General features: G+C 41.2%; 152 protein-coding genes, 1 tRNA gene and 1 pseudogene (2 of these 154 cut by a window edge). 39 read left to right on the top strand and 115 right to left on the bottom strand.

The window, feature by feature from the left end:
• From ftsY to tsaD, 6 genes are all read right to left on the bottom strand, one after another.
• Nucleotides 1–639, bottom strand: partial view of a signal recognition particle-docking protein FtsY gene (gene ftsY / locus BacF7301_RS18090; RefSeq protein WP_022138243.1) — the 5' portion only. Its footprint begins 321 nt before the window's first position; the window shows 639 of its 960 coding nt (coding positions 1–639); its start codon is at nt 637–639; its stop codon lies off the left edge, out of view.
• A 140-nt stretch (nt 640–779) separates the two neighbouring features.
• Nucleotides 780–938, bottom strand: a complete 159-nt coding sequence (locus BacF7301_RS18085; RefSeq protein ID WP_005777897.1) for a DUF4295 domain-containing protein — start codon at nt 936–938, stop codon at nt 780–782.
• Between the two features lie 16 nt (nt 939–954).
• Nucleotides 955–1143 carry a 50S ribosomal protein L33 gene (gene rpmG, locus BacF7301_RS18080; protein ID WP_002560155.1) on the bottom strand — a complete coding sequence of 63 codons (189 nt, stop codon included), beginning with the start codon at nt 1141–1143 and terminating at the stop codon, nt 955–957.
• A 21-nt stretch (nt 1144–1164) separates the two neighbouring features.
• The gene (rpmB, locus tag BacF7301_RS18075; RefSeq protein ID WP_167964990.1) at nt 1165–1425 is read right to left on the bottom strand and encodes a 50S ribosomal protein L28; all 261 of its coding nucleotides are present in this window, start codon (nt 1423–1425) and stop codon (nt 1165–1167) included.
• Nucleotides 1426–1547: 122 nt separating this feature from the next.
• Complete coding sequence (locus BacF7301_RS18070) at nt 1548–2780, bottom strand: competence/damage-inducible protein A (protein ID WP_167964988.1); 1233 nt, start codon at nt 2778–2780, stop codon at nt 1548–1550.
• Nucleotides 2781–2842: 62 nt separating this feature from the next.
• Nucleotides 2843–3862, bottom strand: coding sequence for a tRNA (adenosine(37)-N6)-threonylcarbamoyltransferase complex transferase subunit TsaD (gene tsaD / locus BacF7301_RS18065; RefSeq protein ID WP_167964986.1), 1020 nt, complete (start codon nt 3860–3862; stop codon nt 2843–2845).
• Between the two features lie 200 nt (nt 3863–4062).
• Between tsaD and BacF7301_RS18060 the strand changes: the two genes are divergently transcribed.
• Together BacF7301_RS18060 and BacF7301_RS18055 are read left to right on the top strand one after the other, a co-directional pair.
• Nucleotides 4063–8514, top strand: coding sequence for a translocation/assembly module TamB domain-containing protein (locus tag BacF7301_RS18060; protein WP_167964984.1), 4452 nt, complete (start codon nt 4063–4065; stop codon nt 8512–8514).
• A 105-nt stretch (nt 8515–8619) separates the two neighbouring features.
• Complete coding sequence (locus BacF7301_RS18055; protein WP_167964982.1) at nt 8620–9291, top strand: hypothetical protein; 672 nt, start codon at nt 8620–8622, stop codon at nt 9289–9291.
• 90 nt (nt 9292–9381) lie between these two features.
• Here BacF7301_RS18055 and BacF7301_RS18050 read toward each other — a convergent pair whose 3' ends face one another.
• Genes BacF7301_RS18050 through BacF7301_RS18035 form a run of 4 tightly spaced genes read right to left on the bottom strand, consistent with a single transcriptional unit; the run spans nt 9382 to nt 14019 of the window.
• Nucleotides 9382–11787, bottom strand: a complete 2406-nt coding sequence (locus BacF7301_RS18050) for a CHAT domain-containing protein (protein ID WP_167964980.1) — start codon at nt 11785–11787, stop codon at nt 9382–9384.
• The gene (locus BacF7301_RS18045) at nt 11778–12518 is read right to left on the bottom strand and encodes a hypothetical protein (protein ID WP_167964978.1); all 741 of its coding nucleotides are present in this window, start codon (nt 12516–12518) and stop codon (nt 11778–11780) included. Before BacF7301_RS18045 ends, BacF7301_RS18050 begins: the two co-directional genes overlap by 10 nt.
• Nucleotides 12519–12528: 10 nt before the next feature.
• Nucleotides 12529–13095: an RNA polymerase sigma factor gene (locus BacF7301_RS18040; protein ID WP_167964976.1), complete on the bottom strand. Its 567-nt coding sequence runs from the start codon at nt 13093–13095 to the stop codon at nt 12529–12531.
• Between the two features lie 15 nt (nt 13096–13110).
• Nucleotides 13111–14019 carry a caspase family protein gene (locus tag BacF7301_RS18035; RefSeq protein WP_167964974.1) on the bottom strand — a complete coding sequence of 303 codons (909 nt, stop codon included), beginning with the start codon at nt 14017–14019 and terminating at the stop codon, nt 13111–13113.
• A gap of 998 nt (nt 14020–15017) precedes the next feature.
• On the opposite strand from BacF7301_RS18035, the gene BacF7301_RS18030 reads away from it, so the two are divergent.
• The 5 genes from BacF7301_RS18030 to BacF7301_RS18010 all read left to right on the top strand — a co-directional run bounded on the left by BacF7301_RS18030 (nt 15018) and on the right by BacF7301_RS18010 (nt 17924).
• The gene (locus BacF7301_RS18030) at nt 15018–15617 is read left to right on the top strand and encodes a hypothetical protein (protein ID WP_167964972.1); all 600 of its coding nucleotides are present in this window, start codon (nt 15018–15020) and stop codon (nt 15615–15617) included.
• Nucleotides 15618–15683: 66 nt separating this feature from the next.
• Entirely contained in the window at nt 15684–16199 is a 516-nt protein-coding gene (locus BacF7301_RS18025; protein ID WP_167964970.1) for a hypothetical protein, read from the top strand.
• Between the two features lie 51 nt (nt 16200–16250).
• Nucleotides 16251–16652, top strand: a complete 402-nt coding sequence (locus tag BacF7301_RS18020) for a nuclear transport factor 2 family protein (RefSeq protein ID WP_167964969.1) — start codon at nt 16251–16253, stop codon at nt 16650–16652.
• Between the two features lie 11 nt (nt 16653–16663).
• Nucleotides 16664–17311: an SH3 domain-containing protein gene (locus tag BacF7301_RS18015; RefSeq protein ID WP_167964967.1), complete on the top strand. Its 648-nt coding sequence runs from the start codon at nt 16664–16666 to the stop codon at nt 17309–17311.
• 28 nt (nt 17312–17339) lie between these two features.
• Nucleotides 17340–17924 (top strand): hypothetical protein, encoded by a 585-nt coding sequence (locus BacF7301_RS18010; protein ID WP_167964965.1) that lies wholly within the window; start codon nt 17340–17342, stop codon nt 17922–17924.
• Between the two features lie 117 nt (nt 17925–18041).
• Here BacF7301_RS18010 and BacF7301_RS18005 read toward each other — a convergent pair whose 3' ends face one another.
• Nucleotides 18042–18905: a PepSY-like domain-containing protein gene (locus BacF7301_RS18005; RefSeq protein WP_167967244.1), complete on the bottom strand. Its 864-nt coding sequence runs from the start codon at nt 18903–18905 to the stop codon at nt 18042–18044.
• A 23-nt stretch (nt 18906–18928) separates the two neighbouring features.
• On the bottom strand, nt 18929–19366 hold the full coding sequence (locus BacF7301_RS18000) for a PepSY-like domain-containing protein (RefSeq protein WP_167964963.1): 438 nt from the start codon (nt 19364–19366) through the stop codon (nt 18929–18931).
• Between the two features lie 319 nt (nt 19367–19685).
• Here BacF7301_RS18000 and BacF7301_RS17995 point away from each other — a divergent pair, with 319 nt between their 5' ends.
• From BacF7301_RS17995 to BacF7301_RS17985, 3 genes are read left to right on the top strand one after another with little or no spacing between them, the layout of a single operon-like run.
• A complete protein-coding gene (locus tag BacF7301_RS17995; RefSeq protein WP_167964961.1) occupies nt 19686–20837 on the top strand; it encodes a COG1470 family protein in 1152 nt (383 codons plus the stop codon).
• Nucleotides 20838–20839: 2 nt separating this feature from the next.
• Nucleotides 20840–21583 (top strand): ABC transporter ATP-binding protein, encoded by a 744-nt coding sequence (locus BacF7301_RS17990; protein ID WP_167964959.1) that lies wholly within the window; start codon nt 20840–20842, stop codon nt 21581–21583.
• A complete protein-coding gene (locus BacF7301_RS17985) occupies nt 21576–22532 on the top strand; it encodes an ABC transporter permease (protein WP_167964957.1) in 957 nt (318 codons plus the stop codon). The genes BacF7301_RS17990 and BacF7301_RS17985 overlap by 8 nt, the downstream gene beginning before the upstream one ends.
• Before the next feature lie 100 nt (nt 22533–22632).
• Here the strand turns inward: BacF7301_RS17985 and BacF7301_RS17980 are convergent, their stop codons facing one another.
• The 4 genes from BacF7301_RS17980 to BacF7301_RS17965 form a co-directional block, all read right to left on the bottom strand.
• Nucleotides 22633–23904 (bottom strand): sensor histidine kinase, encoded by a 1272-nt coding sequence (locus BacF7301_RS17980; RefSeq protein WP_167964956.1) that lies wholly within the window; start codon nt 23902–23904, stop codon nt 22633–22635.
• A gap of 16 nt (nt 23905–23920) precedes the next feature.
• Entirely contained in the window at nt 23921–24598 is a 678-nt protein-coding gene (locus BacF7301_RS17975) for a response regulator transcription factor (protein WP_167964955.1), read from the bottom strand.
• 136 nt (nt 24599–24734) lie between these two features.
• The gene (gene proS, locus BacF7301_RS17970) at nt 24735–26228 is read right to left on the bottom strand and encodes a proline--tRNA ligase (RefSeq protein ID WP_167964954.1); all 1494 of its coding nucleotides are present in this window, start codon (nt 26226–26228) and stop codon (nt 24735–24737) included.
• Nucleotides 26229–26400: 172 nt separating this feature from the next.
• Nucleotides 26401–26473 (bottom strand) — tRNA-Gly (locus BacF7301_RS17965).
• Nucleotides 26474–26687: 214 nt separating this feature from the next.
• Here BacF7301_RS17965 and BacF7301_RS17960 point away from each other — a divergent pair.
• The 7 genes from BacF7301_RS17960 (at nt 26688) to BacF7301_RS17930 (ending at nt 41774) form a co-directional block, all read left to right on the top strand.
• Nucleotides 26688–28100 carry a TolC family protein gene (locus BacF7301_RS17960; RefSeq protein WP_167964953.1) on the top strand — a complete coding sequence of 471 codons (1413 nt, stop codon included), beginning with the start codon at nt 26688–26690 and terminating at the stop codon, nt 28098–28100.
• Nucleotides 28101–28106: 6 nt separating this feature from the next.
• Nucleotides 28107–29093, top strand: a complete 987-nt coding sequence (locus BacF7301_RS17955; RefSeq protein ID WP_167964952.1) for an HlyD family secretion protein — start codon at nt 28107–28109, stop codon at nt 29091–29093.
• A gap of 25 nt (nt 29094–29118) precedes the next feature.
• Nucleotides 29119–30303, top strand: coding sequence for an ABC transporter permease (locus BacF7301_RS17950; RefSeq protein WP_167964951.1), 1185 nt, complete (start codon nt 29119–29121; stop codon nt 30301–30303).
• Complete coding sequence (locus BacF7301_RS17945) at nt 30287–31468, top strand: ABC transporter permease (RefSeq protein WP_167964950.1); 1182 nt, start codon at nt 30287–30289, stop codon at nt 31466–31468. The genes BacF7301_RS17950 and BacF7301_RS17945 overlap by 17 nt, the downstream gene beginning before the upstream one ends.
• A gap of 219 nt (nt 31469–31687) precedes the next feature.
• Complete coding sequence (locus BacF7301_RS17940; protein ID WP_167964949.1) at nt 31688–35698, top strand: hybrid sensor histidine kinase/response regulator transcription factor; 4011 nt, start codon at nt 31688–31690, stop codon at nt 35696–35698.
• Nucleotides 35699–36494: 796 nt separating this feature from the next.
• The gene (locus tag BacF7301_RS17935) at nt 36495–39764 is read left to right on the top strand and encodes a SusC/RagA family TonB-linked outer membrane protein (RefSeq protein ID WP_167964948.1); all 3270 of its coding nucleotides are present in this window, start codon (nt 36495–36497) and stop codon (nt 39762–39764) included.
• 12 nt (nt 39765–39776) lie between these two features.
• Nucleotides 39777–41774 (top strand): RagB/SusD family nutrient uptake outer membrane protein, encoded by a 1998-nt coding sequence (locus BacF7301_RS17930; protein WP_167964946.1) that lies wholly within the window; start codon nt 39777–39779, stop codon nt 41772–41774.
• 114 nt (nt 41775–41888) lie between these two features.
• On the opposite strand, the gene BacF7301_RS17925 is transcribed toward BacF7301_RS17930, so the two are convergent.
• The 9 genes from BacF7301_RS17925 to BacF7301_RS17885 form a co-directional block, all read right to left on the bottom strand.
• Nucleotides 41889–42401, bottom strand: a complete 513-nt coding sequence (locus tag BacF7301_RS17925; RefSeq protein ID WP_167964944.1) for an ECF transporter S component — start codon at nt 42399–42401, stop codon at nt 41889–41891.
• 14 nt (nt 42402–42415) lie between these two features.
• A complete protein-coding gene (locus tag BacF7301_RS17920) occupies nt 42416–44305 on the bottom strand; it encodes a TonB-dependent receptor plug domain-containing protein (protein ID WP_167964942.1) in 1890 nt (629 codons plus the stop codon).
• A 29-nt stretch (nt 44306–44334) separates the two neighbouring features.
• Nucleotides 44335–44754 (bottom strand): DUF1893 domain-containing protein, encoded by a 420-nt coding sequence (locus BacF7301_RS17915; protein ID WP_167964940.1) that lies wholly within the window; start codon nt 44752–44754, stop codon nt 44335–44337.
• A complete protein-coding gene (locus tag BacF7301_RS17910) occupies nt 44754–46157 on the bottom strand; it encodes an aldo/keto reductase (protein ID WP_167964938.1) in 1404 nt (467 codons plus the stop codon). The genes BacF7301_RS17915 and BacF7301_RS17910 overlap by 1 nt, the downstream gene beginning before the upstream one ends.
• 22 nt (nt 46158–46179) lie before the next feature.
• Nucleotides 46180–47688, bottom strand: a complete 1509-nt coding sequence (locus BacF7301_RS17905) for a 4Fe-4S binding protein (protein ID WP_167967243.1) — start codon at nt 47686–47688, stop codon at nt 46180–46182.
• 189 nt (nt 47689–47877) lie between these two features.
• On the bottom strand, nt 47878–48978 hold the full coding sequence (locus BacF7301_RS17900) for an MBL fold metallo-hydrolase (RefSeq protein ID WP_167964936.1): 1101 nt from the start codon (nt 48976–48978) through the stop codon (nt 47878–47880).
• 144 nt (nt 48979–49122) lie between these two features.
• Nucleotides 49123–51747 (bottom strand): carboxypeptidase-like regulatory domain-containing protein, encoded by a 2625-nt coding sequence (locus BacF7301_RS17895; protein WP_167964934.1) that lies wholly within the window; start codon nt 51745–51747, stop codon nt 49123–49125.
• 122 nt (nt 51748–51869) lie between these two features.
• Entirely contained in the window at nt 51870–52841 is a 972-nt protein-coding gene (locus BacF7301_RS17890; RefSeq protein WP_167964933.1) for a FecR family protein, read from the bottom strand.
• Nucleotides 52842–52917: 76 nt separating this feature from the next.
• On the bottom strand, nt 52918–53469 hold the full coding sequence (locus tag BacF7301_RS17885) for an RNA polymerase sigma-70 factor (protein WP_167964932.1): 552 nt from the start codon (nt 53467–53469) through the stop codon (nt 52918–52920).
• Between the two features lie 203 nt (nt 53470–53672).
• Between BacF7301_RS17885 and BacF7301_RS17880 the strand changes: the two genes are divergently transcribed.
• Entirely contained in the window at nt 53673–54848 is a 1176-nt protein-coding gene (locus BacF7301_RS17880) for a sugar MFS transporter (protein WP_167964930.1), read from the top strand.
• Here the strand turns inward: BacF7301_RS17880 and BacF7301_RS17875 are convergent, their stop codons facing one another.
• From BacF7301_RS17875 to BacF7301_RS17865, 3 genes are all read right to left on the bottom strand, one after another.
• The gene (locus BacF7301_RS17875) at nt 54849–55097 is read right to left on the bottom strand and encodes a DUF3098 domain-containing protein (protein ID WP_167964929.1); all 249 of its coding nucleotides are present in this window, start codon (nt 55095–55097) and stop codon (nt 54849–54851) included.
• 14 nt (nt 55098–55111) lie between these two features.
• Complete coding sequence (locus BacF7301_RS17870) at nt 55112–58246, bottom strand: glycosyltransferase family 117 protein (protein WP_167964928.1); 3135 nt, start codon at nt 58244–58246, stop codon at nt 55112–55114.
• A gap of 142 nt (nt 58247–58388) precedes the next feature.
• Nucleotides 58389–59477: a tetratricopeptide repeat protein gene (locus BacF7301_RS17865; protein WP_167964926.1), complete on the bottom strand. Its 1089-nt coding sequence runs from the start codon at nt 59475–59477 to the stop codon at nt 58389–58391.
• A gap of 348 nt (nt 59478–59825) precedes the next feature.
• On the opposite strand from BacF7301_RS17865, the gene BacF7301_RS17860 reads away from it, so the two are divergent.
• Together BacF7301_RS17860 and kdsR are read left to right on the top strand one after the other, a co-directional pair.
• On the top strand, nt 59826–60446 hold the full coding sequence (locus BacF7301_RS17860; RefSeq protein WP_167964925.1) for an HAD family hydrolase: 621 nt from the start codon (nt 59826–59828) through the stop codon (nt 60444–60446).
• 36 nt (nt 60447–60482) lie between these two features.
• Nucleotides 60483–61292 carry a 3-ketodihydrosphingosine reductase gene (kdsR, locus tag BacF7301_RS17855; RefSeq protein ID WP_167964923.1) on the top strand — a complete coding sequence of 270 codons (810 nt, stop codon included), beginning with the start codon at nt 60483–60485 and terminating at the stop codon, nt 61290–61292.
• A 107-nt stretch (nt 61293–61399) separates the two neighbouring features.
• Here kdsR and BacF7301_RS17850 read toward each other — a convergent pair whose 3' ends face one another.
• The 23 genes and pseudogenes from BacF7301_RS17850 to BacF7301_RS17740 all read right to left on the bottom strand — a co-directional run bounded on the left by BacF7301_RS17850 (nt 61400) and on the right by BacF7301_RS17740 (nt 97804).
• The gene (locus tag BacF7301_RS17850; RefSeq protein WP_167964921.1) at nt 61400–62128 is read right to left on the bottom strand and encodes a DUF6064 family protein; all 729 of its coding nucleotides are present in this window, start codon (nt 62126–62128) and stop codon (nt 61400–61402) included.
• 13 nt (nt 62129–62141) lie between these two features.
• The gene (locus tag BacF7301_RS17845) at nt 62142–62627 is read right to left on the bottom strand and encodes a threonine/serine exporter family protein (protein WP_167964919.1); all 486 of its coding nucleotides are present in this window, start codon (nt 62625–62627) and stop codon (nt 62142–62144) included.
• Between the two features lies 1 nt (nt 62628).
• Nucleotides 62629–63396 carry a threonine/serine exporter family protein gene (locus BacF7301_RS17840; protein WP_167964917.1) on the bottom strand — a complete coding sequence of 256 codons (768 nt, stop codon included), beginning with the start codon at nt 63394–63396 and terminating at the stop codon, nt 62629–62631.
• Nucleotides 63397–63591: 195 nt separating this feature from the next.
• On the bottom strand, nt 63592–63843 hold the full coding sequence (locus BacF7301_RS17835) for a hypothetical protein (protein ID WP_167964916.1): 252 nt from the start codon (nt 63841–63843) through the stop codon (nt 63592–63594).
• An 82-nt stretch (nt 63844–63925) separates the two neighbouring features.
• A complete protein-coding gene (locus BacF7301_RS17830) occupies nt 63926–64477 on the bottom strand; it encodes an RNA polymerase sigma factor (RefSeq protein ID WP_167964914.1) in 552 nt (183 codons plus the stop codon).
• Nucleotides 64478–64653: 176 nt separating this feature from the next.
• The gene (locus tag BacF7301_RS17825) at nt 64654–67749 is read right to left on the bottom strand and encodes a DUF6298 domain-containing protein (RefSeq protein WP_167964913.1); all 3096 of its coding nucleotides are present in this window, start codon (nt 67747–67749) and stop codon (nt 64654–64656) included.
• Between the two features lie 30 nt (nt 67750–67779).
• Complete coding sequence (locus BacF7301_RS17820) at nt 67780–69462, bottom strand: polysaccharide lyase (RefSeq protein ID WP_167964911.1); 1683 nt, start codon at nt 69460–69462, stop codon at nt 67780–67782.
• 58 nt (nt 69463–69520) lie between these two features.
• The gene (locus BacF7301_RS17815) at nt 69521–73951 is read right to left on the bottom strand and encodes a hybrid sensor histidine kinase/response regulator transcription factor (RefSeq protein WP_369805515.1); all 4431 of its coding nucleotides are present in this window, start codon (nt 73949–73951) and stop codon (nt 69521–69523) included.
• Nucleotides 73952–74042: 91 nt separating this feature from the next.
• The gene (locus tag BacF7301_RS17810; protein ID WP_167964909.1) at nt 74043–76682 is read right to left on the bottom strand and encodes a glycoside hydrolase family 2 protein; all 2640 of its coding nucleotides are present in this window, start codon (nt 76680–76682) and stop codon (nt 74043–74045) included.
• Between the two features lie 115 nt (nt 76683–76797).
• The gene (locus tag BacF7301_RS17805) at nt 76798–79110 is read right to left on the bottom strand and encodes a DUF5703 domain-containing protein (RefSeq protein WP_167964907.1); all 2313 of its coding nucleotides are present in this window, start codon (nt 79108–79110) and stop codon (nt 76798–76800) included.
• Nucleotides 79111–79117: 7 nt separating this feature from the next.
• The gene (locus BacF7301_RS17800; protein WP_167964905.1) at nt 79118–80551 is read right to left on the bottom strand and encodes a sialate O-acetylesterase; all 1434 of its coding nucleotides are present in this window, start codon (nt 80549–80551) and stop codon (nt 79118–79120) included.
• Between the two features lie 62 nt (nt 80552–80613).
• Nucleotides 80614–83844 (bottom strand): annotated as a pseudogene (locus BacF7301_RS17795) (glycosyl hydrolase); the annotation flags it as partial.
• Between the two features lie 355 nt (nt 83845–84199).
• Nucleotides 84200–84676 carry an RloB family protein gene (locus tag BacF7301_RS17790; protein ID WP_245208264.1) on the bottom strand — a complete coding sequence of 159 codons (477 nt, stop codon included), beginning with the start codon at nt 84674–84676 and terminating at the stop codon, nt 84200–84202.
• A gap of 2 nt (nt 84677–84678) precedes the next feature.
• Complete coding sequence (locus tag BacF7301_RS17785) at nt 84679–85890, bottom strand: AAA family ATPase (protein WP_167964901.1); 1212 nt, start codon at nt 85888–85890, stop codon at nt 84679–84681.
• Between the two features lie 194 nt (nt 85891–86084).
• Entirely contained in the window at nt 86085–86981 is an 897-nt protein-coding gene (locus BacF7301_RS17780; protein ID WP_167964899.1) for an AraC family transcriptional regulator, read from the bottom strand.
• A 52-nt stretch (nt 86982–87033) separates the two neighbouring features.
• On the bottom strand, nt 87034–87417 hold the full coding sequence (locus BacF7301_RS17775; RefSeq protein WP_167964897.1) for a hypothetical protein: 384 nt from the start codon (nt 87415–87417) through the stop codon (nt 87034–87036).
• A 54-nt stretch (nt 87418–87471) separates the two neighbouring features.
• A complete protein-coding gene (locus tag BacF7301_RS17770) occupies nt 87472–88263 on the bottom strand; it encodes a DUF1566 domain-containing protein (protein ID WP_167964895.1) in 792 nt (263 codons plus the stop codon).
• Nucleotides 88264–88290: 27 nt separating this feature from the next.
• Nucleotides 88291–90561, bottom strand: coding sequence for a DUF4906 domain-containing protein (locus BacF7301_RS17765; RefSeq protein WP_167964893.1), 2271 nt, complete (start codon nt 90559–90561; stop codon nt 88291–88293).
• 43 nt (nt 90562–90604) lie between these two features.
• Nucleotides 90605–93058 (bottom strand): fimbrial protein, encoded by a 2454-nt coding sequence (locus BacF7301_RS17760; RefSeq protein WP_167964891.1) that lies wholly within the window; start codon nt 93056–93058, stop codon nt 90605–90607.
• A gap of 37 nt (nt 93059–93095) precedes the next feature.
• Complete coding sequence (locus BacF7301_RS17755) at nt 93096–94064, bottom strand: FimB/Mfa2 family fimbrial subunit (protein WP_167964889.1); 969 nt, start codon at nt 94062–94064, stop codon at nt 93096–93098.
• Nucleotides 94065–94067: 3 nt separating this feature from the next.
• A complete protein-coding gene (locus BacF7301_RS17750) occupies nt 94068–95606 on the bottom strand; it encodes an Mfa1 family fimbria major subunit (protein ID WP_167964887.1) in 1539 nt (512 codons plus the stop codon).
• A gap of 79 nt (nt 95607–95685) precedes the next feature.
• Entirely contained in the window at nt 95686–97209 is a 1524-nt protein-coding gene (locus tag BacF7301_RS17745) for a DUF3868 domain-containing protein (RefSeq protein ID WP_245208263.1), read from the bottom strand.
• Between the two features lie 7 nt (nt 97210–97216).
• The gene (locus BacF7301_RS17740; RefSeq protein ID WP_167964885.1) at nt 97217–97804 is read right to left on the bottom strand and encodes a DUF3575 domain-containing protein; all 588 of its coding nucleotides are present in this window, start codon (nt 97802–97804) and stop codon (nt 97217–97219) included.
• A 617-nt stretch (nt 97805–98421) separates the two neighbouring features.
• Between BacF7301_RS17740 and BacF7301_RS17735 the strand changes: the two genes are divergently transcribed.
• The 4 genes from BacF7301_RS17735 (at nt 98422) to BacF7301_RS17720 (ending at nt 100504) form a co-directional block, all read left to right on the top strand.
• The gene (locus BacF7301_RS17735; RefSeq protein ID WP_167964883.1) at nt 98422–98940 is read left to right on the top strand and encodes a hypothetical protein; all 519 of its coding nucleotides are present in this window, start codon (nt 98422–98424) and stop codon (nt 98938–98940) included.
• A gap of 130 nt (nt 98941–99070) precedes the next feature.
• Entirely contained in the window at nt 99071–99352 is a 282-nt protein-coding gene (locus tag BacF7301_RS17730; RefSeq protein ID WP_167964881.1) for a DUF3791 domain-containing protein, read from the top strand.
• Nucleotides 99346–100074, top strand: a complete 729-nt coding sequence (locus BacF7301_RS17725) for a DUF3990 domain-containing protein (RefSeq protein WP_167964879.1) — start codon at nt 99346–99348, stop codon at nt 100072–100074. Before BacF7301_RS17730 ends, BacF7301_RS17725 begins: the two co-directional genes overlap by 7 nt.
• 31 nt (nt 100075–100105) lie before the next feature.
• Nucleotides 100106–100504, top strand: coding sequence for an ACT domain-containing protein (locus tag BacF7301_RS17720; RefSeq protein WP_167964877.1), 399 nt, complete (start codon nt 100106–100108; stop codon nt 100502–100504).
• A gap of 152 nt (nt 100505–100656) precedes the next feature.
• On the opposite strand, the gene BacF7301_RS17715 is transcribed toward BacF7301_RS17720, so the two are convergent.
• Both BacF7301_RS17715 and BacF7301_RS17710 read right to left on the bottom strand, forming a co-directional pair.
• A complete protein-coding gene (locus BacF7301_RS17715; RefSeq protein WP_167964875.1) occupies nt 100657–103509 on the bottom strand; it encodes a glycoside hydrolase family 2 protein in 2853 nt (950 codons plus the stop codon).
• A gap of 35 nt (nt 103510–103544) precedes the next feature.
• On the bottom strand, nt 103545–106826 hold the full coding sequence (locus BacF7301_RS17710; RefSeq protein ID WP_167964873.1) for a glycoside hydrolase family 2 TIM barrel-domain containing protein: 3282 nt from the start codon (nt 106824–106826) through the stop codon (nt 103545–103547).
• Between the two features lie 149 nt (nt 106827–106975).
• Here BacF7301_RS17710 and BacF7301_RS17705 point away from each other — a divergent pair, with 149 nt between their 5' ends.
• Entirely contained in the window at nt 106976–108499 is a 1524-nt protein-coding gene (locus tag BacF7301_RS17705; RefSeq protein WP_167964871.1) for a TlpA disulfide reductase family protein, read from the top strand.
• 174 nt (nt 108500–108673) lie between these two features.
• On the top strand, nt 108674–110176 hold the full coding sequence (locus BacF7301_RS17700) for a sensor histidine kinase (protein ID WP_167964869.1): 1503 nt from the start codon (nt 108674–108676) through the stop codon (nt 110174–110176).
• Here the strand turns inward: BacF7301_RS17700 and BacF7301_RS17695 are convergent.
• The 3 genes from BacF7301_RS17695 to BacF7301_RS17685 form a co-directional block, all read right to left on the bottom strand.
• A complete protein-coding gene (locus BacF7301_RS17695; RefSeq protein ID WP_167964867.1) occupies nt 110173–111018 on the bottom strand; it encodes a helix-turn-helix domain-containing protein in 846 nt (281 codons plus the stop codon). The genes BacF7301_RS17700 and BacF7301_RS17695 overlap by 4 nt on opposite strands.
• Before the next feature lie 217 nt (nt 111019–111235).
• Complete coding sequence (locus BacF7301_RS17690) at nt 111236–115450, bottom strand: beta-d-glucuronidase/beta-L-arabinofuranosidase (protein WP_167964866.1); 4215 nt, start codon at nt 115448–115450, stop codon at nt 111236–111238.
• Nucleotides 115451–115547: 97 nt separating this feature from the next.
• Nucleotides 115548–118247 carry an alpha-d-galacturonidase gene (locus BacF7301_RS17685; protein WP_167964864.1) on the bottom strand — a complete coding sequence of 900 codons (2700 nt, stop codon included), beginning with the start codon at nt 118245–118247 and terminating at the stop codon, nt 115548–115550.
• A 220-nt stretch (nt 118248–118467) separates the two neighbouring features.
• Here BacF7301_RS17685 and BacF7301_RS17680 point away from each other — a divergent pair, with 220 nt between their 5' ends.
• Nucleotides 118468–120900 (top strand): sensor histidine kinase, encoded by a 2433-nt coding sequence (locus tag BacF7301_RS17680; protein ID WP_167964862.1) that lies wholly within the window; start codon nt 118468–118470, stop codon nt 120898–120900.
• 117 nt (nt 120901–121017) lie between these two features.
• Here BacF7301_RS17680 and BacF7301_RS17675 read toward each other — a convergent pair whose 3' ends face one another.
• Nucleotides 121018–121779, bottom strand: coding sequence for a CDGSH iron-sulfur domain-containing protein (locus tag BacF7301_RS17675; protein ID WP_167964860.1), 762 nt, complete (start codon nt 121777–121779; stop codon nt 121018–121020).
• Between the two features lie 136 nt (nt 121780–121915).
• On the opposite strand from BacF7301_RS17675, the gene BacF7301_RS17670 reads away from it, so the two are divergent.
• Entirely contained in the window at nt 121916–122449 is a 534-nt protein-coding gene (locus BacF7301_RS17670) for a GNAT family N-acetyltransferase (RefSeq protein ID WP_167964858.1), read from the top strand.
• A 239-nt stretch (nt 122450–122688) separates the two neighbouring features.
• On the opposite strand, the gene BacF7301_RS17665 is transcribed toward BacF7301_RS17670, so the two are convergent.
• From BacF7301_RS17665 to BacF7301_RS17535, 28 genes are all read right to left on the bottom strand, one after another.
• Nucleotides 122689–123924 (bottom strand): MFS transporter, encoded by a 1236-nt coding sequence (locus BacF7301_RS17665; protein ID WP_167964856.1) that lies wholly within the window; start codon nt 123922–123924, stop codon nt 122689–122691.
• A gap of 36 nt (nt 123925–123960) precedes the next feature.
• A complete protein-coding gene (locus BacF7301_RS17660; RefSeq protein ID WP_167964854.1) occupies nt 123961–124407 on the bottom strand; it encodes a NanQ anomerase/TabA/YiaL family protein in 447 nt (148 codons plus the stop codon).
• 1 nt (nt 124408) lies between these two features.
• Nucleotides 124409–125605: an AGE family epimerase/isomerase gene (locus tag BacF7301_RS17655; protein WP_167964852.1), complete on the bottom strand. Its 1197-nt coding sequence runs from the start codon at nt 125603–125605 to the stop codon at nt 124409–124411.
• Between the two features lie 12 nt (nt 125606–125617).
• Entirely contained in the window at nt 125618–126535 is a 918-nt protein-coding gene (locus BacF7301_RS17650; protein WP_167967241.1) for a dihydrodipicolinate synthase family protein, read from the bottom strand.
• Between the two features lie 58 nt (nt 126536–126593).
• Nucleotides 126594–128135 carry a hypothetical protein gene (locus BacF7301_RS17645; protein ID WP_167964850.1) on the bottom strand — a complete coding sequence of 514 codons (1542 nt, stop codon included), beginning with the start codon at nt 128133–128135 and terminating at the stop codon, nt 126594–126596.
• 22 nt (nt 128136–128157) lie between these two features.
• Nucleotides 128158–128613 (bottom strand): hypothetical protein, encoded by a 456-nt coding sequence (locus BacF7301_RS26160; protein ID WP_245208262.1) that lies wholly within the window; start codon nt 128611–128613, stop codon nt 128158–128160.
• Nucleotides 128519–129721 (bottom strand): PKD domain-containing protein, encoded by a 1203-nt coding sequence (locus BacF7301_RS17640; RefSeq protein ID WP_245208261.1) that lies wholly within the window; start codon nt 129719–129721, stop codon nt 128519–128521. The genes BacF7301_RS26160 and BacF7301_RS17640 overlap by 95 nt, the downstream gene beginning before the upstream one ends.
• 12 nt (nt 129722–129733) lie before the next feature.
• A complete protein-coding gene (locus BacF7301_RS17635; RefSeq protein ID WP_167964848.1) occupies nt 129734–131446 on the bottom strand; it encodes a glycoside hydrolase family protein in 1713 nt (570 codons plus the stop codon).
• A gap of 13 nt (nt 131447–131459) precedes the next feature.
• On the bottom strand, nt 131460–133142 hold the full coding sequence (locus tag BacF7301_RS17630; protein ID WP_167964846.1) for a hypothetical protein: 1683 nt from the start codon (nt 133140–133142) through the stop codon (nt 131460–131462).
• 16 nt (nt 133143–133158) lie between these two features.
• Entirely contained in the window at nt 133159–134907 is a 1749-nt protein-coding gene (locus BacF7301_RS17625; RefSeq protein WP_167964844.1) for a RagB/SusD family nutrient uptake outer membrane protein, read from the bottom strand.
• A gap of 20 nt (nt 134908–134927) precedes the next feature.
• Nucleotides 134928–138176, bottom strand: a complete 3249-nt coding sequence (locus tag BacF7301_RS17620; protein WP_167964842.1) for a TonB-dependent receptor — start codon at nt 138174–138176, stop codon at nt 134928–134930.
• A 374-nt stretch (nt 138177–138550) separates the two neighbouring features.
• Nucleotides 138551–139306, bottom strand: coding sequence for a creatininase family protein (locus tag BacF7301_RS17615; RefSeq protein ID WP_167964840.1), 756 nt, complete (start codon nt 139304–139306; stop codon nt 138551–138553).
• Between the two features lie 27 nt (nt 139307–139333).
• Nucleotides 139334–140326, bottom strand: coding sequence for a FecR family protein (locus BacF7301_RS17610; RefSeq protein ID WP_167964838.1), 993 nt, complete (start codon nt 140324–140326; stop codon nt 139334–139336).
• A gap of 5 nt (nt 140327–140331) precedes the next feature.
• Complete coding sequence (locus BacF7301_RS17605) at nt 140332–140952, bottom strand: RNA polymerase sigma factor (protein WP_167964836.1); 621 nt, start codon at nt 140950–140952, stop codon at nt 140332–140334.
• A 54-nt stretch (nt 140953–141006) separates the two neighbouring features.
• On the bottom strand, nt 141007–141309 hold the full coding sequence (locus BacF7301_RS17600; RefSeq protein ID WP_167964834.1) for a type II toxin-antitoxin system RelE/ParE family toxin: 303 nt from the start codon (nt 141307–141309) through the stop codon (nt 141007–141009).
• Nucleotides 141291–141614, bottom strand: coding sequence for a hypothetical protein (locus BacF7301_RS17595; protein WP_167964832.1), 324 nt, complete (start codon nt 141612–141614; stop codon nt 141291–141293). Before BacF7301_RS17595 ends, BacF7301_RS17600 begins: the two co-directional genes overlap by 19 nt.
• A 138-nt stretch (nt 141615–141752) precedes the next feature.
• Nucleotides 141753–143957, bottom strand: a complete 2205-nt coding sequence (locus BacF7301_RS17590) for an alpha-L-rhamnosidase-related protein (protein ID WP_167964830.1) — start codon at nt 143955–143957, stop codon at nt 141753–141755.
• Nucleotides 143958–143999: 42 nt separating this feature from the next.
• Nucleotides 144000–145871: a right-handed parallel beta-helix repeat-containing protein gene (locus BacF7301_RS17585; RefSeq protein WP_167964828.1), complete on the bottom strand. Its 1872-nt coding sequence runs from the start codon at nt 145869–145871 to the stop codon at nt 144000–144002.
• A 4-nt stretch (nt 145872–145875) separates the two neighbouring features.
• Complete coding sequence (locus BacF7301_RS17580; RefSeq protein ID WP_167964826.1) at nt 145876–147972, bottom strand: aceric acid hydrolase; 2097 nt, start codon at nt 147970–147972, stop codon at nt 145876–145878.
• A gap of 144 nt (nt 147973–148116) precedes the next feature.
• Complete coding sequence (locus tag BacF7301_RS17575; RefSeq protein ID WP_167967240.1) at nt 148117–148851, bottom strand: DUF5131 family protein; 735 nt, start codon at nt 148849–148851, stop codon at nt 148117–148119.
• A 151-nt stretch (nt 148852–149002) separates the two neighbouring features.
• Nucleotides 149003–149401, bottom strand: coding sequence for a hypothetical protein (locus tag BacF7301_RS17570; protein ID WP_167964824.1), 399 nt, complete (start codon nt 149399–149401; stop codon nt 149003–149005).
• Nucleotides 149402–149935: 534 nt separating this feature from the next.
• On the bottom strand, nt 149936–150712 hold the full coding sequence (locus tag BacF7301_RS17565; RefSeq protein WP_245208260.1) for a DUF5106 domain-containing protein: 777 nt from the start codon (nt 150710–150712) through the stop codon (nt 149936–149938).
• A 202-nt stretch (nt 150713–150914) separates the two neighbouring features.
• Nucleotides 150915–152546: a fimbrial protein gene (locus BacF7301_RS17560; RefSeq protein ID WP_209319458.1), complete on the bottom strand. Its 1632-nt coding sequence runs from the start codon at nt 152544–152546 to the stop codon at nt 150915–150917.
• 5 nt (nt 152547–152551) lie between these two features.
• Complete coding sequence (locus tag BacF7301_RS17555) at nt 152552–154537, bottom strand: hypothetical protein (RefSeq protein WP_167964819.1); 1986 nt, start codon at nt 154535–154537, stop codon at nt 152552–152554.
• Nucleotides 154538–154559: 22 nt separating this feature from the next.
• Entirely contained in the window at nt 154560–155528 is a 969-nt protein-coding gene (locus BacF7301_RS17550) for a FimB/Mfa2 family fimbrial subunit (RefSeq protein ID WP_209319537.1), read from the bottom strand.
• Between the two features lie 146 nt (nt 155529–155674).
• Nucleotides 155675–157432: an Mfa1 family fimbria major subunit gene (locus BacF7301_RS17545; protein ID WP_167964816.1), complete on the bottom strand. Its 1758-nt coding sequence runs from the start codon at nt 157430–157432 to the stop codon at nt 155675–155677.
• Between the two features lie 55 nt (nt 157433–157487).
• Nucleotides 157488–158651, bottom strand: coding sequence for a DUF3868 domain-containing protein (locus BacF7301_RS17540; protein ID WP_167964814.1), 1164 nt, complete (start codon nt 158649–158651; stop codon nt 157488–157490).
• An 8-nt stretch (nt 158652–158659) separates the two neighbouring features.
• The gene (locus BacF7301_RS17535) at nt 158660–159253 is read right to left on the bottom strand and encodes a DUF3575 domain-containing protein (RefSeq protein WP_167964813.1); all 594 of its coding nucleotides are present in this window, start codon (nt 159251–159253) and stop codon (nt 158660–158662) included.
• Nucleotides 159254–159512: 259 nt separating this feature from the next.
• On the opposite strand from BacF7301_RS17535, the gene BacF7301_RS17530 reads away from it, so the two are divergent.
• The gene (locus BacF7301_RS17530; RefSeq protein ID WP_369805509.1) at nt 159513–160406 is read left to right on the top strand and encodes a helix-turn-helix domain-containing protein; all 894 of its coding nucleotides are present in this window, start codon (nt 159513–159515) and stop codon (nt 160404–160406) included.
• A 205-nt stretch (nt 160407–160611) separates the two neighbouring features.
• Here BacF7301_RS17530 and BacF7301_RS17525 read toward each other — a convergent pair whose 3' ends face one another.
• From BacF7301_RS17525 to BacF7301_RS17515, 3 genes are all read right to left on the bottom strand, one after another.
• Nucleotides 160612–161832 carry a site-specific integrase gene (locus tag BacF7301_RS17525; RefSeq protein ID WP_167964809.1) on the bottom strand — a complete coding sequence of 407 codons (1221 nt, stop codon included), beginning with the start codon at nt 161830–161832 and terminating at the stop codon, nt 160612–160614.
• Nucleotides 161833–162268: 436 nt separating this feature from the next.
• Nucleotides 162269–164026, bottom strand: coding sequence for a helix-turn-helix domain-containing protein (locus BacF7301_RS17520; RefSeq protein ID WP_167964808.1), 1758 nt, complete (start codon nt 164024–164026; stop codon nt 162269–162271).
• A 389-nt stretch (nt 164027–164415) separates the two neighbouring features.
• Nucleotides 164416–165033, bottom strand: a complete 618-nt coding sequence (locus BacF7301_RS17515; RefSeq protein WP_167964806.1) for a DNA polymerase ligase N-terminal domain-containing protein — start codon at nt 165031–165033, stop codon at nt 164416–164418.
• A 195-nt stretch (nt 165034–165228) separates the two neighbouring features.
• On the opposite strand from BacF7301_RS17515, the gene BacF7301_RS17510 reads away from it, so the two are divergent.
• From BacF7301_RS17510 to BacF7301_RS17500, 3 genes are read left to right on the top strand one after another with little or no spacing between them, the layout of a single operon-like run.
• Nucleotides 165229–165837: a TetR/AcrR family transcriptional regulator gene (locus BacF7301_RS17510; protein WP_167964804.1), complete on the top strand. Its 609-nt coding sequence runs from the start codon at nt 165229–165231 to the stop codon at nt 165835–165837.
• Nucleotides 165834–166484 (top strand): hypothetical protein, encoded by a 651-nt coding sequence (locus tag BacF7301_RS17505; protein WP_245208259.1) that lies wholly within the window; start codon nt 165834–165836, stop codon nt 166482–166484. Before BacF7301_RS17510 ends, BacF7301_RS17505 begins: the two co-directional genes overlap by 4 nt.
• Nucleotides 166481–167296 carry an EFR1 family ferrodoxin gene (locus BacF7301_RS17500; protein WP_167964802.1) on the top strand — a complete coding sequence of 272 codons (816 nt, stop codon included), beginning with the start codon at nt 166481–166483 and terminating at the stop codon, nt 167294–167296. Before BacF7301_RS17505 ends, BacF7301_RS17500 begins: the two co-directional genes overlap by 4 nt.
• A gap of 134 nt (nt 167297–167430) precedes the next feature.
• On the opposite strand, the gene BacF7301_RS17495 is transcribed toward BacF7301_RS17500, so the two are convergent.
• The 3 genes from BacF7301_RS17495 to BacF7301_RS17485 all read right to left on the bottom strand — a co-directional run bounded on the left by BacF7301_RS17495 (nt 167431) and on the right by BacF7301_RS17485 (nt 170084).
• Entirely contained in the window at nt 167431–168222 is a 792-nt protein-coding gene (locus BacF7301_RS17495; protein WP_167964800.1) for a head GIN domain-containing protein, read from the bottom strand.
• Nucleotides 168223–168291: 69 nt separating this feature from the next.
• Nucleotides 168292–169080 (bottom strand): alpha/beta hydrolase, encoded by a 789-nt coding sequence (locus BacF7301_RS17490; protein ID WP_167964798.1) that lies wholly within the window; start codon nt 169078–169080, stop codon nt 168292–168294.
• Nucleotides 169077–170084 carry a quinone-dependent dihydroorotate dehydrogenase gene (locus BacF7301_RS17485; protein ID WP_167964796.1) on the bottom strand — a complete coding sequence of 336 codons (1008 nt, stop codon included), beginning with the start codon at nt 170082–170084 and terminating at the stop codon, nt 169077–169079. The genes BacF7301_RS17490 and BacF7301_RS17485 overlap by 4 nt, the downstream gene beginning before the upstream one ends.
• 224 nt (nt 170085–170308) lie before the next feature.
• Between BacF7301_RS17485 and BacF7301_RS17480 the strand changes: the two genes are divergently transcribed.
• The 5 genes from BacF7301_RS17480 (at nt 170309) to BacF7301_RS17460 (ending at nt 180526) form a co-directional block, all read left to right on the top strand.
• Nucleotides 170309–172777 carry a glycoside hydrolase family 95 protein gene (locus tag BacF7301_RS17480; RefSeq protein WP_167964794.1) on the top strand — a complete coding sequence of 823 codons (2469 nt, stop codon included), beginning with the start codon at nt 170309–170311 and terminating at the stop codon, nt 172775–172777.
• A 13-nt stretch (nt 172778–172790) separates the two neighbouring features.
• Nucleotides 172791–173996, top strand: coding sequence for a glycoside hydrolase family 88/105 protein (locus tag BacF7301_RS17475; protein WP_167964792.1), 1206 nt, complete (start codon nt 172791–172793; stop codon nt 173994–173996).
• 130 nt (nt 173997–174126) lie between these two features.
• On the top strand, nt 174127–175590 hold the full coding sequence (locus BacF7301_RS17470) for a glycoside hydrolase family 140 protein (RefSeq protein ID WP_167964790.1): 1464 nt from the start codon (nt 174127–174129) through the stop codon (nt 175588–175590).
• 64 nt (nt 175591–175654) lie between these two features.
• A complete protein-coding gene (locus BacF7301_RS17465; RefSeq protein ID WP_167964788.1) occupies nt 175655–179521 on the top strand; it encodes a family 78 glycoside hydrolase catalytic domain in 3867 nt (1288 codons plus the stop codon).
• 114 nt (nt 179522–179635) lie between these two features.
• Complete coding sequence (locus BacF7301_RS17460) at nt 179636–180526, top strand: SDR family NAD(P)-dependent oxidoreductase (RefSeq protein ID WP_167964786.1); 891 nt, start codon at nt 179636–179638, stop codon at nt 180524–180526.
• Here BacF7301_RS17460 and BacF7301_RS17455 read toward each other — a convergent pair.
• From BacF7301_RS17455 to BacF7301_RS17340, 24 genes are all read right to left on the bottom strand, one after another.
• Nucleotides 180501–181292 (bottom strand): patatin-like phospholipase family protein, encoded by a 792-nt coding sequence (locus BacF7301_RS17455; protein ID WP_167964784.1) that lies wholly within the window; start codon nt 181290–181292, stop codon nt 180501–180503. The genes BacF7301_RS17460 and BacF7301_RS17455 overlap by 26 nt on opposite strands.
• Before the next feature lie 217 nt (nt 181293–181509).
• Nucleotides 181510–183477, bottom strand: coding sequence for a 6-O-methylesterase (locus tag BacF7301_RS17450; RefSeq protein ID WP_167964782.1), 1968 nt, complete (start codon nt 183475–183477; stop codon nt 181510–181512).
• A gap of 23 nt (nt 183478–183500) precedes the next feature.
• On the bottom strand, nt 183501–184838 hold the full coding sequence (locus BacF7301_RS17445; protein ID WP_167964780.1) for a glycoside hydrolase family 28 protein: 1338 nt from the start codon (nt 184836–184838) through the stop codon (nt 183501–183503).
• Nucleotides 184839–185058: 220 nt separating this feature from the next.
• Nucleotides 185059–187923, bottom strand: a complete 2865-nt coding sequence (locus tag BacF7301_RS17440; protein WP_167964778.1) for a glycoside hydrolase family 78 protein — start codon at nt 187921–187923, stop codon at nt 185059–185061.
• Nucleotides 187924–187955: 32 nt separating this feature from the next.
• Entirely contained in the window at nt 187956–191273 is a 3318-nt protein-coding gene (locus BacF7301_RS17435) for an MGH1-like glycoside hydrolase domain-containing protein (RefSeq protein WP_167964776.1), read from the bottom strand.
• Between the two features lie 20 nt (nt 191274–191293).
• Nucleotides 191294–192223: a glycoside hydrolase family 43 protein gene (locus tag BacF7301_RS17430; RefSeq protein ID WP_167964774.1), complete on the bottom strand. Its 930-nt coding sequence runs from the start codon at nt 192221–192223 to the stop codon at nt 191294–191296.
• Between the two features lie 176 nt (nt 192224–192399).
• Nucleotides 192400–193068, bottom strand: a complete 669-nt coding sequence (locus BacF7301_RS17425; RefSeq protein ID WP_167964772.1) for a DUF3826 domain-containing protein — start codon at nt 193066–193068, stop codon at nt 192400–192402.
• Nucleotides 193069–193128: 60 nt separating this feature from the next.
• Nucleotides 193129–194868 carry a polysaccharide lyase gene (locus tag BacF7301_RS17420; RefSeq protein ID WP_167964770.1) on the bottom strand — a complete coding sequence of 580 codons (1740 nt, stop codon included), beginning with the start codon at nt 194866–194868 and terminating at the stop codon, nt 193129–193131.
• A gap of 145 nt (nt 194869–195013) precedes the next feature.
• Nucleotides 195014–195175 (bottom strand): hypothetical protein, encoded by a 162-nt coding sequence (locus tag BacF7301_RS17415; protein ID WP_167964768.1) that lies wholly within the window; start codon nt 195173–195175, stop codon nt 195014–195016.
• 103 nt (nt 195176–195278) lie between these two features.
• Nucleotides 195279–197285, bottom strand: a complete 2007-nt coding sequence (locus tag BacF7301_RS17410) for a RagB/SusD family nutrient uptake outer membrane protein (protein WP_167964766.1) — start codon at nt 197283–197285, stop codon at nt 195279–195281.
• A gap of 11 nt (nt 197286–197296) precedes the next feature.
• Nucleotides 197297–200749, bottom strand: a complete 3453-nt coding sequence (locus BacF7301_RS17405; protein WP_167964764.1) for a SusC/RagA family TonB-linked outer membrane protein — start codon at nt 200747–200749, stop codon at nt 197297–197299.
• Between the two features lie 908 nt (nt 200750–201657).
• Nucleotides 201658–203874, bottom strand: coding sequence for a RagB/SusD family nutrient uptake outer membrane protein (locus tag BacF7301_RS17400; RefSeq protein ID WP_167964762.1), 2217 nt, complete (start codon nt 203872–203874; stop codon nt 201658–201660).
• 14 nt (nt 203875–203888) lie between these two features.
• The gene (locus BacF7301_RS17395; RefSeq protein ID WP_167964760.1) at nt 203889–207197 is read right to left on the bottom strand and encodes a SusC/RagA family TonB-linked outer membrane protein; all 3309 of its coding nucleotides are present in this window, start codon (nt 207195–207197) and stop codon (nt 203889–203891) included.
• A 30-nt stretch (nt 207198–207227) separates the two neighbouring features.
• The gene (locus tag BacF7301_RS17390; protein ID WP_167964758.1) at nt 207228–208706 is read right to left on the bottom strand and encodes a DUF4992 family lipoprotein; all 1479 of its coding nucleotides are present in this window, start codon (nt 208704–208706) and stop codon (nt 207228–207230) included.
• Between the two features lie 333 nt (nt 208707–209039).
• Nucleotides 209040–209930 (bottom strand): sugar phosphate isomerase/epimerase family protein, encoded by an 891-nt coding sequence (locus BacF7301_RS17385; RefSeq protein ID WP_167964756.1) that lies wholly within the window; start codon nt 209928–209930, stop codon nt 209040–209042.
• Nucleotides 209931–210209: 279 nt separating this feature from the next.
• Nucleotides 210210–212474, bottom strand: coding sequence for a GH92 family glycosyl hydrolase (locus BacF7301_RS17380; protein WP_167964754.1), 2265 nt, complete (start codon nt 212472–212474; stop codon nt 210210–210212).
• Between the two features lie 7 nt (nt 212475–212481).
• Nucleotides 212482–213450 carry a 1,4-beta-mannosyl-N-acetylglucosamine phosphorylase gene (locus BacF7301_RS17375; protein ID WP_167964752.1) on the bottom strand — a complete coding sequence of 323 codons (969 nt, stop codon included), beginning with the start codon at nt 213448–213450 and terminating at the stop codon, nt 212482–212484.
• 21 nt (nt 213451–213471) lie between these two features.
• Nucleotides 213472–214797, bottom strand: coding sequence for an MFS transporter (locus tag BacF7301_RS17370; RefSeq protein WP_167964750.1), 1326 nt, complete (start codon nt 214795–214797; stop codon nt 213472–213474).
• Nucleotides 214798–214895: 98 nt separating this feature from the next.
• Nucleotides 214896–217049, bottom strand: a complete 2154-nt coding sequence (locus BacF7301_RS17365) for a glycoside hydrolase family 20 protein (RefSeq protein WP_369805658.1) — start codon at nt 217047–217049, stop codon at nt 214896–214898.
• A gap of 270 nt (nt 217050–217319) precedes the next feature.
• Nucleotides 217320–218705 carry a BT_3987 domain-containing protein gene (locus tag BacF7301_RS17360; protein WP_167964748.1) on the bottom strand — a complete coding sequence of 462 codons (1386 nt, stop codon included), beginning with the start codon at nt 218703–218705 and terminating at the stop codon, nt 217320–217322.
• 12 nt (nt 218706–218717) lie between these two features.
• Nucleotides 218718–219905, bottom strand: a complete 1188-nt coding sequence (locus BacF7301_RS17355) for a DUF1735 and LamG domain-containing protein (protein ID WP_245208258.1) — start codon at nt 219903–219905, stop codon at nt 218718–218720.
• Nucleotides 219906–219924: 19 nt separating this feature from the next.
• Complete coding sequence (locus BacF7301_RS17350; protein WP_167964746.1) at nt 219925–220947, bottom strand: glycoside hydrolase family 18; 1023 nt, start codon at nt 220945–220947, stop codon at nt 219925–219927.
• A 24-nt stretch (nt 220948–220971) separates the two neighbouring features.
• Nucleotides 220972–222540, bottom strand: coding sequence for a SusD/RagB family nutrient-binding outer membrane lipoprotein (locus BacF7301_RS17345; protein WP_245208257.1), 1569 nt, complete (start codon nt 222538–222540; stop codon nt 220972–220974).
• Between the two features lie 23 nt (nt 222541–222563).
• A complete protein-coding gene (locus BacF7301_RS17340) occupies nt 222564–225884 on the bottom strand; it encodes a SusC/RagA family TonB-linked outer membrane protein (protein WP_167964742.1) in 3321 nt (1106 codons plus the stop codon).
• A gap of 379 nt (nt 225885–226263) precedes the next feature.
• Here BacF7301_RS17340 and BacF7301_RS17335 point away from each other — a divergent pair, with 379 nt between their 5' ends.
• Nucleotides 226264–227499 carry a site-specific integrase gene (locus BacF7301_RS17335; RefSeq protein ID WP_167964740.1) on the top strand — a complete coding sequence of 412 codons (1236 nt, stop codon included), beginning with the start codon at nt 226264–226266 and terminating at the stop codon, nt 227497–227499.
• A 902-nt stretch (nt 227500–228401) separates the two neighbouring features.
• Nucleotides 228402–230686 carry the 5' portion of a SusC/RagA family TonB-linked outer membrane protein gene (locus BacF7301_RS17330; RefSeq protein ID WP_167964738.1) on the top strand. The gene runs 517 nt beyond the window's last position, so only the first 2285 of its 2802 coding nucleotides appear in the window; it begins with the start codon at nt 228402–228404; its stop codon lies beyond the right edge, outside the window.

Genomic DNA, 230686 nt, shown 5'->3' with positions numbered 1-230686 from the left:
AACTTTATTATGAAGACGCCCCGCTGTGTCAATAATAACGATATCAGCATTGTTGGCAACAGCAGAACTAAGAGTATCATATGCCACAGAAGCAGGATCAGCCCCCATTTTCTGTTTGATAACCGGCACACCTACCCGTTCTCCCCAAATCATAAGCTGCTCTACTGCAGCAGCACGGAATGTATCAGCAGCTCCTAAATAAACGGATTTACCCGCCTTTTTAAATTGATAAGCCAGTTTGCCGATCGTCGTGGTCTTACCCACTCCATTCACTCCCACCACCATAATCACATACGGCTTTCTTTCGATGGTTACGTCGAAATCGGCTACATCATCCGAATTGTTTTCGGTCAGCAAGGCGGCTATTTCGTCGCGTAATATATGATTCAGTTCCTGGGTATTCACATATTTATCAGCAGCGGCACGTTTTTCTATGCGCTTGATTATATTTAAAGTGGTTTCCACACCTACATCAGATGTAATAAGCACTTCTTCCAGATTATCCAATACTTCGTCATCTACCTTTGACTTTCCAGCCACGGCACGAGCTATTTTACTAAATACGCTCTCTTTGGTTTTAGATAATCCTTTATCTAAAGTTTCCTTCTTCTCCTTTGAAAAAAAACTAAAAAATCCCATATTTACGGTTGTTTGTATAATACATTATTCTACAAAGATATAACAAAGGATTGAAAAAGTAAAAAAAAGAAGCAATAAAAAATCCTCTCACTGATAAACAATGAGAGGATTTTGAATTTATAGCGTGTATGCTATTTCAATTATTTTTTGAAAAAGTCTTGTACTTTTTCATTAGGAACCATTTGCTCATCAAAAATGTAAGCTCCAGTTTTCGGAGATTTTACCATTTTGATAACCTTGGTATAAGCACGACCTTCTTTAGAACCTTCGTGCAAACTTGCTACTGTTTTCTTTGCCATGGGTTATACTACTTTATTATTTAATTTCCTTGTGTACTGTAACTCTCTTCAGAATCGGGTTGTATTTCTTCAACTCAAGTCTTTCTGTAGTATTCTTTCTATTTTTAGTTGTGATATAACGAGATGTTCCCGGCATTCCACTATCCTTGTGTTCTGTACATTCCAGAATCACCTGTACTCTGTTACCTTTTGCTTTCTTTGCCATTGTAAGTTTTCTCCTCTACGTTTAGCCGATTACTTTAATGCTTTTCCAATCACAAAAACCTTTAGCTACAGCATCAGTAAGCGCAGCATCCAGTCCCTTTTTGTTGATAATACGCAGCCCGTTAGCACAAATGCTAAGGCTGATCCAACAATTCTGTTCTACATAATAGAACTTTTTGTTAAACAAGTTCAAATCAAAGGTTCTTTTAGTTCTTCTCTTTGAGTGTGAAACATTGTTGCCAATCATGGCTTTCTTTCCGGTAATTTGACAAATCTTCGACATTTCTATCTTATTTTTATAGTTTTATATCTATACTTATTTCAAACAGGACGCAAAGTAAGCACTTTTATCCGTATAAAACAAGGATTTCTTAAAATAATTCACTTATAAGCAGCTATTTTTCTTTATTTGAGTAAATCCCGAAGCATTAGTAGCGCATTATTGCCTGCCCTTTCAATATTCATGGCTCTTCCGCGATTCGTTTCCTGCTTGTAAGTATGAATTTCGTTTTTATAACCAGCAGCTATCCAGACAGTCCCCACGGGTTTCTCCGGAGTGCCTCCACCCGGGCCGGCTATTCCCGATGTCGCGACAGCACAGTCAGTTTTCAATGCTTTCATCGCACCTTTTACCATTTCAATTACAGTCTGCTCACTTACAGCGCCATAGCACTCCAATGTCTTGGAAGACACGTTTAAAAGCCCCATTTTTACATCATTGGAATAAGCCACTACACTGCCATAAAAATACTCCGAGCTTCCTGCAACGGATGTTAGCCGTGCAGCAATACTTCCTCCTGTACAACTTTCTGCGGTGGAAACGGTTATTTTTTTCTTTTTCAAGAGTTCACCCACTATGACCTCTAACGGAGTATCTTCCTCACTAAAAATATCGTCGCCTAATATTTCCTCCAGTTTTACTTTTTCACAACTGAGAAGGGCTTTTACTTCTTCTTCTTTTTGTCCGCGTCCGGTTAATCTCAGACGAATAATCCCAAGTTTGGGCAGATATGCTAATTTGATACATTCCGGCAAAGCGCTTTCCCAAGGCTCTAGTTTTTCAGCCAATACCGACTCCGGATAATGCTGTACAAGGAAAGTTTGGTGGATGATTACATCCGTTTGAAACCTTTCGTGCAACTTAGGTAATACGCTTTCGGTCATCACGGCAGTCATTTCCTGTGGAACTCCGGGCATAGAAACGAGCACTTTCCCGTCCTTTTCAAACCAACTGACAGAAGCACTTCCTACAGGATTATTGATTACTGTGCAATCTCTAGGAACCATCGCCTGACTTTTATTCAGCGCATTCATTGGGATTTTCCCCGCTAACACCCGCTTTACATTCTCAAAGACTTCTTCACTGAATATCAGTTCCGTATGGAAGTATTTACAAAGAGTCTGTTTGGTTATATCATCCTTAGTAGGGCCAAGTCCTCCGGTCACTAAAACAATATTTACCCTTTTCATCGCATTATCAATCGCTTCGAGAATCTCTTCCTCCCGATCACGGACTGAAACAATACGAAGTACTTCAATACCTATTTTGTTTAACTCCTGCCCCATCCAGGCGGAGTTAGTATCGATAACCTGCCCTATCAGCAGTTCATCGCCAATGGTTATAATCTCGGCAAACATATTTCCCTGCTTTATATTAATTATATATATTCCCTTATATAATATAGGTACGCGAGAACAATTTATAATGTCACACGAGAATAGGCCGGAAGATCAATAGAGCAGAAATCCTTATCCAGATATTTAAAATACCCGGTAATGGCAATCATTGCTGCATTATCGGTCGTATAGCTAAATTTAGGAATAAATATATTCCAGCCATATTTTTCGGCATGTTCACGGAATGAATTACGCAATCCGTTATTTGCAGAAACACCACCTGCCACGGCTACTTCCTTTATTTTATATTCTTTCGTTGCTTTCCGCAGTTTATCCATTAGAATATCTACGACCGTTGCCTCCAGCGATGCAGCTAAATCTACCTTATGATGTTCGATAAAATCAGGATCATCCTTCATCCAATCACGCAATGAATACAAGAATGATGTTTTCAACCCGCTAAAGCTGTAATCCAAACCTGGAATATGCGGTTTACTGAAAGTAAATGCTTTCGGATTTCCCTGGCGTGCCAATTTGTCAATGATCGGGCCGCCCGGATAACCTAACCCCATTACTTTCGAACATTTATCTATTGCTTCACCTGCTGCATCATCAATCGTTTGCCCAAGAATTTCCATGTCATTATATGCTTTTACCAATATAATTTGGGAATTTCCCCCGGAAACCAATAGACAAAGGAATGGAAATTGAGGTTGCTTATTCTCTTCTCCTTCTGCTTTAATAAAATGTGCTAAAACATGTCCCGTCAAATGATTAACATCAATCAAAGGAATGTTTAAAGAACGGGCAAATCCTTTTGCGAAAGAAACACCGACAAGCAAAGAACCCATTAATCCCGGACCACGGGTGAAAGCCACCGCACTTAATTCTTCTTTGGTAATGCCGGCACGTTTTAATGCTTCGTGTACTACCGGTACGATGTTTTGTTGGTGTGCCCGTGAAGCCAGTTCGGGTACTACTCCACCGTATGCTTCATGTACGGCTTGACTTGATACCACATTTGACAGCAGATAACCATCTTTGATTACGGCTGCCGACGTATCATCACAAGAGGATTCAATTCCTAATATTATTGCACTCATAAGTATTTAAACTATTAAACGGTGCAAAAGTAATCATAAAACTACGATTCATAACGAACTATTTTATATTTTTGTTCGCAAAATAAAAGTAATCGCTTATCAGAACGCTGAAAAAGACTGTACGCTGGGTAGTCGGTATTGTACTGGGAGTATATATCGGGGCTATTATCTTGTTGAATATACCAAGTATTCAGCGAGCAATGAGTTCATTTGTAGCAAAAGAACTTTCTGAAGTTTTGGGAACAAAAGTCATGATCGGCAGAATTAATATCGGATTGCTGAACCGTATTATCATTGACGATGTATTGCTTGACGATCAAAGCGGTCAAGACATGCTCAAAGTCACCCGTCTGTCTGCCAAATTTGATATAATGCCTTTCTTTAAAGGAAAGATTTCCATCAGCAGTGTTCAGCTTTTCGGATTCAATATCAGTCTTCAGAAAGATACGCCGGATTCTCCGCCTAATTTTAAGTTTGTCCTGGATGCTTTTGCGTCTAAGGATACTGTGAAGAAAGAGAGCTCACTTGATTTGCGTATCAATTCGATTTTGATTCGTCGTGGCCGGATGACCTATCATGTGCTTTCGGAAGAGGAAACACCGGGAAAGTTTAATGCTAAACATGTCCAGCTCCAAAATATTATTGCTAATATTTCCTTGAAAGCATTGAGCAAGGACTCCGTGAATTTAGGAATCAAACGATTGAGCCTTGACGAGAAGGCATCGGGATTTTCTTTAAAGAAGTTGAGCCTGAAATTGGTTGCCAATAGTAGACAGACCAATATTGACAATTTTGCTATCGAACTGCCTGAGACTTCCTTAAAAATGGATACCATACATTTGGTATATGACAGCCTGCAAGCTTTCAATCACTTTGCGGAGCAGGTTCGTTTTTCTTTCCGCACACTACCGTCGCAAGTTACGTTAAAAGATATTTCGGCATTTGTACCCGTTTTGTCGCATTTTAAGGAACCGGTAACGTTGGATATGGAAGTAAAAGGTACGGTCGACCAGTTGACTTGCTCGCATTTGGAAATTACAGCAGACGACCGCCAGTTCCGCCTTAGGGGAGATGTGTCGCTTCAAGATTTGTCACACCCACAGGATGCATATGTATATGGCACTCTTTCCGAACTTTCAGCCAATACTCGTGGTGTCGGCTTTTTGGTACGTAATTTGAGCCATAATTATAATGGAGTTCCTCCTATTCTTGAACGTTTGGGTGATGTTAGCTTCCGGGGGGAAATCTCCGGGTATTTCACAGATCTGGTTACATATGGCCAATTGCGTACCAGCCTGGGAAATGTAAAGACCGACTTGAAGTTAAGTACAGATAAGAGTAAGGGACTATTTGCTTACTCCGGTGCAGTGAAAACAGAAGATTTCAAGCTTGGTGAACTATTGGCTAATGAGCAGTTGGGAGAAATCACATTCAATCTTGATGTGCATAGCCGGCACATTACAGACCAGCTTCCGGTTGTTGAATTAAAAGGATTGATTGCCTCTATAGATTATAGCAGATATAGATATGAGAATATAACGCTGGATGGCGAATATAAACGAGGCGGATTTAATGGTAAGATCGCATTGGATGACCCGAATGGTTCCATTTATTTGAATGGAGATGTTAATGTCACTTCCAAGATTCCGACTTTTAATTTTCTTGCAGTAGTTGACAAAGTACGGCCCAATGATTTGAATCTTACTACCAAGTATCCGGACGCAGAATTCTCCCTGAAGCTGAAAGCTAATTTTACAGGTGGATCTGTGGATGAAATGATCGGAGAAATCAATGTAGATAGTCTGAAGTTTACAGCACCGGAAAAAGAATATTTCATGAAAAACATGAATATTCGGGCAACAAAACAGAATAACGAGAATCAGTTAAGGCTGACTTCCGAGTTCCTGACAGCAAGCGTAGAAGGAAAATTCCAATATCACACATTGCCTGCCAGTATTTTGAATATTATGAGGAAATATGTTCCATCCTTGATATTGCCGCCTAAAAAGCCGATTGAAACACATAATAATTTCCTGTTTGATATACATATATATAATACGGATATCTTATCTACTATTTTTGATATTCCACTGACCGTATATACTCATTCTACTTTAAAGGGGTATTTTAATGATCCCATGCAACGTTTGCGTGTGGAAGGGTATTTCCCTCGTTTACAATATAAAAATAACTATATAGAGTCCGGTTTGATTTTATGTGAGAATCCGGCAGATCATATTCGTGCCCGGGTTCGCTTAACCAGTTTGAAGAAGAAAGGAGCAGTGAATCTTTCCTTGGATGCACAGGCGAAAAATGATAATGTCAGTACGACATTAAACTGGGGAAATAGCGCAGCGGTAACTTATAGCGGACAATTGGCTGCCGTGGCCAAGTTTTTACGTACCGAAGGGGAAAAGCCATTATTGAAGGCGATGGTAGATGTGAAGCCTACAGATATTATTTTGAATGATACTCTTTGGCAGATACATCCTTCGCAAGTGGTAGTAGATTCGGGAAAAGTAGATGTGAATAATTTCTATTTTAGCCATCAGGATCGTTATGTACGTATTAACGGACGTCTCTCTGATAATCCCAAAGACACGGTTAAAGTCGATTTGAAGGATATTAATATGGGATATGTATTTGATATTGCAAATATCTCTGATGATGTAAACTTTGAAGGTGATGCTACGGGGACAGCTTACGCAAGTGGTGTGCTGAAAAAGCCTGTGATGAATACCCGTTTATTTGTTAAGAATTTCTCGCTTAACGAAGGACGATTGGGTGACTTGGACATATATGGTGAGTGGGATAATGAAAACAGAGGTATCCGCTTGGATGCATCTATTCAAGACATAGCTTCTGCCCCATCTCGTGTTACAGGCATTATCCATCCATTAAAACCGGAAAGCGGACTTGACTTGAATATCGAAGCTCATGAATTGAATCTGAAGTTTCTTGAACATTACATGAAGTCTATTGCTACTGATATAAAAGGACGAGGAACAGGGAAGGTACATTTCTATGGAAAATTCAAAGGATTGAACCTGGATGGCGCGGTCATGACAGACGCTTCCATGAAGTTTGATATATTGAACACTCATTTTTCCGTTAAGGATACGATCCGCCTTGCCCCTACCGGATTGACATTTAATAATATGTATATTTCCGATATGGCGGGGCATACCGGAAGAATAAATGGATATTTGCATTTCCAGCATTTTAAGAACTTAAACTATCGCTTTGAGATACAAGCTAATAATATGCTTGTGATGAACACGAAGGAATCGACAGATATGCCTTTCTATGGAACGGTATATGGTACTGGCAATGTTTTACTTTCCGGAAATGCTACACAAGGATTGGAAGTTAATGCTGCTATGACCACCAACAGGAATACTGTCTTTACCTATATTAATGGAAGCGTAGCATCTGCCACCAGTAATCAGTTTATAAAGTTTGTGGACAAAACACCCCGTCGCACTATTCAAGACTCCATTCAAATCATCTCTTACTATGACCAAATACAGCAAAAACGTCAGGCAGAGACAGAGGAACAAAAGACGGATATTCGCTTGAACATTCTGGTGGATGCAACGCCTGACGCTACTATGAGAATTATTATGGATCCAGTTGCCGGAGACTATATTAGTGGAAAAGGTACAGGAAATATCCGAACGGAATTCTATAATAAAGGTGACGTGAAGATGTTCGGTAATTATCGAATTACGCAAGGTGTATATAAGTTTAGTTTGCAGGAAGTCATTCGTAAGGATTTTGTAATCAAAGATGGAAGTACAATTACTTTCAATGGTACACCTTTGGATGCTAATATGGATATACAAGCTTCTTATACAGTAAACTCTGCTTCATTGAATGATTTGATACCCGATGCTTCAGCTATTATACAACAGCCTAATGTGCGGGTAAATTGTATCATGAATTTGAGTGGGATGCTGGTACGTCCAACTATAAAATTGGGTATTGATCTTCCCAATGAAAGAGATGAGGTGCAGACATTGGTACGTAACTATATCAGTACGGAAGAACAGATGAATATGCAGATTCTTTATTTGTTAGGTATCGGTAAGTTCTATACAGAAGATGCCCGGAATAATAATCAGAATTCAAATGTAATGTCATCAGTACTTTCTTCTACCCTTTCCGGTCAGCTAAATAATGCACTATCACAAGTTTTTGAAACAAATAACTGGAACATTGGAACAAATTTGAGTACGGGTGATAAAGGTTGGACAGATATGGAAGTAGAAGGCATTTTGTCCGGTCAGCTATTGAATAACAGATTGTTGATTAATGGAAACTTCGGTTACCGGGACAATCCTATGGCGAATACGAACTTTGTAGGAGACTTTGAAGCGGAATGGCTGATTAACCGCTCGGGAGATATTCGTTTAAAAGCGTATAATGAAACGAATGACCGTTATTATACGAAAACGAACCTGACTACACAAGGTGTAGGTATTATGTATAAGAAAGATTTCAATAAATGGAGTGATTTGTTCTTTTGGAATAAGTGGAAGTTGCGCAATAAACGGAAACAGGAAGAAGTTGAAAAGGTGAAACAACAGCAGACAGATAGCATTCAGACAGATGAAACAGCCAAATCGACCATAAAAAGAAAACGGCAGTAGTTATAAACAAGGTTTATTTCTTTTGGGTGACAACCTTGTAGTAGATAAGTATAGATTCTTTTTTAATCTATATTTGTCGCATTATTTAATCCAAAAGATATAACAATGAAAATTATGTATTATTTAGTGGTATTTTATACCATGTTTTTTATGTATTCTTGTTCGAACGATGATACAGAGAGTATTACTCCTACTATTACTGTAACGGACATTGAACGATATAGTGTGGTGATAAATGGAGCAATAACAATGAATGACAATACGGAAGTTGATGAGTGCGGCATTTATTGGAGCCAAACTAATGAGAAGCCGACAGATATGGATAAAAGGGTAATTGCCGAGCAAACAAATGGAAAATTCCAAGTAAAACTAACAAACCTTCAAGGAGGTACTACCTATTACGTAAGGGCTTATGCAAAAAATCGTACTGTTATGGATATTGGAGAGACTATTCAGTTTACTACAACTAAAGGAGTGCCTGACATAAAGGCAACGTTATTGTCTCTCGGAACAGATTGTCGAGTGAAAATTGATATTGGCGGAGGGGATGTAAAAGAAGTCGGTTATTGCAGAATACTTGCAACAGATTACAATAAGAATGTAATTCCGAATATAAAGAACTGTGAAGACAAAATTATAATCGACCATTACAGCAGTTCATTTACTTTTTCCCTTAGCGGTACATATCCTAACAACTATTATGCATGCATTTATATGATAACTTCTGAAGGAATCGGATATAGTGAGAGGATTTATTATCACATACCTTTACGATAATCAATTTGATATAGATGAAAGTCCATAAGTGATTAAGAATAGCCCTTTTTGATATTATTATCTATAAAAGGGCTATTGAACAGATGATCCTTATTCAACTAATATAAAGCCAGCCCATTTTTGAGGCTCATACCTGTATTTACCAATCATTTCTCGTTGTATTTTCGTGAAAGCCTCTGATTTGCTCATCCCTTGCTGCCAATACCGATAAAATCCGGTCATAAACTCTACTGTTTCTTTATCCGGTATTTCCGACAGGCTAATAATCATAGAACGTACCCCTGCCAAGCGGAAAGCACGTTGCAACCCAAAATTCCCCTCGCCATCACGAATTTCTCCTTGTGCGGAATGGCAAGTAGAAAGAACAGCAAGATCAATACCTGGCAGATTCATAGATGAGATTTCCAGTGCTGTAAGTATTCCGTCATTTTCGTCATTTAAGGGAAGCTCTTCAATCCAGTTTTTATTAGCACCGGTTAAAATAAAGCCTGTGCGCATAAGAGGGTCTTTATATCCGCTTTCTCCATTATGATGTATGGCGGTACTTTGTATCGAATCATTGTATTCTAGATGGAAACCATGAGTTGCCACATGTAGAACAGCTCCTGACAAAGATTGATTGGAGAGTTGCTTGAATGAAGATTCATTGGCCTTTTCTCCAATATATTTGTGGATTCTCCATTGGTTGGAAAGGAGCTGGCTTATACTATTGATTTCTTCTACTGTACCTGGCAAATAGGCAAATCCTTGTCCACGCAATTTTTTCCGGTTATCATCTTCGGGCTGTATATTGAATTTTGCTCCACCAAAAAAGAAAATATCTCTGTGTTTATGCACCAGATTATCTCTCTGCGATTTTATGAAAGGAATATCTCCGGTGTATAATAAATGATGAAGAATATATTTTTCGGAGATATACTGTCGTCCATTATGTAAGTCGGCAAAGGGTATTTGACTTAAATCACCATCTAATGACAGATAAATATGTTCGCATCCTGATATTACTTTTTCAATCGGTTGCCATAATCGGGAATACAGTTTATTATGAACAAACAATTGGTGCAAACTTGATTTTGTGGTCAGAGGGATTAACTGAGGAAGTGTATCTTTGGCGGTAAATGCAATAGCTATATATATTCTATCAATAAAATTATAGGATACAGGTAAACTGACAATGTCGACTACCGCTTCTTTCGGTGAAAGTGAAGCTGCTATTTCTCTCCATTCGTGATGCCATGAGTATTTAGCCGGATATTTCTTTTTCAGATAATCAGTTAATACATATTCCATATTACGCACCGTGATTTCGTTTTCTAATTTCTGAATATAATTATTCTGCGAAGGATTTCTGAAAGCCTTTTCACTGAAACGTAATTTTTCTATCTGCTGTTGCAGTTGAAACGCATAACTATCTTGTACTGTGGATATCGTTTCTTGAAGCTTATAGGATACGGTTGTAAATAGTTCCTTTTTCAGTAGTTGGCTCTCATAAAGCAGTTCCGATATTTCTTCCCATGTCCCGCATATCATATTGTCGCACATAAAGAATTCCATTTCTTCGTAACAAGGTTTTAAAATATCCCACAAATTACTACGTTCAGCCGGTAGTAAATAGGGCAAATCCTTTTCTATATTCGATGTAAGCAATTCCAGTATTCGATGATAAACATCAGACGTTTTTTGGAGATTTCCTTCCATTTCATATTTGTGTGCAGAACTCCTGAACATCTTAAAATAATCCGGTAACCTTTGGTTATATAAAATTTCTGCAAGGGATATCGGGTGATACATTTGCTCGGCAATTTTCAGATACTGATCTCCTGTTGAAGAAGAATCTGCTAATAAAGTCAACGCTTTCAATCTGTTTTCAATCAATGTACGCTCTTTTTCGCTTCTTTTAGATTTCAGTGCCTGGGTTAGATAATAAATGGCTTCTTTGAAATTCCCGGTTTCCCAGCAGTAGAGACTTGCTCTATCCCAGTTGTCAGATATACTCGCGTACAAATCTTCAGCTTCTTTTAGTAAAGACTTGTTTCCGGTCTCAATTCCTTTTTGTGTTAATTCTAAGGCTCTTATGACTATTGATTGAGTATAGTTCACGGCTGAAACTGATTCAATCATTCCACTGGGAATCACGTCCCTCTTATGTCCTAGTTTGTTATTTCCTACAAATGTGTATATATTTATTAAATCTTTATATAAATGTATGTTTTCAGTTTCCTGTTGTGTTGTTGCTAATTTAGCTTCTAATATCTGAATAGATAATTGAGATAACTCTTCTCCTTGCTTATACATATTTCTACGTTGACAATATTGAGCAAGCGAGAACAACTCACGCGCATACAATAAGCTGTCATTGGATGTTTTTTCCAATCGTTGGATACGTTCCACCCCTTCTTTTATTAGAGGTTCGCTCCATATAGACTTTTGTGCAGTTGCATTGTAAGTAATTGCCAGGAAGCATAAGCTTCCGACAAAACGTTTGATTAAAACCATCTTTTCTTTTTCAAGTCAGTTTTTATTCGCCCGGCTGCATTGGCAAATATGCCTTTCTCTGTTTGTATTTTATTTGCAAGTTCCTCTGCTTCTTCTCGTTGATTGGTCTTCAAATAACAGCAAAGCAATAACCATTCCGTTTCTTCTCGATAATCGGTGCTTTTTATCTGCAAAAGAATAGTTGTTGCATCCCCTGCATTCTCTTGTTCCAACAAGGCGACAGCTATAAATAATGAGGTGTAATCGGGTAGCGCGTCAATAGTATTTTCTTGTCGGTTACGATTATACCAGTCGGCAATATCTTTATATTTGCCTTGTTCGTACCATTCGGTCAATTGTACATTCGTGACAGCGTTTTTTTCAGTCAACTCATTGCCGCCGCGTGCACGTTCGATCGCGGGTATAGAATGATAGATTAAGTAAAGCTCTTGCGGACTATGCATAGGCTGGTTACCAAACCATCCTCCCATTCCCAACAAAAGAATGATGCAAGCTGCTGCAATCCAACGAATCCTTTTTCTATTATTTGTGTGTACGATGTTTATAAGTGCCATTCGGGCTTTTTCTTCATTGTTTATTAATGTGCCTTCTAGCAATAAGTACCGGATGGCAACTTGTTCTTTCAATTCTTTGTCATTTCTCATGGAAAGGACGAATTGTTCCCGTTCGTCAGGTGTCATTTCATTCTGTACGAAACGGTCTATCTGTTGTTCTAATATTGTTCTGTCCATTACTTTTCTTTTAACGTTTCCAATTAATACCTTTTTCCGCCAATCTTCTTTTAAGTTCGAAAGCGAATCGACGCAAACAAGAGCTTTTCTTATTCTTGGCAACCTGTTCGTTTTTATAGTTCATTTGTTTGGCTATATCAACCATTTTCAGACGCTCCCAATAATAAAGTTTCAATACTTGTCCACAGTCATCTTCCGATTTTTCAATCAGTTGACTGACTACATCTTGTGCTTCTGCCCACTCTTCCATGTAATCATTTTGCTCGAACCATTCAGAAGATAGATTTTCGATAGGCATATATTCAATGTGGTGTTTATTCAGATATTTACATATCTGATGTTTTCCGATTTCAAATAGATAAGTTTTTAAAGAACTTCCTTTCTCTACATATTTTCCATCTTGAACATTTTGGCACATGCTCATGAAGCTTTCCTGATATATATCAGCAGCCGTTTCTTCTTCAATGGGATAATTCTTCAAAGCAAATGAGATGAAAGATGGCTTATATAAATTATATAGGTAATCTATTTCCTTGTTATGTTTGAATAGTCCGGTTAACCAATATATTTTTTTCATTTTTCGTCTTCTATTTTATCGGAATATTTGAAATGGGATGTTTTCGTCACTACACTCCATATATACAGTTTGTTTTCTGCTTTTACGGAATCCGGTCAGTTGATTCACCTTCTTTTGCAATGCTTCCAAAAATTCTGCAACAGAATTGAAGTTTTCGGGAGAGCGGAGTAACGTATAAAAAGCATATGTCAGCATACCGTAAAATTGCTTTTGTGTTTGGCTGTAATATTCGTAATTGATTTCATTTGCCAGACAAGCGCTAAAAACAAAAGCGGGAGAAAAATCCTTAATCGGTTTTAGTTTCAGGCTCAATTCCTGATGCATGCCGGGTTTAGGAGTATATCCTTCGGGGGCAAAAATAGCGGATGTTCCACGGATATAATCATTTACTCCGTTATCACGGTTCCCTGTTCCGCTGTGGCAGGCATCCAGTACCACTGTTACCTGTCCTTTGTCGCCTGCTTTTTTTCTTAGTTTGTTTATCCATATCCCCAATTCGTCGTCTCGCAGGTGATTCTCTCCTTCATATTTTCCCGGAATATACCAATAACCGGCATCATATAAAACGAGTGACTCATCTAATCCGTCTTCTTCATCTCCGTTATCATCCATCATTTGTTGTCCATGACAAGAAAAATGCAAATAAATAAAGTCGCCATAAACTGTCTGTTCCCAGCATTGCTGAAAAGCAGCGGTTACAGCTTTCTTGTTAGCTTGTGCGTTTGATAGTACTTTAATATTGGAGGATTGATATTGATTATTCAATAGCAGTTCAGTCACTAACCCCTTGTCATTGCCAGCATGTATTTTTTCCCAACCACTGATAATCGGATATGTTCCTATACTTATTATCAATGCTCTGTTTGTTTGTGCCAATACGAAGGCAGATATAGTCAAACAATATAAAAACAGTCTATATCTCATAGTTCTTTTTGTAATATCTATGCAAAAATAGATTATTTTTTTTAATTCCTGCCTGTTGCCTTTCCACTTTTTCCAGTATAAAGAGAAAAAAGTAAACTTAGTTTTTGCGAGATGCGTGATTAACAAGATAAAACCTATCGCTATTTACATAGCGAAAAAAAATATCTATCATATCTATCATCATTTCCGATAATTTGCTGTATTTCAAATTAATAAGTATGATAGATAAGTCATAAAAAAGGTATCTATCATCATTTTACCATCAAAAAATGGTATCTATCATGCTATAAATCCCTGAAATAAGGGCTGATTCACCATAAAAAGGCACACTTTTGTTGCAATGCAGCAGATAAATCCATCTATTCATGCCTGAATTATCCTGTTAGGATAACGGAATATCTTGAGCCCGCATACGTGGGCTCTATATCCCACGTATGCGGGATATGCAGCACACACATGTGGGCTATACAGCACACATGCGTGGGATATAAAAACATCTTCGCCCGAAATGGATTATTAAGGCACCAAATACTGATTGTCACGCAAATAAACTTGCATTCACATACCATTTAATGCTCGATATTCCTATAGGATATAGTAAAACAGCCCGATATAGGTATGATAGATACCATTTTTTGATGGTGAAATGATGATAGATACCTTTTTTAGAACTTATCTATCATATCTATTAATTTGAAATACAGTAAATTATCGGAAATGATGATAGATATGATAGATATTTTTTTCACTATGTAGAGGGCTGCTTTAGCAATTCAATATTATTACGTGTCTCAAGTTATTTTTTTAATTCTCCCCTGTTACCTTTTTCCTTTTTCTTGTATAAAGAGAAAAAAACAAACCTTGTTTTGACGAGGTGCGTAATTTATAGTTGTGATGATGTTCTAAAACAAGGTTAGTTGATTTTAATCAACAACCTTGTGCCGGATAGCGAACAACTGTTATTTAACTTATTTTTGTCCAACATAAGTACATAAAACATGAGTGATAAACTAAGTATATCTTATCATACAGCAAAAATAATTTTATTGGAGCTATTGGAAAACAATGATTTTTCAACAGATAAGGATATTCTGAAGATTCTAGGTTCGATAATACAAAAAGAGATTAATAATGAAACAAACAATGATAAGGAAGAAATGAGCCGGATTATCATAGACAAAGACGGGCGTATATTTCTGCCTGATTACTCTCCTAAGGAAGTAAAGATGCAATATCTGCCTAAAACTGTATTTCTTTTTTTCTTAATACATAAAGAAGGTATCGAATTTAAAAGTATGTACAACTATATGCACGAGTTGTATGAAATCTATCAGATAGTAACATTAGAGAAAAATATGGAAGCCGGTAAGCTAAGGGATAGTATTGAAAATCTGGTAGAACCTGTTAATAATAGAATCTACGAGACATGCTCCATTATTCGCCGAAGCCTTTCAATGGTCGTTCCTAAAGCATTAATGGAAATATATTGTATCACAGGAAAACGAGGGGAAAAGCGTCGAATTGGTATTGATTCCTCATTAATAGAGATAGAAAACACAAAACTAAAAGAGATGTTTGACCAAAGGCATAATCACTAAAACTTTATAAATAATGAATGTGTCGATTGTTGAGTTTGTTGAATCATTTTTTTAAATATTATACTTATGAGAAAATTAAAGAACATCAGTAAAAAAAGACATTCTACTATTCTTCCAATAGTGACTATATGTGGAATGTTATTGTTTGTTTCATGTAATGGCAGTAATGCTATTAACAAAGAAAAAGGTGACAATTCGGTAACGAAAACTCAGCCAAATGTTATTGCTCCCAAAGAGGAAGTAGCCAAATTCTCTGCAGCGGATATGGTAGGTATATGGGATTACTATGCAGAATCGTCTCCGAACGATAAGATTGAGATTATATTCAAAAAGGATGGAACATTGATTGATTATATTGATTTTCATTCAACAGGTACATACAAGGTGAATGAGGATGGTTCAATCATTACAATGCAATTCTTTTATAATGATGGATCTACTTCACAAGAATCCAAGCCATTTGAATACAAGGTTTTAGAATATTCAAAAGAACGTTTTAAAATTATTCATAACAGCCCTAATGGCAAAAATATTGTCTATGATAGAAAAGAAAAAAGTGACAATTATACGGGAGAGCTTTAAATCGAGAAATAATATCCATTATACAATTCGCAATTTTAATATTAAAAAGGTATGAAAACTAGTTATTTAACAATTTTGAGTTTGTGTCTATGTTTTATCATGGGCAGTTGTGGTAGTAGTGTAAAGAATGATCCTGTGGAGATAACAAAGGCTATTATCAAATGTTGGAAGAAAGGGGATTTCAAAGAAACAGAGAAATTCTTTATGAAGGATGCAAAGAAGATAAATTATAATAATTGGCAAGATACTTATAACAATCCTGCTGGTAAAAATCACGGAACAGTTGAAAGACTACAACGATTCGTAGAAGCTGAATATACGTTAGCAGAACAGTCTATTGAGGGCGATAGAGCTATAATAGAATATAGCCTAAAAACATCTAGTTTTAAATCGCCTTTCAAATTCTTTCTAAAAAAGGTAGATGGTAAGTGGTATCTTGAAACTCATTATTAAAAAATAACAATATGAAAAAACTAATTTCAGTAAGCTTGATTCTCCTTGCATGTATGTCTTTCACATGTAAGGCACAGTCTTTCCCTAAATTTTTGGTAGCGGTAACTAAGCCAAATGTAAATGTAAGACAAGCCCCCAATTCATCAGCAGCTGTAATAACAAAAGCACCTCTTGGAACTGTCTTTGAAATGGTATCCAAGCAAACTGGGTGGTATGAGGTGAAAGAGGCTTTGACAGGTAAAAAAGGATACATTTCGGCTAGTGTATCTAAGTTATGTCCAGACACCGATCCTTACTACCCTAGAACAACAGATGATATTGTTGATATAACAGAATTTGAAAATATATCTAAAAGACAGAATAGCGAAACCACAGTTACTTATGGTTTTCGTTCCAAAGACAAGATGAAAACTAATATAATCTATGCTTCTCTTTCCACTACTACAGCCGATACAAGTGGGAGAATGCGTAGTTACGAGAATTATTATAAAGGTAAACAGATGGGATGGTATATTGTTTTGGACGAAGAAACTGACTATGAAGGAATTGTGCAAAGTAAATTGGATAAGCCAATTTTAGTTTTTAGGGAATCAAGTGGAAAGGCCGGTATTTATATACAAGGGATATATTATAAAGATGCTAATAACCCTTTTGAATAAAATGTGTAACTTATAAAAATTATTAATTATGGAATTATATTTTTTGAACAAATTAGACACTGCTATTTTCAAACACCTTAATCCGACACATCAAGCGGTAACAGGTACAACAGCAGTACATGCATTTATTGGTGGAGCTATCATATCACTAATCGTTTTTGTCATGCAAATGTGCACAAATAATGACACATTGATTGAAGTAGTTGCAGGAATCGGGTTGCTTGTCTTAGCAGGTTGGGTAATTAATTATTCTCTTCTCACTTTAAAGGCATTTCCGGGATGGGGAGGACGTATAGCTTATGGAGCGTATGTACTGTTTCTTGCCTACCTTGCTTTTATGGTAGCCATGTGGACAATAATGATTGCTTTGCTAGGACTATTTATGTATGGTATCTTTAAGATATTTTTCAGTAGTGGCAGCAGCTCGAAAAGTTCACATAGACGAGGACAAGAACAAGAAGAACCCCATGAAGAAGAATGTGACGCGACAATTAAAGATGAAAATGGATATGAACGTAAATTGTGGAAAGATGGCTTTGGCACCTATAGAGATGACAAAGGGGATTATTGGAAAAATAATGGAGATGGAACTGTAACTCGTGATAACAGTTAGACTTTAAGTTATATTCCATAGTAATAAACGATGACACGATCCTTTTGGGAATCATGCCATCGTTTATTGTATACTGATATAATCGTCATTATATCAGTATATTGCCGTCATAAGTGATTAATCAAGTATCTGTCCGTCAGCCGATATCTTCACATCTATCTCACTATTTTCTATGTCAATTAAATAGTATGTGACACCTGTTGCTTCTTCAACATAATCAGCGTCGTCATCATCAACTTGCCCGGGATATGTAGTATTAATAGCATTTTTCACAGGCTCAGGCAATGTATTGAAACGTACTTCCCATGAAGTTAAAACCCACTCACCACTCTTATCGAATAGGACTTCTTTCCCAATACTCCCATGAGTAATATCCACTTCTGTGTATCCTGCATATTTTCCGTCATCCTCTACATCAATTTCGACTAATTTAAAGCCGGGATATTTAATATTGAGAAAGTCATTCATCTCTTTTGTCAATTTAGCATTTTGGTCAGGCAAATACTGATCGTCTCTATCATCATCTGTATCCACTACGCTTTTAACCAGTACTCCTTCTTGGGAATAATACAAGTCCATCTCCTGATTCTGATTTTCAACTTCAATCACATAAACAATCTCAAAGCCTTCCCGCTCTAATTTATCTACATCATCTATTTCCCATGACTTGTATTCACTTGCTTCAAAAGACGTTTTCACAGCTTGTGGCAATGCTGTATAAGGAATATCCGTTTCCGTCATCTGCCATGTTCCATCTTGCGTAAACCATGCGGATGCTTCGTATCCGTCATAGAAATCAGCCACGTAATATCCGGACTTACTCTCCCATTTTACATTTGCTACATTCGGATACTTAGCTGAAAAGGCATCCTGTAATTCAATAGGAACATTAATTGATTCATCATCATTATTATCACAACTATATAAACTCCATACAGTAGCACCTAGTGCCAACAGAAGAGTAAAAAACTTTAGTTTCATCATTGTTTTAATTCTTTAGAGGTTTAGTTATCAATATCAATCAAATTAAATTTCAAGTCGAACTTTAATTCTACGCGGTTGGAGAGTTTCACTTCATACTCCTTTTTATCGCGCTCTATTTTCAACACTTTTACATCAGGATAATTAGTTGTCACATATTTCTGAATGGCTGCGGGAATGATGGCTGCGGGTACAGAAGAAAATTTGCAATTCACCTCTTCCCAATTTCCCTTCTTGTCAAATTCCACTTTATTACCATTCGTGAAAATCACTTCATAACTTTTGTAGAGGAAGTCACTTTCCATCTTTGCCAAAGCTACTTTGCTGTCAGCGAAATGTTGTTTAATGAACTGTTGTGCCGGTTGTGGCATTTGAGTAACCTGAATTGGTTTGTCGTCATCTGCATACGCTACTGTCTGCAAAGTAAATAAGCACACTAATAAGAATACTAACTTTTTCATAATCGTTGTTTTTTTAATTGGTTTTACTATTATCATTCAATTTATACTGCAAAGATGAGGGGAGAATCTGAAAAGATTTGGGAATTTTGGAAATTTTCGAAAAAAAATCATGGAAAATTATAGTGACGCTATGACGACAATATAGCGTCACTATATCTATAGGATACCGTCACTATCATACAAGGATAGCGTCACTATTATTTTCTAATAGGAATTAGATTCTTTATAATTCTTTTAGCAGCAATTAATAAACACATCACTTATTTTTGCAACCACAAATTTGACAATATTCATATTAAATAACCATAAGAACTTTCGTATGACTATGAGAACAAATTATTTCTTATTATTAGCAATTTTATTGGGATTCATTCCTGTGAGCTACACACACGCAAATGATTCGATTTCTAAAAGCGTGGTATTGTACACACCTTACACAAAAATTTCCGTATCACCGGGAGCGTCAATTGATTACAGTATTGACCTTATCAACAACACTGATGAATTGACGAATGCAACACTTTCTGTCAGTGGGCTGAGCAGTAGTTGGAAACATGAAATGAAATCCGGTGGATGGAGTTTAAGTCAATTATCCGTGCTTCCTAAAGAAAAAAAGACTTTTAACTTAAAAGTTGAAGTTCCATTGAAAGTAAATAAGGGGAATTATCATTTCGTTGTGTATGCCGGAGAGACTAAACTTCCGTTGGATATTGTTGTTGCCCAGAAAGGAACTTATCAAACGGAGTTTACTACCGACCAGCCTAACATGCAGGGAAACTCCAAATCTACTTTTACTTTTAGTGCTACTCTGAAAAACCAAACGGCCGATCAGCAATTATATGCATTGATGGCTAATGCACCAAGAGGGTGGAATGTTATTTTTAAACCCAATTACAAACAAGCCACTTCAGCTCAGGTGGAAGCAAACAGCACTCAGAACGTAAGCATAGATGTAACACCGCCTGCCAATGTTGAAGCCGGCAGTTATAAAATTCCGGTACGTGCAGCCACGGGGACTACTTCGGCAGAATTAGAGTTGGAAGTTGTCGTTACCGGCTCTTATCAAATGGAATTGACTACTCCACGTGGATTGTTAAGTACAGACGTTACGGCCGGCGATGTGAAGAAAATAGAGTTGGAAGTCAAAAATACAGGATCTTCATTGCTAAAAGACATCCAATTGTCCGCCAATAAGCCGGCAGATTGGGAAGTAACCTTTGAACCGTCCAAGATTGATGCGTTAAAAGCCGGAGAAACATCAACTGTGACAGCTACATTGAAAGCTTCTAAAAAAGCACTTCCCGGCGACTATGTCACTACCATGATGGCCAAAACCCCTGAAGTAAATGCAGATGCACAATTCAGGATAGCTGTAAAGACTCCAATGATATGGGGCTGGGTAGGTGTACTTATTATTATTGCTACCATAGGTGTTGTCTACTATCTGTTCCGTAAATATGGAAGGAGGTAAATATGGGCGAACAAGTGATCGTACTTACCGATTTAACTAAACAATATGGTAACTTTACTGCTGTTAATCATATTCGCCTGAATATTCAGAAAGGAGAAATCTTCGGATTACTAGGTCCGAACGGTGCCGGAAAGTCAACGACTATCTTAATGATGCTGGGATTGACAGAGCCCACATCGGGAACAGTCGAAATTTGTGGAATAAATTCCACTACCCATCCTATTGAAGTGAAAAGGAAAATCGGATATCTTCCCGAGGATGTAGGATTCTATGATGATATGACAGGTCCGGAAAATCTGATCTATACAGCCCGGTTGAATGGTATTCCTGATAGGGAAGCAAAAGAAAAGGCTATGGAGTTGATGAAACGTGTAGGCCTTGAAGACCAGTTGAAGAAAAAGACCGGAAAATATTCCCGGGGAATGAGACAGCGTCTAGGGCTTGCGGATGTACTTATAAAGAATCCGGAAATTATCATTTTGGACGAACCGACTTCAGGTATTGATCCTGCGGGTGTTCAGGAGTTTATCGAATTGATTCATTGGCTAAGCAAGAAAGAGGGCTTGACTGTGTTGTTTTCGTCCCATCATTTGGATCAGGTTCAGAAAGTTTGTGACCGGGTGGGACTGTTCAGTAGCGGCAAATTGCTGGCTTTGATTGATATGGCAGAACTGAAAGAAAAGAAACAGGAATTGTCAGATATTTATAACCATTATTTTGAGGAAGGAGGAGAAAGACATGAATAAAGTCAATCATCCTTTTTGGGTTATTGTCAACAAAGAAATTGCCGATCATGTCAAGAGTTGGCGTTTCATTATCTTGATTGGCATTATAGCACTTACCTGTATGGGATCGCTATATACGGCACTCACCAATATAAGTGCGGCTATAAAGCCTAATGATCCGGACGGCTCATTCCTGTTCCTGAAGTTATTCACGGTATCAGATGGGACTCTCCCCTCTTTTGTGTTGTTTATAAACTTCCTGGGTCCATTGTTGGGAATCGCCTTAGGCTTTGATGCTGTTAATTCCGAGCAGAATAAGGGAACATTGAGCCGTATGCTCTCCCAGCCTATTCATCGTGATTGTATTATTAATGCCAAGTTCGTGGCTGCATTAATAGTCATTGGTATTATGCTGTTTGTACTGGGCTTTTTAGTAATGGGATTCGGATTGATTGCCATTGGTATTCCTCCTACGGCAGAAGAGTTTTGGAGAATTGTTTTCTTCATTATAACAAGCGTTTTTTATGTTGCCTTTTGGTTGAATCTGGCTATTTTATTTTCGCTTCGTTTCCGTCAGGCTGCTACTTCTGCACTGGCATCGGTAGCCGTATGGTTATTTTTTAGCATATTCTATACGATGATTGTGAATTTGGTGGCAAAAGGGCTGAGTCCGTCAGAAATGGCATCGCCTTATCAGATAATCAGTTATCAGAAGTTTATTCTTGGTTTGATGCGCTTGGCACCGAGCGAACTGTTTAATGAAGCTACTACGACATTGTTGATGCCTTCTGTCAGAAGTCTTGGCCCATTGACTATGGAACAGGTACAGGGAGCTATTCCAAGCCCTCTTCCTTTGGGACAAAGCCTTTTGGTAGTTTGGCCGCAACTGACTGGATTGATTGCAGCGACTGTTATATGTTTTGCAATTTCGTATAGTATGTTTATGAGAAGGGAAATCCGTTCCCGATAACTATCGTACAATTTAATTCTAATAAAATTCCCCTTATTTAAATCACATTGCAGATAAGCATGATTTAAACAAGGGGATTCTTTTATTGGAGAGTCAAGTTCTATTTAGAAATCTCAAAGCAATGTTCTCCTTGTTCATAATAATACCATAGACTCAGATGTTGCAAGCGGCAGATAGATTCGGCTATTGCCAATCCCAATCCAGTAGAACCTTCCTTCTTAGACCCTTGATAGAAACGTTCGAAGATGTGTTCCTTATCCAACGAATGCTCTATTCCTGTATTTCGGAAAGTAATATTGTTTTTAGTAACAACTATTCGGATATGTCCCCTGTCTACATTATGCACAAATGCATTCTTTAGGAGATTTGTCAGTAAAGCCACTGCCAAAGACTCATTCATCGTAACGTTGAAAATATCTTGTTCTTCGATGTTTGTATCTATATTGCGATAATCATACACTTCTTCATAATCTTGCAGATACTGTTTGAGAAGTATATTTAATTCCAATTGTTTGGTATCGGTAAACTGACCATTATCTATCTTAGTAAGCAATAGCAGGGATTTATTCAGTTTGGTAATGTACTCCAAGGTCTGATGCGTTTTCATCAGTTCTTCCAGTTGCTTTTCTGATAATGAATCATCTTCCATCAACATTTCCAAACGGTTACGGCAGATGGCAAGCGGAGTCTGTATCTCATGTGAAGCATTTCCTATAAACTGTTTTTGCTGTTCAAACATCTGTTCTGTACGTTCTGCATAACGGGTAGCGGCATCATTCAATTTTCTAAATTCTGTAATTTGAGTATTATTGCTCAACGGTTCATTCTTTTTCCCGGTTTGATAATTATCCAACCAGTGAAGAAGTACATATAGTGGACGCATATTCCGGTAGAACACCCATACCGAAATTATGATAATACAGAATAATAAAGCCACATATAGAAAGATAACCCATACTTGAATAGCATCCTTTAAATCATCTTTTTCGATACTGGGAGTAGATACTGTCAGTTCATGGTATCGTCCTTCATCATCCTGAAAGATTGTGGTAAGAATACGTGCCGGTTCTGTTTCTCCTTTTTCCTCAATATATACCATGGAGTCTTTGTACTGAATATCTTCCCGGTTTTCTGCATACTCCTTACTTACTTCCATCATGTAATACTGATTGTTGGAACCGTTAGTTTTAGAAGGTAGTTCCTCACCTGCCAATGCACGGATAATAATTGTTTCCGAGTAGTCTTCCAAGGCATCATCCACTTCATCATTCACTTCGTCAATCATCGTGACATAAAAGAAAATAGCCCAAACAGTCAAGATGAGAGTCAGAGCAAGAGTGATACGAAGAATGATGTAATATATTAATTTCATGGATAATAGCCTCTATTTATTCAATAATTAATTTATATCCGAATCCGTAAACAGCTTTTATTTCAAGGTTTGCGCCTGAATCTTTTAGCTTTTTGCGCAGATTCTTGATTTGGGCATATATGAAGTCGAAGTTATCTACCTGGTCAATATGATCTCCCCACACAGATTCAGCCAAAGTATTTTTATTAATTAATCTTCCGGGACGATTCATGAAATATAGCAGAATATCATATTCCTTTCTGTTCAGTTCCAACTCACGATTATCAACGAATACACGAAACTTATCCGGTTCTATCCGAACATTTCCCTGGCGAATATCAATCTCTCCATCCTGTTGGTGACGGCGGATCACACTTTTTATCCGGGCATTCAGTTCCACCAAATGAAATGGTTTCGGTAAGTAATCATCTGCTCCCAGTTCAAGCCCCAGGACTTTATCTTCTATAGAATCCTTTGCAGAAATGATAATCACGTTTTCCCGTTTATGGAGAGCTTTCAATCGTTCGAGAAGGTCTAGTCCGCTTCCATCCGGTAACATAATATCCAGCAAGATACAGTCATAGTCGTAATCTTCAATTTTACGTAACGCTGAATTGAAGTCACCCGCTGTTTCCACAATATAACGTTCTTTTTCAAGTGAACATTGGATAAGTTCCCTTAACGACGGCTCGTCTTCTACAATCAATATCTTCATTATTCTTTCTCCTTTCTTTATAAATGCATTACAAAGAAAGGGGATATTTCTGAAATAAAACTGAAATGGGCATAAAAAAGTCGGAAACCATTACTAGTTCCCGACTTTTGATTCTATCAAATTTATTTTTATAAGCTTAATAAGAACGTGCGAATACTACACGACATGCAGAAGGTTTACCTGTAACCATACATTTGCCAGGTTCCTTGTCGCCCGGAACAAATGAGTCGAACGGGATACAACGGATGGTAGCTTTTGTATCTTCTTTAATTTTTTCTTCAGTTTCGGTAGTTCCGTCCCAGTGAGCAAGTATAAAGCCGCCTTCTTCGATTTTTTCTTTGAATTCGTCATAGGTATCTACTGACGTAATCTTAGAGTTACGATAGTCTAATGCCTTCTTGTAGATATTTGCCTGTATTTCTTCAAGCAGGTTCTGAACATATGTCTCGATACCGTCACAAGTAACAGTTTCCTTTTCCAATGTATCACGACGCATCACTTCCATTGTATTGTTTTCAAGGTCACGACCACCCATTACCAAACGAACAGGAACACCTTTCAATTCATAATCCGCGAATTTGAAGCCCGGACGCTTGTTGTCTGCATTATCATATTTCACTGAGATACCCAGTGCTTTCAATTTAGCAACAATACCTTCCACCTTAGCGTCGATTTGTTTCAGTTGGTCGTCATTCTTATAGATAGGAACGATGACTACCTGAATCGGGGCCAAATGCGGCGGTAATACCAAACCGTTATCATCAGAATGAGTCATAATCAATGCGCCCATCAAACGAGTAGAAACACCCCATGAAGTAGCCCAAACATACTCCAACTTGTTTTCCTTATTAACAAACTGAACGTCGAATGCTTTTGCGAAGTTCTGTCCCAAGAAGTGAGAAGTACCACTTTGCAATGCTTTTCCATCCTGCATCATCGCTTCGATTGTGTAAGTGTCAAGTGCACCTGCAAAACGTTCGTTAGCTGATTTCACACCTTTTACTACCGGAACAGCCATGTATTTTTCAGCAAAGTCACCATACACATTCAACATTCTGATAGCTTCTTCTTCCGCTTCTTCACGGGTAGCATGAGCGGTATGTCCTTCCTGCCACAAGAATTCGGCAGTACGCAGGAACAAACGGGTACGCATCTCCCAACGGAAAACGTTAGCCCATTGATTGCAAAGGATAGGCAGGTCACGGTATGACTGAATCCAGTTCTTATAAGTATTCCAAATAATCGTTTCCGATGTCGGACGGATGATTAATTCTTCTTCCAATTTGGCAGCAGGGTCTACTACTACGCCCGAACCATCTTCCGCATTTTTCAGACGATAGTGTGTTACTACGGCACACTCTTTTGCGAAACCTTCCACATGCTCCGCTTCGCGGCTCAGGAATGATTTCGGGATTAATAACGGGAAATATGCATTTACGTGTCCTGTCTCTTTAAACATGTCATCCAATTGACGTTGCATTTTCTCCCAAATAGCGTATCCGTAAGGCTTAATCACCATACATCCGCGTACGGCAGACTGCTCTGCCAAATCAGCTTTTACCACCAAATCGTTATACCATTGTGAGTAGTTTTCACTACGTTTGGTAAGGTCTTTCAGTTCTTTTGCCATTATATTCTTCTATTTAAAATTTTTCGGGTGTTAAAACAGGGTGCAAAAATACGAAAAATGAACGAACTGCGCTCATTCTTCATACATTATTTTCTTGGTCATACTCATGCATATTAGAATAAACAAAAAAAAACAGGCAGTATGTAAATATTAACTGCCTGATTTTCAAACGAGCGGTAAACGAGGCTCGAACTCGCGACCCCCAGCTTGGGAAGCTAGTGCTCTACCAACTGAGCTATTACCGCATTGTTTTGTTTCTCTGCAAAAAGCCTTCTGAAACGGTGATGCAAAGGTAAACATAATTTTTATATCTCAAATAAAATCTTTGAATTTTTAATGCAAGAAAAAGTATCTTCCATACTTGTTTTGCCAATAGAATAATCTCTGTGTCTTGTAGAATGAACAAACCTGTCTTTTTATCTGTTAGAATAGCTCAAAAATAGATATAACCTAACCAGTATGAAAAAAAATAAGTTACTTTTTGTACTATTGACTTTGTGTTTTTCCATTACCCGGGTAGATGCACAGACACCATTAAGTTTCGAAGAATCATTGCATCTCCTTAATCGGGGAAATCAGAGCCTGAAGATTGCTGACAAAGGAATTGAGATAGCCAAAGCAGAACGTGACAAACTGAATGCTTTTTGGTATCCCAGTCTCCAGTCTACGGGAGCATTTGTACATATGTCCGAGAAGATTGAAGTAAAGCAACCGTTATCGCAGTTTACAGACCCGGCTAAGGACTTTGTACATTCCATCATTCCGGACGATCAGATTATTTCATCCATATTGGATAAAATTGGGGCGAATACCCTTGTATTTCCCTTAACTCCAAGAAATCTGACAACTGTGGATTTATCAGCAGAGTGGGTGTTGTTTTCCGGTGGCAAGCGTTTTCGTGCTACTAATATAGGTAGGACAATGGTAGACCTGGCTCGGGAGAACCGGGCACAAGTATCCGCCAGCCAACAAAATTTATTGGCTGAGAGTTATTATGGATTACGATTGGCACAACAAATCGTGACTGTTCGTGAAGAAACCTACAACGGACTGAAGAAACATTATGAGAATGCCTTGAAACTTGAAGCGGCCGGAATGATTGATAAAGCAGGACGGCTCTTTGCGCAAGTGAATATGGATGAAGCAAAGCGGGCATTGGAAGCCGCACGTAAGGAAGAAACCGTAGTGCAAAGCGCGCTCAAAGTATTATTAAATAAAAAGGATACCGATGAGAATATCATTCCCACCTCTCCCCTTTTTATGAATGATTCAATTCCGCCCAAAATGCTTTTTGACCTCTCTGTAAATAGTGGAAACTATGTGCTTAACCAATTGCAATTGCAGCAACATATTGCCAAACAAGAGGTACGGATTGCTCAAAGCGGCTACCTGCCCAATATAGCTCTTTTCGGAAAACAGACTTTATATTCACACGGAATACAAAGTAACTTGCTGCCACGTACCATGATAGGAATTGGTTTTACGTGGAATCTCTTTGACGGGCTAGACCGTGAGAAGAAAGTACGGCAGTCTAAACTGACAGAGCAAACATTAGCATTAGGGCAAATGAAAGCCCGTGATGATCTTGCCGTTGGCGTAGACAAGCTCTACACACAATTGCAAAAGGCGCAGGATAATGTAAAAGCATTGAATGCAACGATTGCTTTAAGTGAGGAACTGGTACGCATCCGAAAGAAATCTTTCACAGAAGGGATGGCAACCTCTACCGAAGTTATTGATGCTGAAACCATGCTTGCCAATGTTAAAGTGGCTCGCCTGGCGGCATATTATGAATATGATGTGGCACTAATGAATCTACTTTCACTTTGTGGCACACCGGAACAATTTGCAAACTATCAACCTAAACCGTAACAAACAATGAAACTAGCCAGTAGAACCCTTTCATGGGCTTTCGTCATTATTATGTTAGCTGTGGGCATCTTCACGGCTCTTGGAATAATATTGATGCATAAACAACCGATGGTGCTTCAAGGACAAGCAGAAGCAACGGAAATCCGTATCAGCGGAAAGCTTCCCGGACGTATAGATACTTTCTTTGTACAGGAAGGAGACTGGGTGCGCCAAGGCGATACCCTTGTCGTAATTAACAGTCCTGAAGTACATGCCAAGTATCAGCAAGTGAATGCATTGGAACAAGTCGCCGTGCAACAGAATAAAAAAATAGATGCAGGCACCCGCCGTCAGATTGTAGCTACCGCATTACAGCTATGGAATAAGACAAAGAGCGACCTTAGTCTTGCCAAGACGACCTATAACCGTATTCTTACCTTATATAAAGATAGTGTGGTCACCTCTCAGAGAAAAGACGAAGTGGAAGCAATGTACAAAGCGGCTGTCGCAGCCGAACGTGCCGCTTATGAACAATATCAAATGGCCGTAGACGGTGCGCAGCAGGAAGACAAAGCATCTGCTGCCAGTATGGTAGACGCTGCCCGGAGTACAGTGGACGAAGTTTCTGCCCTATTAGTCGATGCCCGGCTGACAGCGCCCGAAGATGGGCAAATAGCAACTATCTTCCCCAAACGTGGTGAATTAGTTGCGCCGGGAACTCCAATTATGAACCTGGTGGTAATGGATGATGTACACGTCGTTCTCAATGTACGCGAAGATCTGATGCCCCAATTCAAGATGGGGGAAACTTTTGTCGCAGATGTACCTGCCATCGGTAAAAAGAATATTGAATTTAAAATTTACTATATCAGTCCATTAGGCAGCTTTGCCACCTGGAAGTCAACCAAACAAACCGGAAGTTATGACTTACGTACATTTGAGATTCATGCCCGTCCTACCCAAAAGGTAGACGACTTGCGTCCCGGTATGTCCGTGTTATTGACACTTAATTAATTGATATAGTAAAATTAATCATAGAATGGATTCATCACAAACATATTCTCCTTTTCGTTCCGTACTGCTCAGGGAGTGGCGGCGAATGACTTCACGACGTCTTTACTTCGGCGTCTGTATCATTTTGCCGTTGTTTACCCTCTTCTTTATGGCTACAATCTTTGGTAACGGACAAATGGAGAATATCCCTATCGGCATTGTTGATCAGGACAATACAGCCACTTCCCGTGCTATTGTCCGGAATATTTCTGCTGTACCCACTTTTAAAGTGACGAAGCATTATGTGAATGAAGCGGCTGCCCGTGAAGCGGTGCAAAAAAAAGAGATATACGGCTATCTTTCCATTCCACCGAGATTTGAGCAGGATGCCATCACCGGAAAGAATGCCACCCTCTCCTATTATTATCATTACGCCCTGTTATCGGTAGGCGGTGAACTTATGGCGGCATTTGAAACTTCATTGGCTCCCGTGTCCCTTTCGCCTATTGTGATGGAAGCCGTATCTTTGGGAGTAGAACAACAGCAGATTACCACATTCCTATTGCCTGTACAAGCCAGTAATCATCCGATATATAATCCAAGCCTGGATTATTCGGTTTACTTGAGCCAGCCTTTTTTCTTTGTTCTGTTTCAAGTCTTGATTCTGCTGACTACCGTATATGCAGCCGGCATTGAAATCAAATTCCGCACGGCGACCGATTGGCTGGCTACTGCCAAAGGGAATATGGTAATTGCTATTTTAGGAAAACTACTCCCCTATACCATTATATATGTTCTGATAGGGTGGTTTGCCAATTATGTCATGTTCGGTATCCTGCACATTCCTTTTCAGGGGAGTTGGTGGTTTATGAATATGATAACTGCGCTCTTTGTTATCGCGACGCAGGCGCTCGGATTATTTTTATTTTCCTTGTTTCCGGCGGTATCACTGGTTATCAGCGTCGTTTCCATGGTCGGTTCTTTAGGGGCTACCTTGTCCGGAGTTACTTTTCCGGTTCCCAATATGTATCCGCTGGTGAGAGATGCTTCTTATCTTTTTCCTGTCCGTCATTTTACGGAAATAATGCAAACGATACTCTATGGGGGTGGCGGGTTCGTCCATCTTTGGCAGTCGGCAGTGATACTATGTATTTTCCCGCTGCTGGCCTTGTCGCTGCTTCCCCATTTAAAACGAGCTATAGAAAGTCATAAATATGAAAACATTAAATAGAATCCAACAACTATCGTTCATTATCCGCCGGGAGTTTCTCGCCATAAGCACCAGTTATGCCGTTCTGTTAGTGCTGATGGGTGGAATCTTCATGTATGGGTTGCTCTATAATTATATGTATGCCCCCAATATTGTAACAGATGTGCCTGTTGCCGTAGTGGATAATTCGCATAGTGAGCTAAGCCGTAATTTTATCCGTTGGCTGGATGCCACCCCACAGGCGCAAATATACAATCAGACAATAGATTATCACGAAGCTAAAGAATGGATGAAAGAAGGCAAGGTGCAAGGAATAGTCTATCTGCCCCATGATTTTGAAGAACGGGTATTTCGTGGGGACGAATCCGTGTTCTCCCTGTATGCGACGACCGACGCGTTTTTGTATTTTGAAGCATTGCAAGGAGCCTCTTCACGTGTCATGTTGGCAATTAATGACAAATACCGACCGGATGGAGCAGTGTTTCTTCCGCCTCAGGGATTACTGGCGGTAGCTATGGCAAAACCGGTGAACGTAGCAGGTACCGCACTCTATAATTACACGGAAGGATATGGCTCCTATCTGATTCCGGCAGTTATGATGATAATTATTTTCCAGACTTTGCTGATGGTTATCGGTATGGTGACCGGAGACGAACACACCAACCGGGGAATTCGTGCTTATACGCCTTTCGGACAGGGATGGGGAGTCGCTATTCGCATTGTTGCAGGAAAAACGTCCGTATATTGTACTCTTTATGCCGTTTTTTCTTTCTTTTTGCTAGGCTTGCTTCCCTACTTTTTCAGTATTCCTAATATCGGAAACGGATTGTATATTATATTATTGCTGATTCCTTATCTGATGGCAACTTCTTTCCTGGGACTGGCAGCTTCCCGATATTTTACAGATTCAGAAGCTCCGTTACTCATGATTGCCTTTTTTTCAGTCGGATTGATTTTCCTTTCCGGGGTTTCTTATCCGATGGAATTGATGCCTTGGTACTGGAAAGCCGCACATTATATTCTTCCCGCTGCACCGGGCACACTTGCCTTTGTAAAACTGAATTCTATGGGAGCCGATATGGCGGATATAAAACCGGAATACTTAACCCTGTGGATTCAGGTAATCGTTTATTTCATATTAAGTGTATGGGTATATAAAAAGAAATTGGGTATAAAGCCTGATTGATTAAATTAACCAAACAAACAAAATGCAAGTTATGTATATAATGGAAGAATATTTCTCAGATAAGTCAAGTTCTTAGAATAAATAATCAACTTTGGAAACAAAAAACTTTCCAAATGAAATTTTTTAGAAAGAATATCTCCTGTTTCTTTGTTTCTTTCATTGGTTTTGTATAATTTCGTTGACTGTTATCATTGGAAGTTGTATAAAACAAATACTGATATGAAATACATTATCTATATTCTTTTCTTTTTTCCTATTTGGGTCACTGCACAAACATACAAATATATAGGAACTGAAGATGGATTGAGCAACCGGAGAATATTCAGTATCCAAAAAGACGATCAGGGATATATGTGGTTTCTTACCGATGAAGGTATGGATCGTTATAACGGTAAGGACATAAAGCATTACAAACTAAATAAGGATGACAGTACGCTTGAAGCTCCCATCCATTTGGGGTGGATATATACCAGGCCTCATATAGGGACATGGGTCATTGGCAAACAGGGACGGATTTTCCAATATGAATTAAAATATGACGACTTTAAAATGGTGTATAAGTTGCCGAATAGCCTGGAAACGATTAGTTATGGTTATATGGACAACAATGATAATATATGGTTATGTCATAAGCATTCCATATTGCTTTATAATGCCGGAGACGCCCGGATAGTCCAATTCCCCAATATACTGCATAGCAATATAACAGCAATAACACAAGTGGACGAGCACCATTTCTTTATAGCGACAGAAACGGGAATCCGATATGCCAAGCTGGAAAACGGTGAATTGGAAATTATTCCTGTTGAAACGCTTGACTATTTTCATGCACAGGTAAACGAACTGTATTATCATCAAGCATTAAAAAGATTGTTTATCGGTTCATTTGAGAGGGGAATGTTCGTATATGATATGAATAGCCGGGAAATACTAAAACCCGAAGCCGATTTAAGTGATGTAAATATAACTTGTATCTTTCCATTGGACGAGTCGCAGCTATTAATATCAACAGAAGGAATGGGAGTATATAAGATCGACATAAATACTTGTAAACTGGAACATTACATTGTGGCAAACTATCATAGTTATAATGAAATGAATGGTAATAATATCAATGATATTTTTGTTGATGAAGATAAGCGGATATGGCTTGCCAATTACCCGACTGGCATTACGATAATAGATTACCGATATGAAAATTACCATTGGTTGAAGCATGCCATGGGAAATAAACAGTCATTAATCAACGATCAGGTACATGCCGTGATTGAAGACAGTGAGGGTGATTTATGGTTTGGCACCAGTAACGGCATTAGCCTTTATAATTCAACAACAGGGCAGTGGCACTCATTCCTGAGCTCTTTTGACGAACAATTGAAAGATAAGAATCATATCTTTATTACTTTGTGCGAAGTATCTCCCGGCATTATCTGGGCAGGTGGCTACACTTCGGGTATCTATAAAATAAACAAGCATACATTATCTGTCGAATACTTCTCCCCTTCCCTACTCACTTCTGTCAATATGCGTCCGGATAAATATATTCGTGATATGATAAAGGACTCGAAAGGTAAAATATGGTCGGGCGGATATTATAACTTGAAATGTATTGATTGGGAAACCAAAAAGGTGCGTTTGTATCCCGGAGTGAGTTCTATCACTTCTATTGTCGAGCATGACAAGGAACATATGTGGATTGGCACGGCTGCCGGATTGTATTTGTTGAATAGAGATTCCGGCCAATACCAATATATTGAAGCAGAGATGGGAGCGACTTATATCAATTCACTTTATCAGGCTGACAACGGCTTGTTATATATAGGCACAAATGGCGCGGGAGTGTTTGTGTACGATGTACAGAACCATACTTTTGATCACTACTATACGGATAATTCGGCATTAGTCTCCAACCGGATATTCACGATATTGCCGGAAGTGGACGGACGTATTATGATGAGTACGGAGAATGGGGTCACATGTTTCTTCACCAAAGAAAAGAACTTTCATAACTGGACCAGAGGAGAAGGATTACTACCCGCTTATTTTAATGCCGCTTCGGGTACACTACGCAAAAATAAAAGTTTTGTTTTCGGTAGTACGGACGGTGTTATCGAAATTCCTGAAAATGCCAAGTTCCCCCGTTATAAGTTTTCAAAGATGATATTCAGCGATTTTCATATTTCTTATCTACCTGTCTATCCGGGTAGCGAGGACTCCCCTTTGCAGGAATGTATAAACGACACAGAAGTGTTGAAGTTGAAATATAATCAAAATACTTTCTCCCTTAATGTTTCCACTGTCAATTACGATTCTCCGGGGAATGCGCTTTATTCCTGGAAATTAGAAGGATTCTATGAGAAATGGACACAACCGGGAGCAACAAATCTGATTCGTTTCACCAATCTGCCACCGGGAAAATATACGCTTCGCGTGCGTGCGGTATCCAGAGAGGAACATGATGTCGTCTTTGAGGAGCGTGCGATGAAGATCATTATTACGCAACCTTTCTGGTCTAGTTGGTGGGCAATCTTGTGTTATGTCTTGTTTATAATATGGGGAATCTCTTTCATTATACGTACGATGAACCTGAGAAAGCAAAAGAAAATATCAGATGAAAAAACGCAATTTTTTATCAATACAGCTCATGACATACGTACTCCGCTGACTTTGATAAAGGCGCCTTTGGAAGAATTGCTCGAAGAGGAGACTCTTACAGAGATTGGGGTAACCCGTACAAAGACTGCGTTGAGGAATGTAGATTCTCTTTTGAGACTGACTAGTAACCTTATTAATTTTGAACGTGCTGACGTATATTCTTCCGAGTTATATATATCCGAATATGAGTTGAATACTTATATGAAAGAAGTGTGTGCCGCATTTACCAATTATGCCAGTATCAAACATATAGATTTTACTTACGAAAGCACTTTCAATTATATGAATGTATGGTTCGATAAAGAAAAGATGGATTCTATTCTGAAAAATATAATATCGAACTCATTAAAATATACGCCGGAAAACGGGAAGGTCAGTGTCTTTGTCTCCGATACGAATGACTCGTGGAAAGTGGTGATAAGTGACACCGGCATCGGGATTCCTTCTGCTGAACAAAATAAGTTGTTCAAACTGCATTTTCGTGCCAGCAATGCCATTAACTCCAAAGTAACGGGTAGTGGCATAGGGTTGATGCTGGTGAATAGGTTGGTTCGTCTTCATAATGGAAAAATCAATATAGAAAGTACCGAATATCAGGGAACTACTGTCAAGATTGTTTTTCAGAAAGACAATAGGGCTCTTCAGAAGCCGAATCAGAAATCCGCCCCTGAACCTGCATTGGAAACACCGGAACTGACTGCTCCGGCTACGTTTAAAAGTATCGCCAATGCTGCTAATAATGGGGATTTACAGCGTATCCTTGTTGTAGAGGATAATGATGAGTTACGTTCCTACCTGGTTAATTTACTTTCTCCTTTGTATAATGTACAGACTTGTGTCAATGGTAAGGAAGCTCTGATTATCATAAAAGAATTTTGGCCGGAACTTGTCCTTACTGACGTGATGATGCCCGAAATGCGAGGTGATGAGCTATGTGTTGCTATAAAGAATGATATTGAGACTTCACATATTCCGGTATTGCTGCTTACGGCATTGGGAGAAGAAAAAGATATTCTTGAAGGACTGTCGATTGGGGCGGATGAATATATAATCAAGCCTTTCAATGTGACAATATTGAAAGAGAGCATCAAGAATCTATTGACCAACCGGGCATTGCTACGTAGCAGATACGCGAGCTTGGAAACAGATATGCAGTCAATGGTTCCATCAGCTAAAGGAACAAATTGTCTTGACTGGAAATTCATATCGGATGTAAAGAAACACATCGAAGATAATATTGATAATACAGCACTCAGTGTGGGTATGCTCTGTGAATTGCAAGGCATGGGACGTACAAGTTTTTATAACAAGCTGAAAACATTAACCGGATATACCCCAAATGGTTTTATTCAACTTACCCGTGTGAAACGCGCTGCAGTGCTTTTAAAAGAAGGACAGCATAATATTAGTGAAATTTCTGACATAACCGGATTCTCCGATAGCAAATATTTCCGGGAAGTATTTAAGAAGCACTATAAGATGAGTCCGAGCCAATATGCAAAATGCGGGGGAAGCATCTCTCCTGTCACTTTGGAAGAGGATGAAGACGAAACGGATGATGACGCAAACGAATAATATTTGTTTCAAATAGCCCCCTGAAAGTGGAATGAGTAACTTTCAAGGGGCTATCTATTTAACACACTACTATAAAAACAGGTTTTTGATTGTACCCCTGATTTTCTACCGGTTGAATATATCTTTTTTTATATTCATTTTTTATGCTTATGATACGACAATATCAGATATATGAATAATATAATGCTGTGAATGTCTAAAATCAACAAAGATGGGTGTAATGGTATTTGTTATTCTTAAAACAAAAAGCCTAAGTTCCTGATGAACTTAGGCAAATATCCTATTCTATAAAAACGACTTGCCATTCAAGCAATGTTAATAATAATAAATTCAACACTCATTATTGGAGTATTATGTGCACAAAAGTAGAATAAAATCTAATAAAACACAAGTATAAGGCATAAAATATAAAAAAAATATGTGCGAGAAACTTCATTCATATTAAAATTTGACCATAATAATGCTTGAAAAATAATTTGTTGGTAGCAAAATAGATCTTCTTTTAAATGTATTCTTACTTGAAAAGATGTAATTTATTATACGGTTTAATCTTTCTATTTTTTCTATCAGCTTCACTACCTTTTTCCCCTTCTCTTTTTAGTTATTTGCCTAAGTTCATCAGGAACTTATCTATATCAACTATAACTTCCGGCCGCCTTCAAGTTACAACTTAAATATAAACTTTAAAACGCCTATGGAAGATTGAACACGTATTTATCAAACATGATGTTAACTACCGCATCATGAAATTCTCAAAATTTAAATCTAACTAATGTCTAACTGAACAAATTAAAGTATGACAAGAAAAACTAACCCAAATCCGGCTTTTATAAAAGTGCGGAAAATGTATTGCTTGAAAATGGCAGTGGTTGCTACTGTATTGTTGTGTTGTGCACAACCAATGAATGCAGTGACCGATAATACTAATGAAATGCATAAGACTGCCATTACACAGCAGCAAAACGTAAAGACTACCGGCACTGTAGTTGATGAAAACGGAGAGCCGCTTATTGGAGTCTCTGTGAAAGTGCAAGGTACTACCACCGGCACTATAACTGACTTGAACGGACGATTCACGGTTGATTCCCCCAAAGGAGCTACACTTATACTTTCATTCATTGGTTATAAGACCATTCAGACGAAAGCAGAAGGAACACCCCTGACAATCACCATGAAAGAAGATTCGGAACAGCTCGACGAAGTGGTAGTAATAGGCTACGGAACACAGAAAAAAATCAATGTAACCGGTGCAGTAGGCATGGTCGATTCTAAAGTGTTGGCCGCACGGCCTGTGACTAATGTAGCTCAGGCTCTGCAAGGAACCGTGCCGGGTCTTAACTTCACAGTAGGAAGTGAAGGCGGTTCACTGGACGGCTCCATGAGTTTTAATATTCGTGGTGCGGGAACTATCGGTGACGGTTCGGGTTCTTCCCCATTGGTATTGATTGACGGAATTGAGGGGAATCTTAATTCCTTGAATCCTAATGATATCGAAACTGTTTCTGTTTTGAAAGACGCGGCTTCCGCTTCTATTTACGGTGCCCGTGCGGCATTCGGCGTTATTCTGATTCAGACGAAGAAAGGAAAGGCAGGTAAAGCCAGAGTCAGCTATAATGGCAATGTCCGTTTCAGTGATGCCGTTTCGGTTCCAGAAATGATGGACTCTTATACTTTTGCCCAATATTTCAACCGTGCAGCAGAAAATGCAGGACGTTCCGGAGAAGCTCCTTTCTCTGCGGAACAACTCCAGAAAATAAAGGATTATCAGGATGGAAAAATTTCGACCGTCACAACACTTAACCCGAATAATAATCGTTGGAACAATTATGGTGGAGCAAATGCTGATACTGACTGGTTTAAAGAGTTCTATAATGATTGGGTGCCATCTCAGGAACATAACCTGAGTATCTCCGGTGGAAACGAGAAAATACAATATTCGTTGAGCGGTAGTTTTTTAGACCAGAACGGTCTGTTGCGTCATGGCGAAGATAATTTGCAGCGCTATACCATGAACAGTAGTATTACGGCACAAGTCGCCGACTGGTTTAAAGTAACTTATTCCACTAAATGGACTCGCGAAGATTTTGACCGTCCTTCTTATCTGACGGGGTTGTTCTTCCATAACATCGCCCGCCGTTGGCCGACTTGTCCCGCTTATGATCCGAACGGCTATCCGATGTCGGGCGTGGAAATTACGGAACTGGAAGACGGTGGAAGACAAAAGAACCAGAAGGATTTGAATACCCAACAATTACAGTTGGTATTTGAGCCCATCAAGAACTGGACAATCAATGTCGAAGGTGCACTGAGGACAGAAAACAAGCACGAGCATTGGGAAGTACTGCCTATATACTCACATGACGGAGACGGAAATCCGTATTCGATCGCATGGGGTGGTTATGGTGCCGGAAGTTCGGTAGTCAACGAATATAATTACAAGGAGAACTATTACAGTACAAATATCTATTCGGACTATTTCAAGCAATATGAAAGCGGGCATTATTTTAAGGTGATGGCAGGTTTCAATGCCGAACTGTATAAAACCAGAAGTTTGTCCGGACAGAAAAATACATTGATTTCCAATTCCGTTCCTACATTGAATACGGCAACCGAAGCTCCGACTACTTCAGGAGGATACGCCCATAATGGTGTGGCAGGTTTCTTCGGACGTATCAACTACAATTATAAAGAACGTTATTTAATTGAGCTGAACGGCCGCTATGACGGTTCATCCCGTTTTATCGGCGATAAACGTTGGGGATTCTTTCCCTCTTTGTCTGTCGGCTGGAATATAGCGCGTGAAGATTTTTTCCGCAATATAGCAGACAAAGCGCATATTGATGTGCTGAAACTGAGAGGATCATGGGGACAACTGGGCAATACGGATACCAAAGACGCATGGTATCCTTTCTATCAGACAATGCCTCAAGGTACGGATTATAATTGGCTCGTTAACGGGAAAAGACCCAATTATGCCAATTTGCCGGGAATCATTTCGACATTAAAAACATGGGAAACCATCGAAACATGGGATATCGGTCTGGATTGGGGATTATTTAATAACCGCCTGACAGGTTCATTCGACTACTTTGTACGCTGGACGTACGATATGATCGGCCCGGCTCCCGAATTATCCGCCACATTGGGAGCTACTCCGCCGAAGATTAACAATGCTGATATGAAATCATACGGTTTTGAACTCGAACTGGGATGGAGGGATATGATTGGCGACTTTTCTTATGGAGCTAAATTTACATTGGCTGATGACCAGCAGAAAATCACCCGTTATCCTAATGATAACAATAAACTTTCCGAAGCCTATTATCCGGGTATGATGAAAGGTGAAATTTGGGGATATGAGACTGTCGGTATCGCACAGACACAAGAGGAAATGGATGCTCATCTGGCAAAGGTCGACCAGTCCTCTTTAGGCAGCAAGTGGGGAGCCGGAGATATTATGTATAAAGATGTGGATAATGACGGGGTTATTTCGACAGGTGACAATACCAAAGAGAAACCGGGTGATCGTGTGATTTTAGGTAATAATACACCCCGCTTCAAATATGGCATCACGCTTGACGCTGCATGGAAGGGCGTTGATTTCCGTATCTTCCTGCAAGGAGTGGCAAAACGCGATTATTATATGAGTGGTCCTTATTTTTGGGGAGCTAATGGAGTAGATGAATGGCAGGCTACCGGCTTCAAGGAGCATTGGGACTTTTGGCGTCCGGAGGGTGATCCGTTGGGAGCTAACACAGGAGCTTATTATCCGCGTGTCTTGAAAAGCGACTCTAGGAATATGGCTGTACAAAGCAGATATCTTCAGAATGCCGCTTATTGCCGCCTCAAAAACATCCAACTCGGCTATACATTACCCGACCGTTGGACGAAAAAAGCAGGTATGTCCTCAGTTCGTATATATGTATCCGGCGACAACTTATTGACGTTCTCTCATATGTCCAATATCTTTGATCCGGAAGCATTGGAAAGTACTTATGACGCAAACAACGGTAAACTCTACCCGTTGCAGCGTACCATATCTGTGGGTTTAAATGTTAACTTCTAATTTTTAAAGCTTATGAAACTGAAACATATTATATTACGGACAATTGTAGGAGCAGGTGGAATATTATCATTTGCGTCTTGCAATGATTTTCTTGACATGGCACCTCTGGATCAAGTTACCCCGCAGGAATACTTTAATACAACAGACCACTTGGCTGCTTACAGTATCTCGAAATACAACGATCTTTTTAAAACTCATAGCGGATGGGGAGCCGGTACGGTAAACAATGACCAGAATACTGATAACATGGTGGTCGGCGGATATTCTTCAACCTATTTTGAGAAAGACCAATGGCGTGTACCCAATACAGGAGGTGACTGGGATTTCGGTCAAATCCGTTATTGCAATTATTTCTTCGAAACAGTGCTTCCCAAATTTGATGCCGGAAAGATTGAAGGCAACCGGTCGCAGAATCTGCACTATATCGGTGAGATGTATTTTATACGTGCTTGGGTGTATTATAACAAATTGAAATTATTCGGGGACTTTCCGATTATAACTGAAGTATTGCCGGATGAACAGCCTGTACTAATAGAAAAATCAGTCCGGCAGCCACGCAATCTTGTCGCGCGTTTTATCATTAACCAATTGGATTCTGCCGCCAAATATATGTCAGATGATATTTCGGGTAACAAAACCCGGTTGACAAGGAATTGTGCCTTGTTGGTCAAATCACGTGTCGCTTTATATGAAGCTACATTCGAGAAGTATCACAAGGGGACGGGGCGTGTTCCGGGTGACGAGACTTGGCCGGGAAAGAGAGTACATCCTGATTTCTCCACCAATATGGACAATGAAGTCAATTATTTCTTGGAGCAGGCAATGGAAGCAGCCGAAGCAGTAGCTGATAATGTAACGTTGACCGGCAATACAGGCGTAACCAATCCGAAAAGCATAGCAGGAATTGCAGGTTGGAATCCATATTTTGAAATGTTTGCGGATGAAGATATGAGCGGTTATCCGGAAGTACTTTTCTGGAAGCAATACATGAATAGTGGTGGGGTGTCGATTACTCACGGTGCACCGGCTTATATCTTTAGCGGCGGTAATAATGGAATGTTGAAAAGTTTTGTTGATTGCTTTGTCATGGAAGACGGAAGTCCTTATTATAAATCGGACGAATATAAGGGAGACAAAACTATTATGGACGTGAAAGAGAAGCGTGATCTCCGTCTGCAACTATTTGTCTTAGGTGAAAAGGATATGCTTCCGTCCAGTTCTACAGAACCTGCCGCACTCAAAGAGTTCAAGCAGCCTAATGTCATATCACTGGAAGCGCAGACATCTGACAATACAGGCTATAGAATTCGTAAATGCCTGACGTATGACAATAAGCAGATAATTTCCGGTCAGTCGCAGTCCACTACGGGATGCATCGTTTTCCGTGGAGTTGAAGCATATCTTAATTATCTGGAAGCATATTATCTACGTTATAATAAAGTTGACGGCAAGGCGGAAAGTTATTGGAATGCCATACGCAATCGTGCGGGAATAACAGGTAGTTTCCGGACAACTATTGCCAAAACGGACATGAATCAAGAGACAGACCTGGCAGCTCATCCAGGTTCATATGAGGTGGACGCAACATTATATAATATCCGCCGTGAACGCCGTTGTGAGTTTATCGGGGAAGGAATGCGTTGGGATGACTTGGTACGTTGGAGAGCATGGGATGGTGTTCTTACCAGGAAGTTCATCCCGGAAGGATATAATTTTTGGGAAGAAGCATACAAGACTTATGAACTTCCGGAGGGTGTGACTATAAAGGATGATCCTGATGACGCGACTTCCAATGTTTCATCCAGGGAGTTTAAGTATATCCGTCCTTTCGGTAAAGTGAAGATTAACAATCAGGTGTATGACGGATATACCTGGGCTAAGGCCAACTATCTGAAACCTGTTGCAATCAATGAAATGAGACTGGCATCTCCCGATAATAGTACTGATAATTCCGTTATATACCAAAATCCGTACTGGCCGACGAAAGTGGGGGGTACTGCCCTCGAATAAATCAATAGGTAGCGATACTTTCAATAAGTAACTGATTGGAAGTGTATAAATTCAAAAAAGAGTCTGGTATCGGTTGATGCCAGACTCTTTTTTACTTAATCAGAAGTTATATTATTATTTGCGAATCAGGTATTTAATGAATAAATAACCGCCGAATACTTGCAGACACATCCCGGGAATACCGATACGGAAATCCTGAATGGCCTTATAGAAGTTGCCGATGTAAGCCCATTCCCCTAATGTTCCTATGACTTGGTATGTAAGTACTACACCTGCCAGAAGAGGGATGGAAATATGTCCTGAATGTCGTGCAGTCCATCCGGCAGTAACAGCCAGCAATACGGATTTCAATAAGATGGCAGGCAATGCAGACGGTATTGGCATTCCGAAGAGTACACAGTTTATAACGGGCGAAAGGATAGCAGTCAGCAGTCCTACTTTCCAACCATATTTATACGCACCAATTAGCGTAAAGAAATAGATTGGCAGCCAAGTTATTCCTCCTTGTGGAATGAGATGAAAGAGTTGGGGAAAAAGCATATTGCCAATGATAAATAGCGAGGCTGCCAAATAGGTATTTACATTGTTGTAGTTCAGCGAATAGAGTTTTACATTAGTTGATTCCATATTCATTTTATTATTTAAAAGTTCAAATTAATACCACCCATGAATGTAGCTTTCGGCATAGGATAGCCGGCATTTATCTCATAACGTTGCGCAAGCAGGTTCTCCCCTTTCACAAAGAGATTGGCGAAACGGCACACACGATAATTCCCCCGAAGATTCCATAAAACAAATTCTTCTTGTTGTTCACGCTCTTTGGTGACAGAGGTATAAAGCCCTTTCACATATTGCAGCCCCGTCGATACGCTCCAACGCCCCGAAGAATAATCGACTCCCGCATACAGTTTATGTTCGGGAGCGGCAAGAACCGGATTCTCCATATGCAGCCAACTATAATTGGTGTTGACATTCCAATGCGAATTAACGTGATAATTGATATTGGTTTCGATGCCCCAGTTCTCGATTTCCCCGGAATTGATATTCAATGGCGGAACCAGTCCGTTTGACATTATTATATTATCACCATTGATATAGTAAAGATTCACTCCATAAGATAATGCCCCGTCCAGTAAACGCTGCGAATAGGAAAGTTCATAACTCATCAGTTTTTCCGGTTGCAGTTCAGGGTTGGCAGGGGCGAACATATACATTTCACGAATCGTCGGGTTACGGTATCCTTTGCTTACCATTGCTTTGAGTTCCGCGCTTTTCGGCAGATGAAATGCTAATCCTCCTTGTGGTATCCATTCTGTGCCTACATGAGAATGGTGGTCTACACGGATACCAGCATCCAATGAAAACCAATTGTTTATGTCCTGACGGAAATCAACATATCCTGCAAATTCATCCAGTTGTTTGTCAACTCCCGGCTTACGTTCGCCCGTAGCTACCACTTTATTCCACGATTCACCACCGAAATGCTGATAATCAAACCCTGCCGTAATACGATTGCTGGCAAAGAAAGTCGCACTCTGATACCACGATACGCCCAGCATCTTGTCTTTAGAATTGAAATGCGCTGTCTGCGGTTCTTTTCCCGACTGATAACCATCGTTTATCTTGTGCCGTCCCCAGTTATAGAAAAAGCTCAATGCTCCCGATGTATTGTTATAATGATTTTCCAATGCGAATGAAGTCATTCCACGAGTGATACGCGAATCATTGTCGATAAGTGGAACCTGAATCGTTCCGGGGTTGGAAGCATTGAAATGAGTGACGTTGACATCACCCGCTAGTTTCCAAAAAGAGCTTATCTCATAACCCAGTTTTGCATATCCGCCGTATTGTTCAAATTCCATATCAGGACGATGCCCGTCCGTCCGGTTGTAAGAACCGGTTACGATGCTGCTGAAACGTCCCTTTTTCACACGGTTGGAAAACTCGGTCTGCAATGTATTATATGAACCATATCCTACTTGCATATTGGTATTTATCCCCTCTTCCTCTTGCTTGCGGGTGACGATATTGATAACTCCTCCCATAGCATTCGAACCGTAAAGCACGGATGCAGGGCCGCGTAAAACCTCTACCCTTTCCGTCATCATAGATTGGTAAGCATCTGCTATCGGATGCCCCATCAGTCCCATATACTGCGGGTGACCGTCTATTAAAACTAATAATCCTGCCGTAGGACTGCCGCCGACACCCCGCAGGCTCATGCCTCCCGCCGCTCCGGTGGAGACGCCATATCCCATGATACCGCGACTGGTAGTGAACAATCCCGGAACCTGTTCCGTCAGCAACGGTAAAAGAGAGGGTTCGTACCTTTTCTCAATCTGTTGCCGCCCTACTACGGAGATAGTCATCGGAAGATGACGTATATCCGTTTCATTCCGTGTTCCCGTGACTACTACCTCGTCAATGACGTAGTTTCTTCGGAACTGTGTACTGTCTTTTTTATTCTGTGCCACTCCCGGAACAGAAAGCAGACCGGCGAGCAGAAACAGACAAGTTGTATCTTTTCTCATATTTTATTCCGTGTATCTGATTCTTTCTTTTACTTTTTACTTCTGACTTTCTCAAGAAAGTCATGAATCATCGGTAAAATAGCTTCAATAGATTCTTCTTCACTACACATCGTTTCTACAGGACACCATCCCGTGTGGTCGCGGTTCCAGATAAAAGGTACTTCCTGCCCGAAACCGACTTTTACATCCAATGTTCGAAACAAGTCCATAGCTTTAGAACTGATAATATCCGTGTAGAGCTCTTTTATACCACCTGAAATCATCAGAGCGGCAGCCCCTTTTCCGACAACCTTATCGGCAATCACAGCTCCTTTCAGGAACTCTGGTTCCTGAGTCAGCAAATCATATAAGTCGGCCACCCCGCGTTGGGTAAAAGTACGTACCTTTCCTTTGTTGGCAATCACGCAGGAATATCCTCCGCTATGTAATAAGTTGATTAATTCTTCCATTATAAAGTTCCTTGTTTCAGTTGTTCGACAAATTGGTCTATCCTATGCAACTCTTTGGGTATATCTATGTTTTGCGGGCAATGTGCCACACACTGGTTGCATCCTATGCAATGGCTAGCCTGACGAAGTTTCGGCACGCTGCGGTCATAACCGACGAGAAATGCGCGACGGGCTTTGGCGTAGTTTTCATCCTGTCCGTTCTTAGGCACATTACCTTCGTTGACGCAACGGTTATAATGCAGGAGAACAGCCGGAATATCCAGTCCGTACGGGCAAGGCATACAATACTTGCAGTCATTGCAGGGAATGGTAGGATATTTCAGCATTAACTGTGCCGTCTCTTCGAGGAACTCCATTTCTTCATCCGTCAGCGGTTCCAAAGGAGAATAAGTACGAAGATTATCCTGCAGATGTTCCATATAAGTCATGCCGCTTAATACAGTCAGTATATCCGGGAATGAGCCGGCAAAACGGAACGCCCAGGAAGCGACACTGTTTTCGGGACGGCGTTGCTTGAGACGTGCCACCAAGTTGTCATTCAACTTAGACAAACGCCCACCCAGAAGCGGTTCCATAATGATAGACGGAATCCCTCTCTTGTGCAGTTCACCATACAGGTATTCGGCGTCGGTATTTCGGGCGTTAGTTGCTTTCGCATGCTTCCAGTCCACATAGTTGAGCTGTATCTGTACGAAGTCCCATTTAATTTCATCATGACGTGAAAGCAGGTAATCATATACTTCAATATCTCCATGATAAGAAAAGCCAAGATTACGGATACGCCCTGCTTCGCGTTCCTTTATCAGGAAATCGAGTATGCCGTTATCCAGATACCGTCCTTTGAGGGCATCCATACCACCCATGCCAATGCCATGAAGCAGCATATAGTCGATGTAGTCAACTTGAAGTTCGGCGAATGACTTATGATACATTTTAAGTGATGCTTCACGCGACCATGTGTCCGGGGAAAAGTTGGATAGCTTGGTAGCGATAAAATATTTATCACGGGGATGGCGGCTCAATGCAATACCCGTTGCTCTCTCTGAAAAGCCTTGTACGTAAGCTGGAGATGTATCGAAATAATTCACTCCATGGGCAATCGCATAATCGACTAATCCGTTAACGCCATCCTGATCAATGACTTCTCCCTTACCATCCGGAGCCGGCTTGAGCGGCCAGCGCATACAACCGTATCCTAAAAGTGAAACACGGTCGCTCGTAGTCGGAGATGTCCGGTAGGTCATTTTGTCAGTAGGTATCTCCCCTTCTCCCGTAGCACTGGTAGAAGCCGAGTTGTTTTTTGAAGAGCATCCGTATAGCAGGGCGGTAGACGTGGCTGCACTGATACCTACGATTTTGATAAAATCTCTTCTGTTTATGTCTTTTTTATTTTTCTCTTCCATAATCTTATACTGATTTATTAAATCAAATAACTCTGTGCATCTGATGTCCGGTCACGTAAATGGCGCTAAACGGACGGGACGGGCAAAGGTTCTCACAAGCTCCGCAACCAATACATTTCTCCACATTCACTATCGGAATCTTTGGAGACTCCGGTGCTTCAGGTTCGGAAGCCACCATTTGAATGGCTCCTGTCGGACAGTGGCGGGCACAGTTACCACACTCTACACCATCTGTCAGTGGTACGCAATTCTCCTTTATCCATACGGCATGACCGATTTGAGTAGCCGATTTATCAGCCGTAGTAATCGGATGAATGGCGCCAGCCGGACAAACTTCCGAGCATTTGGTACATTCAGGCCGACAATATCCGCGTTCATAGGACATCTCAGGCTGCATCAAAGTCATCAAATTATCTGAAGGACGCAACACTTGGTTCGGGCATGCGGAAACACACAACTGACAGGCAGTGCAATGCTGCGTAAAATTACGTACACTCAGCGCCCCCGGCGGATAAATCGGATTTTCCCGTTCAGGAATCTTTTTGTCCTCAATAGTGGCAAGTCCTCCGTCCACTTTCTTTTCCTGTGCTTTCAAGACAGAAGCCGTCGCAAAGATTGCTGATGCTGAAAGAAAACTACGGCGGGCATTGTCCACTTGTTCCGCAGTAACGGACTTCGTTTGCATATTTTCTGTTGTGACCGTTGCTTTTTCAAGAGTCCGCCGTGTATATCTGATAGCTCCATGCTTGCATTTTCCTATACAGTCCATACAAGCCACACAACGACTATAATCAATTTCATGAGCTTTCGGATTGATGCATGATGCTTTGCAGTTGCGGGCACACAAACCACAACTGTTACATTTGGAAGTATCGATTACCGGTTTGAAGATGGCATATCTGGATATAAACCCCAATACAGTGCCTACCGGACAAATTGTATTGCAATAGGTACGTCCATTGCGCCATGCCAAAATGCCGAGGACTATAAAAGTAACCACAGCAATAATTAGTATAGAAAAGCTTTTCATCCAAACATCTACCTCATAAAAGGCATAACTATCCATTCGCTCGGCAAAATATGCCAACAAGTTATTTCCCCATTGCCAAACCGGTGCAAAGAGACTGGAAGCTATCCGTCCGTATGCACTATAAGGCGCTATCAGAATTGCCAGAGAGTTCAATCCGGCAACCATCATAATAATAAACACTCCTAAAACACCATACCGCAACCATTTCATTGCGGGTGAATAACGGAAACGGTTCTTCTTTTGCTTGCCGGATACCCAGGAAACAATATCCTGAAATACTCCCAACGGACAAATGACTGAGCAATAGATACGCCCGAAAAGAAAAGTGAGCAGGACAAGAAACAATACGACACCTATGTTCAAGGCTAATAAAGCCGGCAAAAACTGTATTTTCGCCAACCATCCGAACCAAATGTGCAATGTACCCGTAAAGTCGAGAAACAGCAAGGTAATAAGCGTGAAGCACACAATGGCGGCTGTAAGTCTGATAGTACGCAGCATAAATTTATTATTTTTCAAATTATAGTAGTTTTAAATTGATTCCTTTACCGATGCAAATTTAGGTAGATAGATTCGGTTATTAACTATATATATTACCGAATGTTATACCAAAATTACAGATTCTTATCTTTTAACATAAAGCTGCCTGTCAATACAACTAATTGATGTTGACAGGCAGTTCTATAATAATTATTTTTCAGCGTTCAGCTTCATTACTTCTCCAATCTCCGGCATCAGTACATCCAGAGAATCTTTCTTTTTCATATCCTCCTCATTCTTCAACGGCTCATCCCAACGATGTTTTGCCAACGCATATTTAGAATGATGTACAGTTAAAACTCTTTTAGCCTTCAAATCCCTTACAGCCTGTGCCATATACTGCGGCATTAGATGAATATATTTCCATTCTTCATTGTACTGCCCGTTTTCGAGAATAGCCAGATCTATATCCGGGAAACGTTCGCCAATTTCCGCGAAATGAGTATCATACCCCCCGTCTCCGCCTATAAATATATTCTGTGCGGGAGTTATCAATAAGAAAGAAGCCCAAAGTGACTGGTTGGCAGAAAGTCCACGACCGGAGAAATGACGGGCAGGCAGACAATAGATATTAAAACCGTCAGCCAGGTTCGTATCTTCATTCCAATCGAGTTCGACAATACGCTCTTTATCGAATCCCCAGTACTCGAAATGCTCGCCGACACCTAACGGGCAAATCACTGTTCCAATCCGGTCTTTTAACTTCTTGACTGTGTTGTAATCCAAATGATCCCAATGGTCGTGGCTGATTATCAGATAATCAATATCCGGCATATCTTCCGGCTGGTAAATATCTGTTCCTTTGAATGGCTTATTGACGAAAGAGACAGGAGAAGCCATGCAAAATACGGGATCGACCAATACCCGCTTTCCGCTCGTCTGAATGAGATAAGAAGAATGCCCGAACCAAACTAATACTTCTTTATCACGGTCTATCTTCCGTAAGTCAGTCTTTATTGCCTTGACAGGCTGGTCGGGGCGCAGCCCGTCTATCTTTCTGAAAATAAATTCCCAAATACCTTCGAAACGTCCCCTGTCCGAAGTCATTAATTTCGTCTCATGCTGATTCTGAAATGCTCCGTTCCTGTAATTGGGAGATTTCAGTACTCTTTCCTGCCGTTCGCCACGGGGCGTCCGGCCAAAGCTGGGCTGGTTGATAAAAATAAAGACTGACACAGCCAACAACGCTATTATAACTAATATACATCCTATGATCATACGTGCTCTGAATTTCTTGAATATAATACGCATATAATTAAGTAGCTAAATTATTTCACGCAGCAAATATACAGGGATTTAGAAAAGTGGGTAGTATATATATTACAGATTATTATACCATAATTACTGAAACGCGTTGAATGTTAGTGCCAGCCTATTTGTACAAAGAATAGTTGTTTAGAAATAAATCTTGTAGCTGATGTTGGGAATCAGACCTGTTCCTTCTTTTTCTTCAATAATATTTGTTCTTTCATTATATTGATAGAAATGTATTCCGGTGCGCATACCGACATTCAGAATCTTCAAAGAGAACTCATGGGAAACCCTTTTCTTGTTAATACGGAAGCTGATAGAAACATCACCGTTTATAGCAGGATTGAATCTTTTACTATATGCTTTGCTTTCATCAAATACGATGTCATGTTCCTCCATAGATTTTTCTTCGTCAACGGGAGTGTAACGTTCTCCTCCCTGAAAAAATAAACGCCCATTAATACTTAATACATTCTGCTTCAGTCTACCAACCATCCATTCCTTTCCGGCAAGTAAATTCAACAGAAAACTTTTATCCAGCCGGGTATTGCGCCATATACCATCCCCGCCCTTATATTTTGATTTGAACAAAGAGCCTGTAACCATATAATAGAACCCATCTTTCATATACTGCTCCAATGTAATATCTATACCATAATTTCTGCCTGTTCCTTTGTTCGTCAGAATCTTATCCAAATAAAATTCTTCATGGTTAATGATTGAGAAGGAAGAATTATCCTCAACCGGTATATGGTACAGATATTGGTAATAAGGTTCTATCTTCAGATGCAGATTCTGGTTAATATTCCAATCATACGTAAGTCCGAAATGATGAGCCTTGGAGAAATCCAAGTATCTGTTGGATGCTGTCTTGCCATTTATCTCTTTCTCAACAAAATAGTAGTCCAGTTTTTCCCGGCGACTATGCAATCCGTATGCTACGGCGAAGGAATGATTAGGATTGGGACGCCATTTCAATGCTACACGTGGTTCTACAGACCAGTTGTCGTTTAAAGTGAAATATTGGGCGTTAACTCCCAGGCTAGTTGTCAATTGATTACTCAAATTAATAACGGAGCTACTGTAAGCTGAAAATACAGTACTTTCTCCGCTGCCTTTGGAAATCTGTTCCATTGGCTTGTCTAACCCGAAGTAAGGACTGACTTTATAATCAAGGTCATATCTAAGTCCGGTAACTGTGATACCCGTCCTGTTAGTATGTCTTGCACTGAATCTCTTATTTAAGAAGGAATTAAGCACAATATCCCATTTACTGTTTTGAATATCCCCTACCTTGACTATTAAATCGTCATCAGTTTGTTGTTCTACCATCGTATGGTCTTTGGAATACGTGGCAGACAGAGATGAACGGATATAAGTATTCTCATTTATACTATATTGATGTGTCAGTCCTCCTGCCGATTTATCCATTTTGTTCTCTCCCGACTGGCGATCTCCCATTATTTCCCATTCAGAACGTTCCAGCCTTTCAGACTTATTTCTATCTATCAATCCCAATCCCCAAATCGAGAAAGTTCCCGCTTTGCGCGTAGGGAAGTTAAGTTTAAAAGCTAAATCCTGATATTTAAGATTGATGTCATTACCCGTTGCCAGTGAGGTAGTAGAAAATCGGTAGTTAATAAGATAGGAACTTCCCCGTTTTTTATTGACAGGCCCTTCTGAAGCCAAATCTATTCCCATCAGTCCAACCTGAAAAGTGTGCTCATACTTTTGATTATTTCCATTGCGCAGATGCATATCGAAAACACCGGATAAAGCATTATTATATTCCGCTGGAAAAGCTCCATTATAAAAATCGGAGTTACCGATAACTTGTGTACTTAATGCGGAGAGAAATCCACCTCCTAAACCTGATATATCAGCAAAATGAGTAGGATTAGGAATTTCAACACCTTCCAGTCTCCATTGGGTGAACTGCGGGGAGTTTCCTCTGATAGCAACAGCATTTGTACCGACATCCCCCGCTACTCCCGCAAATGCAGAACTTAATCGTGCAGGGTCATCGAAACCATTGGCAAACCGGGAAGCTTCTTCTATACTAATCATGCGCCCTCCGGTGATTGCCATTGGATTCACCGTCCGGTCTTTCTTAATTTCCGGTTTCACAAGAACTTCTGCCAAGTCCTGTACACTTTCATCAACAGGTATTTCCACATATACTTCTTTGGATGAAGTAACGGACACTTCGCTGATAATCCTTGTCTGGTATCCCATAAAAGATGCCTGAATATTATAACGTCCTATCGGGACATTATGAATACGGAAATTTCCCCGGCTATCCGTGGAACTTCCCAATAAAGGCTCGTCTACTATGCAGACAGAAGCATATTCTATAGGCGTATTGGTTTTGGAATCTACAACGATTCCTCTTATGGTTTGAGTCAGTTTTTGTGTATTTTCGTTGACGGGTTTAGGTTTGTTGTCCGGCAGGGAGATGATAATATGGTATCCGGTTATTTTATATACATATCCGGTTCCTTTCAATAGTTGAGTCAGAGCTTTGTCGATAGTCGTATTTTTAATAGACAAGGATCGCTTCTTTTCTATATCCAAATTTGATTGTTCATAAGCAATGCTATATCCGGTCTGTGTTTCTATTTGTGCAAAAGCATCTTTTAATGAGATACTTTTATGATATATGGTAATTTTCTTTTCCTTATTCTGTGCAATGGCCGTGAGAAAGAGAAAAGTAAAAAATAAAAAAATGGCTAGTTTACCCAGCTGTTTATTTGTATTTATTCGATTCATTATTCTATATTTGTATGTTGATACTTCATTTTACGTCACTTGTTTAATGAGGATAGACATTTCAGAACCGGGGAGAGGGTCTCAAGCTGCTTCCCGGTTCTTTTTCTTCATAGGCTGTTTTATTATTTGGTTATTATTATCTTGTTTTCATTCTGTTGGTAAGTAAAGCCGATTATATCTGCCAGTATATTTAGCATTTCATTCAGATTTTCATCTTTCAGGAATTTGACGGTATATCTTCTGGTGGCAGGTATAGACAGCGTATTTTCAATAGTAGTGTTGTATCGTCTTTCCAAAGCCCGGAATATTTCTTCGGCAGTAGCGTTGGTAAAAACCAATCTTCCTTTTATCCAACTATCCGTATCTATGCTTTCTACTGTTGATATATCTATGTGTGACGTACCTTTATCATATATCAGCCGTTCATTCGGTTGAAGTATTCGCGGAAGCTGGGAGCGGACATTTACTTCTACTTTACCACTGGTTAAGGTAGTGCTGATTCGTTCATCGTCAGCATAGGCTCTTACATTGAATTTAGTGCCGAGCACTTTTATGGAAAGTTGGGAAGTTTCTACGATAAAAGGTTTCGTTGTATCTTTGCTGACTATAAAATAGGCTTCACCGTCAAGAGTTACCAGACGCTTGTCTTCTGCAAAAGTTTCGGGATATGTAATGGTACTTCCTGCATTAAGCCATATTTCAGAGTTATCCGACAGCAGCAGACGCTTTTGTTCTCCATAGGCAGCGGTAACTTCTATCAATTCATTTCCGGCAGAGAGGCTATACAGAAAGAATCCTACCAGCAAAAATAATGGAATAATAATGGCGGCAACACGAGTAAACTTTCGGTATGATACTATATTTTTAAGATGTTCCTTATTATATCCGATTCTTAGATTAACCCGTTCCAATGCGGTATAAGTATTTGAATCGGCTTTTATCTCCAGTTCATTCCAGTAGTCCAACGAGGCTTTTTCTTTAGCCTGTGTATCTTTCTCCTTAATAAGCCATTTCTGAACTTTTTCTTCCATTTCTGAAGGAAAACGGGAAGAAAGGAACTTTCTTATAATTCTTGCTATATTGTTATTCTCCATTTTTGCTGTACTTTACTATATATACAACTTGACAGCAAAAAGCTCAATAAGAAAATCTATATTTTTATCGAAAAAGTTAGATTAAGGACAACAGAAAACAGGAAATCACTTTTCGTATCTCTTTTAAGGCAAGGCTTAACTGGCTTTCTACATTTCTTTTGGTCGTATTCAGGCGTTCTGCAATCTCTGTGTTACTTAATCCTTCATTACGGCTTAATGTATAAATCTTTCTTCGCTGTTCCGGCATTTTCTTCACCACATCATCTATCAATACTCCCAATTCTTTGGCTATAAGGTCTTCTTCGGAAGTAGAGCTATACTCTATATCCTGCTTATCATTCAGATAGGCATCATGTACATACTTATGTTTTAAGAAGTTGATAGCTGCATTTCTGGCAATGGTATGCAGATAGGCATTAAATGATTTGGAAGCGTCGATAGAGCTGTGATTAATCCAAAGATTGACAAACAAGTCTTCAGTCAACTCTTCGGCATCCGTTTCTGATTTAATATATCCGTCGATGAAAGCCTTTGTTTTATTGTAATAAGCCACAAAAACAGTTTCAAAAGCCTTGTGGTTTCCGTTCTGAAAGGCTTCAAGTGTTTTTATGTCAATACTGTTATTCATATTATTTCGGGCTTTCATTTTTAATGAAGGCAAAAGAAGTAATTATTTAGTTTGTAAACACGCTCTTTTGGAAAAAATTAAGATGTAAAGTTACTTATTATTCTTTTTTGTAAAAGCAATATCCTGATATGAACATCTTATCGTCATTTTGCCTATCTTTGTGCCCCGGAAGCAAAGAACGCTCTTTTTTTAATAAACTCACTATGCAGAAATTAGTCAAGAAGGAATATCAGATTCCTTTTATTCTGGTCACTTCCCTTTTCTTTCTATGGGGATTTGCACATGCTATTTTAGATGTGTTGAACAAGCATTTCCAAGATGTAATGAATATAAGCCGTGCTCATTCGGCATGGGTACAGGTCATGTTTTATTTAGGATATTTCGTTATGGCTATCCCTGCCGGATTGTTCATCAATAAATATGGTTATCGTAAAGGAGTAGTATTCGGTTTGTTGCTCTATGGTGCCGGTTCGCTGCTTTTTATTCCTGGTGAATACTGGATGTCGTTTCAGTTCTTCCTTTTCTCCCTGTTTGTCATAGCCTGCGGTCTGGTATTTTTGGAGACAGCCGCCAATCCTTATATGACGGAATTGGGTGAACGGGAAACTGCCGCCAGCCGATTAAACTTGGCACAATCATTTAACGGATTAGGCTGTATCTGCGGGCCGCTTATAGGCGGTTTATTATTGTTCTCGGAAGAAGGGAATTCGAATATCTCATTACCATATACATTAATGGGAATTCTTGTCCTGGCAGTCGCTTTAGTTTTCTCTAAAGTCCGTTTGCCGGAGATTGTTCATGAAGAAGATGCTGATAATCAAGGACAAGCACGTGGGCTATGGTCGCATAAGCTTTTCATTTTCGGTATCGTGGCTTTATTCTGTTATGAAATTGCGGAAATCTCTATTAACAGTTTCTTTATTAATTACGTAGTAGATGACGGCTGGATGAATGCCCGTGACGCTTCCGTAGTCCTTTCATTTGGTGGTCTGGGATTGTTTATGTGCGGACGATTTGCCGGTAGCTGGGTGATGCGGAAGATACGGGCGGAGAAAGTGTTGTTCTTTTGTGCTGTCGGCACGGTCGTAACAAGTTCCTTGATAGTACTGAATCTGGGGATTATATCACTGATAGCTCTTTTCTTGGGTTATGCTTTCGAGGCAATCATGTTCCCTACTATCTTTGCACTTTCATTGCGGGGACTGGGTAATCATACCAAGCGTGCATCTTCCTATTTAATGATGTCGCCCATTGGCGGGGCTGTCGGCCCCTTGCTAATGGGATATGTAGCAGACCAGAGTTCAATGTCTTTCTCATTCATTGTTCCGTTACTTTCATTTATTGTGGTGATGATGTACGCATGGAAAACATTGAAATAATCAACTCCGCTTGGAGCGGTACAGGATACCGAATATATTCATCAAATATCCTGCCAGACATACTATGGGAGCTACCTTTATACGCAATCCGCTGAATATGTCAGGATTGTAAGCGGCAGGGGTACTCCCCTCGCCGCTCATGAGCAGATATCCTGCTATAATCACTACCGAACCGATTAACAGAATCATGTAATTTCTTCTGCTAAATACTATTTCTGTCTCTTTCTGTTTCATCATCTTTGATTTCATATTTTTCTTTCGCTTTAGTTTTTGTAATTCATGGTTGGAGCAAATAGCGCATATTTATCTTCAAGCCGTTGGTTGCTTTCTTTATATTTCTCTTCGTCTATCTTCTTCAAGAGTTCATTATATTTATTCCATTGCCAGAACTTGTATAGACAATCATTACGAACCATTTCTATGCGGTTTCCTCTTAATGAAAAAGCCCAGTTAATATAATCTTCCGCTTCGGTTATCAAATGTTCTGTCAGGGGTATCGCTTTCATTTTTTCACCTAATGCGGCATAGGCTGTTGCTATCTCATAAGAGCCGCTTCCATGTGTTTCGGGCACATTATATGCCGGAACAGCCTGTTCCGCATAGGCGAGTACTTTCTTTGCACGCACTTTGTCTCCTTGCGCTATTAGTTCTTTGGCAAGTTGCGCGAAAAGTCTGCGATGATACCAACATGTACGCAAGGTTGTTTCATCCAAATAAAGTCCGGGAGTATCCAGCCCACCATATTTATATCTGTTCATTACATTGTCATAAAGTCTCTCCACATCTACTGCATATGGCCTGTTCTCACCGGCATCTCCCCACTTCTTATAATCAAAAGGAGTAAAGCGGAACGCTAATCCTTCCTGTACAAAGTAATCGTCAAACTTCAGTTTGCTGATACTCCCTACGGAAATTGCCAGATAAAGCGGACGTTCCCAATTACAGTTGGCAAGCATTTCCAGCATGAGTAAATCGACTTTAGTCAGCATACGTACATCTTTTAAAGGGATACAAAGTTTATCCGGTATCGCCTTTTTCAATTCTTCTCCTTTCAGATGACGGATTGCTTTGGGAAGCATGATTCCCGAACGGAGTACCGCCTCTTTGTCAATACGGATATTAATCGTATCCGTAGGGATTACATGAAATTCCTCTTTCTCTGAGAATACCCAATATTTCAAGATGTTTTTCACTTCAAACGGGTCTTCTCCGAAACTGTCACGGGCTTCTTCCGGATGCTTCCGGTAAAGTTCCTCTATTTGTCTCTTCAACTCCGGGCGTACGGCTACATATTCGTTTTTACTTTCTTGATATTGGTTCTTCTTCCAACTTATAGGCAGTCCGGGAGCATCATATAACGGACATTGCTGCTGATAAATATACCAGTCGGTCTGCGCGTAACTCAGGTTGCAGACACGAGCATCCCTGCGTACTTCTTCCGTGTCCTGATTATACCATAGTGGGAAAGTATCATTATCTCCGTTGCAAAAGATAATCGGATTTCCTTTATCGGGAAGAGTCATCAGATAGTTAGCCCCAAAGTCACGGCAGGTAAAACGGGCGCTCCTGTCATGGTCGTCCCACGTCTGGCTTGCCATTTGTATCGGAACCAATAAACAAATCGTCATTAATACGCTGACTTGCACTGTCGAAGTTGTTTTCTGGCGGAGTGCGTCACATAATCCTGCCGCGCCTATCCCTATCCAAATAGCAAAAGCATAGAACGAACCGGCGTATGCATAGTCCCGTTCGCGCGGCTGACCGGGAGTTTGGTTCAGGTAAAGCACAATAGCCAACCCTGTCATAAAGAAAAGGAAGAACAGTACACTAAACTGCTGTTTACCTTTCTTGTTGCGGTTCCATTGCCAATAGATTCCGAATAGCCCTAATAATAAGGGAATTCCGTAGAATACGTTGTGTCCTTTGTTCTGGCGTAGAGATTCCGGCAACAAGTTTTGGTTTCCTAACCTTAAATTATCCAACCAGGAGATTCCCGTTATCCAGTTTCCATGTTCCGGTTCGCCACTCCCTTGCACATCGTTTTGCCGTCCTACGAAATTCCACAAGAAATAACGCCAATACATATAATTAAGCTGATAGGAAATGAAATAAGTCAGGTTTTCTTTTTGTGTAGGAGCAGTTTCGCTGCCTCCTGTCCAATTTTTGTAGGAAGAAGCCATGCGCTCATTCCACATTCGGGGAAATAGCATATTTTGAGTATAGCATACATCTTCTTTATACCGGATTATTTTATATTTGCCTTCTTCTTTATCCGGTCGATATACAGCACTCCCCTGGGTCGTTTTTACTTTGTAATAGTCACCTTCGGGCACATATTCCGGTTCGGAAGCGTAAGTTTTTCCATAAAGCAGCGGGGCGCTTTCATATTGCTCGCGATTCAGATAACTTTTGAGCGTAAAGATATTGTCCGGTGCATTCTCATTAAGCGGAGTATTGGCGTTGGCACGAATCAGTATCACCGCATAGGTGGTATAGCCTGCGGTAAGCATGAGTAAACACCATAAAGAGGTATGTACTACGCGCTTTCGGAAGCGATAGATAGCTCCTGTCAGCGCGAAGAATGTTAAAGCTAAAAAGATGAGTAATCCTGTGTGGAAAGGAAGTCCGAACACGTTGACAAAGAGCAGTTCGAACCAGCCTCCCATATCGGCCATGCCCGGGATATAAACAAAAAGGATGAATACGATAAGAAATCCCGATATGGCAATTGCGGCAATTACTCCTTTAAGTGATATTACCCGATATTTCTGATAATAGAAAACCAGGACAATAGCCGGAATACAGAGCAGATTAAGCAAATGCACTCCGATAGAAAGTCCGATAATATAAGCTATCAGGATAAGCCATCGGTCACCATATACCGAATCCGATTCATCCTGCCAGCGAAGAATCATCCAGAACACGAGTGCCGTAAGAAAAGAAGAGAAAGCATAGACCTCTCCTTCTACCGCACTGAACCAGAATGTGTCACTGAATGTATATGCCAAAGCTCCGACAAATCCCGAACCCAGGATGATGATGACATCTGTTGCCGATAAGTCCTGTTCATCATTTATAATCAAAGACCTTACTAATCGGGTGATACTCCAAAAAAGAAACAGGATGCAACCGGCGCTCAACAATGCATTCAAAAAATTGACCAGCCAAGACACCTGCGAAGCATCAGAAGCAAATTGGGTGAACAGGTTTCCGACAAGCATATAGAAAGGTGCACCCGGCGGATGCCCTACTTGTAACTTCTCCGCACACGAAATAAACTCAGGACAATCCCAAAAACTGGCAGTAGGCTCAATCGTCATTCCATATACAAAAGCTGCTATCAGAAAGACCGTCCATCCACCAAAATCGTTCCATTTCTTAAATAATAAGTTGCTCATTGTTCTATAACTTTTTTTGTTTGCAAAGTTATAGGACAGAGGCGTAAAAAAGTTTTTTTTTACCGGACGGATACGGACGACAGATATTTGTAATTTACTGATATTCAACGATTCATCATTGGTGATTACAGACAAATGCAGACTACAGTGATTTTACAATATCTTCCAACGATTCTTTGGAGTTTACTAGCATCAGTTTCTCTGTTTTTATTCTGGAAATTCTTCGGGTCAGAGTTTCAACAGTCAGTTTCATTAAATCCGCAAAACAGGCAGGCTGAACGCCTTCTCTTAAAAAGGCACATACCCTTAAATCTTCTTCCGTAAGTCTAGGACTTAACTCTTTCAATTTGGATACAAGCCCGTAAACACTTTCTTGAAGCCGCAATAATTCCGTCCAATCTTTTTCGGAGAAAGAAGGTACTCGCGAAGATAAGGCTGTTCGTTCCTTCAACTGACGGACTTTTGAAATAACCGGAGAATCTTCATAGATATGTTGTTGGAGAGACTGGTATTTCTCTTCGAGATAGTTGCATTGCAGTGCCAGCTTGTCTGATTCAACATCTTTTTTCTGCATTTCTTCTTTAAAGGTGTCCAACTGCGAATGTACAGACAAATGTTTCTTCCAAAGTAATCCGAGCAAGAGGGACATAACACCGAACAATCCTAAGGCGGATGACAGAATCACGGTAGAACGGTCATTACTGTCAATCAACATCAATTGGCTGGCATACGCTTTTCTTTCCATTTCCAGCGCTTCGTCAAAGTTTCCGTATTTCTGGTAATAAAGGCTGCATCTCTTGCAGATTTTAGTCATCTGCTCATATTCTTCTGTTTGTGCGGCAAGTTTTATTGCTTCTTTGAAATGAATCTCGGCGTCTTTTTCCTGATTCAAGTCACTTTCTACACATGCCAGATAATAATAAGCTCTCGATTTCTGATATTTATCTCCGTATTGTTCGTAATAAGATACGGCTTGGCGGATTTGGTTATCAGAAGAATGAGGTATATTTTTGTCTTCGTTGAATTGAGTGCACAGCAGATTATATTCTGCAAGCTGCGCTTCATTCATTTGGTTCATTTGAATAGTCTCAAGGATAATGGATGCCGTATCCGGGTCTTGCTCTATTAATTGAGCTGCTTTGTCTAATCCTTGTTTCACATTAGTCCCCTCAGGATGACAGGCAGCCAGAGAAAGGACAAATACATACAATAAAATTCGAAGATTACCCATAGTCTCAATTTTAAATCTCTGCATACAAATATGCGACAAATTTATAAGATTATTGTTAGAGTAGCGAATATTTCTTCCTTCTTTTAGCAAACTCTAATGCTGATATCATATAAAAGTAATCGTCTGACATCTGTTGTTCTTTCGTCTAACAACTGTCAGACGAAAGAACAACAGATGTCAGACGAAAAAGAAACAATTGTCAGACGATTACTTTATCGCATATTGAGAAATAAACTTATGTAATATATCAGTTTACTTTCTATACTTTTCTTGATAAATATCAAGGAACAACAAGCAGTCAATTAGGAAGATAAGCCGTATATTTGTAGCAAACATAAATTATATATCATGATTAAGAATATTGTATTTGATTTTGGTGGAGTTATTGTAGACATTGACCGTGATAAAGCTGTCCAGGCATTTATCGAACTGGGATTGGCGGATGCGGATACCCGTTTGGATAAATATCACCAAACCGGAATCTTTCAGGAATTAGAGGAAGGAAAACTTAGTGCGGATGAATTCAGAAAGCAGTTGGGAGATTTATGTGGACGTGAACTTACTATGGAAGAAACGAAGCAAGCATGGCTGGGCTTCTTCAATGAGGTGGATTTGCGCAAGCTTGATTATATTTTGGAATTACGGAAATCTTATCATGTATATATTCTTAGTAATACCAATCCTTTTGTCATGTCATGGGCATGCAGCCCGGATTTTTCTTCAAAGAAAATGCCGTTGAACGATTATTGTGACAACTTATATTTATCCTACCAACTGGGACATACAAAACCCGCACCGGAAATTTTCGATTTTATGATAAATGATTGTAATATCATTCCTTCCGAAACTCTATTTGTCGACGATGGCGCTTCTAATATCCAGATAGGCAAAAAACTCGGATTCGAGACTTTTCAACCGGAGAATGGCGCAGACTGGCGGGAAGAACTGACAACTATACTAAAGAAGTAATCATTACCGCTATATCACGTTCGCAAATAGAAAAATATGCAATCACAAGTCATACTTATCACCGGAGCGTCTTCCGGATTCGGAAAGTTCACAGCCCAAATGTTATCGGAACAAGGACACATCGTTTACGGGACAAGCCGGAAGGCTTCCGGGAATATGGATAACGTAAAAATGCTTGTTGTCGATGTCACCAGCCCTTTTTCCATCCGTCAAGCGGTAGAGCAGATAATTTCGGAACAGGGACGGATAGATGTATTGATAAATAATGCCGGCATAGGTATCGGCGGTGCGCTGGAACTTGCCACAGAAGATGAGGTGAACAAACAGATGAATACCAATTTCTTTGGTGTAGTGAATATGTGCAGGGAAGTATTGCCTGTCATGCGCAAGGCACGTAAAGGGAAAGTTATCAATATCAGTTCTATCGGTGGTGTGATGGGTATCCCCTATCAGGGCTTCTATTCGGCTTCGAAGTTTGCGGTGGAAGGTTATAGTGAGGCTTTAGCTTTGGAAGTGCATCCGTTTAATATCAAGGTATGTCTGGTAGAGCCGGGAGATTTTAATACCGGATTTACGGATAACCGGAATATTTCCGAACTGACAAGGTTGGATGCCGATTACGGAGAAAGTTTCTTGAAATCGCTGGAGATTATAGAAAAGGAAGAACGTAACGGATGCCACCCACGAAAGCTGGCTGCTGCAATTTGTAGAATAGTAGCTCGTAAGGATCCGCCTTTCCGAACCAAAGTAGGGCCGTTTGTACAAGTCCTGTTTGCAAAAAGCAAAAGATGGTTGCCCGATGCGGTAATGCTGTATGCCCTTCGGATATTTTACGCAATAAAATAATAAATTAGGCACGGATTACACGGATTTCACGGTAGTTAATTTTCGATGTGATTAACAAAAACCGTGAAATCCGCGTAATCCGTGCCTAAACTTTTTTCTACTTCTGACTAGTTCTTTGGAACTAATTCCAAAAACATCGTTGTAGTCAACAATATAGCCAGTCCGACACAGACCGTAATCAACAGCCAATTAATATATTTCGCTTTCGGCTTCGTATCGGCATGCAGATTATTCAGGAAATACTCCCGGAAGAAGAGATATAGTCCCGGAATCGTTGCACTAGCTAACAGAAAATCCTCGGGGATTTGGAAGAAATAAGTCTTGGACAATCCTATCAATGACCAATGGCAAAGGAAAAGTACCAGGAACATATTTACTTTGTGGGCAAACAGCAATAACAATCCGATAGTAAATACTACCACAGAGCAAGGCATTACCGGAGAAGTCATTTCCGGAAAAGAAAGTCCGCGTGCCAGTGATACCAATGGATATATGAAAGGCATTGCTAACAGAATATAGGACAATATATCGTATTTATGAGTACGTTCAAAAGTCGTGTATCCTGTAATCGCATCCCATATCCATATGATAGCCATTACTCCCCAAAACATTGCCATCACTCCATTATAACTGCGCTCTTCGCAATATATATAATAGTAAATGATAGAAATCCATGCATAAAGTCCTATCATATAAAACTTCATTGCCATCTTTACCCATGGACGCGGCTTGCCGATAAGTAATGCCGTCAATGCAATACCAATAAGAATAATTACTAACTGCAAAAGCCAGGTAGCTGAATTATAATATGCGATTGTTCTCCAAAAAATCTCCATAAAAGTTGTTTAATTAATGTCTTGTTAAAGAAAAAGCCCGATGTGGAAACAGGAACATTGGGAATGTGGCTCCTACTGCCAGCATAAATATAACAGTACTGGCTATCAGACTATTGGAGAAAAACATACCCATGAATTTATCCAGTTGCTCCGGGTCATTCATATTCTGTAAACACATAATCAATGAGAATACCATGTTATAGGCAAACTTGCCCGGAATCATAGGAAGCAATGCCGGAATATAAAGTACCGTCATCGGACAATATACCTTTTTCCCTAACCATAAACTACCGAAACCGATAACCAGTCCGGCAAACAAGGAAGCGGTAGCAATATCTACCCCCAAATAAGTCATCAGACAAAAACGGCAGGCGTGTCCTAATGCCGCCAATATGGCAATCATTTTGAACGCACGCAAAGGCGGGTCGGAAATCGCACCAAATCCTATACCTGCTACTGCTGCAAAAAATCCGTCAGTAAGAATGTCAAGTGCTATCATATTAAATTAAACTGTTTTTTACCATTAATAATGTGAAGGAAAGTCCGATAGCGATACTGACAATCAGTAAAGACGCTTCTGTCAGACGGGCAAATCCTGTCAGGACATATCCTTCTACTACATCAATCACGCCATTAATCAAGGGAACGCCGGGTACGAGATAAAGTACGCTGGTCGCCATCGCGATTTCAGAGGTCGTATCAAAAATCAGAGCTGTGGAAGCACATAGGGATGCGACGAAAGCCGAGACTATAAAAACAATATAGTGGTTCATTTTCTTTTTCTGCATCTGCTGCTTCAGGTAAAAACCTGTAATAGTCGCTGAAAAAACGATTCCCATAGAAATCAAGTCACCACCGAACAGTTTGCAGAAAGAGGCATTGGCAAAGCCCACTAATATCAACACAAAAAGAGGATGTATCATCGGAGCGGAAACAATCTTCCTGTACTTCTTTGTCAGTTCTTCCAACGAGAGATGGTTGTCTACCGCTTCCCAGCTTAACGCACTTAGCTCTGAATTATGCTCGAAACTGATAGGATGTGCAGGAATATCTATAACCTCATTACAGGCTTCGTTTGTTTCCTTGTCTATAATTGTTAGAATGATATTTTTATGAAATACACCTAATTTTACATCTAAACCAAAAGCTTCTCCGATACGTTTGGAGTTACGTACGACTCGTGACGTGTGCACTCCCGCGCCCATTAAATGGGCTGAATATTCTGCTATAAATTTACCTATGGATAATAAAGATTCGCTTGTCTTCATGAATGTGATATTTTTAATCGGGCGCAAAAGTACAAAAAAGAGTTATAGGAGCAAGCCTTATTCCTGAATATTTTCTCACAAAATATTCAGGAACAAAAAACGCAGTCTTTCATAGAGCTCCCCCAAGAGCTGCTATGAAAGACTGCGTCAATCTTTTAATGCCTTAACTAACCTAACTAACTTTATCTAACCTAACTACAAAATGTCCGAAAAATCTTTTATACTACTAACAATCCTATCTTTTAATATCTTATTCTCAGCTATCGAGAAATCACAGGCAACATCTGCCGGAGCCAGTAATACTGCTTTAGCTTCTTCTGCATCTGCCATCTCTTCCGGGTGTTCCCTGAAATAAGTTTCCCATTGGGAAGCTGATTGTGGAGTTACACCCAGCACATAGTTGATGAAATCATCATCCGTCAAAAAATCCTTTACCTTAGAGCACATATCGCATCCTTTTTAAGCGTTTACATAAATAGGACGGTGTTATCCTGTATATGTACTCAACAAAATATTCTTTTCACTAAAATTAACTAGCCAGTGTACGCAACTTAGACAATCCGCGATGCATCAAATTGCGTACAGACTGATAATTCATGTTCATAATCTCGCAAATATCTTCATATTTCTTTTCTTCTATATAATATAGCGTAAGCGCTTCACGCTGGCGGGGTGATAATTGGTCGAGTAAACGCCTCACCAATGAAAACTCATTCTTGCGTTGCTCATTTTCCATGTAATCGTCTTCCACATCTGTGAGAGTCGGCATATTCACCTCTTCTATAGAAGTATCAGACATATACATACGTTTGCGAAGCTCGTCGCAAAGCTTATTTTTTAATGAGATGAACAAATATGACCTAACATTATCAATAGTGCCTAATTCGGCTCTTTTAGTATAGAGTTTCACGAAAACATCATGGATGCAATCCTGAAGTAACTCTTTATCAATGGTCAGCTTTAATCCATAATTAAAAAGGATATTGATATGCAAATTGTACAGTTGAGAAAAAGCTGCCATATTTCCCGCTTGAAAAGAAGCGAATAAAGTTTCGGTTGAATTATTAGTCTGTTCCATCATAGCATTAATTCGATTGATTTGATGTTGCAAAACTAAGCAGTATTGACCGCAACCTTAGGTAAAATCTGGTTTGTGGATTGAAAAAATAAGTATCATGTTTTATAACACTCTTTTACTAGAAATTACTGATAAAAAAGAAAAATCCCGCTGAATTGTCTTCAACGGGATTTTTTGTTTTATAGCTTATGGAACCAATAAATACCTTCTTTCTTGTCTGGCACCTTCAATCTGTATAATCCATTTATTTTCAATGCTTTATTAAGAACTTCTATCTTTCCGGAGCTTGGATGAATGTACTTTAATGCATACTTTCCGGACGATAATTGAATAGGAATATCTGTTCCGGACTTGGAATAAATGATACTTCCAATATCAGATTTTACCAATTTCTTGTACTCATCGGTATTTGTTTCTTCCACTTCCATTATCGCAGCATCCCTTAGGAATACTTTGTCTGTGCACGGAATTACAGGACATGAACCACCCGCCATGAATATTGCCCATCCCATCGCCGGATAATTCTGTGCATAGAATGTCACTGCCTTCCGAGGAAATTTCTGACGATATTCATTTACCGCTTTATATGCTTCACTGAAAGTTACTTTCCCTACTTTCATCTTACGCATATGCTGGCGGGGAGCCATATTCTTTCCGCCTTCCGGTGCAAAGATTCCATCCGTCTTGTAGTGCCAATAGCGGATATCAATAATATCTACTACGGCAGCCCGTTTCGAGTCTGCAAGAATGGCATCCTGTACATCTTTTGTTGTACTCAGCGCTACTTTAGCCTTCTTGCCGGTTTCCGCTTCCCACTCGGCTATGACATCCAGCCAAAACTGCACGAAGTGCAACGGACCTGTGAATTCAGCGCTTGTCAGTTGGATGACGTTCGAATTATCAGCAAAGTTATTTAGGCATTGGCGAATATATTGTCTGTGCAGTTCGCGACGTACCGGATGGCTAATATCGTAGAACATGTCTGCCACAAAGATTCGTTTGTCTCCGGCAAACGGAACAGGTTCCGGGAATCCGGTCTGGTTGATATTGTTGCTACTTCTCCACGGACTATCCACCCAGTGTGCGCCAGCTTCAATGATATTATGCTGGAAGTAGTTTTCGTGGAATAAAAGCAGTCCGTCTTCACTCCCTTTTTCCGCAAATTCCTTCAATCGTGCCCAATACCATGCGTTAGGGCGGTTCAAGTCATACTTGCTTAATCCTTCCCAGGCAGTTCCCTGGCCGCTACGTCCGAAAGGCTGTTCGTAGAAAGGTCCCCATACATCTCCATCCCGACGACGAACACGTTCATGGTCATCCCGGCGACGGTCGTACCACAGTCCGTAATTTTGGTCAAAGACAAGAATGTTCTTCTGCTTCATAAAGTTAACGACAGAGTCGATACGGTCGGTCAATCCCAGCCCCTCACGTCCTGGAACAAAGCGAGTAATGGCAGGACTTGCCTTTTTCAAGAAACTGGTTTTGAGTCTTCCATTCCACCACGGAGTGGTATGACTGCCACCTACCAGTAAGGCGCCGTCCATTTGGATACGTCCGTTGGTAATAGTTACTTCCGGTTGTGCCGACAATTTGTTGAAGGTGTTCTTTTTCTCTTTTATATCATCAATTGATTTTACTGCGGCTGACGCTACCGAAGGAGAAAACTTATTTTCTTCAATCCAGTGTTCCAATGTCAAGCGAGGAATATAGGCTTCTTTTGCCAGTTTCATAGCCACTTCTACGGTAGGACTACTCGTTGCACTTGTATTTCTAGGCAGGATACGGGCACGTTCAGCACATTCTTTTTGCAATCGGTCTGCCAATTGGGCATAAAAGATACTGCGTGGCTGTACGTGATTATTGGACTGCGCCCATTCACCATCTCCTGAGAACTGCGCCCAGCAACCGTATGCACGGTTCTTTGTATCTTTTGCCGGAGCATAACATTCGATTTCTGCGGCGGTACACTGCCAGAACAAACTATTTGCCGTATTCCATCCGGCTCCGTTCTTATCTTGTCCCAAGTTCTTGAAAGTGAGATTATGTCCGTCAATATTGACCACATCAAACAGTAATCCGCATGCCCAGGCATCAATAGAACCACTGAATCCTAAAGATTCATACGAATCACATTGTACGAAAGCATTGGGCCCGGCTGCACAGTATCCGGCAGCAAAATCATGGATTCCTTGCTCTGAATAGCAACGCTGAAATAAAGTCTGCTGTCCCAACGTATGGAAAGTACAACGGCGCATTCCGCCAATTTCAGAAACAGGCTCTCTCGAAATACAGTCCTCAACGGTAATTTTGGAACCTGTACGCTGAACTATAACGGCACTTCCCGCAAAATGCTTGAAATTAACCTGTCTTACCCAGCAGTTTTCCGCATCTTCGATGGAGATACCTGTCCAACAATGGTCTTCGTCTTTGGGATAACGTCTATCATAGTCGGAAACCAATGTCATATTTTCTACTCCACAATGATTGATACGTCCGTTCCATTGGTAGGTCATAATCGTAGACATACCGTATTGGGCGTCCAAGGCCACGGTTAATGGGGCATCCAATGTGATTTGATTGCCATTCACTTCGGTAATAGTCCTGTCCCAAGTCAAATCCATGTCACCCTCTTTCCATCCCAGAGCACTGATTCCACCACCAAAGATATCACAGCCCAATGAAGCAATCCATTCTTTCCCGGAAGGGCGGGTTACCATTATCCGGTCACCTTTCTTCAGAGAAGTTCCTAAAGCTACTTCCAATGTTCTTGTATTTACCGGAACGTATTTGGAAAGCACCTGCAATGTATCCTGCATATTCAGGTCATCCGTCCCTTCTACATAGATAAGCGAGCCCCTGTCTACTCCTTTCTTCAACAGTACTGTTTTCTCTTTATCCATTCCCCGCAGTATGACTCCCGACGTAGCAATACGGATACTGCCGGATAAAGAAAATTCTCCCTTGTCCAGTAATACGGCTCCGCGAAAACCGGAAGCATCGGGAGTTAGTGACGCTACGTAGTCGATGGCACGTTGGATGCGTGCAGTGTTATCTCCTGCCTTCCAAGGCACAAACACCACATTCCTAAAGGAAGGAATATCCTGTTCGGATGCCTGATAACCGCAAGTGGAGAAATCAAGAATCCGGTTTCCCCTCTCATCGGTCAGATAAGTGATTTGCTCATCCTTTACCTGCAAAGCAAAGGTTTGCGCATGACTCTGCGCAAACCCAATACCCAATAATCCCAAAAGGATAGTTCTTATTTGTATGTTCATTACAATAAACTTTATAATCTATTCATCTGGCTAAAATAAACTTTTTCGCTTGGACAGTGTATCGTGATTGTTCTTCAAATCTGTCCAGTCCACTTTCTTCTTTGTATCTATACCATGAATGTATTTTTCAATGTTGGTATAACCGTCACCATTACAATCTTTCACAGCGTCAGTCGGGTCGTTCGGATTCAGTCCGTTAGCGGTTTCCCAGACATCCGGCATTCCGTCACCATCCGTATCGACATAGGGTTCTCCTTTATATTCGGGTAGTCCGCCTACCTGACGAATATCTGTAATGATTCCCAGTTTATAAGAATCGGCAGGTAAGCGTCTCTTCACATAAGGAGAGACAAACTCTGGCGCGTCTTTTGCATAGATAGCTTTTCCTGTCTGCACAGTCTTGATGACACGGGCATCTACGGCATCGCGTTTCGGGAAATTGGCTCCTACATTATCCAATACAAAATTATACGCTTTTTTGGTATCCATGACCGTCACGGGAGACATTTTGAACGGTTCGTCCACTTTTATTTGCGGCAGGAACTTTTCGGCATCCACTTCACTGGCGAGTTGCACGCCGCCGTCCCAGTTGTTCTTTGTCACTTTGGCATTGCCATGAACGATGTTCCCGTTCACATAAGCTTTTCCAAAAGACAAAGGTCGGCTTTTGTCTCGTCCGGCTTCCGGTTTGAGAATACGGTACGAAATTGGCTTATCCAACGGAGTGATAGGGCCCGGCTTGAAGTAATTATTAATCATGTTGTAGAAACTCTTGTTATCTCCCCCGTCTACGGAACGATTCCACCAGTTGAAAACAACATTGTTGACGAAGTTGAAGTCACCGTCCATACCTACCGAACTGTTACGGCTGATATTGGAAGCAAAGAGATTACGGCAGAACATACTGTTATGCCCACCGATAGTAGCACCGAACGCATGGTTGTAAGCATCCAATGCTTCGGAGAATACGGAATTCTGAATGGTGATATTCACAGTCGGAAGTTTCAAGCCATGCCCATCTGCTCCCCTGTTATATACATGGCGGTAGATAGACATATTCTCATCCAGTCCCCAACTTGCCGAGCAGTGGTCAATCATAATATTTCCCACTGCATTTCCGCCCACCGCATCATCACGGAAAGCGACATCTTGCGCGCCACGGCGGAAACGCATATGGCGGATAACAACATCATGCGTATCAATCAGAAAGGACTGACCTGTCACACAAATACCATCTCCGGGTGCTGTCTGACCGGCAATCGTCACATAAGGGGCACGCACGCTAATCGGGCTTTTCAAACGGATTACACCCGATACGTTGAAAACGATGATACGTGCGCCACCGGTTTCGCAGGCTTCCCGAAGTGTTCCGGCTCCCGAATCTTCGAGGGAAGTAACTACGATTACCTTTCCCCCACGACCGCCGGGAGTGTACATACCGCCACCTTCCGCACCGGGGAAAGCGGGAATATTACTCTTTATCAAATCTTCCGGTTTGGAAGCCCACGGCTTGTAGGGACGTCCTTTTTGTGCTTCTTGCAAAACTGTCGGCAAGGCTTTTTCCCATGCCGCATCTGACTTCTGTTCGAACTCCGCTTCTTGTTTTGCTCCTCGTGCCTTTACTGAGTCCGGAATCACAGGATACTGTGCTGCCGCAGGGAGTACACAGGCAACCAGCATCCACGCTGATAATACTTTCTTGATGTTATTCATTCTTTCGAATCTTAATAGGTTTTCTAAAAAGACGATTAAGAAAGCATTTTGTAATCGGTTATTTCTCTCCTTTCCGCCATTCATTCATATATTCACGAGGGGTCTGGTTATATTTCTTCCGGAAACACTTGCTATAATACCCCGAATCTTTGAATCCGACAGCAAATGCAACTTCGGAAACACTTAAATCCGTGTTCTTTATCAGTTCGATGGATTTGTTCAGACGGATCTCTTTTACCAGGTCTACGGGTGCCAGTCCGGTAAGGCTCTTCAACTTCTTGAAGAATGCCGAACGGCTCAAGCCGATGCCGGAAGCTATCGTGTCTATATTGAAGTCACTGTCATCCATGTTTTCCTCAATTACCTGATGAATCTTTTCGAGGAATTGCACGTCTTTCTTTACCAAGAACTGTTCGTAGCTGTCCTCTTGCGTCGTTGTCTGATTTTCCATTTGCTGGCGGATACGTTCACGGAATATTTTCCGTTCGGCGAGCAATTGGTCGATACGTGCCAACAGGTATTCCTTGCTGAATGGTTTTGTGATATAAGCGTTCGCTCCCAGTGTAATTGCTTTTGTCTTGGCGCCTTCATCATTCTTCGCGGTCAGGATAATCACCGGGATATGGCTGATTTGGAAGTCCTTACGGATAGCCTGCAACATTTCCAAACCATCCATTTCCGGCATCATCTGGTCGGTCACCACGATGTCGGGGTGATACAGATGTACTTTCTTCAATCCTTCCACCCCATTATTGGCAATATGAATATTGAATTTATCCTCTAATTGAAGTTTTATCAATTGGCAGAGGTCTTTATTATCTTCCACCAACAAAAGAGTGGGCAATGAAGCGTCAAATTCGGGTTCCTCTTCTGTTCCTTCCACGGAAGAAATATTTTCAGTTTCTTCATCGGAAGTTACCGGAGCTGCTTCCGTATCGCTGACATAGAAATCGACTTCCGACGGGCGGTAATGTTCCTTGTCCATCAAAAGTTCCACTATAAATACAGCGCCCTGTCCATCCGGGCTTTCCGCACGGATAAGTCCGTGATGCAGGTTGACTATCTCTTTGGAAAGAGCCAAACCGATACCTGTACCTTGATAATAGGGATTCTTCGTATTCTCCCCTTGCGAGAAGCGTTCGAATATTTCAGTCAGCTTGTTTTGCGGAATCCCTTCCCCGTTATCTTCTACCCGTACATAACAGCGTTTCCCGTCATCCGTCAATCCTGCAGTGACATGGATACTTCCACCGGCATGTGTAAACTTGAATGCGTTCGATATGATATTACGGACTACAATGCTCAATTTTTCCTTGTCTGCCCATACCATAATCGCTTCATCCGGCAATTGGAATGTGAAACTGATTTCATTTTCTTCCGATAGTACGCGGAATTCTTTTTGGAAAGAGGCTATCATTTCATTGAAATCAATCAAGGAAACATGCAATCGCATCTTACCATTCTGAATCTTCCTGAAATCGAGAATCTGATTGACTAACTGCAACATCTGATTGGTGTTCTTCTCCATCAATTCAACATATTGCAATCCTTTCGGAGATAATTTTTCACGTTCCTTCAATTCCTGTATCGGGCCTTTAATCAATGTCAGAGGAGTACGGAGTTCATGGGAGATATTGGTAAAGAACTTGATTTTCATTTCCGAAACCTTTTGTTCGATATAGATGTCGTTCTTCATTTTAAGCATGAAGAAAGCCAGGCGCAGACCGAAATAGAGAGCTGCTAACCCAAGAATTACATAGATAAGTGTAGCCCACCAACTCAACCACCAGGGTGGAAGGATAGTGACAGCCAAAGTACAGTCGGAAACAAGTTCCGGATTCGCTTCGTCAATTGTTTCTACGCGGAATGTATAGTCACCCGGTGGGACGTTGGTGTAAGAAGCGATACGGTTCTTACCGTTATAGTGCCATTCTTTTTCATATCCTTCGAGTATATAACGATAAGACACCCGGTTCTGATTGTAGAAATTCAAGGCGGCAAATTCTATCGTAAACATGGATTGATTGTAGTTCAGCCGAATCGCATCGGCGTATGTGATGGATTCTTTCAAAATCGGGCAATCCTGAAAACTACGCAAATCCCGGTTGGACACCTTAAAGTCTACGATGCGCGTATCATAGTTGGTATGTTGCGTTTCCAGTTTATCGGGCGAAAATGCCAGGATTCCCTGCCGGGTGCCAATCCATAAGTCGCCGTTCAATGTACGGAGCGCACTCCCCTCTTCCATTTCCACGTTCAGGAAACCGTCATATTTGTCGTAGTTGCGGAATTGTTCGGTAGCTTTATTGAAGCAGGACAAACCTATTTCTGTCGTGAACCACAGATTACCGTTCTTATCTTCTACGATTGATTTGACTACATCGTTGTTCATACCTTCACGTATGCCGTAAGATTTGAAAATCGGTTCATGCTTTTCCTTATCATATCGCACCAGCCTGTTCAGTCCGCCACCAAACACACTTACCCAGATTTGTGAATCAGTATCCTTATACAATACATAAATATCATTGTCCGCTACGTTGGAACGTTCGCTGACCTGACGATAGGTTTCAAACTGAATTTGTTCGGGTACGGTAAAATGCCCGTCAAAAGACATCAAGCCATCCATTGTTCCCACCCAAATACGTCCGTCTTCGTCTTCCGTCATTGTGCGCACTTCCATATAAAGACCGTAGGGTGGGTATTGTTTTAGCCCGTTGTATTTATGTATAAAGACAATCTCACCGTTTTCTTCGGAAAGAAGGTTTAGTCCGCCGCCCAATAGTCCTACCCAGATTCGTCCACGGCTATCCTGATAGGTGAAGTACACATCATTATTGCTGATAGAGTTCGGATCTTTAGGGTCATTCTTGTAACGGGTAAAACGCAAGCCATGAGGTGAATTCATATCCGGTTCGGCTTTGACAAGCCCGTTTCCTTTGGTAGAGAACCAGAGATTGCCGTCTTTATCTTCCATTATATGATAGACGGCTCCCAGTAGATAGTTCTTGTCCGAGAAAATCTGTTTCACTTGTCCGTTGCGATCCAGACGATATAAAGTCTGCCAACGGGTTCCCACCCAAATGTCACCATTCTGCGCCTGAAAAAGGGCACGTATTCCCTGGTTCCAGGAAGTCGGCCTTTCGGTTGTTACGGGTACGGGAGATACTTCGGTCAATAACTGGAACTGTTTTTTGGGGAAGTTCACCCTATATACTCCGCTGCTTGTAGATGCTAACCAGAGGATTCCATCCTTATCCAGAAGAAGATGGAAAAAAAGTTGGTCGGGAATATCATCAGAGAAAGGCTTCATCTGGTTGATACGTGTCATTTCCAGCTTATCCCTGTCGAACAGAAGTATCTCCCCGCCCGGAGTCAGGAAAAACATGCCTTGTTCGCCGGCATCCTGCATTTCGAAGTTCCCGATGGCGTTGCTCTGATTGGGAAATGTAAAACGTTGGTTGCTTCTGTTCAGAGGGTCATAGTAAGTCAAAGCATGATTTCCTTCCTGAAACCATATCTTGTCATATTTATCGTGGAATATGATTCCGCCATCTTTCTCGGGAATGGTAAACGGGAGTTTGGTTAGTTGCTTGTAGCCGATATTGTATTCGTAGGCTCCTTCATTCGTGGTGATATACATCAAGCCGGATTCTGTAACCAGTATATTAGAGACAGGCTGTTTGATTTCCGGTATTTCGTAACGGTTCACGACTCCGTTTTGCGGGTCAATGCTGTAAATATGACCGTTTTTGTCTCCCAGCCATAGAAATTTGGAATTATAAGAAGCGCAGGTGAACTGTTCGGGATTGGCAGAAATTTTTTTCTGTATGAAGTCGGCAGGCTTGTCTCTCAGGGCTTCTCCCTTTCTAAGAGACAAAATCTGATAATCCATGCCAATCCAGTTGATAAATTCAGTTGTTTCGCAGAATACGTTATGTTTCAAGCGCATATCATAGACGTTCACATTGGGGCGCGAGTCGTGCAACTGCTTCATCGTAATCTTGCCTTCCTTATCGGTGTAGGCACGCAGAAGGCTCTTGTCTTTGGTCAACAGCAGGACATCTCCGTCTTCTGTTGTCTGAATTTTAATTATCTGGATATTTTCGGAGTATTCTTTCACATCGTCATAAACAGCGTGAAAACTCTCATGCCGCTTGTCGAACAGATAAAGTTTGCGGTCGATGGTCTTAATCCACAGGAAACCGTTTTTATCTTCTACAATACGTTGAATCTTGCGAGGGGGGATATCGGCGGAATAAAAGCCGTCGCGGTTATCATATGAACGGAATTTTGTTCCGTCAAAACTGCATAATCCATACCAGGTGCCAAACCAGACAAAACCGTCTGTTCCCTTTAATGTACAGTTAACAATATTATTGGGCAAACCGCGTTCTGCTGTGTAGTGTTCTACAATCATATTCGGATAGGCAAAAGCACAGACGCCCATCATCGACAGTAATAGTATTAGAATATTCCGTTTTCTCATTTAGGGTACTAATTGGAATTAAATGCAGTCAAAGATAATCTTTTTTTTGAAGATAGTGACCTAAATCACTATCTTCTTATCTTTTCTTATTCTATTTTTCAGTTCCAAATTCGGTCTGCTGGCGTTCTACTTCATCCAATACCCGTTGACGTTCTTCTTCTGTCAACTTGATTTTTCCTTCGGATTTACTTTTCGATAAATCTGTTTTCATTGTTGATGAAATTGTAGTCTGCTCTTCGTAGCAGAAAGGAAGTTCTGCCGGGATACTTTCAAATTCCAGTTCGGCAGCCGTCGGAGCCTGTGTACCTTCAAACTGTACATGGGCTTTCACTTTTATCTTTCCGGCTTTCCGTGTAGAACGAATCAATACGGGAGCCGAGCCGAATTCAACGGCACGGGGATTGGCATTGATTGTGGCATCTCCGACAATCTCTCCCTCGCCCTCTACCGTGAATACGATATTTTCCTTTGCCAGACGACGCACGTTTCCGCTATCATCGGTCACTTCGGCAACTACTACAATAAAATCGGAACCGTCTGCTACCAGATTTACTTTCTGAGTGTCTACATACATACGTAGTTTGGTAGAACGGCGGGAAGGCATTTTCTTTTGTGTACATACCACTTTCCCGTTGATAATACCTTCGGCAACCATATTGACTTTCTGCCAGTTCTTTTGGGTATAACTGTATCCGCGTGCTTCCCAGAAATCCCAAACATCGTTGAAGATGACAGGTGCATTAGGCATATGCCCCTTTGCGTGAACCACAGGTTTCGTCCATGTTTTTGTTCCGTCATAGATGGAAAGGCGGACTGAGTCGCAATTGCTGAATACAACTACGTCCTTATCAGAGAATTGCGACATCTCATGAGCGATAAATACCATCGGACCGCATTCAGCCAAGGGATGTTCAAGGCTGGCAGGTGACTGGCTACGGAACATTTCATAAGCATATTTCTTCTGACGGAAAGCATCATAGATGCCGCCCCAATAAGGGTCGGGATGATAACCGCGCTGATGGTCGAACGGATGCCATTGCGCACCACCGATAAATAGTCCTGTGGTACGATACATTTCATCGTAACTTTTTGCCAAAGATAGTGCCTGCACGAGCAACGGGCGTTCTCCCCAACTGCGGCTTGCACGGTTATTGTTATTATGAGCGTACCAGTCATCCACATTTTCCCCAAATTCACGGGTAAAGATGCATTGTTCCGGTCTGTCTGCTTTTTCATCGTCTCCCGGCCAACCGTAAACTACGTCATAATGTTCTTTCACGCCTGCCGAATGTACATCGGCAGCAGCTACGGGACGTCCCGGATAAGGATATTCTTCTTTGGTTATTTCCAATGCCTTCAAGGCAAAATCGAGTGGATAGCGGGTTTCATTCAGAATCGGCTCCCACATCAGTACAGACGGATGATTACGGTCACGGCGAATCATCTCACGGGTATTCTGATGAACCAGTTCTCCAAATTTGGGGTCTTTATTCCAATATTGCCATCCCGGAGTGGCTACAATGACAAACATTCCCAGTTCGTCACAGGCATCCATAAAGGAAGGGTCTTGCGGGTAGTGAGCTACACGAATAATAGTGCATCCTGCATCACGCAGACGCTTCGCGTCACGCCACTGCTGGGAGTTGGGCAAAGCATTGCCTACATAGGCAAAATCCTGGTGGCGGTTGGCACCTACTAATTGTCCGAAAGGTTTTCCATTCAGCCAGAAACCGTCTTTTCCACGGAATTCGGCAAGACGGATACCGGCACGGGTAATTCCACCGTCGATGGACTGATTGCCTTTCTTTATCCGTGATTGTACTCTATATAAATAAGGTGTATCCGGTGACCATAATTTCGGGTTCTTCACTTCCATTTGTTGTTGGATAGACTTCTTTTCTCCGGGTTTCAGAGAGAGTTTGCCGGAAGTACGTTTGATTACTTTTCCGTCTGCATCGGTCAGGGTTGTTTCTACGGTTACAGATTCCTGACGTTGCGCATCATTTTGTAACTCTGTCTTTACGTAGACTTGTGCACTCTTTTCACTGATTTTATCGAAATGTACAAATACTCCGCCACCGGCAACGATCTGCGAATCGAGAGCATCCGTAATGGCTACCGGAGATTTGGCAATCATCCATACATCGCGGTAGATGCCGCCGTGATAAGCAAAGTCCAGGGTATATTGGCGTTTGCCGGGGGGATAAGATTTATCATCACTATTGTCCGTAAAGACAGCAAGCAGACAAGAGTCTCCTGCCTGCACGCCATTGGCGGTCAAGTCTAACGTGAATGGCAGATAGCCGCCAATATGCTCTTGGATACGTTTTCCGTTCAGATAGATAATCTGCTTGCCCATAGCTGCTTCAAAATGAATCGACACCCGTTGTCCCTTAGTATCGGCAGGAACTACAAAATGCTTGCGATACCATGCCGGACCTTGATAGTTACGGCATCCGCTGGCTTCGACAGGCATCAACTCCACTGTATGAGGGGTAGAAACTATTTCCCAGGAACGGTCGTCAAAGTTCACAGCTTCCGCACCACGGATATCTCCCTTGAAGAATCGCCATCCCGGATTGAAATTATACACTTGTCGCCCGCTACCGGGAAGCTGGATAAATCCGGCGACCGATGTTTCGGGACGGTAAGCTTCTGTTGCTTGTCCTTTCCCTGTTAATGAGAACAATAACAGAAAAGCTGATAAGATTAAAAACGGTCTTTTATTCATAACTCTTTTATTTTTATAGCTTCTTTTTTCGGCACGGATTACACGGATTACGCTGTTGCCATATGCAATCATAATTTTAGAACCGTGAAATCCGTGTAATCCGTGCCTAATTATTTTATTCTTTTATCATTATAATAATGTCTTTCTTTCTATTTTCCGGCAAGACTTTCAAGTCCTTCACTTCTCCGTTTTTCAGAGTAGCTTCTACCATAGTCTTACCCGGAGCATGCAGTTTAAAATGCACATTCCATTCTTTCGGCCATGCCGGAAAAAGTAATATTTGTTCGCCATTGGTCTGCAAGAGCATCTCTTGAAGCCCTATCATACCGCTACCACCCCAATTATGGTCGGGAGTCCAGTCATATCCCGGCCCCCAAAAGGCAGGAAAACGGTGGGGACCGTCGGAAAGCTTGGCAAGGGACAGCCTTTTAGCTTCTTCGGTCAGCCCCAGACAGGCTGCCCAGATATTGTCTTGTTTCCATCCGGTATGCGAACGGAACTTGATTGCGTTCGGGTCATGGAAATATGTATTACGGGCGAGTTCCAAGTTTTCCTTGCCTACTCCGTAGATACGCCACGGAAATACAGGATAAAGTTGCGGAGTTTCTATGTTGTTGATGCGCTCCCAACTTACGGCAGGAGAAATCGTCTGTTTCAATTCGGGGACAGATTCCGGATTCAGAGAATCTTTTACTTCTATGTATCGCAATGGAATCGGGGGAATTGTTTTCAGCATTTCCTCTTTCTTTCCATATGTTTTGAGCACGGTTCGTAAGGCTGCTATGGTGCTGCTGGCATTATTGGTCATCTTATAAGTTTCGCAGGCGGAACCGGGGAAAAGAACCAGATGCCCGTCGCCGTCCAGCGCTTTCCTGCCACGACGGGAAGCAAGCATGCGATAGTGCTCGTCGAAGAATGTGAGCGAGCTTTCTATCAGAGGAAGGTAAGGGGTGATGTCGGCATCCGCATAGTTCTTTGTTTCCAGTATCATTTGGCAGAATTCGAGAACTGTATCCCATTCGTATTCCAGCCAGGCATTATATTCCAATCCTTTGTCGAACCACTCCGGACGCTTGAAACCATATTCCGCAGGATTAGGCAAACCGAAGTTCTCTATCTGTTCACTGAAGCAGGCTCCATTGTGTTGCCAATATATGCGGCTGCGCAATTCTGCGTTTTTCAGCATCCGGTTATAAAAATCAAATTGGGCGGACATCATGTCGTAATCACCGCTTTTCAGCATCGGCCAATATACCAGCCGTTGGTTTTGTGCGGTCATCGTGCCACCGCCCCATTTCCGGTAGTCGGGGGTAAACGATTGTTTCTCGTCCACATGGCAGGGGTCGAAGGTAAATAATCCGCCGTTAAATTTCGTCGGTACGCTACCGTAGGCGTTGCATCCTAGCATGTAACGGAAAAGCGTATAGTTTCGGGTGATTTCCTGTGCCTCTCCTTCTGCTACGATAAAGCTACGTTGCCAAAAGGCATTCCACCATGAACGGGTTTGTTTCTTATCCTGCGTGATGGTCTTTGCGGAGTTTTTCCCTTTCGGGGCAATTCTTTGTAAAGCGGTTTGCAGACCTTGTTCCCATTGCGCTACGGTTTCTGTCTGGTCTGTATGCAATACGATACAGAACTGTTCCTTGCGGGAAGTTTTGGAAGTGCGGAAATTCCAAGAGCGGTAGTCCGTTCCGGTATATGTATCGTCCGTAATGCCTGTAAATTCTAGATTTTCACCGAAAAGAGTTCCGCCGAAAGTCAGGTTTTTCAGAGGATTCATCATTTGTGGCTTCACCTCGCCCATCCCTTGTTGGGCTACGACAACATCAAAAACGGTTAGTTCGGGGTTGCGATGATAAAATATAAGTTGGTTTTTCCTGCCAGATGCATTATCTTTCAAAGAAACGAAGTCCGCACTTGTTGCCGTTCCTTTCGGGGGAGCCCATTTGTAAGAACATTGTTGTCCCTCTCCTTTTCGAATGGGACGTTTCTGATAACGCCAGTTCTCATAGGACACTTCTGTCTGTACAGGCTGTGCGTTCGCTATCTCTACATGAATGACCGGATGAAAAACATCTACCCAGAATTGTATTTGCACGCCACCGGCTTCGACCTCTACATAACCGTCTTTCAATTTCAATTCCTGACGGAAATCAGTAGCATTTTTGAATGGATTAGGTGACAGCCGAAGACGGAAACGGCCTTGTTTCAGTTGGCAGTTGTTTTCGTCGAATGTACCGCTACGGCTTACATAAAACAAGATGTCGCCATCTTCCACCCATATATTCATACCAATATCCCCACCGCCACAAGGCATGGATTCGGAAGAGTTACGGCTGGGAGTATTCCAAACGACATTGGCATGTTGGCTCCAAAGTGCCGACACGCCAATAAATAATATTGTTATAATCAGATAAAATCTTTTCATATTCCAATCACCAGTTATCCGAACGGAAAGACCCTAAAGGTAGTCCGTCGCAATATACATCTCCTTCCACATAGTTCTTAAATCCATACCGGACAGCTACCGGATGCGGGACTTTCTCACTTTTTACGAGCATCTTGCTACGCTCAATCCAAGCTTTCGCAGGATAGAATATTTTGTCTTTACCTGCCACTTCAAAGTTTTTCGACTCGAAACAGTTCTTGCCGCTAATCCACATACCGGCACGTTCAAAGCTTACGACTACCGTGTCATTCTTTATTTCAACGCTTTTATAATAAGGACTTTCACCATTCACTCCATCTACTCCGTAAGTCTTAGTCAAAGCAAGAAGTGCCAGACGTTCTCCGGCAACTCGCTTCTTTGACGGATGGATTCCTTTCTCCATTCCGGCATCGAGCAATACCGCCATGCCGCTATTCGCTACACGATGCTCAACTTTCGATTGTGCTTCCCGAAGGTAGGCGGAATTTATGACTTCTTTGCCTTTTTCCGTGATGATTCCATAATCGTATGGGGCTATCTGACAATAGTAAAAAGGAAAATCTCCTTGTTTCCATTCGGCACGCCAACCGTTAATCAGTGTAGTAAACATATCTGCATACGTATGGGCACGATTCCAGTTATCTTCCCCTTGATACCATATCACTCCTTTCATTGTCATGCCGATAAGGGGATGCAACATTCCATTGTAAAGCACAGTCGGAGTACGGTTCTTTGATTTAATATCCGTTTCAGATTGAGGAATTTTAGCGTCGGGGAAGGCTTTCAGCCAGTCAGCGGTCATCCAGGCTTCGCACGCTGAACCGCCCCATGCTGCTACTATCAATCCTACCGGAACATCTATTATTTCATTCACCAGTCTGCCGAAATAATAGGCTGTTGCGCTGAAATCACGGACGCTGGTTGGGTTTGCCTCTTTCCATGAGCCGATAACGTCATTCTGTGGAGTGAACGTAGAAGTACGTTTCACCGTAAACAGACGGATTTGCGGATTCTTGCTGTGAAGAATGTCCATATTGGCATTTTCTACCGGCTGATTCTTGAATCCTTTCATTGGCATTTCCATATTACTTTGTCCGGAACAAAGCCAAAGTTCTCCTATCAGAATATTATTCAATGTCTTTTTAGCTCCATCGTCAAATGTCAGTGTATAGGGGCCGCCCGCTTCCGGAGTGGAGACAGCAAGTTTCCATGCACCGTTTTTATCCGATGCCACCACATATTGTTTATTGTTCCAACCGGTAGTGACAGTCACTTTCTTGTTCGGAGTTGCCGTACCCCAAAGATTGGCATTTGTTTGTTGCTGCATCACCATGCCATCAGAAAAAATAGCCGGTAGCTTTACTTCTGCGTGTGTCGATAGGCAGGCAGCAAGCAGAAAACCTGCCAACATTGTACCTGTTTTAATCATTGAACTTTTCATTATAGTATGTCTTTATCATTTAAGTACTTTATTATGATGAATTTAGGCACGGATTACGCGAATTACTCTATAACAGAGAAACTCAAAGGCCCGAGCAACCCTGCCGGAAGCAAAGTTTTCTCCGCCCTGCGGTATTTCGCGTTCGTCCAAATTTCATCAAACGGCGCTTTGCCTTCGTCAGCTCCTTTCAATGCATTCGCCCACGTATTCGTTACTTCTATTTCAAGTTCGTTCATCCCTTTTTTCAAAGCTGCCGTTATATCAGCCCGATAAGGAGCCGTCCAGATAGTACCACAATCTACGCCATTCAAACGAACCGTTGCTATATCGCATATCTTTCCCAAATTCAGATAAACTTGTTCGTCTTTCTTCAGTTTGTTTTTCCAGCGGAATGTTGTTTTATAAATGGCTGTTCCCGAATAATAACGAATCTGTTCATCCTCTTCTTTACTCCAGTCAAACAGTGTTTTCCGGGTTACCTCTTTTCCTGTATTAAGGAAGTTTATTTGGTACTCTTCCATGTCTAAAGGAATTTCCCGAACTTCTTTAGCAAGATTCTTTTTCTCTTTCCATAGCTTTTGCTTTTGTGAATCGTCCCCGCTATTTTTACTAATTCCTTCTGTAGAAAAAACAACGAATACGGACTCATTGGGAGCTAATGTTAGAGTCACTTCCGTGCGGTTATCTTTTAGCTCATAAAAGGGATTGGTATCAATTTCTCCTGTCACAGGATTCCAACATTCCGGTTTACTTCCGTTGATACGCATACTCGCAGTAAATGTACGTGTCTCTTCCCTTTGATTGGCTATAAAATAAATATCTCCCAAGTCACCACAACGATGTGTCCAGGCAATGTCTTCCGGCACAATCAAATCACGTTCCAGACCATATGCTGAAAAATCGTCTTCCTTATAAGGTATGGCAGGAATTAATACGCCTGCTTCTTTCAACTCATTTATCTTCTGCTTCACCTCCGGCGAAAGTTCCACCGGGTCGGGATTCATCGGACGGGCAAGCGGCAGTACCAGAACTTTATAACTGGCTCCACCTGGCAATATCATTCTGCCATTTTCTGCTTTTGCCAACCGTAATAGGACATCTTTATTAAAACTATCATAAGCATATCCCCGAAGCGGATTCACCCATTTTTCGGGGTCAGCCATATTAGCAGAATGTGTTACGCCAACAGGACGCACACGTAACGGCTGTCCTTCATTTGCCAATCGAATACGCTCACTTTCCACCCGTTCCGCACCAAAGATACCCGGCAAAGAGGGAATCAAACGTTCCGGCAATATAGAACGCCGGGGAATTTCTTCTCCTGTAAATACAGCGATATCCGTCACCGGATGCCCGTATTGCAGCAATGCCTGGCAACGAGTGGCATAATCGGAGAATGCTTTCGCACCCTTGTTCCACCAAGTCTGGTCGCGCTGGAAGAAAAGTCCGATGCCTTCCAAAGTCATTCCGGGTTTGCGGTTCAGCCACGGGTTGTGTACATATACGTGGTAGAAAAGACGATTGATACCCAAGGCATAATTACGGTCGAGCAATGTTTTCAACATTCCGGGATGCTCGTCCCACGTGCCGCGCACTTCTGTGAATCCTTCAGCCTGGATAATATTCTTTCCATATATATGTGCCCCGCTGATAGCGTCGAGCATGTCATTGGGTTTATCATGCGTCGGGCTATTCAACCAGAACTCTCCCATCGGCAGGTCTACTTTTTGATAATGTAGTAGTCCGTCACTGACCATAGTAGGCGCTACACATTCCGCAGAGAATTGGCAGTCATATTCTTTGGCACAATCTGCCAATACTTTGTAGAAAACATCGACAACCAATTCGGATATAGTCGTACGTACATCACGCAGAATCTTTTCGCTGCGTTCCGCACTTTCCATCGGGATACCTGCTAGTAGTGGTAAATAAGGCATCAGGTCGTATCCGTGACGTTTCTTGAATTCAATAGCAAAATTTGTACTCCAGTTCTGGCTGCCACATTCCCAACTATCAACATGCATATATTTCAGTACGCGACGTGCAACTTCCGGGTTTGTTTTCACAAATGCCTGTGCAAACCAATTGTCGAATTGCTTGCGGACAGTAACTGGATTAAACTTGTCACATTCCAGTCCCTTTCCGCCGCCGGCTGTTGCATTGGTATGTCCGGTAGCGGTGTGTCCCATGCGCAATAGTTTCCATTTGCCTTTGGGCAGGACAGCGGTTAATGTTTTCTCTTTAAAGTCGCCTGTTGAATTATTGTTGAATTGATTGCTCAGGTTGATAACTTGTGAAAGGGTGTAGCAGTCCTTTTTCCCTACTTCTGTCTCTTTGGTAGCGGAAGCCACACGCCATACGAGTCCGGCTTTTCCTTCCCACTGGTTCAGGCGGGCTTCACGATGCAAGCGCAATTGCTTTATTTTCAGATTCGGTTTCCATTTGGCAGCATCCATATCTTCACTTCCGGGTTCACTTCCTTCCGGTGTCCAGTAAAAACGGAAATAACGGGCTGTTGTTACAGGAATAGCATGAGTGGAATTTTCATCCGTATTCTGCCACCCTTGGCGGGCAGGAATCAATTGCTTCACAAAACGATAATTTATACCATCGTCGCTCGCCATCACTTTCAGCCGGTGTGCTTGATAATTATTGCCACTCAGAATAATCTCGATATTGCGACACGTGAAAGGTGTTTCATATTCATACTGGATATAGCAAGGATATGAGGAACGAATCACTCCTGAGGCATCCATATTCACTGTCTTTTGTGAATCAATATGATTTCCTGTGGCTGTATTGGCACAGGTAATCTTTGCCGGCATTTCATCCACCGCTCCATCTACGGGAAGAGCAAACAATGCGATGTCTTCATAATAATTGTCATAAGCTTCCGGCTGCGGTAAGCGTAATGCCTTGAGCTTACCACCGTCAACGATTGTATCACTCCAGACCACTTTTTGCATAGATTCTTCGGGAGTAATCCAGGGACCTCCCGCCAATGCGAAACCATCACAAATGTGCATTCCCAATTTCAGCCCCAGACGATCTGCTTCTTCCATGCTGAAACTCACCATCTCCCACCATTCGGGAGTTAGCTGCTGCGCTTTGCCATCGTATTGGGCGCCTTCATGAATACCTTTAATCGGCATCAGGTAAGTACCTCCCAATCCGGCATGTTTCATTGCCTCCAAATCGGCTGTAATCCCTTCTTTAGACACGGCACCATACATCCAATACCAAAAGGTCCAGGGTTTTGCTTCGTCTGACGGATTCTGAAATTGCTCCCTAAGTGAGCGTGTTTGTTGTGCATCGGCAGGGTATACGGCTGTCCATGCTAATAGAGAAAGTGCAAATATTCGTTGTTTCAGTCGGCTTTTCATTCCAGTCTATATTTTTACTTATAGATAAGACGAAAAACATTCTGTTTTGTACTCACTGTATTTTCCTGACTCAAATTAAATTAAGCTACTTAATTTGTCAGATAGAATTGAAACGATAGTTTATCTATCTCTTCTGTAATAGTTCTTCAAACACTTCAAATACCCTTGAATATGAAGTGTGCGGATTGTTTATATCAATGGAGATGCTACGTGCATGATCTATGGCAGATTCTAGTTTTTCTTTGAGTTGGAGATATAAGTTTTTCTAAGAAAAATACTCAATGCTTTTTTCGTACTTTTCAAGACGACCATTCTTTTTCAACTCTGTAATTACTTCGTCACAGTTACGAAACTGACGGTCGGTAAAGACAAAGTGTAATAATAGCCAAAATTCAAAGGCAGGATTACTCTCTATGAAATAAATCTCATTTTTGTATGCCTTGATGCATGATGACTTCTCCTTATCATAGGCTTGTTTACGTACATTATCAGCATTGATATAATCCATATCAATCAAGCAAAAAACTACATCAAACTCTTTCGCTAATAGCGATTGAGCTTTCGTTATGATATCACTGTAGTCAGGATGTTTGGGCTTATCAGGTTTTAGGGTAACATTGAACTTCTTCAATAGGTCCTTTTCAACATTACGAAATCCATCAAAATAGAAAAACTCTGTGATTCCTTCACCGATAATCGCATAAGATTTCCGAATTTCTTTTATTCTTTTTTCGCGTGCCATACTTATCGTTTTTTAGGAATAAAAATACCGCCCAGCGTTGGTTTGGCGCCAAATTTCCCTGCATTATATGCATTGAGAAACGAAACGCCATTGCGAATATTGAAGTCATCAAGTGAAAACAGGTCTGTTGAACCATCATCCTTTTTTTCTGTAAACCAGACTACATCTTTACGTAAATCCTCGGTGTCTAATGATTGGAGATTATGCGTACTGAAAATCAGCTGCGAATAAGTCGAATTAACCAAAAATAAGTTGATGAAATGGGCAAATAAATCCGGATGCAGCGAATTCTCAAGTTCATCAACAGGTATGATAGCATTTCTTTCAAGCAATATATTCAGAATAGTTCCCAAACCATAATAGCGTATTGTTCCTGCTGATTCAAGTATATCAGGCAGGTAATGAACAGAAGATGTTCCATTGGCTACAATCGTATGTTCAAATATCAAATCCGTATCTTTTTTATTTTTCTCGTTTTGTTGAACATCAAAACCGGATATATTAAAATCTGCACGGTGTAGCAAATCTAATAAAAAGGATTTGTTCTCCTTCTCTGCTTCCATTTCTCCTGTTGTCCATGTTTTCAAATCCGTTTGGGGCAAGAGTATAGGCAACCACTGCTTCAGGAAATAGTTATATACACGTTCTAATTCAGGAAACATAAAGTTAGCTGTAGCATAAGCTGAAACAACACTCATATTACTAAGTGTATTTACCTGCAACTTTTCCTGCTCGGCCACATTGAGTTTGACTTTGCTTCCTAATCGGATATGAGTGATTCCATTAATGGTCTCTCGGGAGAAAATTTCGGCAGGTTGCTTACCGGGATAATATTTAAGTGTTTCTTTTAGGACAGCACTATTATCTACTTCAAGATAATAGATATGCTTCATATTGTTTACAAAAAAAGTCAATTCAAATACTCCACATTCTTTCTTTGTCGTATCATCCAAGAGAAACGGAGTAAACCCGATAGGCTGCATCTTGTTTATCTTAGGCGAAATGGCTATTTTTCGTATGAAGTCAAGTGCTAGCAACACGTTAGTCTTTCCTGAAGCATTAGCTCCATAGAGGATACCGAGTTTTAATACTTTCGTATCGTTGATAGTGGTACAGTAATATTCTTCTGAAACCTTATCTGCAGAGGCTTCAAAACTTAATATCTGCCAATCCTTTGCTGATCTGAAATTTTTAAACTTAAACTCTAAAATCATACTCCAATATATTAAAAATGCGACTATTTCGCAAATATAGCATTTTAAACTATTTATTCCACATTTTAATCTATTCTTTTTTAGCTATAAAAAAGGTGCACCTCCTTTCCTACTCTCGGAAGAAGGTGCACCACACAAACAAAACAAACAATAGACGACCTTCACAGGCGGTATTTCGTATATAACTCAACTAATTATAAATCAATTTCATTTTTAACGTAAATTCTCTCCCTGTATTCAGACGGAGTCATACCGGTATGTTCACGAAAGAATCTTGTCATAACAGAGTTCGACTGGAAGTTCGTGCGTGAGGCCACTTCTTTTATTTCAAGGTTAGAATCCCGTAAAAGAGCCTTTATTTCAAGAAGGGAATATTCTATAATCCAGTCTTTTGCCGAACGACCGCTCATATCTGTAATTACCATTGTAAGATGCTTGGCGGACACACACATCTTTTTCGCATAAAACGCAACATCCCGACTTACGGTATGAAATTCGATCACCAGACAAAAAAAGTCGAATAAAAGTTTTTCCTTGCGGGTATATCTTACTAATTCGGTAGCTTTCGGATTTCTTTTATAAGCCACATATATATCCCAGTAGAAAACACGTAATAACTGCATGATAGACTCCCGTCTGAATAAGTTGCGAGGCAAGTTGATGCGATAAATCAAAATATTGCAAAAGTGAATGAAACGTTGGCACTCTTCATCGTATAGCGGAGTGCTGAAATTTGTCCGCATATAGAAAAAGAAATCAAGCGTAGGTATACATATCCCGCTTATTGTATCCATAAACAGGCTTTTGGGTACTTTTAGAAACATCATTGAAAAGTCACTGCTAATCTCCGTGACAGAAGCCAGCTGAAAAGGGAAAATGACTACCAGATCATTGGAAACAATCCGTCGTTTATTACCAAAAACATTGAATAACGCACTTCCTCCCGTGCATATCCCATTTATCCCTTCATCAAGATACATAGGATTTTCATCAAGAGGTAAATCGTCTATTTTAGTATAGACGTTAAACTCTTCTGTTTCCAATATATTATCGAATACTTTATCCTGCTTATATGGCTGGTTCTTTTTCATGGACTGCTATTTATCAATTATGTTGTTTGCCGTTATTTTTATCATACGGATGTCAGTCGTGCCATTTCGATTGAGCAAACTGTACCACCAAAGATATGGGAAAGATGTATAAAAAACTTTCTTTATCTTTCATCAAAATCATCAGTGCCAGGAAATATTCACCTTCATTAATATCAGGAACTGTCATATAAACCTTATCGTCCGAATATTTATGGATATCACCACATTCTATCAACATTCTGTCATTTACGGAAGAGACAAGGTATAGATTGGTACTTTCCCATGTCAGCATATCCAGATTGTGACCAATGATAACAATGGGAGCTTCCGGTGTAATGGTCCCATTACATCTTTCATTTGAAGGATCATATATTTTTTTGATGACAGGAAACGGCGCTCCTTCAATCATTAATATTTCTGCTTTTATCGTTTTCATTTGATTGATCGGTTATTTTGTATCTTTTGTAAATGAATGAGCAAACTTATATTTCTATTCTATATCCCGGATGCAACGGAGATAATAGGAGCTTGCCTTGGAGAGATCTCTGACAGACTTATATTTCACTCTTGTCGCATCAGGATAAATTGTCATTGACCATGCTTGAGAAGAAGTTGTATTTTCCGTCGCTAACCAATAGGTGGTTGATTCTTTGCCAGGTAAGGCGAATGCTTTACAATCGGTACCTTGGGTAGTTGTGGCCTCTAATTCCTTATAATAAATCATAATCAGGCTTCCTTCACGCAGTGTAGGTATCCGCCATGTTCCCGGAGCGTCCTGACCGTCTTTCCCCCGATACATTGCGCATCCCTTGGGAACAGCAATATTCTTCTCCGTACTATAACTATTACTGTTTGCCGTAGCAAGATAGCCATTTGCTGTAGCCCAATTCATTGTTGGCGTTCCACTGTCTTTTCCGTCGCTATCATTGCCATCGCTATATACGATATCCGGAGAGACTATAAAAAATGCAGATACAGTCTTATTGATTTTGCCTGCATCATACATGCTATCTATATGCCGGATAATCCTGTCCGCATAAACAGGGTTGCCATTAGTATCAATAATAGGATTCGTATCTTGACCAGTCGGGGTGTACTCGTATAATTGAATGTTGTTATAAAAGACAGCACTTTTATCTCTGATCCTTTGTTTCGGCAAATCTTTCGAATTAATAGCCGCATACCTGTTTCCCCTTGAATCTCCATAGACTTCTATTGTCTGGGAATATCCCTTTAGCAAGATAAAAAGGGACGCGAAGATTATGACAGTTATTCTTTTCATTTTATTCTTTATATTTTCAATTTATCATTAATAAGTAACGGAAGGGAGAGGAATGTCTCTTACACACCTTGCACCACCCTCAGTCTTATTGTAAGTGTTAAGCCCGTAATACCACCTTTTGGCATAAGTACTTCCATCTTCTGTAATTGTTTGCCCGCTGCTGGCATCTAATAGACTGCCGATATAGAGGCCAATCAGTTGATTGGATGCCGGTAAATACCATTTTAACTCCTCCCCTTCTATTCGTCCGTTTCCATCTTCATCTCGGTTCTTATCATAGCAAGCCCTTGCAGAAAATGTACTAGCGGGGTGTTGATATTGATATAGCAATATATGTCCGGAAGCATCTTTCTGCGGAACAGGTATATAACCACTCCAAGTAAGGTTCTTTATATTCTCGGCCAGGTTTACCGTCGCGTTTTTTCCATAATACACGTCATCCGTTCCGTATGAATAATCAGCTGTCACAATCCCATCGTAACCATATTCCACTTTACCCGATGATACGTCATACTGGTATACACTACGTTGCGGTCTGTCATGCACCAATCCCATTGTATAGTTTCCGTCAGTGTCTCTTTCTCCTCCAAAACACCCGGCATATACTGCCGGGCGCTGGTCTAGTCTAAATATATGGAAAGTTTGCAATGTTTCTCCTTCACCCTCTGGCATAGTAGTTACTTTAATGTATAAAGAACGCTTTCCTAATTTATCGGATTCACCCGGGTCAACCAGTTTGCCGTCATCATCATAAATGTATTCCTTATTATAGAGATAAAACTTCACCTGAGTGGGAAGTATGGAACTTGCCGTAACACGAGTATCCAATGGCTCTTTAACATTATTGAATGCATCCGTATAGTTGGAAGAGGAAGACAGGAGGAGCCAACTGCTTCCCTTATCGGCTCTCTGCGTACAACCTGCGTCAGTATATATTTCCACTTCCACTTTCCTTCCTTGAGTCTGTATAACTATCGGGCGGACACTATAAGCTGCATCCAGGTCATAAGTGACACCCGATTTGTTGTACTGGGTGTAGCTGAACCCCGCCCCGGAAGACTTTACGTTAGAACTGGAAAAAAATTCCACATACTGGCTGGTGGTATATGCCCTGATCCGTTCATCGTTCTTTGCCGAGTTTATCTCTGCGTTTATGGCAGTACGCAAATTATAAAAATGGTTGGGTTCCACATCGAAGTTATCGGTGTTATTATTCCCAACATACATCTGGTAGATCGCGTATTCGTTTGTTCCGGTAGTAGGGTATGCCCATGCCTCTATCTGCGTACCCAGTGGCGGCGCAGCACCTGAAGGAGTCTTATTGACCACTTTGTAGTAGCGCTGGCTTTCACTCAGAATAGTTGCAACTGTCCCTTGCCGATTCTGCGCCACATACCATGTTGCCGAGTAATATCCATTGGAATCGGGCTCACCCAACTGATCCATTTCAAATGTGGCGTATGTATCCGCATCGGTATTTTTATCAGGATTGGTGAGCCGGATGGTATTGTTTACATTCAGCAGTTTCAAACCTTGTAACCGGTAATTTTCCACCTCGAACTTGTAACGTAAGGTAACGCGTGCCATCAACCTCTCGATTTCGATGCCTCCTACAAACCCGGCCGGTTTGTTGTATTCTACCAGACCACGCTTACCACCGTCGATGTCCACCACAGTGACACCTGACACTTCTCCGGCCAGCGGTACCTCATCATCTGCGGTGATAAGCGATTGGGTATGCCCTTCTACATTAATAAGATAGTCAAAACTCCAATTCTTGAGTTCATCAAGAGTGCTCACTCCGCTCATATCATAGTTAAGTTTAGGGCCTAATACCAACAGGTACAAGGTTTGATTCTCTGATACTACGAGGGGGACATCTATCGTCATCAAATCATTTATGGCTGTTACTGCATCACTCAGTTTATGAGGATTTCCCTTAATGGAACCGTGCTCATCGAATTGGAAAAGCCAAAGGTTGTGTAACTTGGTCGTGCCGTCAGATACCCGGGTAGTTACCTCATGTGGTTCTTGTCCCTGTTCCAAAGCCACTGTAAACGGCAACCCGGAATCGTTCCTATCCCTGAAAAGCGACTTAGCGGCGGAATATCCGCTCGTTGACGCAGGCTCTACAGCGGGGGGAATACCGACTTTCAGGCTGACCATAACCACCTTACCGGTAGCGTCACCGGGACCGTACTCTACCAGTTTATCTTTTGCACAGCCCACGAACGCCAGTAACAGCAAGGTGGTGCAGACTGTCCGGAAATACCTTTCATATTTTGTTCTTAGGTTCATATCGTATATGTTTATTATCAAGTTTTCATCCAGGAAGAAGCCATCAGTAGCCGTTTTGCGTAATTGACGGACTGCCGAGAGGAACCGTCACTCCAGTATCTTTCGCTAGTAGAATATTAACAGTAAGATTGATAGAACTCGGGCTGCTGTTCTCAGGAATTGTTACCGAGACAGAATAACTATACGTATTCGGTTCAGTATCCGCTTTAGTACTGAGACACTTTTGGACGCCTCCATAAACAACCTGCAAAAACAGTTCTCCGGCAGGTATGGAGATATCCGTCGGGGTAAGCTGGATATTCACCGTATAAGTATCTCCCGTTTGAGGTATATTACCCAGACTACTTAATCCGGTAGTAGCACGTAAATCATATCCGCTTTGCGAGACGGTGAGCAATATGCTTCTTGTCTGTCCGTCCAAACCGACCCCTTCCACCTTCACTCTGAATGAACGCGGTGAAGCGCTTTCTTTACGTTTGACGTATACAGGGATATTTTCCGTATTGCTTCCGTGGGTCGTATGTACGATGGTGCCATCCGATACGAACGAGAAATCGTTCGGATCCGCTGTTCCCGCACCTTCTCCCGTGACAAGCGTTGCTGTCCAATAAGGCACATTAGACTTAATGCTGAAAAAAGCTTTTGTACCGTTTTCACTTCCCTGGTAAGTAGGACTGGAGCCATTACCTGACTCTATCTTGCTTTCCGGTATTTCATTGCGCACGCAGCGGATCATATAGGCGCTTTGCCTGTCCTTGCCGCTTTGGAAACCCGCCCCCGATGGATTATTACCGGAGAATTCGAATACTGAAGCGTCGTCGGTCCAATACCCTCCATTGGAACGGTCCCCCTGAGATACACCGCTCGCGTCTCTATACCGGTTATGCGGGGAAAGCAGCCAATGGAAAGAAGGATAACCGTATGAACTATTCTCGTTATCCGACGCCTCTATCAGGGCTTGGTTCTCATTCTGAGTAGCCATGTGCCACTGCCCGTTATCCACAATGTTTTGAGCCTTGATCTGGGTTTCGGAAAGTCCGGCCAGCTTGCAGGGATCTCCCACCCCGGCTTTAACTTGGTCTACGGTGTTATTTGCAGGAATTCCGTCTGTGTTTAGGTAAGGAATATCTGTCCACCCGCTGATGCTTAAGGGATCGTATGAACCGGGATACCAGAGTACATCGTTCAATGCATTGGCATTGGAAGGAGCTATAAACTCCTCACCCGCACCTGTGCCGCTGTGCACGGCTATCAGGCTGCCATATTTGAACAATACATCCTTATATCCCGTCTCTGAATGATATGCTTTCAGTATACCTGAATAAACGCTGACATCATTCCAGATATTTACATTTCTGGATGTATCGGCAACTGCGTCATAATCTGCCGCCTTGTCACTCACTATGACCAGTCCGTCAATAGGTTTCCAGTTGATGGTGATATCATGTTCCTCCATTGCCACTATTTCCGCATATAACCCCATTGCACCCATACCGGTAATGGTGGCATATATCTGATAATGGTTATTTCGCGTCAGGTTATAGTTTTTGGGAGGCTCTTGACCGATATTCAAGAGGTAAACGCAGTTCAGCACCTGCGCACTTCCGTTTTTAAGCACGCATTGCGCGTCGATTTTAAGATAGGTTGCGTGTGATGCATTTTGAGGGTCGGACAATATATGTTCGGGAATATAAGTAGCGGGAGTTGTTATAAAATCCACCCCGTCTTGTATGGTGTAGTTATCTCCATTTATTATATATGTACCATTATTATTGAGTTCGCCAGTTCCCGGGATAGTAAGGTCATCCGACCAAATATCTTCCGTATATGCCTGCCCTTCTCCTATAGGAGTGGCAACTGGCATACGACATACTTTAACATTCAGTTTGGTTACTTTAAAATCCTCATTCTCATTAGCGATATTTTTAATTGCTGTAAATTTGATGCGGGATACCATACGGTTTACCTTAACCGGCAGTTCCGTCATTGTAATATTATTGATTGTAACCGTGGCGTTTTTTCCGTCGCTGCGGGATTCCACATAGGCACGTGCCACATTTCCATACATGGGCGGAGGAGCAACGATACCTATGGCAGAGAATGTCACTTTTTCTATTTCATTTTCCAGGGTAATGGCAGCGAGCTTTTCGGTAAGCTCCGGTGTTTCATTGCAGATGATGTAAATGTTGTTATATCCCTGTGCCGCTCTTATAGAAGCGGTGTATATGCCATCGACATTTATGGAAGCGTCAGAAACGTCATTGTATACCAGTTCGTTCTTATCATTAAACACAATTGCACGTACGGATTTTATAACTTCATCTTCGTCGGTGATAGTATTGCGCGTCCCCATTTTAATACTCATCGGTATCTTTTCTCCTTCGTAAATACGTGCGCCTGCTACTTCGTTCTCTTTTGTACAAGAGTAAGTAAACAGGGCAAATATGGTCAAAAGCAAGACAACTGCCGAAAATTTTATATTTATAGTTATATTCATTCTTAATCGTGCCTAAATCCCGTTTCAAAGAAACGATTTACATATCTGTTGGTTGGAACCAATAGGTCCAATTATTGATGGTTATACTCAATGCAATGTAGCCATTCTCTTCCTTATCTCCGATTCGAATGTTGATATCCCATTCGTATCTGCGGTCGAGGTATTCTTGTTCGCTCATCATTTCCGGTTTGCTCATTAACAAATAGTCAATAAGGTTTATGGTTGTTTTTCCTCCGATATCTATCGCTTTTCCTGAGACTTTCTCTGTGATGGAAAAAGTCATATCACCATCCTCAACAAGCCTGAGCGTGTGAATCCGGGTTTGGAAAGATGCCCTGTCGTATTCCGCTTCAAGGCAAGGACAATAAGTTATGGTCTTGTTCTTATCTCCAAAATTATTTTTATAGTTATAAGAACTGTTTGTTGCAATTAGTTGTATATCATATTTCGAAATATCTACCAGGGTATTCCCCTGTGTAATACCTATCGTTATATCATTGGTATTTCGTATCAAGCTGACGGTTTCTGTATTGCTGATATTCTCCGATGAAAACATTTGTAAGGGTCCACTGTGCCATAACGCATCAAGGTGATTATTACTTATGTTATTTTCCGGCTCATATTTCAATATCAATTTATCTATCGGGTCGCCCGCAGTCATTATCGGCAATGAGTAAAAGCTATCTGTCTTTCCAGCCCATACTACAGCCGTAGAGCCTTTCAACCGATATGGTATCTGCATACGGTAGCCCGGACTTTTTAGTGGACTGCCATTTTCGGTGAATGTTTGTATATAACTCCCTTTTGCATCAAACACATAAACCTTTACTTCTTCCACTTGTTTGGCAAACCAATCTTCATTTGCCATATTATAGTCATAGCGGAATTCAAGAAAAAGGTCACACTGGCTGAAGTCATCATGAAGAACATCGCAACCGGTAATCCCTGCCGCCATAAAAGCGGCAAGGATTATTTTGTATTTCTCTATGTGTCTTTTTATTTCCATCTATTAATGTAAATCAACACCTTGTGTCCAAAAAGTCCATGGATTGATAGTGATTTGTACAGAGAGATAAGCATCTGCTTCATCATCGTCGGTATCCGGTGGTGTAGGATTGGTTGGATCAGGATCGGACGGGTCGGGAATCCACGGCGTACCGGGACCGCTCACACTCTGAAGTTCAAGGTGATACCAGTTGTTTCGTACTACACCGTATCTACCTAAAGCCATTTTGGTTGTTATAGCCTGGTCATGACGAATCAAGACATCATAATAGCAAACAGATGAGTGATAGTAACGTACGGCACAGAAACGTCCGATAATACCGGTTTTTTCATTAAAATTACTAGTAGTAAGCTCTTCAATGGCTTTATCTATGTCCGAAACACCCTCTTCCACGATACCTGCTTTTTTTAAGAATATAGGCAAATCCGTTTTCAGTCCACCGCCAGTAGTTTCTTTGTATGCCTTTTGAAGCCCTTCCAATGTATAATAATTGCCTTTCCAAGAGAAATAACTACTATTTTCAGTTAAGCCACTAGGGGTGTACTGGGCTTTTACTACCACCTTTGTGGTAAAACCTAATTGTTGTGCTTCAGCATCCATAGTATTTTCAAGACAGTAACGACTTGCTCCGTCTGTTTGTGCAACATCAGGAATAACACCATCTTGACTATCGATGTTTTTCAGATAATCGAATGCCGCATCCATAGCGCTTTCACCACCTGTAGGCTGTTCGCCAAGCAAATAGTTTTTATCCCGACGGTAAACAGCTCCTTCCGTAGCATTAGCATAAGTGATAAGGTCACTATATAGCTTTACGCTCTTGTTGGTAACACTTAATTCCCAACCACCGAAAGTAAAACTGGAACCCTCAGGTTTTGTAAAGTCCGGTGACTTAACCGCAACCTCTACTTTTGCACTCAGTCGATCTACGTTAATTATAGCAGGATTAGCTTTTGCTTGATCTTTTGCCGTAGCCTCATTCTCCGGAGTAACTTTAACCACATTCGACTTTACATCCGTTAATGCTCCAGCATCGGTGGTGCCTGCACTCGCCATCATAAAATTCTTATTGCCCGTAACATTGGCAATAGTCGCATCAATAGCAGCATTAATCGTGTTCCAAGGTTTACCCTTTACGGCATCTTTAGATAAATCCCACCCAGCACTATAAGGGTTGATAACCACAAATACTTTCTCAGTCTTTTCCGGCACTAGTTTAACATCACTGGCGGCAGCAGGTGGATTCCCTTCTCCTCCGCTGTTTCCAACTTCAGCATTATTAAAGTCAACCACATCAAGGCATACATCATCCTTGTCAAATAATAGAACAGTTACATTCCCCGCGTGACTTTCCCCTTCACTACCCGGTTTTGTTGCTGTTGCTGCTCTTGTAGTAGCTGAATGACTTTTTAGCGACAGCGACAGATACGCTTTGCCATTCAGGTCATCACCCGGAATGTTGTTTTCCCCTGCTTCCTCACTACTACAACCGGCAAGCATAAAAGCTGCCAACGTCGATAATAGAAAACTTCTTGTTTTCATCTTTTTAAATGTTTAAATGTTGTAAATGAAATGATAATTATAAATGATAGTAAATAAAAAAATCAATAGTTTTGTTTGCTTATTGTTTGGATATTACTCTCCTTTTTGCCAATTCCTCAAGATTGAGACGTGCTTGTCTTAATCCGGATTCGGCAGCTTTATTGAGATGTACCTCTGCTTGTTTATACTCCCCTTTCAATAAGTGTAACACTCCCACTGTGTTTTCATACTCAGGTACGGCTATCTTTGTCTTCTTAAGATATTCTTCTGCTAATACTGTATCTCCATGTGAAAGCGCAGCCGAAGCGGCATTTAAGTTAGCAACCTCATCGTCAGGAAAGATTCTGACGGCTGTTTCAAACAGTTCTATAAACTCCGGCGAACCATTCTCATAAGTAAGAGCTACTTGATAGATTTCATTCAGACTCAGATCTTGCGGTCGGCTATGAAGCTGTATTTTTGCCTGTTCTATATTAAAATTCTGAACATTATATTCTATCTTACATATCGCCTTTCGTAAATGTGGATAATACTCGTGTAGCATATACCGATAAGGCTCACCTTGCTTATATAGCATCAATGATTTTTTACGGCTAGTATTTGTATTATAATTTATAGAAGCCGGTATATTATCAATGATATGAAGAATGCCTTCTTTCTCCAGCATGTCAGATTCAGCTACCATTTTACGTAGTCCAGCCCAATTTTCACCACCATATTCCACCTTATATAATTCTTTTGAAAAAGAGAAACGGGGGAGCAGGTAATTTACAAGTGCTTTCGCACGTCCTTCGGAAAGTTGTCTGTTAAACAAGAAAGAGCCTTCCGGTGAAGCATAACCGATGACTGATATTCCACGAATTGATATAGTTGTATCACTTTTCATTTCTGCAAGCATGGAAGCTATCTTTTTCAACTCAGACGGATTGTTCATATAATCCGGCTTTATGTCAGTTTTAGAAACGACAAAATCCAAAAACACTTCACATGCCATCTCACGTTTTTTAATAGGTTCAACTTGGGGTTGGACGTAACTGATGTGCGGAATAACCTGATATGGAATTGAAAACTGCTCCAAAGCAATAGTGCTGAAAAGAGGGAATGTTGATAACAATTTGCCCGGTTTGCAGCAACCCATTACCTCTTTCTTTATATCCAGGCGCGCATCCTTCATCCATGATTCGAATGGTATTACCAACGAATACCGAACCTGTTCTTTTCCAGTTGCTCCGTATCCTTTTAATATATGGTATGGAGCTTCCGACTGGTATAAGTCACGTTCCAATGTACTCATCAAAGCAAGTTTGCGCTTCAAATTTTGGTAATTATTACGACCTTTGAGAGAAATCTCCGGTAATTCCATCTGATGGTTTCCGGCAATCAATACAGGTATCAATTCTATAGAATGATTGGAACTGACTTTTATCTTATCAAAGTCGTAAAGCATTTGAATGTGTAAAGAGTCTCCTACTTGTTGTAGTTCAAGAGCTTTTGGTTGTATGGTTCCCGTGTACCATTTATCTGGTAGGTTTTCTCCATATAATAAGGGTGAAGCCAGTAGTAATATGGTCAGTAACCATAAGGTTGATTTTACTTTTATCATGTTTCTATTATTTTATGAGAAATATAAGTGAGATTGCAGCTTTAGTCGGCCCAAAGTAGTTGCGGTTTTCCGTTCCGGTCTTTTCACCACAAGTCTCACATCGAAACTTATCGTAATGCAACCGGGCATATCCCATGCCTATATTCGCTTCGAGACTCCAACGATTACTTAGAAGAAAATGGTAGCCATACGATATACCTCCACCTATTCCCCATCCTTCATAACGATATTGACCGGAATCATCTCCGAATAGAAGTGGCAGATGATGACCTGCTATATTGTATTGGGAGCCTAATATATGTATTCCCCAAAAATGTCCGTTGAACCTTTCACATGTCCAATAACGATATTCTGCCGAACCGAGCCAATGTACCAGCTTCTTGTTTGCAGACGACTTGCCGGATGTAAACAAGTTAAAGCCGCCGCCCAGTTCTATCGTACTACGCGGTGAAAGTCCGAACTCGGCTTCTATATTAGGCGAACTTGAATATATACCGTAAAACAGGTTTGTTTTTACCGCTGCCTTCTGAGCTGAACATTGTAAGATGCTTCCCCAAAATATGAAAAGTAGAATTATTATGCCTTTTATCTTCATTAAATGTGTATATTGAGTGTTTCTTTGTTTATGCTCATTTAATTATTTAACACTGCAAATTTACAAAAGAAATATATATAAAAATAAAACGTTCTGAAATTGCACATTGATTCCGAAATTTCGTTCAAAATAATTTCATAATCACTCAATATGAGAGTTTGTTACTCCTCGAAAAAGGCTTATCTGGTAAACATTGTTAAATCATTATCTTATTTATTCGGTTAACTTTTGTGACATACAGAGTATATATACACGCGCAAAACAAACGATGTGATAAATCGGTTACGTATATTTACATATATCATTTAAAACGTCAACTATCCATTTTGAAAAAACAGAATATTACGACTAGTTTTGTTCCCGGATTTTAAGGAATCATCCGTTTCTTTAAAAGGGACAAGTCGTTCCTCGGTGAGCAACGGGGCGTTCCTTTAAAAGGAACGGCTCCTTGGTTTTAAACCAAAATCAGTATATGTAGAGTGTTGTATATCAACTTATTATAAAAAAGAATTCCGTCCCGACAACCATGGGAATATTCTCAATAAACAAAACGGAATTCGTAGTCCGAAAGGACTGCTCATATATACTTTTTTATTACAAACTTCAAGAAATTTCCCATGGTTACAGTTACAATTACTATCAAGCCATATTTGGCTAGATACATGTATGTCCGATACGGGCAGAGTTTAGAACCCGATTTAGAGAATCAGTCTCACTCCTCTTCTCCTTCGCAACGACTTATCCCTATCCATCTCCCCCATATTGCTCCCGTTTATCACTTCCTTCACCAACTATCTGTTCCTCACCCACCAAACGTTTCATGGAAAGAGACTGGAAATATTTGTTTTATATTGCCCCAACCACGTTATGGGAAGAATCCGGAAGTCTATAATTATATCGGACATGACAGCGCATCAATTATAGAAAAGGAAATAGAAACAGAAATGAAGGCGGAATTATACTCTTTTCTATTGGATAATAAGTTTAATAAAGGAGTGATGTTCAAAAAGTCGATGGAGCAATTCGTTGAACACTATGAAATAACGGAACTGGTACAAGAAGAAAGTTTAATAAGGGCATTTCAAAGGTGGAGAAAGTTGGTGAGAGAAGAGAAAGCAATAATGAATGCATATTGAGTTTGCTTTAATATTCACTAATGTATATGATATACTATACAGAAAAATTGGAAGAAAGAAGGAACTTTTTTATCTTTGCTAATATTAGTCTTTTTCGCTAATTGATTAAGAAAAGAAAGGAGAAAATAATATGACCCTTAAAGAAAAGCAGTTAGAGTTTATCATCTATTGTATAGAGAATACAGCCGAACGATTAGGACGTTATAGTTCGGATGTATATAACAAACTAAAGGAATTAGGTGCCATAGACGGCTATATAAATGCTTTTTATGATACTTTGCATACCCAAGGCAAAGCATACATAGTAGATTCTTTATTAGAATATATCTATCATCGTGATCCGCAATGGTTACCGGAAGATTATCGCCCTTTTCAAGTTTCGACACAACAAAAAGGAGATAAGTCATGTTAACTGTTTACCATGGCTCTACTTACCGTGTAGAACAACCGTTAGCCGGAGTATGCCGGCCGAATCTTGATTTCGGAATAGGCTTCTATCTTACAAATTTAAAGGAACAGGCAACTCGTTGGGCACTTCGCACAGCTGATATTCGTCATGAAAATAGCGTATGGCTCAATATTTATTCACTGGATATAGACGCTTGTCGTAACTCTCCTTATCATTATTTACACTTTACCACATATGATGCACATTGGTTGGATTTTGTTGTAGCGTGTAGACAAGGAAACGCTATATGGCAGGACTATGACATAATAGAAGGCGGTATAGCAGACGACCGCGTGATACGTACTATCGACCTCTATATGCGTGGTGACTATACTCGTGAAGAAGCATTATCACGTTTGAGTCATCAAGAACCTAACAATCAAATTTGTATTACGAACCAAAAAGTAATTGACGAACACTTACATTTTGTAGACGCTACACTTTTGCCTTTCCCGTCTTTCTCAAAAGAAATTCCCAATGCTGATATTGTAATGCAAGGCAAATATTATAGTATTGTAGAGTTGCTTGCTATCCGCCTACACATTTCCAGTTTGCAGGCACTTGATATATTCTATAATAGTGAAATCTATCAGCGTATTATCCATCGTCTTGGGGATTTATATTTGATGAGTGATGCGTATATTGTAGATGAATTAATAAGAGAATTACAAAAGAGACAAGGTTAGAATAAATATGAATCCTAACAATTCGAATATTATGGCAGGCATTAAAGATTTAAATATATTATTATCCAATATAGAACCGATATTGGATGAACGTGATTTTGTTTTCTGCTTTTTCCCTAGTTTAGATTGGGAGCAAATCAGCGAATTAACCCCAATCGGCATTTTCCATGAGAAAGAGGGCATTACCTTAATTATTGACCAGGAAGATGCTGTGAACAGAGATATAGGTTATCAATCCGTTTATAAGCTTATTACTCTGAATGTACATTCAAGTTTAGATGCGGTAGGGCTGACAGCAGCATTTTCAACTAAACTTGCAGAGAAAAATATAAGCGCAAATGTTGTGGCAGCATATTATCACGACCATATTTTTGTACCTAGGGAGAAAGCAGAACAAGCACTAAGTGCTATTCTTGAACTTCAGAAATAATTTCATTTTGAATAATCTATTAGGTGATGGCTATTCAATATAGAGTTGAGATTTCATAGTCACCAGTAGATAATATAAAAAGAGCTTTCTCATTGAATAAGAAAGCTCTTTTTGTAAGGAACGACAGAATTTTATCTTTCTGCTATTTTCATTTATTCCATAAACCGGAAAACGACTCGTCCCGTTTGCGGGCCATTCACCCACTTGGCTTGTGAAGAAGGACCGCACAAGTCCGTTGAGTTTACTTTGTTACGTACCGGCGGAATTACATTCAATACGGATATGCCACTTTCGGGAAGTGTATAAAGCAAACGGTCACGGCCGTCACGTGGTTGATATACTCCGATGTAAGCATCGGGCGTTTCGTTTGTCAGGCTGATAGTACCTTCTTTAGTACGGATATTCATCCAGGAAACATTGCTGAAATATCCTTTGAATTCGGGATAAGTAAAGGTTTCACCCGGGATAGGGTCATTGTAATCGTTTTCCCAAATGTCATATTGCGTACCATGAATACGGTTTTGCCATACACGATAAGGGCCTGCTCCTAACCAACGTTTACTGATAACCTGCTCTTCGGGATAATCAAAACAGATTCCCATTAAATCAACAACTCCAGAGAAATTGTAGGTATAATCAAGTGTCATTACTCCGCTCGGGTTGATTGTCCATTGTGCTTTGTCCAAATTACCTAATTTGTAGTTTGCGGTAACAATTAGGTTGCCACCGTCTTCTTTTACGTCCAGTTTCGTAAATACTGCCGCATCCGGGAATACGCTGTATGTGCGGTCTTTTTCTTTCGCCTTTTCATCATCGTGGTTATAGAACTGGTCTAACGAACGGTCGGCACGACGGGCACCGATAAAGCGCGGACCGTTGGCAAAACTAATCTTGCGATTGTTTACGGATACGCCTTTCAGTTGACCGTCTTTCTTTGAAAAGACAAAAGTACGGTTGTTTGCTTTTACTGTAAGGTCATTATCTGTTTCGGTGTAAGTTGCTTTGCTGGATAACGGAGAAAGTTCTTCTTTTGACTGGTTCAATTTGTCTACCGGGAATGTCCAACGCCAAAGTTCATGTCCCTGGTTGTCGATAGCTGTCACAAAGAGAGCGTCCGCATCGGGAAGAACAGTTGTTTTAATATCCAGGATGCCTGCCGAATGAGCAGCGATATTACTGCCTTGCACTTCACCTTGTTTTAGAACTTGAGTGCCGGCATTGGCAGCATCTGTTGCCGAAGGGAATTTTACTTGCTTCCAAAGGAAACGGCAGGTATTCAAGTTCAGATAATCATAACGGTTTTCCACAGAGATTTTACCGTTAAACTGTCTGTCGATAGAGGTATCCATTATTTGTATAGGGCTCCATAATTGCTTGATAGTGTAATAACTACCTTCTTTTTCATGATGTGGTCCTACAATACCGTCAGCACCAAAATTACCTTGATTATCAATGAAGCCATCCATATCCATACGTTTCACACCTTCGTCTGCCAATACCCATAAGAAGCCGCCGATACAACGGGGATGCTTGCGCATCATTTCCCAATAGTCATACAAACCGGCACCGTGACCGCCATCATACAAACCGTGAAGGAATTCTGTCGGCATAAAGATTTCCGGCAGACGCATATAGTTCTGACTTTCTCCATACGAGCGGTAGTGCATGGTTTCAAAACCGGAGAAATTACCTTGCGGATGGATGACCGGACGTTTTTGCGGGTCATATTTATGGAATTCTCCATCCAGTTCCGTATTCCATCCTTTTTCATTACCATTGCTCCACCAAATAATAGAAGGATGATTCACATCACGCTCTATCATGCCTTCAATCAGACGTACTCCAGTCGGAGTGTCATATTTGCCATGCCAGCCACCCAGTTCGTCCATTACATATAAACCGAGAGAATCACACGCTTCCAGGAATTCAGGGTCAGCAGGATAATGGCTCAAACGAACAGAGTTCATATTCATGCCCTTCATTAAAAGAACATCTTCGATATTCTTCGCTTTACTCAATGTACGGCCACTTTCCGGGCGGAAGCTATGACGGTTGACACCACGCACATTGATACGTACTCCATTGACATAAAGCCCGTCACTTTCTCGTACTTCGATGGTACGGAAGCCGAATGTTTCTGTTTCGTTGTGCAATATTTTGCCGTTCTTATCCAGCAAGGAGAACTGTGCCTTATAAAGATTCGGTGTTTCTGCTGTCCATAAAGCAGGATTAGAGACATTCAGTTGGATAGAAGTCCAGTCTCCACCGGCTTTTACCGGTACAGTCGTTTCAGTTAGCTTTTTACCTTTATTATCCTGGATTTGCGCACGGATACTCATTCCGTCATTGGAAATATTTGTATAACAATTCGCGCGGAAAGAACCGTCCATTTGTGCGTCAATAGCAATATGACGTAAATTGACAGCTGGTTTCACTTCCAGGAATACAGGACGGAAGATACCGCCGAAGTTCCAGTAATCGGCACGGCGTTCAGCAAGGTTTACGCTTGCATTCTCGCTCTCTTTAGCTACTGTCACTTCCAACAGGTTCTTCTTTCCGTATTTAAGGAAATCCGTGACATTGTATGAAAAGCGATAGAAAGCTCCCTGATGTTTCGAGCCGACTTTGCGTCCGTTCACTTTCACTTCCGTATCTGTCATGGAAGCTTCGAAGACAAGATTCACTTGTTGTCCGCGAAACTTCTCGGGAACTTCAAACTCATACTTATACATTCCTTTTTCGTCGGCGACTCCTTCGGGAAATGCTTTACCGTAAAAGGTGATTCCATACTGATAAGTGCCAAAGCCTTGCAATTCCCAACAGGACGGAACGCCAATCTTCGTCCACTTGCCGGAATTGCGTCCGTCGGTACAGAAGAAGTCCCATTCTACCATGTCGTCGCATCCGTGACCGGAAAGATATTGCCGTTCCGTCTGCGGAAGATTCTGAGCAGCCAGGGTAGTTGCCAACGCTAAGGTTGATAATAAAGTGGTTACTTTTTTCATTGTTACTTTTATTATTGTGTTAGTTATTTAATGATTCAATTTTTAGTTATACGTATATGTAAGGTATGTTCTTTCTTGTCAATGGCATATTTCTTTAATACACCTGGTCCGCAACTGCTGTTCCCTAATCCGAGTACGGCAGCATCCAAGCTAAGAATGACCTCGGAACGGGGTTTTAAATTACAATCATGTGTTTCCTTGTACAAGTCTTGTGCGGTGTAGTGCAAAGCGGATACAGAGAATACATCTTCCACTGCATCTATGCGAATGCCCTTATTCTGTTTGTCCGTCAGTGTCAGATAGTGTACATCTTCTTTATTCCCACTATCCTGCGGGCGAGGGTAATGCACATATTGTTCATCTACCGTACCTTTCCAAAGTCCTGTTGCAGCAGAAGTTTTACGGTCAGGATAATTGTCCTGCGGTCCTCTGCCATACCATGTAAATGTATTATAAGACGGGGAGAAACAGAAAGCAATTCCTAATCGGGGTAATTCCGGGAGTACTCCTTGCGGCAGGAAACTCGTTTTCAGGTCTATTGTTCCATCAGAAAAAATGGTATAGACAGAGGTTGTCGTTACCTTTCCTTCCTTATATATATTATTTGTCCGAACTTGAACGACCACAGCTCCATCTGCGCGTAGATGATGGTTGAAAGATTCCAGGCTAATCTGCGGATTATCCATCATATGCAATTTCCAATCTTTCGCCAACCAGTTACCGAAACTCTTATCATTGTCAGTCGGAGCGCGAAAAGCTTGCGTTACAGGTTGAACCGGAAAATCCTCGGAGTGTGCCAACATCTCTTTATTCTTATAAATAAGGGAAGTCATGCTTCCGGTCACTGTTTTTTCCCATTGAACGGAAAAGCCACGTCCGCTGACTTGCAGAGTTTTACTATCCTCTTTTATTTCTAATTGCCCCTTGTTGGCTAGTTCGGCAGATAACAAATCACCTTTCTGCAAACAGAATTGTTCCCAAGTAACTTCATGTCCGGCTTTTGCCCAAAGAGCATCTGATTTCAGAACGATGCTAACTTTAAGCTGGCAATCGGCAGCAAGCTTTGCAGCATTTTTTGCTGTGTTTTTTCTGTTGAAGGAGCCTTTATCTGATAATGAACGAAAATCAGGCAAAGTGATTGTTCCTGTTTTTCCCGGAGCTACTTTAGGTAATGCAAATTCTCCCCGTTCCTTCTCTTTACCATCCACTGATAATGTCCACAGACAACGATAAGAGGATAAATCAATATGATGATTCCGGTTGGTCACTTTCAATTCTCCGTTCTCAAGACCTAATTGTACCGGAGCATACACCTTCTTTACTTCCCAATATTTAGGAGTCGTTTCACGGTCGCTCATCAACAATCCGTTAAAGCAAAAGGCTTTCAAATTTGGCTTATCACCGAAATCTCCGCCATAAGCCACCATAGTACGCCCGTCGGGCAATGTCTTATAAATTCCCTGGTCTACCCAATCCCAAATAAATCCGCCCAGCATGCGGGGATTGCTGTATATTTCGTCCCAATATTCCTTGAAATTGCCTAATGCATTTCCCATGGAATGGGCATATTCACTTGTCATTACCGGACGATTGTCGTTGGTACGTTCGGCAATCTCTAACAGCCTCTCCCAACGTGCATTTTCCGCCCGTTCCTTATCCTCACCTTCCGCAATACCCGGATTCAAGTATTCCTGTTTCACCCGCGTATAAAAACGGCTGATTACATCAACTGTTTTTGGGTCAGGATTACCATCTACCCCCTGTGCTCCTTCGTAATGAACAGGACGCGTAGGGTCAAAATCATGCAACCATGCCGAGATAGCCGCAAAGTTAGGACCGTAACCACTTTCATTCCCCATGCTCCACATTACGATACTCGGATAGTTCTTATCACGTTCCGCCATGCGGACTGCACGGTCCATAAATGCGGCATGCCAATCGGGAGTACTGGCTAAAGTCCCCCGCAATCCGTGTTCTTCAATATCCGCTTCATCCATTACATAAAGCCCCATACTGTCACAAAGCTCATACCAACGGCTCACATTGGGATAATGGCTGGTACGCACCGCATTGATATTGGCCTGTTTCATTAAGAGAATATCCTGAATCATTCGTTCTTCACTCATTACCCGTGCTGTCCGAGGGTCGTGCTCATGGCGGTTCACTCCACGAAAACGAACCGGATTGCCATTTACCAATAGCTGTCCTTTCTTAATCTCCACAGAACGGAAACCCACCGACTGTTCTATTTGTTCCACAACTTTTCCTTCCGCATCCTGCAAAGTAATGAGTAATTTATAGAGATAAGGCGTTTCCGCAGTCCACCTTTCCGGTGATTTTATGATGGTGGATAATCGTCCCATCTTGCGAGGACCACGTTGCGGATACCACTCATTCATCCGGCTAGCCTTATGTTCCAAATCGAGTATATCCTCAACTTCTCCTTTTAATGTAACAATCTCTTTTCCGGTTGCATCCTTCAACACGCTTTGCACAGTATATCCTTTTCCGGTCATACTTCCATATACGCTGAACTGCGGGTCAATCTGCAAAATAAAATCCTCATAATTACTGGCAGATGCAGGAAGAGTGCGCACTGCATAATCGCGAATACGAACATCCGGTGTGTGCACTAAATGAATGCTCCGATGAATGCCCCCGAAACGCCAAAAGTCCTGGTCTTCCAGATAAGAACCGTCGCTATACCGATAGACTTCCAGTGCTATTTGATTCTCTCCAGGGTGCAGATACTTTGTGATATTGAACTCACTTGGTTCCATACTTCCCTGACTATACCCTACCCGCTCACCATTTATCCAAACATAGAAAGCACTCATTACGCCTTCAAATCGAAGGAATGTCTGTCCTTTCGCCGCCCAGTCAGCAGGCAGAACGAATGTACGTCGGTACTGCCCTACCGGATTCCTTTCTTTATAGGTCGTATAATCCGCTTTCGGCTCTCCCATTACCCGTGGCGGATCTATTTTGAACGGATAACCAGCCGATACGTAGATTGGAGTACCATATCCGTTTACTTCCCAATTAGCAGGAACCGGAAAATCAGTCCAATCTTTATCATTAAAATTCGTCTGATAAAAATCAACGATTCGCCGGTCTGGGACAGGAGTCCATCTGAATTTCCACATCCCGTCCAGACACATGGAACAATCTCCTTTCTGTGCGGAGAAAGGAATAAATGCAGCCCTCGCCGGTTCCCGGTTGATTTGAAGTACATGATGATTTTCCCAATCATGTATCGTTTGTGCGTGCATCGGACAAGCTATCAATGCCCCAAGCAGTAAAGTATATATTTTCATTCGTTCTTTTTTCTTCATATCAAGTAGACGGATGAAGTGCTGTTTTGTACCCCTTCCTTTCACGGAAATATTAAAGAATAATAAAAGAAAAACATTCTACAAAGAAAAGTCCTACCTTGCAGATTATTATTATCTTAAATGATTTTATTATGAGAAAACTACTATTTATCAGCTTCTTTTTACTAAGCTGTCTCACTTCACAGGCACAACATGAATATACGATTGAAGGGCATGTAGAAGGGGTAAAAGACGGAACTCTTGTCTCTCTGTTTTTACTTGATGGTAATGTGGGAAGTACTGTTGCCACAGACAGCATACGCAATGGAAACTTCTTCTTTAAGCGTAATGCCGGAGAAAGTGGTTTAGACAAATTATCTCTTATGTGTACCCGTAATGCAGATTTCCCCTCTATGTCACTGAGCATTTATGCTACTCCCAATGCAAAAATTAAAGTGACTGGTACAAACACATTAATCTACACCTGGAAAGTAGACAGTCCGGTAAAGGAACAACAGGAATATAACAAATTCATAAATGTATCACGTGATTTGTGGGATGAGTATCAGCGCCTATCCATCGAAGCAAGAAAAATGCGTTCTGCACCGGAAGCCGACCGGAAGGCAATACGTGAAAAGGAAGACAGTATATCTGTTATAATCAGCAGCCGTGAATTGAAACTAATGCAGGAACTCCCCGTCTCTTCTGTTTGGATAGAAAAATTACACAGGCTAAGTCTTTCTGCAAAATATAATCCGAAGTTCTCATATAAAGAGGAAACACTGGCTTTGTATAATAGATTAAACGAAGAACAAAAAGCGTCTAATCTAGGACAAGAAATTACAGTCAACCTCTTTCCACCTACAATTGTAAAAGAAGGAGACGATTTGGCTGATACCGACCTTTTCGACCTGGACGGGAATATTCATCATCTAGCTGATTTCAAAGGGAAATATATCCTGCTCGATTTTTGGAGTAGCGGTTGCGGACCTTGTGTTATGGCTTTGCCTGAGATGAAAGAGATTCAGGAACAATATAAAGAGCGTCTTACTATCGTCAGTCTTAGCTCGGACACCCAAAGTCGTTGGAAAGCCGCTTCGGCACAGCATGAAATGACGTGGCAGAACTTAAGCGACTTGAAACAAACAGCAGGACTATACGCAAAGTACGGTGTCCGTGGTATCCCTAATTATGTTCTTATTTCTCCCGAAGGTAAAATCATAAAGATGTGGTCGGGGTATGGAAAAGGCAGTCTGAAACTAAAAATGCGCAGGTATCTGGATGCGTCGAAACATGAGATGAGTATCATTCAACAAGGCAACACGAAATTAGTAAACTATCCGATTATAGAATCAACCAATACCGATATTCTTGAAATAAAGCAGGTAGAGCTGGCAGATACGGCAACAATCATCCACTTCCGTGCCTACTATATTCCTAAATATTGGATACAAGTGAGTCCTAATGCCAAGTTAATGGACGAGAAAGGAACAACATATACTTTAAAGAGCGCCGACGGCATTACACCCGGTGAACATTTCTTTCTGCCCGAAAGTGGAGAAGCTGAATTTTCACTGACATTCGAGCCATTGTCTCCCCAAGTGAAATCATTCAATTTCACAGAAGGGCCAGCCAAAAATGATTGGCAAATAAATGGAGTAAGAATTAATAAATGAATATCGAATATTAAAAAAAGAATATCGTATTAACATTCCATGTGTTGCAAATTAAAATAGCCGTATTTACGCCTACAAAAACGCCTGTCAAAGTAGTATTATCTTCAAGGAAATGATTTTCTTTGTTATGGATTTATATTTATTACATCATACTTTGCATTAAAACAACAACACATGGAAGTGAATGAACAAACACTCTACGATGATGAATTGCTGAATATTCTGCCTGACGGAGTTATCATATTGGATATAAATGGAGAAATCATACAACTGAATCAACAAGCCCTTACAGAGCTTCATGTTCATCCGTCGGTCAATGCGATGATGCCCCTCCCTACAAACCAAATATTCAAACTACTGAATAATAAGGAAGATATTCTTTCAACTATTTTAGAGAAGATTCGTCAAGGTGAACGGATATATACCCTTCCGGAACATACCTATATGCAGGAACAAGTCGACCATACACAGTTCCCTATAAGGGGAGAATTTACCACCATCAGAAATGAAGGCAGTTTGGAAACTATCTTGTTCTTTTTCCGTAATATTACAGTGGAACTTACGCAGGAATATATTCTGAACACTGCCCTGCAAAGAACCAAGATATATCCCTGGTATTACGATATAAACCGGAGTGAGTTTACCCTTGACAATCGATACTTCGACCATTTAGGTATTCCGGCAGGAGAAAATAATACCTTGACAATGGAAGAATATGTAAACATGATTCACCCGGACGACCGGCAGGCTATGGCGGATGCTTTTGTCATACAGTTAAGCGGTATTGAAACATTCGACAAAGCTGTCCCGTTCCGTTTACGTCGCGGTGACGGTACTTGGGAATGGTTTGAAGGACAATCCACTTATATTGCTAACATATCCGGACATCCCTATCGGTTAGTAGGAATCTGCATGAGTATCCAGGAATATAAGGATATAGAAAATACGCTGATTGAAGCCCGTAAGAAAGCAGAAGAAAGTGACCGGCTTAAAATGGCATTTTTGGCAAATATGAGCCATGAAATTCGGACACCGCTAAATGCGATAGTAGGTTTCTCCGATGTAATAGCTTCTACTTATAATGAATTAAGCGATGAAGAACGGACTGACTTTGTAAGGTTAATAAGTATCAACAGCGAACATTTGGTTCGATTGATTGATGACATACTTGATTTGTCAAAAATAGAATCAAACACGATTAAATTCACTTATTCCAGTTGTTCCCTAAAATCCATGATGAAGGATATAGAGAAAGAACAGGCAGTGAAACAGTTGCCGGAAATTGAAATAAAAGCGTTACTACCGGATGATGACATTTACATTAATACCGACGCAACACGCTTGAAACAAGTTATTTGCAATTTCATAAACAATGCTCGCAAATTTACGGAGAAAGGTCATATCCATTTCGGCTTCACGTCACATCCGGAGAAAGACCAATCGGTTTGCCTATTTGTGGAAGATACGGGAGAAGGGATTCCCAAAGAATGCCAAAAAGAGATATTCGACCGTTTCTATAAGGTTAATACTTTCAAACAAGGTACGGGACTGGGGCTTTCTATCTGCAAAACGATTGTAGAACACCTGCAAGGAAGTATTTCGGTTGAATCGAAAATCGGGAAAGGGAGCCGTTTTGTTGTGACATTGCCGTTTGAAAGGCAACCGGAAGAAGTTTAATGCCCCCTGTACTCCTGTGGAGTAACTCCTGTATGCTGCTTAAAGAACTTGTTGAAGAAAGAAATATTATTAAATCCCAAAGATAAGGCAATATTTTTCACAGGTTCATTAGTTGACTTTAACCGGGACTTGGCTTCCATTAAGATAACGGATGCAATCACTTCCAATGGGGTGTTTCCTGCGACCTTCTTTATTGTCGAACAGAAATGCGGCAAACTAAGTCCCAATTGATTGGCATAAAAGGAAGTCCCGTGGTGAACCGTATAATATTTCATGACCAACTGCAAAAACTCCTGATAAATCTCATACTTTCTTGATTGTGAAGACAGATACAGGTTGTTTTGCATCTTGTAAATCTCAGTGGATCCCTGGATAAACATGGTAAGGACAGCTTTTACTATCTCCTTATTTGCCAGTGTACGGGGTGAAGCATACGACAGTATTGACGATTCATAAAACATCTTGTAGCTGCAAGCTTGCAATGGAGATAATCTTATTATAGGGTTTTCCATGATTACAGGGAGAAGATGTTCAGTGGATTTCATTAGATTTATACCTTCTATAAATCCGGCTGAGAACCCGGCATAATAGATATGAATATCCGGCGAGAAATCAAGAATTTCCATAAAATAACCAGGCGGTAAGGTTATCAAATCATTTTCACCAATATTATGAAGATTCCCATTGATTGTTGTTTGCATTATCCCTTTTACGCAGAGAATAAAAAAACCGGACTTAACCCTACAAGGAAAATTCTTATACCTTTTCGATAAATCTATCTCATACCCTTCCCCTACAATATAATCAATCGGCAAATCAAATTCAGGTATATCGCTCTCCATTGTGTTATTTTGTTTTAGACTTCAAATATATAGATTATTTAAACCCTAGCTCTTAAATGATTAAAATCAGAATATCGAATCTTAAAAAAATAACATATATATTCTATTTATAAGAAAACGATTTGGAAATAAGAAGCGGGATACAGGAAGTTGTTCAATCTTCCTTGTATCCCGCTTCTATTATTACTTATGTCTAATGATTAATTCATTAGAAAAGCTATTGAATATCCAATGCGTCAAACGCCAGTCCTTCCATATTCTCTGCCGAAAGCAGCACCTTATAATGTCCCGCATTGATAAATGTTCCGGTCGTGGTGCTCATCATTTTCCACTTGTCCGGTGTTTCCGGGAAGGTCAGGGTATCTTCTTTCAATACTACTCCTTTCGCATCAATGAACTTCATTAATACAGGGATTGGCTTTCCGTTCGTATTCATGTATTTGAAGCGAAGTGCATAGACTTGCGCCAAGCCGGTAGAGACATTCCATTCGATACTGTTGCCTTTTCCTTTAGCAAAGAATACTCCCATTTGTTTGCGATGTTCTTTCTTCTTGAATTTACCTTTCAATATAGCAGTTTCCGCTTCATAAGCCACGCTGACACGTGCATTTTTATCTTCGGGCAGCAGTTCCTTCGGAGTTTTCTCCATAACTTCCTTATCGGCTTTTTCCCAACTCCAGTCGGATACCGGGAAGATTGCCGGTTTCAAATCCGAATTGGTAGAAGCAATGGCAATACCTGACAATAAAGCCTGTCCCGCTTTCACTTCCGGGAAATGTATTTTCAACGTTCCGCCTTTTACTGTGGCGTACACCACTTTCTTGCATATACCGTCATGGCCACTTTCCGCCCAAATATCCAAATCATCCAATACCAGCGAATCATTTACGGCAACATCGAAGATACGCAACCCTTCACAATCGGTAGAAGCGCTGCCACCTGTACCATGCCAAGGCTCTGTGAAATATAGCTCTATGCGGTAAGTTCCATCTGATACAGGGAAGCGATATTCCAGTTGATGACGTCCAAAACGGAAATGCTGGAACAGTTTCCAGTCACGGGTTCCCCGAATCGGGTCATTAGTGGTACGCTGGCTTGCAAGGTAAGGATTCAGTTCCTTAAAGTTTTCCGCCCATGAATGGGAATAATTCGTATTATCCTGCATCCACAGTTGACCGGAACTATCCGTATAATCATCTCCGCCACAGTTGATGCGGTAGATATAATTATATCCGTCCTCTCCTTTCAATATCGGTTTCGCATCCTGATACAGAGATTCAAAATTAGGTGCTTGTTCCAATCCGTTAAGCACAATTATGTCTTCTGCCATCGGCTTACCTTTGTAGTATCCTACGGCGCGGAGTACATTATAACGGATGTCCCGGTTCTCCCACATAAAATGAGTGCCTATGCCATTATTCTTTTTGCGTCCGAGAAAAGTAACTTTTTCATCGGTCACATCATTATAGAGCAGTACGGAATCACAATTGCTGTACGCTTCAATCGTAGCCCGGCGGCGTCCTTTTTCAAAACGGTTCGCCCATGTATGCGATACCAAATAAACCATCGGGTCTTTGGCGGCAGGGACATAGTTTGCACGATACATGTAATATACGTCCAACGGCTCTTCCCATGGAGTAACCAGTCCTTTATAGTTAAACGGCCCTACTTTGTCTATTTTCCGATAGGCTTCGTCCGGCTGGCGGCGTCCGGGATTGTCATGGCTGCTATATATCCACTGGAACTGTCCGCAGACACTGTCCTTAGCCTGTTCAGCCAAGCGAATTTTAGTTTCCATCAACTGGCACATACGGCTTTCGCTCCATACTCCATTGACTTCAAATGCTCCGGGCTCCGTATGCAAATCTATACTTCTCCATGCTCCGTATTCTCCATTCAACAATTGATTGGGTTGAGAGAGTTCACGACCATACTTGGTCACGTCTCCGCCATATGTACCACTCCAATTCTGAATTACATTCCAGTCTGTACCTTCGCCGCCATTACAAGTTGTGATAACACGCATTGTACGTGCAGTTGGGTCCATTTCACGAATAATCTCACTGCACTCCTGTGCAAATTCACGAGGCAAAGTACTTTCGTTTTGCAATCCCCACATCACTACCGATGGAGAATTACGACGTTCTTTTACCCATTGACGAAGTAATCTCTTGAAGTTCTCACGAAATTCAGGTGTATCATACCATACGTGAGCGGAAAACTGTGTCCAGAAGAGGACACCCTCTTTATCCCAATATTTCTGATAATCGAGGTGATGTGGTTGATGGGCGTCACGGAAAGCGTTGAAACCTGCCGCACGCATCTGTTTTACCCTGGCAGCCACCTGTTCCTTACTGAACGCATGGCTTTGCCCGAACTGATGTTCATATTCGCATACGCCATTAATAAAGACAGGCTTTCCATTCAGATAGAAACGTCCGTCTCCATCATTTCTCTTTACCGGCCAACTGATTGTACGGATACCAAACGGGGTGGATATTTCATCCGTCGTTTTTGTATTCCGTTTTATCATGCTTGCCAGTTTATAAAGATACGGATTCTCCGTTTCCCATAAAACAGGATTCTCTACGGGTGCTTGCTGACGAATCACTTTCATTTCTCCCGGCGCCAAAGTTACTTTCTCTACCAGGCGGAATACTTGTTTGCCGTCGGCATTACTCAATTTATTGACCAGTTCGATTGTAGCTGCAGTTTTACCGTAATTCTTGACCTCTGTCTCCACAAATACATTAGCTGCCTTATCGTCATTCCAGATATGTACGCCGAAAGGTTCGATACGAACTTCATCCGTTGCTTCCAATACGACAGGACGGAAAATGCCCAATGGCTGGGAACCCTCGCTGAATCCCCACTCCGACGAGCAACCGCCACATACCCAAGGCATATCGGCTATCATCTCCGGATGTTCAGCTTTTACTTCCAGTTCATTTGCCCCTTGTTTCAGCGCGTCGGTAACATCCAGCGTCAACGTAGTGCGACCGACAGGATGCCGTCCGAAATCCTTTCCGTTCAGTTTTATCGTTGCATACGTGCCGACTCCCTCAAAACGAAGAAAATACCGTTGGGGAAGTTGAGAGTTGAGAGTTGAGAATTGAGAGTTGTCGAGAGTGAAATTCTTTTTATAGAGAGCAGTTCCGTGAAGGTTGCCATGAGTCAATTGACGATACCCATAATAATCATCCCAGTTATGAGGTATATTCACAATCTTTTCACTCTCCACTCTTAACTCTCCATTCTCAACTCTCCAAGTTTTCCATCTATCATTTAGTTCAGTGATTATCCGGCGGTTCTTAATCTCCGGTTTCGGGAAACGGACAGCCGAGCGTCCCATCGGCTTGCTTGTAGCAATAGCAATGCCACGCTGTTCCGCATTGTTTACCGCACAGTAGAAATGATAAACTACCCCATCGTGTTTTACCACATAACTTTTATGGGCAAACAGTTCATCGTAGTTTTTGGAAGGAATAATCAAATCGGCTCCATGCCAATCCGTCCAGTTGACCAAATCATAGCTTGCGGCAAATGTATTAAACGCCTTATACTTGCGCGAAGGTTCAAAAGCGGAGAAGTAGAACATCACATAGACGTCTCCTATTTTCTGAATGTGCGCATCTCCTGTTATTGTTCCGTCCGCCTCATGTGCGAAGACCGGGTTTCCGGGATACCGCTTCCATGACTTCATATCTTTTGAAAGGGCGATGCCTACACGTTCTCCTTTCAAGTCCGTTTCGGGATGACGTCCGCCTGCGTTATAGAACATGACAAACGGAGCGCCCAGCGTCTTATCCTTATCCCAGTAGACAGTACTCTTATATTGGGTTAGCTTTTCCCACCATTGGGCGTCTTTATCATGGATGCTCAAAATCGGTTTATCCAAAGACTCCCATTCATGGGCAGTAGAAATATCACCTTTCGTCCATGCCAGTCCGACATAGAGCGGTGCTTTCACAGCTTCGTAACCGGTTCCCTCTCCACCGATATAAGTCATCCAGTGACGGCCTTTATAAGTCTGAAGTTCGTAGCTGCCGCCCCACTCCATGTCCGGCAATGCAGGAAAGCCGCCGCGCTGGTTACAGTCCCATTTACCATCCCGATAAGAAAGGATTCGCCCCAAAGTACGCCATTCGAGCAGATTGTCGCTTTCTGCTATCCAAGTCTCGTAGCCACGACCGTCCGTACCGCTCTTGCCGTTGTAAACGACGTAAGTCATCAGCCATTTGTCGCCCTGACGAAAAACGGTGGGGCAGTCAATCTTATGATAATTGTCTGCCGGAGCCACAGCAAGCCCGTATTTATAGGGTGTCTTCACTTCCTCATAAATCTGTTCCATCCGTTCTTGCGGAACTTCCCGTTGAGCAAAAACGAATGAAAATGATACAGCCAGAGTAAAAAATAGAATTTTCCTTTTCATTATATTCTTTCATTACTTACTATAAAAATTATACAGATTCACACAGGTAAAGATATTGACAATCTGTGTGAATCTGCATTTTATCATGGTGTGTATGTTAATAGAACAGCCAATCCATAGTTTCCTCATCTCCGGCAAGTCCGGCATTACGTGCTTTCGTATCCGCAGCCGTAAATCCCAGCACCTGCAAATAACCTTTTGGTAACATCAACGTATGTTTTCCTGCCGGGAAACTATATGCATGTACATTTGCCAAAGGCATTCCGTTGATACGAACCGCATTCGTCAATACCGGTTCCGCCTGTCCATAATCATTGGCGGAAGCATCTATTTCCAATTTCGGAGCTTTCGCGTATTTCTTCTGGTCGTCCTTGAAATAAGCCACCATTAATTTCACCGGAGCATCGGTTTCAAAAGTGATGCTTGTCCCCTTTTCGCGTTGCTCATTTCCGTTAAAGCGGAATGCTTTCATTCCTTTCAGTTCGGGAGCTATCGCTTCTATCTTGCCGGGAAGGTCGGCAAATAATGATGTTCCTTCATCCAGTTTCACGGTTGGATAGTTGGATATTAGTTTCACGTCAGCAGGAGTCCAGGCAGCAATTTCGACTGTTTCAGTAACCGTATTTCCGTTCTGTTTCTCTTTCAACATGGCGAGATTGGTCTTGAAATTCTCCAGTTCCTTTTCATAGTGTACCAACAATTCTTTCCAAGTCTTATTCTTTCCGTCATCCCCGCCGATAGGAATACGACGTTGTGCGGTCTGCATACTGTTTGCGTACAAATAGTGTTCATCGGTCAATTCCACCAACTTGCGATAATGTTCCAAACTTTGCTCCATGAGAGGAATAGCCTCTTCCAGGTTCTTAATGTCTTTTCCCCATTGATAATCCAATACCAACTTCGCGGCTTTCACTTTCAGGTTGAACGCATACGCAAATTCACGATAACAATGCATATCAGTCTGTAAACGTGCAAACTCATCTTTATTGGAAGATACGGAAGCGGCTGCCTTATCTATCGCCGCCACAGCCTTGTCGCCATGCTCTATCACTTGGGCAACAATATCCAAAGGCATTTCCCCTGTATGAGGTTGTTTTTTCCATTCTTTCTCTACATATTCAATCAACTTCTCGCCTTCCGGTCCGCAGCTTTCATAGAATCCAGGGTAAATAGTGTATTTATAAGGATTGACAAGCTGACTCATAAACATACCCAGCAACAATGTCTGACGATTTCCTTCCGTGATACCAAAACGGCGGAGCAGTTTCGGAGCAATCTCCCCGCTTTCTTCATAAGCCACGCGGATATTACCTGCATTCTCGTCAGATGTTCCGTAGAACTTGCCTAACTGTTGGTTCCAATAACCGACTTCATCCGTACGGTCACGATGGCAATTCCATGCATAGCGTCCCCATGTCTGATACCAAATCCAGTCACGGTCTAATTGGAACTCACGCTCGCCATTCGGCAGTTTGTCGGCAGTATAAGGCCAATCCCAGTAAGAAGCCTGCGGATAAAGATGCAGGGCATTGGCGCCATGTACATTGTGCATGGCCTGCACCGCTTTTTGGACGAAATCAGGAGAACCCCAACGGAACGGTTCCAAGTTTGCCAGGATATGTACATTGCTGATATGGATAGAGCCCAAAGAACTCAAATCTGTATGAATCTTCGACCAGGGACCGCGTGGCTCATACGTTGTCAGAGACTCGCCGTTGTACTTATGCATTGTATAAAGATTCTTATATATCGGCAGCGCAGCATCCATTACCAACTTACAATCCGTATCGTGCGCACGCAGCAAGAGAGGCGGTTCGTCCGTCCGTCCCAATGCCTGCAATCCATCCTTTACTCCCGGAATAATCGTTTTGGTAAACCATTCCACGTCATCCTCTACCGTACACATCGCTTCACCCAGGCAAACCAATAATCCTACATTCGGATATTTCTCGATAAAGGCGGCAATACTCTTACGGGTATAATCAGCAATCAGCGAAGTGATAGGACGGTTACGGTCTTGGGTTTTCAAGCCGTAATGTTCCGCAAACGGTTTAGAAAGAATAATATTATAGAACATCTGAATGACGAAAATACCACGCTTATCCGCTTCTTCCGTAAGGAAAGAGAACATCTCCTCATTTTTCTTGAATGTTTCCTCGTCCACTTCCAGTGCAAACGGATAATCTTCCAGTTTCACCAATGACGCAAACGGGTGTCCGTTCCAGAGATACAGGGAATTCATACGGTTGGCAACCAGCATATCCAAGTATTTAATCCATTGCTCCTTATCATAGAACCACGGGAAACTCTCGGGAGTATAGGGATATTCATAAACACCGTGTCCCGGCAGATAAGTCATTTTCTGCAAACCCACACAAGCGCCGCGAAGTACCATTTCCGGCCCGTCCTTCAACTCTTCAGGGAAGTCCAGTTTCCCTTCTGAATCGTTCACACGGTCTATCAGTTCACGGCATCCGTAGATTACACCGCTGCCGTCCCTGCCGGAGATTTTGGTAAGATTGCTGGCAGTCGTAATATGAAAACCCTCTTTTTTCAGAGTGGTATCATTTACTTCTGTCAGCAGAATTGTCTTTATTTCCGGGTCGGAGAATGTGGTGTCCCCCTGTTGCATCATTACCTGATAACCGGCTTTATCCAGGGTAGTCTGTAACTGTTCCGCACCGAACAGGACGCGGTTCGACGCATCCGGCGGAGTCATAATTTTCACAGTTTGCTTGCCACACGCCGTCAATAGTAGTGCGCATGCCGCAAACATGAATAATTTGGTATTCTTCATTCTTCTGATATATATTATTAATTATATAAATTCAGTTCTTCTCTAAGAGGAAGACGAAATAACCGCTTGTTTGTACTCATTCGCCCATTATTCCACTATTCAATACCATATTACCATTAATTAACTTGCGACAGTATGCAATTCCCTCATTATTTAAAAGTTATACTTATATTTGCCAGCTGATTTCTCTAATAATAAACAGTAAACAAGAGCAAACAATATGAAAGAACAATCAAATTATGACTATGAAAAATACCTTCAGATAGCGCAGATGGCCAAAATTGGATGGTGGGAGTCAGATTTGAAGAATAATGAATATATCTGCTCCGACTTTATTGTAGACTTGCTCGGTCTTGAAAGCAACCATATCAGTTTTACGGAATTTCATCAAAGGATACGTGAAGACCACCGCTTGCGCCTGAAAAACGAGTTCCTGTCCCTTTCGAATCTGGAAACCTACGAACAGATGTTCCCCATGCGGGCAAAAGACGGGGAAATATGGGTATATTCCAAAATCAGTTTTCAGAAACCGGATGAGGAAGGATATAGAAATATGGTCGGCTACCTGCAATGTATAGACAGGCCGATTGATAATTCAAAGGAGAATATAGACTTTCTTCAAGTAAACAGTCTGCTTTACCAGCAGAACAGCATTTCATATTCATTGCTCGCTTTCCTGCAATGTGATGATATACCACAAGTGATTAACCGGATACTGGGGGATATTCTCAAACAATTCAAGGGCGACCGTACGTATATCGTCGAAATAGACAGAAAGAAGCAGGTACAGAACTGTACGTACGAGGCAACAGCAGAAGGAGTGTCCGAAGAAAAGGACAATCTTCAAGATATTCTTTGGGACGATTCTTTTTGGTGGAATCATCAGATTACGGACAGGAAATCCATTATCCTGAATACACTGAACGACATGCCTGCGGAAGCCCAAGAATACCGCAGTCTGTTGGAAACCCAGAATATCAAATCATTAATGGCCGTCCCCCTTATCGCCAAGGATGAAGTATGGGGATATATGGGCATTGATATGGTAGGCACACACCGTAGTTGGAGTAATGTTGACCTTCAGTGGTTTTCTTCATTGGCAAATATTATCAGTATTTGCATAGAACTGCGTAAATCGGAAATTCAGGCGAAAGCAGACCGCCAGGCGTTGGACCATAGCGAGAAGATTCTGAGAAATATCTATAAGAACCTGCCCGTCGGTATCGAACTCTACGACAAAGACGGTTATCTGGTTGACATCAATGATAAGGAACGCGAGATGTTCGGTCTGACAGATGTCAATGAAGTGTTGGGAGTCAACCTGTTCAATAACCCCAATATCCCGGAAAAAGTAAAAGAGAAATTGAGGGCTAAGGAAGATGTGAATTTCTCTATTAATTATGATTTCTCGAAAATAAACACATATATAGAGAGTCACAGAAAAGGAATAATCAACCTTACAACCAAAGTGACGACTCTCTATGATTCTCAGAACCAGTTTATCAATTATCTGTTTATCAACATTGATACGACAGAAACGACCAACGCATATACCAAGATACAGGAATTCGAGAATCTGTTTCTTTTAATCGGTGATTATGCCAATGTGGGATTTGCGCATTTCAATGTGATGACAAGAGACGGATACGCCCAAGATACCTGGTACAGGAACTTAGGCGAAAAAGAAGGAATTCCTATGCCCGAAGTTATTGGAGTGTATAATCATGTAGTTCCCGAGGACCAAGCTGTTCTGAAGAACTTCGTGCGCGAAGTAAAAGAAGGCAAGACTACCAGCCTGCGTAAAGAAGTCCGCGTTTGTAGGGATAACGGTAAATATACCTGGACCAGTATCAATGTGATGGTCAGAGATTATCGCCCGGCAGATGGGGTTATCGAGATGTTGTGCATCAATTATGATATTACCGCACTGAAAGAAACTGAACAAAAATTAATCATAGCCCGTGACAAGGCAGAAGAACTGGACCGCTTGAAATCTGCTTTCCTGGCCAATATGAGCCATGAAATCCGTACTCCGCTCAATGCCATTGTCGGTTTCTCGAGCCTGATGGCGGAAACGGACAGCAGGGACGAACGGCAGGAGTATATAAAAATCGTACAGGAAAACAACGAACTGCTCCTGCAACTTATCTCTGATATTCTTGACCTTTCGAAAATAGAAGCGGGAACTTTCAACTTTGTATATACAAACGTAGATGTTAACGATACTTGCTCCGAAATCATCAAGTCGATGAGTATGAAAGTAAGTAATGACGTCGAACTGATTCTTGAACGACCGATACCGGAATGTTATATATACACGGATAAAACCAGGTTCATACAAGTGATTAGTAACTTTATAAATAATGCACTGAAGTTTACCCAGCATGGAAACATTGTTTTGGGATATGAACAAGTGTCGCATCAAAGAATAAAATTCTATGTACGCGACACTGGCGTAGGAATACCGGAAGACAAACAGAAAAGCGTATTTGAACGCTTTGTGAAGTTGAATACTTTTGTCCAGGGCACAGGTCTGGGACTTTCGATTTGCAAAAGTATCGTTTCTCAAATGGGTGGAGAGATTGGTGTCGAATCAACCGAAGGAGCCGGTTCCTGCTTTTGGTTTACGCATCCATATCATGCTGCCGATTGAACTGAATCCAATCTATATCTATATGAAGGGGCATATTCAATGAATGATGGTTAGTACTAATAATTGTAAATAAGCCCTGACAAAAATCGGCTGCATTTCTTGCAGCCGATTTTCTTTTTACCATTCCCCCTTTCCTTTTTCCAACGGGATGCCATCGCAGAAATGCATACTGGCATGCGTACCGTCACAGAAAGGTTTATTAGACGATTGCCCACAACGGCACAATGTCACCCTGTTTCTCACCTCATAACTCCTTCCATCGGCTCCTTCAATACGAATACCGCCTTTCACCCAAATAGGACCGCTCACTTTAATGCCCGGGTCTTCTATAATTCCGATAGACGGCTCGAAAGGCGGTTCAAAAACTTCTTCCGTATCTTTATCCCATACGACTAATCTTCCCGAAGGGCAGTGTCCGGCTTCCCGGCGAACGAGTTCGCGTTCTTCCTCTGTCTCTGCTTTTTCCACTAAATTCCAGATTCGCTCGCGTGCATCACAGAAACGCGCGAAGGCACAATATCTCTCATTATCGCCAAGCGTCATTGTCGGACCGTCTATTTCTTCTGCTTCTTCCAGTAAAGGACGATGCGGGGCTGTTTCTCTCGGATCCCAGTCGGCATGCTTATGCGAGCCATCGCAGAACGGTTTATGTTTGGAATGGCCGCAACGGCATAGATGAACGGGGTTTTCCGATGTTTCAAAATGTTTCCCCTTCTGATATACCCAGGAAGAACCTTCTGCATTCGGCATTATTATTTCCTGGTCAATAGGCGGATTGCCATAAACAAAATACGGTCCGTCGGGCATAATCTTAATGTAAAACTGTTCGGGGGCTTCTTTACTCCCCTCTTCGATTGGAAATTCGTCTTTCTTAGTCATAATGATACGCGTTATAGAGTGAATTAATTACGTTAACCTTTATTACTAACATATTGCCGTTCAAAAAAGTTTCTTCAATCCGGTGATTTATCAAAAAGAAAAGAATCGTATCTTTGCAAGTCATTATATCATCGTTATGCAAATATATATAGAAACACCCCGCTTGATTCTCCGTGACTGGAAAGAGGAAGATATTCCGGCATTCGCCCATATGAATGCCGACCCTCATGTAATGGAATTTTTTCTCAATCCGTTAACTGCGGAAGAGACGTTTGCTTTTTACCAACGTATTCAAAAGGAATTTCAAACCTGTGGTTTCGGATTATATGCCGTTGAGCGCAAAGAAGACCATGCGTTTATGGGATATACCGGTTTACACCAGATTACATTTGATGTTGATTTTGCGCCGGGAGTAGAAATCGGCTGGCGACTGGGACATGAATATTGGGGACATGGCTACGCATCTGAAGCTGCAAGCGCTTGCCTGGAATATACTCGTAAGCAATTGGATATTAAAGAATTATATTCGTTTACATCTTTACCAAACCTCCGTTCGGAACGTGTAATGCAGAAAATAGGCATGGAACGTATGAAAGAGTTCGACCACCCGCTTGTTCCTGCTGACCATCCACTGTGCAGACATGTAGTTTATCATATTAATTTAAGGTAAAAGGTGAGGGATGTGAGGGGTGTGAGGGAAGAATTACAACTTTCTATATTTACTATTTTTTCTTTCTTATTATCTAAAATAATAAATCACGAAAGTTAGAAATCCTCCCTCACACCCCTCACCTTTTTCTTTTTTCATCTGCAAAAAGACGATGGGAAATTTGAAAAACACAACCGTCTTTTTCAAATTTCCCACCGCCTTTTCCGAAAATGTCTACAATCAATTCAAACTATGAAGTGTTACTCCATATTATCCGTTTTCGGTCTTAAAAAGTATAATTGCAGCCCTAATGCAAGCGCAACTACAATACTGAGCATGGCAAATCCTTCGCCTAAACTTCCACCGTCTGTCCATTTCCCTAATAATTGAGTTACTGCCGCTCCTGCAAAAACTCCTGTCATATTCATTATTCCATATGCCGTCCCTCTATATTTGGCAGAAACGAACTGGCATAGAATAGGCATATTGTTGGCATCGAAAATACCAAAACCGATGCCGAATAACAATCCCGCACCTATTACGCTAATGAAACCATGACCGAAACCCAGTAATAACAGTGCGGGGATTGTCATCCCCAGTCCGATTGCTCCTGTATAGACACGTCCGCGGATATTCTTCAACACCCATCTATCTGATAGGAATCCACCCAATATCACTCCGACAAATGAAGACAGAGCAATGGTAATCGTGGATATAGGTCCCGCCTGAGACATCGGAATATCCAAATTCTCAGCAAATAAGGTTGGCAGCCAATTCTTTGTAGCCCAACCCGGCAAACTGGGAGCCGCAAAATAAAACAATATCACCCAGAAAGAAATATTAGAAAATAACAGTAATAGCCCTTTACCTATTGAATTCCCTTTATTAATGCCATTGGCGACAACCTTTTCTATTTTCATTCGGACAGGATTTTCATGCAGGCAAAAGATAAGAACCACAGAGTAAGCAATACCTACGATGCCGAACCAGTGAAAAGTACTCTGCCAGGAAAATGCAGCGGCTGCAGTAGCTCCAAACCCACCGATTGCCTGACCGACATACAATCCGGTCATGTGAACTCCAATTGCCAGTGAACGTGATTTGTCCTGATGCCAATCTGCTATCAGAGACAGAGCGGAAGGAATATACAATGCTTCACTAATCCCCATCACTGCACGCAAACCATATAACTGTTCAAATGTCGTGGCATACCCCATCAGGAATGTTACTGCCGACCAAACAAACAAGCTTCCGACAATCAGCCATTTCCGACTAAGTCTGTCCGCTATTATTCCAGCAACCGGGCTCATAAAGCCGTAAATCCAAAGAAAGACTGCCATCAAAGCACCGAAAGCTTCCGCTTTCGCTAGTTCTACAATATCTATTTTCATCGCTTCCTGCATTGTAGAAAGCATTTGTCTATCCATGTAGTTGAGCAACGCTACTACCCAAAGTAACGCAACTACTACCCATGGATAAATATTTTTATTTTTCATGGTAGTTGTATTTAAAAGATTTCTGAGACTGTTTATCTAAACTCTTACTTTAGCTATCAGCTTGCGTATCCAGCCTTTACCGATAGCCGGAGCATGGGGGTCTTCCGGATATACAATAACGAATTGTCCGGGCAAGAGATTGATGAGAGTAGTAGGAACGTCACCATATAGGGCACAATCACTCTTTTTATCATAGGCTTGCCTTTCCACCTCTAATTCTTCCAAGGCTTTCCAGCCAATGGTTTCTTTGCCTTCAAGCAATATGTGCACATCAATATAATCGTGGTGCAGTTCTAATAAACGCTTTCCTTCAGGAATACATTCGGGATAGATATTATTGATAAATAAATTATCACCATCCAGTCTGATAGTTCCCAGTTCCTCGTGCAGCAGGTTATGTGATTTCACATAATCGAAAAGCTGCTTGAACAACGGGTGAAGTTTCTCCACCCGTTGGCTATTTTGTAAATTGGATACAATCATCTTATTTCTTTTCTATTTCAGATATTATTTCCTCGCAAAGCATATATCCTTTTGTCATCATGCGGGGGATATGAAAAGGACCTTTAAACAAATTTCCTTTTGCCGGCTGGGCTACTGTTCCATCCCGATGCAAATAGCCATACCACTCTCCGTATTCCTTATCCGGGAAATGAGTATATGTCCACTCGCTGATTTGCTGATGCATCTTCAAGTATTTCCCTTCCTTCGTCATCAGATAGGCATACAGGGTAGCAATAATCGCTTCTGTTTGCGGCCACCAGAATTTCATATCTTGCGCATAGTCCTGCGAGGGAAGATTCTTGCAATCTTTGAAATTGATAATACCACCGGATTCTTTATCCCAGCCCCACTCCCATGACCAGTCTAAGATTTGTAATCCCAGCTTTTCTATCTCCTTGTCTCCACCTCGTAATTTAGCTTCTTCCAACAGAAACCAAGCTGTTTCGATGCAATGCCCCGGATTGATGGTACGTCCCATATTGGAATCTATAAATTCACCATTCGGGCCTACGGTTTCTAATAACGCCTTGAACTCCGGATGCAGGAAATCTTTTTCCAAACAGGCAATAGACTCGTCAATCTGCCGTGTCAGACATTCGTCTTGAATAGCTTCCCTGATTCGGGAAGCTACATTTATCAATATCATGGTGATGGAATGTCCTTTCATGGGGAGCGTATCCATATATTTGGGAGCCAATAATCCGGGAGTTCGCAGAAAATACTGCATACGTTTGAACAGTTCGAGTGCCTTCACCGCATACGTCTTATCCCCCGACGCTATCGAATATTCGGACATCGCTATGGCTGCAAATGACTCGGAGAAAATATAGCGCCGCTTGCGTAAAGGGCTTCCGTCTGCTGTCACTTCAAAGTACATACGCCCGTCCGAATCAAAGCAATACTTCTCTATAAAGTCTAGTGTGCTTTTTGCGGCTTGCAACCATGCCGGATTCTTTTCTATATGATTGTAGGCATAGGAACAGGTAAATGCAAAACGTCCCTGAAACCAAACGGATTTTGTGCTATCCATTAATGTGCCGTCCCGGTCTACACAAGTATATATACCACCGTTCACTGTATCCAGTCCATACCTTATCCAAAAGGGCATGATATTATTCAGCATATCATCCTTGTAGGTATTAGCCCATTTCTGTATATAGTCAGTTATATTCTTCATATTTTTCTCCTGTCAGAATTTATTGCAACGTTCGAAGAACCGGATTTCTTCCAGTTCCGCTTTCATCTGTTTTTCTTCGTCATCGGTCATGTTTTGGAAAGGAGTACGGTTGCCACCCAAATCCAGTCCGATAAGCTTCATGATACGTTTGCCGCCAACAATATTTCCACGGAAATGGCAGATTACGTTAATCACTTCCTGGGAGAAGTTTTGCAATTCACGGGCTTTCTCCAATTCACCGGCTTTCCAGGCATCAATGATACCTACCAGGTTTATACCGTTATAGTTGGTTGTTCCACCGATTCCGCCTTGCGCCCCTCCCATTGCGAGGCATGGAAGAATGGTTTCATCCTGCCCATGAAGCATATCGAACTTGCCGTCTTTATACAAACGACATTGATTGTATTCATACAAGCTTTCGAAGGTATATTTGATTCCCGCAAAATTGGGAATACGGTTTTCAACAGCTTTCAGAAAAGCAAGCATCGATAAGAATGCTCCATTGAATGCAGGAATGTGATAATAATAGAAGGGCAGCTTCGGTGCTCCGGCAGCAATCTCCTCACAGTACTTAACCAGTTCTTCTATTCGTCCGATTTTCGGGAAAGGCGGCGCCATTGCACCAATTCCCCAAGCTCCGATTTTCTGCGCATGTTCCGCCAATTTCCGGCTCGACTTTACGCAACAACTACCCACGTGTACAATTACCTTAAAGCCATCCGGTGCAACTTCCATCCAACGTTCCGCCAACTTCATCCGTTCTTCATCAGTCAACATATACCCTTCTCCTGAAGAGCCGTTGATAAAAACACCTTTCAAGCCATTTTTCACCAGCAGCCGAGCGTATGCTTCAATCGGCTCATAATTCACTTCACCATTTTCATAAAACGGAGTAAAAGGAGCATTGATTAATCCAATAATTCTTTCCATCATGTTATTTTCTTTTTAATGAGTTTATATACTAAAATTCTACCTACTGATATTACTTCTATTTACTTACGGGAATATCTGTACCATTGGCTGATAGTCCCGGTCCACCACCGCCTGTATATCCACCACTTTCGCCCGTTTGCCAAGGAGAAATCCAAAATGCATAGATATCCGCCTGATTGAGATAAAACTTCAACCGGACTGTTTTCCCAATCAGTGATGTTACGTCCGGATGTTTTTTCCATGAAATCATCTGTTTCGTCTTATCCGACTTCTTCATTAATATGCAGTCTCTTTTAGTGAATCCTTCTATGGGTTGCCCGTTATCACTCAGCACTTCTACTGCCAAAGTCCCTTTCACATCTGCATTTACAAACAAATAGTCCCCATTTGCCGGAATCTGGGTTTTAATTTCTACATATCCTTCCTTTTTCCCTGCCCGCATCGAGACAAAGCCGTCACGACGAAGCATCGCAAGTCCTGTGGCAAAGTTGGAATCGTGTTTCGGCTTGCTGTTATAGCGTCCGCTAACATAAAAATAAAGAGAGTCTCCGACTATCAGAGGATTTCCCGCAGTAGACTGTACATTACCTGCATTCCATGCATGAAAGTCCTCACTGACAGGAAGAAACGGTTTCTTGTTTTCCCGGTTCCAATGGAAACCGTCTTTGCTCCAACCTATCAGGACTTCATTCCTTTTTTGAATATTCAGGCTGTCGCAAACATTGTTTTCCGGTCCCTGCCAAACGGTGAAGTAGCCTAACATACAGCCTTCATACGGCATTGCCTCATGATTGTATATCTGTGGACGCAGTCCGGGAAATTGAGGATGGCGCGGGTCATCGTCGTCGGCATTAAACCAATAACGGATAAACTTATCGCTCTTGTTGTCATATATCCTATGTGCCAAGCTAACCAGCATTTCCGGGTCTTTATGTTCCAAATAATTGCGTGAACGCCTATACACTCCGTTTATGGTTTTCAAGGACAGGACGTATTTCTTGCGGAACGGGTCGTAATAAGCCGCACAACGGTCGTACAACTCTCCCGAAAGAGCTTTCGGCTCACTCCAATGGATTCCGTCAGAAGAATATTTGAGTTTCATGCTGACTGTGAAGCGATTATTAAATTCTACAACAAACATCTTATAACGCTTCGTCCGGTCTTTCTCAAATTTGTCAAGCAATACGGAAACGCAATCATGTTCTAATGTATCTACAATATTAGTACCCGGAACAACGTCCAGCTCCGGTTTTATCCAGACTTTTCCGTCGGACGACTCTGCATAGCAAGTAACGAGCCCTAATAACTTCCCGCCACCGGCAGAATACCACATTTTGAATTTTTGCTCTTCCTCATCATACCATACGCCACCGCTGAAAGGGGCAGCATAAGGGTCGCCATTTATATTCAACTCCCATTTTTTATCAGCCTTCAATACAGGATTGCCTGAATAATAGACGGGCGAATGATGTATTCGTTGCAGATTTGTTTTCTCAATGAGTGTTGTATCAACAAAAAGGATACGTCCTGTTTGCCCGCATACGGAAACATTGCAGATTAATAATAAGAGAGCTGTCAATAAAGAATATTTCTTCATAATTACCGGCCTTTTAAGATACTTACTTTTGCAAACCCGTCCGTTGCGGATTCTGTCCTTTCATCGGCCACGCTGAATCTGCATAAGATGCAGCTCCAGATGAAATACATACCATATCAGATGCACCTGCAACAGCTTCAATGCCGACGTATAAATATCCTCTTGAATCCATTACCGGACTGGAAGTACATTTAACTCCCAATTCAGCGGATGCAAGCAAACTACCGTCTTGTTTCACAATATAATAGACGGCTTTATCCGAAATAACGTGGATATATCCTCTGTTATCGACAATTGGCACGCAGTTGTTTATGTCATCCGTTGTAGCATAATGCCATTTTAAAGAACCGTCCGGATTCAAAGCGAAAACACCTGCCGAAGCTTCACCGGCAACAGCATTTCCACCGTTGGCATAAAGCGTTCCATCCGTACCAATCACAACACCACCGTTGACAATGGCTCCCGGAGTCTTGTACACCCATTTTTTCCGTTCCGTCAGGATTCAGAGCTATTATTGCGCCACCAGATGTCAGTTCAGCTACGGTATAAATAGTTCCATCTGCTCCTACCGTGTAAGAATTTCCTTTCAATGCTGTACCACCCAAATCTTTCTGATAAACAAACTTTTGAGTACCAGTAGCAAAATCATAACCGAAATATCCCGTATTCTTGGAAGAGCCGAAATAGATAGTTCCATCTTTCGACAGAGACATACCGGACAACACTTCTACATTTAAAGCTATTTCTTTGACTACATCACCGGTCGGACTTAAAACGATTAGTTTCTTTCCTCTATGTCCGAAGTAGATATTACCGGATGCATCAATAGCCGGAGTGACAGCATATAAATTAGAATCGACAGCTTTGTATGCCCATTTTCTGCTGCCGTTGCTTCCTACGGCAAACAAGAATAAAGCACGGGGGTGTTCAGTAGTAGCCGGCTTCAAATCGCGGACCACAATATATACATCTCCATTCGGTCCTACTGCCGGACTTGCATATACCATGCTTGCCCCACCACCCGGATTCAGTTCATTCATATTGGCGGTTACGTCAAATGCCCATTTCTGTGTCCCGTTTTCTGTATCATAAGCATAAAGTTTCACGTCGAATACTCCTGTGGAAGTCTGGTCGGTAATCATATAAACCGTTTTACCGTCAGCCGACAATGCGGGTGAGACTGTACTTTCAACAGGTCCGCCCATTTCTTTCTGCCACATTACATTGATTGCTTTAGCCGGGTCTAAGATGGTAAGGTCCTTCTTATCTGTGGCGCTCAAGCCGTTATCATCAGTCACCGTCAGTTTAATGGTAAATGTACCGTCCGACGGATAAACGAAAGTTGGATTCTGTTCCGTTGAGACGGATTTCTTTGCATCACCAAACTCCCATAGCCATGCTACTATCCGGCTTCCTTCATCGGGTATGGAAGCATCTTTAAAAACAGCGGTCTGTCCCAGTTCGTACATATTCTCACCAATGGTGAAATCTGCTTTTGCCGCAGTGTTATAATATACCTTATCCTCTTCGCAAGAAGAAAATGCAAGAATACAAATCAATGATAATAAATAAGCTAATCTGTTCATAGTATTCATTTTTTAATTGGTTTTATCTATTCCGGAAATATTCAGCCCGGGACCTCCACCAGCGGTGTATCCCATACTCTCTCCATTCGCAGAAGGAGAAATCCAAAAAGAAAATATTTCACCGTTATCAATATAGAATCTCACTTTCAGTTGTTTGTCCTTCAAAGCGGCTAATGAAGCGTTGCCTGTCCATTCTATCTTCGCTTTTACATTATCCCCTTTCAAGACTTTACATTCATCTTTTGAGAATCCTTCGATTACTTTATTATTGGAATCTAAAAGTTCCACTTTCATTTCTCCTGTGACATTGGCATTGACAAAGAAGTACGAACCGTTGAATTTCAGTAAGGGTGTTTGCAGTTCGCCTGTTCCTTTCATGGAAGCAAACCCGTCGCGACGAAGCGTAGCCAGTCCGGTAGTGGTAATCTCCTGCGTACCTCTCAAACGACGACCGCTCAGATAGAAATAGAGTTTGTCGCCGACAATTAACGGTGCTCCGGCTACGGATTGCAGGTTACCTTGATTCCACGCGTCCGAGGTGGTCGTATTTACGGCATGGAAAGGATTCATATCCTCACGGAACCAACTGTAACCGTCACGGCTATATCCTACCATGACTTGATTTCTCTTGATTACGTTGTCCGAAGCACAAACATCGTTTTCCGGCCCTTGCCAAACGGAGAAGAATCCCAGCATAATGCTTTCATAAGGCGTGGCATCCTGATTATATATCGCAGGTGCTATATTCGGATAGTCTGTATGGCGTTGCTCATTAGCCCACGGACCGAACCAGAATGCACTCAATAATGCTTCCGCTTTCTTTGTTCCGGCTTCCGGGTCGGCGTTTTCATTATAATCCCTCGCACGTACCAGCTTATTCGCATCTACCCGGACATTATGTCGCATACTATATACCCAAACGTTTCTGAATGGATTCTTATATACCGTAGAGCGGTCGGCAATCGGTTCCGATTGAGCTGCGGCGCGCCAGACTTTGCCGTCCGGGGAAGTCTTGTAATGGTATCTCCATTTCCCGGATTCACGGGTAACCAGAAACATCTTGTATCTTTTCGAAGCATTACTTTCCTGTTTATCCAGCCAAATAACAGACGCGTCACGTTCTGAGTTATAGTCAACGATATTTGTTCCGGCTACAATGGAAAGAGCGGGTTTTGTCCAGTGAATACCGTCCGTTGATTCCGCATAACAAGTTACACCTGCTCCACTAGTTGCATAAGAACCACCGCCTGCCATATACCACATTTTGTATTTTCCTTCTTTTTCGTCATACCATACCCCGTCGCTGAAAGGAGCGGCAAATGCCGCACCTTTTGTTCCGGTTTTCTCCCAATCCTGTTCCGGTGTCAGTATCGGATTGTCTGGATAATATTCAGGATAATAGAACATACGTTTCAGATTAGTGGATTCTATCAGGAAATTGTCTACAAACAACTGGCGTCCTACCGAAATATTGATAACAGAAGGTTTATCCGACAGATAAAAGGGTGACATTCCTTTTTCCAGTTCAGATGAAGATGAACGTACCGGCGGCCACTGTTCGGGTAAACGAATCCCATTATATAGTAACCGTGAATCTACCGGTTCTTCGTCAGGCGGAACCACTACCGGGGGATTATCATCTCCACCCGGAGTATCATCACTGCCACCGCAAGCTATCAGCATACAAGGCAGACAGAATAGTAATGTATAGAATAAACGTTTCATAGTCATTTATCTTTTATTTGTTTGCAGGAATATCTATGCCGCTGGCAGACAATCCCGGTCCGCCGCCGCTTGTATATCCGCGGCTTTCGCCCGTTTGCCACGGAGAAATCCAAAATGCATATATATCAGCGTTATTCAGATAGAATTTTAATCGGACAGGCTTCCCGATAAGTGATGCTATATCCTGGTGTTTCTTCCAAGTAACCAATTGTTTTGTCTTATCCGTTTTCTTCATCAGCACACAGTCCTTTCGGGCAAATCCTTCCAATGGTTTCCCATCTTCATCCAGAATTTCTACGGTCAAGCTGCCTTTCACATCTGCATTGATAAAAAGATGCTTGCCGTCAAAACGAATCTTCTCTGTCAACAGATAGCCGTCCTTGTCTCCATGCATGGAGACAAAACCATCTCTGCGCAAAGTAGCCAGTCCGGTAGATGTGTAGCTATCCCACATAATCTTGTTTCTTTGGCGTCCGCTGGAATAGAAATAGAGTGAATCTCCTACTACTAAAGGCACTCCGTTGATAGACTGCATATTTCCCCAGTTCCATGCTTCTTCCGTCTCATTTACTGCCATGAAAGGCTTGAAAGAAGGACGGTAGAAATGGAAGCCGTCACGGCTATACCCTAGAAAGATTTCATTCTTTTTCTGAATACCCAGTTTGGCGCAGACTCCATTCTCCGGTCCCTGCCATACACTGTAAAGTCCCAACATGATACTTTCATAAGCAATGGCATCAAAATTGTAAATACCGGGGTCGACTTCCGGAAATTCCGGGTGACGCGGCTCTTTATCGCTCGGGGTAAACCAGTAGACTATATTCTTGTCCGGCACTCCTTTTCGGATACGATGCGCGAAACTTACTGCCATTTCGGGGTCTTTATTTTCCAGATAGCTGCGTGAGCGGGAAGAGACTTTTGTCCCATAACGCATGCTTAATGCCCACACATCACGGAACGGATTGTAGAATACCGATGAACGGTCGTATAAATCACCGGACTGGGCGACTCCCTCCCCCCAATGAATCCCGTCTGACGAGTATTTCAAGATAAATTGCCATCTGCGGTCGGTGGGGCGGCGTTCGACATTGAACATCTTGTACCGTTTGGACGGGTCTTTCTCCTGTTTGTCCAGCCAAATAGTAGCTGCGTCACGATTGCAGGTATCTACAATATTGGTTTGGTTCCAAATATCCAGTACAGGTTTTGTCCAGTGCTTGCCGTCTTCCGATTCTGCGTATCCGGTATAAAAGGTCTGATTGTCTCCTTTGTGAAGGACACCTGCACCTGCCAAGTACCACATTTTGAACTTCCGGTCTTTTTCATCATACCATATCCCGTCACTGAAGGGGGCAGCGTAAAGCCCGCCTTCGGTTGTCTTTTCCCATTCCCTGTCAGGTCCGAGTACCGGATTTCCTTCGTAAAACCGGGGAGTATGAATCACTCTGTCCAAATTGGTTTCTGCAATCAGAAAGGAATCAACAAACAGTTGCCGCCCTACATTTACCGGGATTACTCCCGGCTTTTGTTTAAGATAGGGTATCGGCATATCTTGTGCTTTTTGCGGCTCCGCATAGCGGGGTGGCCATTGTTCGGGCAAGTGTATGCCATTGTAAAGTACTTCTGTTTGGGCAATAGTTATGCCCGGTACTACCAAACTGAACAGTAGTACCGCAATATTTTTCATATTTATCATATTAATTCTTTCTTAGTTAATATCCCGGATTATTTTCTGTGATATAAGGGTTGGAATTTACTTCATTGATAGGAATCGGCAACCATTCGTGCTTATTGGTGACGAATCCTTTAAAGTCATCTGCCGATATGAACTTCTTGAAGTTAGGGTCTGATTCCTGCAACTCGGTAAAACGGCTGGCTAGCTTGCCCCAACGAAGCAAATCAAAGAAACGATGCCCTTCCAAGGCAAATTCCAGAATTCTTTCATTCTGAATATCAGCCATGGTTACGGAAGGGAGTTCGCTCATGTTGGCACGTCCGCGTACTTTGTTTACTGCCTGTAAGGGTGTCATGTCCGATGCCTGTGTGCCACCGCTGACTACTGCTTCCGCATACATCATCAACACATCGGCATAACGGATATACCGCCAGTTCACTCCATGGGCACGGGGCTGATTATACACATACTCCTTGACACCTGCACCTACACCGACCAGTTTAGGAGTCCCGTCCGCTTCCGTTTGTGTAGGCATGGAACAGTCAATACCTTTCCTGATACCTGCTTTGAATGGGTGCGCCAAAGGATTGGATACGGTGGCGAATCCCTCTTTTCCATTCTTTGCGGGATAAAGTTCTTCCCATTTATATCCACCGGGACCTTTCAGACGTATCGGGTTGCCGCCTGCGTCGTTTCTCAAATGAATGTTCGCATCCAAATCATTGAATATCATTGTAGAGAACATCCGGATATCCGTATAACCGTCCTTGTCTACCGAATTCACAAATGCGTTATAAAGCCAGTTATGTACTACGCCTTCATAGCCTACTCCCGCCCCCGGCAACATCAATCCACGTGAATCGAACGCCAAACCGGAAGTGGCAAGCCCCGGATTGAATCCTGCATTATCGACATCGCCTAGGAATTGAAATTCAAGGATTGATTCTTCATTATTTTCATGAGCGACATCAAAATTATCTGCATAATTTTTAGTAAGGTCATAAGTTCCGTACTTTCCGTCTATAATATCGGCAAATTCTTTGGCGGCTTCACTGTAAAATGTAGTCTTGTCTTCGCCATAATATTGCTCGATTCCACTACGGTAGAGGTAAGCTTTTCCCAATAAGGCGGCTGCAGAAGCTTTTGTCACACGACCGGCATTCTTGCTGTCCCAATATCCCTTTACGGGCAACAGTTCTTTCGCATGTGCCAGGTCTTCCTGAATAAAGTTCCATACGGCGGCAGGCTTTTCTAAAGGACGGACATAGTCATCACCATTGCGTGGCATCTGTCTGATAGGAGATATGTTCCGGAAATTAATCAACAGGTAATAATGCGCAAATGCTCTCCAGAAATAGGCTTCACCCATGTATGCGTTCCGCAGTTCCTCATTACCGCTGAAATCAACAGACGGGGCGGTTTCAATGATGTAGGATGCTTGGGAAGCAGTGGTGTACATCAATGTATAAGGTTGCTCGATAGTGTAATAACTGGCATTCAAATCAGCACCAAACATGCCCGGTTTGCCATAATCCGAATTGGACGATGCTTCGTCAGAGCGGATTATCGTGGTCTTAGAGCCGGAAGCTCCCAGGCAGCGTTGCGTAGACATATATCCGTACATGGTCATCACTGCGTCATTTACAGCGGACGGACTGGTGAAATAAGCTCCCATACTCGGCTGGTTCGGATTAATTGCCAGGTCATCAAAGATACCATTGCATCCGTGTAATATCAAGCCGCCCGCCAAGATAAATGCGGCATATACTTTCTTATAGTTTTTCATATTAATCATATTTTTAGTTATCAGAATGAAGCGTTAAAACCAAAAGTGAATGTCCGGGCATTAGGATATGAACTGATGTCAATGCCACGTGAGAACAATACATTGGAACTGACTTCCGGGTCATAACCGGAGTATTTGGTCAATGTAAACAGATTTTGTACGCCTGCGTAAACACGCAATTTATTGAACCGGATTGCTTCCAGCCATTTTTTAGGCAGTGAATAGCCTAACTGAAGGTTCTTCAGACGTAAATAGGAACCGTCTTCAACATAAAATTCACTCGGCAGGGAGTTTCCGCCACTTGTGTTTTGGGTTTTCATGACAGGTATTCCTGTATTCTTATTTGTTTTCGTCCATCCATTCATAGCCTCTTTGACCACGTTGTTGGAATAATCAAAATAATAGGTGTACTTTTTTTGATTGAATATATCATTTCCTTGTACTCCCTGGAAGAAGACTGTCAAATCAAAGTCTTTGTATTCCATGTTGATGTTCAAGCCGTATGTGAAGTCAGGGATAGGACTGCCCAGAATGACTTTATCATTTGCATTGACTACTCCATTCTTGTCCGTATCCGCAAATATGAAATTTCCTTCCGCATCAAAACCGTCAATCTTATAGCCATAGAATGAACCGATAGCTTCTCCCGGCATGGTAATGGAAGCTGCATCATTAAAGTAGCTGGACATTGCGCCGGAAGTAATCGGCTGTACGTTTTCTCCCAGTGATAATACTTTATTCTTCAACGTTGCGATATTGAATGTCGCATCTATATGGAAGTCTTTCGTCAATTGTTTCCTGTAATTCATCATAAACTCCCATCCTGTATTTTTTACGGAAGCTGTATTGACGTACGGTTTTTCACGCGAACTGTTGATTTCAAAGATTTGTCCGGAAGACAGATTCAAGTCTATCTGTGCCAACAAATCTACGTTCTTTTTCACGAAATAGTCTAATGATAAAGTCAGGTCGTTGTTGAAGAAGCCCAGTTCGATACCAATATCTGTGGTTTTGGCAGTTTCCCATTTCAGGTCTTTCGATTTCAGATAGGCTGCGCGTCCTGTCACATAGCGTTCTCCGCCTACTGTGTAGGGAATAGGACCATAAGCTATCGCGTCGAAATTATAGGGGTTGAGGAAGTTTGCTCCCAACTCACCGTAGCTAGCTCTAATCTTCAATTTACTCATTACAGGATTTTGAAACCATTTTTCCTGGTGCACATTCCATCCGGCGGAAACAGAGGGAAAGTAACCTACCCTATTGTCTTTGTGGAACTTGGAAGATTCATCCCGACGGATACTCAAGGACAACAGATATTTATTGTCATAATCGTAGTTCACACGGGCGAAGAAAGAAAGCAATGCCGCATTACTGTCGCCTGCCGAAATCTTACCATCTTCATTTTGGAATCCGGTAATATCCGTTCCACCCAAATCGTTAATCGTAGAGTTGGTCATGTAGCGATAGTATTCTCTCATCCAGCTTGTTCCTAATAAAGCGTCTATTGAGTGACGATTGAATGTTTTGTTGTAAGTCAGCAAGTTATCAATCGTATAAGTAAACTCTTCACCCCTTGTTTCCGATACGCTGTTGCGTGTGTTGCCGTAATCTTTATCAGGAGTTCCATCCGAGTTCCACTTTGTATAGTACTCGGGGGTATGGGTGTAATTGTGCTTATTGCTATAATTTCCACTTAACGATAATTTGTATTTTAAGCCGCCCCAAATATCCAGTTGGGCGTTCAAAGAGCCGATTAAATCCGTCACTTTATTGAACTGGTCTGTATAATGTAACGGGGCTATCTTATTCTGAGCCTTGCCATCTTCGGGGTTGATGTAATAATCAGGGCCACCAGAGGTAAACCGTCCTTGTTCATCATAAATAGGTAACGTTGGTAAAGCTATGTTGAAAGCTGTTGTAGGAGTTTTATCCTTATGGGTCAGTCCTAGTGTTTCGGAAAATGAAAAACGGCCTTTTTTATAAGAGGTATTCAGGCGGAAGTTATAACGTTTATAATCCGAATAAATCGTCATACCGGTTTGGTCAAGATAACCAAGGCTTGTGCTGAAGGTAGAGTTGTCCCCACCCCCTGCGATACTGGCATTCAGATTCCATACCGGGGCAAACTGTATCCATTCTTTTGACCAGTCGGTATTCAGGTTTGGATTAGTGGGATTGTCATTCTCCGGTGCATGAGGCAAGCCACTGTTATCTGCCACCATATTGGCAAACTCTCTCCATTCCGACGCATTGAGAAACTCCGGAATATTAGTCGTCTTCTGGAAAGCAAACGAACCGTCTATCTGGATAACGGGTTTGCCGGACTTTCCTTTCTTGGTAGTAATCAAAACGACGCCATTGGCGGCACGTGAACCATAGATAGCGGCTGCCGCACCGTCTTTCAGTACTTCGATAGATTCAATATCATTGGGATTCAATGAGCTTAATCCGGCGTTACTGAACGCTCCATCGATGACATACAGAGGTTCGGTAGCACCAAAAGAAGCGGCACCACGAATCACGATATTTACATCTGCTCCGGCAACACCGGCTTGCTGCACGATGTCTACACCCGGCGTACGTCCTTGTAAGGTTGAAGCAACATTAGATGATACTTGTTTGCTGATTTCTTGGGAAGAGATGGAAGCAACGGCACCTGTCAGGCTTGATTTCTTCTGCACGCCGTAACCGACTACTACGACTTCATCCAGTACTTCCGTATCATCCTGCAATTGGATAGAATATGAATTCTTACTCCCGACCTTTACTTCCTGTGTTTTATAACCAATATAGCTGACTGCTAGAAGAGCATCCGCCGGAGCATCCAATGTAAAGTTACCATCAACGTCTGTCACAGTACCCGTCCCCGCTCCTTTCACCAATACACTGGCGCCAATTACCGGTTCGCCTTTGGTATCCGTCACGGTTCCTGTTATTTTCTTTGTTTTTTGGCTTCCTTGTGATGCAACGGGAGACTCTTTTGCTTTTAGATATATTTTCTTCTCTCCGATTTCATAAGCCACATTCGTACCCGCGAATAAATCATCCAATACTTTAGAAAGGTCTTTGTCTTTTGCCTGGACGGAAACAATTCGTTCGGGATTGACAATCGTACGGCTATAAGCTACCGTAAGCCCTGTCTGTTTGGTAATGAGCGAAAATACTTTCTCCAACTTGACTTGTTGAAGATTCATTGTTATTTTCTGAGCCGATGCCGCAAGACTTACAGCAAAGCTCAATAACAATACAAGCAATACTCTGTTCTTCATACTTAGTTTGTTTAAAGTTATAAATAGGTTCTTAATCTCTTTGTATTTAGTGGACACACGAGATTAAGAAGCGGGTGAGGGAAAAAGCGTTTTTTTCTGAAGTTTTTTTATTTCTAATAAAGATTCGTATGGTAATATATTAGTTTTCAGTAAGATATGGTTTAGTTTTTATTTGTAGAAAAATGGAATATAAAAAGAAAAGTCCTTCCAGATTTTATTTTCAGAAGGACTTATATCAATAGATTCGGTTGCTTGGCAGTTCGTTAGAAACAACCTTTTGGGATAGTGACGGTATCCTGTCCACATAGTGACGCTATACTCACCGGATACCGTCACTATCACACAAGGATAGCGTCACTATATTTTTTTGCAATCTAGTAAAGTTCCTGATTCACCAATTCGTCAAAGAGCTTTGCATATTTTTCTGCGATTGCTTCTGCAAACATCTTACCTTTTTCTGCGGAAGCTCCACGCGGGTCGCCAACACCGGTATCTTTAGATATCTTTCCCCAGTTTCTGGGAATCCATGCCACCTTTTCATTCAAAGACTGTACGGCAAAGGTTTTATATTCTCCATTCCCTGCTTCTTCAAGATTGACCAGTTCGGGGTGATAGTGCATCATTACCGACGTCTCGACTTCATCCGCATGGTCACCCGGATTTTCAAAATAGTCTTTTGCTTTCAATACAGTGTACCACTCGCTGGATGCTATCAGGAAATCAGGATAGTCTACCGACAAATCACGAATCATACTTTTAAAAGTATTGCCGCCATGCCCGTTGATAATTACCAACTTTCGGATGCCTTGAATATAAAGGGAAGAAACAATATCCGTCAATATCGCTTTTTGCGTTTCATAACGCGTATGGATACAGAAGGGAAGTTCCCGTTGTCCCGGATTTTGCGACCCCATACCGATGGGCGGCATAACCATGCAGTTCACGCCATATTCCTGTTTAGCTATCAATGCAGCGTCAACCGCTACGTCATGGGAAAGAATACAATCCGTCATATAGGGCAAATGTAGATTATGAGGTTCGGTAGCTCCCCACGGCAATGCCACAATATCATATTTCCTGTCTTTTACTTTTCCATAACAAGATATGGATAAATCAACTTCTTTATTCATATGCCTTATTTATTTCTAATGATTCTATTATTTCATTTTTACTATCACTTCTTTCTTATCTTCATTATACTCAAACTTCACCGGAGCAATTTTCTCTAAATCCATCAATACTTTCTCTAATAATGTATTGTCCGAAGTCAATGTATAAACATACTTCAAAACGTTTTCATCTTCGACCTTAAACTCTACATTATACCAGCGGTTCAATATTTTAATGACTTCCGGCAGCGGGGTATCTTTAAATACTATCACATTCTGTTTCCACATCGACAAGCGTTGCATATCGTTCATTTTGGATATGGTGCACTGCTTGTTCTCTTTGTTATATACTAATCTTTCGCCGGGTTGCACCGGATATTTCTTTTCCGTAGGAAGAGTCAGATTAATATTTCCTTCATCCAGACATACTACTATATCCTTGTTTTCCGGGTAATCCTGTACATTGAAAGAAGTTCCCAGTACGTGAATTGCCGGCCCGTTCAGATTGACGATAAAAGGACGGTTCTTATTCTTGGCTACCACGAAATAGGCTTCTCCTTCAAGAAAAACTTCCCGGGTATTTAAAGCAAACTTCTTCGGGTATCTTAGTTTCGAATCTGAATTAATATATACTTTTGTTCCGTCCTGAAACATGATTTGTATGCGTTCGCCTTTATCTACCACTACTTCTTCGTATTCGGAAGTGCCGAACAGGTCGACTTTTGAATTCAGTTGCATATAAAGCCCGACAATCAAGACAACAGGTATCAATACGGCTGCAACCCGGAAACAGATACGTTTCAACTTCTTGATACGAATGTTCTTCCGTATCTGCTCTAATATTTTCTTTGAAGGAATATCATGGTCTACATACAAGTCTGCGAACTCATTTTTTATCAGCTCGGAATCCCGTGTCATAGCAACTTCCAGATAATCACTACCCTCTTCCGTAGCAAACCATTCTGCCACATATTTTGCATCTTCCAGACTGGCAATTCCTGCCAATACTTCTTCTATTTGTTTATCAGTAGGTCTATTCATCTTTATCACTTTATTAAATGGACACTCAAAAAGGTCATTAGTGTGGTGAATGCAACAATTATTAACATTTTACTCAAGTGGATACGGAGAAGTCTCAACGCTTCCGAATAATGCGTCTTAATAGTGTTTACGGATAAATTCATCCGTTCCGCAATTTCCTGATTCGTCAGTTCTTCCTGAACTTTCATCAAGCAAATATCCCGTTTTTGCGTAGGAAGCATATCCACGGCTTTATAAAAACTGGACATCAGCTCTTTCTTCTCCAAATTTTCTATCAGATTATCTTCGTAAGGTGAAGCAGATTGTGCCATCTCGTAGTTCTTAGTAATCGCACTGTTTTCATTGCGAATCAAGTTCAGGACATGATTTTTCGTCATCGTAAAGAGGTAGTTCTTCAGACTAATTCCCACACGTAGCTCAGAACGGAATTCCCACAAACGGGTAAAGACGTGCTGCACTACATCTTCTGCCATATCAGAACTCATTAAATAGCGATAGGCTAGTACATATAATAGTTTATGATACCTTTCATAAGCTTGGGTGAAAGCTCCTTCGTCACCTTGTTCAATCAAGGCGAAGAGTTTTTCATCATCTGTATCAGTATATTGAGTTGTCTTGTCTAGCATTTCCTGGATTCTATTAATTATTTTTCCAAAAAGATTAAAGGCTAATTTTTCAAGTTACAAAGATGGATTCATCTGATTACAGACTATATCCACAATTCTGATGGTCGTCTTCGTCTGTCTATAAATCAAACGATATTTGGGATGTATTAGAAAACTTCTGTAAATTTTGGTAGAAGTACTTCTTTTTTTGTCGAACATACCAATTGCCGGATGCAGACTTATATGATGAATTGCATTAAAAAAATCTTGTGTTACATTTATTGCTGCTTTTTGTCCTACATTACATGAATACCAGTTTACAATCTGCACAAACAACCGAAAAGCAGATTTATTCCATTTTACTTTGAGAGCATCCATTTGAAAAAAGCATTAACTTCCGCATCGTCAACCAATCCGCTGGCTTCGGAATCCTTTATTCTATTATCTAATTCTTCTTCCGAAGTTACAATACCCGGCATAGGTGCATCTTTCAAACTGGCATCGTTAATCAAAGACTCAAAATATGCTTCATTATATTCTGAATCTTCACCTAAAATTTCAAGACATTGCTCTATTTTTTCAGGGTTTGTTTCTTTTTTTATCCGTTCAACAAGTTTCGCTTTCTTAGCCTTAAATACAGGTTTGGAATAATATGTTGTTGAAGGTTCTTTTACTTTTGCCATAATCATAAATAGCTTGTTGTAGCAAAGATAGGAATTGTTTGGAGATTTTATACGAAAAAGTCCCTGATTAACAATTCCTTTTTTCAAATGGAGAATCATTAACCAAGGACTAAATTCACTAACTAATTAACAAATAGATTACAAGCGATAAGTAACCGTTCTTTCTTCCGGAGAGTCAATCCAAAGACGCCATGTGTCTGCTGAGACTTGCTCTATAGTTCCTATATTAGCTTTCGGTTGGCGACGGCTCTTGATAGTCAGATATCCTTTGCCTTCCGTTGCTTTTACTTTTATTGTTTTATTATCCATATAGATATGGATATTGCCATTCGGAGTAGGAACAGTGCCTTCCATCCATTTCAATCCGCCTAATGCCGGAGTAATAGCAAATTCTTTATAGCCTTCTTTTACGGGTTTTACTCCCAGGTAGTATTTACCCAACAGATAAATAGGGCTTGCTCCCCAAGCATGGCATAAACTCTTTCCATATGGACGTCCGTACATGGCAAGATGTTGAGTGCCACTCTCTTCCGGATTATATTTCTCCCAAAATGAAGTAGCTCCCTCTTTCAACATTCCACCCCAGTAGGCTTTCATTTCTTTCATTACGGCATTTTGTTCGCCAAGAGCGCAAAGGGCTTCCAGTTCGTAGAAACGCATATAAGGGGTTGTTATTTTCAAGATGCTGTCATTCAAAAGAACTGAATGTTTAATGGCTTGCTGCTTGTCTCCATTCAGATATTGGAAGAATACGGAAAACATATTCGCATAGCGGGTTACGGCATCACTTTGCTGTCCATTCACACAGTTATGCACAAAGGCTTGTTTCTGGATATTCCAAAAAGTTGGTTCCAGTTTTGCTTTCAAAGCAGCGGCCAGTTTCTCATATTTCTGCTTGCCGATTGCATCTCCTACCAATTCAGCACATAATGCCATGGTTTCCAAACTTCTGCAGAATAAGACTTGCTCGAAAGAGAGTTCTCCTTTCTTATCCAGATAGCCGTCTGCCCAGTCTACAAATACCCAGTCGCCGGTCATTCCTTCTACCATGCCATTTTTATTGGTACGTCCCAGTACGTAGTCCATCATTGTTTGCATACGTGGGTACAGTTGATTCACGAAGTGGCGGTCGCCACTGTACATGTAATAATCATACACACTAAGAAACCAATAGAAAGTATAATCCATGATAGTATTACTATGGCTTGTCACAGGGTCTTTGCCGCGAAGCAGCCAAATAGTACGTTTTACGGATTCATTATCAAAGAAAAGATAATAATTCATCAGGTAACTTTGAATAGCGTCACCACTCCATATCCAACGGTCGCGTTTGATGCCGTCAATAAAGAATTCGCGGGTAGTAAGATGCATGGTATATGCACCTACTTCCCAAATTCGGTTCAGTTCCTCATCATTACATCGAAAATTTCCACGATATTCTTCGGGAAGATATTCATATTGCATGGATACTTCTCCAATCTTCACACCCGGCTCGTGTGTAATATAGACATAGCGGAAGGCCTTGCTGTTCTCCAATGTATATTCGTTATCTGAATTGTTCAGAGGTGAAGTACTGCGGATAGCAAGGTCGGTAATTTGCCCCGGTTCTAATAGTAGCTTATCCAATGTTTCGCAATACGCCTTATCTTTTGCTTCTTCGGGACTTTCACCATAGTAAATCTCTATCTTTCCTTTTCCGGAAAGATTCTTTAGTGTGATAAACCCGAACGTTTCTTTTCCAAAATCATAAAGAGTCCCCCCTTCGGATTGTTCTGTTTGAGCAACAGGTTGCTGCGGTTCACGCATTAGGCTGAATTGGGAAGGACGTTGGGTGGCTCCGTCAAAGTTCCAGCATCCGGCCACCATATAAACGGTGGCAGACGTATCACTAGCCTTGCCGCTTTCGTCAATCCATTCCTTATCTTCATACGTCACACGCCAGGAAGAATCAGAATTCACTGTCTTTCCTTTCACGTAAATAGTGGGCGGTGTAGCCTGGTTCCAGACTTTGATATTCAAGTTATGCTTTCCTGCCGGAAGTAACATCGTTTCCGGCATGCCGAACTGAAGTTTTCCGTCCAACTTGGCGTTGTACTTTCCTTCGGCGGCAATAAAGATTTCTTCCGGTTCGGCAAGATTCAGTTGCTTGCTGAATTCTACGACTACATAATGACTATCTGTTTTCCAAAAAGGCGGGAAGAAAGCGCCGCGTTCCGTACGGCGGTTATTCATTTGGTTGCCCAACCAAATTTCATAGTCTCCCGGATACCATATCCAGGTCTGTGCAAAGGTGCTGCTCGCCAAAGACAAGGCACCAAGTAATATCATATACTTCTTTTTCATTATTCTTTCTATTGCTAACCAACTGTGTTATAAGAAATATCACTATCGGACATTCCGCAAATCCCTGTATTCTGCTTCCAATCCTGCACGTTCACGAATGGAGCTATCCACCTTAGGACCATTATTCTCCCATACATTGCCGGGACCATTGGCATTTTGCAGGTACTTCTCCCCTTCCGTCCAATTATCGCGTACGGTAATAAAGGAAGAGCCTTCATCCGTATATAGATAAAACCAGTGATTCGGGTCATGCACATAACTTGGTTTGTAAATACTGTGCACACAATTCTCCGTCACGTAACTTTTCGGCTGCGAGCCGAGGGTATAAACACCTGCCACATCGTACATATGCTTCGCATAATGATGAATCAGATTCGCATGAACCCTGTTATTACGCATGCAATTCACCGTTTGCGTCCAGCCCCATCCGAGGCTGATTCCACTATAAGGAACCTCACTGATTTCATTATGCTCAATGTTAATATCACTCACATATCCCGCAGCAATGGCAAGGCATCCCCAGTCCTCATTACCCACTTCCGTAAAATAGCAGTTATTGATTTGTTGATGGGTGCATACTTCCCGGCGGTCGGCAGGGTCGTAAGGCAAATGAGTTTCATGAGCCGCTGGAGAAAAACTACCGACTATCAAGCCATTCCCCGCAATATCACGGAAAAGACAACCACGGACTACACCGCCTTGTGTCGCTTCCTCATAATCCAATCCGGTAGAGCCTAAATGCTCAAACCGACAGCGTTCAAAATCAATCTGATTGGCAGCCGCCACACGGACAGCCGCAGCCGGACGTCCCAGCCATCCCTGATTATCCAGCGGATGATTCAGATAATTCCGTTGCATCTTTGGTTCTATCCGATAGCCGTCCGTCAGATACATACCTGCTTGAAGCGGCACATGCCCCTTTTCTGAAGGACGCATCCAAGTAGTGTATGAGAATGTAATTTTCTCAAAACGGATATTAGAGACAGGACGGTCTAATGTACCTTCCACCTGCACCAATGTTTCAACGGCAGGAATGATAATTTCCATACCGGCATCCTGCATCTTCTCTCCCTCTTTGGGGTAATAATAGACTTTACGGGTATTGATGTCATGGTACCATTCTCCCGGAACATCCAGCAATTCCTGTGCATTCGTCAGATAGAAAGCGGAATTATGTCCATTCGTCGTCACCATCGGACGCGGCCAAGGATGCTCAAATTGAATCCGGCTTTCCGGCTGATGAAAGCGTACCGCTGCACTATCGTCCTGAATCTCTACGGAACGGATACGCAGATTTGCCACACACCACATCTGATGAAGCACCATTTCCGCATATTCCGCTTTTAAAGTTCCTTTATTATCTATCAGTTTGCGAACAGCAGCCGCAGGAACATAAAGAATCTCATTCTTCTCGTCCACGCTGCAAATGCGGTTCATCTTCTCGAAGTCTTCCACATCACGGGCACGGACAGCTTTCTTGCCATCTATCCATAATTGCCGGAAATCCAACGGACGTCCATTGAATGTCGGCACGTCCGCTACCCAAAGTTTTCCTTGCTTTTTCCAGTTACGGATGCGCACGCCACCACTTAATATTGCTTCTTCACCGGAGATGGAACGAATTACCGTAGGAGATTCCTTTGTTCCGCCATCTTCCGGTCGAATAAAAACAGGTTCATGCAATGCATATGTTCCGCCTTCCATATAAATAGTGATTCCATCTTGAATACGGTTATCGCCTGTACGACGCCACTCCCGTGCCTGTCGCAAAGCCGAAGTCAGAGTTGCTTTCGGAGATTGCTTCGTGCCGTCATTGAAATCATTCCCTTTCGGAGAAACCCATATATCACCTGCCATAAGCGTGGAACTTATGGCAAGTAATGAACAAGCTATTTTTAAACTCTTTCCAATCATAGTCTTATCTTGTTAATGGCATCCATACCGTCATTTCTCCCTTTCCTCTGTTTCCCCAGGCATAATAAGGAATCAGACGGATATTCACGGTTCTTTCAGCCTGAGCCACCGGACGATAAAGCACTCCTTCCCAAGAAGCGGGAGATGCCAAACGTGCTGTCCCTTCAAGAGCCACTATCGGACTGCCTTCTATCGTTACTTTCTTAGGAGTCAATTTAATATCGGCAGGAATCAATACATTATCAATCTTTTCACCGTTTGCAATATCCATACTTTCCAGGCAGTAAACCAACGGCCCGCGTTTCACAACTACCTGATTACGGATTTCCTCTGCCAACGGATGAGCTTCAAGCAAACGGACAGGCATATCCATTGCGAGTTCCACTACATCGCCTTTTTTCCATACGCGATTGACTTCCGCATATGTATTCGCTTTTGCATCCATTTGCATCGGCTGCCCATTCACTTTTAATACAGCCTTTTCACACCATTCCGGGATACGAAGGAAAAGAGAGAAAGCACCCGCCTTACGGGGAACTTTATTCAACGTCACACGTACATTACCATCCCAAGGATAATCCGTCTCCTGTACCAAAGCAATTTCGCCTTTATCCTTCCAGTCCGTTGTTAATGTATTTGCGCCATATAAGTTGCAGTAAATACCTTCCGGACTCAATGTATATGCATAATTCTGTGCCTGGCACAGTGTACGCAATGTATTCGGCGGACAACAGAAACAACTGATATATTCCGTCCGTTCTTTCGGCCAGCGAAGCGTATAAGGCAAATCGGCACTGATACGCAACGGATTCGTATAGAAGTACTTCTTACCATCGAGACTAATCCCGCTCAGTACACTATTATAAAGGCAAGTCTCTACCAGTTCAGCATATTTCGCATCCCCCGTCACTTCCAGCATACGCCAGTTGAACAGCATATTGCCGATATTGGCACATGTTTCATTATGCGCGGTACTATTGGGCAACTGGTAAGGACGCCCATAACTCTGGTGCACTTTCTGGATACTGTCCGGCTCATAACAAGTACCATCAGGCGATGTACCATCATAAAGCGCTCCGCAGGCTCCGGTCACATACATTTTGCGGGTGACAATATCATTCCAGATACTAGTCAGATTCTTCATCAACTGCTGTTCTCCCGTCTCCGCATATACATCCGTTACTCCGGCATACAGATAATTGGCACGTACGGCGTGTCCCATTGCCCGATACTGGTCACGGAAAGGAATACGGTCCTGATTGTCATCCGTTCCATTTTCCACCATACCGCGAATATCAATCAGATTCTTGGAAAGTTCCAGATAACGGAGATTTCCGGTAGCACGATACATCTCGACCACCCCCATATAATGAGAAGGACAAATGGCATTACGAGCCAATTCGGCAGAAGCCGTTTCATAAAAATGACAAAGGAAGTCCGTTGCTTTCACAGCGGCATCGAAAAGAGTTGTCTTTCCGGTGGCACGGCGATGGACAATACCTGCCATCATCAAGTGTCCCAGATTATAAGTTTCAAAATTCAGACGATTGGCAAAAGCGCCTTTCTCATCTTCCGCACCTACTTTCGTGCCAATCACAGTCTGTTTGTGCTCATCGTTCAATGCATGAGAGTCAATCCCTTTATTCAGTTCCTCAATGATGACAGGCGTATGTATATAACCGTCTGCACGTTGGGCTTTTACGACACAAATTATAAAGTTGTCCATTAACTTATCCAACTCCGGGTCTTTATTAACAGCATAGACAGAAGCAACTCCTTCCATCCATTTATACATATCTCCGTCATGGAACGGCGGTCCCCAATGTTCGCCCTTGCACACACCGGACGCAATCTCAAAATTACGGAAACCGTGAGAGACTTCCGGTGCATTCCAAGTGTTCCACATACTTTGCAGGGAAGTCCGGCTAAACACATTAAAACGGTCGCCCCAAAAACCGTCCGTCCAATGTACGGCACCCATTCCGGTATTAGCCATTTTAGCAAAACGGCTCTGACTCATATCCGTCAATCCATTGCTTTGCGCAAATGCTCCCGTGACGGAGGCGGAAGCTAAAAAAAGTAACAGCTTTATCTGTTTCATTGAATATGGATAATTTTATAATTTACACTCTATCTTTAGAAAAAGACGTAATTATCCGCATTTTGTACTCAATAAAACAAAAGCGAAGACTGTCCTGCCCGGCAATCCCCGCTTTCTGTAAATCGTAGCCAAAAGAATGATTCGCTATTTTTCAGGAGTATAATTCAGCTCCGCCTTTCGTGCCTGCGAATGTTGAAACTGCCGGGCAACCTTATATTCATGTCCGTCTTTCAACAAATAACTTCCTGTCTGCTTAAACCAAAAACTGACATTAGCTTCCACACATTGCCGGCGAATATCCAATATCCAATCATAATCACATACGCGGGCTTCTTTCCCCGACTCTCCCCCGGCAACTACCTGTTCAACCCACTCTCCCAGTTCTCCCCTAAAATCAATCCGGCTGAGAAGAGGCTCACAGATAATGATTTTATGTTTAATTGGAGACGCCTTATAAATAGGCAGACGATAATCCACCCTGTCCTGATTTTCCATTGTACAGCAAATCGTCACATTATCATAACCGTCTCCCCAATCAGAGGGCAAACATTGTTGCAACCTGTCTATCCGTTTGGTGATGAAAAGAAAACGAAGGTCCTGACGTACCCGCATCATTTCCCATGCTTCAGCACGCCATTCGTCAGCATTCTCAATCAGAAAATCGGAAGTAAAACAAGTATATACCAAATTGCCTGAAGGAATTTTATACGTGCCGTTCTTTTTCCGTTGCAGAGGCAGGTCAAACTTTTCGGTCTTTGCCACAACCGAACTATCTTTCCCGTATTTGCCATCCGTACGATATACATAACAATGACGACAGCCTTCACTAAGTTTATGACAGCCATGCCAGAGATTCCACATCGAAGCTTTTTCACCCATTTTCTTTTTTTCTTCAAATGTATATCTTATCTGCCATATATCCATAAAAAGAGTGCACCTTTTTCTTCAACAGAAAAAAGGTGCACAAAACACAAACAAAACAAACAATAGAGCGACCTTCACAGGCAGCCGGTCGGTTAAGACCATATCTTTAATCCGCCCATCTCGATGCGGGCAATTTCTTCTTACAATAGGACTTCGTCCAGCTATACGATTTTCTTTTTCGCAGGTAAAGCGTATCTCCACAATGCTTTATCGCTTCCCAGTCAAAGATAGAATGATGTCTTATCATCCGTTCCCACCAATAAAGAAAATGATATGTAGACAAAGGTATTAACATAAACCACCAAGATAGCCATAATGACAATCCCAAGCCTGGTAACAATGTGAGGAAAAAACATTCCGTATATTGTCTCAAATGAATTCGGGCCTCCATTTCCTCCCAAATTTCCAAATACTTATAGCGCGTAAAGTAACAACCAAAAATCATAAAAGAATGTTTCTTCTTACCGAGAAAACATTTCGCCAAACGACTGTTATATAAAATCATTATCCCTAATACTGTTTGTAAGTTCCACCCTGCAAATGTCCGTATAATCGCGAATATGGCAAATTGTATTCATGTCTAAGAGAACAATACTTGTTCGGGAATATGACTATTAGCACAAATTTAAAATCCCATGTTTCGATATATACAAAAACATTCATCCAAAGATGCTCACTTTTGTGTTATTTGCATAATTCGGGGCATGTATATCTGATTATTAGAACAGAACAACCACCCCAGTTTAACTGGTCACTGATATTGAAACATATAGAATGAACGATATATTCCAATTATCTTCAATAATTCAACAAAGATACTACATTTATATGTATTTTATATGAAATATAGATAAAAATCATTCAATAATGCATTAATTTTAAAAGTGCATCCTCTTTCCCACCGGAAAGAAGATGCACAAACAAAACAAACAATAGTCTACCTTCACAGGCAGTAAATATAGGTTCATGAACCACTATCTAAATCATCAAATAATGGCAGGGGCATGAACCATCGGGGAAATGAGGTGCTTCACAGCAGCTACTTTGTAATATCATACTCGTTTAATAAATAATTGATAACTTCACTTATAGAAGAGGGTTCTTTCAATAATACTTGTTTATTCTCTCCCAATAGATATATAGAAGGAAGAGAACGTAAAGAATACAGCTCTTTTTCAAGCAGTATGTTCCTTGCGTCATAACCGTTTACCCACGGAGAAGGAAGAGAATGCTGATATTCTTTCCACGTCTCCATATCACCTTCCGTACAAATCGTAATAAGGGCGAGTTGTGGCAGAGCTAATCCGTTATGTTGTAAACAAGAGTTTATTATTGATGCCTCGGATAGCTCCCGCATTAATTCCCAGCAATGAATACAATCCGGATCATAAAACAGCAGTATAGTATATTTAGCAGGAATGTCCCATAGATTCTGATGCTTTCCGGTAGGAAGTATGAAATCAAAATCTGCCGCTTTAGTTCCTGCCCGATTCTTTTTAAGCATTTTCAGTTGATACAAAGGACGTACACGCATCATTCCATTCAGATGCCCGGAAACCAATGTCTCTTCCAATACTGAAATATAATAATTATCATTGCGTAACGGTGAGTCCGGCTCATACAAATGCCGTTCCAACTGCTTCAGAAACCAATGGCTTACCATTTCATTAACTTTAGTTCTCAATACCAGCTTCCTAAGACTTTCACAAGCCTTATTCTCTGTCAGCCCTGACAATCGGGAAAGATAATCCACTAACATTCTTTCAGTTGTAACCGACTTGTTTGTCCACCGGACGGTATCCGCAAAATCATACATATTCCAAAAACAATCTACCGATACAGTGTCCTTGTGTTGTACTGTCGCAGTATTTGGTTTATCTCTATTAGCGGAACAAGTGCATAAAAACAAGAACATGCCCGAAATAGTATAAAATCGTAATTTTATTCTCCGCTTATTCATATTCTACAATTTGATATATTCATCCTCATATCTCCTTTCACTCTTGACACTATTTGAATTATCCTTCCTGACGTATCCGAAGTTCAAAATATCCATTCCTACCAAACAGACGCACCTTTCCTTCACGTGCATTGCCTGTGCCATTTTCCTTTACATGGACAAAAATGTAATCATTAGCAGAGTCTAACTGCGGATAAATAATAGCGCCTTCGTGCCGTTGTTCAGCTATCCCGATCCAATCACATGAGCCGACCACTTCTCCGTAATTCGTATATAGTATAGGGAGCACTGTATATGAGCGACCGATAGAGGAATGACGTTCAACAGTTACCGTTTTTTGTAGAACACCATATTGGATAATACTTGTAAATGAGTATTCCGTACCTGCATCTTCACTTGATTCCGTGAAACATAAGTCCATCTCAACGGGATTATCAGGAATATCATTACAAACTGTTTCCCCCATTATTTCTGTCCCGTTTGCTTTCACCGTTATCAATCCACGCTGAAGATTGGGATAGTCCGGGTCAAACATGGTGTAACCTTCCAATGATTCATCCCGGATGCACCGGTAGAAATGACCTAACACAAAAGAATTCAAGGTTTCATTACTATATATAATCCAACGGGAATTTTCAAATCCCATCTGATAACCATTCTGCAAATAATTCTCTTGATAATCATGTGTACCATTATACTCTAATAACATGAATGCTTCCATATCATTAGTAAATCCATTCTTTTCCGCATTCTCGAATGAATTAGCGCCAAATCCCGTAACACTCCGGATATTCAGTTTATAGTAATCATTGCCTACAATTGAATTCAACGGAACTTTTTCTCCTGTAGCATCATCTATTGTACATAAACGGAGTTTATAGTATCCTTCTCTTTCTGTCCCATCCGCTGCCGTATATTTTCCATGTACGACAATGTGAAATCCTTTATGTGCATCCAAACCCATATTCCGAATCTGATACAGATAAATAGGAGTTGACAAAGGGGCAAGGTTACTGACAGACAAAGTGGACGGACTGGTATAATCCACATCTGCCAATACAGAGGCTGACACAGGACAACCCAACCAATCTATTGAAATCAAATTAAAATTGCCGGCTGTTACCCCCACACTGAATTTCGCAACATTCCGTTTTAAACTGAAACCATTACTACCATCACTTTCCATCGCATTACGAATAGCTATCATGTTGAGTGATGAAAGAGTAATACGCCTGGTAGCCATAACAAAGGGTGGTTTTACAAGTGCTTCCGTACTTGTGGATATCTTGCTTTCCAAGTCCTGTAAAGTATGTATTGTCCCTGCTTCCATAGGATAATTAGCTATCAGATACAATGTATGTTCTCCTGTGGCTGAAGGAATGTTTACTGTCGTCTTATATTCATTTCCAGTCCATTCCAATACAGGATGCTGATGATAAACAACATCTCCCATATGGTCGAATATAAGGAAGTCCATACTTTCAACCTTTGCTTCATCGGCAGGAGTAGCTGTTCCCCGTGTATGCACTACAGACTCTTGTTGCACGCTCAGTCTCAAAACCATTTGTTCCTGTACGTCTGTCGTATCGTTGGTATCCGACATTTCATCACTATTGCAAGCTTCCAAAGAGAAAAGCAATGCAAACAGGAATAATTGAATATATTTCTTTTTTACTATCATATCTATCATTTCTCTTATCCAATAGGGGTATAACGCAGTTTCACACAACGCACCGTATGTCTCCCATTTCGCAATTCATCCGTCGTGGCACTTCCGTCCGGATCACTCATGGTTGCTACAATGAAGGTGCCATCCTCATTCTTTCCCCAATAACTGTCCGAAAAGAAATTATTGGGAAGCCCGTTGGTTCCGGCATTCAGGAAAACATAATTCATTTCCTTTCCTGTAGGCAACCTCCATCCACTGCCTAAATTTGTACATATAGAGGACGCATTTCCCTTCGTGACATTCGTTACATCTGAACTTGAGACTATAAAATCTGAAAGTTCAGGGGGACGGACATCAAGGGTACAGTTATAGCGATATTGTTTATTCTCTTTATAATTGTCTATGAGATGTCCTGATCCGTAACTTACATACGCCTTTCTGTCATTTGTATCATGTTCCTCTATGCACCATGCTTCAGCAGAATTAATCGCCCAATTTTCACGTATGGTAGCTAATCTCCAGCATCCCTTCCCTCTTATTGCATCATTCTCATTTACCTCTTCAGGATAATATTTCCTACATCCAGTTTCCTGAGTGGCTCTTTTATAAAACTCATCATTATAAATACCTGTACGGATCCAGTTTGCCTCTTCCCAATACCCCATGGCTTCAGCCCAGGTAACAGGATTATTTCCGACACGAATTGTTTCTGATCTATAAAGTTGCAGATTAAGCTCAACAGATGCGGTACCCGATTTTAATGTAGTCACATATATAATATCATTACCAGTATTCCAGTTTCCACGTCTGAACCCGACACGCCCGCTTTTTTGATTCGCGTCATCATATTCTATTGTCATCTGCAGTTGATTACCGATTGTCACCTCATCGGGAAGTTTCACTTCAACTGGAGCGTTACAAGCAAAACGCACATACGAGTAAAAACGTAACGACTTTACTTCAACCGTCTTTTTGTTGACAGCAAGAAAGCTAGCTCCCGTTATTTCAATCGGAACATTGATTTCCGACCATCCGGAAACGTTGGATTTCACTTCAAGAGACTCTTCCCCATAACCGGTAACCGCTTTAATATTCAAACTATAATGCCTGTTGCGGGTTATATTCCATTCGGTAGAATGTGAATCAATAGAATTCATTGCGTCACCAATCGGCAGAGTATATATACGGGTGATTCCTCTTGATGTTCCTTTAATACGCAATGCCATTCTGTAAATCTCATCCATCGGCAGATATTCCGGCAAATATATATCGCCGGATGACCATGCGAAATGATTCTGTTCCGTACTGCCATTTCCCAATGAGAAAACACGGTTATCCAGAAACCCCTCTTCTATCTTGTATTTATTGGGAACCAGAGAACTGTATTTCGGAGTACGGAGTAGCTCCATAGACTCAAAATTGACATATTCGCCCGTAGGATTTCCATTTTCACAAATCTCCGTACTGAGATCAAACTTCACACTTAACTTGGCAATTACCCGTTGCAGCTTTATCTCCAGTTTTGATACAGGAACGGATGCCCCCTCCGGATATATCTCATTTTTACTTCGTACATTCACATTGAGCAACTGCCGGAAAAATACAAATTTTGAAGCACTCAGGCTGCTTTCCGTATTCATCTGAATATTTTTCAAATCTTCAGGGCTGTTGATTCCGGAAAGATCTACCGGCTCATTTCCTATCACATAAATATCATTGTATCCTATATAGGTAATGGCAACATGATCTTCATTTATATCTATCAATTGATTGCTGACTAAAACTTTAGGGCCGTAAGGATTTGAAGTGCGTGTCGAAAAAATGATAACACGCAATTGTGATACCTCATTTTCATCCCCTGCAACAAGTTTCGGCATGATACTGACAGGAATTTCCTTGCCTTCCCCCTGGCCATTACTATCGGAAGATGCTTCTATTCCGTCAGTACAAGCAGTGAGCAGATATAATAATGTCACAACGAAGCTATATATATAAACTAATTTCAGTCTCATTCTCTCGTTTAATTATAAAGTATCACATTTCCGTATCCTGCAATATGATTGTCCACCCTGATACGGTAACTGCCGTTTGCATATAAGTATCCGTATCACCGTCCAAATCATCTATAAGCGATATTTCTACTTCATACACATCCTGCCGGTCAAGTTCCGACTGGATGCGGGTATATGGATGCATCCTGATAAGTTCGACTAAGTCAGAACGGTAGAGTTCCTTGATTGTACCGTCCTGCATCAACCGTTCTATCAGTAGCGTCAATTTTTCCCCTTCCACCAAACGCATCAAAGAAAAAACGCCTGCAAATTGATTCCATGCATCATTATTGGTGCCCTGATATGGATAATATGTCAATTCGTTGCCCGAAGCAACTACAGAATTATCAAATTTATAAGTCGCCCCTTTAGGGTCAACCACACGGACACGCACGCCATCCGCACAGCGGTGAATACATGGTATTCCGCTTTTTTCAAACCACTTCACATTCAGATGCAAATGATTCTCATTCTTTATAAATGAAAGAACTTCTGTGTGTTCCTTCACATCGTTTACTTCTACTTGTTTCATAGCATGAAAAACAGGAGTCAGTTTATGGTTCACGCTACGGTCTTCAACTGCGTTGAGTGATAATAACGCCTGCTCAAGCGTAGTCTGTCCGGCAATAAAGGCCGGTTGCAAAGTGACTTCATCAGTCAGGTTTCCCCATGCCACCAACGTATAGCTACCGGCAGAAAGTTCCGGGTCAATCCGAAAATCTTTCGGGAAAGGCTCCCCTTTACGAGTTATGCATTTCAGAAAACATCCGGCTGCATCAAATACATACAAGTCTATTTGCTGTACGTCGATGTCGAAACGATCGGGGCAAGTATTGTCCGTGTGATGAACATATTCGAAAGCCACCTGGAAACTTCCCTGCGGACAACCGGAAAAATCTTCATTAACGCATCCTGTAATAAGCCATAATAGCACTGATATGTATGCCACCATCCTTCTTTTCCGGTAAAATGTATTATCCTTGAAGTGCATGTTAAATTGTTATTGAGGGGGATTTTAGATTCCTTCACCGGGGCAACTCCCCGGCAAAAGAATCCGTTAAAATCTATTTTTAATGAACCGGCAAAAACTAATAATAATTACATTCCCAGTTCTGCATCCTGTTCAACTTTCGTCCATGGTTCCACAGTGATATGTGCCTGCATATACGTTTTCTGGTTGATAGGATCTGTCGGGTCGACAGTTACATCTTCGTCATCAGGATAACCAATTGAAGTAATTCTTGAGATGTTTACATTGTAAAAACGGTTGCGCATTACTGAATAGAACAGGTTGTTGGCTTCCGTCTTTCCGTCCATATTATCTTCAACATTCACACGATAGTAACAAGTACCTCCGGTGTACTGGAAAATACGTATTGTTCCTTCAACACTTTCCTTATAGCCCGGTTGTGCATCCTTAGGATGAGAATATTTCTTGATGGTAACAACTGAATAAATACCTTCAGAAGTAGAGAATGAACTTCCATAATATACACTTACAGGATTTTCTATATCACCTTCGTCAACGGCACTTCCCTCGTCTACGGCATTTAACCATTTCTGTTTTCCGGCTTTATTCAAATAAGTCTTTAAAATCATGCCCAAGCCATAGGTTGCCAAGTTTCCACTAAAGTCTGCAGGAGCCGTATAAATCTGATTTTCCCATTCCGGGACAATAAAATATGGCGGTACGTCTTTTCCTCCTGTAGTATAATCAGTTCCGTCTAATTTATTTTCGATAGTAAGATTGCTACTACCATCACTTTTCACTTCAACAGCATTAATCATCACATTAGCCGCCGGAGCAAATACACCTTTCACCAACACATAAGTAGTGTTTCCCCTTACTGGTGTCTGATTGGAGTTCTCCGGCAAATATATAGACTTTATAGCTTCCCCATCAGTACTTGCTTTCAAATCCAAATCCGGCTCATTAACCTCGTCATAATATTTAGCGAAATCTTCAAATGTAGAGCTAGTATTAGTCATTGTATAAAACGGTGTAAGGAAACCATTAGCCTGATTATGCAGAAACATATAGCTCTGAACCGGAAGATTACGAACGGCAAATGTCGGAGTAAGCAATTTGCCTAATGTCTTACTTTCACCATCTTTCAATATCAAAGCGTCCGCATTTGCATAAGTAGCCTGCAATTTGGCAGCAGCACGGGATATGGACACCTCCAAATGATTATTTTGCTCCATTTCCGCCGAACTTTCATACGACGGTTTCGAGCAATCCTCAGCAGAGACCCCCGGATATAATGTATATTCGGTTACCTTCAATACGTTTGTCATCAGGAAACCATTGGTCTCCGCATTCCCATTACCGGATATTTTGTCAAAGTTGCCTACACGCGCTACAGCAGGTGCCGTTTCTATACCTTTGGTATGGGCAATACGTCCTGCCTTTGTACAATGCGTCAAAGTAACAGCTTCAAATTGAGCAGTTGTAGTGGTAGACGTAATCCATTCATCCTGCATATTGGCTACTACATACACTTTCTTTTTACCGGAAGTTAATTTCAATACAGCAGTGTGCTCCGTACCATGTTCATCTACAGTAACATTATCCGTCTTTGCTTCAAAGCTACCGGATTCATTGAAGATATAAGCCCGCAGATTTTTGATGTTTTTTTCTGTAGTAGTACCTTCATGTGTATCACCTGTTGCACGTGTGACACCATCTTTGCCAAGTTTAAATACGAACTTCGCCCAAGTAGGCTCTCCCTCTACGACCTCGATATTACCGTTGCCGTTGCTTCTTTCTTCGCCTAACTTGTCATCATTGCTACAAGCAACAAATGTCATTGTTGCCAGTGCAAATACTCCGATTAAAAAATCATTCTTTCCCATTTCTTGTTTTACAATTAAAATATTAATAAAAAAATAAACTATTATATATTGATACCTATATGTCCTTGTCCTTCATCCGATAATACACCTTTATGTAGCCGGCCCGGCGCAGTTGAGGGAAGAAATGCTCTTTCAGAAAACGATAAGGCACTCCCTTTTTGAGACGTTGCAACTGCCCTTCACGCCCTTTTCCTATTGGAACGGAATCAATAATCTTCAATACATCCGCACGATCTGCCATATCAGAACGTTCCACTTTATAGCGTAACTCTTCCCAACCCTCATCGCCATTCACCAAAGCAAAACAACTATCCGGCAAAGCAATCCGGCTGGTTATATATTGTTTCAACGCTTCAGCCCTTTTTCCCGACAATTGTTTGTTGAAGTCAAAAGCACCTTCCGGTGAGGATAGTCCTAATAATACCACACGGGCAATTTCAACTTCCGGGTCTTCACTTATCCGGCGGGTCACATCAATGATATGCTCCAACACTTTCTCGTTATCCAAATAACTATTGTCTATTTCAGCTTTTGCCAGTTTAAAATAAACGATTTGTGCTCCTTCCTGCTCACCGGCTAGAAGCTTTCTATCCGTCGAATAATTCTCTATCGGTTCTACAAATTTCTCTGTTTCGGCAAGTATTTCCGTAACGCATTTATGCGGCAATATTTCCGGCACTTCCGCTTTATCCTTTATTTCCGGTTTAACAATAGAATATTCTTCCGACCGGTTCCATGCTAACAATTCCACCATATCCAACTCTTTTTCCATACAGCACCTTCTAAGCTGCCGTCGCAACAGTAATTTAGCCTGCCATACCCAAAGTTCGTTTACTAACATGGGAGTCGAATAACTGATTGTATTCCATTGCCGATTGGCTACCATATATATGGAATCTTTTTCCGTTTCGGAAGGATGCAGCACTTCTTTCCTTCGAACTATCTTTTCCCGTATTTTGCCGTTTACCCGTATGGAAGGAAACGTAAAAGACTGATTTCCTCTTATATCTATTAATATAGGTGTAAGCGACAATTCATCATTTGCTTTAGTGATACCGGGGGCAACCAACAGATTAAATCTCAAACTTACGGAATCCCCTTGTAGATTCTTCTCTATCGAAAAATCTTTTATTTTGATGGAATCACAGTTTTGGGCAGAAGTTGATATAGCCGTCATACTCACAAAAAAGGAAGATATTATAATCAGAAAACTGTTCATTGGAAATATTATTTAAGTAAATATATAATGGAAATAGCAGCACGTGTGGGACCTAAATAATTACGGTTCTTTACACTTATACGTTTACCACACTCTTTGCACGGGTATTTACTATAATGCAGGCGTGCATAGCCTACTCCTAACGTTCCCTCCACACTCCAACGTGGTGAAAGAACCCATTGGTAGCCATAGCTAAATCCAAATCCGGCAAGATTCCCTTGTCTTCTAAAGTCACCCAGTCCGAGGTATCGGATATTACTAATATTATATTGTCCGTAAAATAGATGTCCGCCAAAGAAATGTCCGTTGAACCGTTCGCATAGCCAATACCGAAATTCAGGTTGTATCAGCCAATGCTTCATTTTTCTATTGTTAGAGCCATAACCATTTTTACCCAAGGGAAATGGATTGTATGCTGCCCATAAATCAATAGTCAGTTTTGGAGATATCCCCCATTCTACCCCAATATTCGGAGTTTGCATTACACCGCCATATAGCAAGTTCGTTTTTATAGCTACATCCTGCGCGTTTACCAATAAGTGTTTTGTCAGAAAAAACATAAAGAAGAATATACTTGCTTTATTTTTTATATATCTGTTCATATGCCCGTGTTTTGTTTGAGACTTTGCTTCATCTCTATTTCATGATAGAGACTGAAACAAATACATTTGCTATAAAATACTAATTATAAGATAGTTATAATAATAGATAAATATGTATTTGTTTCATTATTATATATTGTGAAAGGAAAACAAGAAGAACTTAAAATAAGATATTGGCATTTAATCTATTAAGAATATAAATGCTGAAACAATTGTGAAACATACAAGCCAAACAAATTAAATAACTATATTTTATAAGATGAAACTTATGCAAAACGAACTACTTTATCTTGAGGAGCACCTGTCATGCCAAAACTATATGGCAACTGTCAAAACCGGATTCAAACACATTGAATTTGCAGAAAATGCTGAATTTGGGGAGAACAATGCAAATAAGAATTATTTGTTATTCTTTCTCAAAGGAGATTTTACAATAAATTGCAACCAGTTCCATAACAGGATATTTCATGCCGGAGATATGATATTGATTCCACGCTCAGCACATTTCAAAGGAGTGGCAAAAGGAAAAGCAAGCATAGTATCCATGTTCTTTGATAGTCCCGAATGGTATTGCGACAAACTTATATTTCATTCACTATCAATATTTTGCAATAACGAAAAATACGAATTTGAACCCATTAAAATCCGATACCCGTTAACCGCCTTTTTAGAGCTGCTAAGCTACTGCATCAAAAATACAATGAACTGTTCACATTTGCATGACCTGATGCAACGGGAGTTCTTCTTCCTGCTTCGAGGTTTTTACAAAAAACAGGAGATAGCTATGTTATTTTATCCTATTATCGGAAAAGAAATGGACTTCAAGGATTTTGTAATGCGCAACTATACCAAAGTCAGCAATATCGAACAACTCATTTCGTTGTCTAATTTAGGAAGAAGCCGTTTCTTTACCAAATTCAACGAAGCCTTTGGAATGACAGCCAAACAATGGATGCTGAAACAGAAGAACCAACAGATTTTGGAAAAGATGACAGAGCCCGGCATATATATTAAAGATGTTGTCGAGGAATTGGGATTTGACTCGCAGGTTTACTTCAGCCGTTACTGCAAACATCACTTCGGATGTACTCCAAGTCAATTAATGAAGCGTTGTCAGGCTGATAATAAAGCTATTCGGCACACAAAATCCTGAATTGTACAAAATGAATAAATTATTGTACTTTTTGATAAATGCTATAATGAAAAAAAGGGCTTACTTTGCAGCAAATTAATCACTGAATAAACAGAGTGCTTTAATTCCATCTCTATCATGAAATAGATTACAGTGCTGCAAATATATATAAAAAATTAATACTATATATTCTTTTTACAAATTATAATGCAGAAAAAACAAGTATCTAAGATAAATTGGTCACCATACTATTTACCTTATCAAGTAAGGACACATCAAATTCTTTCAAATAAATGCGAGTCATCTCTTCCGAAGTATGTCCCAAACCCGCACTGATTACAGAAACAGGTGCACCGTAGTCGCGGGCAAGGGTAGCCCAAGTATGCCGGGCGGTGTAAGTAGTCAAAGGTACTTTAATATTTGCCATGGCAGCGATTCTCCTTAGATGACGGTTGATACGCCCCAACGCCAAACGATACAACTTGTATTCTGATGAATCCTGTTTGTCAAGAATAGGAAATATATATTCTCCCGCAGCTTTATACTTATCCATAATCTCCTGCATTTGAGGAGTTACAGCGATGCGGATTAATTGCTTTGACTTGTGACGGGAATAAGTCAGTATGCCGTTGCAAATACTGGACTTTTTCAGAAGTACAATATCGACAAAAGCCATTCCTTGTGCATAGAAACTAAACAAATATAGGTCACGGGAAAATTCCAGTTCCGAAACATCTTCCAACATAAGGTTTGCCAAAGACTGGAGATTTTCCCGAGTGAGGGCACGTTTCACCGTCTTTTCCGGGCGGGTCTGCGCTTTTACAAAAGGATATTCGTTATGAGAATGGCAACCGTCCACTATAGCCTGATTGTACAGAATCCTAAAATTCCGCAAATAATAGCTTATTGTATTGCTGGTGACCCCAGTGCTATACAAGAAATCTTCATATCGCCGGACAAAGCGTAAATCAATCGCCGGAATCCGAATATCCGAATTATTCAGAAACTTAGCTAATGATGAACGCGTGCTTTTGTATGCCGCAGCCATCCCGTCTTTTTTCAGCTCCTTTTTTCGCTCTATTTGTGCATCAATATACCGTAATAAGTAAAATTGCTGCTTGACATTTTTATGAACGCATGGTGTTAAAATATCTTCCACAGTATAAAAAACTCTAGTCTGTTTAAGATGCCGGATTCTTGTGTGAATTGTACTTCTTATTTTCCGCAGTTCACGATTCATTTTTGCTATATCTGCAACAGAAAAAGCAGAGTCCGCACCACTAGCAATAATCTTTTCTTCCTGCTTGTCAAAAGCTTCCTCTTTTATATGGTAACCCGAATACAATAACTTCTTTCGTCTATTATGTATCACTTGAAATACCAAAGGGTAACTGCCACTATTTAATCTCCTACCCTTGTTTAACATGAGTCTAACTGATGTTATCATACTTTTATTTTTTTATTATGGTAAAATTACAAAGTTTACACGCAAAACAAGCAGTATCTTGAAAAGTTTAACTGCCTCAAGAATAGTTATCTAATAAGGGTATTTATATTCTTACCAATATGCTTTTACATTAAGCCTATTTGTAGAGATACTGAATTCAGAAGTATACCATAAGTTATATATCATTACATAAAGCATCTGCCTGAAAAAGGTTTTATTTTGAAGAATGAGGGGATTAGGCATAGCTTTAGTAATGGAGTTAAAGGGGCGGTCTGTTCCTTTTAAAGGAAGAGGTCATTCCTCGGTGTGCAACGGGTCGTTTCTTTTAAAGGAACGACCCGTTGGTTTTAAAGGAAAAACAGATACTTACAACTATCTGATATACAGATTATTGTCAAACATATATTCCATAAGACATCTCTTGGAAGTTAGTCCGTCAACCGATGATACTCTTTATATAATCCGTAGGGCATACATGATAAAAATCTTTGAATTTCTTCCTGAAATATTGGGCATCACAATATCCCAGCATGCCTGCTATTTCCGAAATACTAAACTGCTGGGAAGCCAGTAGTTTCAATGCTTTATCCATTTTGAATGAATAGATGTAATCTTCGGGGGACTTTCCTAGGATTTCTTTCATCTTACCATAAAAAGCAGTACGGCTCATACCTATATCGGCACTAAGTTTATCAATCGTATATTTTTCCGTGGAGAGATTCTTTTCCAATATTTCATTGACTCTGTCCATAAATAGTAAATCTGGATTTTTCGTTTCTTGCTTGATGGGGACTAACGGAAAGATTGCATCGGATAAAAAGAGCTTTATCCGTTCCCGAAGGATCATGCGGTTCTCTATAAGCATCTGTATGTCTGCCCTGAACTTACAGATACTTTCCGTCCGTAACTTCAACCGGTCTGCTCCACTTCCTAAATGAGAGAGATAGCTTTCATTATCAAAAGACCTTATTAACAGGACAACCGGTATCTCGCCTATCATCTTGTCAGTCTTAATCTGAAAACAGAGTGAGTCGCCACTTATCCCGTTGACATTATCATCAATTATAATTGTATCGGGAATTTGCTGTGTGACGGTTTGTACGAGCAAGTCAGGATTCTCCAAAATAGAAATCTGATAATATTTCGATAAAGACTTCTTCAAATAACTACTGAACATGTTGTCCGTCATTACTAATAAGATATGGGGAGCATCCTTTGCTTTTGAATATTCTTTTTCACGGTTAATAATCCGGGAAGATTTGTCAAGGTTGCCCATTGCGGCTGTTGTCGGATGATTAATGACAGGACATGACTTATTCCGGCAATGACAGTCTGTCGGGATAACGATTCGGAAAGTGACGGTTTTACCATGTCCGTAACCAGTCATTTTTCCGCCATGCGAGCGGATGATTTTTCTTACAGTTCTCAAATCGCCATAACTATATACAAAAAACTGGGTGGAAATAAAAGAAAACAGGCTTTCCTCTTTCTTTTCTGACAGTACATTATTGCTGATATGTAATTCCCACGCATTCGTGGTATGCGTTACATTAATCGATATGCAACAACCTGAATCTGTAATCAGAATTATCTTATTCAAAAGATGCTGAAGTGCAGCCGTCATGATATTCTCATTTATCCTGCAACTGACACAATCCGGGCATTCATTGACTGTCAATCGTACCTGACGAGTATTTGCATACGCCCGACATTGATTCACAATAGAAGTGATGTAAGCGGAAAGTTCCAGGTTAGCTGTTGAAGTTTTAGGCCTGATGCTATTATCGGCTTTATCAAGCATTATAACATTCTGATTACAGTCTATTATACATTCCGTATATCCTAATACTTTCTCTATTTTTGAGGATATTGATTCAGGAAGACCACTTGTCTTAATATCTTCCAGTTGGTTTCTTAATAGTATCAACGGTGTATGTATCGAATGAAGCATATTCATCGCAATCTTGAGTTTTTCAGATGATTGCAAGCGGACATTATACTCTGCAGCAAGATATGCCAGCAGACAAATGAATAGTCCGATACCAAGCCCCTCTATAGGAACTGCATACCCAAACAAGGATAAATTAGGTAAAATTACATCAACAGTCTGTTTGCTGTTTGTTAGATTGACTCCACCGTCCACAGGAAGTAAAACCTGAAAACTAAATAATAAGTTCAGGAAAAAAATATTCATACCAATATCAGATTAATTTAATTAATATTTTACATATTCAGTAAAATACGCCTGTTAGTATTTTGACGTATTAAAATCCGATGCAAGTATAAACTTTTCAACGCCTATACACGAGGTGGTTTCTGACAAAAACAAAGGGTGGTTTCTATCTAAAATGGTAACATTATCTTTTGTTACCCCAATATTGACAGATGTAGGCACAAAACCTAATTTTTATCCATTCGGTATGTAAATAATATTATTTTTTACTATTAAATAGAGGCATTGAAATACAGTACAGGACTATAAATAAGATGAAATAATAATACATTTTAATTTATACAGTCTTGTATGCACTTAGAAAACTACAGATTTCGGCCGGGTACTATCGGGGCATAAAAAAGCGGCAATTACAGGAATACCTCATCGTAAGAAGGAATATCTTTTGCATCGTAGACATGAGTAATAGCAAAGACATCATCTTGTTTTATCAGCAGCCAATCATTGCCTTTGTCATTCATATTAGCATGCACAAGAGTAAACCAGCCTTTAAGTTTATGACCATGCAGCTTAAATTCAAAGACGCCACGTTCAAGAGCGGCAGATATGTCATAGTGTTCATCAAGGCATGCGTATGTTCCGTTATCCCAGATTTCCACCATTCCAGCTCCATAGTTGCCTGCGGGTATCACTCCCTCAAAATGTGCGTAACTCAATGGATGGTCTTCCACTTGTATAGCCAGCCTTTTATCCACCGGATTCATTGAAGGCCCTTTGGGCACAACCCAACTTTTCAATACCCCGTCTATTTCCAAACGAAAATCGAAGTGGAAATGGCTTGCTTCATGCTTTTGGACGACAAAGATTGGTACACGGCTTGGTTTCTCCGCAACCTTGCCTGTCGGTTCAGGAGTTTCATTGAAATGCCTTTTTTCCTGGTACTCTTTGAGATTTACAGAAGGAGCTTCCACCGTCTGTTGATCCAGCACTTTCGTAACTTTTCCTTTATCAGAAGAATTCTTTGCCATAGTCGGTAAATTTCTATAGGTGAATAAATATTTAGATTGTAACAATCCATAAAGAGGTTTGTTTGAAGAAACTCATATGTTTTAATGCCTTTAAAAACGTATTTTATTTCACTAACTTATTTTTTCTTTTGAAAAGAACATGTCACCACTTTGAGGTTTACCTTTGTCACCGAATAGTGATAAAAGTATATAGTTATGGAATTAAGGGATTCTGAAAAGCGGCTGTTAGCCGCTGTCAGCCAGATTATAGAGAATGATGGATTCATTAAAATCGGTGTAAACAGAGTAGCCAAACAGGCGAAATGCGATAAAGTGCTAATCTACCGGTATTTCGGCGGGCTGGACGGTTTATTGGCTGCATGGGCGAAAGAAAACGATTTCTATACGTTAGCCTATCAGACTTATTCTGAAAAAATCGCTTCGATAGAGACTGCTAATGACATCATCCGATTAACTCAAAATGTCTTATTGGAGCAACTGGATTTTCTGCGTACCAACAAATTGATGCAGGAGCTATTAGCATGGGAGTTATCCGGCAATTCTTCTTTCAGAAGTATTCAGGATGAACGGGAAAAGAATGGATTCAGGCTTCAAGAGGAACTGGAAAAGAAACTGGGAACAGATTCCAAGGTTGCCCGTATGTACATTACTTTATTGGTTGCTTCTATTAATTATCTTGTATTGTCTACTCGTCAATATCGTCTTTTCAATGGCATTGATTTTAGCGAACCGGAAGCATGGGAATTGTGTAAAGAAGCCATCAGCAAATATATTCATGTACTTTTTGAAAATATACTGAAATGAAACAAGTTCATTATCTGATTTTCTTGTGCTGTTTCGTTATATGCAGTTTTATATGCGGCAGCATACGGGCACAGCCTAAAACTTTTGAAAGCATATGTGGAAAGGAGAAAAGCGCAATAGTATGGAAGGAAAAAATGGAGAATGACATTATTCTGCTCACTACTACCTCTCAAAGTTCGGAAACACATCATTACCGCTTTTCTCCTTCTCTTACTACATTATCCTGGCAATTGACTGACCCTGCCAAACAGACCAATCTTACTATATCTTTATATAATAGTATATATTACTTTAAAGGTACACTCAACCACCAACCTTGCAATAAAACGGTAAAAAGTAAAGGGTATCCATGGTATCAGAATATTGCTTATTCTGCCGGGCAACTACTTATAAATAAGAAAAATCTAAAATATGAATGTTTTCGTCCGGATAATTTGGAACTATATGTCATGCAGGCGGAGCGAAAAAAGGACTCAGTATTATTCAATAATCAAAGGGCACAGGAAGTTAAAGTAAGACTTACAGGAATCTTATCTCACTTTTGGAGTTGCCTTTATTATTTCAATACAACAAATCATCAATTTATAGGTTATAAGGGAGTGAATGGTGCTCCCGGCACTCCTGAAACAATTATTAAATCCAAATGAAAGCAATTATTATATATGTTTCTACTTATCAAGGTAATACTCTGAAAGTGGCTCAAGCTATGGCTAACGAATTATCCGCTACCTTAATCACAACTAAAGAAGCAGAAAATATCGACTTATCGGATTATGACTTAATCGGACTTGGTTCAGCGATAAACTTTGCCCAACATCATAGGGAACTTCTCGAATTTGCAGAATCACACGACTTACAGAATCGTAATGTTTTCATCTTCTCAACGCGTTGCCGTCCATTTTTAGGAAAATATCATCAAGCGCTCAAAAGATTATTACTAGAAAAAGGCAGTAATCTCGTCGGAGAGTTCTCCTGCAAAGGTTTTGACAGAACAGGACCATGGGTAGCGATGAATGGATATAATAAAGCACATCCTAATGAGAAAGACTTATTCAAAGCAAAATTATTTGTCCGGAAAATCAGGCGGAATGTACATCCTTTAGCCGTATTTGCAAAAACAGAAAAGCGAATCATTGATAAGATAGAAGGTATGCCTATCTATCAAACTTCATTCAATTCTGATAAAATAGCCGGCAGAACCGCCTTATTGAATATCACGGCTTGTATCCATTGTATGAAATGTGTCAAATCGTGCCCGATGCATGTGTTTGAGGTGATAGCCTATGATAACTCCAAAACTGTTTTACCAATTGGAGACAGCAATTGTATTCAATGCCAGAAATGTGCGGAAACCTGTCCCTCGGATAGCATATATATTAAGGAGACTTTTATAAATGGAATACGAATAGCTGTCCGTGAGATAGTTAGTGACAAGTTGCAGAAGGCGTATAATACTTAATCAAAGTATTATATATTATCCATCCTGTCAAATATTATATTTCTAATTCAACATAAGTTTACTACAAAACAAAAGCGGGCAAATATGCAATATATCATGCACATTTACCCGCATCTTATTATAATTGAGAGTTCTTATTTGCCGGAAATCGAATCTTTCTTGCCCTGTTTATTTACAACAGACGGACTTCCCTTATACTCAATATCTCCGCTACCGCTAACTTTTGCATCCAATTGCTTAGAAGCATAACAAGAAATATCGCCGGAACCTGAAACAGTGGCAGTCACATTAGTAGCCACCAATTTATCAGCACTGATATCACCGGAGCCGTTTACAGTCAGCATAGCCGATTGGGCAGAGCCCTTAATATTCACGTCACCTGAACCACTGACTATTGTTCTTACAGTAACTGCCTTCGTGTTTTTCACATCAATGTCTCCACTTCCCTTTACAAAGGCAGAAAGATTGGTATATTGGAGATTCTCCGCTTCAATATCTCCGCTACCGGTTATGTTCAGGTTTAAATCAGCACCTTTGATGGTACCTTTCAGATATACATCTGCCGAACCCTTAATATCTACCTCATTCAATGAAGGAGACGAAGCTATCACTTTCAACCGTCGTTCTCCGCTAAGAATCTTGACGCCTTTCTTGATATTCACCTGTAACACTCCATTTGCAGTAGACACTTCCAGTAAATCGACCAGATTATCCGAACCATATATGGAAATCGTCGTTTTGGAACCATTACTCTGACGGTACTCAATGTCAGTACTGCCTACTACCTTGATTGAACTGAAATTGCTGACGTTATTCAGCTCCTTCGTAATATACTTCTTACTGGGAGTTACGGTCTGTGCCTGTATTCCTGTAATGAGCAAGAACGTAAGCATCGCCAACATAGATGTAACCTTTAAACTTTTCATAATTTATTTTCGTTAGATATTCTAATGACAAATATAAGAAGTATATTTCAAATTACAAGAAAAGAGTTACTATAACTTTGCCAACCACTCTTCAAGTTCTTGAAGCCACTCCTGCTTATACACAAAACTATCATTATAACCAAATCCATGTCCGCCTGTCGGATAGATATGTACGGAAATAGGAACATCTGCTTTCTGCAATTTAGCAGCGTAGAGAATCCCGTTCAGAGGACTTACCACAGCGTCGTCCGCAGCAGCTACAATAAAAGCGGCAGGTGTGTCCGAAGCTACATGTTCAATCGGTGAATATTGCTTCGTCTTCTCCGAAGAATAAGAATTACCGAACATCCGTTCACGGCAAGGAAGATGCGTCAGACGATCATCGACACTGACTACCGGATACATCAGAATCTGAAAGTCCGGTTTCTCATCATTAGGTAAAAGTGTGGCAGAGCAAGTAGCCAAATATCCGCCGATAGAAGCCCCCATCACTCCTATCTGATTACAAAGTTCCGGAAATTTCTCCCGAACGGTTTTCAGTGCCAGCTGAATATTCCGCTTGGGAATATCAGGGTTTCCATGAGGCATCCTATATTTAAAGACAATGTAAGTAATTCCCTGTTTTGTGAACCATTCGGCAAAATCAATGCCTTCCTGTTCCAGATTAACCTTTAAGAAACCACCTCCAGGACACATTATAACACTTTTTCCGCATGGCTTCTCACTGGTAAAAACAAATAAAGTACTTTCGGGGGAATTTTCTACTATCCCGATCAGTTCTTCGTCATCCACTTCCGACAAATCATAGGTCTTCATGGATAAATCATCATACAGATTTATACAAATTAACTTCTTCATATGGATTTATTTTTAAGTTTCTTTCCTATCTTATGAACAATAGACGGACCGGAATAGATGAATGACGAATAAATCTGTACCATATCAGCTCCTTGGGAAATCATTTCGGCTGCATCTTCTTCCGTCATTATCCCACCTGCACCGATAATGAGAAAATGCCGGTCGGTATGTTCGGATAGATAACGCACTACCTTTTGTGATTTCTTACCGATACCCCGACCGCTGACACCGCCGTTACCAATCTTCTCCAATTGTTTTGCATCTGTCCGATGCAATCCAACACGATTCATCGTAGGTCCTGTGGCGATAAATCCTTCTATGGAATATTTATACGCAAGTGAAATTACCATATCCAATGCTTTTTCATCTATATCTGCCGGAAGCTTAATGAAAATGCTGCATCGTTTGTTTGCCACTTGGCGGAATGCAGTCAGATTTTCTAAAACTTTAATAAATAAATCGTTATCTATGCTACCCCAATTCAATGTAAAATAATCTACGCTATCATATAAAGAGGTAAACACACGTTCAAAATCTTTGATTACCTGCTCTCCTGTGGAAAGCGGATTCTTATTGATATTTACTCCTAACACATAAGAGTGTTTTCTATATTTCCTGATATGCTCCAAAACGGCATCAATTCCACAATTATTGAAACCTGTACGCGAAATCAGCGATTCATCTTCCACCAGTCTGAAGATACGGGGAGAAGGGTTTCCCGGTTGGCTGTCAGGAGTCACTGTACCCAGTTCCAAAAAGCCAAAGCCAAAATCGGCCAATTCATCAAAAGTCTCTGCATTCTTGTCGAATCCGGCAGATAGACCTACCCGATTCTTAAAACATAGATTCCCGTATGAGAATGGTTCGGAAACTTTGTAGCAACTTCGTACACAGGCTCGAACCGGAAGCAAATAGCGATAGAGTTTGAGCCAGTCCAAAAGCATCCGATGGACTTTTTCCGGATCAATGCGGAATAATAGCGGTCTAATAATTAAGTTATACATTTTCGGTTAGTTATTTATATTAAACAGATGAATTTAAAAGTAACATTCATTCTTTCAAGATGTTTTTACTTATGCAAAGTAAGCCCTTTTTGAGCAGATATTGAAGTTCGTTTTTTTTATGCCCGATAACTTTTAATTATTCCTACTTGTTATTGCCTGTACGATGGGTACAAAAATCTTCTCCAATCGTCCTTTTATAAAAGTATAAAAGCAATTGGACAGAAATGAATAAAAAGAGATTAATCGGATATCTGTTTGTTATGGTGTCTGTAAGTTGTATTCATGCACAAGAAAAGAAAGTAGCCACGCAGGAATACAAATTATGGTACGACCGTCCCGCACAGGTATGGACCGAAGCTTTACCTCTAGGGAACGGTCGCCTGGGAGCTATGGTATATGGAGCACCGGGCACAGAACAAATACAATTAAACGAAGAAACCATTTGGGCAGGGCGTCCCAACAATAATGCCAATCCGAACGCACTGGAGTATATCCCGAAAGTGCGCGAACTGGTGTTTGCCGGAAAGTATCTGGAAGCGCAGGCCCTTGCAACAGAAAAAGTAATGGCAAAGACCAATTCGGGTATGCCATATCAAAGCTTCGGCGACCTGCGAATCGCCTTTCCCGGACATACACGTTATTCCAATTATTACCGGGAATTAAGTTTGGACTCGGCGCGTGCCATCGTCCGTTATGAAGTAGACGGAGTGCAGTATCAACGTGAAACGTTCACTTCATTTACCGACCAGGTAGTAATGGTCAGGCTAACTGCCAACCGTCCCGGACAAATTACTTTCAACGCACAACTTACTTCGCCGCACCAAGATGTAATGATTGCGTCCGAAGAGGGAAATTGTGTGATACTTTCCGGAGTATCTTCCTGGCATGAGGGGCTCAAAGGGAAAGTTGAGTTTCAAGGGAGACTAACGGCAAAAAACAAAGGCGGTAAAATAGCATGTGCCGACGGTGTCCTTTCTGTTGAAGGAGCTGATGAAGCTACGGTATATGTATCCATTGCCACCAACTTCAACAATTATCTCGACATTACTGCAAATCAGATAGAACGTGCCAAAGATTACTTGTCTAAATCAATGGCACGCCCATTCGCGGAAGCCAAGAAAAATCATATTGATTTCTACCGCAAATACTTAACCAGAGTAACTTTAGATTTAGGAGAAGACCAATACAAAGATGTGACGACCGACAAACGGGTAGAGAATTTCAAAGAAACGAATGATGCTCATTTGGTTGCCACTTATTTCCAGTTCGGACGCTACTTGCTGATCTGCTCTTCCCAACCGGGCGGGCAACCGGCTAATCTGCAAGGTATCTGGAACGATAAACTATTCCCTTCATGGGATAGCAAATACACCTGCAATATCAATTTGGAGATGAATTACTGGCCCTCGGAAGTTACGAACCTGAGCGAACTGAACGAACCTCTTTTCCGGCTGATAAAGGAAGTGAGCGAAACAGGAAAGGAAACAGCTAAAATCATGTATGGAGCCGACGGCTGGGTATTACACCATAACACGGATATTTGGCGTGTCACAGGTGCAATCGACAAAGCACCTTCAGGTATGTGGCCGAGCGGCGGAGCATGGCTTTGCCGCCATCTTTGGGAACGTTATCTATATACGGGAGATGTCGATTTCCTGCGTTCTGTTTATCCCATACTAAAAGAATCGGGACGTTTCTTTGATGAAATCATGGTAAAAGAGCCTGTACACGGTTGGCTGGTAGTCTGTCCAAGTAACTCACCGGAGAATGTACATTCCGGCAGTAATGGCAAAGCAACGACAGCCGCCGGATGCACAATGGACAATCAATTGATTTTCGACCTTTGGGCTGCTATTGTTTCGGCATCCCAAATACTGGATACCGATAAAGAATTTGCCACTCACCTGTCACAACGCCTCAAGGAAATGGCTCCCATGCAAGTGGGACATTGGGGCCAGTTACAAGAATGGATGTTCGACTGGGACGATCCGAATGATGTACACCGTCATGTATCCCATCTTTACGGGCTATTCCCCAGCAACCAGATTTCCCCTTACCGTACTCCCGAATTATTCGATGCCGCACGCACTTCGCTCATTCATCGCGGAGATCCTTCGACCGGTTGGAGCATGGGATGGAAAGTATGTCTTTGGGCACGTCTACTTGACGGTGACCATGCTTACAAACTGATTACAGACCAGCTAACCCTTGTACGCAACGAAAAGAAAAAAGGCGGCACCTACCCTAACCTGTTCGATGCGCACCCGCCTTTCCAAATTGACGGAAACTTCGGCTGTGCCGCAGGAATCGCTGAAATGCTGATGCAAAGCTACGATGGTTTTATTTATCTGCTTCCTGCACTTCCTACTCTTTGGAAAGAGGGTTCTGTCAAAGGAATTATTGCCCGTGGTGGTTTTGAACTTGATTTGAGTTGGAAAAACGGAAAAGTAAGCCGCCTGGTCATAAAATCCCATAAAGGCGGCAACTGTCGCCTGCGCTCGCTCAACCCGTTGACAGGCAAAGGACTGAAACGTGCCAAAGGAGAAAACATGAATCCTCTCTACGCTGTTCCTGCCATTCCCGAACCATTAATCAACGAAAAAGCCAACCTGAATAAAGTGGTTGTTGCAGATACCTATTTATATGACCTGCCCACCAAAGCAGGACAGGAATATATATTGACCGGAAAATAATAACTCAACCGATATGAACAGAAACTTATTAAAACTGATTGTCGCTTGCGGAGCTGCTTGTTTTATCGCATGTACGGCACCTCAGAAAGCAGAGACTGAAAAGTGGAGCGAACGCATGGCACGCTCCGAAATGAAGCGTTTTCCCGAACCCTGGATGATTGAGAAAGCCAAGAAACCACGCTGGGGATATACCCACGGTCTTGTGGTAAAGTCCATGCTCGAAGAATGGAAACATACGGGCGACAGTGCCTACTATGATTATGCCAAAATCTATGCTGACAGCCTGATTGATGCCGACGGACATATCAAAACCATGAAATATCTTTCATTCAACATTGATAATGTCAACGGTGGCAAGATTCTTTTTGACCTTTACGCACAGACTGGAGACGAACGTTACAAGGTTGCCATGGATACCTTACGCAAACAAATGGCGGAACAACCCCGCACAAGTGAAGGCGGATTCTGGCACAAACTGAGATACCCGCACCAAATGTGGCTGGACGGAATCTTTATGGCTTCCCCATACTTGGTTCAATACGGCGCTACTTTTGATGAGCCGGGTTTATTTGACGAAGCCGTGAAGCAGATTCTTCTCATAAACCGCAAGACTTATGATTCCGCAACCGGACTTTATTATCATGGTTGGGACGAGAGCCGCGACCAGAAATGGGCAAATCCCGAAACAGGCTGCTCTCCTAACTTCTGGAGCCGCAGTATCGGATGGTACGGAGCCGCCATTGTTGATGTGCTCGATTATCTTCCACAGGAAACTGCAGGACGCGACAGTGTGATGCTGATTCTTCAGGGACTAGCCAAGACACTAGTGAAATATCAAGATCCTCAATCGGGCACTTGGTATCAAGTGACCGACCAGGGAGCACGCGAAGGAAATTATCTGGAATCTTCGGCAACAGCACTATTTATTTATACACTTGCCAAAGCTATCAATAAAGGATATATCGGCAAAGAATATATTGAACCCACACAAAAAGCCTTCGATGGTATGGTCAATACATTCACCCGCCTTGAAGAAGACGGCAGCTATACAATCACCAACTGCTGCGCAGTCGCCGGATTGGGTGGAGACTCTAAAAGATACCGTGACGGCTCATTCGAATATTATATCAGTGAACCGATTATCGAAAACGACCCTAAATCGGTAGGCTCATTCATTTTGGCTGGTATCGAGTATGAGAAAATGATAGATAAACAATAATATTCAGGCACGGATTACACGGATTACGTTGTTGCTATATGCAATCATATTTCTAAAAACCGTGAAATCCGTGTAATCCGTGCCTAAATACGGAATCATTAGTACAATAAACTAAAAACGATAAAATACAATGAGAAAATTCAAGATTCTTCCTCTTTTGTTGCTGCTATTGACACTGGCTACTACGGCTGCAGCACAAAAGAAAACACAAAAAACGTATATCCCCTGGGACAATGGCAAACTCGTCGTTTCCGAAGAGGGACGCTACCTGAAACACGAAAACGGCACTCCTTTTTTCTGGCTCGGAGAAACAGGATGGCTGCTCCCCGAACGATTGAACCGTGACGAAGCCGAATATTATCTGGAACAATGTAAGCGTCGCGGATACAACGTAATCCAGGTTCAGACTTTAAATAATGTGCCATCCATGAATATCTACGGACAATATTCCATGATAGACGGATACAACTTCAAGAATATCAATCAGAAAGGCGTATATGGTTACTGGGATCACATGGATTATATTATTCGTACAGCAGCCAGAAAGGGACAGTACATCGGTATGGTCTGTATATGGGGAAGCCCTGTGAACCGTGGTGAAATGACAGTAGAACAAGCGAAAGCCTATGGCAAGTTCCTGGCTGAACGTTATAAAGATGAACCGAACATTATCTGGTTTATCGGTGGGGATATTCGCGGCGACGTGAAAACAGCCGAATGGGAAGCATTGGCAACCACAATCAAGGCTATCGACAAAAATCACCTAATGACTTTCCACCCGCGCGGCAGAACGACCTCGGCAACCTGGTTCAACAACGCCCCCTGGCTGGATTTCAATATGTTCCAAAGCGGACACCGCCGTTATGGACAACGTTTCGGTGACGGCGATTATCCTATCGAAGAAAATACGGAAGAAGACAACTGGCGTTTTGTTGAACGCAGTATGGCTATGAAGCCGATGAAACCCGTGATTGACGGAGAGCCTATCTATGAAGAAATTCCTCACGGCCTGCATGACGAAAATGAACTGTTATGGAAAGATTATGATGTACGTCGCTATGCTTATTGGTCTGTATTTGCAGGTTCTTTCGGACATACATACGGTCATAACTCCATCATGCAGTTTATTAAACCGGGTGTAGGCGGTGCCTATGGAGCCAAGAAACCCTGGTACGATGCATTGAACGACCCGGGCTTTAACCAAATGAAATATCTGAAAAACCTGATGCTGACTTTCCCGTTCTTTGAACGCGTGCCGGATCAGTCCATTATCGCAGGTCAGAACGGTGAACGTTACGACCGTGCCATCGCTACACGCGGTAATGATTATCTGATGGTATATAACTATACCGGACGTCCGATGGAAGTTGATTTCACCAAAATCAGCGGCGCAAAGAAGAATGCCTGGTGGTACACAACGAAAGACGGCAAACTGGAATATATCGGCGAGTTTGATAATGGTGTGCACAAATTCCAGCACGATAGCGGTTATTGTAGCGGAAACGATCATGTGCTGATTGTTGTAGACAGCAGTAAAGATTATCTGAATAAGGACTGGACGGAACTTCCCGCCCGGCAAGGTGCCGGTTCCTAGTTTCCATTCGGCACAATTTGCTACATAAAGTGAGTAGTTACTCTTTTTGATATAATCAATGCTAATGAATAAAAGAATATTTATATTATCTATATTTTCTCTTCTGTTCTTTGCAGGTTCGCTACGTGCAGCTATAGGCATAACCGACCTGCGAGTAGAGCAGCTAAAGAATCCGACAGGTATCGATGTACGCCAACCCCGTCTGGGTTGGCGTATCGAATCGAGCGAACAGAATGTGATGCAAACAGCGTATCACATTCTTGTTGCATCTTCTCCAGAGCTATTGGTACAAGGGAAAGGGGATATTTGGGACTCGGGAAAAATAGAGTCCGACGCATCCCAATGGGTCACTTATCAGGGAAAGTCATTAAAACGCAATGCCCCCTACTACTGGAAAGTGAAAGTATATACCAACAAAGGTGAAGCAGACTGGAGCACTCCGGCTTTTTGGACTATGGGATTACTCAACGAAGCAGACTGGCAAGGTCAGTGGATTGGATTGGACCGTGCCGCTCCGGGTGATAGTGAAACCCAATGGAGCCGCTTGGCAGCCCGTTACCTTCGCAAAGAATTTGCTTTAAGCAAAGAAGTGAAACGCGCAACGATACACATTGCCGGAATGGGACTTTATGAATTGTTTGTCAACGGACAGCGTATCGGAGAACAGGTATTGGCACCCGCTCCTACCGATTACCGGAAAACACTTCTGTATAATACCTACGACGTCACTTCACAACTTCAGAAAGAGAATGCAATAGGCGTTACCCTGGGTAATGGCCGCTTCTATACCATGCGTCAGAATTATAAACCGTACAAGATACCGACATTCGGTTATCCCAAACTTCGGCTAAACCTGATTGTGGAATATACGGACGGCAGCAAAGAAACGGTTTCCACAAACACTTCGTGGAAACTGACTACCGAAGGCCCTATTCGCAGCAACAACGAATATGACGGTGAAGAATATGACGCCCGCAAGGAACTGGGAAACTGGACGCAAAACGGATACGATGACAAGAACTGGATGCCTGCCCAGCGCGTAAGTATTCCTTCGGGGACATTGCGTGCCCAGATGATGCCGGGGATGAAAGTCATGGATACATTGAAACCCGCTTCTATCAAAAAGCTCGGCGATAAATACATTCTGGACTTTGGTCAGAATATGGCAGGTTGGGTACGTTTCCGCATTAAGGGACAGGCGGGTGACAGCATCCGTCTCCGTTTCGCAGAAACTTTGCAAGCTAATGGTGAACTATTTACCAGAAATCTGCGTGATGCCCGTTCCACAGACGTATATATCATAAGCGGACACGAAGTAAAAGATGCCACCTGGGCACCCCGTTTTATTTATCATGGTTTCCGTTATGTAGAAGTTGGCGGTTATCCGGGTGCGAAAGCTGAGGATTTTGTAGCCGAAGTAGTGGAAGATGAAATGGAACATACAGGTTCCTTCAGTTGTTCCGACGAGACTTTGAACAAGATTGTCCGTAATGCGTTTTGGGGTATCCGGAGCAATTATAAAGGCATGCCGGTAGATTGCCCCCAACGCAATGAGCGCCAACCCTGGCTAGGTGACCGCACCATGGGATGCTGGGGAGAAAGTATGCTGTTCGATAATCATGCCATGTACACCAAATGGGCACGTGACATTTGCGAAGCACAACGTGAGGATGGTTGTATCCCCGACGTAGCTCCTGCCTATTGGAATTATTACTCGGATAATGTGACCTGGCCTACTGCCCTGCCTATGGCTTGCGATATGCTTTTCACCAATTTCGGAGACAAACGCCCGATAGAAGAGAATTATCCGGCTATCAAGAAATGGGTGTCTCATATCCGTGAATACTACATGACAGAGGATTACATTATCACCAAAGACAAATATGGAGACTGGTGTGTTCCGCCCGAATCATTGGAACTCATCCACAGCAAAGACCCTTCGCGCAAAACGGACGGTTCACTAATCGCCACTGCCTATTATCTGAAAGTGTTGCAACTGATGCATCGTTTTGCAAGCCTGCAAGGACTAAAGAATGATGCAGAAGAATGGGAAGACTTGGAACATCGCATGAAAGACGCGTTCAACGCCCGCTTCCTGCATATAAAAGAAGGAACTTCCCTTGTGCCGGGACATACGTTATACCCGGACAGCATCTACTACGGCAATAATACGGTCACTGCCAATATCCTGCCGCTTGCTTTCGGTCTGGTTCCTAAAAACTATATCAAAGAGGTAGCTAAAAATGCCGTAACTTCCATTATCACAACCAACAAAGGACATATCAGTACCGGAGTAATCGGCGTACAATGGCTGTTGCGTGAATTAAGCCGTCGCGGTCACGCCGATGTGGCTTACTTGCTTGCCACCAACAAGACCTATCCTTCCTGGGGATATATGGTTGAAAAAGGTGCTACTACCATTTGGGAGTTATGGAACGGTGATACGGCAAATCCCGAAATGAACAGTGGAAACCATGTGATGCTCTTAGGCGACTTATTGCCTTGGTGCTTTAATAATCTGGCAGGTATCCGTGCCGACCGTTGGAAATCCGGTTATAAGCATATTGTCTTCCAGCCGGCTTTTGAAGTCCAGGAGCTAAGCTATGTAGACGCATCCTATATGAGCATCTACGGAAAGATAATCAGCCGATGGAGCAAAACACCCACACATCTCGAATGGGACATTGAGCTTCCCGCCAATACAACGGGCGAAGTACATCTACCGGATGGGCGAAAAGAGAAAATAGGTTCGGGAAAGTATCATTTCAGTGTAGATATACCGACTAAGAATACAGCTATCCTAAGTGATGAATTTCTATACGAAAAGGCTTCTTTTCCCGAATGTCATGGAGCTACCATTGTAGAGATGAAGAACGGTGACCTTGTAGCCTCTTTCTTTGGCGGGACAAAAGAACGTAATCCCGACTGTTGTATCTGGGTATGCCGCAAGCCGAAAGGCGCTAAAGAGTGGACTGCTCCCCAACTTGCCGCCGACGGGGTATTTTCACTCAAAGACCCACAAGCAGCTTTAGCAGGAATTGATTCTACCTGTACACCTGTAAAAGACGCAAAAGGAAAACTTATTGCCCGCCGGAAAGCCTGTTGGAATCCGGTACTTTTTCAGATTCCCGGTGGTGATTTGATTCTTTTCTACAAAATCGGTCTGAAGGTAAGCGACTGGACAGGATGGTTGGTTCGTTCACGTGACGGTGGAAAGACATGGAGTAAACGCGAACCCCTTCCGAAAGGTTTTCTAGGGCCTATTAAGAATAAGCCGGAATATGTCAATGGACGTATTATTTGTCCTTCCAGTACGGAAGGCAGTAATGGCTGGCGTGTTCACTTCGAGATTTCCGATGATAAAGGAAAGACCTGGAAAATGGTAGACCCGTTGGATGCAGAATTATCCGTACCTACTCAAAACCGTAAAAAAGGGGGAATGAACGTAGATGACCAGGAAGGTGGAGAAGCCATCAAGGGAGAAGGTGCAAAACCTATTTATGCCATACAACCCAGTATCCTGAAACATAAGGACGGAAGACTGCAAGTACTTTGCCGTACACGTAACGCACAGATTGCGACTGCCTGGAGTAACGATAACGGAGATACATGGGGCAAAGTTACATTGCTTGATGTTCCGAATAATAATTCCGGCACAGATGCTGTGACCATGAAAGATGGCAGACATGTGCTTATCTATAACAACTTCTCTACGCTACCCGGAACTCCGAAAGGACCTCGTACTCCGCTCTGCATAGCTGTATCAGAAGATGGAATCAGTTGGAAGCCTGTTCTCACATTGGAAGATAGTCCGATCAGCCAATATTCTTATCCTAGTATTATACAAGGCAAGGACGGAAAATTGCATGCTGTTTACACCTGGCGTCGCCAACGAATCAAATATGCAGAAATAGATCCAAAGAGCTTTTAAGACTCGAACTGTCATTTGAATAAAATCGACCGCCCGTTTTAACAGAAACGAGCGGTCGATTCTTTGCATATATCCTTTTTATATTTTACATTTGCCAATAAATAGATAATAACAATGGCAGATAATTATTTAGAAAAACAGAGAGAGCAATACGAAGCTAGAAAAGCAGCTTGGAAACAGGCGCAAAAGTATGGCAAAAAGAAATCTGCAACAACTCACACGGTAGTAAAATCAGAACAGGCAACCGAAACCAAATCAAAGGCGGAGAATCCGCAAAGAAGGGTATTCGTCACCGGTGGTGCGGAAGGTATAGGTAAATCAATAGTAGAAGCTTTCTGTCAGGCTCGAAATCAAGTAGCTTTTTGTGATATAAACGAAGTAACGGGTCAACAGACTGCTAAAGAAACCGGAGCTATATTCTATCAGGTAGATGCCAGTGATAAAGATGCGCTTGAGAACTGTATGCAGCAAATTCTGAAAGATTGGGGAGATATTGACATCATCATCAACAATGTAGGAATCAGCAAGTTCTCTCCTATCACGGAGACAAGTGTAGAGGACTTCGATAAGATTCTTTCTGTGAATCTGCGGGCTGCATTTATCACCTCACGATTGCTTGCCATTCATCGTAAAGCACAATCCTCTCCCAACCCATATGGAAGAATTATCAATATCTGCTCTACACGCTATCTGATGAGCGAGCCGGGAAGTGAAGGTTATGCTGCTTCCAAAGGTGGAATCTATTCGTTAACCCACGCTTTGGCCTTATCCCTCTCCGAATATAACATTACGGTAAACTCCATCGCGCCGGGATGGATACAGAACCATGATTACGACCAACTTCGTCCGGAAGACCATTCACAACATCCTTCCCGACGAGTAGGAAAACCGGAAGATATTGCCCGTATGTGTTTATTCCTCTGCCAGGAAGAAAATGACTTTATCAATGGAGAGAATATGACCATTGACGGTGGAATGACTAAAAAGATGATTTATGTTGAGTAAAGTCCTGTAATGCCTGTCGGGCGACTTTGACTCCAGTTTCCACAATAGCGGCTGCATGATGGAATTCCATCATATCATAAGCATTGCCGGACATTTGAATTAACAGGTCGGGCTGACAACGGTCTACCTGGTAACGGGTGATTTGCTGCATCATCATCCTCGAAGATTCCGTCAACAGATTGTATGGACTCATCTTCTTTTTCTTGCCACAATCGACCGGAGCATTCACATCAACCGCTATCAGAATATCCCCTTCCGTGCGCTGCACATGGCTTAGCGGGAGAGGATTCAAAATGCCACCATCAATTAAAACCATACCGTCTTTTCGTAAAGGACGGAAAACCATGGGTATGGATATAGAAGCACGAATCGCTTCATGCAGACTTCCCCGGTCGAATCGTACTTCCTGGTCACGGACAATGTCCGTAGCCATCGCCACATAGGGAATCGGCAAATCCTCAATATTCATATCGGGAATAATCTGCTTTAATTCCTTGATAAAGCGGTCGCCTTTCACAAGTCCGTCCCTGCTCAATGTGAGGTCTGCCAATTCCCACATCTTACGTTTATCCCAATGGTATAGCCACTCTTTACACTCTTCCATTTTTCCCGAAGCGTACATCGCTCCTACCATTGCTCCCATCGAGCTTCCGGAAATAGAAGTTATCTCAAAATCATACCGCAGTAATTCTTCAATTACTCCAATATGTGCTATTCCACGTGCTCCACCCATAGAAAGCACCAATGCTACTTTTTGCTTACTCATATAATATACTATTCTGTTAGTCGTTTACAAGATAACACATTTTTGTGGAAAAAGATGCTTAGTAATCGCGAAGAAATAAATTATAGCAGCGTTTTTTGAGGGCTAAAGCATAGCTTTAGATACGATAAAGCTATGCTTTGTCAGTCGCAAAGCATAGCTCTATTATATTCTTGGATTATACTCCGATATATATGACGGCTAAGGGCTTACCCTCATTTTATTTCTTCTTTCCCTGAGCCTTCTTTTCCGCGTTTCTCTTATTCACATAATCTTTGAACATCTGGCGCCAATTGCGGCCATGTTCATTGAAATACTGTTCACATTTGGTTTTATAGATTTCAAAGATAGCAGAAATCTGCTTCATATTCTTATAGTCAATAGCCTGTTCACGCGCCAGTTTCAATTGCTCCAGGACAAACGCAGTTTCTTCTTCTGTCATATTGGGGACAATAGCCTGATAGCCTTTCAAGGTAAATGCCACCTTGCCAACTGTATATTTATCAAGTATCTGCTCTATCTTTTCTTCTGTCAGCACTCTGCGCAAACCTTTCATCAGTCTTTCGTGTACTTCTTTCGGCATGGCGGAATCGGCAATCATTTCACGGTCGAGCTTGCTTAATGGCTTACCTGTTAGTGGATTGATACCTGCAGGAATTGTTGTATAAGGATGGTCATTATGCCAATCGCGTACTTGACGCAGATGATTATAAATAGTTGTCACGGCAAATCCGGCTTTCTTATCATCTTCCAGATTTAACGAAGCTACCCAGTCCATCGCCTTTTTCTCAAGAGAAGCATCCGATTTTAGTTTGGCAAACGCTTTTTTATCAAAGTAAGCCGCTACCTTGTCAAATGAGCGAATGGCACCTTCAGGAAGTAATTCACCGTTTTCTCCGAAGCTATACATGGCAGATTCCGGTTCAATGGTAACTTTACTTTCATCCAACATCTTCTTATTCAAATTGAATACGTCCGCAAAAAAGTCATAGACTGCATTCCGCTTATTAGGGCCGAAGTCATGCTTTTCTTTCGGAAGATGTACATTGGTTACTTTATCTTTTGCATTATAGAACCCGTATATTCGCTGCAAATAGGGAAATTCCAAAGCAGGAACACTTGCTGTCCAGTCTCCACCATCCGAAACAATCAATTGCGGACGGGGAGCAAAAGCAGCCGCCAACTCCGCATTGCAAGTTCCACCTGCCGAAAGTTGGATAGGCATTCCGCTTTCACAAGGACATCCGCCGTCGAAATGGGAAGCCAGACTTACCACCGGGGCAGAGGCAGTAAAACGGTCGTCCAATACGCTTAATAAAACTGTATGCGTGCCGCCACCCGAACCGCCATTCGCTCCGATGCGGCTGGTATCAATATTTTTGTGGGAAGCAAGCATATAGTCAAGAATCAGCAAACCATTCATTGCCTGGATAGTATGAGCCGCACTGCTGCGATGTGCCGCACTTCCCACTTGCAGAATAGATTCACCCCATCCGAACAAATCATAATCTACACAAATAGCTCCCATGCGGGCAAGTGTCCCCATACGCTGCTGCTGATCTTCACGATAACGACCACCACCGAAATGTCCGTTCGGACAGATAATCAGTGCATGTTTCCCTTTTGATTGGGGAGTATATATAGAACCGCAGACATATAATCCGGGAAGTGTTTCAAGTGCAAAATTCTGTACGGTATAACCGTCAAACTTACGTATCTTTGAAAGGATAGGCTTTGATTGCACACATTGAGCCAGTAAAGCATCAATTCCCAAACGTTGGCGGACTTCCTTTTTTAGAGAATCGGCACGAAGCTGGAAAGCTTGTTTGTCCGCATATAGCGTATTGAGATAAGCCAGCATCTTTTCTCCGTCCGCATCTGTCCGACGTGGATACTCATAGGCTTTCAGCTTATACATATTCCCTTTCTGTTTGACAAACTTATAATCAAAAGGAGCCAATACATTTGTCAGCGACTCTTCCACCGAGTAAGGGCGGATACGGAAATCAGCATAAGGCAATACTTTGCCTACCGTATCAATATCATACTTCAAGCGGATTCCAAAACGGTTTTGAATATCCGTCAGCACTTCATTCAAAGGACGGGCAAATTCCGTCTCATATGTTTGTGTTTGCGCTTCTGCCGAAAGAGACGCGGCAAGAAGCATCGTGAAAAGGATTCGTTTCATATTCTAATTGATTTGATTCTGTCTTAATCTAGTTTGATTTCTTCACCATTGACGATTACATTATCCATCGTGATACGTTCGCAATTCTCAAAGATACATTTCTGCTTTCCGCCCTGAATATGAATGTCACGCAATACGATATCAGAGATAGGAGCTTCTTCCAGTCCTACGATTTTGATAGGTGTCTTCACATCTGTCACAGTCATTCCACTGATATGTACGTTGCGGAATATAGGGGTACGTTCGCTCTTTGGTTCTGCCGGCATTTTGCTGTATTTCAAATTCAATACAACAGCTTCCTGCTTGATATTACTCATCACAATATTGCTGACACGGATATCTTCAACGACTCCGCCTCTTCCACGGGTCGACTTGATACGTATCCCGCGGTCTGTTCCGTCAAACACACAGTTGGAAATAGTAACTTTGCGTACACTTCCGCTCATCTCGCTGCCTATCACAACGCCACCGTGTCCGGAAAGCATCGTACAGTTCGTTATCGTAATATTCTCACAAGGTACTCCCAAACGGCGGGCTTGTGCATCTCTTCCCGATTTGATTGTAATGCAATCATCACCGACGGAAATATGACAATCGCTGATATGTACATTCCGGCATGATTCGGGATTAATGCCGTCCGTGTTGGGAGAAGGAACATTATTGATGGTAATACCTTTTATAGTCACGTTTTCGCAAAATTCGGGATTCACCGTCCAGAAAGGGGAATTGACTATTTTCACTCCTTCAATCTTCACTCTCTTACAGCGAACCGGCTGTATAAAGGGCGGACGGAAAAAACGACGCTGCAAGGTATTCACATAATCTTTATTCGTTTCGGCATAAATAGCAGTTGTATCGTTTTGGGCATCCCACATGGGTTGGTATTTGTTTATATCACGCATACCGTTATCTTTCAAGTCAATCATGACACGGAAAAACTCCATCCACCATTTCTTGCCTTGCCCGTCCAATGTACCCTCTCCTTTGATGGTTATATTCTCGGCATCTACCGCATAAATCAAAGGTTGGAAACTTTTCATCATCACTCCTTCGTGACGGACTTCCACAAAGGGAAGATAATCATCAAAATTGTCGGAAAAGAGTAGAGTTGCTCCGGCTTCCAGTTCCAGTGTGATATTACTTTTCATGTGGATACTTCCTGTCAGATAAGTTCCGGCAGGGAAGAACAGCGTGCCACCGCCACCACGATTGAGGCGGTCGATTGTGGAATTGATTAACTTTGTATTAAGGGTCTTTCCATTTGCTTTTGCACCGGCTTTCAACATGTCTACCCGTTCGGCACGAAGGACTGTTGCTGCACAGAAGCAAAGAAAAGAAATAAGAGTTATTCGTAAATTCATAGTCTATATTATTAAGTATAAATTCTCCGTTGCCTTCAAAAAAATCATGCTAATAGATTTATTTTTTCTTCCCAATGATTTTTAAAATCATTGCAATGATTTTTTCAAAGATGCAGCATGATTTTTTTAAGCATGCTACATGTTTTTTTTCAATCATGTTGCATGTTTTACAGAAGCAACACATTGTTTTTTTATGCTACAAATATATGCAAAGATTTCCTTATTCTGCATATACAAATTTATATGTACCACTTTGTACCTCTTTCGGTTCTTTCTCTCCCGGAAGATAAACAACAGCAGTAGTATTCACCGGAACAGATACATTCAAGGTGAAAGTTCCGTTCTGACGAGTCCAATTCACAACGATAGTGCCATATAAAGTTTCATATGATGACTTGACAAACTTCAAATCTCCCACAGGTTCCGGAGCAATGACAAATTTCCGATAGCCTTGTTTTGAATCGTTTTGCTGATTTCCGAATTCAGATGCGGTGTAAGGACGGATGCCGACCAATGAATTGAAGAACCATTCGTCAATCTGTCCCATCATAAAGTGATTCCAGGAAGAGCCTTGACGCGGGTCCCATTGCTCAGTCAGAGTTGTTGCGCCAAATTTCAGTTGGAAACCATAGCCGGGCGCTTCTTCGTGGTTGAACATTTTATATATCAATTCATGCTGACCGTTACGGGCTAATGTCTGAATCAGATAACGATTACCTACATCTCCGGTAGTCAGCCGGTTGCCGTGTGCTTCCACATCTTTAAGCAGATTCATAAACACTTTCTTATCCTGCGTCATATGAAGAAACAAGGGAAGTGCATTGCTGCACTGGCTTCCTGTACCATACTGTGCCGTATCATTGTTCAGGAAACGCTTGTCAAATGCAATTCGGATATCATCTGCCAAAGAACTGTAATAACGAATATCAAAATCATTGCCCACCATTTTTGCAGCTTCTATCAAATACATGACAGTCATATAATAATGTGCGGTAGCTACCAGTGGCACAGGTGTATTCCGTGAAAATCCTCCACGGAAATCCCCATAATCATACCAATCTCCCAATCCGAAAGAAAGGATACCGTTATCCGCGCGTGTCTTCAGATAGTCAACATAACGACGCATATTTGAATAATACTTCCTTATCAACGAATCATCCCCATACGTTTCATAATACATAAACGGGAAAATGACCAAAGAACCGCCCCACTCGGGAGATTCCGCAAAAGCATCCATTCCCGGGCCTTCAAAAACCACGTATTCCGGGGCTGTCGTCGGCATTGCTCCATTGGAGTGTTGCGCGTCCGCCATATTCTGCATAATCTGTGGAGCGTAGGCTGTCAAATCATAATTGTACAATAGTCCCGGCCCGTTCAGATGTACCTGTTCGAGCCATCCTAGCTTTTCACGGTGCGGACAGTCTGTAAATACTGATTGCATATTGCTGCGGACTGCTTTCTCTATCAAACGATGGGCGGCATTAAAGATACCGTTGGATGATTCGAATGTAGATACCTTCTTTGCCGAATTATAGACAAAACAGGATTGGATATTCTTCAGTACAGGCAACTTCTGCGGATTCTTCTGTCCTTTCAATACAGCACCTTCCACTTGGATATATCTGAAACCATAATAGGAGAAACGAGGATGCCAGGTTTCATCGCCATCACCTTTCAATGTATATTCATAATAATGCTGACGTCCCGTTTGACGCTGGTTACAAGCGCCTTCATCGGTCAATGCTTCGGCTACCAGTAGAGTTATTTTCTGTCCGCGTTTTCCACGTACTGTTATTTCGGGGAAACCTGCTAAATTCTGTCCCATATCCAGTACGAAAGCGGAAGGGTCTACTGTCCGTTTGGTAGATTTGGAAGCAGCCGCCACTTGGTCAGCATTCAGTTTGGTCACCTTTTGGATATCATATCGTTCCATTATCTTCACAGGTGGCGCCATCTGTGGACGGAGTACTCCTTTGGGGGCTTTCTGCATTACCACCGGACGCCAATGGCTATCGTCGAAACCTGCCTGATTCCATCCTTTCTGTTCGCGGCGGGCATCATAATCTTCTCCACCATAAATACAGTTGAACGTTACCGGACTCAAATCATATTTCCATTCATTATCAGAACGGACGATTGTACGTGTTCCATCCTCATAATTGATTACCAGTTCAAATAAAAGTGTGGGGGGGCCGAAGCTTATCTGCAATTTGCGATAACGTCCCCCCTGCACATTGTAGAATCCATTCCCCAATAAGATTCCAACGGCATTCTCACCATACCGCAATTGTTCCGTTACATCATATGTGTTATAATAAACACTTTTATCATAATCACTCCAAAGTGGAGCGAATTCACTATTACCGATTTTCTTTCCATTCAGAGAAAATTCATAGAATCCCAAACCGCAGACGTATGCAGTCGCTTCGGCTATTTTCTTGCCGGACTTATTGCCGGACTGATTCCGGAACTCATTCCGAGACTCATTCCGAGACTTGTGAATCTTCGTTTTCTCTGCATCGTCCAGCAAAAACGTTCTTCGCAAATAAATACTTTTCTTCGCCAAAGTATCCACCGCTTCCCAAGCTGCCTTCACTTCCGGCTTTTTCAGTTCGCTGCCGTGGAATTTACGTCCTTCCGGCAAGTGTGCATTTTGACGGGTAATAGCTCCAATCCATTTTCCATCGGAAAGTCTTGAGGGGGCAGAACGGAACTTCGCTTCACGACTCCATTCGGAAGGAGTATCCGTTTCATCCCAAACACGGACACGCCACATATAATTGAACGAATTATCTGAACTTATATTCGCTCCTTCCGTTGAAACCAACTGGCTCTGTGAAGAATTGACTTTTCCGCTATTCCAAATTTGACGTCCTGTGAAAGCTTCCCGAATATCAATCTCATAAGCAGATTGTCGTGTCCCATTTTCCGGTGACTCCATCACCCATCCCAAACGGGGTGCACCATCAACCACTACCAACCCTTCCTGCATTTCACAGGTAAGACGGGTGATTGTTATATTCTTCGCCTGTACAATACAAGGTAGACAAAGCAGTATTAAAAGAAAATAATTTCTAGAATTCATCTTTTCATATATCTTTATTTGCGAAATTATCATTAAAGAACATTTGTACAAACAATTCTAGTCAATGTATCCGCATGTCCTACTTCTTTGCCATCGACAAAAATGCGTAATCCCTTTCCACAATGATAGCGGTCGCCATTCTTATCCCAAAGAATGGTCAGATTATGCCCATGATACAATACATTGTCCAAACAGAACCAATCCCATTTATCTGCCGGAATCAACGGATTCACCTCTATCGTATTATCCAGGCGCGGACGTAATCCGATCAATCCTGTAATCATCAAGTCATTGAAAGTAGAATGATTATAATAGCGGCTACGTTCTTGATCCCCTTTCAGCCAATAACCTGTCACTTCATCCAGATATTCGCCGATATACGGACGTCCACGGTGGTATTGTGATTCTACATACAATTCCATTTGACGGAAATATACGCTGTCGGACAATACTGTTTGCGGATAATTATTCATAAAGTTAGCCATTGCCGTCAATGTCTGTGCAGAGGCGAACGGCCAGATAGCTCCGTCCCATTCACATTTACCCACTCCACGTGTACGGAACTCCGGATGGCGGCGTTCGGCAGTAGTCAGTCCGTAAGGAGCAGAAAAGCCTTTCTCGTCCATAATCTCTTTCCAGGCAACTTCGTACATCTTCGCTGTATCCGGCAAATTGAAATACCACGGAATATAACCGATAGCCTCACGGACATTAGCAGAAGAATCCGTACGCATCGTTTCAAAGAACTGATGGCGTGTATTCCACAATTCGGTATCGACTAAAGTTTTCAGGGTATCTGCTTTCATACCATATTGCATTGCCATTCCTTCATCACCGGAAAGGACTCCCATCAATGAAAGTGCTTTCGCATTGCCATACATATAACTGTTGATAGTAGGACGGGCATACTTCTTTCTGCGCCCGCCGCTGATGGATTCTTCCATACCGTCTTGTACGTCACCTTGCCAATATAACCCGTTTTTCAGACGGTTTGTACGTTCCCAACGTTGGTATTCGGTTTCCAGATCTTTCTTCATATCCAACATGAAGTCTTTATCACCATCTACCATATATCGTGCCAATACCGCATCCGCATTCCATGAGCTGAACTTATCCATTTTCTTCATAGGTCCGCCGTCATTACCACGATACCAGGTATGGATAATCTGATCCAAATATTTCGGGTCACGCAACCAACGGCTTTCATAAATATGATGTCCGATGGCGCAGGCAATCAGGTTATATTTATCCGAGTAGGAACGTTGTACCAGAAATTCTGTCATGCCATATTCCACGGGAGTTTCCTTGATATGTTTGCGCAATGACCACCAACGGTAATAATACATTTCCTCAAAATTGCGTTGCGGACATTCAAACAAAGGAATATTCTCTTCCATCCATTCCGAAGCCTTAGCATTAGGAATTGCCTGGATGATATTCTCATCTTCCATTCCATTGAAATAATCTACGTAATGGCTGAAATCCGCATATTTCAGAAAAGCGGAAGACGCATCCTTATCCGTAGAAGATGTTTTCACGTTGGCTATGCGATATTCAGCCAAAGGCTCTTGTTCACCAGCATTCGGCAAATCATAAGTCTGGTCGGCAGGAGTATCCACTGTCGGGAATGTACGTGGCACGCCTGTACGGAAAGCAATTCTTTCAACACTCGCTACCGGTGCATAAAACATACGCAACCCTACTCTCTTGCCATCTACATATACCTGGATATTACGGTCTGTCGTTGAAAGAACAGCTTCTACGTGATAGCTTTTTCCGGCTTCATATTTCATCATATTCGCGAAACGGGAGCCACCTTTCATACGGAAAATACCATCATTGGTCAGCTCCATACGGGAACAGGCAATTCCGTTCTCATTCAGGAATTCTATCTGGAGTGTACCTTTATCATTTTGTCCGGCTTGCAAATCGAACGAAACTTTCAGTTCTTTAGAAGCTGGGATTTTACGTTCCACTTTCGCATAATCAAACGGATCTTTATCCTGCAGTTTCAGCCATTGTCCGTCCAAAGAAACCGGAGCCCAGGCGGGAGAATAAATATTCCAATTAGTAAGTTCTGCAATTGCTTTCGATTTTGAGAAGTCATCATTGGCATGTGCGGAAGCATTGAGTTCCACCGGCACAGGGATACGGGAAATCCACATATCTTCCTTATTTACACTGTAAGAAACCCATAAGTCACCATCCGCAGGTACTCCGTTTCCCTCTTGTATGCCACGAGGATATTGGGGACCATATGATTTATAATTTCCACCGTAGCGCATTGGTGTGATTTCACCATGTACCAGGTTTAGTGTTGTATATTCCAGTCCGTCCTTACTCAATGAGATAGCAAGTGGCCAACGGAATTCGGAAGGGTTATACACTGTGGCATATGTGCCGTCACTCAAACGTTGTCCCCATATTTTCGCGTTACTATTAACAAAACCTTTTGCACGGAGCACGGGTTCCGCCCAAGTATGTCCGCCATCTTCGCTGATGGAAGTCAGCGCGTGTTTCCAAAGGCTGGCGATTCTTCCGTCAGGAAGCGTGTAGCAGTTGAATGCTTTATATCCTTTCTTCAATGGAATGATAGGGTCTTCACGATCAGCCTCTTCTACCCATTGCATCATATAGAGCGGATTATCAAGAATCTCCTGGCAAGCTTTCACAAATTCACGGTCTTTGCTTTTCTTGAAATATGGATAGTCGGTATTCTTTTCGTTGAATCCGTGATTATAATAAATGAAATAAATAGGTCCGAACGAGCCATCTTTCTTTATTTCGCGCACTACACGGCCAATGCCGTTTCCGTCATTCGGGTCGTCTTTCTTATCCAGAGCAACTCCGTAATTCCCCATCGTTATCAAACGGCCGGATTTAGAGACGTAAAAGCCTACGCGTTGGTGCATGATGGCAATCAAGTCTTTAGCCTGCATACCCGGACGGGATTCTTTGGTATATCCATCCGGTACTTTATACGGTGGAAATACAATTTCGGGATTTGTCCATTGATAACCATCTTTTGATGTCATCAGGAAGGTTTGGGAAGGCGGGACATGTTCATCCGAAGGATCAGCCAGGTATTGATAATAGAATTGGCCGTTCCAATAAGCCAGCATCGGTTGATGATTGTAAGTCCAACCATGGCCGTTAGAGGCATCAGGGTGTTCCCGGTTTGCCCGCACCAATTGGATATTATGTACCCCTACTACTGGGGACAGTTGTCCGTCATGATAAGTAGGATTTGAGATTTCTGTTCCTGTGTAATGGATTCTGTCTTGTGCTGATACTGTAGCTGTCAGCCATCCGGCAGCTAGTGCAAAGAGAATCTTTGTAGAGTTGTTCATGATCTATTTCTGGTTTTAATTTATTTCTTCTTACTTTCTTCCAACAGTGTTTTAACCACTGTTGCCGGAGCCTTGAATATTGTTCCGTGTTTATGTCCGGCAGGTACGCTTACATCATTGGTTATATCGGTGAAATTCTTAAAGTCCTTTGTGCGCATAGCTCCGTATATTTTCTTCTTATACACATCAAAATAAATGAGATAGTCCTCTCCTACCTTTTCTACGGTCGGTCCCTCTACAAAGGATTCGGTGAATGGTTGTGATGCAGGCGAATAAGGCCCTGTCAGGGAATCTGCAAAAGCAATCTTCAGGTTACGTTCAGGACGGGTATTATCTTTGAGTACCATCACATAATCATTTTTTGCCCGTTTCACCAGAACAGCATCAATTGTACTAAAACCCGGATCGTATAAGACTTTCGCTTTTGAAACTGTCTTAAAATCCTTCGTTGTGATATAATACAAGCGATGGTTATTGTTTTCTTCTTCTATCCCTTTCTCAAAACGACCGGGGACACATGAAGCCCACACCACCATAAACTGCTCACTATCGTCATCATAAAAAATCTCCGGAGCCCATACATTAACAGTGGTCGGTTCATCAGCCATAACAGTAATCATTTGTTGTTCCGACCAATGAACCAAATCTCTGGAATTTGCATAGCCGAATCCCAAATCACCTTTCCAGCTCGTAGTCCAGACTAAATGGAAAGTCCCATCGGGAGTGCGCACCATGGAAGGATCCCGCATCAATTGGTGTTTTCCCAGTTCCGGTTTCAACCAAACTCCCGGAATACTATCCCAATGCATTCCGTCCTCACTATATAAATATCTTAAACCCTCGTCAGCCGGTTCGTGGAATGAAGTGAACATATAATAGTCTTTGCTTCCCCCACAAGAAGCCAAGAACAAAATACCTATTGCGGCTAATGTATTTCTTAACTTTTTCATTTCTATTATAATCTATAATTGTATCCTTTATATGGAAAAGACGATAAAAGCCCTGATTTGTACTCAAACAGATTCGAAGATTCGTCAGATTCTAAATATATACGAGAAAAGGGCGACTCTCCGAGCCACCCTTTTCATCATCAAACAAACTAACCATTTAATTATGGGAGAGAATCTTATAAAGATCCTCCACGTGCTTTCACACGTTTGTACCATTCTTCACGTTCTTTCTTCAAGTCGTATCCGCGTTTAGCCAGATAGTTGTTAATACGTCCTTTATATTTTCCGAAAGCTGCGTGTTTCTTATTCGAATTTTCAGCATCCAAGGCAAATTCACGGGCTTCTACCAGCCACGCATAGATTTGTGCCTTTTCCTCTTCTTTCAAACTCGGAATCATATCAAGATGTGAGTCGTAAGTCACTTTCACCACTCCATAGGTCATGCCGTCCTTCACTGCTTCTATCTGCTTCTCGTCAAGGAAAAGAGACAAATTTGCAGGAAATGCGAAATGAGAACGATACAGCGCTGCATCCTTTTCATTTTCCGCAGCTTTCAATGCTTCAGTTTTAGCGTCGCCAGTCAGTCCCAATTCTTTTACTTTCTTGACTTTTGCATCGCGCACTTCATAGATATCGTTCAATTCAAAATAACGGTTGGCAATGATATTACGGACATCTTCCGCCACTTTTGTATCCGTAACTCCAAGTTTATCGACAATCTTCTGTGAACGATTGATGATAGACTCCACATATTTGGGGTCACGGTTTTCTTTATTCAAGTCAACTGCTCCGGCAGATATCCAGCCACAAAGTAACAGTAGAGAAATTATTAATATCTTTTTCATTGATTTTGTTTTTAAAGTAGGATACCGAAAGGAAACATGGCTCCGGCACCTTGCCGGCGATTACATTAATTTTCCTTTTTCAGCCAAAGTATCGTAGTTGTTCTTCATGTCTCTCCAGTCTACTTTGTGCTTCGTACTGATACCATTGATATATTTTTCAATATTAGTATATCCGTCACCTGTACAATCTTTGTTGGCGTCACTCGGGTCATTCGGATTCAATCCGTTGGCGATTTCCCATTCATCCGGCATACCATCTTTGTCTGTATCTACATAAGGAGTACCTTTGTATTCAGGATAGCCACCCATCTGACGGATATCGGTAATAATACCTTGCTTATAAGAATCTTTCGGCAGACGACGATACTTGAACTGTCCGTCCTCGCCCATTGACTTAGGAGACAAGCCTGTCAAATCACCATAAGCGTCTTTCGGAAGTTTCTTTTCATAATAAGGAATGCCTGTTCTAACTTCTTCAATCACACGTTCGTCAACAATATCACGGCAAGGAATATTCGCACCTACATGCTTCAATACATAATCATAAGCATCATTAGCCCCCATGATATTGATATACGGCATCTCGAACGGCTGATAGCTACGCATGTATTCAGTATATCCGTCAGTGTTCGGCTGGGTTTCAATCTGGATACCGCCATTCCAGTTGTCTTTCGTTATTTCAGGATAGCCTTCCATGATATTTCCGTCGGCATATACCCGTCCATATTCTTTATGATCCAACTTGCTACGTCCCGCTTCCGGTTTCAAGATACGATGTCCTACATTGGAGTCTTTAGGAGTAGCAGGTCCCGGTTTGTAGTAGTTATTAATCATGTTGAACATTGCGGTATAGTCACCACCGTCTGAAGAACGGTGAACCCAGTTGAACACGATATTATTAACGAAGTTAAAGATACCATTCCAGCCGATAGAAGGATTACGTCCGGAGTTGCTAGCCCAGAGGTTACGGGCAAATGCGCAGTTCTCACCTCCTAATGTGCTACCGAATGCATGGTTGTATGTATCCAATGCTTTTGCTGAGATAGTATTTTGGATAGTTACGTTTACAGTAGGAAGCTTCAAGTCTTTGCTCTCATATTGTCCTTCACTAGGATCATACATGTGGCGATAGAAAGAAATATTTTCATCCAATCCCCATGTACAGGAACAGTGGTCAATCATTATATTACCAACAGGGTTACCTCCGAAAGAGTCATCACGATGCCATACTTTCGTTTCTCCACGACGGAAACGCATATGACGTACTACGACATCATGTGTATCTACCCAAAATGATTCTCCAGCGATACAAACACCGTCTCCAGGAGCTGTTTGTCCAGCAATGGTTACGTAAGGAGCACGGACGATAATCGGAGATTCCAGACGGATGATACCGGCAACATTGAATACGATAATACGTGCACCGCCAGTTTCGCATGCTTCACGGAAAGAACCCGGTCCGCGGTCATTCAGATTTGTTACAGTTATCACTTTGCCGCCACGGCCGCCGAAACTGTACATACCACCACCTTCAGCACCTGGGAATGAAGGGATATCAGCTTGTGGCAAATCATACGGGCGACCAGCCCAAGGGATATAAGGGCGTCCTTCCCTGGCTTCTTTTTGTACTATCGGCAACGCTTTTGCCCATGCTTCGTCAGAACGTTTCCGCTCTTCGGTCATCATTTTCGTATAGTTATCTTTGGCTTCGCCGGATATTTGCGGGTATTGCGCCCATGCAATGGTCGGAGTCAACATTGTTGCAGCGAAAGCTGCTAAAAGTAGATGCTTCTTCTTCATTTTTATTTGGTTTTGTGAAGTTGTTAATTCAAAAATACAATAATAAGACGAAAGAAGAAAAGATTTGTAATCAGTAATAATGAAAAACATGGGTGATAAAGTAGAAAAAAATAAATCGTCAGATTTTCACTGTTGTTCCGTATTTCTATATCTGTACATATTTCTTTCTCCATTCTTCTATACTTGCTTGTGTAGCTTTGTAATCCTCCAAGTTATAGGGCTGTTCGTCAAGAACAGCCCTAATGTCACACACATTGGAATAGGAATCACCTACATATGCTTCATAATCAAAATCCGTTTTAACCATTTCGTTCAACTATTTGCAAAGATCAGTAGAGATAAAACTATTTTTAGCAAAAAAGGGGCATATCATTTTCATGACATGCCCCCTATCTTTCAAGTTTCAATGATTATTGTCTGGCATCAAATGTACCTTTTGCGCCATATGCATCCTGCCATCCTGTACTTTGTGACAACCAAGGATTCATCAATAACACATTTTCCGGTAAACCAGACAGATAGTAATTTTCTCTCCAAGTTATTTCAGCCTGTTCATTATTTATATTATCCACTGGTGTTTTAGTATCTTTGAACTCAAAGTGAGAAGTCCAGAATTCAGCTAAAATCTCAAGGTTTGCTTGTAAATTAGCTTCATCATTTACATCTACCGGAGTATCGAACGCAGCAACTTCAGATGCTATAGGATCCTCCTTTGTTGTAGAGCCTTTCACTTTCAAATATTTACCAACACGGTGAGTCCCATTCAATGGTTCAAGTCCCAATGTAGCACATGTCGTATTATTATTACTTGCATCATCAGTATATAACATCCAACGCCAAATATCCCAATATCGTTTTCCTTCGTATGCCAGTTCTATCTGACGTTCACGCAGACAAGCTTTAATCGCCTCGTGTTTATCGGAAACACTACCTAAACCATATTTATTGTTACCAACAGGAATTCCAACGCGAGCGCGCACCTGCCCCAGTACATCAATAGCCGTCGACGCATCACCAGTAGCAGCGTAACACTCTGCCAAGTTCAAAAGTAGTTCCGCATAACGATATTCATAAACGTCTGTTCCGTCGGCAGCATAAGTATTGGCACTACTTGCAATTGGACTAGACATTTTGCGTACAATAGCAGGACTACTCCCTACATTTGCAAAATATTGATTTTCACTGGCATCTTCCCAACAATAGTTCCATACAACAGCATCCGCATTAGCATCATACCCCCATTTCATTCCAGAGAAAGTAAAAGTATAATAAAAGCGTGGATCACGGTTTTTGAAAAACAGGAACTTATCATAACCATTTACAAAATTACCATTTTCATCAACAGCAGGCTTTCCGTCAGCCATTGGGAAAATATCAAGCATGCCTTGTGGCACTTGGAAACCAGCTCCATTACTTCCCATTGACTTTAATCGAATCGCTTTTTGCCAACTACTGCGTTCATCAGAACCTGAAGTTGAAGCGGCAAGCATTTTCACCATGATAACTTCTTTGCAGAATTTATTATCATTTTTGTAAAACATCTCATCCCAATCTTTACCAGTTGCTCCGTACAATCCGTACCCTTCATTATCCAATAAAGTTTTTGCATCTTGAGTCGCCTTCAAAGCATCTTTCCAACGTTGGTTACCCGAGTTATCCCAATCCTTATTAAATATTGGACTGGCAAAAACTAGAAGTACACGGCTTTTATATGCTAAGGCTGCTTCTTTTGTCAATCGCCCATATTCTGCATCTCCCCATTCTTTACGGGTAGGAAGTAATCCTGCCGCATCGTCAAGGTCACTTATAATTTGTTTAATGCATGCTTCTACACTCTCACGATTATATGCCTTGGCAGCCTCACGGTCAGCGGCATTTAAGACTGTATTTACAATTGGAACTCCACCATAAACACGAACCAAATCAAATAATTGAATTGCACGTAGGAAATATGCTTGTCCCTTTGCCTTTCTCACAAATCCATCCGAGAGAGTTTGACCATATTTATCAATACCTTCTAAAACATCATTACAATAACGAATACGCGAATATGGATCATTGCTTATATTAGATGCCAGATTTGCACCAAAATAAGAATCACAATCCTTAGCTTCTTCCAAAATATTACTGGAACTAATCTTGGTTTGTATTCCCCACTTTTCTTCGGTATATGCCGTAAAATCGGTATATTTACCAGCTAAGCTATATGACTGTGTAGGAGTCATACCTGATACACGGAAATAGTTATAATAAATATTCTGAATATACTGATCTAAAATAACCTCACTTCCAAAAGTTTGTTCCGGTGAATACTTATCATAAGGAGTCATATCTTTCAGAAACTGATCACTACAACCGGAAAATGAAAGTAAACCGAACGCTAACAGCGCACTATATAATATCGTTTTCTTTTTCATAATTATGATTTTTAAAATGAAACATTTACACCCAAAGACCATGTTCTCAAAGTAGGATACAATGTAGTCGTTTTGTCATACATATTACGATACTTTTTAGGATATGGATTATACAAGTCCCACAGGTTGTTACCAGTCACACTGAGTCGTGCAGATTGAATTTTCAATGGAGTTAACCATCTTTTCGGCAAAGTATAACCAACACTCAAGTTGCGGATATAGCAACGGAATGTACTGATCTGCCAGAAATCAGACGGGCTGTCAACAGAACCACTAATTCTATTTTCCAAACCAATATTCGGATACTTGCCATTTGGATTATTCATCTCGTCATACATATCCTGCCAGAAAATATCTGGTGACCATACCATATTCTGTTGAGAAGAGAAAACATATTGTGCTCTGTCAATCTGACGGTCACCTCCCCATGATGTAGAAAGCATCATGCTGAAAGTTATGCCCTTCCATTCCGCTCCCAATTTTGTTGTAAAGCCGTGAGTTCGATTTTTCTTTGCTAATTTTGCATAGTCTTCCACTTTACTAACCTGTCCATCAGGACCTTTTTGAGTACCATCAGGATTTAAACCACCACCTAAATCCTGATAAGCTAACATACCCGGCTTCAAATCACTTTTATTTGTTTTATCCAAGTACTTTACAGTTCCACCATTGGCATTTCCTTTCAAATAAGACCAATAATCATCAATATCCTTTTGGTTACGTAAAATACCATCCCCACTAGAAGTTCCTCGCCAAACTTTATACCCCCAAACAGGCATAATTGTTGAAACGCCAGCCCTTACGGAGTTATTAGCAGCTAACGAAGCTGGAAGTTCCGGCCATTCTTTCACTTTATTATTACTGAAGCCAAAGTTGACACCTACATTATATTTCACCTGACCTACTTTGTCTCGCCAGTTAAGAGAGAATTCACTACCCCATGCATCAATTCTACCAAAATTCACCTCAGTAAGTGCTCCTCCTGCAAAAATTGGAGTTCCCACGATACCACCAATATTTTGATTCAGAATATCAGAGTTTACATCATAATAGAAATCCATTGTAGCGCTCAGACGATTATTCAAGAAGCGCAAATCAAGTCCTAAATTATATTTATTATCCTTATCCCAATGTGCAGAAGGATTAGGGGTAGCATCAGCCTTAATACCTGTTTTTGCATAACCACTGTTAGCACCGAATCCATACCCCCTTGTTCCATCTACACCATATAATTGCATCCATCTCCAAGCCTTCAGGTTATCTTTACCAGTCTGCCCCCATGAGAAACGTAACTTTGCATATTCAAACCAAGCAGGCATTACATCTTTAAAGAACTTCTCTTCTGAAGCAACCCATCCTAGAGATACTCCCGGGAAAAATCCCCAATAATTTGCAGGAGCAAATTTAGTCGAAGCATCCGTACGGAATACAAACTGAAAAAGATATTTATCTGCATAGTTATAAGTAACACGTCCCAAATAAGACAATGAACCTTGCTGATATCTATAGGTTACAGTATTGCCTACGTCCATCGTACCAGCGGTTGCGGCTGTTCCTAAATAACTATCCGGATTCGGATTAATATAAATCATTTGCTTAGAATGTTGTGAAGATTTCATTTTCTCTACAGCAGCCATTGCTGTAATACTATGCAAACCAAATTTTCCTTCATAATTAATGTAGAAGTTCATTTGTTCATTTTTAGTAAGAGCATCTGTAAAAACAACACGCGTACGTCCTGTATATTCATTAAATTCATAATCTGCTACAGACGGATGATCGCTGAAAAAACGGTTACCTTCCGTCAACTTATTATCTGCTTTCAAATAAGCCAACGTAAATGGCATCATAACTTGTTCGCCATCAGAAGCATTACGTTTTAAAGCATAACTACCTTTTACCGACAGTCCTTTTATGTAAGGAATAGAATATGTCATTGAGAAATTAGCATCGTATCCAAATGAATTTGTTTTGGAATAGTTACCATCACTATCTAACATTTGAAAATAGTTCCAGCTACCAATTCTATCATTTGATTTTGCATTACCAGCCTCTGAGTAACTATTAAGGAGAGGAGAAGTATAATATGTATTACCATCGTCCAATGTTACTTCCCAAGGAATATAGGTTGGCATATGCGATAACAAAAGATACTCTCCGCTTTCACCCGGCTGAACCTTTCCATATCCATTAATAGCTGTGCCACTCTTCGTATGGCTTTTTTCAATATCTTGCTGATAGCCTGCAATTGTTGCCGAAAATTTCAAGTCTGAGGTCAATTTCACATCAACTCCCGCACGGAAGTTCCATTTATCATAATCCTGTTTCCCTAAGTTGGCACCTTGTGTGTAATAAGAGGCTCCAGCAAAATAAGTTGCATTTTCACTACCACCACTGACATTTACAGAATGATTCATTGTAAATGCAGATGACCAAGCTTCGTCCAGCCAATTATAGTTCATCTGATCCATCTGTGCAAGTTCATCCTCACTATAAATTTTGGTTTTCCAATCAGAACTGCCTGTGTTTATTTTACCACTTGCTGTATTCAAAGAATTAGCAAAACGACCGTATGCTGATCCTGTCAATATTTTCGGATGACCTACAGCATCATTAACACCAAATTTACCAGAATAACTGATTCTAGGCGCTCCCGCCTTACCACGCTTAGTTTTGACAACAATGGCACCTTGTGAAGCACGAGAACCATAAATAGAAGCGCTGGCATCACGAAGAACAGAAATACTTTCAATTTCAGAAGGATCCAGCGCATTAAAAGTATCCATAGTAGGAAGACCTGAATTCGGATCTATTTGAATCACATCATCTATAATAATCATAGGATCACTACTTCCACCATCTTTCGAATAGCTAAAAGACTGCCGGATAGAAATAGAAGCACCCACTCCCGGACGATTATCACCACCAGATACACTTAGACCCGGAATTTGCCCAGCCAAAGCAGCACCTAAATTTGATACCGGAAGTTCTTCGATTTCTTTTGGAGTAATTACGCCAATAGATCCAGTTACATCTTTCGCCTTTTGCGTACCATATCCAATTACTACCACCTCGTCAAGAGTCTTTGTATCCTCTTTTAATACAATTTTTAATGCCTGCCCTGCTTTAGGAGTGACAAATTGACGAGTATATCCAATAAAGGACACTACAATCTGGCTTCCTGTGGGCACTGTCAATGAGAAGTTACCATCAATATCAGTAATTGTACCGACTGTTCCCCCTTTTATTGTCACGCTAGCTCCAATAATCGGTTCTCCTTGAGTGTCAACTACCGTTCCTTTCACAATTCCCTGTTGCTGGACTGCATTTACAGCAGGCATTTCTTTTACACTTTCAGCAAATGTCTCCACAGGAACAGCAAACAAAAAAGAGAGGCAGATAATCTTCGCTGCGCTTAGATATTTGCTCTGTGTTTTTCTAGAAAAGACTTGTTCTTTTTCCATCTGTTTACATATTTAGTTCAAAAATACAAAAATACTTCACCAATATTTCTTTTTTATCATACATAAACAGGACGAATAACTAAAATATATGTAATCACATATTAAAGAATAAAATTAAATTTGAGACAATTTTATCCTTCAATACCTTTTTCTCAACCAATTACAATTGATTAAGAATGATGTTTCTTGTACTACAAGAATGGAACACATATAGAAGACCACACAAAATGAAGTACTACATTCATCAGGAAGAAGTAGAAGAGTGAGACGATTCAAATACATACTTTACATTAAAGAAGTACTTGAATCCAGCAGTAAAATAGTATCTATATACTGCTCAACCAGCCTCCAATTTTTAATGCACTCTCCCGCTTTCAGCTATCCAGTTCCCTCTAAGAGTCCTTATCCATGGGGATTCCGGCTGAAGGCACACCCTGAAACCACCCGATTCCGCTTTCAGCCACTCGATTTGTGCAAAACGAAAGGTCTGTTGGAGTAAAATACAGCCTCTGTTTCCCCTAATTGGAGCCTCTATACCCATGAGTTAGAGGCTCTATTCCCAGGGAATAATATAATATGTCCAGGGTACAGAGGAGATAAGCCCGGCTGTTGGACATGCAGAGCCGGCACATCAGCTATATATACCCAACATCTCAATTATTAATATTTGATATTCCGGCTGAAAGCAGGCGCTTTCAGCCGAAATACCGATAAACAGGGACTTACAGAAGAAACTGAAAGCTGAAACCACTATTTCAACTTTTCCTTGGAGAGCCTTATATATCTAAAAAAATGAGTCCAAACCACCCTCCCTTTGAAAGGAGAAATGATTTGGACTCATCTTCTATGGTAAATTGCTTTTCTTTTAGTTTCAGCAAATCACCTCTTCCTGAAAATCAGGAGAACTTTTATTCAGCCAACGGGTCGAAAGTTCCCATACCACCATGAGAGTGGTCTTCCCAGCCAATGGTCTGATACAATGTAGCATTAGTCTGCTGTGCACTCTGACGCAATCCGAGGAAATAATATTTCGGCAGGAAAACAGGATCAATACCAAGCGTGTTACCGTCAAGACTGATATCCTTGCGTGTGAAGTTTGCATTATAGAAGTTACACATTGCCTGAACAGCCGGATCGGAAATCACTTCATCATCTCCAACTATTTCGGATACGATATTCTCGTTCAATGTCAATGCAGCCGGACGGGTTTCATTTCTAAGCGGGTCACTATTGTCATTTGCAGCACCGGTTCCCTCCACATGAATTTCGATACGATGTCTTTTGCCAAGAGCATTCATCGGAGTTACCCCCAGATAATTACAAGTATTACCGCTAAATCCGGATAATGCCCAACTTGCATTCAGTGATCCTTGTCCCACGCCACCATCAAAAAGCATCCAACGACGCATATCATAAGCCCGTTTGCCTTCATAAGCCAATTCCACCTGACGCTCATACAAGATAGCCGCGAATAATTTGGCACGGTCATTTTCAATATCCGTATTCAGGCCGTAATTGTTGGCCGACGTATAGCCTACCCGTGCACGCACATCTTTCAATGCCTGAACTCCTTCCGCATGATGCGTTCCACCGGCACCACAAGCAGACTCCGCCAAGTTTAATAACACTTCAGCATAACGTATTTCCATATAAGGGGCCGCTGAACGTCTGAAACCTTGTTGATCACCGGAACTATAATCTGTAAACACATTAAAGTCAGAAGACGGATCATCATTCGAACGTTTACGCACATAGACGCTTCTGTTTCTAGTTCCTAACTTATCAGCCGCATAACCACTTTTACTCGGATCAGCGAGGTCAGTAGCCGATACATACCAACAGTAGTTCCAAAGCTCATATTCACTTCCATCCGTATAATAGCTCGGACAAAGACCGGACATGGTAGTTCCGGAGAAATCGACATCCCCACTATTAAACTTCCATTCCACACCCGGGAATGCAAATGTACGATAGAAACGCGGATCACGGTTCATAAAGAATTTACTACCCTCATTGTCGTATGTGTATATTGATTCCCCTGGTCTTTTACCGTCAGCCATCGGGAAGAGGTCTACTATTTCTGCCGTAGCAGTCCTGCCGCCACCACCGTTTATATTACCCGGACGGATTCCTTGCTCCCATAAGTTGTACTTATTAATATTCTGACCGGCAATAGGAGATACATTATTATATAAGGTGACAAAGACGGCTTCACTTTTTCCCGTATGGTCAGTGAACATTTTAGCCCAGTTCTTTGCATTGTTATCTCCCCCGTTACTTTCATAAGCAAGTCCGAAGCCACCGGCTTTCAGTGCAGCGATAGCAGCAAAATTCGCGTCATAAGCGGCTTGCCAACGTGATTGGTCGTCGCCACGGTTGAAAAGCGGACTGGCATAAAGCAACAACATACGTCCTTTCAAGGCAAGTGCGGCTCCGGAAGTAATGCGCCCGTAATTATCACCGTCCCATTGTACAGGAAGGTATCGGGATGCCATATCCAAATCATTGCATACAAAGTCTACACAATCTTTGGTTGAAGAACGGGGAATCACCAGATTCTCACCGTTACCATCACCAATCACCGGATTCTGAACATGATCTACAATAGGTACACCACCATACATCTTCACCAACAGATAATAACGCCATGCACGGAAGAAGTAAGCCTGTCCGAGCAATTCTTCTTTCTCTTCCCGAGTAAGAGTCTCACTTCCCGTCACGCCTTCAATGACATCATTACATTCGCGAATACGTCCCCAAGGGCTTGTCTCGCCGTTGATTACATAAAAATAATCGGGTACATTATGGATCGTAAGAACCGCTGACGGATCATTAAAAAGGGAGAATTCGCCATATTCTTCCGTACATTTGGAAAAGTCATCGTTGATTCCCGCACTGACTATATCAGTCAAAGCATTGGACCCTCCGACTGCATTTGGTAGCAAACAGCGATACAAATAATCCACACGACTTTTGGCTGTTTCATAATATTCGTATACGACTGAACCGTCAAAGCTTCCGTATACTTTCTTGTCTTTCAGAAAGTCATCGCTGCATCCGGTAAAGCTGATTACTGCCGCTACCGCCAACGCCTTCAAACTAAATATATTTATCTTTTCTTTCATAATCTTCTTTTATATTAGAATGAAACATTCACACCCAAGGTAAATTTACGCAAGTTCGGATAATTCCCATACGTGCCTGCCCATGTATCCCATACGCCATTTTCATAAGGATTGTAGAAACTGAAAAGGTTCTGGCAAGTCAGATTCAAACGGCAACTGCTGATGCCGACAGGTTTCAACCATTCTTTCGGAAGGTTGTAAGCTACGGTCAGATTACGTAATCTGACATTAGCTGCACTTACTTTCCAGAATGTGGAAGCCTGACTGTTCACCTCACTATATCTCAGATTCGGATATTTGGCATTCCGGTTCATTGCTGCCACGACATTACCGTTCGCATCCAATACGTCTTCGTACACATACATATCTTTCCACATCGCGGACAGATTTTTATACTCCATACTATTATAACTTTCCTGACGTAAATTGGTTTGAACAAGACCGTAAGCACCCCAATTTGCACCAAACTGTGCACTAAATGAGAAGTTCTTATAAGAAGCACCGAAGTTCAGCGTAAATCCCCAAGGATTGTTGACACGATTAGAAATTTTCACATAGTCATTACGGTCGATTACTCCGTCTTTCTCACCGTAACTTCCGTCCGCATTGCGTTGTCCGCGCTGGTCGCTATAAATCAACATACCCGGATGAACATTTTCTTTCGAGTTGCCAAGATAGGAAGTGATTTTGTTGACTGCGAAATACTCTTCAATTTCCTGATAACTACGGAACATGCCGAGACACTCGTATCCCCATACTCCGCGGTCGGAACGTTCGCCACGAATGATGTCGTCAAAGAAAGGGGTAGCCTGGAAACCGGCTTCCTTTATCTTATTATCGCTATAACCGGTACTCATCTTCACCCAATAAGAGAAATCTTTGCCGATTTTATCTTTCCAGTTCAGCGTAAGTTCCACGCCATAAGTATCAATCTCTCCGAAGTTCTCAGGAGTAGCCTGCGTACCCACTGTTGTCGGATAGAAAGAAGTTCCGGTGAAAGTGGTAAACAACTCACGGCCCATGTCATAGTAAGCATCCAGTGTGATACCCAGTCTGCTGTTCAGTGTCCGGATATCAATACCAACGTTCGTTTTGTAGGTCTTATCCCAATGCACGTCTTTATTCACACCTCTTTGGGGCATTTGGAAAGTCGCACCGGCATATGTATTGGTGGCTTCTCCAAATATAGCACCTCCATCCGGATTGCGGGCATAAAGTTGAGTCCACAGCCAAGGTTGTATGTTATCTCTTCCCAAGATACCGAATGAAGCACGGATTTTAAAGAAATCAATGCCGAGCTTTTCTTTATCGAACCAATTCTCTTCCGATAAAACCCAACCTGCCGACCAGGAAGGAAATACTCCCCAATAGTTGCTGGGAGCAAATTTGGTAGAAGCATCCGAACGAAGCAGGAACTCAAACAGATATTTGTCTGCATACGAATAATTCAGACGACCGATATAAGAGAGCATACCCGATTCCGTACGACCGAATGTGGTCGTCTGATCTGCGCCGGAAGCCGCAGAAGTAGACTGTCCGTCGGTAAAGCTATAAGGATCGGCAACAGTACCCGTCAGATATTCATATTCCGATTCCGCCTTTTCTATTGAGAACAAGCCGCTCACATTGTGCAAACCGAACTGGCGTGCATAGCTGACGGTCAAGTTCATCTGGTAGTTGTCCGTCTTATTCATTGACCGGGCAAGCAAATTACCATTATCCAGCGTGAAAGTTCCGAAATTACTGTCGGCAATGTCTATATCATTGCCTGTATAAAGGTGATTTCCACTACCACCACGGTTCAGCAATCTATAAACGCTCATTTTGGTACCAATGTCGTTTCCTTTATTATTCGTTATATTTCTTGAATAAGACGCTTTCACTTTCAGTCCTTTCAACCATTTGTTCCAACCGAAATCGTACTCAAATGAACCGTTGATAGACATATTGTTGGATTCTTTTTGTGTATTATCCGGAGAATTCTGCACAGCACCATAATGGAATAACTGCACGGCAGTAAGGCCTGAAGATGCGTTCTCCATACCTGTATATACAACAGGGAGTCCATTTATATAAGCAGGAACAAACGGAATGTGAGTCATCAAAGAGTTGAAGTCGGCATCTGTTCCGCCACTGGTTATACCATTGCGGGCGCTATTCTGCTCACTCATATCCCCCGATACCTGTAGAGTAGCCTTCGCCCACTTACCGATATTGGCGTTCACGCCTGCACGGAAATTCCAACGGTCATAATCCAAACGTCCGATGTTACCTTCCTGGCTATAGTAAGAAACACCTGCGAAGTAAGTAGCTCTCTCCGTACCACCATTGATATTGATACCGTGGCGTTGCGTCCATGCAGCACTCCATTCCTGATCGAGCAAATCGTAGTTCAGCCCTCTCATGGCTTCCAATTCGTCAGCTTGGAAATATTGTGTTCTCCGATCATCTGATTCTGACTCACCGGTAGAAGTACCTGCTCCACGTGCCGCATTATAAATGCGTCCGTAATCATAAGCACTAAGCATCTTAGGAAGTTTCAGAGCATCAGTAAAACCGAATTGTCCCGTATAAGAGATACTGGGTGCACCTACTTTACCACGTTTTGTTTTCACCAACACTACACCGTAAGCTGCACGGGCTCCATATACTGCTGCTGATGCATCTTTCAATACTGTAATACTTTCCACCTCATTCACATCCAGATTATTGAACGCATCCTCTGTAGATATGAAATCGTCAATTACATACAGCGGACTGGGATCCGCATCTCCACCTCGCGTTGAATTAGGAGTCACACTGGTGTTGATATTACTTTGACGAATCTGCAAACTCGGTGTACTACCCGGACGACCACCCCCCGCACTAACGTGCAGACCGGTCATCATTCCACTCAACGCATCTCCCAGATTACCTACCGAAAGGTCTTTTATCTCTTCTGTGGAAATGGTTTCGATAGAACCCGTTATGTTTTTCATCTTCTGTGTTCCATAACCTACTACCACTACCTCATCCAACTTCGATACATCTTCCAAAAGAATGACTTTCGGATTATTCAGATTTGTAATAGTCTGAGTCACGTATCCTACAAATGAAATAGTCAATCGTCCTCCTTCCGGAACGGAAAGGGTGAATTTCCCGTCAATATCACTTATCGTACCCACCGTAGTGTCTACAATCTTGATTGCAGCGCCAATAATCGGATCCCCAAATTCATCCACTACAGAACCGTTCACCGTACGTGAGTTCTGGGCGTAGACGATTTGCGTAAAGGCTTGTATGAAAAGCAGACATAAGCCTAAAATAAAATATCTTTTACTCATAGTATTCTGTTATTGTTTATACATTGTTATTCATTCTGTTGCCGGAAGCCAGCGCGGGTCGCCGCAACGATTCGCAATATGCTCTGAACTTCTCAGAGTAAAATCGCCATTGGCAGCATCGGCAAACTGTGGCGCTACTTTGATTGCTGTTCCTGAATGGTCGCGACCGGCATCATCACTTGTGTCATAATCGAGGAATCCACCGGGGACAGCGCTATAATAATAGGTATTATATGCAAGTGTATAGTTTACGTTTCCATAATTTCCGGCATTACATATACGTCTGAAAACACCTTCGGTTCCTGTTGCCGAACCTACAACACAATCCGCGAAAATCGTATTCTGCATCTCCAGGGAAAATACAGCATTATTACTATTTATTACGTTATTGAAGAAACGATTGTTAGTCTTTCCAACATTGTAGAAAGTACAATTATTCATTTTCCGAAGTGATGCACTCCAGCCGGAACCACTGAAGTTTGAAGGAACACGTCCTCTCATTTGAACTAAATAAGCACTGCCGGGAACCGTATAATAGACGGTACTGTTTGTTAAGGACAAATCCTTAATCCAACCCTGACCGTTAAATGCTATAAAGGTTGTACTTGCAGCATTGATGCTAACCAGGCAATCATCCACAGTCAAAGCAGCCAAACCATAACCATTATTACAATAATATAACGGTACTGGCATATTGGTTAAATTACAAGACTGGAAAACATAAGGTTGTTGGACTACACCTGCTTCTGCTGCGTTGAACATAACCAGACCTCTACTGTTAGAAGCGGTATAAGTACTTTCATCAAAATCAAAATCAATGAACTTAACCTTAAGTCCTGCTCCGTGATTTATAAATGAAGCGTTTCCTTTCATGGTTATCTTGGCGTGGTTCACTTTGTCACCGCGGATAGTCAGTGTTGTCGTACCCAAATCAACGTTACCGTCCATTTCATAGTTACCACCTGCTACCAACTCATAAGCAACCTCTTCTTCACCTTCTTCAAGAGGCGCAATAGGGTTGTTTGTGAAATAGGTCGCCAAGTTCGTACCGGACGGAATTATTTCACGCAGCGGCACCAAAGTGTTATAAGGCATCTCCGTAGCTGCAACGGCGTCACTATTATTATACTTATCATTCCCCAATGTTTTAACTACCACTTTATACCTCGTATCCGGGGTAATATCGCGGGTAATCTTACATTTGTCCACAACCTCATTTTCCGGACCGATAACAACCGGATTTTCCGGATCGTCCACATTATAGAACGTCACCTGATATCCTCCGGCTCCAAACACTACCGGCCATGTAACTTCAAGAGACGTAATGTCTACATTTCTTGTAAAAGTCCAACCTTCAGTTGAGGGTGATTCCAAGGTTACCCCCTGAACTCCCGGTGAAAAGGTTTTATCATCTTTGTATCCATCGACACAAGAACTAAAAAGAAGTATAGCCGCTCCAAACGCCAGACTATTCCTTTTTACCCGTAAGAATAAATGTTTACTCTTCATAGATTAAATTTTAATTTAAACAAAATAATATATTACATCTTCAATATCTATTGCATTTTTCTCTCTCTTTGTCATATTCGTTATATCATATTTCCTCCTATCATTATTTTAATTCTATATTTATCCGATTCATATAAAGGACGGATAGATATATTTAATGTAATACACCAAAAATCTGCTGATTAATACCATAACGGAAATAATGAATTTTATAGAAATAGAGTGATTACAGATTGAATCCGGCACGTTTTTTTAGAGACAAAAAAAATCCGGACTTGCTTTAAGCCCGGATTTTTAATAGGATAAAAATTCTAATCTAATAGAAAATGTGTATTACTGTTGAAACACCTCTTTCAGATACTTTATGTTTGTTCCATAATTCTTCTTCACATTTCGCACGTCCTCTTTATCCCGTGAACGTTCTACAACCAACCATCCGCTCCACCCCATCTTATCGAGTGTCTTTTTCACTTTATTCATATCCAATCTTTTATTAAAAGGTAAAGTTACCCCATCTGTATCTGTACAGTGAATCTGGCAGATTCTCTTTTTCCCCAGAATCTTGAGCTCTTTACACAAATCCCTGCCATTCTCTAATGCATTCTGGAATTTAAAATAGATTTTAATGCCGGGAGAATTAATTTCTTTCAGCAGTTTTACATCTCCTTTGGCATCCAGTTGGGTTTCAATTCCAATAACGACTCCTTCAGAAGCAGCCATATCTCCTGCTACTTTCAGACGTTTGACCACTTCCGTACGCAATTCCGGTTCCTTTTCCCACCCTGCTTTTATTCCACCTAACGGAAGAAAAGCGACTTTGGCATTCATCACTTTCATTGCATTCAAGCAATCTTGTACTAGTTCCTTATAGTTAGCACGCTCTAAAAAAGACTGTCCATAGAATCCGGACATAGCAACAGAGGAAACTTCCAATTGGAACTTTTGGGCAGTTTCACGAAAGAGTTGCTGAAAATGAGGTTCGCGCAGTTTGTTATCAAACATTTCCCTTTTGCCAAGACCGCCCATATCCAATTCCACGCCGTCACCATTCAACTCATGCACCAACTGGAACGAGCCTATCTTCTGACGCTTCAAAATCATCCAGTCACATACAGCAATCTTATAACGCTGTTCTTTCTGTTGTGACGCAGCAACAGCCAATAAAGGAAAACATTCCACCAATATCAGTATCCAAAGGATATGTCCAAATAAATTCTTTTTCATTTTATTCTAATTATACGCTATTTGTATAGTAGACGAATAAAGGGATGTTTTGTAATCGCTTATGTAACAGAGAATAAACAAAAGAAGAAAGAAATGATAAATAGGGAAACAAGATGATGACGGTATCCGACTCGGATAGTGACGCTATACCAGGCACATACCGTCACTCTTTTTATTGGATATAATGATAAGGATAAATGTAAAAAAAATGGGCTGCCGAACCCTGAAAAGTCCGACAGCCCTGTCAACCCAAAAACGATACCTATGAAACACTGTGTGTTACTTTAAATCAAAAAATATGCGTTGACCATGAACAAGTTCATCATGTGTGATATGATATTTATTGAACTTCTTGCCATTCAATAACACTTTATTGATATATAGAGTTCCCGGTTGAGTACGATTAGTCTCAATCACCAACTCTTTTTCCTTATACCATTTCGGATCCAGACGAATCGTTACTTTATCAAATACCGGAGTCGTCAATGTATATTCGGGCAATCCCGGACAATCCGGATAGAAACCGATCATATTGAAAATAGCCCATGAGGACATTGTTCCCGTATCATCATTTCCCGGAATACCATCCGGTTTCGTCGTGAAATACTTATCCAACAGACGTTGAGTCTCTTTCTGTGTACGCCATTCTTCACCTTTAAAGTATGAGAATAAATGAGGATAGGCAATATCCGGTTCATTAGCCGGATCATAAAGACCTTCGTCAAAAACCATTTGCAACTTATTGATAAAAGGTTTCTTTCCACCCATCAATTTAGCAAGCCCATATACATCGTGGGGTACATAGAATGTATAGTTCCACGCACTACCTTCATGGAAACCGGGATTCGGTTCAAAATTCTCTCCTTGTCTCGGATTAAACGGACTGTAAAAGGTTCCATCGGGAAGGACCGGACGGAATGTACCGAACTCCTTACTATAATAATGTTTATAGCCTAAAGAACGTTTATAGAACATTTCCGCATCTTTCTTTTTACCTAAAGCCTCAGCAAAGCGAGATAACGCAAAGTCTGCAATGTAATATTCCAACGCATGGGATACGGAATTGTCATATTGTTCACGAAGAGGTACATATCCTTTTGACATATAATCATCATTATCCGGGCGCATCAGATTCTCAGCTCCCGGCAATGTAGCCGACTTGTACATTGCTTCGTATGCCAGATCGACATCAAAGTCACGCAATCCTTTCATCCAGGTATCTACAATTACCGGAATACTGGGGTCACCTTCCATTGTCAATGTCTCTCTTCCATATAATTCCCATTTAGGCAGCCAGCCGTGTTCCCGATACATATCAAGCATGGTACGGACCATCTCCATTTGACGTTCCGGATAGACAAGAGTCAGCAATTGGTGAACATTGCGATAGGTGTCCCAAAGAGAAAATACCGTGTAGCGGTCTCCCTTTGTTGTCATTATCTTATCGCTTTCCATTGCCGGATATTCTCCGTTGACATCTTGTAGGATATTCGGATGAATCAATAAATGATAAAGTGCTGTATAAAATACTGTTTTCTGAGCATCTGTTCCGCCTTCTACAGTAATACGTGATAAGTCATCATTCCATTTTGCACGTGCGTCAGCAAGAATCTGTTCAAAATCCTTTCCCGCTTGTTCACGGTCCAGATTTAACCGAGCATTCTCTATGCTGACAAAAGAAACTCCCATCTGCACTTCCACCTGTTCGCCTTCTTCCGTGTCGAAAGAAAAATAAGTGCCGACATCATCACCTGCTATTTCTTTTCCGTAACGGGTATAAAGTTTATACTTCCCCTGATCCGGCTCCCATTCGGCTTCCACACCTGTCATCGGACGTTGTTTCTTCCAATATCCGGTTGCAGCAGGAGTCTTTTTCACCCGCATCACAAAATAAATAGGAAATACAGCCTGGGGATTATAACAAAATGTACCGAGCAATTTTACGCCTTCTACTTCGCTATCGCTTACGCGACGAAGCATGGCACCGCTTTCATTCGTCAATCCTTCTCCCAGATTCAACAATATATGGCTTTTGCCTTTTGGGAAAGTAAAACGGGCAATACTTGTACGTGGAGTAGCGGACACTTCTGTCTTTACATTATACTTAGTCAGATAGTTGGAGTAATAACCCGGTGACGCCTGTTCATCCTTATATTTACTGCCATATTCTTTATAATCTACATTCAGTTCTCCGGTAGTAGGCATCAATAATAAGGAACCTAATTCAGGACAACCGACCCCGCTCAAATTCACATGAGCATATCCGGTAAAGAAACAGTTGGTATATTCATAGGGGGTAGACCACCATCGGGCATCTTTGTCATACGTATTCTCAGAAGAGCCCATCACGTTGAAAGGGACCACAGACATCATGCCATTCGAGCAGATTGCCCCCGGATTGGTAGTTCCGAAATTTGTAGTTCCGATAAAAGGATCTACATAATCTATCAAAAGATTCTTTTTAGCGGGAGGGCTTCCGCCTTCTCCCGCATGAACGGGAAGAAGGGCGAAAGCAAGTGTGTAAGTTAATAAAATACGTCTCATACCTTTATTAAATGATACTTGTTCGTTTAGTAAAGTCGATAATCTCCTTAATATATCCGAAAGCCATGCCTACAACCGTATCTGCAGCGCCATAATAAACAGCAACACGCTCGCCGTCTTGCAAAGCAGCACAAGGGAATACTACATTGGGCACATCACCTTGAAGTTCGTAAGAAGCAGCCGGGCCAATCAGATATTCACGGGTACGGTAAAGTACTTTTTCCGGATGGTCTTTATCAAGTATGGCAGAGCCCATTGCATAACGGAAGCCGTTGCAAGTAGTGATAACACCGTGATAGAAAAGCAACCAGCCTTCTTCTGTAAGGAAAGGTACTGAGCCGGCACCTATCTTTGTACACTGCCAGGCACTTTCCGGAAACGGGGTCACTTTCATCACACAACGGTGTTCGCCCCAATATTTCATATCCGGGCTATAGCTGATGTATATATCACCGAACGGAGTATGCCCGTTATCACTGGGACGGCTCAACATCGCATATTTACCATCTATTTTCTGTGGGAAAAGTACACCGTTACGATTGAAAGGTAAGAAAGCGTTCTCGCATTGGAAGAATTCTTTAAAGTCGAAAGTATAAGCAATGCCAATGGTAGGACCATGATAACCATTACACCAGGTTACCCAATAGCGGTCTTCAATCCATGTCACACGAGGGTCATACTTATACTCCGATTCAATCATTTCCGTGTTACCAGCCTTGAACTTGATAGGTTCGTGATTAATATCCCAATGAATACCGTCTTTGCTGAATCCGACAAAGATATTCATCTGTACAGCTTTATTGTCACAACGGAATACACCTGCGAAACCGTCTCCGAAAGGTACAACGGCACTATTGAAAATACTATTGGATGAAGGAATGTGATAGCGTCCGATAACCGGATTTTGTGAGTAACGCCACATTACGTCCGTACATCCGACAGGACGTTCTTCCCAAGGAATTTGAATCTTATTCATAATCAATGTTTTTTATATTATTTATTTTTTTGAATCGTCATACGTAAAAGGTATGAAGTAAGTAATCAGAAAAGCTGGAATAGTCGCAATCAGGACATAAATAAAGAAGTTCCGGTATCCCAGCAAGTCACTAAGATAACCGCTAGCCATTCCCGGAAGCATTACTCCCAAGTTCATGATTCCCGATGCAAATGCATAATGCGACATCTGATGTTTTCCCGGAGCAATCTGCTGCATCATAAACAACGTCAGTCCGACAAAACCAAAACCATAACCAAAATATTCCATGGTTATACAGGTTCCTATCAGATACAAGTTAGTAGGCTGTACAACTGCCAGGAAAGTGTATGCGACAAACGGGAGATTAAAGATACAACAAAGAGTAAACAGTGTCTTCTTTAATCCGAATCTGGAAACATAAATACCTGCCAGTAAAGAGCCTAAGACGAAAGCTGCAGAGCCAAAAACTCCATTTAACGTACCAATCTCCGTCAAGGACAACCCTAAACCGCCGACATCTCTTGAAGCACGCAAAAATAATGGAGCAATCTTCATGATAAATCCTTCTGCCAGGCGATATAGAATAATAAAGCAGATATAATAGAAAATATGTTTCTTCGTAAAGAAATCCGCAATCACCGCCATCAATTCCCTTTCGACCTCTGATGTCGTTTTCTTTGTTCTTGTCGGAACTTGCGAAGAGGGTAAAACTTTTATATGGTAAATTCCAATCAGTACCATTATGGCTCCAATCAGTGCGAAAATTATCATCCAGGCAGACGTATATGCTCCTTTGTTCGCATCAATGGAAGCTCCTTCTATTGCCCCGAAATGTTCGGCCAACGCACCTGCCATGGCAACCAATCCACCGTTAGCAACCAATTTGGCCACATTATAAAAAGCGCCTTGTACTCCGATATATTTTGCCTGATCTTCTTTATTCAATTCAGCCATGTACACGCCGTCACAGGCAATATCGTGCGTTGCCCCACTAAAAGCAATTATAGCCATTGTAGATATACTTATGGCAAAAAAGTAATCAAAAAATAAAGAAAAGGCTACTACTCCAAACAATACTCCACTTAACAACTCTGTGACTAGTACGAAGAATTTCTTCGTCCGATACATTTCAAGAAACGGACTCCATAAGAATTTAAATGTCCAAGGTGCCATAATAAGGGAAGTCCACAATGTGATTTGTGTATCGGATATTCCCAAATCCTTAAACATGAATACGGAAACCAGATTAATAGCAATAAAGGGAAGCCCCATTGCAAAATAAGCGGTAGGAACCCAGCAAGCCGGGCTGATAGTGTTTCGTTGAGAAGCAGTTTTATTCTGTTGCATAAATCATAGTATATAGATGAAAAAATTCATTTTTCTAACCCATCTATATATAATACAACTAAAAGGGGAAAACTACTAACGTCTCCCCCCTACTTTTTTTATTTTATTATGACTTCATCTATAAAAAACCATGAAGGATGCCCTACACCATAATGCCAGGTCGGGCATTCTTTTGTTCCCGTTACTTCCACTTTTACATAACGTGTCTTTATAGGCGTCGCAGATTCTGTCTTAACTCCGCGGAATCCGACCTTGCCGGAACGTTCTTCGGCCAAATCAGTCGCACCCCAAGGCGTATATTGTTCTCCATCCGCCGAATAAGAATAGGTAACTTTCAAAGGAAAGAGAATCCAAGCTCCTATCTGATGTAAGAAATCTGTTTCTACACTATGAATCTCCTTTTCTTCTCCTAAGTCTATGATAAATGCACCATCAGTTCCTTCCCAGCCTACCCAACTGTCTACAAAAGTAGCTCCGCCAAACAGTCCGTCTACTAATGCCGTCTTTCCTATTTCTGCATATTTTCCGGTAGGCGGGATAATATAAGAAACTTTAGCTCCTAACGCCAAACTCCGTTCAGTCTGTGGCATATAGCGTTTACGGTATAGCTCGCAGTACTCTATCGGAGAATTAGAACGTTCATTTAATGTAGGAACATTAAACTCTTTCACTCTCTCTTCAAAAAGTGTCAACTTTTTGTCTATATCAGCTAAGTCTTTTACAGTTTCCGTACGCGCTATTTCCAACTCAGAATATTGAAGCGGCAAACGGGCACGTTGAACTCTTTTCAAGAATGTATTATCCGCTTCAACTGCTTTTTCCGCCAAATCAAACAAATTATTGTAACGACGCATCAAGGTTGGTTTCAACATTCCATATTTATGGGAGACGGGCGAATCATAAATCCATAGTCTTTGTCCACTGCCAATCAACGCACCTTCCATCACTTTTATATATTGATAGAGATAGGGCGCAGCTTCGCCATAGTAGCCATGCAGAAAATGTTGCATTAATGAGTCTACATTAGCTTCCGGATTCCACATCAACTTCGATACCAGATAAGCACGCAATTCTGCAAAGTCTCCCCCTCTGCTTCCCGCAATCTGAGAAAAGTGCATGGTGGCATGATTCTTCTTGAAAAGGCGGATATTATCTTGTAAGATATGGAAATTCGGGAATGGAGCAAGATAATTATCGAAGTTAATACCGTAGTCCCAAACAAAGATATTATCAGTTATGGCAGACCAGCCTTCCATTGCCTTCACAAATTGCTTGCCTGAAGCATTTTCTGTCAATGTCACTTCGCGGTCACAATCAATATCACAAAGCATTATATTCACATTAGGTAATGGTTTCACATGCTTCGGTGGATTCATTGTATATAAATAAGCCAATGTAGAAAACTCCTTATCAGGAAAACGGGCAGCCAATTTATTCAAAAAGGTTATTATACTTCCCGACAATGCCCCTTCCCTATCATCAATAGCCTTACATGCATCACAAGTACAATTTGTATAGTTACCGTCATTCTGGCTTACAGACATAATGTGTTTATCAGGATTTGCCTTAAAAATAGAATCAACGCGTTGTGCTACAATCTCAAAGACTTCCGGGTTACTCAAGCACCACTGGCTAGCCTTTCCCGGATGACGTTTCCCCCTAAAATAAGAATAATATTCAGGATGTTCTTTTCCATAGACAGAGGAAGGTAATAATTTATCAAAGGTATGTACCCAATAACCGGCAGCAAAGACTTCACTGGGTTCTTCCAGCCGATTCCACCATTTATAGACAGAATCTGTACGGATGGCATAACATTGCGTCTGGCGATAACGGAAAGCCGGATTGTCTATTTTATTAATCAGAGGCAAGTTTATTGTTTTCTGTGGTGTGAGAGAATATTCATTTTCCCCCCAGTAATCAACGCCTAAATATTGTTCTAATAAGGTTACGATTCCATAAACAACTCCATTGTCTTGTCCGGAGATTCTCAAGATACCATCTTTAGTAGAAAGGAGGAATCCATCTTCCGTCACTCCTTGAGAAGTTTCCCCACCAATAAAAATATCTCCTTTTTGTGGAACCTGTTTTATAACAATAGGTAAAGTTTTACCTGTTATCTTCTGAAAGAAAGATTGAAAGAGATTAGCAGCTGCCCTATTCATTTGGCTATCTTCCGCCAATATAATCTTTGCCTTTGTTTTTCCGTCTTTCATTAAGGAAATTTGAGCATATGCAGAAGACGCACACATCAATATACTCAAAAAGAACAATAGTGTTCTCAAAATCAGCTTCAGATTCATGTTTTTCATGTTTATTATTAATGGTGTTATATAAAGAATACAACTAAATGAATCATGGGACTAAATCAAACTCTATTCTTTTAATGCTTATTAAGAATTTAAAAAGCTGTATCGTAAAGTCACATTAAAGTATAAATATTGACTTTCGATACAGCCTTTAAATCACAATTTCTAATCAAAGAGACTCTTCTTCGATATATTTATCTAACAAACATAATCCTATTCATTTGTATAAAATATCAAACCAATAGGATATGCCCCTCTATTACTTTTTACGTTTCTAATTCTTATATAGCGTGCTTCTACCGGATATTTCAATATAAAATTCTGTACAATCGCCGCGTCCATTTTGCATTCTCCTCTTTTATAATCCACACCATCTATACTAAATTCAAAAGTAGCCTCTGTAGCTGAATAAAGACTTCTGCTATAGTATTCAATATGGATAGAAGAAACTTTTTGTTGTTTCCCCATATCTAATTCCATCACACTTGAAGTATACCAAGCACTCACCCTATTGCCTCCCGGATTCGTTATCAAATTCATCCAAGGAACTCCATAAACACCTGTTTGTCCATTTACAGTAAGATTCCAATCTGTGAAATCACTAATAGCCGTTCCTACCGGAGCATCTTCTACAGATATTGTAACTTTTTCAATCGTTTTGAAAACTATATACGTAGTTATAGACTCTCCAATTGCTGCACCTATACCATCCACCTTTGCAATAGTAACAGGAAGTAAATATCCCTGTCCAAATTCAACACTTGCCATGTCATCCGAAAAAGCTATAACAATCGGAGTTTCAGTATTTGTAGTTCCTTTTTTGATAACAGTTGTTGCATTTTCGAAACTTGCATTCGGCATAAATTTCAAATTTGTACCATTTAATGCATTATACGTATCTACCATCCTTTGATCAATCTTTAGTGAAACTGATATGTCATCATCCGCTGCCCATGAAGAATGGAATATATTTTTCAATTCCAATTGTCCAATCAAATTTGTAAATTCTCCATTTTCATAAATTAATTCCATACTATTTGACGAAACGTTCATTTCCACAAGATTTACCCGACAGTGAGAGGTAAATGTTAAATAAATCCGACTTGATTCACTAAGTGATACATCAGAGCTATTAATAGCAGTAATTGCAATGGGAAGAATATAATTTTCCGCACCATTCTGAAATTCACTCATATCTGTATAATGCACTTTCAGTGAATCAGCCGATTCATATTCTCCTTGCTTGATATATAAGGTTTCATTCTCTAATTGAACATTCTTCAATAAAGTGTAGTTAGTACCATTGGACTGATTATAACTTTCTACTAAAGAAGGATCGATAGACAATTGAACTGTCAAATCTCTAGGAGCAGGTTTAGTACATCTCACCGGATTTATTATACATTCAGGCGCTATTTCAACTAAAAATGTCCCGTTTCCTTTATACTCTAATACATTATCTGTATTAGCAGGGGAATAGATATACACATAATTGGTATCATAAGGGTCTGCCGATTCATCATCACTACAAGCTGCTATAAACAGAAGTGATATTAACAGCGGTATATACATCAATAAATTTTTAAACAATGTTTTCATAAAATTCCAGATTTAATTATTGAGAGCAAACGTATAAGTTTCCCAAGTCACATCGGCATGATTAGGAGAGCTTGGCTTCAAATTACCAATTTCTACATCGTGTCCATTACCTGTTACATCACGCAATGTAGTAGCCCCTTCACCATCATTCATCGGCAAGTACAATATCAAATCTGTATTTGTATACTCTACCTCAGAATACATACCTTTCCTTATCTGATTAGCCGAACGAGTTACTTTCCACAAACGAACCTGACACATATCACAAGCATCTCTGAATTCTGTAGAAGAAAACATCTGAAGTTTATCAATTATCATTGGTTGTCCGGTTGCAGTAACTAATGATGCTATCTGCGTTCCATTTTTATAAAGCAATGAAGTACCCGTGGCAGCATCATAAGTAACTGCAAAATGATACCATTCATTTGCTTCCAAACCATTTCCAGCAGTTGGGTCACCTGTATCAAACTGAGCTCCCATCGTTTTTATCTGTAAGAAATTATACAAATTACGCCCGCCACTGGAATAAACTACATCCCCGAAACGTATGTATAATTCAGTGCTACCACCAGAATTAAAAATAGCTTGGTTATTAATAGAGAAATCACTCATCTTGCACCACCACTCCAATGTATAGTTAGGCAAAATCATGCCCCAACTCTCACCTGGTGCAGCTTGCATTGAATTATAGGGGTGGAATTTCGGAACTAATTGTTTCAAAGGTTTCACTAATACCACCAGAAAGCTTGAAGAACTTTCTGTTCTATCTATTCCATCTGCATTCTTTATACTGATAGGAATAGCATATTGGGCACCCTCAGTCTCAAAGGTTTTAATATCAATATTAACAGGCTCAGCACTGATAGAACCTGCCGTAATCGTAACCTTTTCAGGGAAACTAATATATTTTACTTCCGGCAATTTATAACTCGTTTCATTTTTCTTATTATAAGCATCTAATGCTGCTTTATCTAAAAATAATTCAGCAGTTACATCCTGTCCCATAGTTTTAGCTAAACGGACGGTTATAGACGCACGAGTGGTTTCATCTTGCATAGTTACTTCTTTCGTTTTTGCAGCAGAAGCTTCATTGATATATATCAAGTTACCAATAACTGCATTTTCTGCATTCTCACAAGCCATTTGTACGATGGTCAATCCCCCAAGTACTATCAGTTTAAATAATGTTTTTCTATTCATAGCAAATCTCCTTTCTTCTTTAATTATTGATAGGCGGATTCTGAGCGCTAATTGCCGCCCTTACGGTCGAATAATCTGGATTTCCCGGATAATCATATTCAATATGATAAGCTCCCATACCTGCATGCTCTATTCCATATGAAGGATGATAATCCTGCTGTTCCGTAAAACGATATTTATCTTTAGCCCTCTCAAAAGTGGCTGTTACAATAGACTTTCTCAGTACCTCTTCAAATATCTCTGGATGATAACTAGCAACTCCGCCATAACCAGTAAAGAAATTATCCAAACCAGAATGTCCTAATTCATAAGTTTGCCAAACAATATAGTCCAAGCTTTGTACTACATCGTCAGCTAAAAGATTATAAAATCCCAACCAACCACTATTACCAGGAATATCTGCGACAAGCATTTTTCCCGTTTTATTAAATTCCTCTCGAAGAGTTCTCATAAATGCATTAGCTCTTTCGGGGTAAGTTGAAGACATCAAAGTTCCATAATCCTCAATATCATAATCAAATCCATCTATATTATATTTATTACAGGTATCAACAATAGCAAGAGCATATTTCTTTGCTGCTTCTATATAAGTGTTTTCATCATTAGGGTCAATCCCCCAAAACTCTCTCTTTACATCAGCAGCGTTACCTCCCGGGGTTAAATTGTCTCCAATATCACCAGCACGCCAACAAAGTACAGCTTTTGAACCCTTCTCCTGAAATTTTTTCAAGTCTGCTCGTTGTTCAATAGTCAAATTCCCCCAGCACAACCAAAGACTCACAAAGTCTACACTGTCAGGAAGTCCACATAAAGAAGAGGACATGGTTGTTCCCGTCCAGTTACCAAACCAACCGAACATAACCTTATGGGGAGAATTAAAATAATCTTTTAGACTACTTTTATATCCTTCCGATACTGGTACAAAATAATCTTTTGCTTCAATCTCCGTCCAATCACTGCAAGCTGAGTTCAGGAATCCCTGTAAAAAGAACAAGCTAATACCTACTCCATATATTACTTTTTTCAGTTTACTCATTTTCATAAACAATCAATTTTATAGTATTTATTAATTCTTTTTTGCCCACCAAATATCTATAGTAGAGTTATCTGCACCTCCCAACATTGATACAGCCGCCCGTACATTGACATAATTTGTATTATACTCCGACTGCGGGAAAGGTAAACGACGCATGCCACGCTCAACAGTCACGCCATCCGTATTCAAATTATTAACAATCGGAAAATGTTTCGGATAACCAGTACGACGAATATCAGCCCATGTCTCCCAGCCATTTGGGAAGTTAGCGATCCATTTTTGTACAAGAATGCGTTCTAAATTAACTGCCAGTTCTGCTGATTCATCGTATTTTGGAGTAACCTCAGATACTGCTGTTTTATTCTTGCCGGAATCTGTCGGGTCTACGTAATTCCCAGGTTTCTTTGTACTTGCCAGATAATCACCTATAGTCACCTTACGCTCTTCCATAGATACTTGCACTCCCTGTTCATAAAGAGATTTCGCCGTTCCGTTCATAGCCCAACCTTTCAATGCACCCTCAGCACGCAAAAAATAAGCTTCAGAAGCCGACATTATCAGAAGGTTATCTGTTTCTTTTATATTAGGACGGGAGAAAGTAGCATATTTAGCTTGTGTTGCATCATTTTGATAAATACCATTACGTACTCCAATACGACCACCACTTTCAAGTTGTGAATCATTAACATAAGCCGGTAAACGAGGATCATCATATCCACTTAAATAAGAAGTTATATTAGCACTAACGCGAAATTCTCCACCATTCCAAGTAAAAGCGACACGATAATAAGGATTCATACCATCATTGAAGCTACTGTATGCAGCATCAGCAGAGGTAGTCATAACTCCTATCACATCAGAAACCGCTTCTTCCGCTTTCTGCCTGGCCAGTTCTGAAGCAACATTAGAGATACGCATAGCCATACGCAACTTTAATGTGTTGGCAAATTTCACCCATTTATTAAAGTCACCGCCAAATACAAGATCGTATTCTGTTAATGAAGACATATCCTCACCACCCAAAACAGCCGTTTTGAAAGCAACAATAGCCTCATCCAAGTCTGTAAACATACTCTTATATAAATCCTCCATCGAATCGTAAGCCACAGTAAAAGCAGAACCTGTGATTTTTGAATAAGGAATCGGTCCGTAACAATCACTGATTCTTACCGAAGCGGCAACACGTAATATTTGTGCCCATTGATACGCCAAACCTTTTCCTTCCGATAAATCCCTGATCTGGAAAAATCCTGTATAAATCTGTGGCATTGTCGTATCAAACATATTACCATACCAGCCTATGCGTGGATTATATGTATAGTAATTACCTCCATTATTCCACGTTGCGATACAGGCTATTTCTCCACCATACTCAGATCCGATCATCTGATCCAGCATTTGCGAATTATTCTGCTGTCCCTGTACCAGGGCGGGGAACATACTCCGAATCAGTGAACCTGTTGCAGCATTATCTCCTAGCATATCTTGCGGAGTCGGTCCAAAAGGATTCGTATTATATTCTTCAAACTTACCGGTACATCCGGTCATCAGCGAAGCCATCAAAACGCATGCTGATAGTTTAACGTACTTTCTCATCATATTTTTCATACTCATAATTACATTTAGAATGAAAGTCTCACATTAAATCCAAAACTCTTCAAACTAGGTTGCTGGAAATAGTCCACACCTTGATAGAAGTTGCTAGTAATAGATGAAGTACTTTCAGGATCGAACGGAGCCTTGCAATAAATCATCCATAAATTCTTTCCTGTCAAACCTACTGTCATATTCAGTTTATTTCGGAACCATTTATTAGGTAGTTGATAACTCAAGCTCAATTCGGAAAGACGCACATTCGTTGCACTATAAGTATAGTATGTGCCAATAGCAGTAGAAACTTTCTTATAATAATCTTCAGCATCAACCTGGCTGTCACCAATCCAAACTCCACCATTCTGCCGGGCAATGGCAGATGTTTCGGAAACACCATAATTATCTAACATAGCCTGTGTATCAGAAACAACCAGTCCACCGACACGGGCAGTGAAAGCAAAGCCTAAACTCAAGCCATTCCATGCGACATTTCCATTCCATCCCAAATGATACTTAGGAAGGACCGAACCTATTTTACGATACTCTGTATTCTCAATAGCAACAGTTCCATCAGCAGGATCCCTCCATATATATCCGTTAGGAGATTGGCGTAAACGCTGGTTTATATAGATATCTCCCATTGTTCCACCTTCATATAGCCGTAAAGTAGGACCACCGCTAATACCCAATGTACCTTTTGAATAATAATCCATATGAATGACTTCACCCGTATCCTGGTTAATTGCTCCATTAGCCAGACTGACAATCTCATTCTCATTTATTGTATAAGTAAAGTTGGTAGAAACTTTCACCTTATTAAATGTATCCGAGTAACCAACTGCTAATTCAATACCCCGGTTCTGGATATTTCCGGTTTGAACAATATTTTTCTTATATCCTGATGAAGCGGAAGCATCTACATAGAATGTTTGATTGTAAGTATTAGAGCGATACAATGTCATATCAAAATTAATCCGATTCTTCAAGAACTTGGCATTCAAACCAAACTCCCATGATTTTGTATTTTCAGGTTTCAAGTCTGTATTATAATGGTTAGCAGGATACTCGTAAGTATTAGTCTGCTCATTATACGTATACTGCATCTGCGTTAAATAACGGCTAGGTGAAGAGGCTACTTCCGCCCATGAACCACGTACCTTTAAATAAGAAATGGCTTCCGGTAACTTAAACGATTCGCTAATCAGCCATGACAGACCTACTGACGGATAAAAATAAGAGCCTTTGCTTGTGAAAGCCAGTTGCGAAGCCCAATCGTTACGCCCGGTCAACGTAAGATACAATTGGTGATTCCAGCCTACTTCGGCACTGGCAAAAATACTTTGCACCTGATCATGCCATTTACTTTCATTTCGCTTTGAGGTATTCATATTGATATTACCGATATGAAATTTATTAGTAATCTGCGCTAATCCGCCTTTCACATACATGGCATCTTCCTGCATGTCATTAATAGAAGCTCCGATATTGGCATTCAAGGAAATCTTATCATCCCAGAAGTTTTTATTAATACTTGCCAACACATCGGCATATACTGAACGGTCATTTTGCTTTGTATGTCCATAGTATCCTTTCGAACTACCTTCAGTAAAAGTGCCTCTCGTACTTGCATAATATTCCTCGAACGAATCCTGGTCAGAATTGTCCACCCTCACACGTCCTGTTACATTTACCCAGTCTGTGATATCCCACTTTAAGCTGGCATTAAACATATAGCGACGTTTTGAAAGCCGATTCTGCATACGGTTCATAATCCAATACGGGTTTTGCATATCCAAAGCTGTTCCAAAAATAGCTTCCGGCCAATACTGTGTCATTATATTACGCGCTTCACTATAACGCTCATACATCTGTACTTCCTGAAAATTTTCTCCTCTGGGGAAAAGATAAAGTGAAACTAGCGGATTGAAATATTGTCCGCTTCCCACCATATTCTTATTGTTCTGAATAATGTATTGTGCACCCAAATCCAGGCTCAATTTATTATCGCAGAACTTACTGGTATTCCGGATAGAGAAATTGTAACGATTATATGCGTTATTAGGTAAAATACCTGTAGAATTGGTAGTCGATATAGAAGCATAGGTCTGGTTTTGTTCCGTACCGGTTGTCATTGTGAAGCCATTCATCTCATTCACACCTGTATTGAAGAAATCCGAAGGATCGAAATTAGTGGGTGTCTCTAACAATCCACCCCAGCTCATTGATTCTCCTTCACGATTGCCATAAATATTCTGGAATTTGGGCATCATTAATGGAGAAGAGAAACTAGTGCTATTACTATATGTAACCTTGACCTTACCGGCTACTCCTTTTTTCGTTGTAATCAAAACAACACCATTGGAAGCATCCGAACCATATAATGCAGCAGCAGAAGGCCCTGTCAAAATTGTCATGCTCTCAATATCTTCCGGATTGATATCAGCTACACTATTAGTTCCCGGCTGTTTATTCATTGTCCCCCCAGCATTATCACCAGAATTGACATTGAACATCGGAATACCATCAATAACATAGAGAGCATTGTCATCTTTTTCCAACGATTTTGTACCACGCATCACTACACGTGCTGCTGCTCCTGCACCTGCCGAAGATGCATTAATAGTAACACCTGCAACTTTACCAGACAAGGCATTTATAAAATTCGCATCTCTCACAGTGGTCAACTCATCTCCTTTCACTTGCTGAACATTATAGCTCAAAGCCTTTTGCTCACGCTTAATACCCAAAGCTGTAACAACCACTTCATCCAGTGTTTGAGTATCTTCACCCATTACAATTTTCAGAGGTTGTGCGTTGGCTAGCGTGATTGCTTGGGAGGCATAACCGATATAGGATACTTCAAGTACATCACCTTTTGTAGCTTGTATTTTGAAATTTCCATCCATATCAGTAATAGTACCATTTGAAGTTCCTTTCACTAAGACACTAACTCCGATCAACGGTTCACCTTTTGCGTCTGTTATAGTACCACTTGCGGCAATCGGTGTTTTTTTCTGTTGGTCTACTTTAGTATTTTTAGCAGAAAGTACAATATGGTTATCGACTATTGAAAAACTGGTATTGACGCCCTTGAATAATTGATTCATTACATTATTCAAAGATTCTTTTGATACTTTGACAGATATGATGCGATTAATATCGACATCATTTGTGTTATATACTACTGACATTGAAGTTTGCTTCTCTATTTCTTTCAATGCAGTGTTTAGGGGTACTTTTGATAGATTAAGAGTGATCGTTCGTTCTTGCCCATAAACTGAAGCAAAACACGAAAACAACAAAAGGAAGAATAACAAGTACGGAAACTTGTGTTTTATAATTTCTTTCATCTTATTCTTATTAATTAGAAATAGTTTTTAGATAAAATTTAATAAAACGATACACGGCGTTATCGCTTCTTATACAAAGGTTTCATGTATCTCTGTCTCTCATAATCACTAAATTTAAAGGTTACACTTAAAACATTTTTTCATAAGCGCTTATTCAATAGTAGTACATTTTATATTGTAACCTTACTAAACGAAGATACGATTTTTTTTGAAAATAAATAAGAAAATCAAATTTATAATCAAAAAATATCTACATAAATATTTGATAAATAGAATATTATGCATTCATTATAATCCGGCTGATTTATTACCTTTGCATGCATTTTGCATACAATTCATTTTATGCTTAAATTAATGTATAGATATAAACATTCATTTTATGTTCAAATATTCAAGAGATGGAGTTTCAGTATTAACCATATTAGATACCAGAAGAGCCAAAAAGAGTGGACTGTTTCCTGTGAAGGTTCAAGTAGTATTTAGGAGAAAACAAAAATATTACTCAACCGGAAAAGAACTGTCGAAAGAAGACTGGGAAAGGTTGCTTAAAGCAAAAAGCCGATTATTGACAGAAATACGGACTGACATAGAAAGCAGTTTTTCTAATATTAAGCAACAAGTAAATGAACTTATACAGAAAGGGGAATTTAATATTGAGACGTTGAGCTTCAGGTTAGGTAAACAGATAAAGGATGTAAATTTACGCAGTGCCTTTAATCTAAAAATGCAAGAATTAAAGGATAATGAGCAAGCGAGTACATATTTGAGTTATCAAAGTGCATTAAAAAGTTTAGAGAGTTTTGGTGGAACAAATGTTCCTCTAGATAGAATTACAATAGATTGGCTTAAGCGTTGTGAACGTTTCTTTTTATCAGAAGGTAAAAGCTACTCAAGTATCAGTATTTATTTTCGGACTTTGAAATGTGTATTAAATCGGGCTGTACGCGATGGTATTCTAAAAGAATCATCTTTTCCTTTTGGGAAAAATAAATATGAAATACCTGAAGGTTGCGGACGTAAATTAGCTCTCACTCTTCCTGAAATAAAGAAGGTTATGTCATATCAAGATGAAACTAACGATTTGGAAGAATTTCGGGATTTATGGTTTTTCTCTTATTTATGTAATGGCATTAATTTTATGGATTTACTATTTCTTCAATATTCAAATATTGTAAATGATGAAATTTGTTTTATGCGTTCAAAAACAGCAAGGACTGCAAAGCATAATAAAGAGATTCATGCAACCATAACTCCGGAAATGTGGAACATTATTCATAAATGGGGGAATCCGCAACATACCCCTCAAACGTATATCTTTAAATATGCCAAAGGGACTGAAAATGCATTTGAAAAAATTAGGTTAGTCCGGCGTATTGTTACCAAATGTAACAGAAGACTTAAAAAAATAGCTCAAAATACTGGTATTGCTCAATTAACGACCTATACTGCAAGACATTCGTTTGCTACAGTATTAAAACGCGCTGGTGCTAAAACCTCTTATATTTCCGAAAGTCTGGGACACTCTAATCTTACTGTTACTGAGAACTACCTAGCCTATTTTGAGAAAGAAGAAAGGATCAAGAATGCTCAATTGCTAACTGATTTTAATCTTTGAGCTAAGGCAATGCATGCAAATTGCATGTACAAACATTATTTTTCTAATTAGTCAACAAAGCAGACTGTGAAAAATCTGGAGTGATAAAAGTTTGTTTCTAGTTTTGTTTTTAGTTACAAACTAAATATATTGCGTGGAGTATTTAATAATTTTGCGTCAAATATTATAAATAAAACACTTTATGTAAAAACAATATCTGCCTGGTTTTTATCATCAGTCACTTAAAAAACAACTCTTCTTAAAGAATGAATATTAAAACTGCTGAGAAAGTAATAATTGCACCAATCATATTAATAAAAGTAGAAAAGCTCCGGCATTTACAAATACGAAATTTCATATCTTTATCATTTGAAATCTTTTCTGATTAAATAGCATGAATTTTAAAGCTTTTAATTACTATTTAAAGGGTTTATGATTGGCATATTATCATTTTGACATTTTTGATTTTTATATACCTATGATGAACTAGAAGATAAAATCACTTTTCATAACCTCTTTGCAACTTCCTCGGTGTGCATCGATTCCTTCCTCGGTGAGGTAGGAATCGATGCACACCGAGGAACACTTCGTTTGTTTTAAAGCAATGAAGGCTTTTGCATAAGCAAAGATGCATATTATGTATGACTTTATGCAATATTAGTCCGCATTTCCGCATATTAATTCTATCATTTATGCAATTTATTCTCTAATTCATTGTTTCTAGAATAGTTGTTTTCCCACGAAATCTTAAAAATAGCACATTGAGGCTATAAAGATATGCTATCTTTTTTTCAGAAACAGTATGTTCTCATACTTCTTGTGGGCAAGACAGTTTGTTGAAAAATGAAAGAATAAAGTATTAAATCAAATATACATAATTAGAAATGATAAAAGTTATCTAAAATCAGAAAGCGATTTCAATAATGCGCAGTTTCTCCCAAGCAATCACGCTGGCTAATACACAACCCCTGAAAATTGTAATGGGTGAAGATACTCAAACTTTGGATGAAGTGGTTGTTACCGCATTGGGTATCAAGCGCTCGGAGAAAGCACTGAGCTATAACGTTCAGCAAGTGAAAGGTGACGACTTGACGGCAGTCAAAGATGCCAACTTTATGAACTCACTGAATGGAAAAGTCGCCGGTGTCAACATACAGCGTAGTGCATCTGGTGTAGGTGGTGGTACTCGTGTTGTGATGCGTGGTAACAAATCCATCGCAGGTCAGAACAATGTGCTCTACGTAGTGGATGGTATTCCTATCGGAAATAAAGCCGACCGTTCGGGAGACGGAACCGGCTTCGGAGGAGCAACGTCCGGTGAAGGCATCGCCAATTTCAATCCCGACGATATCGAAAGCCTATCCGTATTGACGGGACCGTCGGCTGCCGCATTGTATGGAGCCAATGCCGCCAATGGCGTTATCCTGATTAATACCAAGAAAGGCGCCGAAGGTACAATGCGTCTGAACGTATCTTCTTCTGTCGAGTTCGCAAATCCCTTTGTAATGCCGGAATTTCAAAATACGTATGGGAATCTGACAGGTGATTACTTCTCTTGGGGCGATAAAATGGAAAAACCGTCTTCATGGGAACCCAGAGACTTTTTTAATACCGGAGCTACATTCAACAATTCGTTTAATCTCTCGATGGGGACGGAAAAGAACCAGACCTATATCTCCGCATCGGCCGTCAACTCTACCGGCATGGTAGAAAATAACAAATATCATCGGTATAACGTAACATTCCGCAATACGGCTAAATTTCTAAAGGATAAACTGACTTTGGATGTATCCGCCAGTTATGTGCGCGAGTTCTACAACAACATGATATCCTTCGGTACATACTTTAATCCCATAGTGGGGGCATACCTCTATCCGAGAGGGATGAATTTTGAAAGTGAAAAATATTTTGAACGCTACAACAATGAGTTAGGGTATAATAAACAAAGCTGGCAACCGGGAGGCATGGGTATGGACGTGCAAAATCCTTATTGGATTGCTTATCGCAACTTGCGTCCTGAAGCAAAAGACCGTTATATGCTCTATGCCAATCTGAAATATGACATTACGGAGTACTTGAATGTTCCAGGTCGTGCCCGCATTGATAATACATATTCCGAATCAGAAGACAAGCGTTACGCTTCCACCATCAGCACCTTTGCGGGAGACAACGGCCGATATAGATACTCCAATGAGTTCTATAAACAGAAATATGCCGATATTATGGTAAACTTCGACAAGCAATTTGCCCAAATTTACCACGCTACGGTCAATGCCGGCGCATCTTTCGAGGAATATGATACAAAAGGTCACGGTTATGGCGGCGATTTATTGCTTGTCCCCAATAAATTTACTTATGGAAATGTAAATTCAGCCGTTGCCAGTGTTTATGAGACAGGAGGCGATTCGCGTACACAAAACTTCGCAGCTTTTGCTTCGGCAGAACTTTCATGGAATTCGGCTTTGTATCTCACACTGACCGGCCGTGCCGATAAACCGTCGCAACTGGTGAACAGTAAAGAAGAATGGATTTTCTATCCGTCGGTAGGTCTTTCGGCTATCGTTACCGAGCTTTTACCGAACAGTCTTCGTGAAAGCATACAACCGGTATTAGGCTATTTCAAAATCAGAGGTTCTTATACCGAAGTAGGTTCTCCTATTCCATTTACGGGTCTGACGCCGGGAACCATTACCCATAAACTGGAAAATGGTACAGTAGCTCCTTTCGAATATTATCCTTTAAGTGATTTGAAGGCAGAACGTACCCGCTCCTACGAATTGGGTATCGACTCCAGATGGTTTAACAACACCGTTACTTTAGGGGTTACGATATATCAGTCTAACACGTACAACCAGTTGTTGAAAGCGGATATGCCGGGAACCAGCGGATATAAATACATGTATGTGCAAGCCGGCAATGTGCAGAATAGAGGTATCGAATTGACGCTAGGTTACGACCAGACATTCGGTGACTTTAACTACAATACGACTTTCACCGCCACTTCCAACAAGAATAAGATAAAGAAGCTGGCTTCCGACGTGAAGAATCCTGTCAGTGGCGAACTGATGGATTTGAGTGATATCAAACTCGGTCGTTTCCGTCTTCGTGAAGGTGGTGAAGTGGGTGCTTTGTATGCCGATCGGCGCGTAGAGAAAAATGACGAAGGTTATATTCCTTACAATCCCGGACAAACCATAGCCACGGAGAA

This window comes from Bacteroides faecium, from assembly GCF_012113595.1.
GTDB lineage: Bacteria > Bacteroidota > Bacteroidia > Bacteroidales > Bacteroidaceae > Bacteroides > Bacteroides faecium.
Note: the sequence above shows the minus strand (reverse complement) of the source record. Positions and strands in the feature narration are given on the sequence as shown.

Excerpts from the sequence above, each read along its gene's own strand:
- BacF7301_RS17380 (WP_167964754.1), bottom strand. The coding sequence starts at position 212,474 with ATGAGACGTATTTTATTAACTTACACACTTGCTTTCGCCCTTCTTCCC.
- BacF7301_RS17620 (WP_167964842.1), bottom strand. The coding sequence starts at position 138,176 with ATGAAGAACAGAGTATTGCTTGTATTGTTATTGAGCTTTGCTGTAAGT.
- BacF7301_RS17665 (WP_167964856.1), bottom strand. The coding sequence starts at position 123,924 with ATGAAAAATAAAAATATTTATCCATGGGTAGTAGTTGCGTTACTTTGG.
- kdsR (WP_167964923.1), top strand. The coding sequence starts at position 60,483 with ATGCAATCACAAGTCATACTTATCACCGGAGCGTCTTCCGGATTCGGA.
- BacF7301_RS17805 (WP_167964907.1), bottom strand. The coding sequence starts at position 79,110 with ATGAAAAGATTTTATCTGATTATAACAATATTATTTATTGGCGTGTCG.
- BacF7301_RS17835 (WP_167964916.1), bottom strand. The coding sequence starts at position 63,843 with ATGTGCTCTAAGGTAAAGGATTTTTTGACGGATGATGATTTCATCAAC.
- BacF7301_RS17605 (WP_167964836.1), bottom strand. The coding sequence starts at position 140,952 with ATGCTAGACAAGACAACTCAATATACTGATACAGATGATGAAAAACTC.
- BacF7301_RS17600 (WP_167964834.1), bottom strand. The coding sequence starts at position 141,309 with ATGGATGCTCTCAAAGTAAAATGGAATAAATCTGCTTTTCGGTTGTTT.
- BacF7301_RS17940 (WP_167964949.1), top strand. The coding sequence starts at position 31,688 with ATGAAATACATTATCTATATTCTTTTCTTTTTTCCTATTTGGGTCACT.
- BacF7301_RS17910 (WP_167964938.1), bottom strand. The coding sequence starts at position 46,157 with ATGGAAGAGAAAAATAAAAAAGACATAAACAGAAGAGATTTTATCAAA.
- BacF7301_RS17395 (WP_167964760.1), bottom strand. The coding sequence starts at position 207,197 with ATGAGTAAAAGATATTTTATTTTAGGCTTATGTCTGCTTTTCATACAA.
- BacF7301_RS17625 (WP_167964844.1), bottom strand. The coding sequence starts at position 134,907 with ATGAAAAACTATAAGAAAGTATATGCCGCATTTATCTTGGCGGGCGGC.
- BacF7301_RS17840 (WP_167964917.1), bottom strand. The coding sequence starts at position 63,396 with ATGAAGACAAGCGAATCTTTATTATCCATAGGTAAATTTATAGCAGAA.
- BacF7301_RS17350 (WP_167964746.1), bottom strand. The coding sequence starts at position 220,947 with ATGAAAATGAGTAAACTGAAAAAAGTAATATATGGAGTAGGTATTAGC.
- BacF7301_RS17375 (WP_167964752.1), bottom strand. The coding sequence starts at position 213,450 with ATGAATAAGATTCAAATTCCTTGGGAAGAACGTCCTGTCGGATGTACG.
- BacF7301_RS17400 (WP_167964762.1), bottom strand. The coding sequence starts at position 203,874 with ATGAAAGAAAAGATAAATATATTTAGTTTGAAGGCGTTGGCGGTAGCG.
- BacF7301_RS17710 (WP_167964873.1), bottom strand. The coding sequence starts at position 106,826 with ATGAAAATATATACTTTACTGCTTGGGGCATTGATAGCTTGTCCGATG.
- BacF7301_RS17870 (WP_167964928.1), bottom strand. The coding sequence starts at position 58,246 with ATGAGCAACTTATTATTTAAGAAATGGAACGATTTTGGTGGATGGACG.
- BacF7301_RS17495 (WP_167964800.1), bottom strand. The coding sequence starts at position 168,222 with ATGAAAAGTTTAAAGGTTACATCTATGTTGGCGATGCTTACGTTCTTG.
- BacF7301_RS17435 (WP_167964776.1), bottom strand. The coding sequence starts at position 191,273 with ATGAACAACTCTACAAAGATTCTCTTTGCACTAGCTGCCGGATGGCTG.
- BacF7301_RS17780 (WP_167964899.1), bottom strand. The coding sequence starts at position 86,981 with ATGAAAAAGAACCAGCCATATAAGCAGGATAAAGTATTCGATAATATA.
- BacF7301_RS17510 (WP_167964804.1), top strand. The coding sequence starts at position 165,229 with ATGGAATTAAGGGATTCTGAAAAGCGGCTGTTAGCCGCTGTCAGCCAG.
- BacF7301_RS18010 (WP_167964965.1), top strand. The coding sequence starts at position 17,340 with ATGGAATTATATTTTTTGAACAAATTAGACACTGCTATTTTCAAACAC.
- BacF7301_RS17850 (WP_167964921.1), bottom strand. The coding sequence starts at position 62,128 with ATGGAGATTTTTTGGAGAACAATCGCATATTATAATTCAGCTACCTGG.
- BacF7301_RS17480 (WP_167964794.1), top strand. The coding sequence starts at position 170,309 with ATGAATAAAAAGAGATTAATCGGATATCTGTTTGTTATGGTGTCTGTA.
- BacF7301_RS17680 (WP_167964862.1), top strand. The coding sequence starts at position 118,468 with ATGAAAGAACAATCAAATTATGACTATGAAAAATACCTTCAGATAGCG.
- BacF7301_RS17385 (WP_167964756.1), bottom strand. The coding sequence starts at position 209,930 with ATGAAAAAGAATTTATTTGGACATATCCTTTGGATACTGATATTGGTG.
- BacF7301_RS17390 (WP_167964758.1), bottom strand. The coding sequence starts at position 208,706 with ATGAAGAGTAAACATTTATTCTTACGGGTAAAAAGGAATAGTCTGGCG.
- BacF7301_RS17640 (WP_245208261.1), bottom strand. The coding sequence starts at position 129,721 with ATGAACAGATTAGCTTATTTATTATCATTGATTTGTATTCTTGCATTT.
- BacF7301_RS18030 (WP_167964972.1), top strand. The coding sequence starts at position 15,018 with ATGAGTGATAAACTAAGTATATCTTATCATACAGCAAAAATAATTTTA.
- BacF7301_RS17340 (WP_167964742.1), bottom strand. The coding sequence starts at position 225,884 with ATGAAAGAAATTATAAAACACAAGTTTCCGTACTTGTTATTCTTCCTT.
- BacF7301_RS17450 (WP_167964782.1), bottom strand. The coding sequence starts at position 183,477 with ATGAAACGAATCCTTTTCACGATGCTTCTTGCCGCGTCTCTTTCGGCA.
- BacF7301_RS17845 (WP_167964919.1), bottom strand. The coding sequence starts at position 62,627 with ATGATAGCACTTGACATTCTTACTGACGGATTTTTTGCAGCAGTAGCA.
- BacF7301_RS17720 (WP_167964877.1), top strand. The coding sequence starts at position 100,106 with ATGGCAGGCATTAAAGATTTAAATATATTATTATCCAATATAGAACCG.
- BacF7301_RS18070 (WP_167964988.1), bottom strand. The coding sequence starts at position 2,780 with ATGTTTGCCGAGATTATAACCATTGGCGATGAACTGCTGATAGGGCAG.
- BacF7301_RS17485 (WP_167964796.1), bottom strand. The coding sequence starts at position 170,084 with ATGTATAACTTAATTATTAGACCGCTATTATTCCGCATTGATCCGGAA.
- BacF7301_RS17425 (WP_167964772.1), bottom strand. The coding sequence starts at position 193,068 with ATGAAAAAGATATTAATAATTTCTCTACTGTTACTTTGTGGCTGGATA.
- BacF7301_RS18040 (WP_167964976.1), bottom strand. The coding sequence starts at position 13,095 with ATGAAAAAAATATATTGGTTAACCGGACTATTCAAACATAACAAGGAA.
- BacF7301_RS18015 (WP_167964967.1), top strand. The coding sequence starts at position 16,664 with ATGAAAAAACTAATTTCAGTAAGCTTGATTCTCCTTGCATGTATGTCT.
- BacF7301_RS17885 (WP_167964932.1), bottom strand. The coding sequence starts at position 53,469 with ATGAATAACAGTATTGACATAAAAACACTTGAAGCCTTTCAGAACGGA.
- BacF7301_RS17630 (WP_167964846.1), bottom strand. The coding sequence starts at position 133,142 with ATGATAAATATGAAAAATATTGCGGTACTACTGTTCAGTTTGGTAGTA.
- BacF7301_RS18060 (WP_167964984.1), top strand. The coding sequence starts at position 4,063 with ATGAGTTCATTTGTAGCAAAAGAACTTTCTGAAGTTTTGGGAACAAAA.
- BacF7301_RS17825 (WP_167964913.1), bottom strand. The coding sequence starts at position 67,749 with ATGAACATACAAATAAGAACTATCCTTTTGGGATTATTGGGTATTGGG.
- BacF7301_RS17950 (WP_167964951.1), top strand. The coding sequence starts at position 29,119 with ATGGATTCATCACAAACATATTCTCCTTTTCGTTCCGTACTGCTCAGG.
- BacF7301_RS17565 (WP_245208260.1), bottom strand. The coding sequence starts at position 150,712 with ATGTATGATTTTGCGGATACCGTCCGGTGGACAAACAAGTCGGTTACA.
- BacF7301_RS18005 (WP_167967244.1), bottom strand. The coding sequence starts at position 18,905 with ATGAAACTAAAGTTTTTTACTCTTCTGTTGGCACTAGGTGCTACTGTA.
- BacF7301_RS17470 (WP_167964790.1), top strand. The coding sequence starts at position 174,127 with ATGAGAAAATTCAAGATTCTTCCTCTTTTGTTGCTGCTATTGACACTG.
- BacF7301_RS17875 (WP_167964929.1), bottom strand. The coding sequence starts at position 55,097 with ATGAAATCAAAGATGATGAAACAGAAAGAGACAGAAATAGTATTTAGC.
- BacF7301_RS17770 (WP_167964895.1), bottom strand. The coding sequence starts at position 88,263 with ATGAAAAGAATAACTGTCATAATCTTCGCGTCCCTTTTTATCTTGCTA.
- BacF7301_RS17545 (WP_167964816.1), bottom strand. The coding sequence starts at position 157,432 with ATGGGAAAGAATGATTTTTTAATCGGAGTATTTGCACTGGCAACAATG.
- BacF7301_RS17645 (WP_167964850.1), bottom strand. The coding sequence starts at position 128,135 with ATGAAGAAATATTCTTTATTGACAGCTCTCTTATTATTAATCTGCAAT.
- BacF7301_RS17695 (WP_167964867.1), bottom strand. The coding sequence starts at position 111,018 with ATGGAGAGCGATATACCTGAATTTGATTTGCCGATTGATTATATTGTA.
- BacF7301_RS17465 (WP_167964788.1), top strand. The coding sequence starts at position 175,655 with ATGAATAAAAGAATATTTATATTATCTATATTTTCTCTTCTGTTCTTT.
- BacF7301_RS17955 (WP_167964952.1), top strand. The coding sequence starts at position 28,107 with ATGAAACTAGCCAGTAGAACCCTTTCATGGGCTTTCGTCATTATTATG.
- BacF7301_RS17800 (WP_167964905.1), bottom strand. The coding sequence starts at position 80,551 with ATGAAAAGTTCAATGATTAAAACAGGTACAATGTTGGCAGGTTTTCTG.
- BacF7301_RS17700 (WP_167964869.1), top strand. The coding sequence starts at position 108,674 with ATGGAAGTGAATGAACAAACACTCTACGATGATGAATTGCTGAATATT.
- BacF7301_RS17745 (WP_245208263.1), bottom strand. The coding sequence starts at position 97,209 with ATGATAAAAGTAAAATCAACCTTATGGTTACTGACCATATTACTACTG.
- BacF7301_RS17930 (WP_167964946.1), top strand. The coding sequence starts at position 39,777 with ATGAAACTGAAACATATTATATTACGGACAATTGTAGGAGCAGGTGGA.
- BacF7301_RS17860 (WP_167964925.1), top strand. The coding sequence starts at position 59,826 with ATGATTAAGAATATTGTATTTGATTTTGGTGGAGTTATTGTAGACATT.
- BacF7301_RS17925 (WP_167964944.1), bottom strand. The coding sequence starts at position 42,401 with ATGGAATCAACTAATGTAAAACTCTATTCGCTGAACTACAACAATGTA.
- BacF7301_RS17410 (WP_167964766.1), bottom strand. The coding sequence starts at position 197,285 with ATGAAAAAGAAAACGATATTATATAGTGCGCTGTTAGCGTTCGGTTTA.
- BacF7301_RS17740 (WP_167964885.1), bottom strand. The coding sequence starts at position 97,804 with ATGAAGATAAAAGGCATAATAATTCTACTTTTCATATTTTGGGGAAGC.
- BacF7301_RS17685 (WP_167964864.1), bottom strand. The coding sequence starts at position 118,247 with ATGAAGAATACCAAATTATTCATGTTTGCGGCATGCGCACTACTATTG.
- BacF7301_RS17670 (WP_167964858.1), top strand. The coding sequence starts at position 121,916 with ATGCAAATATATATAGAAACACCCCGCTTGATTCTCCGTGACTGGAAA.
- BacF7301_RS17515 (WP_167964806.1), bottom strand. The coding sequence starts at position 165,033 with ATGGCAAAGAATTCTTCTGATAAAGGAAAAGTTACGAAAGTGCTGGAT.
- BacF7301_RS17755 (WP_167964889.1), bottom strand. The coding sequence starts at position 94,064 with ATGGAAATAAAAAGACACATAGAGAAATACAAAATAATCCTTGCCGCT.
- BacF7301_RS17655 (WP_167964852.1), bottom strand. The coding sequence starts at position 125,605 with ATGAAGAATATAACTGACTATATACAGAAATGGGCTAATACCTACAAG.
- BacF7301_RS17490 (WP_167964798.1), bottom strand. The coding sequence starts at position 169,080 with ATGAAGAAGTTAATTTGTATAAATCTGTATGATGATTTATCCATGAAG.
- BacF7301_RS17475 (WP_167964792.1), top strand. The coding sequence starts at position 172,791 with ATGAACAGAAACTTATTAAAACTGATTGTCGCTTGCGGAGCTGCTTGT.
- BacF7301_RS17865 (WP_167964926.1), bottom strand. The coding sequence starts at position 59,477 with ATGGGTAATCTTCGAATTTTATTGTATGTATTTGTCCTTTCTCTGGCT.
- BacF7301_RS18035 (WP_167964974.1), bottom strand. The coding sequence starts at position 14,019 with ATGAGATATAGACTGTTTTTATATTGTTTGACTATATCTGCCTTCGTA.
- BacF7301_RS17810 (WP_167964909.1), bottom strand. The coding sequence starts at position 76,682 with ATGAATAAAAGACCGTTTTTAATCTTATCAGCTTTTCTGTTATTGTTC.
- BacF7301_RS17335 (WP_167964740.1), top strand. The coding sequence starts at position 226,264 with ATGTTCAAATATTCAAGAGATGGAGTTTCAGTATTAACCATATTAGAT.
- BacF7301_RS17815 (WP_369805515.1), bottom strand. The coding sequence starts at position 73,951 with ATGAGAAAACGGAATATTCTAATACTATTACTGTCGATGATGGGCGTC.
- BacF7301_RS17405 (WP_167964764.1), bottom strand. The coding sequence starts at position 200,749 with ATGGAAAAAGAACAAGTCTTTTCTAGAAAAACACAGAGCAAATATCTA.
- proS (WP_167964954.1), bottom strand. The coding sequence starts at position 26,228 with ATGGCAAAAGAACTGAAAGACCTTACCAAACGTAGTGAAAACTACTCA.
- BacF7301_RS18055 (WP_167964982.1), top strand. The coding sequence starts at position 8,620 with ATGAAAATTATGTATTATTTAGTGGTATTTTATACCATGTTTTTTATG.
- BacF7301_RS17705 (WP_167964871.1), top strand. The coding sequence starts at position 106,976 with ATGAGAAAACTACTATTTATCAGCTTCTTTTTACTAAGCTGTCTCACT.
- BacF7301_RS17590 (WP_167964830.1), bottom strand. The coding sequence starts at position 143,957 with ATGAAAAAGAAGTATATGATATTACTTGGTGCCTTGTCTTTGGCGAGC.
- BacF7301_RS17945 (WP_167964950.1), top strand. The coding sequence starts at position 30,287 with ATGAAAACATTAAATAGAATCCAACAACTATCGTTCATTATCCGCCGG.
- BacF7301_RS17975 (WP_167964955.1), bottom strand. The coding sequence starts at position 24,598 with ATGAAGATATTGATTGTAGAAGACGAGCCGTCGTTAAGGGAACTTATC.
- BacF7301_RS17985 (WP_167964957.1), top strand. The coding sequence starts at position 21,576 with ATGAATAAAGTCAATCATCCTTTTTGGGTTATTGTCAACAAAGAAATT.
- BacF7301_RS17445 (WP_167964780.1), bottom strand. The coding sequence starts at position 184,838 with ATGAATTTACGAATAACTCTTATTTCTTTTCTTTGCTTCTGTGCAGCA.
- BacF7301_RS17440 (WP_167964778.1), bottom strand. The coding sequence starts at position 187,923 with ATGAATTCTAGAAATTATTTTCTTTTAATACTGCTTTGTCTACCTTGT.
- BacF7301_RS18045 (WP_167964978.1), bottom strand. The coding sequence starts at position 12,518 with ATGGACAGAACAATATTAGAACAACAGATAGACCGTTTCGTACAGAAT.
- BacF7301_RS17790 (WP_245208264.1), bottom strand. The coding sequence starts at position 84,676 with ATGGCACGCGAAAAAAGAATAAAAGAAATTCGGAAATCTTATGCGATT.
- BacF7301_RS17525 (WP_167964809.1), bottom strand. The coding sequence starts at position 161,832 with ATGATAACATCAGTTAGACTCATGTTAAACAAGGGTAGGAGATTAAAT.
- BacF7301_RS17355 (WP_245208258.1), bottom strand. The coding sequence starts at position 219,905 with ATGAATAGAAAAACATTATTTAAACTGATAGTACTTGGGGGATTGACC.
- rpmB (WP_167964990.1), bottom strand. The coding sequence starts at position 1,425 with ATGTCGAAGATTTGTCAAATTACCGGAAAGAAAGCCATGATTGGCAAC.
- BacF7301_RS17575 (WP_167967240.1), bottom strand. The coding sequence starts at position 148,851 with ATGGGTGAAAAAGCTTCGATGTGGAATCTCTGGCATGGCTGTCATAAA.
- BacF7301_RS17550 (WP_209319537.1), bottom strand. The coding sequence starts at position 155,528 with ATGGTGGCATACATATCAGTGCTATTATGGCTTATTACAGGATGCGTT.
- BacF7301_RS17595 (WP_167964832.1), bottom strand. The coding sequence starts at position 141,614 with ATGGCAAAAGTAAAAGAACCTTCAACAACATATTATTCCAAACCTGTA.
- BacF7301_RS17690 (WP_167964866.1), bottom strand. The coding sequence starts at position 115,450 with ATGAAAAGGAAAATTCTATTTTTTACTCTGGCTGTATCATTTTCATTC.
- BacF7301_RS17760 (WP_167964891.1), bottom strand. The coding sequence starts at position 93,058 with ATGAATATAACTATAAATATAAAATTTTCGGCAGTTGTCTTGCTTTTG.
- BacF7301_RS17960 (WP_167964953.1), top strand. The coding sequence starts at position 26,688 with ATGAAAAAAAATAAGTTACTTTTTGTACTATTGACTTTGTGTTTTTCC.
- BacF7301_RS17895 (WP_167964934.1), bottom strand. The coding sequence starts at position 51,747 with ATGAATCGAATAAATACAAATAAACAGCTGGGTAAACTAGCCATTTTT.
- BacF7301_RS17505 (WP_245208259.1), top strand. The coding sequence starts at position 165,834 with ATGAAACAAGTTCATTATCTGATTTTCTTGTGCTGTTTCGTTATATGC.
- BacF7301_RS18000 (WP_167964963.1), bottom strand. The coding sequence starts at position 19,366 with ATGAAAAAGTTAGTATTCTTATTAGTGTGCTTATTTACTTTGCAGACA.
- BacF7301_RS17635 (WP_167964848.1), bottom strand. The coding sequence starts at position 131,446 with ATGAAACGTTTATTCTATACATTACTATTCTGTCTGCCTTGTATGCTG.
- BacF7301_RS17765 (WP_167964893.1), bottom strand. The coding sequence starts at position 90,561 with ATGAACCTAAGAACAAAATATGAAAGGTATTTCCGGACAGTCTGCACC.
- BacF7301_RS17650 (WP_167967241.1), bottom strand. The coding sequence starts at position 126,535 with ATGGAAAGAATTATTGGATTAATCAATGCTCCTTTTACTCCGTTTTAT.
- BacF7301_RS17880 (WP_167964930.1), top strand. The coding sequence starts at position 53,673 with ATGCAGAAATTAGTCAAGAAGGAATATCAGATTCCTTTTATTCTGGTC.
- BacF7301_RS17920 (WP_167964942.1), bottom strand. The coding sequence starts at position 44,305 with ATGAGAAAAGATACAACTTGTCTGTTTCTGCTCGCCGGTCTGCTTTCT.
- BacF7301_RS17560 (WP_209319458.1), bottom strand. The coding sequence starts at position 152,546 with ATGATAGATATGATAGTAAAAAAGAAATATATTCAATTATTCCTGTTT.
- BacF7301_RS17725 (WP_167964879.1), top strand. The coding sequence starts at position 99,346 with ATGTTAACTGTTTACCATGGCTCTACTTACCGTGTAGAACAACCGTTA.
- BacF7301_RS17675 (WP_167964860.1), bottom strand. The coding sequence starts at position 121,779 with ATGACTAAGAAAGACGAATTTCCAATCGAAGAGGGGAGTAAAGAAGCC.
- BacF7301_RS17370 (WP_167964750.1), bottom strand. The coding sequence starts at position 214,797 with ATGCAACAGAATAAAACTGCTTCTCAACGAAACACTATCAGCCCGGCT.
- BacF7301_RS17990 (WP_167964959.1), top strand. The coding sequence starts at position 20,840 with ATGGGCGAACAAGTGATCGTACTTACCGATTTAACTAAACAATATGGT.
- BacF7301_RS17530 (WP_369805509.1), top strand. The coding sequence starts at position 159,513 with ATGAAACTTATGCAAAACGAACTACTTTATCTTGAGGAGCACCTGTCA.
- BacF7301_RS17935 (WP_167964948.1), top strand. The coding sequence starts at position 36,495 with ATGACAAGAAAAACTAACCCAAATCCGGCTTTTATAAAAGTGCGGAAA.
- BacF7301_RS18025 (WP_167964970.1), top strand. The coding sequence starts at position 15,684 with ATGAGAAAATTAAAGAACATCAGTAAAAAAAGACATTCTACTATTCTT.
- BacF7301_RS17735 (WP_167964883.1), top strand. The coding sequence starts at position 98,422 with ATGGTTACAGTTACAATTACTATCAAGCCATATTTGGCTAGATACATG.
- BacF7301_RS17345 (WP_245208257.1), bottom strand. The coding sequence starts at position 222,540 with ATGATGAGAAAGTACGTTAAACTATCAGCATGCGTTTTGATGGCTTCG.
- BacF7301_RS17500 (WP_167964802.1), top strand. The coding sequence starts at position 166,481 with ATGAAAGCAATTATTATATATGTTTCTACTTATCAAGGTAATACTCTG.
- BacF7301_RS17715 (WP_167964875.1), bottom strand. The coding sequence starts at position 103,509 with ATGAAAAAAGTAACCACTTTATTATCAACCTTAGCGTTGGCAACTACC.
- BacF7301_RS17555 (WP_167964819.1), bottom strand. The coding sequence starts at position 154,537 with ATGAGACTGAAATTAGTTTATATATATAGCTTCGTTGTGACATTATTA.
- BacF7301_RS17915 (WP_167964940.1), bottom strand. The coding sequence starts at position 44,754 with ATGGAAGAATTAATCAACTTATTACATAGCGGAGGATATTCCTGCGTG.
- BacF7301_RS17890 (WP_167964933.1), bottom strand. The coding sequence starts at position 52,841 with ATGGAGAATAACAATATAGCAAGAATTATAAGAAAGTTCCTTTCTTCC.
- BacF7301_RS17420 (WP_167964770.1), bottom strand. The coding sequence starts at position 194,868 with ATGAAGAAGAAGCATCTACTTTTAGCAGCTTTCGCTGCAACAATGTTG.
- BacF7301_RS17535 (WP_167964813.1), bottom strand. The coding sequence starts at position 159,253 with ATGAACAGATATATAAAAAATAAAGCAAGTATATTCTTCTTTATGTTT.
- rpmG (WP_002560155.1), bottom strand. The coding sequence starts at position 1,143 with ATGGCAAAGAAAGCAAAAGGTAACAGAGTACAGGTGATTCTGGAATGT.
- BacF7301_RS17460 (WP_167964786.1), top strand. The coding sequence starts at position 179,636 with ATGGCAGATAATTATTTAGAAAAACAGAGAGAGCAATACGAAGCTAGA.
- BacF7301_RS17995 (WP_167964961.1), top strand. The coding sequence starts at position 19,686 with ATGACTATGAGAACAAATTATTTCTTATTATTAGCAATTTTATTGGGA.
- BacF7301_RS17360 (WP_167964748.1), bottom strand. The coding sequence starts at position 218,705 with ATGAAAACATTGTTTAAAAATTTATTGATGTATATACCGCTGTTAATA.
- BacF7301_RS17820 (WP_167964911.1), bottom strand. The coding sequence starts at position 69,462 with ATGAATAACATCAAGAAAGTATTATCAGCGTGGATGCTGGTTGCCTGT.
- BacF7301_RS17750 (WP_167964887.1), bottom strand. The coding sequence starts at position 95,606 with ATGAAAACAAGAAGTTTTCTATTATCGACGTTGGCAGCTTTTATGCTT.
- BacF7301_RS17900 (WP_167964936.1), bottom strand. The coding sequence starts at position 48,978 with ATGCGTATTATATTCAAGAAATTCAGAGCACGTATGATCATAGGATGT.
- BacF7301_RS17785 (WP_167964901.1), bottom strand. The coding sequence starts at position 85,890 with ATGATTTTAGAGTTTAAGTTTAAAAATTTCAGATCAGCAAAGGATTGG.
- BacF7301_RS17585 (WP_167964828.1), bottom strand. The coding sequence starts at position 145,871 with ATGATTGGAAAGAGTTTAAAAATAGCTTGTTCATTACTTGCCATAAGT.
- BacF7301_RS17365 (WP_369805658.1), bottom strand. The coding sequence starts at position 217,049 with ATGTGTGCGTCTTCTGCATATGCTCAAATTTCCTTAATGAAAGACGGA.
- BacF7301_RS17430 (WP_167964774.1), bottom strand. The coding sequence starts at position 192,223 with ATGAAAAAGTTAAGAAATACATTAGCCGCAATAGGTATTTTGTTCTTG.
- BacF7301_RS17415 (WP_167964768.1), bottom strand. The coding sequence starts at position 195,175 with ATGGTTAAAACGGATTTTGATTATGAAGCATATGTAGGTGATTCCTAT.
- BacF7301_RS17570 (WP_167964824.1), bottom strand. The coding sequence starts at position 149,401 with ATGATTTTATATAACAGTCGTTTGGCGAAATGTTTTCTCGGTAAGAAG.
- BacF7301_RS18020 (WP_167964969.1), top strand. The coding sequence starts at position 16,251 with ATGAAAACTAGTTATTTAACAATTTTGAGTTTGTGTCTATGTTTTATC.
- BacF7301_RS17580 (WP_167964826.1), bottom strand. The coding sequence starts at position 147,972 with ATGAAACAGATAAAGCTGTTACTTTTTTTAGCTTCCGCCTCCGTCACG.
- BacF7301_RS17905 (WP_167967243.1), bottom strand. The coding sequence starts at position 47,688 with ATGCTGCGTACTATCAGACTTACAGCCGCCATTGTGTGCTTCACGCTT.
- BacF7301_RS17980 (WP_167964956.1), bottom strand. The coding sequence starts at position 23,904 with ATGAAATTAATATATTACATCATTCTTCGTATCACTCTTGCTCTGACT.
- BacF7301_RS17540 (WP_167964814.1), bottom strand. The coding sequence starts at position 158,651 with ATGAACAGTTTTCTGATTATAATATCTTCCTTTTTTGTGAGTATGACG.
- BacF7301_RS17730 (WP_167964881.1), top strand. The coding sequence starts at position 99,071 with ATGACCCTTAAAGAAAAGCAGTTAGAGTTTATCATCTATTGTATAGAG.
- BacF7301_RS17615 (WP_167964840.1), bottom strand. The coding sequence starts at position 139,306 with ATGAATAAAGAAGTTGATTTATCCATATCTTGTTATGGAAAAGTAAAA.
- BacF7301_RS17610 (WP_167964838.1), bottom strand. The coding sequence starts at position 140,326 with ATGAATAGACCTACTGATAAACAAATAGAAGAAGTATTGGCAGGAATT.
- BacF7301_RS18050 (WP_167964980.1), bottom strand. The coding sequence starts at position 11,787 with ATGGTTTTAATCAAACGTTTTGTCGGAAGCTTATGCTTCCTGGCAATT.
- BacF7301_RS18085 (WP_005777897.1), bottom strand. The coding sequence starts at position 938 with ATGGCAAAGAAAACAGTAGCAAGTTTGCACGAAGGTTCTAAAGAAGGT.
- BacF7301_RS17660 (WP_167964854.1), bottom strand. The coding sequence starts at position 124,407 with ATGATTGTATCCAATTTACAAAATAGCCAACGGGTGGAGAAACTTCAC.
- BacF7301_RS17775 (WP_167964897.1), bottom strand. The coding sequence starts at position 87,417 with ATGAAAACGATAAAAGCAGAAATATTAATGATTGAAGGAGCGCCGTTT.
- BacF7301_RS17455 (WP_167964784.1), bottom strand. The coding sequence starts at position 181,292 with ATGAGTAAGCAAAAAGTAGCATTGGTGCTTTCTATGGGTGGAGCACGT.
- BacF7301_RS17520 (WP_167964808.1), bottom strand. The coding sequence starts at position 164,026 with ATGAATATTTTTTTCCTGAACTTATTATTTAGTTTTCAGGTTTTACTT.
- tsaD (WP_167964986.1), bottom strand. The coding sequence starts at position 3,862 with ATGAGTGCAATAATATTAGGAATTGAATCCTCTTGTGATGATACGTCG.
- BacF7301_RS17830 (WP_167964914.1), bottom strand. The coding sequence starts at position 64,477 with ATGATGGAACAGACTAATAATTCAACCGAAACTTTATTCGCTTCTTTT.